This is a genomic window from Pedobacter arcticus A12 (genome assembly GCF_000302595.1).
Taxonomy (GTDB): Bacteria; Bacteroidota; Bacteroidia; order Sphingobacteriales; family Sphingobacteriaceae; genus Pseudopedobacter; species Pseudopedobacter arcticus.
Genome location: NZ_JH947126.1, coordinates 565,580 through 796,265, shown reverse-complemented (window position 1 = coordinate 796,265; position 230,686 = coordinate 565,580). Strand labels below are relative to the sequence as shown.

The following is a 230,686-nucleotide window of genomic DNA, read 5'->3' as shown; positions in this document are numbered from 1 at the left end:
CTGGTTTTTTTAATGCCGGTTCTAACATAGGAGCTATTGTAGCGCCTTTATTAATTCCATTTATTGCCTACAGATTTGGTTGGCAATGGGCTTTTATTTTAATAGGAGCGCTCGGTTTTATATGGTTGTTCTTTTGGTTATTGATTTATAAAAAGCCAGAACTGCCACTGATTGTTCATGAACAGGTAATTGTGAATGAACAAGTAGCTGTAAAAAGCTCTAAAACTTGGAAACAGGTGGTATTAAAAAGAGAAGTTTTAACCATTTGTTTGGTAAGATTTATCTCTGACCCAACTTGGTGGTTTTTATTGTACTGGCTACCAAAATTTTTGAACGAGACAAAAGCCGTCAGTACTTCATCTTTAGGTTGGCCCTTGGTTGCTGTTTATTTGATGGCAGATGTGGGTAGTTTGGCTGGTGGAACTTATTCTTCGTACTTGATAAAAATAGGGAAAGGGATTTACGCAGCCCGGAAACAGGCACTTTTGGTATGTGCTTTAATGGCATTATTACTTTGCGGCGTTGGTTTTACAGACGATTTATGGACGGCCGTAATACTAATTGGCTTAGGTGCGGCGGCGCATTGTGGCTGGACCGCAAACATCTTCGCCACCATTACAGATCTTTTTCCATCAGATGAGGTGGGCACCGTAATGGGCGTAGCAACACTTTCTGCGGTAAGCGGAGGTATTGTATTATCACTTTTAACCGGAAGGATTTTAGAATTCACCGGTGGCTACGGTGGTATATTTATGATGGTGGGCTGTACCTATCTACTTGGCTATTTCTTACTTACTCGTTTAATACCCGAAATAAAAACAAATCAAACTCAAGAAAATGGATTATAAAAAACTAAGTAAAGCAGACAAAGATCTTTTTGATAAAGATGGTTATGTACTGATTAAAGGCATGCTGAAATCGCAAGAAGTTAAAAAACTGTACGACATTGCCATCCACGATGAAGTGATTAGTCATAAATCATTTGATAGGGGAGATGCCAACGGTTTAAGAACTAAACTTGCATTATGGTACTCTTTGGGCGATGATGCTTATAGTTTGTTAGCTCGAAGCGAACGAATTGTAGCAGGTGTCGAACTTTTGTTAGCCGGTAAACCTGCACATTTTCATTCTAAACTGATGCAAAAAGAACCAAAAGTTGGTGGCGCTTGGGAGTGGCATCAGGATTATGGTTATTGGTACCGCGATGGCTTTTTATACCCACAGATGCTGAGCGTACTTACAGCATTAAGTCCGTCCACTAAAGAAAATGGCTGCCTGCAAGTGCTAAAAGGATCTCATTTATTGGGCAGAATAGAACATGGTTTTAGTGGAGAACAAGTTGGTGCAAACCAAGAACGGATAGATGTATTGATGGAGCAATTAGAACTGGTTTATGTAGAAATGGAGGCAGGTGATACTTTGTTTTTCCATAGCAATACCTTACACCGCTCTGATGCTAATTTAAGTGATGCACCAAGATGGTCGTTAATTTCTGCGTATAATTTAATCAGCAACAAACCTTATAAAGGCAATTACCCATCTGCAACCGAAGCTATTGATATGGTAAATGATGATGTGTTGATGCAATCTAACAGCGAAGGAATACAGGAAGATGCAAACTTTTTAATTAAGTAACTAGTATCATATCAAGTATGTTGTGTCAGGCTGAGCCGAGTCGAAGCCTCTGCGAATGACTTTTCGACTCCGCTCAGGGTGACAATCGAACCGACATTTTAAGGTTGACATGACACTAGCTCCTTTTTTTGTTAATATCCACTATAAAATTAGGCGAGTGTAACTTTATTTTACTCGTCTAATTTTTCTTCTTTTGGTCATTCAACTACGCCACAAACTCTACTCCCTCAGCTCGTCTTCATTTTGATTTTCTTTTTCAGCTTTCGTTAATCTTGAGCAATAAATTACAAGGCAGGCTTTTATTCGCAACGGCTTGATAATCGGCAACTAAAATCATTTTTATCGTTGTTTTTAAATTTAATTTTCACTATCTTTTATCGAATAGTTTAATACTTTTACAGACAATAACAGAGTGTGGAGAAATGAAAACAAATATGCTAACTGGCGTAAAGGAAATTGCGAGACGAGCAAAAGTTTCTACCGGTACTGTTGACCGAGTTATACACGGTAGAAAAGGTGTTTCTGAAGAGACAAAAAATAAGATATTGGTAATAATGAAAGAGCTGGATTACCAGCCCAACATTTTAGCTCGGCGCTTAGCCTCGAAAAAAGTTTTACATTTTGCAAGTCTAATTCCAGCAGTATCATCCGAGACAGAGTTTTGGAAAGCACCGATTAAAGGTATTGAGTTTGCCGAAGCAGAAATTAGGCAGTTTGGAATTGTAGTGGATAAATACTTTTACGATCAAAACGATAAAGAATCTTTTGTAAAGCAGTCTAAAGAAATTTTAAAAAACAATATTGATGGGATACTGGTAGCGCCCATTTTTATGGATGAATGCTTAGCGTTTTCCAAGGAATGTAGCCAAGCAAAGGTTCCACAGGTTTTTATAAATTCAGATATTCCTTATGATTCGCGGCTAAGTTATATAGGTCCAGATTTATTCCAGAGTGGGCATTTGAGTGCGCACATGATCAATTATCTGGTAAAAAAAGGCGATAAAATTTTGATTGTTAACATCTCTAAAGAAATTGACAGTTATCACCACTTATTAAGAAAAGAAGAAGGTTTTATTTCTTATTTTAAAGATCATGAGAAGAAGGTAAATATTATTAAAACAGATATTACCACGCAAACAGACTATAGATCTGTAGAGGCCAAGCTTAAAGAGGTTTTTTCTGAGCATAGCGATATAAAAGCAATTTTTGTAACTAATTCGAGGGTATTTTCTGTTGCCCAATATATAGAGAAGTATAACCTTAATCATTTATTTTTAGTAGGTTACGATTTTTTAACAGAAAGCATAGCACAGTTAAAAAGAGGAACGATAGACTTTTTAATATGTCAGAAACCACAAGAACAAGGTTATAAAGGTATTATGGCATTGTATCAGAGCGTTGTACTAAATACACATGTAGAAGCGACGCATTTTATGCCTATAGATATCATTACCAAAGAGAATTATAAATCGTACAGCAATTAAAAACCAGTGTCGTGTCAAGTATGTTGTGTCAGGCTGAGCGGAGTCGAAGCCTTTGCGAATGACCCTTCGACTCCGCTCAGGGTGACAACCGAACCGACATGTTAAGGTTGACACGGACACTAGCTTAAATTAAAAAGACAAGCCTATTCCGACTTGTCCTTTTGTTTTCGAGCCTTTTGTATCGCCTTATTGTTTTGTAAGCTTTTTGTATCTTAACAATGCTTCTAAATAATAGTAATCTGCATAAACCAAAGGCGTATTGATCTCAGAATTCCCAGGTTTGTGCCCAACCGAATGTTTCAAAATAAAGTTGTTGTTTTCGTTTAGTTTAGCGGTATAAGCCGGTGACGCCAAGCTAACCAACATCTGTTCTGCGGTAGAAAAGTATAGCTTTTTGTTTTCTGCTTTTGTAAAAGTGCTTAGCTCCAATAGCGATGATGCAAAAATTGCGGCTGCAGAGGCATCTCTTTCTTCGTTAGGGATTTTTGGTGCGTCAAAATCCCAATAAGGCACTTTATCTTTAGGCATGTTTGGGTGATTGATAACAAACTTTGCTATACCTTCTGCCTGAGCCAGATATTTCTTGTTTTTCGTTTCTCTATACATCATCGTGTAACCATATAAAGCCCAAGCTTGTCCACGGGCCCACGCAGAAGAATCTGCAGCACCTTGATGCGTTTTCTTTCTAAAAACTTTTGTTCCGGGTAAATAGCAAACTACATGGTAACTGCTAAAATCATCTCTGAAATGATGCTTTAAAGTGTTGTCTGCATGTGTTATGGCAATATCGCGTAGCTTATTGTTTTTAGATTCTTTAGCTGCCCAAAACAAAAATTCTAAGTTCATCATGTTATCAATAATCACCGGATACTCGCAGTCGGCATGCTTATCCCAAGATTTGATTACACCATATTTTGGATCAAACCTGGTGGCTAAAGAGTTTGCGCCCGTAACCATTGGTTCTATATAGTCTTTGTTTTTTGTAAGGCGGTAACCATTTCCGTAGGGGCAATAAAGCATAAAACCCAAATCATGAGTACGGGTATTGTATTTTTCTTTATCCAATGCTTTGGTCCATTTATCGGCAGCGGTTTTCCATTTGTCTTCGCCGGTAAATTCATATAAATACCATAGTGAACCACCGAAAAATCCACTACACCACCATTCTGAGGTTCTATTATCGGGCGATCCGTCTTTTTTAGTAGATTGTGGAAACTTCCTAATGTCTGGGTGGCTGGCCAACATATTTTCATACTGTTTGGTAGCAAAAGCGAATTCCTTCTTCACATTTACCAAAGGTTTTTGGGCCATTGCACTAACCATAGTGCTTGCCAACAAAAGGGAAAGGGCAATTTTTTTAATGATCATATTTTCTGTTTTCTTATAGGTTTTAATTTAATTCAGTTTGATACTTACCGTAGCTCCTTTTTGATTGCCTTGTGGTAAAGTTACCGATATCGGTTCCGTTACTTTGAGCATTTCAGAGCTGAAAGTTAGCTTTAAATCTGTTAATGTTTGCGTAGGATCTGCAATATATATGGTTGGTTGCTCAGAATCAATGTCTTTGATTAATAATACACAAGCTTGATCTACGGAAATAGCTATTTTCTGATTTTGTAATTTACCCGCTTGGTAAAATACAATCTGCATCATGTTTAGGTTCTCGTTTTTTACAGCCTGCATGGTTTCATCATTCGCTAATATTTGCACTGCACTCTTCGGCTGGTTTTGCATATCTTTTTCGCTTACGCCGGGTTTCACGATATAAGCATAAGATTGCTTAACAGGATCTGTACCGTGGTTAAACCAGAGCTTAAATACATCTCCTTTTACTGCATCCGTTGATCTGTTGGTGTTTATTTTAGCCCAACTACCTTTTTGTGTCTGTTTGCTTAGCTCCACGTTTCCTTGGCTTGGGAAATAATAACCAATGCTATCATGCCATACCCATTGTAAATTATTGGTAGATAGTTTTTTATTGACGGTGCTTAATTTGCCGTTTGCAAAAGCTTTTACCGCACCTTTTGCCCATGCCTGATTTACCGTTGTGGTAATGGATTCTTTAGCAAAACTATTGATATCTGCGCCAAGGCATACCACTTCATCATCAAAGAAAAACCACGCTTTTTTTGCCCTAACCTCATTGTAGTTTAGTTGATAAACAGAAGCTCCATAAACGCCGTCAGAAACTCCCCCAACAAAAGGACTTAAGCCTCTTTCTCCCCATTCGATGGTCATTTTTTGATCAACTGGATAATCTCGGCTAGTAATTCCCGGAATTTTATCCCATTCCCAAATGGGCATAATGTTGAAATACTCTGAACCACTTCTTTGAATATTTGTAGAGCCGTCTGGTAAAAACTTAGCTAACAGGTTTTCATTGTTTCCTTGTTCGGCCCTAATGGTACGTTTAGAAACCGACCTTACGTTGAACGAATAAGCTGGTCGTAAGTGTAGCGTATAATCGCCTTTCCAAAAGTGCGTGTGTAAGGGTTCTATTTTAAACGATGGAGCTTGTTTCTCCGAAATGCGCTGTTGCGCTTCTTCTAGTTTTTCTGTGTTTTTCTGGCTAACTTTTTTTGCTAATGTGAGCAAAGCATGACCGTTTTTTTGTTCGCTGATATTTTTTTTGTCTAAAACATCATTCCGCGAAATTCCTCGGCCTTCAGTATTAAAATCGATATATCTGCCTCTAATTGTTTTCAAAAACGTATCAACAAGATAGTGGTCCAGTATTTTTACTTTTTCTGCGGATAGGGCATAGGAAGTACCCAATAACCAAGAAGCAACTTTGTATTCGCCGTTTAAAAAAACCTGTCCGTAACTGGCTATCTGTAACTGTGGGCCATGCTGTAAATAAGAATAATCGCTTTGTAAACCTTGCTTATTAGCTAAAGTAATGGGTAAAAATGCTTGGTGAACGGCAGAATCCATTAAAGCCTTATCTCTGGTTACACAAGCTCGGTAAATCATGTGTATGGCGATGTCTAATTTGTTGGCGCCAACTGCTTTTACCACATTTCCTTGGCTCATCTGTGTCAATAAGGAATCTTGCAGAGTTTTTGGGAGAATGTTTGTGTTTTTTAAAAGCATCAATATTTCGCCAATATTAGTAGGCGACGCAATTTCGCCTTGGAACCAGTTGGTGCTGGTTGGATCAACTTTTAACCAGTAACGTAAGGCATTAACCGTTTGATCGGCTAATTGAACGTTTTCAATATTTTCATTTAGCGCTACTGCAAACTGCTTAATTCGGTTTAAATGGATGAGCGGAGCCCAACCAGTGCCAGCCGTGGATGAATAATCAATAGTTGACCAGCTTCCGTTAGCCTTTAAAGAGGTACTATTTGTTTTTACATCCTGATCAAGTTTTGCGGTGTTAATTTCCTCTTTTAGGTATTGAGTTATTCTAGTCTCAATGGTTTGAAATTCATCCTGACTGTAGCCCACAATGCTTATCAGGCATAGCGAAGCTAGGGCAACATAAAATTTGTACAAAAACTTGTTCATTTAGTTTGAAAAATAGTAACCTCAATTATATAGCTTTTTATTGGGTAAGCTTGACATTATAAAGGTTAATTTACCTCCAGCTGTTATTTCGCTGTGGCTGATGTAAGAACGATTTAATGATTTTCCGTTTAGTAGTACTGCTTTCACGTAAACGTTTTTAGGCGATTGGTTTTTAGCTTCTACAATAAATTGCTTTCCGTTTTCGAGGTTAAGTTTAGCGTTTAGCACTGATGGACTGCCTAAATCATATCGGTCAGAAGCTGGTGCTATCGGATAAAAACCCAATGATGACATCATGTACCAAGCGCTCATCTGTCCGCAATCATCATTTCCACCCAAGCCATCAGGGCCGTTGTGGTATTGCTTTTCTAAAATCATGCGTACCGTTTTTTGTGTTTTCCAAGGTTGCGAAGTGTAGTTGTACAAATACGCAACATGATGTGCGGGTTCGTTTCCGTGTACATAATTCCCAATGATGCCTTCTCTGGTTATATCCTCTGTATGGGCAAAAAATGCATCGGGCAAATCCATGGTAAACAATGAATCTAAATGAGGAATAAATTTTTTATCACCGCCCATTACTTTGATCATTTCGCTTGGGTTTTGCGGAACGTACAGACTATAATTCCATGCGTTACCTTCAATAAAACCTTGCCCTTCTGTTTCTAAAACATCAAAATCTTTTCTGAATGTACCATCAGATAAACGGGGACGCATAAAACCGATAGATGCATCATAAACATTTCGCCAGTTTTCTGAACGTTTGATAAAGGTATCGTAAACCTTGGTGTTTCCAATTTTCTTTGCCAATTGCGCAATACACCAATCATCATAAGCGTATTCTAAAGTGTTAGATACGGCTGTTCGGTTTTTATCAAACGGAACATATCCTTTGTCAATATAATCGCCAATGCCTTCGTAATTGCGCTGGTTGGCGGTAGTTACGCAAGCTTCCAAAGCTTTATTTACATCGCCAGTGAAATTGCCTTTAATAATAGCATCTGCAATTACAGATACGCTATGGTAGCCACTCATGCACCAAGTATCATTTGCCGAGTTAGACCAAACCGGTAGCATAGGCAAGGGACTTTGATCAAAATGGGCCAGCATGGATTTCACCATGTCACTATTTCTTTTTGGTTGTATAATGTTAAAAAGTGGATGTAGGGTTCTGTAGGTATCCCATAAAGAAAATGTAGTGTAATTGGTGAAATCTTTTGCTTGGTGTACTTGCTGGTCAAGCCCTTTATAGTCGCCATTGGTATCCATATAAACGGTTGGGCTTAAAAAAGCGTGGTACATGGCCGTGTAAAAATTGATAGCCTCTTCTGGTTTTTTGGTTTGCACTTCGATACGCTGTAATTCTTTGTTCCAAGCTTGCTGACCTTGTTGCTTAACGCGGTCAAAATCCCAACCCGGTATTTCGGCTTGCGTATTCATCAAAGCATTATCACTACTCACAGGCGATATGGCAAATTTGATTTTGATTTTTTCTGCATCTTCTGTATCAAAATTAAAATGCATTCTAAGCTGTTTTGTTGCCAGTTGCGAGAAGTTTTTGGTTTGATCGATTTTTGCCCAAAAACCTTTGTAAACTTCTTTTGGAGTGAAATCTTTAGCACCGTAAGATTTAAATGGTTTAGAAAAAGACATGGCAAAATATACGGTACGCTGTTTTGCCCATCCGCTTGTTTGCCTGTAACCAACAACCAAAGAATCATTCACAACCTTAACAAAGGTCCAAACGTTTTTATTGTCGTAGTTGTAAATGCCATGCATTAAATCTAAAATAATATTGGCTTCCTTTGATTTTGGGAAGGTATATTGGTGAAAACCTACTCTTGTAGAAGTAGTTAATTCTGCCAAAATATTATCATCATCTAATTTTACTTTGTAGTAATTTGCTTCAGAAACCTCATTTGCATGGCTATATCTTGAACGGTAACCATTCTCTGGATTGTTAGCCGTTCCCGGATTAAGCTGAACCTTGCCTACCGTTGGCATAATTAAAAAGTCGCCCAAGTCTGAGTGACCTGTACCGCTGTAATGGGTATGACTAAAGCCTACAATTGTTGGGTCATCGTACTGATAGCCAGCGCAGTATTTATACATATCTTTATTGTACTTTCCGTTTTCTTCGTAAGAAAGCGTATCCGTATCTGGGCTTAACTGTACCGAACCAAAAGGTACGGTAGCGCCCGGAAAAGTATGTCCCATTTTTTGGGTACCAATAATAGGTTTGATGTATTTATATAATTCGGTTTTATTTTGAGCATTTACAAAATAAGCCGTTTGCCCTATTAAAGCGGTAATCAATAAACATTTACTGAGCTGTTTCATTACGATAGATTTTTAAATTGTAGGCTTTAGCTATTGAATTTAATCAACCTTAATGTTGGTCGATTTTTGTGTGTACAATAGTTTTTTCTGATCTATTTGTTTAAAAGTTACTTTTTTCAATTGCGCACCGTGTACATCGTCCATTATAATTGGCAATCTGTAATCTTTCTTTTCTGCAGTTAAATGGATATTAGAAAAATTGATGTTTTTCGCATGTCTAACATAAATTCCCCAAGCAGGTATTTCTTTAAACTGAGAAAACTCTGGGTATTGTGCTGGTTGTTCTGGGATGCTATCCAATTTATCTAAAGGAACATAAGCAATAAATTTACTTCCACGACCAGGGTAGGAAACCTCAAAATTTGTGAAAGTTACATCGTTAATGTATTGGCCAGGTAAACCAGCAATAATGATAGGGGAGATATTTCTCGGCATGTCCTCAATTGGTCCTTCGTAATCATAACCTGCATCGGCTTTTTCAAAAGGCACATCTGCTACCACGTTTTTAATGGAAATCCGGTCCATCGTTGATTTTTTACCAGCAACTCTTTCTCCTAATCTTAGGTAAATAACGTTTCCAGTATTGATGCTCTTTAAACCATCGATAACGATATCTTCTAAAAAGCCACCATCAACACTCTGTAAAGCAATGGCCGAGCGGTAAGTGTTGTAAACCGTATTATTAATGGCTTTGATGTTTCTGAAACCACCTTTACCAGCAGTACCCAGTTTTATACCGTTTGCGCTGGTACGCACAATGTTGTTTTCGATGAGGATGTTGTTGCAATAGTAACCTTCCGTATGTGATTTTAAGCAAATGCCATCATCTGCCGCATCAATATTGTTGTTGGTAATTACTACGTTGTCGCAATCTACAATATCAATTCCATCGCTATTCCAAAAGGCAACGTTGTTTACCGTAATACCATCAATAACCATGTTTTTACAACGTTCATAGGTTTGTAACCAACAAGCCGAGTTTTGTAAAATAAGATCTTTAATAGTTACGTTGGTACAGTTGTAAAAATAAATAATCATTGGTCTAATGGATTCTCGGGTACGGTCGTATTTTAGAATATCTTCAATCAAACCGTCATTTGCATAAGCAATGGAGTTATTGGCCAAAGCTCTTCCTTGTCCGTCAATCATTCCCTTACCGGTGATACCTACGTTTTCTAAATCGCGGGCATGGATAAGCGCAGTTTGTCCAATTCTATCGTAATCAAAGGGGTTGGTTGAACCTAATAAAACCGCACCTTCTTCTAATTGTAAGGTTACGTTAGATTTAAGATGAATAGAGCCAGTTAAATATCTTCCAACGTGGAAAACCAATCTACCACCGCCATTTTTATGGATATAATCTATGGCAAATTGAATAGAACGAGTATTTAACGTAGTTCCGTCATGTTTGATATGGAAAAAAGATGCTTTATAATCTTTCGCAGATACAGCTACTGACTGTATCAAGATTAATAACATTAAAATCATTTTCTTTTGATGCTTCATGTTCGTTGTGTTTAGTTTAAAATAAATAGATTGGGCCTAATAAACCCATAGATTGAAGTGGTTGTGCTTTTCTTTTGTTATTCGACCAATATTGCGCTGTTTCGTTTTCTGTTAAGGATTTCATGTAATTCAGCATAACGGTAGTCACCTTAATCTCGATGGTGTTTTCGCCGGTTTTTAACAACTTTTCAATGTTGTAGGCTCTTCTGCCGTACCAAGTAGTGCCTAAGTTTTTACCGTTGATGATGAGCTCTGCAATGCCCCAAACCTTACCTAAATCCAGATAATGGGTGCTTGCTGGCATAGCTGTGTTTAAAGTGGTTTTATAAGAAACCGTTCCGGAAAAATCAATAAGCTCTGGTAAATCTTTTAAATCTACAAGTTGGCTCATTTCTTTGCTTTTCACCGAACCGTTCATGTGTTTAAAATCTACTTTCCAAGTTTTTGCTAAAGGTTTTGTATTTGCTACCACCTCTGGAATGGGTTTCCATATTTCTCCGATTTTATCGTTGTTAAAAACGATAATTCGTGAATCAGCCGGATATAGTTTAATATTTAGCGATCCGTTTTTAAGGTCTAATTTGAATTTGGTTCCGCGGGCTGCATCCCAAATCCAAGCTTGTTTTTTAGCGCTAATCTCTGATAGAAAAGTTACATCTAAATCAATGGTTTTATGAGCGCTTGCATTGTTGAACAAAAAGATTTCCGAATCTTTAGTTTGGTACCTCACCTGCGTTACAAAAGTGTTTGGTTTTGCAATTTTTACATAAGGGGTAATGCTGTATTTTGTTTGGATAGCCTTGTACCAATCGTTAAAATTGACCTCTGGCTTTTCTAATAAAATGAATTGTTTTGGAAAGGTTTTTAGTTTACTGATCCAGTTTTTTACTTCTACATCTTTTTGTTGATGATTAAACCAACCTAAAGATTGTTCTGGAAATGATTCGATACAGAATATCCTACCGCCATTTTTTACAAAATCGTAAAGTTTTTTTGCTGTTTTTGGTTCTATACTTTTAACTGCAATTAAAAACAGGGTATGGTATTTTCTGGAACCATAAGTCATCCAACCTTTTTTGAACTGCATATCAGCAATTACCTGTTCCGATACATAATCACAGGCGTTTCCGTTCTGGTGGATAGATTCCCAAATCAGACTTTGGTAGGGTGGCGTAACCCGTGATGGAAAAGGTTCCATTTGTGCACCAACGGTTGACCACATGTCGCCCGTAGGAGCTAAAATCGCAATATCTGCAAACATGGTGGCTTGCTGTAATAGTGCCGACTGCCTGGCCCGATAATCCGTATAGTTGTTAAAATACGGCCACATGGTATTCTGCTCATTAAAGTATCCACCGTAGGTTATCCAACCTGGAAAAGCCGCCGCTGGTGGAGAGTAATTAAAGCCGTGAAAAATGGGATGAGTTACACCAGAAATGGTACTTTGATCACCTGCTATTTTAAAGATTTCTAATGACTCGTTAAATACCATGTCGGTATTTGTCAATTCTTCTGAACTGATGAGTTTTTTGTCTTTTAAATGTGCTGCAGACGAAACATATTTGTTGATCATCGTATTTCCACGACCTAAATGCCATGGATATTTGGTAAAATCAGCTTCGGATATTTCTTCGCCAACGCCATATTTTAACCAAGTTTCGCATTCTGGTATATCTACCTCAAAACTGCCTTCCAATGGAAACCAACCTCTACCGTAACTTTGCGCTCTTGATTTTATTTTGTTTTTTGTACACCATTGGGTGTAAGTTTTTACAAAACGTTCTCTAAAGAGTTCGGCCTTGGTATATTCAAAATCATACCGCATCCGGTCCAGCTTTTCTTGCATTTCTGGACCAAAATTTACCGTATAATTTAAATCAACGGTATTGCCCATTCTGCCAGTTTTAAACAAAATAAAGGGTAGGTAAGGATACAAATCGTAGCCTCGTCTTTTCTCAAATTCCGCCATCATATCGCTGGTCCAATTTGCTCCCTCCATCTCCAAACTATCCACAAAAAACGAACGGATATCTGGTGCAAGTGGTCCAATTCTGTTTTGAATAGTATCGCTTATTTTGTTTAAATATTTACTGACTGCCTTTTCGTTATAGTGGTTAAGTACAGGGCCTCTTCCGCCTGGTGCACCTTGTATCACACGCATAAAGCCATCAATTTTTACAAGGGCATATATGGCAAATTTTCCTTTTGGCAAGTCGACTTTTAACACATCATCCTTCACTTGCTCTTTTAAATTGATAGCTTGGTCAAGGTTTATTAAAGGATCTGGAACTAGTTTTAGTTCTAAAATTTCCATTTTACGCCCGGTATAAGGGCTTAAGGTTGCGGGGTCTGCTTCTTTTAAAAGATCAAAAACGGAGAATTCTGTTTTTATTGGTCCTTCCAGTTTTTTGATAGCAACTACAACCACTTGCGCTCTTTCTTCACCCTCTAAAAACTCGGCACCAAAAGGAAAGCCTGTGCCCGCTAAAAGATCGCAGGTCATGTCTAGTTTTTTGGCTTCCGCCAAGGTGAATTTTAAAAGGTCAATCCATTCATCACTTAACCATTCAACAGAAGCAATGCCCATATCGTCTGTATTGGACGGAAAAGAAATTGGGTTGATTTCTACACCGCCGATACCTGCGTCTTTCAATAATTTAAGTTCGCGGGCCAATTCAGATTTTTCAATTTTATTGCCGTTCCACCACCATCTCACAAACGGACGATAATTGCTTCCCGGGTTTTTAAAAAGCTGGTACAAATCATCGTCGCCATCTTTTATCAACGTTGCTACAATTGATTTAGAGAAAGCGTTGCTGTTTAGCGTGAATAGGCCAGCAGCAGATAAAATAGCACTTTGCTGTAAAAATGATTTTCTTTTCATAGTTTTTATTGTGCGTACCGATCTCCTAAAAAATCTTTCATCCATAAATTTACTCGCCACTGTTCGTCTCTTAAAGAGGATGTTCTGTTACCTTTTGTTAAATAGGGGGTAGGTCCAAATTCTGGTGTAATGGTAATAGGCGTATTGGTTTTTCTCATTCGAGCAACCCATTTATCCCAAATTTGAAGATGAGCTTCTAAAGCTTCAGCATATTCTGGTAAAGCAGGATCCCAAACTTGCGGACCTTGCGTATGTCCAACACGGGCGTGAATATGCTTTGCATGTGCTATAGCTTTGTTTACGGCAGGTTGTTGGTCTTCTAAATAGCTTTCGGAAACGCAAAACCAGTGAGAAACATCCAATGTTAGTTTCAGATTTGTGTGTTTATCTAGCACAGGAGCTACAGTATGCGCCGCAAATGACCATTTGTTTCTGTGGGTTTCCTGATAAATAGGCGTTTTAAATTCAAGTTCCAGCTGATCACAAATAGCTAAACACTGTTTAATTTGAGGATAGTCGAAAAACTCTCTACCAGTTTGCGCACTTACAAAAATCGGCGATTTATACTCATCTCTAATTGTTAACAATCTACGTAGATCTTGCTTGAGGTTTTCTAGATATTGCTCAAAGGTATGGTAAGGTTTTGTTACCGCCATTACTATCGCATAATCTAAATCATAGTATTCTAATAAACCTAATACCTCTTTATAATCGGTTTTTTCTGCAAACGGAAACCACTCAATGCCAGCATAGTTTGCTTTTTTTACTTGCTTTAAAAAAGTATCCCAAGAAATGGTCTCAAATCCCCAACGCGGGCAAAAGAATTTCACTGCGAAGCTCATATTTTTATGCTTTATAAATTAAAGGATTTTGTTCCTCGTTGTTTAATAAATCCCCAACTTTTATTGTTTTCAAATAGGCATCTGGTAATATGTTAGGTTCGCCGTTGAAAACATTTCCGTCTGGCATGTAAGCACAGGTCATAGCTCTTCTGTTTCCACAGCTCATGTTTGCGCCGGCACCATGTATGGTTAAGCCATTATGGAAAGAACAACTACCAGCTTTCATATTTGCAGAAACCGATGCCACTTGCGCAAATTGAGGATAAGCTTCAAAGATACCATCCATGTTTTTCCCTATTCCTTTATTTTCGAAAGTGGTTTCTTTAAATGAGGCGGGGATGAAATATAGACACCCGTTTTCTAAAGTGGCATCATCTAGTGCTACCCAAATAGATAATGCTCTTCTATCAGAAAAAGACCAAAACGGCGTGTCTAAATGCCACGAAGTTGGGTTTGCCCATGGTTTTTTAAACAGTGCTTGGTCATGCCATATTCTAATGCCATCTGCGCCAGAAAGCTGTGCTGCCATTTTACCAATCCTTTCATCAAGCATAATGTCTTTCACCTTATCGTTGGTTTGCCATAGATTAAGGAGCTGATCAAAAACTTTAGAAAAGTATTCTGAATCTTTGTTAATGCCATCATCCATCCCTACTACGGCATCTTTTCCTGGCATTTTTAGTCCTTTTCTTTCTGCTATAGCTTCCGTAACTGCTTCACGCCATTTCGCCAATTCTTCTGGAGAGAGGAAATCTTCAATGACAATAAATCCATTGGTCTGGAAAAATTGTATCTGTTCTGTAGTTAGTTCACATTTCATTTCTTGAGCTTATTTTGGGTTATTGGAATATGGTTTTTTATGCTGTTTAGAATCTATAAAGTGATTTTTGTACTGCTTTGATCATCTAAGAATAGGGTGGCATTTGGATGATTTCTTAAATGTGTTGAAGGAAACTTATCACTTACACCTTCGACTAAGGTGTGGTACACTGCCTGTGCTTTTTTATCAGTTGGTACGGTACAAACAGCATACGGTGCTTTTAGTAGTGCAGGCAAAGTAAGTGTAAGTGCATGTGTAGGTACTTGGTTAATATTACTGAAACAACCATCGTTTACCTGTTGGTTGCGGCATTGTTCGTCTAAATCAACTCGTTTAACTAAAAAAGGATCGTTCAAATCTGCTACATGAGGATCGTTAAATGCCAGATGGGTGTTTTCTCCGATACCTAAGCATACAATATCTGTTGGAAACTGGGTTAATAAGTCGCTGTAGCGTACACATTCTGTTTTATAGTCTGTGGCGTTTCCGTTGATGTAATTAACGCTGTTAAAAGGTACTTTGGTAAATAAATGCGCTTTTAAAAAGTTCCCAAAACCTTGTGGTGCATCTGCATCTAGGTTTAAATACTCATCCATGTGGAAGGCATTTATCTTATTCCAAGCAACATTTTTTTGAACCAATGCGCTGAAGAAATCATTTTGAGATGGCGCTGCGCCAAAAATGATATTTACAAATTCTTGCTTGCTTAAAAGTTCGTTTATTTTTTCGCTAACCACGGTAGCCACAGCTTCGCCCATCAAAGTTCTATTTTCAAAAACTTTTACCGTTAAATTGTCTTTTTTAAATTCTTTCATTTTAATGTTATTTACCCAAAATCTTGGGATACGTAAACTGTTTTTCCGTTGATTATTGTAGTTTTTATATTGATGTTCTCATCAAAAATCAATACATCTGCATCTTTACCTGCCGTTAAAGTCCCTTTTGTACTTTCAATGCCCATTATTGTAGCCGGCGTTTTAGATAACATTCTTACGGCTTCTACCAAAGGTATATCGGCCATTTGAACCATCGTTCTTACCAGCCTGTCTGTGGTGGCAACGCTGCCGGCGAAAGATGATCTATCGGCCATTTTAGCCACACCATTCTCTACAATAACTTTAAATCCGGTTTCTTTATGTCCAAGTACACTATCGCCTTCGGGCATTCCGGCCGCCCGCATAGCATCGGTAATTAGCGCAATACGATCGGCACCCTTAATTTTATAAGTCATTTTTAATAAGGGCGGAGGAACATGAATGCCGTCGCCAATAATTTCTACATCCATCACATCGATGATAAATGCGCTCTCAATTACACCTGCAAAACGGTAAGTATTACGCCTAGAGATTGTAGACATTGCCGAAAAAAGGTGAGTTGCTAAAGTGTACCCATTTTCAACGGCTTCTAAAACTTCCTCATAAATGGCATCGGTATGTGCAATAGCGGCAACAATTCCGTGAGTTCTCAGGTATTTACCCAGTTCAATGGCGCCCGGTAATTCGGGGGCAACGCTCCAGCGTTTTATAATACCTTTACCGTAGGCAATTACCTCTTTGTATTCTTCCACATCGGGGTTTCTGATATACTTAGGGTCTTGGGCACCGCTCTGGCTAAGGGCAAAATATGGGCCTTCAAGGTGTAAACCAATAAATTGAGCGCCGTTTGTATTTTTAGATTGTACGCTTTTGTACAAATCAATTGATTTTAATAAGTCTTCTTTTGAACAGGTAAGCGTGGTTGGCGACATTGCAGTAGTGCCGTAAGTTGCGTGGATTTCTGCAATACCTAAGTAAGCTTCTTCGGTTGCGTCCATAAAATCATGCCCGCCACCACCGTGGATATGGATATCAATAAAACCAGGAGAAACATAATTTCCTTTGGCATCGATTATTTCGTAATCTGTAGTTTCAACATCAACCTCGCTAACAAGTTCTATTTTTTCGCCATTGATCAATAGCACACCGTTATTTATTATGCGGTAGGGGGTGATGATACGGCCGTTAATTATCTTAATCTTTTTCATGTTTGGCTTTTTACAATTGCTAATTGTATTTTAAACTTGTTGTTTCAGTTTTTGAGGTTAGTTGTTTAATTAAAATGGAGTGATCCAAAAAATGCTGGTAAATGAAAATCAGGAGCTTCAGCATCAATTTTATTCCACGCGTAAAAGTGTTTTTGGGGCAAATCATCTCCACATTTAAAAAAGTTTCCGAAGCAGGTTTGTTGGTGTAGCGTTTTTAAAGAGCTATACTCGAATGCCTCGATTGGAATTGTTAAACTGATTTGCCATAAATATTTTGTAAGGCTGTTAGCAGGTGAGGTTCTAATTTCTATATGTGTTTTAATTCTATTTATAGCTTCTTCTGTTAAGGATATTCTATTAGCTCGTTTTTCTCCATAAGCCATTCGGATAATTCCGACGCAGTTGACTTCTAGGTTGTAGTATCCTTTTTCGGAGCCAAAAGACACAAAAAACTCTACACAGTTGTCTTTATTAACAGGTCCGTTTGTTTCATAAGTATTTACTTTAATTACGTCTTCGGCAACTTCATATTTTAAAAAAATGGCCTTACCGTTATGCGCAATGCTAAAGCTGGTTTGGCAGTTTATTTCATGGTTACCCCAAGGTTGATAATCGATATTGTTTTTTGGAAAAGTAGCTAGTAAGGATGCCACCTCTTCCACATTGGAATTAGTATTCACTTCATCTGTTAAAGGAATAAGTAATGTTTTCATTAGGTAAGCGTGTGAGTGAGCTTTGATTTTTGTTTACTATTTAAATTTTGAGATATCCCCGTCTGTTGTTTTTTACTTTTTTATTTGACTGAGATTGTGATTGATGGCTAACCAAAAATTGAGGGCTAATCATTCAATTCAATAAGATGATTTATTTTTGATTTTTAATAAAGAAGTAATTTGCACACTCGCTTTATTAAGAGAAAGCCATTTCAATATGATCTGGCTTTCTCTGTAATCTTTTTTTAGGCTCTAAAAACCAGGGTTATTTGGTAATAAATTTGGATTTAGGGTAGTTTCTGCCAAAGGTATTGGGAATAATAAATACTTATCAGCAACTGTTCTGTTAAATGCAACTTGTTGTCTTGCTTGGTATCTTCCTAATCTTAACAGATCAAAACGTCTGTGGCCTTCTAAGCTCAGTTCCCAAGCTCTTTCTTGTACTAAAGCGTCAATAAATGCGTCTTTGCTCCCAAGAGCAGCTAGCGTTAACGGTAAAGGAAGAAGTCCAGCTCGTAATCTTACCGCGTTGATACCAGCAAGTTTGTTAGGATCAGCTTCGTTTATTTCATTTAAAGCTTCAGATTGCAACAATAAAATATCGGCATATCTAGTGATCAAAACATTGTTTCTTGCGTTATTAGTTTGTCTTAATGGATCTGCAAATTTAGAGTAATAAGCATACTGGTCACTTGGTGCTACTTTCTTCATTGTTAAGTCTTTCCTTATATCTCCAGGTAAAAACGACTGTTCGAAAGATTTTTCAACAACAAAAGATGCGGTGCCTGTTAAACTACTAGGTAAGTTCATCCGTACAACAATATTTCCAACACTTGGAGGTAAGTCAAACTGAACAGAAAAGATATGCTCTTTGTTGTTCTCTTTGTTAACATCAAATACATCTGCGTAAGGAACCAAGCCATATACACCGCCCGAGTTAATTACTTTATTAGCTGCGGTTAATGAATTTGTATAATCACTGGCTTCCTTTGCAGTTGTTGTTGCTTTAGTTAAATAAACTTTTGCCAGCAATGCAGATGCTGCACCAGTTGATACTCTACCTTTTGCAGCTGCAGGAATTAGATTTTCTGCAAGACAATTGGCTTCCGCATATTTTAAATCTTCGATAATTTTTGCATAAATTTCTGCAATTGGAGTTCTACTTGGTTTTAAGCTACTTAAATCTGTTGTTGGACTTAAGATTAATGGAACACTCCCAAAACTTCTTACCAAATCAAAATAACCCATAGCTCTTAAAAAGGTAGCGTTACCAACAATGTTGTTCCGCTTGGCAACATCCATTTGGATATTAGGTACATTTTTAATGATATCATTAGCTCTATTAATTAATAGGTAAGAGCTATTCCACCAATTGCCAATTTCGCCGTTATTCTCGTCAAAAGTTTGGTTATACAAATTGTCACGATCAGCTAACGTTGCGTTTACTCTCAACAAATCTCCGCTTAATTCAGTAACCAACCAACTTGTTCTTCCGAAATAGGTTTGAGGTTGAAGAGCTCCAAAAGCACCGTTTAGTGCCGCGTTAGCGTCTCCTTCTGTTTTATAAAAATTGGCATTACCAATAAAGTCATAAGGTTTCTCTTCTAAAAACTTTTCACAAGAGATCATGGTTATGGACATCAGTCCGGCCATTGCTACAATATATTTTTTCATGTGTTTACTATTTAAAATCCAACTTTTAGACCTACAATAAATGTTCTCACGTTTGGATACGCATTATAATCTGTATTCAAACTTAAGTTGCTAGAACCGAAAGAATTAACTTCTGGGTCAAAGCCTGTGTAATCAGTAAAAGTATATAGGTTCTGTGCTGTAAAGTAAATGCTTGACGATTTTACAGTTTTCATCATTGATTTTAAAACCGGGATCTTATAAGATAAGGAAACTGTTTTTATCCTCAAGAAACTTGCATCTTCTACAACTTCACTGGTTACTCCAGTAGTTCTTCTCACAGTACTGTTTACTTTTGGAAGCGTATTGCTTGTGCCTGGACCACTCCAGCTATTTGTTACACTTTTCAGTTTATTTGTATTCGTTATACCTGACTCAATTTCGTATCTGTTTAGGTTAAGCACATTTACGCCTTGCACTCCTTGAAGAAATACATTTAAATTAAATCCTTTGAAGCTGAAATTGTTGGTTAAACCGTAGATAAAATCTGGCTGTGCTTTTCCAATAATTGTTCTATCTGCAGCATTGATGGTTTTATCATCATTTGTATCGTTATAGCGTGGGTCTCCTGGTTTTACAGCATTAGTAATTTGACTATCTGTAATTTCTTGTTGAGTTTGCCAAATACCTAGGAAGGTATAACCATAAAAAGACCCGATTGGCTCGCCAATACGTAACACGTTACTACCTGGGTTTGCGCCAGGGAAAACACTAGTACTCAAATCTCCAACAAAACGCTGATATTCTCCATTTAAATTGGTGACTTTGTTTTTGTTAAAAGAGATGTTAGCATTTGTGCTCCATTGGAAGTCTTTACCGTTAAAGTTAACCGTACTTAAACCAAGTTCTATACCTTTATTTTCTACACTACCGGCATTTATTAACGTTGTTGAATAACCTGTACTTCTAGGGATAGATACCTCTAATAGCAAATCGCTGGTTTTTTTCTGATAATAATCTAAAGTTAAGTTTACACGGTTTTGAAAAAACGCAGCATCTAATCCTATATCTAAAGAAGCGGTAGATTCCCAAGATAAATCTTGATTAGATATATTATCGGCAGCAATACCAGTTAACCTTGTAGCTCCAGCAGTGTATCTTTTATCAGAATACCTACCTAATGAAGAGTAAGGGTTAATTTCCTGGTTTCCGGTGATACCATAACTTGTACGTAATTTTAAATCGCTGATGAAGCTGATGTCTTTCATGAAATCTTCTTCAATAACTCTCCATGCAACCGCAGCAGAAGGGAAATAACCCCACTTGTTGTTAGCTCCAAAAACAGAAGATCCATCTGCTCTCATGGTGAAAGTAAATAAATACTTTTCCATTAAGCTATAGTTTGCTCTTCCAAAATAAGAAGCTAAACTTTTTCTAGATCTTGCTGACGAAGGGGTTTGAAGGGTAGAACCGATACCAATATTGTCGGAACCTAAGATATTTGTAAAGAAACCTCTATTAGACGTGTCGAAATTGGTGTTATCAAATTGCTGAACAGATAAACCTGCTAATAAGGTAAGTACATGATCTTTACTAAATGTCTTATCGTAGGTTAAAAAATTCTCATTGATCCAGCTGTATCTGTTTCCGGCAGCTCTAGTAGCAGTTCCCTGTCCCGACGCTAAGAAAAGATCAGTTGGTAAATAGAAGTCACGTGTGTTGTAAGCTAAATCAACACCACCATTCACTCTTAATTTCAAGCCTTTTATAAATTCATACTCGCCAAAAGCATTCATTAAACTTCTTAGCGTTGCGAATTTATTGTTTACTCTTTGTGCGTAAGCAACGGGGTTACCTATATTGTTATCTGCATAAGGAGCTGGGCCGTTTTGAAAAGTGTATTGACCTGTAACGGGGTCAATAACTGGTATTGCCGGATTAGATCTTAAGGCATCTAAAATCACACTACCTGCACTACCGCCAGGAGTATTTACCAAAGCTCTGTCTTCATCAGTACGAGAAGTTTGGGTATTAAATCCCATTTTAATCTTGTTACTGATTTTTTTATCTAAGCTATACCTTACGGTTGCTCTTTTAAAACCAGAGTTAAGTACTACACCCTCTTGGTTCATGTAATTAAGGCTTAAGCTCTGTTGCGTATCGGTATTTCCGCCCGAAATGCTCAGCTGATAATTACTAATTGGTGCTGAGCGTAAAAGTGCATCTTGCCAATCTGTTCCAGTGCCCAAAGCTGCAATTTGGGCAGTTGTATAAGCTGGCGCTGTTGTACTGCCTGTTTCTGCATTATTCAACCTAACTACCTCATTTAAATATGTTGCATATTCGGTAGCATTCATCATGTCGTAAGTTTTACTTACTCCCTGTACACCATGATAAGCCTCAAAATTGATGTTTGTTTGTCCAGCTTTTCCTTTTTTTGTGGTTACAATAACAACTCCATTTGCACCTCTACTACCATAAATAGCTGTAGCAGATGCATCTTTTAAAACATCGATAGACTCAATGTCGTTTGGGTTGATTGAGTTAAGATCTCCAGCACCTGGGAAACCATCTATTACAAATAACGGTTCGTTACCAGCAGTAATGGAGTTTGTTCCTCTAATACGGATAGAAACATTTCCACCGGGTTCTGAGTTAGTCTGAGTTACTTGTACACCACTCATCCTTCCTTGTAAAATTTGATCAGCTCTGGTAACAGGTACGTTTTCTATATCTTTCATAGATACTGACCCAACAGCTCCGGTTACGTCTCTCTTCTTCTGAGTGCCATAACCTACAACCACTACTTCATCAATTTTGTATTTATCAAAATCCATTGCCATGGTAACATTAATTACAGACTTATTGCTGATATTAATGCTTTGAGAAATGTATCCTACATAAGTGAATACCAATGTAGACCCCTCTGGTGCAGTGATTTGGAAGTCTCCAGACATATTAGTTCCAGCACTGGTTTTGCTGCCCTTAACCGTAACAGAAACACCTTGAAGTGCACCGCCACCGTCGCCAGTTACTTTTCCTTTAATTACTACATCCTTAGCTAAAAAAGTTTTACTAGCTGTAATACTAAAACCTGAGTTAACCTCAATACTGTTGGTTTTTGTTGCTTTGACAAATTTCTCTGTAGCAGCATCTACATTAGACGAAAACATTAATACAGAAGCACATAATAGGGTGTGCTTTGGATTAATAGCCCGGTAAAAGCTCAAAAAAGAAGATGTACTTTGTGATAGTTTTTTTTTCATTCTTTTGCGTTTAAAATTTTTAATGATTTGCAGGAATTGTTAATTCCTGAGTTAACATTTAAAGAGTGGATAAAAGATGCCCTAGGCTTTTTTATCTTTCTGGTAATTTTAAGTTTTTTTAGAATTCATGTAATCGTTAGTTTTTAGTTTGTAATGGTTATGTTGGTTATTCTTAATTTTCCTCCCGTTTATTAATGTGTTTCGCTATTGAGTTACATTGTCAGTTTTTGACTTTTAATGTTGGTAGCCAATTTTTAATTAAATGACCATAAAAGGCGTAAAAAATTAAATACAGGTAGCATGGAAACAAAATCCAATAGGCGGTTCTTACATCATATAGGTCAGCAACGTATCCGTAAATCAGCGGGAAAATTGCACTTCCACAAAGTGCCATGATGAGCATAGAAGCACCAACTTTTGTAAATCGGCCTAAATTATTGAGTGCCAATGGCCATATGCCGGCCCATACCAATGAATTAGCTAAGCCAAGCGCCACGATAAACCAGATAGAAATATCAATGCGATGTCCTAAAATGGTGTAGTCGCCGTGTATATAGATAATGCAGAGCGTAAGCGCCAGGCCTAAAAGGGTACATATTCTTAATATGTTAACCTGAGAGATGTATTTAGGCATTAATACGATACCTAAGCCATAACCCATAATTGTTGCGAACAATGCATACGATGGGAAAACTTTAGCTTCCATAATGGGCATGCCCATGCTATTTGCGTAACCTATAACTGTATCAATCGCGATTACCTGGGTGCCCACATGAAAAAATATGGCTAGCACACCTAATACTAAGTAGGGGAATTGGAAAGCATTTTTCTTATCAAGATTTAAAGTAGATAGCTCTTCTGTTTCTTGCTCGGTATCAATTTCAGGCAGGGGCGAAAAACGCACCAATGAGCCAAGGATAGTCAGAACCACCCCTAATACTCCATAAGGAACAATTACACGTCTAATCAGTTCGTCTAAAACACCGCTCCGCTCAATCTCAGTCATCAAGGGCAGTTGCTTTAACATTTCGTTATCGCTGACTTTAAAAATAACTGATGCAAATATTAGAGGTGCCAAAATACCTGCTCCCTTATTACAGATACCCATGAAACTAATGCGTTTGGCGGCTTTTTCTGGCGCACCTAGAATTGTGATATAGGGATTAGCTGCAGTTTGTAGTATGGCCAAGCCAGAACCAATAGTAAATAAGCCTATTAAAAATATCTCATAAGTTCTGGTTAAGGCTGCCGGTATAAAAATAAATACCCCAACTGCCATTAGCCACAAACCGTACATAATCCCTTTTTTAAAACCCACTTTTTTTAGTAAGTAGGATGAAGGAAATGATACCACGAAATAGGAAATGTAAAAAGCGAAGGCAACTAAGTATGATTGAAAGTTAGTTAGCTCACAAGCTATTTTAAAATAGGGGATGAGGATGGCATTGATCCAGGTGATGAAACCAAATACAAAAAACAGCCCACCCAAGATAAACATGGAGATTGTTGTTTCTCTAGAACTAAGCGAATTTACGTGTACTGAGTTGATTTGTGCTTTGTTTTTGTCTTTTAGCATACCTATGAATATATGTGTTTAATGTAAATAGAAATGCTTCGTGAGCGTACACGTAAATAAGTTGAAATTGTATCTGTAGCTTTCTTAAGTGGCATTAAAGGTTGTTAAGTAATAAGGTTATAACTAGGTCTTTTATTTCACGTCTTGACCGTGAGCGTACACGAATATATGAATTTTTCATTCAAAACAATTTTTTTTGTGATTATTTTTTTATCAGTGCAATACACTTGATCAAAATTGGGAGCAATAGCTGTCGCGTTGTTGAATGGCGTTAGCCTACTTTGTTTTGAGAATAGATTATAATGGTGAAAAGTTATTTTATAGGTTTAAAAATTGATTAATTTAAAGAAGGCGTTTTTGGTTTGGTCAAATACACAAAGCTTTGATTATATTTAATTTTTCAATGGTTAGCTTATGAATAGGTACTTAAAAGGCATTTTCTTATACATCTTTGTTTTTTCTGCTTCAGTAGCCTTAGCGCAACAAAAGGCACAAGAGACAGATTCTTTACATAATGACTCTATTCATGTTACTGAGAGTATTTTAATACGGCAGCAACAACAGGGGCATTTAGATTCTTTACTGAAACTTCAAATACAGGAGGAGTTGAAAGGTGTGGTAGGCAATCAGGCAAAAACAGAAGAGCTAAGAGCAAGGCTTATAGCTATTAATAAGGCCGATTCTGTAAGACGCTTACAGCAGAAGAAAAAAATTGATGAATTAAAAAAGGATAATAAGGGCTACCCAGTGGTTTTGCTTAATGATACTTTGTTTAATGTTTTTGTACGGGTAGGCTCTTTTAAGGCTAAAGACCGGGCAGAATCTATTTCAAAAAAAATAGAAACCCTTTATCAGGATCCGTTTTTTAAAGCTGATTCGTTAAAAGTACTTCAGAACGAAGAAAGCGTTGATATCATTTATAATAAAGAGCTGGTTGTAATGTCTATCAGTGATTTAGATGCGCTTTGGTTTGATAAAACACCTTTAATAGTGGCCACGGAATACCTAAACACAATTAAAAGCCAAATCGTTTTAAAGAAAAAGGAAAACAGTGTTATCAATTGGGTTAAGAAGATTGCAATTGCTTTGGCCATAATTTTAGGGCTGACTTTATTAATTAGTATCGTCAATAAACTATTTAAAAAAGGAGAGAATTATTTCGAAATTAAGAACCAACAGCTTTTTGAGTTTTTGACCAGTAAGCAAATCAAAATCTTTTCGCCAGACCAAATCAAGTCGTTTATTTTAAAAGCTTATAATACGGTGCGCATTTTGGTGGTGATTTTGATAATCTACCTCTCTCTGCCCTTACTGTTTAGTATTTTTCCACAAACAAAAAACTTAACCGGCCAGCTTATTCAATGGATTTTAACGCCATTATTTACTTCTTTAAATGCTATCGTTGGTTTTTTACCAAATCTAATTACCATCATTGTTATCTATTTTATATTTAAATATGCTATTAAAGCCCTTCGATACTTTGTGGTAGAGATTAGTAGAGGCAATATTCAGATTTCCGGTTTTCATCAGGATTGGGCCAATCCAACTTTTAATATTTTAAAAGTTGTACTCTATGCTTTTATGTTAGTAATCATCTGGCCGTATTTGCCAGGTTCAGATTCTGCAGCTTTTCAGGGGGTTTCCGTTTTTTTGGGTATTCTTATTTCTTTAGGATCATCAAGCGCCATTACCAATATGGTAGCAGGTTTGGTAATAACTTACATGCGCCCATTTAAAATAGGGGATAGGGTTAAAATAGGCGAACATGTTGGAGATGTTGTAGAGAAAACCATGCTAGTAACTCGAATAAAAACCATTAAAAACGAGGATATTACCGTTCCTAATTCGGCAGTGCTTTCGGGCAGTACCATTAATTATTCGGCAAATTGTAACAAAGAGGCATCACCCGGTTTAATTGTTCATACCACCATTACCATTGGTTATGATGTACCTTGGAAAACACTTTATGAAGTTTTGATTAAAGCAGCACTGAAAACAGATTTGGTAGAACAAACACCTAGTCCATTTGTATTGCAAACAGGTTTAGAAGATTTTTACGTTGCTTATCAGATTAATGCCTATACTAAACATGCCAGCAAACAAGCGCTCATTTATTCAAGCCTTCATCAAAACATACAAGATGCATGTAACGAGGCTGGTATTGAGATTATGTCGCCACATTACAGAGCAGCGAGGGATGGAAGCACTACCACAATACCAGAAAGCTATTTGCCTAAAGATTATCAGGCGCCACCTTTCAATGTGAAAATACAGGGGCAAGGCAAAACTGATTAGCGGTTCGGTTTTTGTCATAAATTTGGAAAATAGAAAATGGAAGCAGCAAAGAAAAGAATCGATTACAGGTGGATAATTATCCTGATTTTATTGGTGGTTGGTGTAGGTACGTATTTTTACCAGCAATATCGCTTAGGGCAGGTTAAGAAGTATTTAATTATAGAGGCCGATTCTGCCTTGGTAAATCAAAATAGAGCGATGTTGAAAATGAGCGCCAAACCTTTAGTTTGGGCAGTTAGAAGTGAGATGCTGCGAAATAACTTAGATGAGATCAACGTTTTTAATACCGATTTGGTGAAAGAAAAAAACGTAATGGAAGTAACCTTGTTAAATGCTGTTGGGAAGATTATAAATTCTACTGATAAAAAACTAGAAGGAACTATGGCACAAGATGTATACATGAGCTATTTAAAAACAGATAGTGTAGAAGTACTTACTTTAAGCGATTCAACAGCTAGACTGGTTGCGCCGGTAATGGGTTATCAAAGTAAATTGGGTGTGATAATTCTAAACTACCGAATAGCGAGGCTTAAGCATAATTAAGAAGCTTAAACTACTTCTGCAACTACAAATGTGCTTCCGCCCACAAATATTAAATCATCACGTTGGGCATCGGCTTTAGCTTTTGATAAGGCCGTATCAATATCAGGAAAAGCTTCTCCGTTTAAACCAAATTGAGAAGCTTCTTTTTTTAATTCCTCTGTAGATTTTGCTCTTTCAATTTTTGGCGAACAGAAATAATAGATAGCATTTTTTGGTAAAAGCTCCAATATTTTAGAAATTTCCTTGTCCTTTACCATTCCAATAACAATCCGCAACTGTTTATGCGAGGTTAAAGATATATTATACAGTACTTCTTTGATACCGTCTTCATTATGGCCTGTATCACAAATAACCAAAGGGTTTTCTTGTAAGGTTTGCCATCTTCCCATTAAGCCGGTAAGGTTTTTTACTTCGCTTAAAGCGGAGATCAACGTGTTATTGGAAATATCAAAACCTTGTCTTTTAAGCGCCTGAACTGCTGATAGTACGGTTTTTACATTTTTAACCTGGTAAGTGCCGGTTAAATCTAATTTTAGGTCGAAACTATCTTCTTTACCATGAACGGTGATTTCTCTTTTTCCATCAATTAGCTCACTATCATCATAACACCACTCATTGCTGGCAAAAGTTAGGGACGAGTTGTTTTCCTTCGCTTTGTTTTCAAACACCATCGCTATTTCTGGCTGATGTTCTCCTACAATTACAGGTGTTGCTGGTTTAATAATACCAGCTTTTTCGCCAGCAATCTCTGTTAAAGTATTTCCTAGCAAATTCATATGGTCGAAACCGATATTGGTAATTACAGAAAGTAGTGGTGAAATAACATTGGTGGAGTCTAGTCTTCCGCCTAAACCAACCTCTATTACTGCAATATCAACTTTATGTTTGGCAAAATGCTCAAAAGCCATTGCTACTGTTGCTTCAAAAAACGATGGTGAAAGTGCTTCAATAAAGTCTTGGTTTGATTTCACAAAGTCGGTTACTTCGTTTTCAGAAATCATCTCGCCGTTAATTTTAATGCGCTCCCTAAAATCTTTTAAATGTGGCGAAGTATATAAGCCAGTTTTATAACCTGCTTTTTGCAGAATAGCTGCTAACATGTGCGATGTTGAACCTTTTCCGTTAGTACCGGCAATATGTATAGTTTTAAACTTTTTTTCTGGATTTTTTAGATGTTTGCAGAATGCAATGGTATTGTCTAAATCCGCTTTGTATGCAATCGCACCAACTCTTGTAAACATGGGAAGTTTAGCGTAAAGGTAATCAAGCGTTTGGTGGTAATTCATTTTGGGAAATGATTTAATTTTGAATAGATGAGAAAATCTTTAATGAGAGCAAGAATATTTGCGGACAGCGGACTTCCGACTTAGCCACTCTGCACATCCAAAACCTTATTTCACTTTAAAGTTAAAAACGATTGTTCCGTTTTGATTCTCTGGAGCTTTGTCTAAAGTGTTAAACCGAGAACCCAAAGCGGCTTTCTCACATTTCTCTACAAGAGATGGGGTCGTTAATGAACTACCTCTTCCAGGGCCAGTTGCACTTATTACAATGCCGTTTCTATCTACAACAATATCGATAACGATAAAGCCTCGTTGTTGACCTGAATCATCGATAGCAGGACGACTAACAAACCTCCGACTTTTCAAATCTAAAGCAACACCGCCATTTCCAGAACCGGTACCATCATAATTACTTGCTAAAGGATCGCCCTCAGGCTTTCCTTGGTTACCTGCAACATTTCCTGTTCCATCGCCAGTTCCCGTTCCTTTATTTTTATTGCCTTTATAAAGGGCGTTTTGATTAATTACAGGAGTTGCCGGTTTGTCTTCCGTTTTTTGAGTGGGAGCAGTCTTTGTAGTGTTAGTTTTGGTGTTTAAACTCACAGCATCAGAGTTGTCATCCGTTACAATATTATTGTCTGTGTTGGCCGAATTTGTGTTTTGAGTAACCGTTTCATCTGGGGTAATTTTATCAGGAGCTTTGCCATTTGCATTTGGGTCAACAGAAGGTTCTTCAACACTCATGTAATCATTGCCCATACCTTCGTCAGAAGTTCCGTAGTTTACAATAATACCACCGATACCAACTTCTTCTGGCGCTTGCGCCTTACTCACAATATAAAAGATGCTCAACAATAAAAAAACCACCAATAAGCCAACAGAAATAGCGATAGCTTTCGGGTAATTATTGTCGGGAGTGTTCTTTAATATGGATATCATTTTTGTGGCTCAGTGGCTAGCACCAGTTTAATTTTAAGCTTATTTGCAATATCTGTAAGGCTTACTACATTTTGTATCGCAATGCTGTTATCCGCATAAAGTATAACGGTTAAATCGGGATTCGCTTGTTGAAAAGTTGCTATTTTTTGCTCTAATCCTGCAAAAGGAACTTGCTCTTTTTCTACAAAATATTGTAAATCTTTGGTGATAGATACGTTGATTGTTTTTTGTGGCGAAGCTTGTCCAGAGCTAGAGCGGGGCAAAAATAATTTTACCACATTTGGATTTACCACTGCGGATGCCAAAAGGAAAAACAGCAATAAAAAAAACATAATATCGTTCAACGCAGAAGTATGAACTTCTACGTGTGGTCTTTGTCTTTTTCTTAGATTCATCGGCCTGGCTCTTCTAATAAATCAATAAATTCGATAGAATCTGTTTCCATTTTTAATACCACTTTATCAACCATTGCCACTAAAATATTGTACAAAACGTAAGCAATGATACCGATGATTAATCCGGTGGCAGAAGAAATCATTTTCACGTATAATCCACCAGAAATGGTTCCAATTTCAATCACGCCTTTTACAGATACATCATGAAAAATAGTAATTACCCCAATAATTGTTCCCACGAAACCTAACATAGGAGCAATACCAGCAATAACACCTAAAATCCCTAAGTTTTTCTCCAGTTTGGAAACCTCCAAACGACCAATGTTTTCGATAGCGCCTTCAATATCTTTAATAGGGCGACCAATTCTTAACAAACCTTTTTGTAACATACGCCCAAGTGGGGTGTTGCTACTTTTACAAATCGCTATTGCCGAATCTAAATTACCTGTTTTGATACTTGAACGTACCTGCATTGTTAATTGCGATTCGTCTCTATTTGCTTTTCTAATGGTTAAGTAACGTTCAAAGAAAATAACTAAGCCTAATAATGCCAAAATTGCCAGCGGTATCATTACCCAGCCACCTTTTGTTAGCAATTCAAATAAACTTAATTCTTGGTTGGGGCTAGCTTGTAATGCAGAAACAGCGTTTGTTGCGGTGTCTGTTAATGGTTGTAGGGTGTCTTGTAAAAACATATTTTATTTTAATATTTTAATCGCTTTTTTAAATGCTTCTGGGTTTAACTCTTCTCTTACTCTTGCTTCTTCTTTTATTGCATCGGCCTCATTGTATAATGTTGCACAACTAATCTTAATCATTGGTCCGTCTGCGTCCTCCACAATGTGTGCATCAATTCCATTTGCCTTTAACTGGCTCACTCTTTTAACGGCATCTTCGCGTCTTGTGTATAATCCGATAATAATTTCGTACTTAATATCTCCTTTTTTCGGCAAAAACTTAGGTTTTACCGAAACATTGGTAGAATCTTTAACTTTTTCAACCTCAAAACCTTCTGCTTTGAGTTTTGATTCAATATCATCACCATGGTAAATCGAATCTGCTTTTTGTAACGCGATGGCGCCCGAACTTTCCTTTTGTGGCTCGACCGGCGCTATTGGCGTAGCACTGGGCTTTGAGATAGTGTAATTCTGAATCTGCGTAACTAATTTCTTATAAATATCTGGCTTTGCAAAGTATAAAGCAATTACGCCAGCTAATATTACTACCGCAATAATACCCATTGTAATGGCAACAACGCCTCGGCGTGGCTCTTGTTCAAAAAGTTCATCTGGTATTGAGGTGTTTAACGCTTGTTGCGCCAAACTATAGGTCTCGGTTTCTACGCCAACTAATTTAGCCGATAAGGTGTCAACCGCCGGTAAACCAAAAAATGCTTTGTTTAGGTTTGTTTCTGTTTCTGATGTTAGGCTAATTTGCCCGCCGTTATCTTTTAAAATACCAATGCCTTTCAGGTTAACCTCGTTATTTTTGAGTGCAAGTTTTATTTCTCTGATATATTCGTCTAAAATTGCATAGGCGGCAGTCAATGAAGTTTCTTTGCGCTGACTGATGAGGTGCACCAACTTATCGTCATGCATGTAATCAGCAGTATAAACAACTTCTCCACTTGGCGGAAAGTATGTTTTAGTAGCGTCGTCATAATAGCCGGGCTTGCGTTTTTTTAAAAACTTGCCCAAACCAGGTACGGTAACCTGATCTTTGTCTGTTATAAGTTCTACTAAATAGTTTGAAATCTCCATCAATTTGTAAAAGTAGTTTTTTTAAGTGTAGTCACCTAAAAAATTCTAAAAGCCATAGCTAACTCCGCCCAATATATTTATCCCGTAATTATTATAGTAGGGAAGGCGCTGGTATTCGTTTCCTAAAATGTTATTTACTCTAAAAAACGCAGAAATCTGTTTGTTGTATTGGTAATCTGCACCTACGCTAATATCGGCGAAAGCTTTAATTGCTTTAGCGGTGTAAGTAGGGTTGGGGAAATTACTTGGGATGTCAAAAATTTTAGCTTTGGTTTCGCCTTGGAACAATAAATCTCCAGAAATCTTCACTTTATCTACAATTTTAAACGAAGCGGTAGATTGTAATGTGAAACCCGGACGTAACCAAGCGTAGTCTTCCTTGCTGTTATCATACTGCTTAATGGCAATTTTACTATCTAAATTAAAAGCATCAGAGAAACTGATGTTCAATTCACCATCAAAGCCAATAACTTTGGTGTTGCCAGTCATGTATGCAACGTTAAACTTGTTTCTTTCGGTACTATCGTTTACAAAGTACGATAGATCGCCAATTGTTTTATAGCTGACCATTGCTTTATAACCAATATTTGGTGCAAAAGTTCCTCTAATACCACCAGAGACGTAAAATTTTTCAACCGTGTTTTTTAACAATACGTTTTGATTGATGTATGGATTTACGTCTGATAAACCTTTTAAAGTGGTTTTTTCTACGTTGCCACCGAAATTACCAAAGATGGTTAGGTAGTTTTTGATCAACATAAAATCTAAACTAGCAGCTGGAAAAATATGGATACGTTGATTGCCACCAAACTCATTTACATAATTAATTCCGCCCGTTAATTTTAAAACTTCCGTTTGTATTTTGATGTACGGATTTAGCTTAAATATATTGTTGTTGAAGCTGTAGGCCGAGTCTTTACTGGTGGTGATATCAACTACGGCGTTTGTACCTACATGGAATTTGTTTAAATCTTTACCTAAGCCACCAGAAATAATTACTGCGTTTTCTTTAGCTTTAAAAGCATTGTTGAAAATATACGCACTCGCTTTTGCAGCATAGCTGAAGCTGGTTTCGTCATCCGCGTCGGTTCTGTTAAACAATAAACCTTCGGCATTAAAATAATTGAAACGTTGCTTTGCAGGATTTAGGTTTGTAAAAGATCCCATTTGGTCGGTGCCGTAAAAATAAGTTCCTAATCTATCATAACCTAGTTTACCTTCCAGCACCATTTCATCTCCAATACTACGTCCGTAGCCACTTAAAGATTGCTTGCTTATTTTCTGTTGATTTTCTTTACCGCTCATAGATAAGTGGTTAAAGTTAAAGCCAGCCTGTAAAGCAGGATCTTGTCCGGTTGCCAAGTTAAGTTGCGCTAACCCCGTTCCAAGGTTTCCAAAGGCTAATTTCGCGAAATTATTCTGACGCTGCTCTGCGATTTCTTTAGCTAATTTTTGCGCTTCCAGCTCCCTAATGCCACTGTTGAGTTCTAAACGTTTATCTATTAAATCGTATTTAACTTGTGGGTTAAAAGGCTTTGTATCACTTAAATTAGGACTTCTTCTAATCTTTACGGCATCTGCCAAAACAGGTTTGTATGACCGAACTACTTCAACCTCTTCTGTAACTGCGTTTCTTTTGCTGGTATCCTGTTTAGTGGTTTCAGTTGCTTTCTCTTTTGTGACTACCGGTTTTGCCGGTTCTTTGGTTTTATCTGGCGTTTGTGCGGATACATTAATCGCAAATAAGCTGAAGAAAACAAAAGCGCTGATATAGGGTGTTTTATTATTCATGGTTTTATTTGCTGTTGATTGCGTCTAATTTTTTCTTTGCCGTTTCTAAAATTTCGTCTTTACCATCATAATTTTCGATGATACTTTTTAAGGTAGCAATTGCTTGTACTTTATCTTTCAGAGCTGTATAGTTGTCAGATAATAAAATAAAGCTTTTTGCGCCCCAGTAATCATAACTTGGCATATCGTTAATTAACTGGAAACAGGTTTTTTGAGATGCTTTATAATCTTTCTTAAGGTATTGAATCTCTGCAATATTGTATAATGCCTCTGCACCTGCAATAGTCTTGGTTGCTTTTACAACACCTTCAAATTCTTTTTTTGCTTTTGCAGTATCAGCAAGTAATAATTGCGCTTTACCTGCGTATAATCCGGCTTTGTTACGGTCTTCTTCTGATGATTTTTCGTAATTTTTTACCAAATCAACATATAGTAAAGTTTGATCTGGTACGTTAATGCCGGCATAGGCAATCATTAAATTATTGATCGCGAAATTATAGTTGGCTTTATACTCAGATGCTATTTCCAGTTTTTTTAGGTGGACAATAGCTTCATTGTATTGCTTGTTGTTCAAATAAATTTTAGAAATACTGATGAGCGCCCGTTCGGTATATTCGCTGGTCCAGTCGTTTAAAATGTACTCGTAGTCTATAATCGCGGGTGCAAACTTTCCTAAGTTTTTAAAACTTTCTGCCCTAATAAATTTGGCTTGTTTATCTTGGATTGCTTTCGGGAATTTATCAAAATATGCATTTACTGATTCTACAGCGGCTTCCCAGTTTCCTTTTAAGTATTGCGTATTTGCCGCCTGGAACATGATATTGTCTTGTTCTGAAGTGCTGTAGTTTCCGATAGAAGTGGTGTTTGCATAATTGATAAAGTCTGTAGCATTACCCATATCCAAATATATCTTTTGGATAATTTTTAATGATTGTTGTGCTTCATCGGTTGATTTATATTCGCTAATAACTCTTTTAAATGTTTCTAGTGCAACCTGGTCGTTTTTCTGGTCGTAGTTCACCAAACCGATAGTGACCAAAGCCCGTGGCACATAAGAACTTCTTGGATACTTTTGGATAAAACTAGTTAAATCTGTTTTCGCTTTATCACCCTGGCCAATTAAAAAATAAGTATAAGGGATTTCAAAACCTGCATCATCAGAATAGTTTGAATTCGGGAACTTTGCCAATAATGAGTATAAGGTCGCAATCTTAACTTCTGGCTGATTTTGTAAACCTTCTATAATACCACGTTGAAATAAGGCATAATCCTCGCTGCTTCCGCGTTGTTCAATTATGCGGTTATAATAACCTAAAGCAGCGCCATAGTTTTTAGAGCCAAAATAAGCGTCAGCCAATCTTAACGTAGCATCTTTAATTGTTTTAGGGTCTTTCTCGTTTCCGTTTAAGAAGCGAGCAAGGTATGTTGCAGCTTTAGGATAATTTTCTCCTTCTAAAGCTGCGTAACCCAAGGCATAATTAGCGTAATTATATAAATCTGTCTTTTTAGAAGCATTCATCCCTAAAAAGGTCTCGAAGTAGCTTACAGACTCACTATATTTTCTTACCTCATACATTGCTTCGGCACACCAATAAGTAGATAATGCGTAAACCTCTTTATCTATTGGGTAATTATTTGAACGTAAAAATAAACCTATAGAATTTTCAAAAGCCCGTTCGTTATAAAATTCTAAAGCTCTGTAATAGGTTACTTTTTGGTAAGCCTCTTTGGCGTCTGGTGTTTTATCTTCAATACCTTCCAAAATATCAATTGCATCTCGGTAGTTTTTTGTGCTAAGTAAAACTTTTGCTAATAAGGTTTTTGCTTCATTTAGATGTTTTGAGCGGGGATATTTTTTTAGATATTCTTGCGCAGCGTCTAAAGCGATAGTGTGGAACTGCAGTTCATAAGACAGTTTGGCGAAGTTAAATAAAGCTTCCTCTTCAATTTGTTTGTCGAAATCCAGTTTAGAGCTAAACTGGAAAGCATTTCTTGCGCCTTGTTTGTTTTTGGTAGTTAAATAAGCATCACCTAAAGTGTATAAACCGGCCTGACTGTAAGCGGTTTTGTCGTTAATTAATTTACCCAACTGCTCAACAGCTTGATTGTATTTTTTTAATTTATAGTAAGTGTAGCCAATTTGGTAGCTGTCTTGGTTGTTCTGTGTTTTACCCAAATCCTGTTTCATGAAACGCTCATAATAGGATAAGGCATTCGGGTAATCGGCTTTAGCAAAATAAGATGCAGCAATAATGCGCAACATTTCAGTTTCTTTTAACTGCTTTGTGTTTTCCACGATTGGAACGGCATAGGCCAAAACATCTTCATACCTTTTATCTAAAAAATAAATTGCAGAGATATAATAAGGGTAGCTGGCTTCGTAAGCTTTCGAGTTCTTTAATTTTTCGAAGTTTTTTAAGGCCAGAGCGTATTCTTTATCTACATAAGCGATATAAGCATAATAATAGGTGGCTTGTTCCGAATATTTCGATTGCTCATCTTTTACCAAACCAAAGAGTGGTTTTGCGCTTGCGTAATCTTTCGTTTCGAAATAAGCATAAGCAGTTTTAAATTTATACTCGGTATCTTCTTTACCGGTTAAATCTATGGAACTAACTTTTGTGAACCAATCTAAAGCTTCTTGGTACGCACCTTGGCTAAAATAATATTTACCGACCTGAAAAAAAGCTTGTTTAGCTTTTGGGCTTTCCGGATGGTTTTTAATGAAACGCTTAAAAAGTTGTTCAGCATCATCATTATCTAATGCCAAAGCACAATACGCTCTATAATATTCGCTGTTGATTTTCAAGTTGCTTATTTCCGAATTTCTTACGGATTGTGGCGTTTCAATATTTTTTGTCTTTTCTACCTCGTAAAAAACAGAAGAAGCTGCCGCATACTTTTCTTGCGAAAGCAACTCCATTGCCATTTTATACTTTTCGTTAACCTGAAAATAGGCGGGCAATTGAGCGAAAATTACACCCGAAATAAAAAACAATGGAAATAATATAAGTGTTATTTTACGCATAATGTCTTTAAAATGAATCTCATAAATTTAACGTTTACATTCTTTAACGGCTAAGTTATTAACCAACACGTGTTAATAAAGGCCACAATAGAACGCAAATTATCCATGAATAATATGGTGAAATTTGAATTTTTGGGTTTTTGATGGTGTTATGTTTGGCTCGCCAACAGGTAAAGTACTGCCATTCTAACCGCAACACCGTTCTCCACTTGGTTTAAAATAATGGACTGTTTGCTATCGGCAACATCACTACTGATCTCTACGCCACGGTTTATTGGGCCTGGGTGCATCACGATGATTTCCTTATCTAAAGAATCTAAAATCTTTTTATCCAAACCGTACATCATGGTATATTCCCGTAAGGATGGGAAATATTTAATGTCCTGCCTTTCCAATTGTATTCTTAACATGTTGGCAACATCGCACCAGTTTAGTGCTTTGCGCAGATCGTGTTCAACTTTTACACCTAACGTTTGTATATATTTTGGGATTAATGTAGTTGGGCCACAAACCATTACTTCTGCACCTAGCTTTTGCAAGCAAAGAATATTTGATAGCGCAACCCTTGAGTGTAAAATATCACCCACAATTACCACTTTTTTGCCTGCAACTTCGCCCAGTTTTTCTCTGATAGAAAAAGCATCTAACAAGGCTTGGGTGGGGTGTTCATGAGCGCCATCTCCAGCATTCACAATTTGTGCATTAATATGTTTACTTAAGAAAACACCTGCTCCGGGGTAGGGGTGTCTCATTACCACCATATCCACTTTCATGGATAAAATATTATTTACCGTATCTATTAAGGTTTCGCCTTTGCTCACCGATGAACTTGATGCAGCAAAATTTACCACATCTGCCGAAAGGCGTTTCTGCGCCAGTTCAAAAGATAGTTTGGTACGGGTAGAGTTTTCGAAAAATATGTTGGCAATGGTGATATCTCTTAAAGAAGGTACTTTTTTGATCGGGCGATTAATTACATCCTTAAAGGTATCTGCAGTTTCTAAAATCAGATTGATATCCTGAGTGGTTAAATCTTTAATCCCTAAAAGGTGCTTACTGCTTAATCTTTGTGCTATTTCTGCCATATTTTAAACGCTTTCAGATACTAAAACAATTTTGTCTTCTCCGTCTGTTTCTTCCCAGCTTACCACTACTTTTTGCGACGACATGGAGTCTACTTTAATGCCGATATAATTTGGTTCAATGGGTAAATGTCTGCTATAGCGCCTATCTACCAAAACCAAAAGCTCTACTTTTTCTGGTCTGCCGAAAGCTAAAATTGCATCCATTGCCGCTCTAATGGTACGGCCAGTCCATAAAACATCGTCGATTAAAATTACTTTTTTGCCTTCTATAATGAAATCGATTTCGGTACTGCTTGGTACCAATGGATGGTCGCCACGTCTAAAATCATCGCGGTAAAACGTGATGTCTAAAATACCGCTTTTGATATGCGCATTTGGGATAATCTGTTTTAATTCTCCCGCAATTCTTTTGGATAAAGAGATGCCTCTGGGCTGTATGCCAAGTATTACTGAATTAGAAAAATCATTATGATTTTCTATCAATTGGTGGCAAAGCCGTTGTAGGGTGATTTGGAATTTCTGACCGTCAAGAAGTGTTAAATTTTGCATCAGCTCGTGTGGTTTGGGCAAAAATAGCAAAATTTGGTAACACTAGTGTAGGAATTGATTTTTTTGATTGGCGTAGGAGTAACGGTAGTTGCGAGTGTGTGGGACTTGCTGATAATTTTCAGGTCTTTCAGTAAAATAATGAATTTAGCAAAGTTAAAAGATGTTGTAAATTGGTTTCTATGTGTCTGTTTTTCTGATAATATCTGTGATGATCTGATCAAACTCGATAGCAACCTTTTCAAGATGTTTGCATATCTCGTCTTTCTCTTCTGGTGATCCAGAGTGGCTCAGAAATAAATCAGTTAAACCCATGATTTTCGCCAACGGCGCCCTTACTACGTGAGACTGGATGTAGGAAATCTCATTCAATTTTTTGTTTTGTTCTTCTATGGTTTTTATGTGTTTTGATTGTTGATCAACCAGCTTTTTTAACGCAATTTCGTTGTTTACGATACTTTGCTCCTTAAGCTTGGTTTCGGTAATATCTAAACAAGCACCGATCATTTTTTGAGGATTTCCGTTTAAATCGCATTTTACGCAACCCCAGGATCTTAGGTATCTAATTTCTCCGCTAGGGCGGATAATGCGCTCTTCAAAAATCACGTCTTTTTTTGTTTTTAAGGCATTACCAATAATCGAAGCGATTTTACTTCGATCTTCCGGATGTAGCATCTCTTGGTAGCCTTCAAATGTTGCTTTGAACTGGAACTGATTTCGCCCGTAAATTTTGTATAATGTATTAGACCAGGTGACGCTATTTGTTGCAATATCCCATACCCAATTTCCAAAGCTTGCTAATTCCTGTGCCTGCTTCATTACAAACAGCGCTTCTTGAGCTGGGTCAATAGCAGTTTGGGATTGTTGAATTTCGGGATCGAATGTTTGTAAAGGTTCTGGCATTGTGTATAGTTCTAGTAATCATAAACTAATGTTCGAGATTAAAAACCTAAATAGCATGCTTTTGACTAAGCAGTACTTATTAAACCTTCTTTACACCAAAAACCTTGCCATTTGTTGCGTCAAAGAAAATAATATAAACTTTATGGATATAGAGTTGTTTTGCTGGTTTAAAAAGGCGGTTCGTCATCTTCCACATCCCAGTTTTTTGGTTTCAGCGTAATGCTTTCAAACTGTGTAGAAGGGGCTAAACTTGAGAATGGATCTGCGCCTGAGTTTTCCGAAGCACTAATGCCACCAAAATTATCTTCTAAATCGGTAAATTTAACGTACTTACCAATAAATCTTAATGGTACGGTACAGGTTTCACCATTTCTGTGTTTTGCAATAATTACTTCACCCACACCAGCAGTTGGGTTTCCGTTCTCATCTTGGTCTAACCCGTAATATTCTGGACGGTATAAGAAAAGCACCATATCCGCATCCTGCTCAATCGCACCAGATTCCCTTAAATCGGATAACATTGGTTTTTTTGAGCCACCCGGACGGTTTTCTACCGCTCTACTCAACTGTGAAAGTGCAATCACCGGAACGCTAAGTTCTTTTGCAACCTGTTTTAGCGCTCTAGAAATACTGGATATTTCCTGCTCACGGTTACCACCACCGCCACCACCTTTTCCGTCAGACTTACCTTGCATCAACTGCAGATAATCGATAATGATCATCTGAATATCGTATTGTGCTTTTAGTCTTCTGCATTTAGCCCTAAACTCGAAAACGTTTAACGCTGGCGTATCATCAATAATTAAAGGTGCTTCACTTAATTTTCCAATTTTAGAAGTCATCTGTTGCCATTCCCAAGGCTCTAACTGACCTTTTCTTATTTTTTCCTGCTCAATTTCGGCTTCACCAGAAATTAAACGATTGGTTAACTGTACGGATGACATCTCTAATGAGAAAACCACCACCGGTTTGTTAAACTGAACAGCTGCATTTCTGGCACAGGTTAAAACGAAAGCGGTTTTTCCCATCGCCGGACGGGCAGCAATAATAATTAAATCAGATTTTTGCCAGCCATTTGTTACTCGGTCTAAGGCAGTAAAACCAGATGGAACACCTGTTAACGTATCATCTTTACCTCGCAGAGATTCCAGTATTTTCAAGGATTCCTTTATAATATCATCCATCTTGCGAGAATCTCTCCTTAAATTGTTTTGGGCAATATCAAAAAGGTTTTTCTCTGCATAATCCAGCAACTCAAAAACATCGCTACTGTCTTCGTATGATTGATTGATGATGTCGGTTGAAATCCTGATCAGCTCTCTCTGAATAAATTTCTGAGATATGATACGGGCATGAAATTCTATATTGGCTGCCGAGGCAACCCTGTTTGTTAATTCGGTAATGTAAAATGCGCCACCAATAATTTCTAATTCACCTTGTTGGCGTAGCTGAGAACAAACTGTTAAAATATCCACTGGCGACGATGCGGTAAACAAAGTTTGTATCGCCTGGAAAATCTTTTGGTGAGCATCTTTATAAAAAACCTCAGGCTTTAAAATATCAATAACGGTTGAAAGCGCATCTTTTTCTAACATCAGTGCACCCAAAACTGCTTCTTCTAAATCTAAAGCCTGTGGCGGAAGTTTCCCTAAACCAGAAACCATACTGCTTAGTCTGCTTCTATTATCTTTAGAAAATCCGGTTTTTTTGTTTTCAACTTCAGAACTCATAACTACAAAAATATGCAAAAAAAGATGACTAATTCCAAGAGTTTTAAACAGAATTTTAAGACTTGATTTTTCAACCTCGGCTACAAGGGTTTATCAGGCTTATTATCAACAGCTAATGTTTAAAAACTCGAGTACAATAAAATATTTACTATTATATAGAGCTTGAAGGGCGTGTTGATAAAAAAGCGAGTTGTTAATAAACCCCAGATTCTGGTAAAACCATGTGATTTTTTTAACCAATGACAGAGTTTTTGGCTAAATTGCGCCCGTATGAATGAAAGAAGATTTAAAAGCGAGCCGAAGGAGATGAACCAAATGGTTTTTGGAATTAGGGCAGTGATAGAAGCCATTAATTCTGGAAAAGATATTGAATCGTTGTTTTTACAGCGTGGTTTGAGTGGAGACTTAATGTCGGAATTGAAAGCTGCGTTAAGAGGTCAAGATATTCCATCGCAGTTGGTACCGGTTGAAAAACTGAACCGCATCACGGCTAAAAACCACCAAGGTGCTATTGCTTTTATTTCGCCAATTACGTATCAAAAAATAGAAAATATTATTCCGGATGTTTACGAACGTGGCGAAGTTCCGTTGATTTTAATTTTGGATGGCGTAACCGATGTTCGGAATTTTGGTGCGATTGCTCGTACTGCCGAATGTACTGGCGTTCATGCGATTGTTGTTCCTAAAAAAGGTGCTGCTCAAATTAATCCCGATGCTGTAAAAACATCGGCTGGTGCTTTATATAAAATTCCAATTTGTCGCCACGATAGTTTGTTGCAAACCATGAGGTTTTTAAAGGACTCGGGTTTGCAGATTGTTTCCTGTACCGAAAAAACCGACGATTTGATTTATAAGCCAGATTATACGGCGCCAACAGCAATTATTATGGGGGCGGAGGATGAAGGAATAAGTTTTGAACTGATTCGTAACTCCGATTATTTGACTAAAATACCAATGGCGGGTGAAATTGCTTCTTTAAATGTTTCGGTTTCTGCAGGAGTTATTTTATATGAAGCAGTTAGGCAACGGATTGGATAGTTAGTTAGTTAGTTAGTTAGTTAGTTAGTTAGTTAGTTAGTTAGTTAGTTAGTTAGTTTTTAGTTAGTTAGGTGGCTATGTGGTTTGTTGTTTAGAATTTAGTGAGTTCGTAGTCAATAGTGAATAGTCAATAGGAATAATAGGCAATCAGAATCATATTAATCATATACTAAAAGGAGTCCGTTGGTCATTCCCGGTAGCAGGTAGCTCCCTCTCCTTCGGAGAGGGTTGGGGTGAGGCTTCATTCAAAATTAAAAAATGCATAACGAAAAACCTGATCCAAATTTTTATAAAGTCACCGATAAGGATATTCTTTTTGAGGATAACCATTTGATTGCTGTTTATAAAAAAGCTGGCTGGATTGTACAGGTTGATGATACCAATGATCCATCTTTGGATGAAATGGTAAAAACCTACATTGCCGAGAAATATAATAAGCCAAATGGTGCATTTTTAGGCGTGGTTCATCGTTTAGATAGGCCAGTGAGCGGTGTGATTTTATTCGCCAAAACTTCGAAAGCTTTGGACCGGATCAACAAAATGTTTAAAGAACGGGAAATGCACAAAACCTATTGGGCTGTTGTAAGGCAAAAACCCAGCATGATGGAAGGTAATCTGGTGCATTGGTTGGTCAAAAACCCAAAGAAAAACATTACTACTGCTTACAATACAGAGGTAAAAGGCAGCCAAAGAGCCGAGCTTAATTTTAAAGTTTTAGGCTTTTTAAACGATTATTATTTAATAGAGGTTGATCCAATTACTGGTCGTCCGCACCAGATTAGGGCACAGTTGGCAACTTTAGGAAGTCCGATAGTTGGTGATAATAAATACGGTTATCCACGCGGAAGCCGTAAAAAATCTATCTGTTTACACGCCAGGAAATTGGAGTTTATACATCCGGTTAAACAAGAACCTGTAAAGGTTTTTGCACCGCTTCCAAAAGATGGTTTTTGGGATAAATTTGAAGATTTTAAAGGCTCTTGATTCATTTAGCGGAAAAAGTGGCAATTAAAAAATTTCAAATGTCTCGTCCTGAAATAGCGTTACAGTTTTTACAAGAATAATAATTTTAAATAGCATTGTGGTTTTCCACGATGCTATTTTTTGTTTTATACGTTCTGATTCTAACAGTTCTTTGTCTGTGCATCTGATCTGGAGTATTCATGAAACAACTCCAATGTGGTCTTTCCCCATTGTAAATATCGATTGATTGGGCAATCAGTTTTTTCATCAATTGTATGTCAGTTATCTGAATTCCACGAATAAATTCCTGTTTCAGTATCCCATTGATCCGTTCAGCGGCTGCATTTTGATAGGGGTCGTATCTTTCCGTCATGCTGCACAGAATTCGGCTGTCAGCCAATAGTCCCTGATACTCATCGCAGCAATATTGCAGTCCCCTGTCAGAGTGATGTATCAGCTCTTCATCTTTGAATCTGCGGTTTTTCAGGGCGTGTTTAATTGCACAGACCGCTCCGGTGGCATGAAGACTTTCTGAAACGTCATGCCCCATAATCCTCTTGGAATAGAGATCTGTTACAAGGGACAGGTACATCGGGTTCTTTCTTGTCCCGATGTAGGTAATGTCTGATACCCAGACCTGTTCGGGTCTGTCCACCCTGAGATGTTCAACCAAATTTTTATGCTTACGGAATCTGTGATGGGAATCTGTAGTGATGTGATATTGCCTTTTGGGAACAATGTCCAGATGGTTGGCTTTCATTATCCTGAAAAGTTTATCCCTTCCGATTCCTAGGTTCTGTAACTCTGGACAAAGCATATGGTAGAGTTTCCGGGTGCCTAGCCTGGGCATACGCATGCGCACTTCCAGCACCAGTGCTGTTACTTTTTGGGCAACAGTTCTTTTGTTATTCAGTGAATTTATAGCCCGGTAATAAAGTTGTCTGTTCATCCCAAGCAATCTACAGACGCCGCTCAACGATTCTTTTTGTTCTGACTTGAACCGCTGGACTGTTTGGGTAAGTACTTTTTTCTGATGGGGATATTGAATTCTTCTTCCGCAATATCTATCATCATATCAAAGAAGATGGCTTTCTTATCCGTGAAATCAAGCTTTTTCTCCAGTTCGGCTTTCTGCTTCTCTAGCAGTTTTACTTTCTGCTCCAGTTCTAGGAGTTTCTGTTCGGGGCTTTTTGACATAGTCTGAGGGGTCCTGTTTTCCCAATCAAAGTTACCATGTTTTCTCAGCCAATTACTAATTGTGGCATCTCCCTGAATACCGTATTTGCGTTGAGCTTCCTTTTTCCCTAAAAGCCCACGTTCGATCTCCTCAATCACCTTCAGCTTAAAAGAAAAACTGTAATCTTTCGAACTTCTTCTAACATGTTCATTCTCTGCTTCTTCTTTCATAACATTACTTTTTGTGTAACGCTATTTCAGGACGGGACAAAAGCTAAAACAAAAAAGCTTCCCGAGATGTGTCGGGAAGCTTTTTTGTTTACCATCCAAAATCGATTGGCTTTTTAATATCGGGGTGCAAGCTTTGGTTTACCGGACAAGTTAAAGCTGCGTTTTCTAAAATTTTCTTCTGCTTATCGCTATAACTGTCTTTATTCGGGAAATTAAACTTTACATGTATTTCCGTTATTCTACGTGGCTCTGTCCCCATAACTTTAGTAACCTCCGCACTGGCGCCGTCAATGTTGATGTCATGCGTACCGGCAGCAATTCCCATAATTGTAAACATACATGCTGCTAATGATGTTGCCATTAAATCAGTCGGAGAAAAAGCTTCACCTTTTCCTTGGTTATCAATCGGTGCATCTGTAATAATATCGGTTGATGATTGTAAATGTGTTGCAGTAGTTCTTAAACCACCGTTGTATAATACTTTAGAAGTAGCCATAAAATTCGTTTTTGTTTCAAATGTAATGTAAAATTTATTTTGCGTTGATCTACAATAGCGAATATCCCTTATTTGGGACAATTTGTTTTAAGTTTTAATTCTAATTAGCTTCCTGAAAAGGAATTATTTTTTGCGCTGTTATAGAATAAGATGTTAATTTATAGTGTGTTATGCTTTTTGTTTGCCATTTCTGATTTTGTGGATTTCAAATTGATTAACAAAACTCGAGAATTTTTCCAGTTCTTGTTAGATATATGACTATCGCTATCGTATTAGGGTTATTAGTTTTAGCAATCATATTGTTTGCTATAGAGATTTTTACTGTTGACGTTATTACCATTTTTATATTAATTGTACTTTGTTTAACAAGTATAATTACACCTAAAGAGGCTTTCGATGGCTTTTCTAGTGATTTTATCATTATTCTTGCGGCCATATTTGTTATGGTAGGTGCTTTAAGAAAAACCGGCGTAATAGATACGTTTATAGCTCGCTTGGTGAATATTAAAAAACAGCCACCAAAATTGATTTTGTTTTTGGTAATGATGTTCTCCGCCTTAACGTCGGGGTTTATGAATAACACTACCATTACGGCGCTGATGCTAAATCCAACCATCGGCCTGTCAAAGATATCGGGGATTGCACCCTCAAAAATTCTAATGCCGCTTGCTTTTGCATCTATATTAGGAGGTACATGTACGCTTATCGGTACTTCTACAAATGTGGCTGTAAGTGGCTATCTGGTTGCGCAAGGCTTACCCCGAATTGGTATGTTTGATTTTTTACCCATCGGTTTAATACTGTTAGGAGTTGGCATGTTGTATATGATGACTTTAGGCCAGTTATTATTACCGGTAAACTCAAAAGAAACTTTAGAAGATGATTATGCCGTTAGAAGTTATTTGAGCGAAGCTGTAATTGCAGATGATTCTAATTTGATCGGGCAAAAGGTGGTTGAATCGGATATTTCGAAGCAGGGATTTACCATTGTTTCCATCATCCGAAATAGGTACAACTTTATCCCAACTAGCTTTACCAAATTATTGGCCGGAGACGAGATTTTGATCAAAGGCAACGTAGATGATTTATTAAAGATTAAGGATTTAAAAGGTGTCGATATTAAGGCAGATCTGTTGGATTTAAATAACGAAGAAACTGACCTGCATTTAGCAGAATTAATGGTTATTGATGGTTCTGATACCTTGAAAGGTACGGTGGAAAGTGTCAATTTTAGAACCCGTTATGGTTTAGGTATTTTAGCAATACACCGAAAAGGTAAAACGATACGAGAGAAAATTGGTAAAATTAGACTGAAGGTTGGTGATTTATTATTGGTGCAAGGTGAAAAAGACAGTATTGATCTGATAAGAAGCAAGGAGAACGATTTTATCATTTTAGAGGACTACAAGCCTAATTTAAACCTTAAAAGGAAAGGCGTATTTACCTTGTTGTTTTTTGTGCTTTCTATTCTTTTGGGTACAACTGGAATTGTGCCACTTTCGGTAGGGTTTTTAATTGGGGCATTGCTTACCGTGGCATTTAGGTGTATTAACCCCGATGAGATCTATGATGATATTGATTGGCGTTTATTGATTTTAATCGGTGGTATGAGCGCTTTTGGAGTAGCAATGACGAAAACCGGAGCAGATAAATTTGTGGCAGAACACATTGTTAGGATATTTGAACCTTTTGGAGTTTACGGGTTGTTAGGAGGTTTTGTGTTTCTCACTGTTTTGCTAACCCAACCATTAAGTAATGCGGCCGCTGCGTTGGTCGTATTGCCGATTGGCCTGCAAACTGCGCATCAGTTACACTTAAACCCTTTAACTTTTGCCATTGGAATTATGCTTTCGGCATCAGTGTCGATGCTTACGCCATTTGAACCCTCTTGTATATTGGTTTACGGCCCGGGTAAATATAAATTTTTCGATTTCGTAAAAGTAGGAGGAATTTTAACAATAATTATGATGGTGATATTGGTTATGGTGATTCCTTATTTTTACCCTTTTAAAGCCTAGCAGATTACCAGCATGACCATAGAAGAAAAAATCCAGCAATCAGAAACAAGAATATTCAAAGCAGTATTCCCTAATAGCACAAACCATTACGATACGCTTTTTGGCGGAACCGCAATGGCTTTAATGGATGAGGTTGCATTTATAACAGCTACACGTTTTTGTCGTCAGAAATTGGTTACCGTAAGTAGCGATAAAATTGACTTTAAAAAACCTATTCCGGCAGGTACAATTGTTGAGCTCATTGGGCGAGTTTCTCATATTGGAAATACGAGCTTGAAAGTACAGGTACAGATTTTTATTGAGCAGATGTACAGTGAAGGGAGAGAAAAAGCGGTTATCGGAGAGTTTACATTAGTGGTGATTGATGAAAGCAAAAACAAGAGGAAGATTGCATTAGACTAATCCTATTCCGTTTTTGGAACGAAGATTAGATTTTAGATCTAACAAAAATGGCCGCAACTGATGTTTCGGCCATTTTTTATAAAAATTGTTTTACACTATTTAATGAATTTTAAACTGGTTGATTTTCCTGCACTTTTTAAGTTAATAAAATAAGCGCCCGGGGTTAAAGCCTTATTAAAAACAACTTCATTGTAGCCTTTGTTTAAAGCTAAGATTTTACTGTCTAGCTTTCTGCCGTTCATGTCAAATAATGCAATTTCGCCATCAGTTTGGTTAGGAGAATTAATGTTTATTGTAACCGTACTATTTGAAGCGTAAGCGGATAATCTAATGTCTTCAATTTTTGCATTAGCCGAAATTACATTCGAAACAGTTTTAGTGCCGTTAAAGTCTGTTTGTTGCAACTGGTAATAGTTTGCACCGGCGTAAGGATTTTCATCCACAAAAGAATAAGATTTTTCTCTATCAGAATTTCCTGCGCCATCCAATTTAGTTATTGCCTTAAAATTATTGCCTTCCGCAGATTTTAAGACCTCAAACTTTTGATTTTCTTTTTCTGATGCAGTAGCCCAGTTTAGCAAAATAGTTTTATCAACCTGTTTTGCGGTGAATGATGTTAGAGATATTGGCAAAGTACCATTGGTGGCAAAGCTCAATAAAGCAGGCGCTGTTTGAAAGTTATTAGTGGCATCTTTGGCTACCAAATAAACATCGTAATTGGTTGCTGCAGTTAAGCCTGTGATATCGGTGGTGTAATCTGTATTTGCGGTTGGATGGTTAATTGTGCCTTTTAAAGTTACATTTGCATCTGAAGCATCAGTTCCCGCTACAACTTGTGCCGTGTTAGGTGCTGTTGCGCCACTAGGAAAAATTACATAATAGCCTGTGCCTATTTCATCTAAATTGCTTGATAAATCAACACTGTTAAGGCCAATGTTACTGGTCTTTGGGTAAGTTGCCGTAAATAATGGAGGTGTAACATCAATAGATTGTATGTTGATATTGTCAAAATCTATGGTTGCGGTACCACCAGTAAATGCAAATTTTAAGTCGCTTAGGGTTTGCGTTGGTGTTGTGGCGGCTACATCGTTTAAAACCCTAGTTGTGCCAATAAACAAGTCCCAACTATCGTTAGCAACGGTTTCTGTGCCTGTGCCACTTGGTGGGGTGTAAGTGTAACTGTTGCCCGAATTATTAACTACCCATGTTACATTTTGGTTACCTGTAAAAGCACTACTATTGTTTCCGCCTCCAATATCTCTAAGGCTAAACTCGCCGGTGGTTGCGCTTATGTTTATCCCGATTCTAGAGTGTACATCGCCATTAGTCTCGGCACTGTTTGCAGTACCAAAGCCAGATCCAATTTGCAATACCGCCACGTTAGTTGTTGCAGCGCTGTTGCCAGCTACCTCCATATCAAATTTATAAACCACAACTTTTGGGCTAGGGTTAAAATCAGCGGTTCTAGAAAAAGAACCTGAATTGGCAGTCCTCGCATATCTCAATTTACCAGCGTTTATGCTAATTGTAACCCCGCCGCCTGATGCACTAATTGCATTAAATTGCGATGACGTTGGACTACTAGCACTTACATAACTAGAAACAGTGTTTGAACTGTTAAAGTCTTGCGAGAAAATAGTGGTTTGTGCCTTCGCCTCAGCGAAACAAAACAACCCAATCCCCAATAGTAATAATTTTTTCATAAGATAATTTTTAAAGTTAAAACCTAAATATACTGATTATAGTACTTTATGAAAAAAAAACTACTGTAAATTAATCACATTTACGATGTGGTTAATAACGCGGTTTTAAATTTAAAAATTGCTTAACGTTATCTTAATCTATCTGCAGATTTCACCAATTTATCATCCCTTAAAATTCCTTTTCCTGCCAAAACCAAAAACAGAATAGCAACAGAAGTTAAGCCAGCGCCAATGCTATAATCGCTAATTTCTAATGTTTTACCGGCTGCACCTTTAATCGTTTGGGCTAACCAAAAGCTAAAACCTATTACTAAAAAAACGTTTAGGTAAACCAAAGTTGCTTGGCGTTTACGGTTTTTAAACAAGAAAATTAATACAATAGGTATAGCACCTAAAATAGCGGTAGCAATGGTTAGTAAAGTAAAAGATTCTGTTTGTACCAGTTGGTTGTTGATAAGCTCATAAACGCCACTCACCATTATTTTTTTAGCGCCAAAAGCCGAGAAAATATTCACCACCGGAAAAAGAAATAAAGCATAAATAGCTAGTGAAGCTAAAAAAAGATAAATAGTCTGAATTCTCTGTATCATGTTGTTTATGGTTTGATTTAACACTGTTAAGTAATTAGCAAAGTTAAAACAACAATCTTATTCTTTGATAAATTATTTAAGCGTTAAATTTGTGCGGTGCAACAAACAAAAAGACATTTTATAAGTTTATCCTACAAAGGTACTGCGTATCACGGTTGGCAAACACAGCCAAATGCACTTGCAGTACAAGAAGTATTAGAGAAAGCGTTAAAAGTGTTTTTTAGGACAGACGTAGAGACTTTGGGCTGTGGCAGAACAGACAGTGGTGTGCATGCAAGCCAGTTTTTCGCACACCTGGACCTGCCTTCGGAAATAGAGATTGTACAAGAGAAGTTTTTGAAATCCATCAATTCACTTTTACCAAGCGATATCGCAGTTTCAGAATTATTTGAGGTGAAAAACGATTCTCACGCAAGATTTGATGCTACTTTAAGAGCTTATCAATATCATATTCATTTTAAAAAAAATCCTTTTAAAACGGATACCAGCTGGTTGATCAAAGATGAATTAGATTTGCCAGCGATGCAAAAAGCCGCGTCGATTATTAAGGAGTACGAAGATTTCGGTGCTTTCTGTAAGTCAAATGCAGATAACTTTACCAATATCTGCCATATCCAAAAATCGGAATGGGAAGTAATTCAAAATGGTTTAATTTACCATGTAAGTGCAAACCGATTTTTACGGAACATGGTGCGGGCAATCGTTGGCACTTTGGTAGATGTGGGGAAAGGGAAAATCCCAGCAGATGCCATGCATCAAATCATTCAAAGTCAAAATAGATCTGTTGCTGGTGCTTCTGTGCCAGCCTGTGGTCTGTTTTTGACCCAAATTAATTATCCATATTTCAATAATTTATAAATGGCAAGTAACATTACTGGAAAAACTTACGATTGGGGTCTGCTAAAAAGAGTTTTCGCTTATGCAACACCCTATAAATCTACGTTTTTCTGGTCCATATTTTTAACCCTCGCTTTGGCCGCTTTGGCGCCGGTTAGGCCTTACCTTATACAGCTCACTTTAGATAAATACGTTTTTTTTAACGATACCACGGGCTTGCTGAACATGACTTTGCTGATGATCGGCTTGCTACTTTTGCAAACCTTTGTTCAATATTTTCAAACTTTGCTCACCAATACTTTAGGGCAGTCGGTAATTAAAGATCTACGTATTGATATCTTTAACCACATCACCAAACTACGTTTAAAATATTTTGATAAAACACCTATTGGCCAGTTGATTACACGTACAGTTTCTGATTTGGAAACCATTGCAGATATCTTTAGTCAGGGTTTGATTTCTATTATTGGTGATAGCTTGCAGGTAGTTACTATCATTGCAGTTATGCTATATGCCGATTGGCGCTTAACGCTGATTGTTTTGTTGCCAATGCCGTTTTTAATGATAGCAACCTACATTTTTAAAGAAGCTATAAAATCTGCCTTTCAGGATGTACGGACACAGGTTTCTAACCTCAACACGTTTTTACAGGAACATATCAGCGGTGTAAGTATCATCCAGTATTTTGCAAGGGAAGACCAAGAGTACAATAAGTTTTACAAAATAAATGCAGAGCACCGCGATGCGCATATCCGTTCCAATTGGCATTATTCAATATTTTTTCCCGTAGTCGAGTTAATTGTTGCCCTTTCTTTAGGATTGTTGGTTTGGTATGGCTCAAAAAGTATTTTAACAAATCAGGTATCACCTGGTGTCGTGGTTTCTTTTATCATGTACATCAACATGTTGTTTAGGCCAATTCGAGAACTTGCCGATAAATTCAACACACTACAGATGGGCATGGTTGGTGCCGATCGGATTTTTAATGTTTTAGATACCGATGAGAGAACGACAAACAACGGAAAAGTTGTTTTGCCAGCGATGAAAGGTGAGATTAAATTTTCGAACGTCTGGTTTTCTTACAAGCAGACGGATGAAATGCCGAATGATGAAGAGTGGATATTGAAAAATATTTCTTTTAGTTTGAAAGAAGGAGAAACATTGGCACTGGTAGGTGCAACGGGTGCTGGTAAGTCGTCAACAATCAATATTTTAAACCGTTTTTATGAAATAAGTAAAGGAGAAGTAACCATTGATGGTATTGATATCAAAGACTTTGATTTGAATTACCTTCGCTCGCAGATTGCAACAGTTTTACAGGATGTTTTTCTTTTTTCGGATACGATAGCGCATAACATCAGCTTAAATAATCCAGATATTACGTTAGAGCAGATTATAGCAGCAGCAAAAGATGTTGGTGCACATGATTTTATTATGCGATTACCTGGCGGTTATCAGTACGATGTGCAGGAACGTGGTGCAACATTATCAGTAGGGCAAGCACAACTTGTTTCTTTTATTAGGGCGCTGGTGCATCAACCAAAGATTTTGGTTTTAGATGAAGCAACTTCTTCTGTTGATACAGAAACCGAGCACCTGATTCAAATAGCTATCGATAAAATGATGCAGGGAAGAACCGCTATCGTTATTGCTCACCGTTTATCTACCATTCAAAAAGCCGATAAAATTATTGTCTTAGATAAAGGAGAAATTATGGAAATGGGAACGCACCAAGAATTATTGCGATTGAACGGTTACTATAAACGTTTGTACGATCTGCAGTTTAGCTCTGCTGGGATTAAAACGGAGTAGGAATAATCGGCTTATTCGTATCTAAAACCATCATATCTTAAATAGAACCATATAAACTTCAAGTTTCATATCTATTGAGAACTGCAACCATAACTGGGGTCGGTTCTGCTCAGCAGGACATGCAGAGGTATTCCATATGGACAGATCGAAATAAAAAGCAGAAAACCAAAGTGTCTAAACCCGGTTGAAACGATATCCTTTTTTGTGTCCTTTGGCGATGGGGTGGGCGGTACAAAAAAGATTTAGCGGAAGACGGGACTGTCGTTTTTTAATTGCATTGCAGCACCTTTTCAAAAATTATCTAGTCAATTGTTAATAATCTTTCCTGTTTAGCGTACAAAAGCGTAAAAAATAGCCGATAACACTAAAATTAGCCAAATTAAATCGCGGTTTTTTGTCGCAATCCTTTGAGATTCTTGTTGATTCTGTTAGCTTTGCTTAACATAAAAAACAACCATGAGTGTACTTGTAAATAAAGATTCAAAAGTTATAGTTCAGGGTTTCACCGGTAATGAGGGTACGTATCATGCAACCCAAATGATCGAGTACGGAACCAACGTTGTAGGTGGTGTTACGCCGGGTAAAGGTGGTCAAACTCATCTAGATAAACCAGTTTTTAACACTGTTGCAGAAGCAGTACAGAAAGCCGGTGCTAATGTTTCCATTATTTTTGTACCCCCTGCGTTTGCCGCTGATGCAATTATGGAAGCTGCTGAGGCTGGTATTAAAGTGATTGTTTGTATTACTGAAGGTATCCCAACTAAGGATATGATTCAGGTTAAAGAATATATTTCTGACAGAGATTGCCGTTTAATTGGTCCTAACTGCCCAGGAATTATAACTGCAGATGAAGCTAAAATTGGTATTATGCCAGGTTTCATCTTCAAAAAAGGTAATATTGGTGTGGTTTCAAAATCTGGAACTTTAACTTACGAAGCGGTTGACCAAGTTGTTAAAGCTGGTATGGGAATTACTACTGCAATTGGTATTGGTGGTGACCCAATTATTGGAACACCGACTAAAGAAGCTGTTGAATTGTTAATGAACGACCCTGAAACTCATGGAATTATTATGATTGGTGAGATTGGTGGTAGCATGGAAGCAGAAGCTGCTATGTGGATTAAGGAACATGGTACTAAGCCAGTTGTTGGCTTTATTGCTGGCCAAACTGCGCCTCCGGGACGTAGAATGGGTCATGCAGGTGCAATTGTTGGTGGTGCTGATGATACTGCTGCAGCTAAAATGAAAATCATGAGAGAGTGTGGAATTACTGTTGTAGAATCTCCTGCCGAAATTGGCGCTGCAATGGCGAAATTGATGAAGAAATAAGGTTTTCTATTATAGAATTAGAAAGGCTGGAATTTAATTCCGGCCTTTTTTGTAGCTAAAAATATCTGAATAGGAAGTGTGCAATTAATATCCCACTAAAATTTTGGACAAAAAAAGACTGCCTTCGTATTGAAAGCAGTCTTCTATTGTGTTTTTTGATTTAGCTTAAAATGCGTAACCTACCGTGAAAGACCAAAGTCTGTTGTTCTTTTCGATATTAGTATTGCTTGTGCTTGTTGGTGTTAGGTTGGTTAAACCAAATCCGTAACCCGCTCCAAAGTTTAAGCCAGAGCTTAATTGGTATCCAGCTAATACGTTAAAACCAAAATCTAAAGCTTTAAGATCGTCTCCTGAATCGTTACCAAATTTTAAATCATTTTCAGATTCAACACCCAAAATTGTGGATTTCTTTTGTCCTGCAATATTAAAACCTGCGTACGGTCCGCCACCTAAATAGAAATGACCAGGACCAGCGGGTAGGTTTACCAATAAGTTAACCGGAACCTCAATTGCTAATACATTATCTTCTATTTTATCATCACCATTCTCATAATACTTAGCGCCTTTTCCTTGTAAGGATAAGCCTGGTTGAACAGAGAAATACGATCCTACAGGAATATCTGCATAACCTGTTAAATTGAAGTTAACCGTCGTTTTTGTTTCTGTAGATGTGTTTTGGTCATCATTTACATACTTATACTTCGGTAGATTTACGCCACCTTTTAATCCAAAACGTGTTGTTGTTGCTGTATTGGTTGTTTGTGCAAACGTAGCGCCACCAAATACCAAGGCTGCAGCTACTAAGAATAATCTTTTCATAATTTTTTTAATTGTTTTTATGCCTTGTTCAATGAACAGACCAAAAAGATTATTCGTAATGTTTGAGGTAGTAAGCGCTTGCAATGCAGTGTTTTATACAAGGTATTTAAACTGACTTCGTAATGTTTTTTATTTTGGAATATTGTATGCAAACATATACAGTTGCAGTCTTTACAGTTCAGTATTATAATGATTTATTATTAGCGGATGTTAGGGAAGCCACGAAAGCTCTACCTGCTGGAGTGATGGTGGCGGTAATTTTACTTTCATCCCAATTTATTTTCACATAGCCCAAACGTTCTAGTTCTTCGTATTCGGCTTGCATTCCTCCTAAAATAGACGAATGTTGTTGCTGCTCAATAATTTTCATAATTGATTCTAGTTCTAACCTTTCCATAATCTTAAATTTTATTGATTGATAATGTTATGGATAGGGCAAACTTTGCGCCGTAGCAGAAATACCGTGTTTGAAAATAGTCTTTTGTCGAAAGCAATAGATAAAAGATTGCTGTTTTTTTGATGTGAAAGGATAAGCTGGTGTTATTTCGTCCAAGCAATATCCTTTACAATTTTGTGGTTTTTGAGTTCGTTTATAATCTCTACAACACCGCTTTCGCTGATATTATCTAGCTGGAGCGTAAAAACTAAATCATCGTTCTCGCGTTCGAAATTGAAGTTTCTAATTTCTAAGTCTTTATTGTTTAATAAATGATGCAACAATTCTGTACTATCTGTTTTGGCGTCAGCTATTATTTTTAATGTGCGCTGTTTAAATCTTTTTGCGTAAATCTGCTCTATAGGTGCCAAAACAAAAAGAATAATTAGGGCGATGAAAGTTGTTGCGCCCGCAGCAAAATACATTCCGCCACCTGTTGCCAAACCAATCGCAGCAACGGTCCATAAACCAGATGCAGTAGTCAAACCTCTAATTGTTCCTTGTTTGATAAACAAAATTGTTCCTGCTCCAATAAAGCCTATTCCGCTGATTACCTGCGCCGCAACCCTAGATGGGTCTAACTCCACATGGGGAGTTCCTAAAACATCAGAAAAGCCAAATGCCGAAACCATCATAATCAAACATGAACCTACGCAAACCATCATGTGCGTTCGCATTCCTGCGGCCCAGTCTTTTCGCTCTCTTTCTAAGCCAATCAGTGCTCCAAAAAGAGAAGCTAGGAATAAACGAATCAATATTTCGGACCAAACTAATGTCATGTGGAGGGTTTAAGTTATTCTATACAAAGCTAAGATTTGTATATTTTAATATCTTGTTTTTTTATGGAAATTTCGGAACAATTGCGAGGTTTAGGGCTTGGCCATTGTCTGGTTTTAATTATCAAATCCACGTGAGGTAGGTCTCAAAGTATTTTTGAAAGAAGGGAGAGATTTTGTAAACCTCACGAAGCTTTTAAACTTCGTAAGGTTTGATTAGATATGTGATTTTAAACTGTTAACAACCCTCTGGTCCACAACCGCAAGAAGAAGGTTGAGGTTTTTCCGCATAAACTGTGATGCTGAAAATTCCCGTGTTACCTGATTTGAAATTATTTAATTCTTCTTCGTTAAGGTAGTTTTTCAAAATGTCATTCGGAATCTCAATAGCTTTTTCTTTTTGGATGACAATATTTGAAAAGCCATTGTTTTTAATTAATTCTAAATAAGTAGCTTTTTGAATTGCTCCTGAGATACAACCCGCGTACATTTCTGCATCGTTCTTCAGAGCATCAGGTAAATTGCCTACCAACACCACATCCGAAATACTGAAGTGCCCCCCAGGTTTTAATACCCGGAACATATCTTTAAATACACCGTCTTTATTTGGAACCAGATTCAAAACACAATTACTCACAATTACATCAGCAACATTTGCTGAAACAGGAATATTTTCGATATCGCCTTGCCTAAATTCAACATTTGAAAACCCTAGTTTCACGGCATTTGCTTTCGCTTTTTCAAGCATAGCTGGCGTAAAGTCAATTCCAATTACACGTCCGTCTTCACCAGTCTGTTCTCTTGCCACAAAGCAATCATTTCCTGCACCACTCCCTAAATCAATTACCGTATCGCCAAGTTTAATTTTAGCAAACTGAGTGGGTAAGCCACAACCTAAGCCTAAATCGGCATCAGGATTATAGCCTCCTAAGTCGGTATATTCTTCACTCATGATATTATAAACCTCTGTTGAGCAACCACCAGCACCACAACATGATGATTGGTTTGCTTCCTTGTCTTGTAAAGCAATTTCACTGTACTTCTGCTTTACCAGTTCTTTTATTTTATCTGAATTTTCCATTTTATGGTTATTTAGTGTGCTATGTTGTATACTAGTTTAATTTTCACAGTCTTAAGCCATCAGCTTTCTGCAATTAACAGCAATTGTTTTTACGTTCTAGGTTTATGGAGATTTGTGCAAAATAATCTTGCAATTTTTCTATCGTTTTTTCTTCGATACAGTAACAAATTGAATTTCCTTCGATACTTCCTTTGATGAGTCCAGCGTTTTTGAGTTCCTTTAAATGTTGAGAAACCGTAGGTTGCGCAAGTGGCAGTTCGTTTACAATATCACCACAAATGCAGGTATCCACTTTTATTAAATATTCTACTATTGCCACCCTTGCAGGATGGCCCAACGCTTTCGCAATTTTTGCAATTTCGTTCTGTTTTTCTGTAAAGTGTTCCGTTTTTGTTGCCCCCATATCAATAGTGTTATTGCAATATTACGATAATGATTTGGAAAGAAGAATGATGCTGATCAAATTTTACGTAAAATAAACGATGTCTAATATTTTGAATACCCTATCCCGATTGTGTAATTTAAGAACAGCTTCTTCGCCCACTTTTTTATCAATCAGTATTCTGGCAACGGGAGAGATAAATGAGATTTTTCCTTTTGCAATATCAGCTTCATCCACACCAACAATCTGGTAGGTTTGTGGTTTCTTTTCATCATTTACTTTCAAAGTGACAGTAGCTCCAAACCGTATTTTATCTTGTGGTTGCTCCGCTAGATCAATAACCTTTGCTGTCATTATTCTATTGCTCAGCAAATTTAGTTTTGCGTTTAGGTAGTTGCCAGCTATTCGAAGTTCATTTTCGTTTTCATTTGTTAGCTTACTTCGCTCGTTGGTTAATTTTTCTTTTTCTGCTAAAAGTTCTGTTAAGCCATTTGGCGTTACGTAATTGGTGATTCCGTTTGGCAAATCCGCCCGAGGTGGAACGATTGGAATCTCTTCTTGATCATCTTCTTTTACAAATCCTCTGCTCATGATTAAATTTTTCGGGTTCGCATTGTTTCTCGTTAATAAATGAAAAACTATGCGAATAGTGTACCTAAAATAAATCGAGATTAAAATAAGTCTCCCTCAAATACTAAAAAAGCTTCCGGTTAAGCTTTCTGTAAAAACTGGCGCAACACATATTGCAAAATACCTCCGTTGCGGTAATATTCAATTTCTATGTTTGAATCTAGCCTGGCAATCGCAGAAAATTTGAGTTCTTTTCCATTGTTATCGGTGGCAACAATTTCCAGTTCTTTAAGCGGTTTAATATCGTTTGCAATTCCTGTGATGGTAAAAGTTTCTTTTCCGGTTAAACCGAGAGTGCTGGCTGTTTCACCAGCTTTGTATTGAAGTGGCAAAACACCTAAGCCTACCAAATTGCTCCGGTGTATGCGTTCGTAACTTTCGGCTAATACAGCTTTTATCCCCAGTAAAAAGGTTCCTTTTGCTGCCCAGTCTCTGGATGAGCCGCTTCCGTATTCTTTGCCAGCCAATACCATTAACGGAATTTGCGCTTCTTTATATTTCTGTGCAGCATCATAAACGCCAAGTTCTTCTCCGGTAGGTAGAAACTTGGTGAATCCACCTTCATTATTGGCTAACTTATTTTTAATGCGGACGTTGGCGAAAGTTCCACGAACCATCACTTCATCGTTTCCACGGCGTGAACCATACGAATTAAAGTTTTCTTGAGAAACTCCTTTTGATAGTAAATATTTCCCAGAAGCAGATGTTTCACTAAATGCGCCAGCGGGAGAGATATGGTCGGTAGTTACGCTATCGCCTAATACCAGTAAAGCGTTTGCGTTTTTAATATCGCTGAGCTGCTCCGGCTCTTCGGAAATACCATGGAAAAAAGGGATCTCTTTTATATACGTAGAATCCGAATTCCAATCGTATAATTTACCTTTTGGCACTTCCAGATTTCTCCAAATTTCATTTCCCTCGAAAATGGTATCGTAGTTTTTTGCAAAATCGGTAGGGGAGAGCACTCGGCTCAAAACCTCATTAATCTCATCATCGCTGGGCCAAATATCCTTTAGAAACACAGGTTCCAAATTGGAATCAAAGCTAAGTGGTTCGTTGATCAAGTCGATGTCAACTCGCCCGGCAAGGGCATAAGCAACTACCAACATTGGCGACATTAAAAAATTCATTTTTACCTGTGGATGAATCCTCGCTTCGAAATTCCGGTTTCCAGATAATACGGAAGCAACAATTAAGTTTTCATCTTCTACCGCTTTCGCGATATGTGGTGGCAAAGGTCCGGAGTTGCCAATGCAGGAAGTACAGCCATAACCCACCAAGTGGAACTGCAATGCTTCCAAATCCTTCAATAAATCTGCTTTTTCTAAATAATCTGTAACCACTTTTGAACCCGGAGCGAGTGATGTTTTTACCCAAGGTTTTACGTCAATTCCTTTTTCACGAGCTTTTTTAGCGACCATGCCGGCGCCAACCATTACAAATGGGTTGGAAGTGTTAGTACAAGATGTTATGGCGGCAATGGCGACAGCGCCATCCGAAAGCATAAACTTTTCATCGCCTCGTGTGATCCAAACGGTTTTTAATCCATCTTTTTCTTTGGTTTCCATCTCTGTGTCTTCGATTCCTACGGATTTTTTAGTTTTGGAAACTGGTAAATCGCCACCTTCATTATCAAACCTAATGATAGATTTTTCGATGTCTCTGTCTTTTTGAGAGATGTATTGGCGATCAAAAGATTCTGCCAATAAATCGATGAATTTATTTTTAAAGTCCTTTAACAGGATTTTATCTTGCGGTCTTTTTGGTCCTGCAACGGTGGGTTCTATTGTGGATAGGTCTAGCTCCAGCACATCCGTGTAAACGATTTTATCTTCGTTTTCTCTCCATAGCATATTGGTTTTGCAATAGGTTTCTACCAAATTAATTTGTTCGGCAGAACGGTTGCTTTTACGCATATACTCCAAAGTTTTATCATCAATAGGGAAGTAAGTGATGGTGCTTCCAAACTCTGGCGACATGTTGCCGATAGTTGCCCTGTCTGGTACAGAAAGGTTAGCTACGCCCGAACCAAATACTTCTACAAACTTTCCAACTACACCCAACTTCCTTAATAAATTGGCAATGGTCAACACTAAATCCGTAGCGGTTGACCCTAAAGGAAGTTTACCAGTTAGTTTTAACCCAATCACTTCTGGCATGATGAAATACAAAGGCTGACCAAGAATAGCCGCTTCGGCTTCAATACCGCCAACACCCCAGGCAACCACACCAATTCCATTGACCATTGGTGTGTGGCTATCTGTCCCCACCAAAGTATCTGGAAAAACTTCTCCATTACGTTCAATTACGCCTTTTGAAAGATACTCGAGGTTTACTTGGTGGCAGATTCCCATGCCGGGAGGCACAACGCTGAAGTTATCAAACGAGTTTTGAGCCCATTTTAAAAACTGATACCGCTCTTGGTTTCTGCCGTACTCTTTATCAATATTGCGTTCGTAAGCATATTCTGTCCCGAAATAATCCACCTGTACAGAATGATCGATGACCAAATCTACGGGTACTAATGGGTTAATGGTATTTGGGTCTTTCCCTTTTCTGGCTACCTCTTCACGTAAAGCTGCAATATCTACCACCGCCGGAACGCCTGTAAAGTCCTGCATTAAAACACGGGCGGGTTTAAACGGAATATCCTTGTCAGAGCCTTCGGGTTTCCAGTGTAAAATGGTTTCTATGTTTTCTTTGGTAACAGCAAAATCATCAAAATTTCGTAAAGCGTTTTCTAACAGTATTCGGATAGAGAAAGGGAGTTTTTCAATATTAAATCCTTGTTTTTGAAGTTCAGGCAAACTGTAATAGCCCACTTCTTTACCGTTAATGTTTAGGTTTTTTTTAATGTTGAAGATATCTGTTGCCATAATGCTATTTTTAAGGATTGGGTAATCCGTTGATGAAGGAATTTATCAAAACGCACATGGATGATGCCAAAACAGAAATTTTTGAAATTGCTTAGCAGATCAGCATGCGTCACTCAAGATACCAAATTTTGGGCGAAAAGTTAAGAGAATAGAGAATTGGAAATGGCTTTACAGAGGAATTCTCTGGATTGTTGATCATCGCCTTTAAAGTTTACCAAGATTTTCGTACAGGAAGCCAGAAATTTTAAAATACAAAATGGCTCGAACATCATCTGTTCGAGCCATATTTTTTTAGTGATTGCTAGTTTTTAATGATTTGTTTACTTACTGTTTTTTCCTGACCTTCTAGTTTTAGCATATAAATAGCACTTGCTAAATTGCTCATGTCAAATTCTAGATCGCCTTGCAGGTGGTTTATGGTCTTCTTCCGAAGCGTTTTTCCGGATAAATCGACCAAACTAGCAGTAGTAAATTTCCCTTTAGCAAAGCTTATTTTTACCACATCATTAGTTGGGTTTGGGTAAACAGCTATTTCAGTTTCGGAAGACAGGCTTGCCTTAACTGTTCTGATGCCAAGCTCTTTTCTTGTTCCATCTAAATCTGATTGAACCAGCTTATAGTAATTATTTCCAGCTTGGGGGTATTTGTCTAAGAAGCTGTATTGGTTGCGTTGATTGCTCGTTCCGTTTCCTTTTATCGTTTCTAAAACAATAAAACTTAGTCCATCTACTGAGCGTAAAACTTCGAAGTAATCATTTTTTGTTTCAGAAAAGGTATCCCAGTTTAAAAGTACTGTTCCGTTTGACTGTAGTTTTGCGGTATAATTATTCAACGCTACCGACAAAATATCTGCTCTGGTTACGCTAACCGTGTACGTTTTTAGAGTGCCACCGTCTTGGGCAGTAACGTTCACTTCTATGGTATTTGAACCTACGTTCAATGGCAACGAGCTGGAAGATGCACCACTTGTTAAAATGGTATATGTACCGCCGTTTACTCTTGCTTCTATCAGGGCATCAGATTGTGATACAGTCGGGTTTACCTTAATGCCACTTACCTCATTCGGTACATTTGCAGAATACGAAGTAGTTGAGGAACCGAAAGTTGGACTCAATGTTCCTGAGCTAATTGTCAATGCTGATAGATTTGCATCGCTACTTGGCGCTCTATTTACAATAACTGTGTAGGTTTTGGTAGTTGTACCGTCTTGGGTTTTTACCACTGTTTTGATCTCGTTGGTGCCGTAAGCCGTTCCTTGGTTATTAATTGCGTAAGCCCTAGTGTAATACGTGGTGTTAGGAGTTAATCCAGTTATACTTTTTGAAAACGAACCAAGGTTGTCGCCAATTTTGACTTTTGTATTTGCAGTTGTTGGATTGATGCCTGTTGCATAAACAATACCTCGTTCAGTCACTAAAGTTTCACCATCATCGGTTACTTGGCCACCAAGTGTAACACTGGTAGTAGCTATTAATGTTGGAACGTTGGTAATTAGTGTTGGAGGATATGTTGGTATTAGCTTTAATTCAAATTCAGCAACTTGGCTTGATGAGTTGTTGTCATTCTCTATGTTTTTTGTGAACAATACACGGACATACCTGGCCGTAACATTACCCGTTAGTGTCATAGATGACTGATTTCCTAAGTTGTTAATTACTTTAGCCTCTGGATAAGCAATGGTTGTGTAGGTTACACCATTGGTACTTGTTTGCAATTCATAATCGGCGTTGCGGGGAAAGCTAGATTTTACTATCCACCTATTAAAAGAGGTTGCTACGCCTAGGTCCACCGCATACCACCTCGGGAAAGGGGCTCCGTCTTGACTATACCAGAGCGTGGAAATACTTCCATCATTTCCGTTTGCTGCAGGGTAGGAGCCAGATAAAACGCTATCGCTCGTAGCTGGTGTCTATAGCGCTAGGTTGGTGATAAGAAACATCGCAAGTGAGGGTAGGAAAAAAGACGATGCAAAAATCGTGAAGGTTAAAAAAGCTTTCTTTAAAGTTTTTGACAATCTAGACTTACCGATTTGAGACTTCGCTGTCTTTTTGATGTTGAGCAATGTAGTTTGTAGGTGGTTGTTTTTTTTCATGGTTTGATGGTTGATTAAGCTAATAAATGAATTGATCTGCTATTTGAATGTTAGTTGGTTTTATTGTATTGTATTTAAAAGAGATAGGCCGTGTTCTGTAATGCGTAGAACTAAGTAGCCTTATATTTCGAGGTTAAGCGGAATTGGTATTTACACCAAGTCCTGCGAAGTAAAAGTGTTTGTAAAATGCGTAAATATTAACTTTGATCAAGGGATGGTTGCAATTGTTTCTACTTATGCAGTCAAACGGAGGAAGAGTGAGAAGCTTGGTGATGAAGCTGTAAATAATTTTGCTTTCGCAAAGTGAGAGGTTATAAAATAAACCTAAAGGTACTTGCAATAAATTTTTCAAATGGGATGATTTCATAATAAATTAGTTAATGGTGTAGGTACACTTTTTAGCATGATTAATTAGAAAAACTATCTTATGGTCAAGAGCAAGAGGTTGTTTTTTTAATTTTTTTAATTGTGTTTGATTAGGATTGCGAAGATACGTATACGCACACGATTTATTAAACGTTACTGATAAATCGTCTTATTTTTTGTTTTTTTATTGATGCTAATGGAGCTTGTATCAGCTATTGCCGGTGTTTTGTATATTATGGATAACGAAAGATAATTGAAACCGTGGGCTGGTTTTTAGGTGGATTGCAAATCCAATTTATTTTTGAGTTGGACATGCCCTGCGGAACATGACTGACCGTTGGGGTGAATTTCATCTAATCCCAACTTATAGTTCATCATATTCCATGTTATATTTATCCAAAACAGCTCGTTATTCGGTTGAGAACGTTATAACCTAAATTATTTTTGGTGGTATATTAATTTGGCTCTTCTCCTTTTTTATTTTTTAACTGTAATGCAGATTTAGCATTTAACGAAGAAACTACTTTTTTTCCTGTTCTTGCTTCCAACTCCTTTCTTGCAACTTTGGCTACGTTTCCACCTTGCTTGGCTACTTTTTTACTATCTTCAAATGTTTCTGGATTTATCGCCACTGAAATGTCTTTGGTAGAAGCTTCTGCAAGCATATTTAAAATCAGCTCGGTATTAGTCATATTGTCTCTTAGAAGCTGTCTAAAAACGACTCAATAATATATATTAAGAATTTTCGTGTCGAGGCAACGAGACATCTCACATTCAGGTTGCCATGCGATGCGTATAAGTCTTTCGAGTGAGATGTTTCACTCCGTTCAACATGAACTGTGGTGGGCGCTCTTTTCCTCAAAACGAAACCTATAAAAGAAATTGCAATATAATTTTAGACAGCTTCTTAGATTTTCTTTCTTCAAACCTTTCAATACTTTGTATTCTTTTGTGCTTTTATCGCTCCAAGATTTGGTTATAATGTCTGTAAGCGTTGCAAACTGAACGCCTTCTTTTAAACCTCTCTTTTTCCATTCGTCGGTCAATTCTTTTCGTATTTCAATACTTTTAAGTCTTTGGTTAATCCAGCTTTCCGAATAGCCCAGTTGTAAGTATTGTTCCAAAGCCCTGTCAATGCCTAGTTCTGGATCTTGCATTTCGTCCAATCTTTCGGAAGCCACTTGTGACAACCAAAGTTTAAAAGGCTCTGCTTTGGGTGATGGAATTGACTGAATGAGGCGGAAAAGTTATTCAGTGCCTGCAAGTCAGTTTTATAAAACTTCCCATCGGTAGATTGCATTTTCAGTTGGTTACAGTTTGTAACCAACTGACTTCCATCTCTCTTTAATCGGTTTTATAAAACTTTCCAATAATTATTCGGATTGGGGCTATCCGTTAAAATACCTACTACATCCACAATTGATATGTGCCATTTCTCTTTCTCGTTATCCCATAATGAGCGAACTTTTTTTTCTTCAAATATTTTTATGGTGTTTTCTTTTTCCATTGGGTAGGCATTATTAATTTGAATTGAGGTGTAATTTATCTGTTAAGTTCGGTTTATGAGGGGATTTATATTGTTTTTTAATGCCGGACAAAGTCCTCTTTTTTTAACAGTGTATTGCATCCATTTTATATATAAGTTCGACATACGCTACGCTAACATGTCGAACAGCTGGAGCATGTTCAAAGAAATCTTAAATTTAATTTGGATTAAATTCTGCTCTCAATTTGGCTAATTGAATTTGTAGTTTACCTATAGAATTAATCTTTTCCCCTTTGTTGAATGTGATTTGATGCGATAGTTTTCCTTTTTCTATTGATATCCATTCATCACAACCGTCAACACAAACGTTGCATGTTTTATAATCGAGCTTTACAAAGTCAGCCATATTTACGGCGCTTGATATTTCGGTCCATTCAGCATCTGAAATTGCTCTTGTTTTAGTGATTTGAGCTTGTGAAGATTTCCTTGGGACGTAATAAATATACTTTACAGCTTTTTGCGTTACTTCCATAGAATCTTGCCCGGAACCCCAACCGCAAATGAATCCTGTTTTAATCACCAGATCAGAATTATCAGTCTGTTCTGTTTGAACTGTTTTGCAGGCGGAAGCCATCAAAAAACTAGCTATTATTAATATTAAATACGCTCTCATCGTTTTTGAATTTATTGGAAGATTCAATGAATATAATCAAATACAGCTAGGAAATTGGTTTTGCTTTTATTTTCATGAGTTGCTTATCTTGCAGTTTCGCTAAAAACAATACCATGCATATTGCGCCAATCATTGCGTAAAGCATGTCAGATTGCGTATCCCAAACATAACCTTGAGTGCCGAGGAATGACTCTGCCGACTCGCCAGATACAATAGCAATAAGCCATTCTAAAAATTCATACAAAACACTTATTGTAACGCAGGTACAAATTGTGAAAAAAGCTAACCAAGATCTTTCCTTAACGATGTGTTTCCTAATAAATAATTCTCGAGCAATCATAGCTGGCACAAACCCTTGTATAAAATGCCCTACTTTGTCGTAGTTGTTTCTGTTTTGATCAAGTGCTTCTTTAATCCAGTCGAATAAAGGGACTTTAGCGTACGTGTAATGCCCGCCTATAAATAGAATATAGCAGTGTATTAATATGAAAACATAGGTTAAGTAAGAAAATTGGAAGCTTTTAAATGTAAAAATTAGGATCACTAGACCAATTATGGCCGGAAATACTTCCATCAGCCAAGTGAGATAAACATGAGGGTTTATTGCGGAACTTAAAAGCCCTACAAAAAAGAAGATGATGAGAATATAGTGTTTTTTCATGTTCCTTATTAAATCGTTATGGATTGTTCAGAATGTTTTAATCCAACTCAATTTAAGAATTCTACTTTAATCTGGGTTGTTATCTTTTTTATTATTTTAATTTATCTGTAAAGTCAGCTGACACGGTAATTTACATCATTTTTTTAATTCCTGGCACAGTCCTCTGTTTGCCTGTAAAGATTTATGAGACCGCTAAAAAGCGACCTCTTACCAGTTTTAATCAGTGATTTGGCGACTTAGCGCAAAGTTTAGCATTTTATTTATAATAATCATTTGTTGCATAATAGCAACTGAATCGCTTTTTGGTTTATAAGGACATTTATTTAAACTCAAATTTTAATTCGCTGTTGAAATTAAATGATAAGCACAAGCCCAGTGTCCCTAAGCCGGATAGCAACGGAAAACCCACAGCGAGTGAAACGAAGCGAGGATTTGCAGTGAATAGCCGGGACAGGCTTTATAAAACAGAAAAGCCTGAGTTCTTTCTAATAAAAAACTCAGGCTTAAGCATGGAAATATTTTGGGTTTAAAATCGATACCCTAAAACGTAATAGTTTTCTAAAGAGCTGATTTTTTGTTTAGCGTTATCAAAGCTGTTTCTGCCTGTTGTGTGAATTTTGGTAAGGTTAGCCCAGCCAGCCTTTAAACTACCTTGAAAAAACAGGTGACGGTTAAAGAAAAATTTACCACCTACTTTTGCAGATACGCCATAGCCTGCAAAATTCCAAAAGTGGTTTGCGCCAACTCCAAACAAATGTGCATCTGTACGTGGAATATGAAAACCTGCGCCAAGGCCTGTTTCTATATTAAATGATTGTTTGTGGTTTTTTGCCACCCAAACATCGTCGTAGCGTTCAATTTCGGCACTTACATAATTGAAACCATCTGTGTGTTCATAAGTAAGCATGTCGGTATCTACTGCTAAATCATCGTTGTTATAAACGCCCACATATTTTGCCGGTACAATAATAGGATTTGCCGGATCGGAAATGGACGCACCAATATAGCCATCAACTTTTACAGTTTGGGGGATTTGTGCAACGTATTTCATGTGGTCCCAACCGATGGACACGGTATAATTATCTTTAAAATAATAACCAAAGTGAAAATTGAACTGTGGAATGGTGATTTCTAAAGGGTTGATATAAGTTAAATCAAGTTTTGTAGGTCGGTGTTTTGCAACAACATCTTTTAACGTAAAATCGTAGTTGGGCCCGTAGAATCGAATATCGCTGTTGCCATACCAAGAAAAGTTGTAGCCCCAATGCACATATATTTTGCCTTTGTTACTGTAGTTTCTGGTATTGTTTAATTTGAAGATACTTTTTGCGGGAGTGTTTGCTACCGCTTGTTGTGGTTGATCTTGAGCTGCAACTTGTAATGACGTGAAAGCTAAGAAACTTGTAAATAATACGCCGAGCGTGTAATTATTTTTCATGAATTGAAATTGTTCAAAATCAAAATAAGCAGTCTTTTTGGGTTAAAGGACTGCTTATTTGAGTGATTGTAATAATATATTTATTATTAAGCTATGATGTTTTTACGGATGATATTAAGTGCGGCACCTGCTTTAAACCACTCAATTTGCTGAGCGTTGTAAGTGTGGTTTACATTAAATTTATCAACACTTCCATCAGCATGGTTCAATACAATTTCCAAAGGTTTGCCCGGAGTAAATGTGGTTAAGCCATTGATGTCGATGTTGTCATCTTCTTGGATTTTATCGTAATCTGCAGTGTCAACAAAAGTTAAACCTAACATTCCTTGTTTCTTTAGGTTTGTTTCGTGGATACGAGCAAATGATTTTACCAATACCGCTCTAACACCTAAGAAACGTGGCTCCATTGCAGCGTGTTCTCTGGAAGAACCTTCGCCGTAATTTTCATCGCCCACTACAATACTTCCAATCCCTGCTGCTTTGTATTCTCGTTGTGTAGCTGGAACTGGTCCGTATTCGCCGGTTAATTGGTTTTTAACGTTGTCTGTTTTCTCGTTATAGAAATTGATAGCACCAATTAACATGTTGTTTGAAATGTTATCTAAGTGACCACGGAATTTTAACCAAGGACCTGCCATAGAAATATGGTCAGTAGTACATTTTCCTTTTGCTTTGATCAACAGTTTTAAACCTTTAAGGTCTGTACCTTCCCATTCTTTGAAAGGCTCTAGCAATTGTAAACGATGTGAAGTAGGAGATACAATCACCTCAACGCCTGAGCCGTCTGCTGCTGGAGCTTGGTAGCCTGCATCTTCTACCGCGAAACCTTTTGTAGGTAATTCATCGCCGTAAGGTGCATCTAACATTACTTGTTCGCCTTTTGCGTTGGTTAAAGTATCTGTTAGTGGATTAAAATCTAAACGTCCTGAAATTGCGATTGCTGCAACCATTTCTGGAGAAGCTACAAATGCACAAGTGTTTGGATTTCCATCTGCTCTTTTAGCAAAGTTTCTATTGAAAGAGTGAACAATGGTGTTTCTTTCTTGCCTTTCAGCACCAACTCTGTCCCACATACCAATACATGGACCGCAGGCGTTGGTGAAAATTGTAGCGTCTAATTCTTCGAAAGTTTGTAATAGACCATCTCTGTGTGCTGTGTAGCGTACCTGCTCAGAGCCTGGGTTAATCCCGAAAGAAGATTTAGTGCCTAATTGTTTTTCAATAGCCTGACGGGCGATTGAAGCTGCTCTTGATAAATCTTCGTAAGATGAGTTTGTACAAGAACCAATTAATCCCCACTCAACTGTTAAAGGCCAATCGTTAGCTGCAGCCGCGTCTTTCATTTTAGAAACTGGTGTTGCCAAATCTGGTGTAAACGGACCGTTTAAATGTGGTTCTAATGTTGAAAGATTAATTTCAATTACTTCGTCAAAATATTGTTCCGGATTTGCATAAACTTCTGCATCGGCGGTTAAATGTTCTTTAACTCTGTTTGCAGCATCAGCAACATCATTACGTCCAGTTGAACGTAAATAACGCTCCATTGACTCATCGTAACCGAAAGTTGAAGTGGTTGCGCCAATTTCTGCACCCATGTTACAAATGGTTCCTTTTCCAGTACATGACATGGAAGTTGCACCTTCACCAAAATATTCAACAATTGCTCCGGTTCCACCTTTTACAGTTAAAATACCTGCAACTTTTAAAATCACATCTTTTGGAGCTGTCCAGCCGCTAAGTTTTCCAGTTAATTTGATGCCAATTAGTTTTGGGAATTTTAGCTCCCAAGGTAAGCCTGCCATTACATCACAAGCATCTGCACCACCTACACCAATTGCTAACATACCTAAACCACCGGCGTTAACCGTGTGAGAATCTGTACCAATCATCATTCCGCCTGGGAATGCGTAGTTTTCTAAAACTACTTGGTGAATAATACCAGCACCTGGTTTCCAAAAACCGATACCGTATTTATTTGAAACAGAACCTAAGAAATCAAAAACTTCTTTACTTTCTGTATTTGCTTTGTTTAAATCTGTTTCTGCACCAACTTTAGCTTGAATTAAGTGATCGCAATGTGCTGTTGAAGGCACAGCAACTTTAGACCTACCAGCTTGCATAAACTGCAATAAAGCCATTTGTGCAGTTGCATCTTGCATAGCTACGCGGTCTGGCGCAAAATCAACGTAAGAGTTTCCTCTTTCGTAGGTTTGTGTTGCTTCGCCGTCCCAAAGGTGAGCGTATAATATTTTTTCTGTAAGGGTTAAAGGTTTGCCAACAACTTTACGAGCTGCTTCTACACGGCTTGCAAAATTTGCGTATACCTTTTCAATCATGTCTATGTCAAATGCCATTTTCTGAATTGGTTTTCTTGTATCTTAAATTCGGATGCTAATTTATAAAAAATTGTGTTTATGTATGTTAGTTTTATGTAATAGGACAATAATTTGGAAGGTTTCTAATTAGAATAAAGAGTCAAGACACAAGAATCAAGATAAATTGTTCTTAATTAGAATCAAGAGCCAAGATATAAGAGCCAAGACAACCTGATCTTAGTATTAAAATTGATTTTCTATGATTAAACAATTTGCAAAGCATTCAACTTTCAATTCTTCTCAGCTCCAAAATTTTCTATATTAGAAGAACGAGTCAATGCACAAGAATTAAGATAATTTGTTCTTATTTAGAATCAAGAGCCAAGACATAAGAGCCAAGACAACCTGATCTTAGTATTAAAATTGATTTTCTATGATTAAACAATTTGCAAAGCATTCAACTTTCAATTCTTCTCAGCTCCAAAATTTTCTATATTAGAAGAACGAGTCAATGCACAAGAATTAAGATAATTTGTTCTTATTTAGAATCAAGAGCCAAGACATAAGAGCCAAGACAACCTGATCTTAGTATTAAAATTGATTTTCTATGATTAAACAATTTGCAAAGCATTCAACTTTCAATTCTTCTCAGCTCCAAAATTTTCTATATTAGAAGAACGAGTCAATGCACAAGAATTAAGATAATTTGTTCTTATTTAGAATCAAGAGCCAAGACATAAGAGCCAAGACAACCTGATCTTAGTATTAAAATTGATTTTCTATGATTAAACAATTTGCAAAGCATTCAACTTTCAATTCTTCTCAGCTCCAAAATTTTCTATATTAGAAGAAAGAGTCAAGGCACAAGAATCAAGATAAATTGTTCTTATTTAAAGACGTCTCTTCTTTTAAATTGTTGTGGACATAAATCAAGGCAGTATCACCCTAGGTAAAGGTTAAAGTAGGCATCGGAATGCTACGGTTAGCGACTATGGCTCTTTTTGATTTACCGCCATAAGTTACTGTGGTATCTGGAACATATAAATCATTCCTGTAATTATCTTTTTTATCATTTTTCTTAATATTTCCCAGATTATAGAATAAAGACTTATATCTTATCCAGAGGTTTTCGCTCGTTTGACTCCACTGCCTTAAACTCCCTAGGGGATTGCCCGGTAACTGCTTTAAACTGATTAGAAAGGTGCGAATTACTGCTGTAGCCCATTTTCCAAGCAATTTCATTAAGGTTGAGTTCTCCGTATTGAAGCAGTTCTTTTACTTTCTCAATTTTTTGTTGGATGATAAACTTTTCTACGGTAATGCCTTCACTATCCGAAAACAAACGACTTAAATAGCTGTAATCTTTATGCAAACGCTCGGTAAGTGCTTGGCTAAAGTTGACATGTAACTCTGGCAAATCTGTATGGTGTATAAGTTCTATAATTACATTACGCATACGCTCAATCAGTTTGTCTTTATCCTTTTCCATCAACTCAAATCCGAGTATATTGAGCGAAGAAGCAATTTCACTTAACTTACTTTCTGAAGGATCAGGAGAAACAACTGCCGTACCCAAAGAAATTTCCGCGACTTGTAAATCCATGTGCTCTAATTGTTGCTTAACAACAAGAATGCAACGATCACAAACCATGTTTTTTATATTTAATAACATTTTATTTTTAAGATAATTAGCGTGAAATAAGCAATGATAAAAACAACCTAATCAATTTGTTATGGCGGAAACGAATCGTTCGTAAGCATAATCTAATTTACAGGAAAATCGTTTAAACAAAGCAAACATCAAGCCGAATGCCGACATGATGTTTGCTGAAAAATTGGGTTTAACTATAGCGTTTCTGCCGTGTAGCCCGCGTCTTTAAGGGTGTCAATAACTTTTTGACTTTCTAGCCCGGTTCCACTCTCTACAGTTAATACCTTATCTGGATTTTGCGTGTCAACTTCCCATTTATCAACGCCTGATAAGTTGTTTAAGTGAGGAGTTACCGCATTTATACATCCGCCACATTTAATATTGGTTTTAAATTTTAATGTTTCCATGATTTTTTGTTTTATTGATTGTTAAATTAATTTAGAAAATTTTAATCTCAGACTGTTGCTCACTACAGATACAGAACTTAGCGCCATCGCCGCTCCGGCAATCATCGGGTTCAATAAAAATCCATTTATCGGATACAAAATTCCCGCTGCAATAGGGATACCGATTAAGTTATAAATGAATGCCCAAAATAAGTTTTGCCTGATGGTACGCACTGTCAGTCGCGATAAGCGTATTGCTTTTGGCACCTGCATCAAATCTGAAGATACCAATGTGATTTTTGCAACGTCAATCGCTATATCAGAACCTTTTCCCATCGCAATGGAAACATCAGCCTGTGCCAACGCCTGGCTGTCATTAATTCCGTCGCCAATCATGGCGACTACTTTACCTTGCTTTTGTAGCTCTTGAACAAAATCTGCCTTGTCAGATGGCAATACTTCTGCTTTGAAATTGGTAATTCCAACTTGCTTAGCAACCGCAGCTGCAGTTTGCTGATTGTCGCCGGTAAGCATATACACCGCAATGCCTTGGTGTAATAGTTCTTGTACAGCTTTTGCAGAACCTTCCTTAATTTGATCAGCAATGGCAACAATGGAGATCACTTGGGTTTGATTTGTAAAGTAGATAACCGTTTTAGCCTGTTGCTGTAAAGCATTTACTTTGTTTTGTAGATCCTCGGGTACAACAATTTGCAGGTCTTTCAAAATTTTATGACTGCCCGCCCAATAAGTTTGACCATCGTAAGCGGCTTTCACACCTTTGCCAGTCAAACTTTCGAACTCGCTTACTTGTAGCGTAGCATTGCTTTCAGCTTTCAAATGTTTAACAATAGCTTCCGCAAGCGGATGTTCGGATTGCTGTTCCAAGCTGAAAAATATCTTTTTCAGCATTTGCTGGTTATTTTGCGAATCTCCCAACCAGATCAGTTCTGTTACTTCGGGCGTACCTTTGGTAAGTGTTCCTGTTTTATCCAGCACCACTGCATTTACTTTATGCCCCGATTCCAATGCTTCCGCATCTTTAATTAGGATCCCGTTTTCTGCACCTTTACCAATACCTACCATAATTGCGGTAGGTGTTGCAAGTCCTAAGGCACATGGGCAGGCAATTACTAACACGGTTACCATTGCTAACATGCCATGGGTAAAAGCATTTTCACTACCAACTAGCACCCAAGTCAACAGCGTAAGCAAAGCAATCGCCATTACTACAGGTACAAATATTCCAGCAATTTTATCTACCAGTTTTTGTACCGGCGCTTTTGAGCCTTGCGCATCCTGCACCATTTTAATAATCTGCGCCAGCATTGTTTCTCCACCCACTTTTTCGGCGGTAAAACGGAAGCTTCCTTTTTGATTGATGGTGCCTGCAAAAACTTTGTCGCCTTTATTTTTCGCGACCGCCACAGGTTCTCCGGAAATCATGCTTTCGTCCACGTAAGAACTTCCCTGATAAACTTCCCCGTCAACGGGGATTTTTTCTCCGGAGCGTACCAATAGCTGATCATTGATATGAACATCCGAAATCGGTATTTCTTTTTCGCCAGCTTCAGTAATTATAAGCACTGTTTTAGGTTGCAGGCCGATCAGTTTTTTGATGGCAGAAGAGGTGTTGGATTTTGCCCGCTCTTCCAATAGCTTGCCCAGCATAATAAAAACGATTACCACGGCGGCAGCTTCAAAATAAACATGTGGATGCAAACCACGGCGATGCCAAAATTCAGGGTTTAAAGTATTAAACACACTGAATAAATAGGCAATCCCCGTACTCAAAGCAACTAAAGTGTCCATATTGGCTCTTCCGTGACGGGCTTGCTTAAACGCACCAATAAAAAAGCTTTTCCCAAAAACAAACAAAACAGGCGTGGTTAAAGCCCACATATAATAGTTCCCCCACTTCATATCCATGAAAAACATACCTATGATGACTACGGGTAAAGTTAAAATCGCTGCTGCGATGATGCGTTTTTTGAGTGTCTGGTAATTGTTGCGTTGTACTTCTTCCTGTTTTTCTTTACCGCTTTCTGTATCCAATATCAAATCATAACCAATACCCTGAAGCACTTTTTGAAAATCGGATGGCTGTATTTGGTCGGGATGGTAAGAAACTTTAACGGATTGGGTGGCGTAGTTCACTGATGCTTTATCAACACCACTTTGTGAACCGATCATACTTTCTACGCTGCTTGCACAGGCAGCACATGTCATGCCTAATACAGGGATGGAGATCGTTTCTATATTTTCTGTTTTGTCCATTTCGCTTTGTTTGTTATACAAAGATAGGGCAGACAGTCACCCGCATTCTTACAGGATTTCGATAAAAAGATGTATGATTTGGTGTATACTCATTTCAAAACTGGGCGCTCCCTCAGTCTAAGTACCGGCGTAAATACGAATGGAAATCTATAATCGTAAATTAAAACAGCAAATGGATAGACAGTTCACGAGAGGGAAGTCTATCCTTCATTCACTCTATTAAACTTAACTCCCAGTCCAGTCGATTCCCTTTTTTAACAATGCCATAGTTTTAGCTTCGGCGCTGTCTGGCAACGCTTTATAATCATAGACCCAAGAAGCCATTGGTGGCATACTCATTAGAATAGATTCGATGCGTCCATCGGTTTGTAAACCGAATTTTGTACCAGAATCGTAAACCAAATTAAATTCTGCATAACGGCTTCTGCGCTGAAACTGCCATTGCTTTTCTTCTAAAGTAAAATGCTTTTCGCGAGTGTTTTTGACAAGCTGGGTGTAAATGGGCACAAAAGAGTTGCCAACGTTTTTAGAAAATTCAAAAATTTGCTCCCAGCTGATGCCGGTTGATTCTGGTGTTAAACGATCATAAAATATACCGCCGATACCACGAGTTTCCTCTCTGTGTTTGATATAAAAATAGTCATCTGCCCAGGTTTTGAATTTTGGGTAAAAATTTGGGTCAGAGCGATCGCAAGTGTTTTTGATAAACTGATGAAATCCTTTTGCATCATCCTCAATAACGTAGTGCGGTGTAACATCTATACCGCCACCAAACCAACGGAGCGTTTCGTTTCCGTTGCCTTGCATTTCAAAATAACGGATGTTCATGTGAATAATAGGCACCCAAGGGTTATGCGGATGTAAAACAATAGAAACTCCGGTTGCAAAGAAATCTTCTTGATCTGTTTTAAAGGATTTTTTTACCGCGTCCGGTAATTTCCCATACACTGCAGAGAAGTTTACACCACCTTTTTCAATCAGCGCACCATTCTGGATAACTTTACTTTCACCACCGCCACCACCCGGGCGTTCCCAAATTTCAGTTTCGAAAAGTGCTCCGCCATCTAAAGCAGTGAGTTTTTCTACAATATCGTGTTGGATAGCTTTGAAGTCGTTTGCGATTGTGTTTTTATCAAGCATTAGCTGGTCGTTAACTTTAATTTATCTCTGTAAGCGGTTAGTAATTTCGTTTTTGAGATGAAACCGATGAAAATTCCATTCTCAAAAGCAGGCAAATTCCATAAATCGGCCGCGTCGAATTTGGCAATAATCTCATCAACACCTTCATCCATGTTTACCCGGTACTTGGTAGTCAAAATCAATTCCTTTACAGTAAGTGTTTGTTGCAGTTCAGGATCTAGAAGCACTTTGCGTACTTTATCAAAAACTATAAATCCTTGGTATTTCTCTTCTCTATCTTTACAAACAATGATATTACGCGTAGACTGCCTTAAAACCATAATAAGTTCGGTTAAACTGCTGTCGTCGTAAATTGTTTCGTAGTCTTTATCTACCACCTCGTGAGACTTAATTAAACCTAAAATATTTTGGTCGTAATCTTCGGTAAAAATTTTCTTTTCGGCAGCTAAGTGCTTTAAGTCCATGGAATAAGGCTCAAAAACCTTTGCAATGGCGTATGAGGTGCAAGAAACGAGCATCAAAGGAATCATCAGGTTATAACCGCCTGTGGCTTCGGCAATGAGGAAAATCCCTGTTAGAGGTGCGTACATTACGCCACTTAAAATACCGCACATGCCCACTAAAGTAAAGTTGCTGACAGGCAAATTAACAAACTTCAGTTTATTGAGGATACTGGCGAAAAAGAACCCTAAGAACGCACCATTAAATAAAGATGGCGCAAAATTGCCGCCACTGCCGCCACTGGCTAAGGTAATGGAAGTTGCAAATACTTTTGTTAAAAAAATAAGGCCTACAAAAATAATCATGGGCCAATCGCCATAGCCATCTATATTAAAAAAACTCCCTTTCAATATCTCTTCGGGGTGTGCCGATGCTAATGATTTTACGCTTCCGTAGCCTTCGCCAAAAAGAGGAGGGAAGGCGAAACATAAAACGGCGATGATTAAACCACCTAATAGCGCTTTTGAATAGTTATTCCATTTTAATTGGTGGGAGAAAAAATGTTCGACCCTGTTGGTGCACTTGGCGTAATACACAGAAACTAAACCACAAAAAACACCGAGTACCAGGTAATAGGGGACGTTTGCGTGATTGAATTCTTGTAAACTGTTAAAGTTGATGAGGATCTCATCGTTTAAAATTATTTTGGAGATGAGCGCACCGCAAACGGCAGCTACAATAAGGGGAATAAAATCAGAAAAAACTACGCCAACTAAAATTACTTCAATGGCAAACATTACCCCTGTAATAGGTGCATCAAAAACTGCTGCTATACCCGCTGCGGCGCCACAAGCTAGTAAAAGAATCCTTTCGCGGTAGCTAAGCCGATAAGTACGGGCAAAGTTTGAACCGATAGCTGCGCCGGTTACCGCAATTGGTCCTTCTAACCCGGCCGAACCACCAAAACCAACAGTAAGTCCGCTGGCAATCATTTGCGAATACATTTTTGAGCGGGCCGCTACACCGGATCTTTGAGAAATATCGGTCAGGATTTTTGAAACGCCCTTTCCATCTCTACCGTGTAGAAAAGTTTTGACCACCCAAACAGTGAGTAAAATACCAATAGCAGGTAAAAAAAGGTTAAGAAAAGGGTATTCGAAAACTTCAAGCTGATGATCTATCAGCAAGTGGATATTGTGGACAACAATCTTTAAGAAAACGGCAGCTAATCCGGCAGACAATCCAACTAAAACTCCCGATAAAATTAAAAACTGACTTCTGCTTAAATGACTATAAACAAATTTTAATACAAGCTGGTGATGCCTGAAATATTTCATTCTTTATATTATTCCTCTACATAATTTAAATCCTTGCCATAAGTTTCCTCGAGATTATAAACCGCTAAAAAAGCTATGATAAGCGTAGAAATACCTACAATTAATGCCGAATTAATGATGCCGAACGGAGATTTAAGCCACTCGAAACTGAGCGTGATCAATACCAAAGATCCTCTAATGAAATTGGGTACAGTGGTAGTAACCGTGGAACGCAAATTGGTTCCAAATTGCTCTGCTGCAATAGTAACAAAAATAACCCAAAAACCAGTAGAAATCCCTAAAAGAACGCAGATGATGCGGTATGTTTTAATATCCATCCCGGTTGAGAATAGGAAAAGTAGAATACTGCATAAGGTAGCAAACAGAAAAATGACTACGATTTTTTTTCTTGTTTTGAAAATCTGACTTAAAAAGCCTGTAATTAAATCGCCAATGGAAATTCCCAAATAGGTGAATAGAATACCTTCCCCTGCTGATAGTTTTTCCGTAGCGCCTAAAGCCTTACCAAACTCAGGTGCAAAAGTGATTAAAATACCCACTACAAACCATGTTGGCAAGGCAATCAGGGTACAGTTAACATACTTTTTAAACCTTCCCCAGTTGTTGAACAACATGAGAATATTTCCTTTGGAAATGTTTTTATGTTCCATGTTTTGATAAAGTCCCGATTCCATAACGCCTAATCTCAGCACTAAAAGTACCAAACCCATTCCGCCACCAATAAAATAAGCAGTATGCCAAGCAAATTTATCTCCCACTAAACCTGCAACAACAGCTCCCATTAAACCCACTGCTGCAACAATCATAGTTCCGTAGCCTCTGTTTTTTGTGCTCATTGTTTCTGCAACTAGCGTAATACCAGCACCTAACTCGCCAGCTAAACCCACGCCAGCAATAAATCTGACCACTGCGTAGGTATTTATATCCGTTACAAATCCGTTAGCGATATTGGCTAGGGAATACATTAGTATCGACCCAAAAAGAACCTTTAACCGTCCGAGTTTATCACCTAAGATCCCCCATATTATACCACCAATCAACATCCCAATCATTTGAGCGTTCATCAATTTTACGCCTACACTTAACAAATCAGCTTCGGCAACACCGATGCTTTTAAGGCTTTGGACCCTAATTACAGAGAATAAAACCAAATCGTAGATGTCGACAAAGTAACCTAAGGATGCCACAATGATTAATAGAATGATATTCTTTCTTGGGTTCATTTTTTAATGTTTGAGGAAACTAAGTTAAAATTTTATGCTTAACTGTAATTGGTTTTTTTAAGTAAAAGATTGGGTGGTAAGTTAACTGCATTAACGGTAAGTCAGCTTGTTATGATTGCGTTGTAAAAAATCGGAAAGCTCTTTAATTTCGTACTTTTTACCGAAAACATTTTAAAGGTTTTATGGTTATAATAATTATGGACAATACAAACTATCATTATGAGACAAAGATTTTAAAAGGCAGCAATGTTTTGGAGAATCTTTGTGATGAGTGTTTGTTTTTTGGAAATAAGGTGCTCGTGGTTTTTTCAGAGAATGCAATTAAACAGTCGGGTTTGTACGCAAGGGTTGTTTCACTGCTAAATATTAATGGTATTGAGCATATAACCTACGAGTGCGCCGGTAATAATTATACTAGTGAGGATATCAACAGTGCTATTGAGTTGGGGAAAAAGGAAAATGTGCAAATGATACTTTCCATTGGAGACGAAGAACTTACTTATTTTACAAAGGTTGTTGCACATGATTTCCATGGCGCTGATTTGGGCATTGCTAAGCAAAAGAAACATTTACCAATTATCAATATTTCTTCGCTTTTAAAAAGTAATAAAAAGTCTGATTTCGATTTTCTAGTTTTTACAGCCTGTTATGCTGCTATAAAGCCAGTAGCCCAATTTTTAGATTACGATATCTAACAAAAAAAAATCCTACCAAAGTTGGAAGGATTTTCTATCGTATTTTATAAACCGAACTGGCGGATATTTTATTTAATAAATGCTGTTAGTCTTTTGAGTTTGATCTTATGAGCGCTTAGATTTTTCTCTGTAATCTGGCATTGAGTTAGCAAGTAATACAATACCAACGCCACCAACAGCTAACCCTCCAAAAAATATCGCAGCGGCTGCGTGTGTTCCTGCGTCAGAATCTGCCGGATTGAAAGAGTGTGCATTAGTTAAAACTACTGAACCTACTACTATTAAAACTCCAATAATTAGGATAAGGGTACCAATATTTTTTTTCATATCATTATTTTGTGTGGCAAATATAATGATAAATAGTTATCGGTTTAAATTATCTTATTTTTTTAGTTTGTTAAGCTACGAGGTTGCTAGAGTATCACACTATTGTTTATAATACCATATATTCTTTTACGATAGAAAAACGATTTTTTATTTGGTTTGTTGAAATAAAATTGGAAAAAAATTTATTTTTATCGAATAAATTAAATCTACAAATGAGTAGCTCACAAGTCGGGGAACAACGTTTTGGAGTTTCAATTATATCTAAGATTATCTACGGATTTTTTGCTTTTGTATTATTTACCTTTTCGGGATTAAGTATCGTTAATGGAGTAGCCGTAAGTGGTACTTATATGTGGTTGTTGCCAGTATGTGGTGTTTTAATAGGCGTTTTACTTGTAGTATCTTTTCAAATCAGAAAGGTTATTATAAGCGAAGACAGTATTTTATATAAAGGTCTATTTTCGAGTAGATAATTTTTAATTGCTGATATTAAAGGATATCGGTTGTTTCCTAAGATGATAAAAGTAGTTCCTTACCAAGGCTCTACGATGACTATTTTATCTTATTTTGAGTTTAGTCAAGGTAGTTTGATTGTAAATTGGTTAAACGAAAATTTTCGAGATTTAGATGCCTTGGATTTGGAGATGGGAATTCAAAATTTTTTAAAAGATGAAACTTATGGTTTATTAGAAGATGGGCTAAAAGCAAAACTTAAAACGGCTAAGGAGTTGGCACTCGCCTATAATATTTGGGGAGGAGTTTTTGGGTTTATTTTGCTTTTTTTTAAACAGCAATTTGCATATGTAGCGTTATTGATTTTTCCATTATTAGGCATTGTCTTATTATACTGTTTCGACTTGATTAAATTTTTATCAAATAATAAGCGGAGTATTTACCCGCAAATATTGATTGGCTTTGCTTTGCCGTGTACTATGTTGCTTATTAAAACAACTGATTTTAATTTATTAAATTATGATGAGCTTTGGATACCGTTAATAGTTTTTTGTAGTTTGGTGTTTTTTCTACTTTATTTTAGAGGTATAAATAGATCAGTCCCATCTGTACTAGGCCAATCTGTAATCATGTTAATTGTGGTAATTGTTTATGGCTTTGGCTGTATTAGAACCGTTAATTGTGTATTGGATAAGTCAGAACAGTCACTTTTTAAGGTTGCTGTTTTAGATAAACATGTTACGCGGGGTAAAAGTACAAGCCATTATCTGCAATTAAATAAATGGGGACCACAACAAAAAATAAATAATGAAAAGGTTTCCCGTAGAATGTTTAACAATATATATACTGGAGATTTTGTAACGGTGAGACTGAAGCAGGGTTATTTACACGCTCCTTGGTACATAGTATTAAGAAACGATTAAGAAGAGGACATATTTTAATATTTACTCACTCCTTCAAATTCAATCCTTCTCTCATTAAAACTAATGCCCTCCCCAAAAGAATCCGGCCAAGGCAATGCTCATCCCTAATAAAACAGCAATGGTTTTTTTAACAGAAAACTTATGGTCAACGCTAGATTCAAATAAAATAGTGGTTGAGATATGTAAGAAAATACCAATCACAATTCCCATAATGTAAGGATAGTAACTTCCTAAACTCTGCACATCTCCTTTGCTTAATGCATAGCTAAAAATGTAACCCAAAGGCGACATAGCTGCGAAAACGATCAGTAAGACCGAAACAGAACTTTTTTTGATATGGCTTGCCAATAATACGCTTCCTAAAGCAAAGGCAGCGGGGATATGGTGAATGGCAATTCCGTAAACCAGTTGTTCGTTATGTTTTGCTGTTAGCGGCATCCCCTCTAAAAATGCGTGTAAACATAAGCTTAGCATAATACCCCAAGGAAAGCTCTTTTGGTGACTATGTACATGGATATGTCCGTGTTCAATGCCTTGCGAAAACTGCTCTAAAAGAATCTGCAACACAAATCCTCCTAAAATAAATAAGCCAATTAAATGCGTATGATCGCTCTCGTAAACATCGGGTAATAAATGTAGAACCGTAATGGCAAAAAGAAATGCACCACTAAAAGATAATATAAGTTTAAGCGCATTGTTGCTGTTTTTTTTAACTACAAAAATCGCAAAACCGCCTAGTAATGCGCAAAGGCTCAATAATGATATAATGAAGTAACTCATTTTATGCTTTAAAAGGAACGTATTTTAAAAATATTTTTGCTACTAGATAGCCTATAGCCGAGCCAAATAAGGCGCCAACCATAACGTCGATTGGGAAATGCACACCCACATAAACTTGTGCAAAGCATATAATAGCGGCCCAAAAAATGGCGATGGCTGTGATGTATTTCCATTTCTTCCGGAAAATAACAACCAAAAATATGGCAATAGAAAAATGGTCTGAAGCATGTGTAGACGGGAAACTTTTTCCCGAACCACAAGGCACTCGCGATAGCACAACTGGCTGAAAAGCAACTTCATTACAGGGTCTGTCTCGTTTAAAAATGGGTTTTATAATGCTGGCGCTACCAAAATCGGCAATGCCAACAGTAGCCGCTAAAAATATAACGAAATATAAACCTTTGACTTTATAAGCTTTTATCGCAAAAAATATGATACCGATATATAGAGGAATCCAAGTATATTTATTACGCATGATAGGCATCAACCAATCAAAAAAAGCATTACCTAACCCTGTGTTTATGGCTTGAAATAGCTGATGGTCAAGCCTGATGATTTCTTCAAGCATCTGTTTTTTTACAAATAAAAATTAATCGATCTGATTTGTTGATGTCGAAAGTATTTAAGTTATAATCCCCAAAAGTATGGATAATCTGTAAACCGGCGGCACTGAAAAGTCGCTCAAAATCCGGAGTTTTAAAATCTTTCACTTCTTCTTTAAAAGCGAAATGTTTATTACGGTGCTCAAAATCAATGGTTTTCACGATATTACCACCAATAACCTGTCTGCTGATATGGAACTCAATGCCGTCAACTTCCTTTGTTTCTTTGGTGACTAAATGGTTAATTATTTTCTGACTGTTCATATAGTCAAAAACTAACAATCCATCTTTTTTCAAAGCTTTTTTAAATGATTTTAGGGCGTTTATATGGTCTTTATCTGTTTCAAAGTAACCGAAACTGGTAAAAATGTTAAAAACGAAATCAAAATAGCGGATATAGAAAGGCTGGCGCATGTCATGCACATAGAAATGGAGGTTTTTATTCTCAAACTGTTGTGCAAACTTAATGCTGCTAAAAGAGAGGTCTATACCAGTAACCTCGAAACCTTTTTTGTTTAAATAAATTGCATGTCGACCCCTTCCACAAGCGATATCCAACATTCGGCTACCAGCTTTAGGCTTTAAAAAACCACATAAATTATCTATGAAAAGCTCAGCTTCCTCATCGTCTCTTTTTTTGTAAAGAATGTGATAATAAGGAGAATTAAACCAATTTTGGAACCATTTTTTAGGCATGAGCTTTATCTAACAATGATGTGCAAATATATAAATTACCTTTTTAAGGTGTTGTTTAAAATAAGATGAATTAACCCATTTTATATTTTTAATTTTACCACATTCGAAAATTAACGACGACAAAGTGACTTTAATAAAATCAATCTCTGGAATAAGAGGAACAATTGGCGGTAAAGCAGGCGACGCTTTAACACCAACGGATATTGTGAAATTTACCACGGCTTTTGGTATATGGGTAATGGCACAAACTGGAAAAAAGAAAATCGTAGTAGGTCGTGATGCTCGTATTTCGGGCGAAATGGTGCGCAATTTAGTAGTGGGCACATTACAGGGAATAGGCATTGATGTGGTTGATGTGGGTTTGTCTACCACGCCAACGGTTGAGATTGCTGTTCCTTTAGAAAACGCTGGTGGTGGAATTATCATTACCGCTAGTCATAATCCAAAACAATGGAACGCTTTAAAATTACTAAACCATAATGGCGAATTTATTAATGATGAAGACGGTAAAAAGGTTTTAGAAATTGCAGAAGATACGGATATTACTTTTGCCGAAGTGGATGATTTAGGGAAAGTGAGGCAAGATGAAACTTATATGCAAAAACACATCGACCAGATTTTGGCTTTGCCTTTGGTGGATGTTGAAGCCATCAAAAATGCTGATTTTAAAGTAGCCATTGATTGCGTAAATTCATCTGGAGGTATATTTGTCCCTGCTTTACTGAAAGCTTTAGGTGTAAAAACTATCTTCGAGTTGTACTGCAAGCCAGACGGGGATTTTCCGCACAACCCAGAACCTTTACCAGAAAATTTGACGGCTTTAGCAAAAGAGGTAACTGCAAAAAATGCTGATTTAGGTATTGCCGTTGACCCAGATGTAGACCGACTTTGCTTTGTGTGCGAAGATGGAAACGTTTTTGGCGAGGAATATACTTTGGTGGCTGTGGCGGATTATATCCTAAAAAATAAAAAGGGAAATACGGTTTCTAACCTTTCATCTACAAGAGCGCTACGCGATGTTACCGAAAAGGCTGGTGGCGAATATCACGCTTCTGCAGTAGGAGAGGTGAACGTAGTAAACCTAATGAAAGCAAAAAATGCTGTAATTGGTGGTGAAGGAAATGGTGGGGTAATTTATCCAGAATTGCATTACGGAAGAGATGCTTTGGTAGGGATTGCTTTATTTTTAACGCATTTGGCTAAATTTGGCGGTACAATTTCTAAATTGAGAGCTAGTTATCCATCATATTTTATCTCTAAGAACAAAATCACATTAACGCCAGAAATGGATATCGATAATTTGTTGTTGAAGGTGGAAGAGAAATATAAAGCGCAACCACACAGTACTATTGATGGTTTAAAAATTGAATTTGATAAACAGTGGGTGCATTTAAGAAGATCAAACACAGAACCTATTATCAGAATTTATTCTGAGGCAAGTTCCGAAACGGCCGCGGAGAGTTTGGCGAATAAGATAATTGCGGATATAAAAGAGATTTTAAAAAGTCAAAAGTAGAAAGTGAAAAGTAGAAAGATTTTAACGCTCTTCACTTCAAAATTCTATCATTATTAAAACCATGAAAATTTACCTCGATAACGCAGCAACAACGCCCATTGATAAAGAAGTATTAAAAGTGATGGTAGAGGTGATGGATAACTATTATGGCAATCCATCATCTATTCATTCGCATGGGCGAGAAGTACGGACCTTGGTAGAAAAAGCCCGTAAGTCTGTTGCTACGTTGTTGAAAACTGCACCATCAAATATCTTTTTCACTTCTGGCGGAACAGAAGCGGATAATACTGCAATTCGGTCTGCTGTCCGAGATTTCGAACTAACTCATGCCATCACTTCAAAAATAGAGCATCATGCTGTTTTGCATACCTTAGAGATGCTTGAAAATACTGGAGTTATAAAATTGAGTTATGTTAATGTTGATGAAAAAGGTAATATCGATTATGCACATCTGGAAGAATTATTGACTGCAAATGAACGGAGTTTGGTTTCTTTAATGCATGCTAATAACGAACTTGGAACGCTAACAGATATTGAAAGTGTGGGTGAGGTCTGCGAAAAATATAATGCTATTTTTCATACAGATACGGTACAAACGATGGGGCATTATCCGCATGATTTAAGCACCTTAAAAGCGCATTTTGTGGTTTGCTCTGCTCATAAATTGCATGGGCCAAAAGGTGTAGGTTTTTTATTTGTAAATCCAGCTGTTAAGATAAAACCATTGCTATACGGTGGCGCACAGGAACGTAATATGCGTGGCGGAACAGAAAATGTTTATGGCATTGTTGGTTTAGCAAAAGCTTTAGAATTAGCTTACGCTGATATGGATTTACATAAAAACCACATCCAAGATTTAAAGAATTATATGAAAGAAGCTTTGCAAAAAGCAATTCCAACGATAGATTTTAATGGAGAAACAGATGCTGATAAAAGTTTATACACCGTGTTGAATGTCCGTTTTCCAAAAATGGATATGGCAGATATGCTTTTATTTAATTTGGATATCAATGGGATTTCGGCATCGGGCGGGAGTGCCTGTTCATCCGGTTCAAACATTGGTTCACACGTGTTGACTGCAATTGGTGGCAATCCAGGTCATCCGTCAATACGGTTTTCTTTCTCAAAGTTTAATACCAAAGAAGAAATAGATTATACGGTAGAAAAAGTAAAAGAGGTTTTTGCGAAAGCAAGTCTGTCTTAGAAGTAAGAATCAATATCCAAGAACCAAGAGGCTAAAAAACTCGAAAGCATTTAATCCTTCACTCATTCAAAATTTAATCATTATTAAGAAACTTGAAAAGTATCCTATCATTCAATCCTTCAAAATTAATTAGCTCCTTCCATCATTAATCCTCCTTGGCAACATATTTGTTTTAACATATTTATATTCTATTTATCAAAACTAAAAAGAGAAACCATGAAAAGCCCAGCAGAAAGAATGAACGATTTTAAAGAAGAGTTGGAAGAGAAAAATCCGATTAAAAAAGAGGATTTAGGTGCGCCAACTAATGCAGAAGAAATACCAGAGAAAAAAGGTTCGTATTCTGAGACTTCAGCTGACAAAGCTCGTGTTAATAAAGGTGCTATCGGGATTGATAGAGATGCCGGTCAGATGTAAGTCTTTCAACCAAAATATTTAGGCGAATTCTGAAAGGACTTCGCTTTTTTTGTGGGTTGTTTTTTGTAATTTAGGTCTTAGAAAGAATGCCCCAACCTGTCCTTAGTTTAAGCGAAGCGTCTCGAAGGATTGAATAATAGATAGAAGTCTCTGACTCCCGATTTTACAAGAATTTAAAACCGAGAGTAAATTTAGCACTACTTTAAAAGCATGAACACAACACCCGAACATAACCAGCGAGTAGCAAAAATGACATTTGCATTGGTGTATTCACTCCTTGTGAAAAAAGTAGAGCGAAAAGGAAGAACCGAAGAAGAATTGCAACAAGTTATAAAATGGCTTACCGGTTTTACAAAGGAAAAAATCAACGAACTTATTGAAAAGGAAGCAACTTATGAGGAATTTTTTAGTACTGCCAAATTAAACCCAAATGCGCACCTCATTAGCGGGACAATCTGTGGTTATCGGATTGAAGAAATAGAAAATCCTTTGACAAGGCAGGTAAGGTATTTAGATAAATTGGTGGATGAGTTGGCGAAAGGCCAAAAAATGGAAAAAATTTTAAGGGTTGGATAAAAACGAAATGTTGAAAATAACCATAACAAAAGTCACCAATCCCGAAGACCTCCAAAAAGTCTTCGCCATCCGCAAAACAGTTTTTGTGGAAGAGCAAAACTGCCCTCCCGAATTGGAATGGGAAAACGAAGATGTTTCCATCCATTTTTTAGCGAAATATAATAACGAAGATGCTGGTGCTTGCCGGTGGCGCAAAATAGAAAAAGGGTATAAATTAGAACGTTTTGCTGTTTTAAAAGAATTTCGAGGAAAAGGAATTGCGCAAGAAATGATTAAAACAATCCTGAACGATTTACCCAAAGAAGCACATTATATTTACCTACATGCTCAATTAACCGCAGTTCCTTTATATCAAAAAATGGGGTTTGTTGCTGAAGGAAGCCAGTTTGAAGAAGCGGGCATTCAGCATTATAAAATGGTTTTTAAAGCCTAGCCCACTCGTTGGTAAATGCGGTTATGTCCTACGTTTAAAATATTTTTAAATATGGTAGCGTCAATCTCCTCACAAGCTTTAGAAACTTCCACAATACCTTTAAAAAACTTGGTTCCCGGGTTAAAATTCGAAGCATCATCCATTACCAAATAGCCGTTCGGCTTAATAATTTTTGCATAATTATCCAAATCTTCTTTGCAAACTTTATAGCTGTGGTCTCCGTCTATATAAACAATATCGAACTTTTGATTTTGCACCTGCGACGAAATATTTTCATCATTTGAATACCCTTTAATCAAGTTTACCTCTCTTAAATCCAAACCAGAATTATCAAACATCTTTTGTATGTGCCCAATAAAATCTTCTTGGATATGAATGTTACCATCAGCAAAATCCCTACGGATAGAAGGAACCACGTAAGAAAGCAGTTTCCTGATGTAATAATTTCTGAACAAGCTGTTATTTGGGTAATTGCCTTCTAAGGGAGAAATCCCTGTAATCTTTGCTTTTAACCCTATTTCTTTGGCAATTAAGGCCCATAAAGAAATCACCTGACCTTTAAAAATCCCAATTTCTAAACAGGTTATTTCTTCCTTTTTCTCTTTTAAATCTTGCAATAAAAGATACCACATATGGTGAAAAGAGCGGTCGCCAAATCCAGCTTGCTTTTCTTCCACATAATCTCTGTGATTCTTTAAAAACGGATTTTTATTTACTTCATCTCTAAAATGTTCCCACACAAAATCATTGGTTTCAGCAGTGTTTGTGTAAGTCTCTACATAATGCTTTAAAGTTTCCATGGTTGGGGCAACAAGAAGTATTAATTTAAATATGGCGAAAGATAAAAAGAAAATTGTTTTAGAACGTAAATACTTTTAGCTAAAAAATCGTGAAATTGCGTGAAAGTCGTCAACGTTTATACGTAGTAAATTATTTGTATTGAAACTAGTTGTATTATTATCCGTTTTTTTATTGGTGTGCGGAGGTTGTTTTATATTTTACAACGACCCTGCTTATGCTGTTTCCGGACGTTTAGCGCTTGCTGCAATGTTTTTGTTTTCGGGTGTTTTACATGTGAAATACCGTGATGGTATTTATCTAACCTATCCAGATTTTTTGTCGCAGATCAATAAAATTAAATTGGTTTTTGCTGTAGGCGATCTGCAGTTTGCAATAGCGGCTGGATTGGTGTTTGCAGACGTTGCCAGAGTTATTGTTCCCCTAATTCTAATTTATCTCATTTTGGGCTTGGTTACCCAGGTGAATGCGGGCGTCAAAAACATCAGCGTGAAGCGAGGCAATTATACCGGTAAAGGAATTGCTTATCTGTTCTTTAAAATTCCGGAACAGCTTATTATTATCGGCTGGACTTATTATTTCGTTCTAGTTTGTTGTTGAGATTATAGATAGCGTATAATTTTTGGGCGTTTTAACACGCTGTCCGCTCATACGCCACAGGCCTTAAGCTTTTGGCCGGTATCCGCTTTCATCGTTAACGCAAAATGCTCTTCGTCAAAAAATAAAGCTAAAGAACCAATTTTATTAAACAATAAAAGGTTTAACCTGTTCAATGGCAAAAGCCAGTTGTTCTTCTTGGGTTAAATTGGTGTTATCTAAAATAATAGCATCTTCGGCTCTAACCAGTGGACTTTCTTCTCGGGTAGTGTCCAAAAAATCGCGGTGAGCCAGGTTGTCAAAAATCTCTTCTAAACTTACGTTTTCACCTTTAGCAATTAGCTCGTTATAACGTCTTTCAGCTCTGATTTTAGGGTCGGCAGTCATAAAAAGCTTAACCTGCGCATCCGGGAAAACCGTAGTTCCAATATCACGCCCGTCCATAATCATATTCTTGGATTTTCCCATTTTCTGTTGCTTGCGCACCATCGCCTTACGCACTTCTTTAATAGACGCTATTAAGCTAACGTTTTCAGAAACCGGCATCTGTCTAATTTCTTCCGAAACTTCCTCGCCATTCAATAAAATATGCGATTCATAGTCTCTCGAATGGAAATTTAAATCAATATGCTCTAACGCATCAACAATTAAATCATGATTTTTTAAGTCGGTATTGTTCCTTAAAAAATATAAGGTTACCGCCCTGTACATGGCGCCACTATCTACATAAATAAAGTGGAGCTTTTTAGCTAATGCCTTTGCAAGTGTGCTTTTTCCACAAGAAGAATAGCCGTCAATAGCGACCACGATATTATTAACCATTGCCGTAAATATAAATAATTTTGAGAGAAGGGTCGAATTTTGAATGAGTGAATGATAGTAGGATTGAATGCTTGGCCAGTGTGATAATAATGGGTGAATGAAGAATTGGATGAAAAGGTTAATTTTTGATTGCTAAGAAAAAATAATCTTGATTATTGTGTCTTGCTTCTTGATACTAAGGAGAGAATGCTTTTCAAGTCTAAGATAATTTGCCATGGACTATCGACAATCAACTATTTAGCAAAATTCAAAAAACTTGGGTTTAGCGTTAGTGAGAAATAATTGTTGCTACCAGCGAGGTTTAAAGTTGAATGTGCATAACCTAAACTTAGTTTTTTAAGGTGAAGAGAAAATCCAAATGAAAGACCCGACAAGCCATTTAAACCACTAATGCTTAGTTCTTTGCTTTGCTGTAAGTTGTAGCCTGCTTGTAAATTGAATGCTGGCGACAGTAGAATTTCTGCACCCAAAATAAAGTGACGACTTAGCTTATTTGTAAAATTAGCGCCCTTATCTTTTGGTTCTCCGGTTATTAAATCAGTGTCGTCACCTGTATTTGGGTTGTAATAATTTAGATTGAACTGCTGTAGATTATTATAGGTTATGTGATACCTGAAAGGGGCGAAGCGCAATTTTTTTGATAAGGAAACAGCAATCTGGAACGGAAGATTCTCTCTCTGTTGATCAAAAGCGTTAAGCTGATAGCCTATGTTTTTAAAAACAATACCAGTAGCTAAATTGCGGGTTGTATCTTTATAAGTCACCGCTAAATCGGTTGCAATGGCCGAAGAATTATAGATGTCATAAGAGCCATAAATCACTTTTGCATTGGCGCCATAATAGATTTTGTTTTTCCAGTTTTTGGCGTAACCTACGTTCAATAAATAATCTCCTGCAGTAAAGTTTGCGCCAGTTGGGGTTGCGGTAGCGTCATATTCGTCAAAACTGCCGTAGTTAATGAACGTTAAACCCAAAGATAAGGTTTGGGTAGTTTTAACTTTTAGTGCATATTGTATATTCCCAAAATTAATGTCAGAAACGTAGTTGCTATAATTTAGCGATAAAGAATTTTGGTGCAAATTTGAAAGTAAAGAGGGGTTTGCAAAGGTTTCATCAAAATCGGCCTCAGTTTGCATGGGATATGCATTACCTAAAGCGGCTACTTTTGCCGAATTAGGCAAGTTTAAAAAACGAAAAACTCCTTTTCCTCCAGTTTGCGCATCGCATACATGATAAGCCGAAAATATCGTACAAAAAAGCAAGAAGAGGATCTTTTTAAACATGATATGGCTAATTTAGCTTTAATTATGAAATTTAATAAAGAGCTTTTGCAAAAGGAGTTTAGTTTTAAAACTTCTAGAAGTGGTGGCAAAGGCGGACAAAACGTGAATAAGGTTGAAACTAAAGTAGAACTACTTTGGAAACTGGATGCGAGTGTGGTTTTTTCTGAGGCCGAGCTAAGCAGAATTAAACTGAAACTAGCCAACCGCATCAACAACGATGGTGTTTTTTCTGTAACTGCAGAGGAAGATCGATCGCAGCTGCGCAATAAGGAAATTGCGCTTAGTAAAGCCTTTTATATGATTGATCATAGCTTAATGGTAGAAAAACCTAGAAAAAAGTCTAAACCAAGCTTTGCTTCTGTGCAAAAACGTTTGGATAATAAAAGAAAACAAGCGCTCAAAAAGATCAACCGAAACAGCAACAACGATTATTAAAAGCGGTAATAAAATGCTACAGAACCATATTGTTCTGATTTTGTAGCACTCGCCAGCTCTTTACTTTTAAAAATAACAGATAAGTCAACCGTAAATCTTTTGTTTGCATAAGAAGCGCCAATCTGTTGCGAAAACACGAAAGGTATTGGCTTGTAGGTTACCGGACCTTTATCTTTTACAAATAAGCCACCTTGTATGGTTGCATTATAAGCAACATAGGTTAAAGCTGGTTTTAAAAAAAAGTAAAACTCTTGTTTTTTTAATCCCGTTTGGACTTTTGTAGCAATATTGCTTTGTGTTGCCACTGAATGGTAAAAAGGGTTAATGCTCCCTGTCCGGAATAAAATGCCAGCATCTAAACCTGTAAAAGTATTTCCTAAACTTACATTTATGGGTAAAGAAAAATCGAGATTTTTATTCTTGTTCCTGAATAAAAAATACTGCAAGTTCAGCTTTAGGTTTACTCCAAACTCGTCATTCACTTGGTACTGCCAGCCAGAAATATCGTAAAATCCAACAAAATCATGTAATACTGTTTGTACCTCTTTACCTAAAGCAGCGGGGCCAATTGTGCCCATTTGAATTGCTAATTTTAAGATGTTTTCATTTGGTTTTAGCCATTGTAAGCTACCGCCAGCGTACAAATAGGAAGCAAACGGGCGATCTACATTTTCAATTTCTGTAATCTGGCCACTTCGGGCATTGTACATTTCATGCCCTAAATTTAAGCTCCAAATCTTCTTGGTTGTACTGTCGTTTTTGTTCTCGATGGCTCTTCTGAAATGGATAAAAAGTCCGTTTGTGTAATATCGATCTTGCTTGGTGCCCAAATAAGCGTCGTTATCTGATCTAAAGCCCAACTCATTCTGATAAATTTTTTCTTGAGAAAAACTTTGAAGAGTTAGTAAAATAAAGGCAAAAAAACTGAGAATAAAGCGCATAAAAAAAGCCGAAAACAATCGGCTTTAAAAATAAACATTTATTAATGGTTTAGCTACTAACTTACCGGTTCTGGTTTTTTATCATCACGGTAAACAATATTCAAAGCATTTTTAACCTTATTAGGCATCAAAGCAAGTTTTACCACGTCTAACATATCCGTAACGTAATGGAAATCCATATCCTTAATATAATCGGCTTTAATTTCTAAAATATCTTTTTGGTTTGATTTACATAGAATAACTTCTTTAATATTTGCTCTTTTTGCAGCTAAAATCTTCTCTTTAATTCCGCCAACAGGCAAAACTTTTCCTCGCAAGGTAATCTCGCCAGTCATGGCTAAATTTTGTTTCACTTGTTTTTGCGTAAACGCCGATGTTAAAGCAGTTAACATGGTAACACCCGCAGATGGTCCATCTTTAGGAGTTGCACCAGCGGGAACGTGGATATGTAAATCCCACTGATCAAAAATGCGGAAATCAATACCTAAATCTTCTGCATGTGCTCTAATATAGGCCAAAGCAATTACCGCAGATTCTTTCATCACATCACCCAAATTTCCAGTCAGGGTCATTTTTCCCTTTCCAGGACTTAAACTAGCCTCTATAAATAAAATATCGCCACCTACAGAAGTCCAAGCTAAACCGGTTACTACACCTGCAACATGGTTATTCTCATAAGCATCTTTATCAAAGTAAGCTGCACCAAGCGCTTTTTGAACATCATCATAAGAGAAATTGGTATTATATTCCTCTTCCATAGCAATTTTGGTTGCAGCGCTCCGCACTACAGAACCCAATGTTTTCTCCAAGCTACGCACACCAGATTCGCGGGTATAGTCTTCAATTATTTTTTCGATAATTGTTGGCTTCAATGCAATATCCTTCGCTTTTAAACCATGTGTCTCTTTTTGTTTGGGTAACAAATGCTTTTTAGCAATTTCAACTTTCTCCTCAATGGTGTAGCCGTTTACCTCAATAATCTCCATTCTGTCTAGCAATGCGGGTTGAATGCTACTTAATGAGTTTGCTGTAGCAATAAACATCACGCTAGAAAGGTCATAATCCAACTCTACAAAGTTATCCGCGAAAGCGTTATTCTGTTCTGGATCTAAAACCTCCAATAGGGCAGAAGACGGATCGCCTCTAAAATCGTTTCCTACCTTATCAATCTCATCCAAAACGAAAACAGGATTTGATGAACCAGCTTTTTTTAGCGATTGAATTACCCGCCCTGGCATTGCACCAATGTAAGTTTTACGGTGTCCTCGGATTTCGGCTTCGTCTCTAATTCCACCTAAGGCCATACGAACATATTTACGACCCAAAGCTTTCGCAATTGATTTTCCTAAAGAAGTTTTACCAACTCCGGGAGGGCCAACTAAGCACAAAATTGGTGCTTTCATATTGTGTTTTAGCTTTAAAACTGCTAAATACTCAATAATACGTTTTTTAACCTTATCTAAACCGTAATGGTCTTTATCTAATATTTTTTGTGCTCGTTTTAAGTCAAAATTATCCTTGGTAAAAGTGCCCCAAGGTAAATCCAAAAGTACTTCTACGTAATTGATCTGTACAGAATAATCGGCTGCAGCCGGATTCATCCTGGCTAATTTATCAAGCTCTTTATTAAAATGAATATCAGTTTCTTTGCTCCAGCGCTTCTTTCTGCCTTTCATCCTTAAATCATCAACTTCCATGTCTGGAGAGTTGCCACCCAACTCTTCTTGTATAGTTTTCAATTGCTGATTCAAAAAATAATCACGCTGTTGTTTGTCTAAATCAACTTTTACTTTGCTTTGGATTTGGTTTTTAAGTTCTAGCATTTGTAATTCCATGCTCAAATGACTTAAAACCATTGTGGCTCGTTCACGCAGATTTGCCACTTCCAACATCAGTTGCTTTTCAGCCACGCTGGCGTTCATATTTGATGATATAAAATTGATCAAAAACGGAACGCTGTCAATGTTCTTGATTGCAATAGCTGCCTCTGACGGGATATTTGGCGAAAACTGGATGATTTGCATGGCAAGTTCCTTAACAGAAGAAACCATGGCTTTAAACTCTTTATCGGATTTTGGGCGTATTTCTTCGAATTTTTCTACGCTAGCCTTTAAATATGGCTCTGTTTGTGTTTGCTCGCCTAATTTAAACCTGTTTTTTCCCTGAATAATTACTGTAGTATTTCCATCGGGCATCTGCAACATTTTTACAATAATTGCAACCGTTCCAATTTTATTTAACTCGTCAAAAGTAGGATCTTCAATGTTTACATCTTTTTGGGCAACAACCCCAATTATTTTATCTCCTTTATAGGCATCTTTAATCAGTTTAATAGATTTATCTCTACCAACGGTGATTGGGATAACTACGCCCGGAAAAAGAACCGTGTTTCTTAAAGGTAAAATAGAAAGGATTTCTGGTGTTTGCTCATTATTCATTTCTTCCTCATCTTCTGGAGACATTAAGGGAAAAAACTCAGTATCTTCATTTATAAGAGGTGATGCGTGATGGAAATCGAACTGATCAAAATTGCTCATGTATTTTTTTTATGATGAAACGCCAAATTGACAGGTTAAACTGCAATTTAAGCTATAACGATATAGTGAACTATAATTTACAAGCTTTATGCCAATGAACTTTAAAAGTTTTTTTTAAGAAAAATGTATCAAAGTAGCGTTTTTTAACAAAAAAAAGTGAAATTACGTCAGTACCAATTATGCGAAATATTTCCCGCACAAATACGTTATTAATTTATTAATTTATTTTTGATAGGGGAGTATTGCCGAAAGATGAAAACACAATTTATTTTAGTTTTAACTGGAATTTCTTTAATTACGAATATTGCCGTTGCGCAAACACCGTTTGAACGTTTAGGACAAAAGGCCATGACAGCAGGTGAATTTACTACTGCAGCTGGTTATTTTGAGAAAGCCTATGCCAACGACCGTAGTAATATGAACGCGTTATGGTTAATGGGTTACTCCAATTACCATGCGGCAGAATATAGGAAATGTATTGAGGCGTTTGACCGATTGATCGCTATGAAGCCGACCGAAACAGCAGCCTATTATTATCGTGGCAAGGCAAAAGTGTTGTTTTCTGCCACTTTTAAGGAAGCTAAATCACCAGAACACGAGCGGTTAATCTGTGGTGCTATCAAAGATTTTTCGTCTGCTTTGGATTTAACCCCGAATGATTATAAACTATATCAGAACCGAGGACTAGCTTATCAAGATTATGCTTTGTACAAAAGCCAACGTATCCCAGATGTTTATAGTAAGTCTATCGCGATAAGTGCTTGTAATTCTTCCATTGCAGATTTTCAAAAGGTTTTAGAAGAATCTGGGTACCGAAGGGATATTATGGCACAAATTGAGAGATCAAAACAACTTTTGTCAGACATTCGGTAAAACAATTTTACTTAATAGAGATGGTTTTGATATTCATAAATTCCAATAAACCATTTAATCCGAGTTCTCTGCCATAACCAGATTGTTTAATACCTCCAAAAGGTAATCTCGGGTCAGATTTTACGCCCTGATTTACAAACACACTTCCAGCTTGAAGTTGATTTCTAGCAATCTCATTTCCCTTGGTTTCATCTTTTGTAAAAACTGCTCCACCCAAGCCAAAGACCGAGTCGTTTGCAATGTTGATGGCTTCATCTATAGTATCGGCGGATATTATCACTGCTACTGGTCCAAATAGTTCTTCGTCAAAAGCGGGCATTCCTTTTTTTACATTAGTAAGGATGCTTGCCGGATAAAAAGCACCTTCGCCAACTGGTATTTCGCCACCTAAAATACATTTTGCACCTAAGGATATGGACTTTCTCACTTGCTCATGCAAATCGTCTCGTAATTGTTTATTCGCCATTGGACCCAAATCTGTATTTTCATCAAAAGGATCGCCCGTTTTTTTAGCTTTTATTTTGGTTAATAATAATTGCGTAAACTCTTCTAAAACAGATTCAATAACGATAAAACGCTTTGCAGCAATACAGCTTTGGCCGTTATTGATAAGCCTAGCGTTAACACAAGCTTCTGCAGCCATTTCTAAATCTGCATCTTCCAAGATAAGATATGCATCGCTTCCGCCAAGTTCTAATACACATTTTTTTAAAACTGAGCCTGCTTTTTCTGCTACTTTTTTGCCTGCCTCTGTACTGCCGGTTAAGGTAACCGCTTTAATTATCGGATGCTCAATAATTTGGTTTACATTTTTTCCTGCTACCAGTAAAGTGCTAAAAACGTTTTCAGGGAATCCAGCCTCTAGCACCAATTCTTCTATTAAAAGTGCACAGCCCGAAACGTTAGATGCATGTTTTAAAACACCACAGTTACCTGCCATTAAGTTTGGCGCCAAAAACCTAAACACCTGCCAAAATGGGAAGTTCCAAGGCATTACAGCTAGAATAACCCCTATAGGTTGATAGCTTATGTAGCTTTTGTTGGCATCTGTTTTAACAATTTTATCTTTTAAAAAGGTTTCGGTATTTTCTGCATAATACTCGCATACCGAAGCGCACTTTTCAAGCTCAGCAATACTTTCTTTTAATGGTTTACCCATCTCTAACGTCATTACTCTTGCCAGGTCTTCCTTTTTTGATTTTAAAACCGTTGCAAGCTTTAGCATCAACGCTGCCTTATCCGCGTAACTTACTTTACGCCACTTTTCCCAAGCTTTTTCTGTTGCGGTTATTTTTTGTTGTATTTCTTGTTTGGAAAGCTCTATATAAGTTTGGATTAGCGTATCGGTTGCGGGGTTAATGCTTTTGATTATCATTTTTATCAATTTATTTTCAGATACAAATTAATTTTATTGTCTTGAACTCTATATTTGTTAAATATGAGATTACAGAGAAGGGTACAATTTTTATACCGAAAAGCGCATTTACCTACGATACTTAAAGAGACCACATTAATTCTTTTGGGTATCACTTCTGCTGCTTTTGGACTGAAAAGTTTTTTATTACCGAACAATTTTTTAGATGGCGGTACCATGGGTATTTCCTTGTTATTGAATATAAAAACGGGTATTAGTTTAAGTTTAATCGTAATCGTAGTAAATTTTCCATTTGTTTTATTGGGGATGAAACAGATTTCCAAGAATTTTGCAATAAAAACGGTACTTGCAATTGCGGGTTTAGCTTTAATGCTTTCTTTTGATTTTTTCCCGATTGTTACTTCAGATAAGTTACTAATTGCCGTGTTCGGAGGTTTCTTTTTGGGCGCAGGTGTTGGTTTAAGCATTAGGGGAGGAGCAGTTATTGATGGGACCGAGGTTTTAGCCCTATTTATCTCCAAAAACGTGAGTTTAAGTGTGGGTGATATTATTTTGCTGTTCAATATTTTGATTTTTTGCGTTGCAGCTTGGGTTTTAAATATAGAAACAGCACTTTATGCTATTCTAACCTATCTCTCTGCATCTAAAACGGTCGATTTTATAATTCACGGTGTGGAAGAATATATCGGAGTTACTATAATATCTTCAAAAAATGAGCAAATACGACAGGCTATTACCAAAATTTTAGGAAGAGCGGTAACAATTTATAAAGGGGAAAGAGGCTATACAAAAAATCTAAGTCCTGATGAAGTTGATATGAAAATTGTGTTTACTGTAGTTACAAGATTAGAGGTAACCAAACTTAGGAATATGGTAAGGAGCATAGATAAGCAAGCTTTTATTGTAATGCATACAGTAGATGATACTTACGGAGGTATGGTGAAGCAACGCCCGTTACAGAGTTAGGTTAGTTGATTAGCCGTTGATTCTGATTCATGAAGCAGTCGCGGAAGGTTATACGCTTTTGTTTCGAGAGGTTGAAATGTTTTAAATTAGATGGGATAGGAATAGCTGAATTTGCCTTAGCACTGATTCGACAGCAATTCTAAAACCTTCGTTACATCTTCAGGGCTATCAATTGCCAAGCTTTCCGTTTCGGTGATGGCAACTTTAATTTTACAGCCATTTTCAATCCAACGAAGTTGCTCCAGTTTTTCAGAAGATTCTAGGTTGCCTAACTTCATGCCGGCGATAATACCCAACGTGGTAGTGCGGTAACCGTAAATGCCAATGTGCTTATAAAAAGTGTGTTTGGATAAATAATTTTCTTGAGCAACATCTTTCAAATACGGGATCACCTGGCGACTAAAATAAATCGCTTCTGACCGGTTGTTGATGATGACCTTTGGTGTATTGAAGTTAAATAGCTCTTCTGGAGTGCTTATTTTTTTGATCAGCGTTGCTAAATCAGTAGAAATATCGTTAAAACAGCTTGCCAATAAATTGATTTGCTTTGGGTCAATTAGCGGTTCATCGCCCTGTATGTTGATGATTGCATCATAACCTGTCATTTTTACACAAACCTCTGCACACCGATCTGTCCCGCTTTGGTGCTGGTCTGACGTCATGATTACATTTCCGTTGAAAAGCTTTACTGCGTTAAAAATTTCCGGGCTATCTGTTGCAACTACAACTTCCGCCAAAGACGATGCTTTTTTTGCCTGTTCATAAACCCTACGTATCATACTTTTACCTGCCAAATCTATCAGCGGTTTTCCCGGAAAACGGGTAGAGGCGAACCTAGCTGGGATGATACCTAAAATTTTCATAGGGAGTGTTATTTAAAAAGTCCGTTAATTTCTCGTTCAACGCTTTCTATAATAAAAGCCAAGTCGTCGGGATTGTTGGTGAAATCTAGTTTGTCTTTATCTAAAATCAATAAATTACCTTCTTTATAGCCTTTTATCCAGCGGTCGTATTTTTCGTTCAGTTTCTGTAAATAATCAATTCTTATTCCCGCTTCGTATTCTCTGCCACGGCGTTGAATGTTTTCTACCAATGTCGGTACAGATGCTTTTAAGTAGATCAACAAATCTGGCGGATTGATAAAAGAGGTCATACTACTGAAAATTGAGCGATAATTGTCATGATCTCTAGTGGTCATTAAGCCCATATCATGTAAGTTTTCCGCAAAAATGTAGGCGTCCTCGTAAATAGTTCGATCCTGTACAATAGTTTTAGAACCCTTTTGGATCTCTTTAATTTGTTGAAACCTGCTGTTTAAAAAATAGATCTGTAGGTTAAAACTCCATCTTTTCATATCACTATAAAAATCTTCGAGGTAAGGATTGTTATCAACGGCTTCATACATTGCCTCCCATCCGTAATTTTTCGCTAACAATTCTGTTAAGGTAGTTTTACCAGCACCAATGTTACCTACTATAGCTATATGCATAAAATGATTTTTTAAAATGGTTTTAATTTTATTAAGCTACTAAAAATTTCTAAAACCAATAATTTCTCTTACTTCTTTAATGGTTTTTTGTGCACTTTCTCTGGCCTTTGCAGCACCATGCTTTGCAACTTGGCGTAATAATACAGTATCTGCAGATATATGCTCAATTTTCTCGCGGATTGGTTGCGTTGCAATGATCATATCCTCAGCCAAAGCCTTCTTAAAATCGCCGTATCTAATTTGAGCTTTATTATACAACTCTTCAAAATGTGATAAAGTATCAGTAGAGGAAACCACTCTCATCAGGTCAAACAAGTTTTGTACTTCCTGTGGCTTTTCTTGGTTGTCTTGTGTAGGTCCGCCATCCGTAACGGCCTTCATTACTTTTTTTCTGATAATTTCTGGACTGTCTGATAGGTAAACAGCATTCATTTCACCTTCCGATTTTCCCATTTTTCCTTTGCCATCTAACCCGGGGATTTTAACCAAATCTTTGGAATAATTAAACGCAAAAGGTTCTTTAAAGTAGTCTGTTTGATACAAATTGTTAAAGCGGTTACCAAACGTCCGGGTCATTTCTAAATGCTGTTCCTGATCTTTACCTACGGGCACTTTAGTAGCATGGTGAATTAAAATATCCGCAGCCATTAAAACGGGGTAGGTTAGCAAACCTGCATTTACATTATTTGGATTTGCTCTAATTTTATCTTTAAAAGAAGCGCCTCGCTCTAATTCGCCCAAATAAGCATTCATATTCATGTATAAATACAGTTCAGCGATTTCTGGAACATCAGATTGGATGTACAAAGTGCTTTTTTCTGGATCCAGACCGGCAGCTAAGTATTCAACTAAAACCTGTTTAATGTTACCGTGTAAGTCACTTGGCGTTGGGTGGGTAGTTAATGAATGATAATCAGCAATAAAGAAAAAGCAGTTATGTTCATTTTGCATCTGCACAAAATTTCGCACTGCACCATAATAATTTCCAAGGTGTAACTTACCTGTAGATCTAATTCCGCTAACAACAGTTTCCATAATGCGACGAAAGTACAGAAAATTTATAATTTTGAGAGCGATGAGACAAATTTTAAGGCAGATGATGAGGTACTGGCACCTAGCAATGGTAGCTGTGATTTTTGTACTGACTTTCCCATTTGTTTATTTTCTTTCGAGACGAAAAAACACCTATCCGCAGCTTAATTTTTTTAGAAAAATATGTGCATTTATCCCGTCGATGTTAACAGGTGTTTTTTACAAAATTGATTACGAGGAAGTTATAGATTGGAACAAAACTTATATCATTTGTCCAAATCACGCTTCAAATCTTGATATTTTTGCCATGAGCTTAGTTGCTAAAGGCAATTTCTTTTTTTTAGGAAAAGAATCATTGCTTAAAAATCCAGTAACCCGAATTTTTTTTCAAACGATAGATATCCCCGTTAACAGAGAAAGTAAAATGTCGTCTTTTAGAGCGTTTAAAAAAGCATCAGAAAGAATTTTAGAAGGAATGTCACCTGTGATTTTTCCAGAGGGAAAGATTGGGGATGAGTATCCACCTGTTTTGCATGAGTTTAAAAACGGGCCATTTCGCTTGGCAATCGAACATCAGATTCCAATAATTCCGGTAACTTTAAAAGATAATTGGAAAATTTGGTGGGATGATGGGATAAAATATGGATGCAAGCCCGGAGTTTCGCATATTTGCGTACACAAACCCATTGATGTCTCTGGTTTCGGTATTAAAGATGATGAACTTTTAAGAGATTTGGTTTTTGAAAAGATAAAATCGAAGTTGGACTATGAGGTTTAAGTCCGCAGCCAGGGGTCGGTAGCCCGAGGTCTGGGATGATAGCTAGTACGTGTTAAGTATTTGCGACAACAAATATTTTTGGATTGGATAGTGGTTTTTGAAGAGTAATTTAAAAAAACGAGTCAAACTCTGTGGACCACGGACTCTTTAAAATAGAACAATGAAAATAGATAAAGAAACGGTAGATAAAATAGCTCATTTAGCTAGGTTAGAATTAACGGAAGCAGAGAAAGACAGGTCGATTGAAGAATTAAGTGAGATTTTGAGCTTTATGGAAAAGCTGAATGAATTGGATACTTCTGGCGTTAAACCTTTAATTTACATGAACGAGGCTGTAAACGTTTTGCGCCCCGACGTTGTAATTCAAGAACTTACTCGTGACGAAGCGCTGAAAAACGCACCTTTAAGAAACGAGGAGTACATCAAAGTTTCAAAAGTAATTCAGAAATAGTTATTGCTTTAGCGTAACAAAATCGGTTTCTAACCGTCTGAATAGAAAAGGAAAAATGCAACCATTAATTACGATTACAGATTTAGGGCGTAAGTACGTTATAGGTGCTGAGGTTATCCATGCCCTAAAATCTGTTTCTTTAACTATAAATAAAGGAGAGTTTGTTGCTTTAATGGGGCCTTCAGGTTCAGGAAAATCTACTTTGATGAACTTGTTAGGCTGTTTAGATACACCTACCAAAGGCGAGTATGTTTTGAATGGCATTAATGTTAGCCAGATGACAGATAGCGAGCTAGCGGAAGTTAGAAACAAAGAAATTGGTTTCGTTTTTCAAACTTTTAACTTATTACCGCGTTCTTCCGCACAAGATAATGTGGCCTTGCCTTTAATTTATGCAGGCATCAAAAGAAAAGAACGCGATGAAAGAGCAATTCAAGCTTTAGAAAACGTTGGACTCGGAAATAGGGTACACCACAAGCCTAACGAACTTTCTGGAGGACAGCGACAAAGGGTGGCCGTTGCCAGAGCTTTGATCAACAATCCGTCTATTATCTTGGCCGATGAACCCACAGGGAACTTGGATACCAAGACTTCTATAGAAATTATGGGTTTAATCGAGGATATTCATGCCAAAGGAAATACGATTATTATTGTAACCCACGAAGAAGATATTGCACAACACGCTCACCGGATTGTAAGAATGAGAGATGGGCTTATTGAAGAAGATTATCAGAACACAGATATAAGGACGGTGCATTCAAAAATGCAGAATTTATAGATTTCGATGTATCCGACAAAAAGGTGAGTTTTTTTAGCTTACCTTTTTTTGTTGAACAATTTTTCGATTATCTTGTTAGCATTGTTGTTAATCTGTTTAGAGCAGAAAAGGAATCAATCATTTTATGAAAATATATACTAAAACAGGCGATAAAGGATACACTTCTTTAATAGGGGGTACAAGAGTGCCAAAACATCATTTACGAATAGAAAGTTACGGAACAGTGGATGAACTTAATTCGTACATCGGTTTGATAAAAGATCAAGATATTTTAGCGGAGGATAAAGAAATTTTGAAAGAAATCCAAGATAGGTTGTTTACGGTAGGTTCAACTTTAGCATCCGACCCAGAAAAATCAAGAATGAAAATCCCTGATTTATTAGAGACTGATATTGAATTGCTTGAAAAGCAGATGGATGAGATGAATACTTTTCTATCACCTTTAAAACACTTCATTTTACCTGGAGGTAACACAACCGCATCTTATTGCCACGTTGCAAGGTGTGTGTGCAGACGAGCGGAAAGACTAGCTGTACACTTGGCAGAATCAGAGTTTGTAGATGAAAAGGTAATTATTTATTTAAACCGTTTGTCTGATTATTTATTTACTTTAAGCCGGAAGGTAGTTTTTAACAATAAAAACGAGGAGAATACCTGGATTCCGAGGATTTAAAGAATGTTGATAACTTTTTTAGTAAACCTTAAATTTTAATTTAGTTTTGCAAATCATTAAAACACAAATTCTAAGATTATGTATTGGACATTAGAATTAGCATCACATCTTGAAGATGCTCCTTGGCCAGCAACCAAAGACGAATTAATTGATTACGGAATTCGCTCTGGTGCACCGGTAGAAGTTATAGAAAACTTACAAGCACTGGAAGATGACGGTGAGCCTTATGAAAACATTGAAGAAATTTGGCCAGATTATCCAACCAAGGATGACTTCTTCTTTAACGAAGATGAATACTAAAAAGAAAGACTCAAATATTTGAGTCTTTTTTTTGTATTAAATTTTATACAACTCATTTTTAGTCAACCTTACCTAAAAAGCGGTTTAAGGTTGTTTTTGTCTGATTTATGTCAATTGGTCTACTTTTAGATAAGTTCTAACATATATATTATTGTTAAACCTTATAAAAAAAATCGATCATGGGAAATTTACTTTATTTAATTGCAGTTGTTTTAATTATAATTTGGATTTTAGGAGCTTTTGTATCTCCTTTTGGAGGAGGCTTAATCCACATTCTTTTAGTTATTGCAATTATAGCAATCTTATTAAGAGTAATAAGAGGCGCTTAGTCAGATTAATTAATTCGGACATAGAAAGCAAAATACCAATGGTGTTTTGCTTTTTATATTTATGATTTATAAATATAAATTGTAAATTCGTATAGACTAAAGCGATTGTTATGATAACTTTTACCAGTACACTTCCCGATGATTTAATGAAAATGCTTTCCGATAAGGCAAAAGCGTTAAAGCTTCCTAAAAATAAGCTGATAGAAAAAGCATTGGAAATTTATTTAGATCAGCTTAATAAAGCAGAATATGTAAAATCATACAGGAATGCCGGAGATGACGATGATATTTTGGTTATGGCAGAAGAAGGCATGGAAGAATATTTTAAACAGCTTAAAGATTGAAACAGGGGGAAATCTGGTATGCCAGTTTAGATCCAACAAAGGGAAGTGAACAAGCCGGTTACCGTCCGGTTGTGATTCTGAGTGGCAACATGCTCAACCAGCACCTGCAAGTTGTAATTACTGCGCCCCTTACTACCAAAATTAAAAATTATAGAGGGAATCCTATTATACCTCCTGGTGCAGATAATGGTTTGCAAGAGGTTTCGGAGTTGATGATTTTTCATATCCGTTCAATATCTAAAGACCGCCTGGTTAAACGAGCTGGAAAAATAGATAAAAAAGAACTTGAATTGGCAATCGCTACTTTAAATGATATCCTGCGATATTAATCTTGCATTTTCAAGATGGTTTCTGCCAGTTTTAAATCTTCTTTAAACGTAATTTTAAAGTTAAACTCGTCGCCTTTTTCTAGGTTGATTCGGAAGCCTGCTTTGTCTACAACAGAAGCATCATCAGTGAAAAAAGGATCAAAATTTTGTTGATATGCAGCGGTTAGCTGCTCAATCTGGAATGTTTGCGGGGTTTGTACCAAATAGATTTCGCTGCGTTGTAAAGCTTCTGATTTTCCATTTTTGAGTTTACGTACAGAATCTTTTGCCGGTACAGCTGCGATAGCGTTCCCTCTTTCTATTGCTGTTTGAAAACAATTGTTAATGGTGTTTTGCGAAACTAATGGACGAACAGCATCATGTATAGCTACAATAGAATTTTTTTGCTGGATTAAACTTATTCCGTTTTTTACGGAATTAAATCTTTCTGCTCCTCCAAAAATAATTTGATGAGGAATATCGAAATTATGTTTCTTTTTCAGCTCTGCCCAGCGTTCTAGGTGGGTCGAAGCCAAAACTAGAATAATATGAGGATGGTGTTTGTTTTGCTGAAATGCAGTAATGGTGTGCATTAGAACAGGTTTCCCGTTCAGTTCTAAAAACTGTTTCGGGATGTCGCTACCCATTCTGGTTCCGCTACCGCCGGCAACTATAATTGCATAAAAAGAATGATTACTCATACAAAAGCGATTAAGCAAAAAAGACCGAAATTTTCGGTCTTTTTTTTGTTTTTTAGATGATCAACATGGCATCGCCATAGCTGTAAAATCTGTATTTTTCTTTTACTGCTTCTTCGTACGCTTTCATCACATAATCGTAACCTCCAAATGCAGCAACCATCATCAATAATGTTGATTCTGGCGTATGGAAATTAGTAATCATGCTGTTTGCTATACTAAACTCGTAAGGAGGGAAAATGAACTTAGAAGTCCAATCATTGATTGGTTTTAACATGTGGTTTGCAGAAACAGCAGATTCAATGGTTCTCATTGCTGTTGTACCTACTGCACAAACTCTTCTTTTTTCTTCGTTTGCTTTGTTTACGATATTCGCGGCTGATTGCTCAATAATAATCTGCTCAGAGTCCATTTTGTGTTTGGTCAAATCTTCAACCTCTACCTGGCGGAAGGTTCCTAAACCAACGTGTAATGTTACTTCTGCAAATTCAACACCTTTTAACTCTAATCTTTTTAATAGCTCGCGGCTAAAGTGTAAACCTGCAGTTGGCGCAGCAACGGCACCTTCATTTTTAGCAAAAATGGTTTGGTAGCGTTCTTTATCTTCTGCGGTAGGTTTGCGGTTAATGTATTTTGGAAGTGGAGTTTCGCCTAAGATTTCAATGTTTTGTCTGAACTCTTCATCTGTTCCGTCGAAAAGGAAACGGATGGTACGGCCTCTTGATGTGGTATTGTCAACTACTTCTGCAACTAATAAATCATCGTCGCCAAAATAAAGTTTATTGCCTACTCTGATTTTACGAGCTGGATCAACCAAAACATCCCATAACCTAAGTTCTTTGTTTAATTCTCTTAACAAGAAAACTTCGATGGTAGCACCCGTTTTTTCCTTGTTTCCATATAACCGGGCAGGGAAAACTTTGGTGTTGTTTAAGATCATCACATCTTTCTCTTCAAAATAGCCAAGAACGTCTTTGAAAATCTTGTGTTCTATTTTACCTGTTTTTTTGTCTAAAACCATTAAACGTGATTCGTCACGACTTTCAGATGGTGTATGGGCGATTAGAGACTCTGGTAAATTGAATTTAAACTGTGATAACTTCATATATTAAACAATAATTTGGAGCGCAAATTTAAGAAAAATATCTTCAAATATTTAATTAGTTGTTATAATGGTATTTAGGTGACTTTTGGGGTGTTTATGAGCTTGAGATAACCACAGCGTGAACTGAGTTTTTTACAGAAAGTATAGCGGTTTTTGGGTTATGAAAAGATGGTTTTTTTTAACCACTGAGGACGTGGAGAGCACAGAGCTGGGGGGGAGGGTTCTTTGTGGTGTTATCACCAACCAATTCGAAGTTGTTTTTTTTAACCACGGAGGACGCGGAGAGCACAGAGCTGGGGGCTTTTTTTCTTTTCCTTTTTCCTTTGAAGTTGGTTTTTTATAATTGTTTATTGGTTACAGAGAAATTAAAACGATGCGCTTTCGGTTCATCTGGAGCTTTTTTTTCTTAAGCTTGGTGTTTTTATCAGCTACGAAACTCGGATTTATTTAATGGTTAATTTTTTGATAGGGGGATTTGCATTAACGATTGTAGCATTATCCTTTTTTTGTGGTTGTGGGCTGAGTTGAGGGGTGAAAAAAGATATAGCGAAAAGCGTGACCAGCTTTTTCTGCTGGAAATGCCCCAATACTTTTGATAAATGTTAAATACTTTTTTGCTTAAAAATAATTACGGATATTGTAACTATTCTTTGCAAAAAGCGTCAAACCAATAATATGCTATTTTTAAAACTCTTCAAAGAAAGCTTTATTTTTGCTTTTGATGCACTTCGGCAAAACCGAACACGCACATTTCTTTCGTTATTAGGTATTACAATTGGCATTTTTACCATTATTACAGTTTTTGCTGCAGTAGATACGTTTAGAGGCAATCTGCAAACAAGCGTAGATAAGTTGGGGAGTAAAACGGTTTATATACAGAAATGGCCTTGGGGCGGTTTTGGAGATTACCCTTGGTGGAAATATATGCAACGGCCAGAACCAACGTTGAGAGATTATGAAGCTTTAAAAGGGCGGGTGACTACGGTGCAAGGTATATCTTATCAGATTAGTTTGCCAAACCGTACCTTAAAATACCGGAGCAATAGTATTGAGGGCGCACAAATTTCTGCGGCTTCACATGATTATGATAAAACCTCAAATTTTGATTTATCTGAGGGAAGGTATTTTACTGATAATGAATCTAAAAGTGGATCGCCGGTTTGTTTGATAGGTGCAGATTTGGCTGAGGGGCTTTTTCCAAACCAGGTTGCTACGGGTAAAGCCGTAAAAGTAATGGGGCGTAACGTGACTGTTATAGGTGTTTTTTTACGCGAAGGGGAGGACTTATTGGGGACTTCGTCTGATAAAACCTTGTTGATTCCGTTAAATTTTGCCAAGAATTTAGTTGATGTACAAAGCGAAAGATACGGTCCGCAGATTACTGTAAGAGGGAAAGAAATTTATAGCGTAGCGGATGTAGAAAGTGAATTAAGAGGTTTAATGCGGTCGATTAGACGAATTAGACCTGTTGATGAGGATAATTTTGCACTGAACAAAACCACTGTTTTATCCGATCAATTAGATCAGCTTTTTGGCATTGTTGATGTTGCCGGTTGGATTATTGGTGGTTTTTCCATTTTGGTGGGTGGTTTTGGTATTGCCAATATTATGTTCGTATCTGTAAAAGAACGGACCAATATCATAGGGATCCAAAAATCTTTGGGTGCTAAGAATTACTTTATTTTAATGCAGTTTTTATTTGAAGCCATTGCGCTATGTATTATTGGCGGGTTGATAGGTTTAGCGATTGTTTATTTGGGGACATTGATTGCGACTTATGGTTTTGATTTAAAGATTGTTTTAGACGCTGGCAACGTTGTTAGGGGAATAAGTATTTCTGTAATCATTGGTGTGATTTCCGGGTTTTGGCCTGCTTTTTCGGCAGCGAGACTAGATCCTGTAGAAGCGATACGATCGAAATAGTATAAGGGTAGCATCCACAACCTTCCACGTTTAATAAGATCTATAAATTTTGCAAGAGAAAATAATATCAAAAAATAGCTGTTTTTTTGTTGTCTCAGGCGGTTTTCGGCGGTATGTTCCATGATGTAACTTTTCGTTTCTTCTTTTATTTGGATTTAATCTAAATAATATTTTACATTTGTGACCATACTCACAAAATTTAAATATGAAAAAAACTATAGTTGCAGCATTCTCGGTTGCTCTAATATTTGGGGCCTGTAAAAAATCAGACAACGCAGGTAAAGGTCTCTCGGCAGACCAACAATCTCAAATTGTTCAAAATTATTCAGCTATTTTATATGCAGGTTACCAGGATTCTTATGATGCTGCTGTTAATATGCAAACCAAGATACAGGCGTTTTTAGCTGCGCCGTCTGAGCAAAAACTGACTGATGCGAAAAACGCTTGGCTAGCCGCTCGCGAACCTTATATGCAAACAGAATTTGCCCGTTTTTATGGTGGTCCAATTGATGAAGACAACGGCGATGGTTTATTGAACTCTTGGCCTTTAGACGAAGGTTATATAGATTACTTAGCAGGAGACTCTCACAGTCATTCGGCTTATCCCACTTTCAATACAAGTTTTGGGATTATCAACAAGAAAACAACGTATCCAACAATCGATATCGACTTTTTGGTAAATAACAATCAGCCAGACGGTGGTACGGTAAATGGCAATGGCGATGATGTTTCGGTTTCTGCGGGTTACCACGCTATTGAATTCTTATTGTGGGGACAAGACAATACGCCTGCCGCTGACAAAAAAGCTGGTCAAAGATCATATAAAGATTATTTGATAACTGCAGAAGCGACTGCGCCAAACGGAGATAGAAGAGCCACTTATTTAACGGCAGTAACACAACTTTTAGTAAATAATTTAAAAACTTTGGTTGATGAATGGAAGCCTAATACCAATAATTACAGAAAAACTTTTGAAAGCAATAATGCTGCGGCAATTGCAAATATGTTTAATGGTATTGGAAGGTTGGCAAAAGGAGAGTTAGCTGGCGAAAGAATGTTTGTGCCATTAACTTTAAATGCTCAGGAGCAAGAACATTCATGTTTTAGCGATAATACACACCGAGATTTAGTGCTGGATATGCAAGGAATGGTAAATGCTTACACCGGAAAATATACCCGTACAAACGGAACGGTAATTAGTGGTTTGGGTATAAGTGATTATGTAAAATCATTTAATGAAACCGATGACGCTAAAATGAGGACATTACTTACCAAAGCCCAAGCTAGCTTAAAAGTTATTAACGACAATAAGCCGTTTGATTTATTGATACAAGCGGGTAATGCGTCTGGAAATCAAATTGTAAATACCGCTGTGCTTGATGTAAGTGCCGTTGCAGATTGGGTTTCGCAAATTGCGAAAGATTTAAAATTAAGTCAGGTAAATATACCTGATGAGAATTAATTACAATATATATAACAACGGGAGCAACGGTAAAACTTTACCGTTGTTTTTGTGTTTTTAAATATTTGTGTACAATACACAGCTATTTATCGCAAATTTGCACCCTAAAATAATAAAGTAAATTTAAAAGCTTGAAACCATTCAGTAATAAGAGTTTAGTAGTTTTTATCATTTTCGCTTTTATTGTAGTTAGCATTTATCTGCCTGCCTGCAAAAAAGACAGTAGCGCAGACGATTTAATCCAAAAAAACGAAGCGTTACAGGGCGGAGAAAACGGAACTATTAACATGCAAAATAGTAACTCGTTTGCACAGCCTATCCCATCAATGTTAACTGCCGATGTTTTAAACTTTAAAGTTGGACGTTCCTTTTTTCATACCAGTTGGGTTACAGCGCCCGCATCTACAAATGCAGTTGACGGTGTTGGACCTTTATTTAACGCAATTTCTTGTAATAGTTGCCATATAGAAGATGGTAGGGGGCGTACGCCTTTTTCTTCCGATGAGCAGTTAAGTTCTGTTTTAATCCGCTTAAGCATAGCGGGAAATGATGAGCATGGCGGTCCTAAACCAGTGCCAGATTTAGGTTTACAGTTTAGAAACAGGTCTACCATAAATGCTGAGCCAGATGGAAATGTTTTTGTAGACTATACTGATAAAGTTATTGCTTACGCCGATGGAACCAGCGTTACCCTGCGAGTTCCTAAATATAGGTTTGAGAATTTAAGAGGCGGACACCCAATTAACTTTCTGTTTTCGCCACGTATTGCACCACAGGTTGTTGGGATGGGCTTATTAGAAGCGATTTCTGAAAGCACCATTCTTTCTTTTGTAGATGAAAATGATAAAAACAAAGATGGGATTTCGGGCAGGGCAAATTATGTTTGGGATTATGAAAATAATAAAACTGTTCTAGGTCGTTTTGGCTGGAAAGCCAACGAGCCAAGTGTGCGCCAGCAAGTTGCGGGTGCGTTAAGTGGTGATATGGGCATTACATCGCCAATATTCACAAAAGAAAACCTTTCCGGAAAACAGTTTGATCTGTATGGAGGTTTGGCAACCGGAAGTAATGCACCTGGCGAGGTGGAATTGCCCGAGCCTTTTTTTACACATACAGTTTTTTATACCGAAGCTTTAGCCGTTCCACAGCGTAGAAACTGGACAGATGCAACCGTGAAAAGGGGAAAGCAACTATTTTTGGATATTTCTTGCGGTAAATGCCATATCCCTCAGATAAAGACCAGCAATTTTGCAAAACTGCCTTTGTTGTCTAATCAAATAATTCATCCTTATACCGATTTGTTATTACATGATATGGGAATAGATTTGGCAGATAATCGTCCGGATTATTTAGCAACCGGAACAGAATGGCGTACACCACCATTATGGGGAATTGGTTTGGCTAATTTAGTTAATAAAACCCAAGGTTTATTTTTGATGCATGATGGTAGAGCCAGGTCTATTGAAGAAGCAATTTTATGGCATGGAGGAGAAGCAGATAATTCTAAAAAGGCTTTTATGAAGCTCTCTGCAACAGACCGTGATGCAGTAATTAAATTTGTTAATGATTTATAAAAGTAGAATGATAAAAGTGAAAAGTAAGTTTGTTGCCATATTTTGGATGATGTTGATTTTGGTGGCCTGCTCTAAAAGTCCAAAGAATAATAACGAAAACCTGTTTGGTACTTATGATCAGGCGGTAATGTTAGAAAATATAGCGAATCAGATTTTGCTTTCCGATATAACTTCATTCCAAGGAAACACCAAAGAAAACTTGGTAATCGTTGAAAACTTTACGGGCAATCCAACGTTTGCAACTTTAAAAGCAGCACAAGATTATTTTAAGATCTTATCACAAAACTGGGCTAAAGTAGCACCTTTCAATTTTGGACCCATGCAAACTGAGCTAATCGCAGCCAATATTGATACTTGGCCTGCAAAGCCCGTAAAAATGGAGACAGCAGTTGCCAATCAAATAGGTGCTACGGGTGTTGGGGCCGATACTAAAGGTTTAAAAGGATTGGAATATCTTTTATTCGATAAAAATGGAGATGCTGAGGTGCTAGTTAAATATACCACCGCAACAGACGCTGTTGCTAGAAAGGCTTTTTTAAATAGTGTATCTACTGAATTAGTGGCGCAAGCAACTAACCTAAATAACGCTTGGACAAAGGGTTATTTTACTTCATTTATCAATGCTAAGGGGAATGATGTAAGTAGTTCTTTAAGCCAAACAGTAAATGGCATTGCACTTTATTTAGATGAAATAAAAAACATGAAAGTGGCCAACCCAATTGGTATTGGAGTGAAGGTGAACGACAATAAATCGCACCCAGACATTATTGAATATACACTTGCAGAGCAGTCTTTGGAAGTTATGCGAGCAAATGTTTTAGTAATGAAAAGCGTTTTCAATGGCGGTTCGGGGCAGGGGATAGATGACTTACTGGACTATGTAAAAGCACAGAAAGATGGTAAAAATCTTTCTGTGGTAGTGGGTGCTCAGTTTGACGAGGTGATTGCCAAAATAGATGCCGTCAATTCTCCGTATGCTAGCGCCGTAAATAATAATAAACAACAAGTACAAGATGTTTTCAACTCCTTAAAAACCTTAATTGCTTATTTAAAAGTAGATGTTGCAAACAATTTAGGGGTCACCATCACTTTTTCTGATACAGATGGCGACTAAAATTTAAGGTGGAAAAAGCATCGGTTAAAACCTCGGGTTATTACTTTTCAGCTTTAAAAAATAAACTGAGCGAACCTATTGACGCCGCATCGTTGGCATTTTTTAGGATACTGTTTGGTTGTATCATGCTTTTTAGTCAGGTCCGCTTTTTATCAAAAGGTTGGGTCGATCTGTTTTACATTCAGCCTAAATTCTTTTTTAAATATTTTGGGTTTCATTGGGTGCAAGCATTGCCTGGCAATTGGATGTATTTACCTTGGGTATTGATGGTCATCAGTTTGGTATTTATTATTGTTGGTAAATATTATCGTTTTGCAATCGTCGTATTTTTCTTTCTTTTCTCTTACACCGAATTGCTGGATTTAAGCAACTACTTGAACCATTACTATCTAATTACGCTATTGGCTTTCGCCATGATTTTTTTGCCCATGAACGTAAGCTTTAGTTTAGATGCTAAAAAATGGCAACAGCCGGCAACCGTTCCTCGTTGGACATTATCTATATTACGACTGCAAATAGGTTTAGTTTATTTTTTTGCTGGTGTTTCTAAAATTAAGTACGATTGGTTAATTATGGCACAACCTTTAAAAACATGGTTGTTAACTTGCCAAAATATCCCTTGGGTAGGCAAATTTTTGTCGATGCCTTTTACCGCGTATGTTTTTAGTTGGGGAGGAATGTTTTTTGATATCAGCGCCCCGTTTCTATTGCTCAATAAAAAAACCCGACCATTTGAATACGCTTTAATTGTGTTTTTTCATTTAGTGACTTTTTGGTTGTTTTATATCGGTGTTTTTCCGATCGTGATGATTGGCGTAGCTTTGGTGTTTTTTTCTTCGGCTTTTCACAGACGGTTTTTAGAAAAATATTTCTTCTGGCTACAGCCAAAACACAATCCAGAAAAAGCGGTTTACACATTTACTGGGCATAAAGAAGTATTCAGTGGCTTATTTATTGTCTACTTTTTATGGCAATTTTTAATGCCTTTACGTTATTTGATGTATAAAGGAAACGTAATGTGGACAGAACAGGGTTACCGTTACGCTTGGAATGTAATGCTGATGGAAAAAGATGCAGTTATCTATTTTTATGTGGAGGATAAGGAAACGGGCGAGCGATTTATTGAATACCCAAAAAAATATCTAACGCCTTTGCAAGAACGGATGATGAGTACACAGCCAGATATGATTTTACAGTATGCGCACTTTTTGGCAGCAAAGTATCAAGATCAACTGAAGCATTCTGTAGCAGTGTATGCAGATGCTTACGCATCATTAAATGCTAAAGCCGGTCAAACTTTTATTGATCCAGATATAGATTTAGCAAATCAAAAAGATAGCTTTGCACCCAAATATTGGATAATGCCAGAATCAACAGATCATGAATTCCAAAAATAGATTGATTTATAAAAGTTTTGCTGTACTTCTTTTTAGCTTTTTTTTAGCGTTAGATGCAATTGCACAACAAATACCAGTAAGCATCTTTGCCAAAGATTCTATAAGTAAGCAAGCCATTCCTTTTGCGAGATTATACCTTAATGGCGATAGAAACTACACCAGTGATATCAACGGCGTTTTTAGTTTAGGTATTGAGAGAGGGAAATATAAAGGAATTATTTCTGCAGATGGTTATAAAACGCAAGCGTTTAGTTGGGATATTGTTGCAAATGAAGGTAGTCGGACTTTTTTATTGCAAGAATCTATATACCAGTTAGATGGTGTAACCGTCAAAGGTGTAAAAGATCCTTTTAGTGTTACTTCACAAACAAAAACAAAAGGTACTACCATATACGAAGGAAAAAAAAACGAACTCATTTTACTCAGTTCAAAACCAGCCAATACAGCAATTAACAGCACTAGGCAAATTTACGCCAAAATAGCAGGTGTAAATATCATCGAAAATGATGATGCAGGGGTTCAGTTGAGTATTGGTACCAGAGGATTAAATCCAAACAGAACTACAGCGTTCAACTCCCGCCAAAACGGATATGATATTAGTGCAGACCCCATTGGTTATCCCGAAAACTATTATACACCGCCAACAGATGGCGTGGAAAGCATTGAAATTATTAGAGGGGCAGCAGGCTTACAGTTTGGGACCCAGTTTGGCGGTTTGCTAAACTTTAACATGAAAAAAGGTTCAACAAGCAAACCTTTTGAGCTGGTGACTAAGCAAACGGCAGGTAGTTACGGTTTTTTTAACTCTTTCAATAGCATCGGCGGGCAGCAGAAAAATCTGAATTATTACGGTTTTTATAATTATAAACGCAGTGACGGTTGGCGAAAAAATACAGGTTTTGATATTCATAACGGTTACGCTTCGCTTCAATACGCACTCTCTAAAAAACTGACTTTAGGTTTTGATTATACTTTTATGGATTATCAGATGAAACAGCCTGGAGGGTTAACAGATATTCAATTTAAGCAAGATGCAAGGCAATCTACGCGTAGTAGAAACTGGTTTGCTGCAAACTGGAATATCCCAGCGTTGAGTTTAGATTATACCATAGACAGCAACAATTTTTTAAGTGTTAAAACCTATGCGTTAATTGCAACACGTAAAAATGTGGGTAATTTAAATCCAATTATCTTTCCAGATGATGCTTCGCAACCTCGTATTGTAATGAACGACGAATACCGAAACTATTTTGTAGAATCGCGATATATCCACCATTATCAATTGGTTGAAAATTTAAAATCTTCTTTGGTTGGTGGCCTGCGTTTTTACCACGGAAACACACACCGTATCCAAGGTTATAACTACACAGGTTCTAATGCTGATTTTACCACCAGAAACGGTGATGAATTGCAGATAGATTATCGTTTTCCATCATATAATTTAGCCGCCTTTGCCGAGAATATTTTTCAGGTAACGGATAAATTTTCTGTAACTCCCGGTGTGCGTTTCGAATTTTTAGAAACCAATGCTAAAGGTTATACAAGGCCAGACACCTCGATAACACAACAAGTATTCGGTAATGAAAGCGTAAATCGATCATTCCCGTTATTTGGTTTGGGCCTGGCCTATCAGATAACAAACAAAACAAACGCGTATGCCAATTTTTCACAGAATTTTAGCCCTGTGAATTTTAGTGATATCGTAATTATACAGCCTGCCACTCGGATAGATCCTAACCTAAAAGATGTAAAAGGGTATAACGTAGACTTAGGCTATCGCGGACGGTTTGGTAACCTTGTGAATTTCGATGTAAGCGGATTTTATATGCTCTACAAAAATAGGGTTGGGACACTCTTACAGAGCGATGGCGGTGGCGAGATTTATCAGTACAAAACAAATATTAGTGATTCCCGAAGCTTTGGAACAGAGCTTTACGCAGAAATTAATTTGTTACATCTTATCCCCAGTTTAAAATACACCGAAGATAAAGTTTCTATTTATGGATCAGTGGCGTATACAAACGCGAGTTATATCAACATCCCGGCCGATAGAAAGCAGTTTGAAGGTAAGCAAGTAGAATATGCAGCACCTTGGATTGATCGTTTCGGTATCGACTATTTATTCGGAGCGCTGAGTGGTACCATCCAGTATTCGTATACAGATGCACAGTTTTCTGATGCCACAAATGCATTTTCATCTAGCGATGGGAGCGTGGGATTAATCCCAGCTTATCATGCTTTTGATTTTACTACGAGTTATAAGTTTAAGAAGTGGAAACTTTCCATGTCTATAAATAATTTTACAGATGAGAAGTACTTTACAAGAAGAGCGATTGGATTTCCAGGTCCAGGTATAATCTCTTCAGAAGGAAGAGCAATTTATGGGACTTTGCAATTTACGTTTTAATATCAGCTAGTTAGTAGGTTTTTTTTGAGGGATTGACGGTTGTTCAGCGTAGAGTATAACATTGTACTTTGAATGGTTCTCCGGTTGCGCGTCACGAAACTTAGAGAACTAGGTTGATAGTAGTCAAAATAGCTAAAGAATTTGCGCAACCAATCGCTTATAAATAAACTCTACCAAACGTTTATTGATTTCTTGTCGGTTTGCGAGGTAAAAATCCATTTCTGGTTTTGTGAACAATCCGTTTAAAACGCCAATGAGTTCCTTTTTAAAAGGTATATCTTTTTTTAAACTTTGATAAAAAAGGTCTTTTTTAATGGTTTCATCACGTGTAGCGAAACTTTTGTATTTCTTTTCTAAGAAGTGGATAGAAAGCTGAACTAAAATATCGTTCTGGAATTTTAATACTTGTCTAAGCACTTCCTGAAACCGATCTAAAGGTTGATGAATTTCTCCGAAATCAATCTGAGGTCTTATTTGCTGGATGTTTAAATCTCTATCTTCCATAATGGATAAACCACTTGTTTATTTAAATGTTTTAATGACTGAGATTTTGTTAGCGATGTTTCCTTTTAGCTTGGATGATATAAAACCTAAATTCATCATAAAACAGACTGATCAACAGAACTGCGGCCGCAAAAATTAGCGTATTTAGTTCCATATTTAGTTTTGAGTACAGAAAACCACCTATTAAACCACCACCAAAGAAGAATGAGATAATGTAAAGACGAAGTTTAATGGCCGACTTTAATTTGCTTCTTTGGAGCGCAGTGTTGTAGAAAAACAGATGGGAGAGGTCGATTCCCAAATCGGTGAAAAGTCCAGTAAGGTGTGTGGTTCTTACCGTAGCATTCGAAATTTTAGTAACATAAGCGTTCTGTAGACCCATTGCAAAAAGTAATAAACAGGCAATTAAGTTTGGATATTTCAATTGAACAAAACTGCCAAGAACTGCAACTGAAATTAATATGATACATTCGATTAGGGTTGGTAAAACAAAAACGTTGAGTTTTTGATTTTCTTTAAATGTTTCAATTAGGATACTGGATGAAAATGAGCCTGCCAAAAACGAGAATATGTAAAGAAAATAAACGGTTCCTTTCCAAAATTCAAAATGGGCAACGTCATAAATAAAAAGTGCAAAATGTCCGGTTACGTTAGTGGTGAGCTGTGTTATTGCTAAAAATCCAACGACATTCACTATTCCCGCAACGAAAGATAGAACCGCTGCAATTTGTAGGTTATGTTTTAAAGTTCGGTGTTTACCTTGATGCCTAAACATTTTTGAGCAATTAAATCACCATTGTTTTTAACTTTAATAGGTGCTACTTCGGAAGTAAAGGTATCGAAAATCAAGAGCTTTGTGTTGTAGTTTTTTGAATGATTTCTTGGCATAATTTTTCGGCCCAGACAGGGTTTCTGTAAAAATTGTGACCTTCGTTTTTAATCAATTGTTTTTTTAAGGCCAGTGTTTTAAACCATTCGTTATTAGGTTTATAAATATCGTTTTCTCCGAAAAATAGATTGATTTTTCCGTTTGGTTTCGTTGTTTCTTTTCTTAAACGTGTAGAAGAAACAGCAAATATATGATTCGTCATTTTATGGTTTAACAACGCCTTCCAGGCGATGTAACCACCAACGCTAAACCCTAACACGATGGATAGCTCTGGCTCCAGTTTATATAGGTTTTCAACTGCTTTGTCTATTCCACCGTTGTTGAATTGCTGGTGCAAATTATCCTCGGTGTAGTTTAAAGTGTCAATATCGCCTAATTCACAAGAATCGTAGTAGCTTATTTCAAAGTGCTTTTTCAGAATAGTGATATAATAAGCAGTCCATTCAAAATTTGCTTTCCCCCATAAATCGGAGAGGATGATGAGTTTTGGTTTCAATCGTTTTTATTGTAAAAGGTGCGTTCTTGCCAAAAGCTCTATTTTGAGTTTATGGCGTGGTTTTATTTTCAATAGTAGCTACACTAGTTTTTCTAAATTACGATTTTTTTATAATTGACGCTTTTTTACGAGTTTTTTGAATGGGCTTGTTTGATAAAACAGATTAGTATTATTTGTCTGTTCAAAATGTTTTGTGCCTTTGGTCTATTCATGAATTATTTAGCACTTGCTTAATGTGTTTTTTGAAAAGAGGGGTAATAGGATAAGGCTTTCAAATTGTTATCAACTACGTGTTTTGAATAAAAGCAAAAAATCATATTTGGAAAGTGCTTTTATGTGAAGCATAAGAGCACTCGCTTTTTACTCCGCTACTAGCTTCAAGTTTTTATCCCCGTTTATTAATCCGTAAATTCGCCACTTGTTAGCGATTAGTGAATATGATTGATTTGAAAAACTGGATAGAAAAATTATTATCCAACTACGATGTGTTAAAAATAGCGGTACCCTATGTATCCATGCTGATTTTACTCGTCCTTACGTTCTTGCTTGTTTATTTCCTTAGAGAAGTTACCCGCCAAGTATTGTTAAACGTAGTAGGGCGGTTTATCAGAAAAACACCCACCCGTTGGGATGATCTGTTGATTAAACATAAGCTTTTTCCAGCATTGGCTTCATTAGTATCTGTAATGATATTGAGCGTTACAATACCCACCATATTTGAGGATTTTCCTCGTTTGCAACCAATTTTAGAGAAGCTTGTTGAAGTTTATTTTCTTTTCGTAATCCTCCGGATCATCGTTGTATTTATGAAAGGATCAGAGGAATACCTTTCGGACGCTGAATTTTTTATGGATAAGCCGATTGCTAGTTATTTCCAGCTTGGCCGATTAATCCTGTATGTTACTTTGTTTATTTTAGGATTATCTATTCTTTTAGGTAAATCACCTTTTTACTTTTTGGGTGCCTTTGGGGCGATGACGGCGGTTTTATTATTGGTTTTTAAAGATACCATTCTGGGTTTGGTAGCCAGTATCCAAATTTCTACCAATGATATGATTAGGGTAGGAGATTGGGTAGAAATGCCTAAATACAATGCGGATGGCGACGTAATAGCCATCAACCTAAACACCGTAAAAATTATAAACTGGGATAAAACCATTACCACGGTACCTACCTATTATTTTATTACAGATAGTTTTAAAAACTGGAGAGGGATGCAACAAAGTGGAGGCCGTAGAATAAAACGGACCATTAACATCAACACTTCCAGTATCCGTTTCGTAGATGAAGAGATGCGAGAAGCATTTAAAAAATTTCACCTCATCAGTGATTTCATAAGTAACCGACAATCGGAAATTGAAAATTACAATGTAACCAATACTTTTGATACCACTACCCTAATCAACGGAAGACGGATGACAAATATTGGTGTTTTTAGAATTTATGTGGAGTCTTATCTAAAAAGTCATCAAGGAATAAACCAAAATATGACCTTGCTTGTTCGTCAACTAGAAGCCACACATTTAGGTTTGCCTATCGAGATTTATTGCTTTACAAAATCTGTAAAATGGGCCGAATACGAGGAAGTACAATCAAATATTTTTGATCATCTTTTTGCTGCAGCACATTATTTTCAGCTAGATATTTTTCAATCGCCGAGTGGTTTGGATTTCTCTAGAACATTGGGAAGCGCAAATCAATCTATTGAGGTTTAAATGGCAGTCACTCTTAGCCAAGTCGAAGGAGAGCGTAGGGCTTATACTTCGACCAGCACTTGTGAAAAATTATGGGTTCCGATAAGGAACAAATTCTGTTTACAGCTTTTAGTAAAGAAAATTAATAACGTTATCTCAACCCATCAATGCTGGTCGCTGTGTAATCTCGTGGTAACAAATTCTGTTGGGTGCAAAATAATGTAAAACCATGCTTTTTCTGGTTTTTGCTTTGTTCAAATGTGGTTCTCCGCCATGAAAAAGATTTGCATGCCATATCAACACGTCGCCGGCCTTGGCAGTAAAAACTTGTTTTTTTTGGGAATATTCCTGCAACTTTTCCTCAATCATAGCTTCGTAAGCCGAATACGTTTTACTGCCTAGAAGAAACGCATTGCCTTCGTTATTATAATCCTGGTTTAAATAATAAGGTAATTTATGACTTCCGGGAAAATATTGTAGCGGTCCGTTATCCAATTCTATATCTTCCAAAGCAATCCAAACCCCCAAAAGCCCGCCTAAGGGAAAAGTGGTCATGTGAATACTGTCTGAATGCGTATGCTGCTCACTCCCCATTTTAAAGTTAATGCTTTGAAATAACTTCACTTCCTCACCCATTATTGATGATAGCAGTGCTAAAAGGTTCTCATCTTCTCCTATGCTTTTCAAAAAGTTTGATTGGTGGATAGCAAACATAATTTTATTTGCATTATTAAAACTCACTTTCTTTTGTGCAAGCAAGTTCTCAATTTCGGTATTGATAGCGTTAATTGTGTCTTTAGGTAAATGTTGATTTAAAATTGCATAACCCTCTTGCTCAAAGCCAAGCAGACTTTGTTGGGAACGCTCATCTATATTTTTGAAAAGCTTAGTGTCCGCTAAGTTACATACAGCGCCCGATTCGTTAAGAAGGTTTTTGTCAAGATTCTTAAAGTCTTTGCTTGAAATTGGAGAAAAGTAAAACTTCTTTAAACCTAGTTTTTTATACAGCTTTAGGTTATGAGTCAGCTTTCTCTTATTGAAAATATTGTAGAGGATGTAAGTTAACTTTAGTTTTCTAAGCATTTAATGTCGTCTTTTTTTTAAAACAGTTAAAAACCTGTTAGGTAATTTTGTTCTTTTGCTGAATCAGCAAGTTCTAACTGCCCATTCATAATTTAAAACATCCTCCTAAACCCCATTACTTTTTTTTGATAATAGCTACTTAAGGCACTCACTCCAACGCCGTTCATTTTACCTGCACTGGCATGTATAAAACTTACCGGACTCCCCTTGGTAGAAACTACAATCCCAACTTGATAAACCACTTTTTTAACGCTATCCGTTTTAGAAAACAGCACAATATCTCCCTCCATAACTTCGGATGGTACAACGTTTTCGCCCACGGTAATAAACGCAGGAGCATATTTAGGCAGTTTAATGTCAAAATGATTGAAAACAAAATTTACAAAGCCCGAATTGTCAAAACCTTTCTCGGGTGTATTAGCGCCATAAACGTAAGGTTTACCAATCATGCTTTTTGCATAATCCGTTAAGGCGGTAACTTTTGGGTTTGCGGCACCAGTAGGTTTTTCAATAGGTTTAGCTGCTGTTGCAATAGTATCGGGCTGTTTTGTAAGTGCTAAACTGTCTGTCTTTTTTTTAGAAACGCTATCCAAATTTATAATGGGGGCTGGCTTGCTGGTGTCGCGTTGTACTACAATGTACCTAACTCCAGTGTCAATAACGCTTCTACTGGCAGTAATAATATTAGTTCTGTTTGGGATATAATCACAGGTGGCTACACTAAAAAGCAAAAGAACAATCGTAAATATGCCGAGTAAATTTTTCTTCATCAAATTGGATATTTGCCTTTTTAGGCTTCGGTTTTAAAATTACGAAGGTTAAATTAATAAACCGTATCAAATTTCTAATTTTGTCCCGTAGCACCTAAAAATTTTTATCTTTGCCCATGCAAGAGAAAATCCTTATCCTCGATTTTGGTTCTCAGTACACTCAATTGATAGCAAGAAGAGTGCGTGAACTAAATGTTTATTGTGAAATCCACCCATTCAATAAAATTCCAGAAATAGATGAATTTACCAAAGGTGTAATTCTTTCGGGCAGTCCTTCTTCTGTTCGTCAGGAAGGTGCGCCACAAGTAGATTTTCAACAGTTTCATAAAAAACTACCTTTATTAGGTGTTTGTTATGGAGCGCAATATATTGCACAACATTCTGGCGGACAGGTTGTTCCTTCGGAAATTAGAGAATATGGTAGAGCAAATCTCGAATATGTTCATACCAACAACGCTTTGATGAAAGATATGCCTGCGCATTCGCAAGTATGGATGTCTCATGGCGATACCATTAAAGATATTCCCGCAGATTTTGAAATTATAGCCAGTACAGAATCTGTAAAAGTGGCTGCTTATCAAATTAAAGGCACCCAAACTTACGGTATCCAGTTTCATCCAGAAGTTACCCATTCAACAGACGGGAGTCAACTATTGAAAAACTTCCTTTTGGATATCTGCGGTTGCACACAAGATTGGACTCCTTTCGCTTTCGCTGAAGAAACCATTGCAGCTTTAAAAGAACAGTTGAATGATGATAAAGTAGTTTTAGGCTTATCTGGCGGAGTAGATTCGTCTGTAGCCGCTTTAATTTTGCATGAGGCAGTAGGCAAAAACTTACATTGTGTTTTTGTTGATAACGGTTTGTTGCGTAAACACGAGTTCGAATCGGTTTTAGATTCTTACAAAGAACTAGGCTTAAACGTAAAAGGCGTAGATGCAAAACAAAAATTTTACGATGCTTTAGCCGGATTAACAGATCCAGAATTAAAAAGGAAAGCTATTGGTAGGGTTTTTATCGAAGTTTTTGATGAAGAAGCCAACCAAATTTCTGATGTAAAATGGTTAGCACAAGGTACCATATATCCAGATGTAATTGAGTCTGTTTCTGTAAACGGAGGTCCGTCTGCAACTATAAAATCTCACCATAACGTAGGTGGTTTACCTGACTTTATGAAACTTAAAGTTGTTGAACCGTTAAAATCTTTGTTTAAAGACGAAGTGCGTAGGGTAGGAAAGGCTTTAGGTTTGCCTGCGGATATTTTAAATCGCCACCCATTTCCTGGCCCAGGTTTAGGAATCCGTATTTTGGGCGATGTTACACCAGAAAAGGTACAGATTTTGCAAGATGCAGATTACATCTACATCAAAAATTTAAAAGAATCTGGCTGGTATGATAAAGTTTGGCAGGCAGGAACTATTTATTTACCGATACAGTCGGTTGGTGTAATGGGCGACGAACGTACTTATGAGAACGTTGTTGCGTTAAGAGCGGTAGGTTCTGTGGACGGGATGACAGCCGATTGGAGTCATTTACCCTATGAACTATTGGCGAAAATCTCTAACGAGATCATCAATAATGTAAAAGGAATAAATAGAGTAGTGTATGATATCAGTTCAAAACCACCAGCAACAATTGAGTGGGAATAAAAGCCTCACCCCAACCCTCTCCGAAGGAGAGGGGGCTACCTGCTAACGGTAATGACTAGTTGTATCCTTATACTAATGACTACTGAACTAAATGAACTCTTTACGAACTAACGGCAGAATGTTTTGCCAACTCACTACTCACTACTCACTACTCAATAAATGAACTAATGACTAAATAAACCAATGACTTTAAAATCCGCTACTTATTGCTTTTTACTTTCAGCTTTTTACTTTGTCTCCGCCTGTTCCCCCAAAACTGTTCCCGTTGTTAAAAAGCCAGAAATACCAAAAGTCGAAGAAAAAACTAAAGAGAACAACACCAAAAAAGAGCAACCTATAAAGAAAATCAAGGAAAAGCCAGAAATGGTAATTTCCTTGATTTTACCTTTTGAGTTAAAGTCTATAAATTATAGAACGGCAGAAGTTGCTGATTTACGAAAAGCGGAGATTGCCATTGATTTTTATCAGGGTTTTAAAATGGCTTTAGATTCGGTTGCCAACCAAAATAGCAATGTAGATTTTAAGTTGCAGGTTTTTGATTCGAACGATAATCCTACGGCATTGGGTGCATTAGCCATGAAACCCGCTATTAAGAACTCCGATTTAATTATAGGTCCGGTATTTCCTAATGGCATAAAAGCTTTCTCGGTTTACAGTAAAAATATGGAAAAACCAATGGTTTCACCGTTGGCAGCATCAGACCCAGAATTGTTTCACAACCCTTACCTTATTACCGTAAATAATTCTTTAGATCAACATGCTTATAAAGCTGCCCGATTTATCAAAAGCGATTTAAAACCTAAAAAAGTTTTATTGATAAGAAGTGGCCAAGCCGATGAATACAAATACGCTATCCCCTTTAAAAAAGGAATGGACAGTTTAGCAAAAGGTATCTCCGTTTCAGAGCTTGGTATCAAGGCCATTGGTTACGAAAACGTTTATAAACACCTTAACCCAGCCGGTTTAAACGTAATTGTGTTGCCCTCCACCGACCGAGTTTTTCTGTTAACTATTTTCAAAGAATTAGAAAAAGCCAGCCGTAATTTTCAAATAGCGGTAATTGGTCATCCCGGTTGGGAAAAAGCTACGTTTTTGGATTTTCAGCAAATGGAGCGTATCAATGCTTACCTTACATCGTCTTACCAGATTGATTATCAATCGAATCGTGGTAAATCTTTCGTGAATTATTATCGTTCCAAATTTTCTTTAGAACCTAGCGAATATGCGTTTAAAGGTTTTGATATTGGTTACTATTTTGCTACGCTGATGAACAAAAAACAGCACCAGTTTATGGATGGTTTATTGAATAACAGTTTCGATGGTATTCATAACGATTTCCATTTTAAAAAGGATAGTAAAACAGGCTATTATAACAGCAGTTTAATGATGCTGAAATACGAGAACGCACAATTAATAAAAGTAGATTAAGATGAAAGCATTTCATCAATTAGCAACTGTAGAGACCATTCTAAATCAGTTTGCATTTGACCAGCCCTTATATCGTTTTTTAGCAACATACTATCGGCAAAATAAGCAGATGGGCTCTAAAGATAGGCGGGTTGCCAGCCATTTAATCTATAACTATTTCCGTTTAGGTAAGGCTTTACCCAATGAAACTTTAGCCGATAGACTTTCTGTTGCCGAGTTTTTGTGCAACACAGAAACCAATTCTTTTATCGCCTATTATAAGCCAGAATTTGAGGAATTTATCCACTTAGGTCTGGATGATAAATTAGAACTGCTGAAAAATAAATTCCCGGATTTCAATCTGTCAGATGTTTTTCCGTTCAATAATAAATTGGATGATGCAGTTGATAAACAACGTTTTTATAAATCGTTTTTTGTTCAGCCAGATTTGTATATCCGTATGCAAAGAGGCAAAGAAAAGCAAATAACGAACTTGTTAAGAAGTGCCTCTTTAGTTTTCGATCAAGTAAATGATCAAACTTTAGCGTTGCCCAACGGTACAAAGCTAGATCAGGCAATTACCGATCAGGGAATTTATGAGGTACAGGATGTTTCATCGCAAAAAGTAGGCAAATTTTTTAAACCCAATAAATGGGAAAAATGGTGGGATTGCTGTGCCGCTTCGGGCGGAAAGTCTTTGCTTTTGCATGATGAAGAACCTACTGTAAAACTATTGGTTTCCGATAACCGGGAGTCAATTTTAGAAAATTTGAGAGAGCGTTTTTTCTTTGCCGGAATTAAAGGTTATCAACGTAAAGTATTGGATTTAACCCAAAACCAAGATCTGTTATTACATGATTACGAATTTGACGGGGTTATTTTAGATGCGCCTTGTAGCGGTTCAGGCACTTGGGGCCGAACTCCAGAGATGATCACCTCGTTTACCGAAAGCAAACTTAAATTTTACACGGAGTTACAAAGAAAAATTGCCACCAATGTGTTGAAGTATTTAAAGGTTGGAAAGCCGTTAATTTATATTACCTGCTCTGTTTTTAAATCAGAAAACGAAGAACAGGTAACTTGGTTATGCAATAGTTTTAACCTGAAGGTGGAAGAGCAAAAATTAATTGAAGGCTATCAAGCTAAAGCAGATACACTATTTGTTGCTAGATTGATCAAACAATAATTTGAAACAATTCCGTGGTTTCATTGTTATAAAATTTAACTGATTAAAAACCACACCGTAAATAATTGCGTAAGTGGGTAAAACATTCAAAACTAATAACATGAAAAAGACATTTTTAAGCTTGGTAATGGTAGCTGCTTTAATTGGCGCCACATTTACAGCTTGTAACAGTAACAAAACAGCAGACCAGAACGCAGACACTATGGCGATGGACAGTATGGCAGTTGATTCTATGGCTATGGAAACAGAAGGCGTTATGGTTGGTGGCGCAATGATGGTTCCATCTAAGAACATTGTTGAAAATGCTGCAGGCTCTAGCGAACACACAACTTTAGTAGCGGCCGTTAAAGCTGCTGATCTTGCCGAAACTTTAAGCGGAGCAGGGCCATTTACAGTTTTTGCACCAACTAACGCTGCGTTTGATGCTTTGCCGGCTGGTACTGTTGAAGGTTTATTAAAACCAGAAAACAAAAGTAAATTGGCTAAAATTTTAACTTACCACGTTGTTACAGGCGCTTTAAAAGCAGCTGACTTAACAGACGGTATGGAATTAACTACAGTTGAAGGTGAAAAACTAAAAGTTTCAATTAAAGATGGTGTTGTAATGGTAGGTAATGCCAAAGTAACTACAGCTGATGTTGTTTCTAGTAACGGTGTTACTCATGTGATTGATGCGGTTTTAATGCCGAAAATGTAAAATACTAAGATCTTGATTGATTGATTGATTGATTGATTGATTGATTGATTGATTGATTGATTGATTGATTGATTGATTGATTGATTTTTTCAAAACCCTATTCGGCAACGAATGGGGTTTTGCTTTTTTTCAACCAATGCGGTCATCCCGAACCAGGTACGAGGGTAATCTGTAGGGTGAGCCAAACGAATGCAGGGGGGCTTGGAGATAGAGTTGTTGGTTGGAGATGATGCACTCTGTTAACCCATCTGAACCCGAGTACCTAAGCCGGATTGAAGCGACATCTTTTTTGTTGCCCTAAAAATTTACATAAAAACAAACAAAAAAATACAGCGGAAAGCCGGGGACTGTCTGTTGTTGAAAACTACCAATTGACTTCTTTCAAAAAAGAAATTTCGCCAATTTTCATTTGGTCGAGATTGAATAGCCTAAAAAAGTGAGAGACAAACCATTTCTCAGATTTTAGTCCTTAAAAACAAGTAATTATAGCGCACCCTATAGGCCTCAAATTTTATCCCTCAATCTAAAATCTCCCCTAAAACATTGGGTAAAAAATTATCAACACAGCTGGTCTATTTGCCTTAAATTGTTAACTTCGCAAAACACTTTTTTTAAAATTGTTGCAATTTAGATTTTAAAACAGAACATGGCTGAAGAAACGGATCAGAACGAAGGACAACACGACAAAATCATTAAAATTAATATTGAGGAGGAGATGAAATCGGCGTATATCGATTATTCGATGTCGGTTATTGTTTCCAGAGCTTTACCAGATGTAAGAGACGGTTTAAAACCCGTTCACCGCAGGGTACTTTACGGTATGCTTGATTTAGGTTTGGCAAGTAATAAGCCTTATAAGAAATCTGCCCGTATTGTGGGGGAGGTTTTAGGAAAGTACCACCCACACGGTGATAGTTCCGTTTACGACACCATGGTGCGTATGGCACAAACTTGGTCTCTGCGCTATCCTTTGGTGGATGGGCAAGGTAACTTTGGTTCTATTGATGGTGATTCGCCCGCAGCAATGCGTTATACCGAAGCCCGTTTCAAGAAAATGGCCGAGGAAATGTTGGCAGATATCAACAAAGATACCATCGATTACCGCTTAAACTTTGATGATTCCTTGCAGGAGCCAACCGTTTTACCGTCCAAATTCCCTAACCTTTTGGTTAATGGAGGGTCTGGTATTGCGGTAGGTATGGCTACCAATATGGCGCCACATAACCTTACAGAGGTAATTGACGGGATTGTAGCTTATATTGAAAATACAGAAATTACCATTCCAGAGTTGATGGAGTTTATTAAAGCTCCAGATTTTCCTACAGGCGGTATCATTTACGGTTACGAAGGCGTTAAAGATGCTTTTGAAACAGGTAGAGGCCGTGTGATGATGCGTGGTGTTGCCGAAATTGAGACTTTACCAAACGACAGAGAACGTATTATTGTGAGCGAGATACCTTATCAGGTAAATAAAGCCATGATGATTGAGCGGACTGCTGAATTGGTAAATGAGAAGAAAATTGAAGGAATTTCTGAGATCAGAGATGAGTCTGATAGAGAGGGAATGCGTATCGTTTACGAAATCAAACGTGATGGGAACGCAGCTATTGTTTTAAACAACCTGTACAAGCATACCGCTTTACAAACTTCTTTTAGTGTAAACAACATTGCGTTGGTTAAAGGCCGACCAATGATGCTGAACCTGAAAGATTGTATCCGCCATTTTGTGGATCACCGCCATGAGGTTGTTGTTAGAAGAACGCAGTTTGAATTAACAGAGGCTCAGAAAAGAGCACATATTTTAGAAGGTTATTTAATTGCTTTAGATCATTTAGATGAAGTAATTAAGTTAATTAGAGCTTCCCAAACACCTGAAGAAGCTCGTGAAGGCTTAATGGCTCAGTTTGCTTTGTCTGATTTACAGGCGAGAGCTATTTTGGACATGACGCTCCGTCGTTTAACTGGTCTGGAAAGAGACAAGATTAAAGACGAATATGATGAGTTGATGAAAACCATCGATTACTTAAAATCAATTTTAGCTGATGAAGGTTTGCGTATGCAGATCATCAAAGACGAATTGGCGGAAATGAAAGAAAAGTACGGTGATGAGCGTAGAACTCAAATTGTACACTCGGCTGCAGAGATGATGACCGAAGATTTCATTGAAGATGAAGAAGTAGTAATTACAATTTCTAGAGAAGGTTATATCAAAAGAACTCCTTTAACAGAATACCGCACACAAGGACGTGGAGGTAAAGGAAGTTTAGGATCTAATTCCAGAGATAATGATTTTATCGAATACATCTTTGTTGCATCAAACCATAATTACCTATTGTTCTTTACGGATAAAGGAAAATGCCATTGGTTAAGAGTATTTGAAATTCCGGAAGGCTCACGTACCAGTAAAGGTAGAGCAATACAAAATATCATTAACGTTGATAAAGATGAGCGCATAAGAGCGTACATTAAAGTGGTAAACCTGAAAGATCAGGATTACTTAGAAAACAACTTTATTATCATGTGTACCAAAAAAGGTACCATTAAGAAAACAAGTTTACAGGCTTACAGTCGTCCACGTTCAAATGGAATTAACGCCATTAACATTAACGATGATGATGAACTATTAGAAGCGAACCTAACTTCGGGATCATCAGAAATTGTGATGGCTTTACGTTCTGGTAGAGCGATTAGATTCAACGAATCTACGGTTAGACCAATGGGACGTACCGCAACTGGTGTTCGTGGAATTAGGTTAGCACATGATAAAGATGAAGTTGTGGGTATGGTGAGTATCGAAAATTCTGAAAGCACTATTTTAGTGGTATCTGAAAAAGGTTACGGAAAACGTACCGATATTGAAGATTACCGTGTAACAAATAGAGGTGGAAAAGGTGTTAAAACCATTAACGTAACCGAGAAAACCGGACAATTAGTTTCTATTAAAGACGTTACAGATACTGATGACTTGATGATCATTAACCGCTCTGGAATTGTGATTAGAATCGCCATGAGTCACTTAAGAGTGATGGGTAGGGCTACGCAAGGCGTTAGGTTGATTACCCTTAAAGGTGAAGATTCTATCGCATCTGTGGCTAAAGTTCAGCATGATGAGGAAGAGGAAACAGAAGCAGTAGTTATTGATGAAACAGATGTAGCAGAAGGTGGTACAGATGAAGTTGAAGATGACGAAGCAGACGATGTTGCGGGCGATGACGAAACAGAAGAAGATAAAAACGAAGATTAAATAAATAATAAACAGAAAAAAGTTCAGAGATGAAAAAGACAATTTTAAGCATGCTGCTTGTTTCCTTCTTTTTTGCAGCTAATGCCCAAAAGAGCGAAATTAGTGCAGCAAAAAATAATTATGCCCTTTATGAAGTTGGTATGCAAACCAAAACTCCAATGAAGAAACAATTGGAGACTTTAAAACTGGCAAAGGAATCTACAGATAAAGCCGTTGAAAACTCAAAAACAGCGAATAATGCAGAACTTTGGGCTTATAGGTCGTTGATATTGTCTTCAATATCTGTTACAGATACGGTAAACAAAGCCAATGCAAGTTCTGCTTTTGATTCAGCACAGGAAGCAATCACGAAAGCGAAAACATTGGACGGAAAAAAAGAGTATGCTAAAATTACCGAAAGTGCAGAAAAGAACCTTTCGATTATGATGCAAAATAGAGGTGTTGCCGCTTTCAACAAAAAGGACTATAAAGAAGCTTATAAATCTTTCAAGTTTATTGCCGACGTAATGCCAGAGGATTCGTTGTTTAATATGTACACTGCAATTGCTGCAAACAGCTCGCAAATGTATGATGAGGCAATTAAGTACTACAAGCAAACCATCAAATTAAATCCAAAAAACCCAGGATTATACCAGGAACTGGAACGCGTTTATATTGCTAAAGCAGATACTGCAGGCGCACTTAAAGTGATTGAAGAAGGTAGAGCTTTGCATCCAGAAAACATGAATCTGATTTTTGATGAGCTTAACATCTATTTAAATAGAGGAGAAACTTCAAAGCAGATTTCGAAAATTGAGAACGCAATAGCGAAAGATCCAAAGAACAAGACTTTACTCTTTGTTGCGGGGATTGCCTACTCTGCTAATAAGCAAAGCGATAAGTCTATAGAAGCTTACAAAAAAGCGTTAGAAATTGATCCAGCTTATACAGACGCTATTTATAACCTAGCCGTTATTTACATCAATAAGGGTAATGATTATATTACTGCTGCAAATAAATTGCCTCAAAACAAGGCTTCAGATGCTAAGTACAACGATTTAAAAAAGAAATTTGAAACAGAGTTGTCAAACGCAATGCCTTTATTAGAAAAAGCTAGAGAGCTAAATCCTAAAGATGTAAACACATTAACTACCTTAAGAGAGGTTTATATTAAGTTAGGTAAGTTGGACAAAGCAACGGAGGTTAAAAAGACTTTAGATCAAATGTAATATTTGCTTTCGCAGATTAGAAAACATCAATATGAAAGCTCTGCTAGATTTATTTCTAGCGGAGCTTTTTGTTTTTTCGCCATGCTGACGGTTGGAAGCATCTCGCAAGTAAAGTTAACCGGACGAATGTAAGCGCTTATAATAACTAAGTTCGGGTATTAATTTTTCGAAGATCAATAGAAATGGGCTTTAGCCCAATGCAGTTAAGTTAAGGCGGGCGTCATGTTGAACGATAGTGAAACATCTCACAAATAGGTGTCCTGTTAGCATGGAAACCCTGAAAGTGAGATGTCTTGTATCCTCGACCTGACGGCCTGAAGAGAAAAACCGTTTAAATAATGACATTGGGCTTCATCCCGTTTTAAATGGATAGTTTTCATCGGGCTTTAGCCAAAAAATCAATTGTACAGATTACGATGCGCTAAAGCTCAACGCAAATTAAATCTTTAAGTCTAGGATCTAAAAGCATTCTTTTTAGGTGGTACTACTAGTTTGATGCTCCTTTTAGATAAATCTAAACTCGCATTTAACTCAAAACCAATCAATAAAATCAGGGAGTTGAGGTAAAGCCAAATCATAACCACCAGTAATGTTCCAATAGAGCCGTAAAGCTTGTTGTAAGTTCCAAAATTGTTGATGTAAAATGTGAAACCGAAGGAAGTGAGGACTGCCAAAACAGTAGCCAACAAAGATCCTGCGCTAAAAAATTTCCATTTTTTTGAATTTGCTGGGCCGTATCTGTACAACAAAGAGGTGGTAACAAAATAAACGATTATAATAATCGCCCAACGGCTAATCATAATCAAATAAATCCAAAAAGCACCGTCGGCAAAGTGAAGTTCGTTGCGTACAAACGTAATTACAAATTCGCCGATTACCATTACAGAAACGCCAATAATTAAAGAAAAAGCGGTGAGTAAGGTGAGGTTTAACGCGACGTACCTTTGTTTAAGAAAAGTACGGGTTTCTACAATTAACGACGATTTATTGAAAGCCTGCATCAATGTATTGATTCCGTTGGTTGCAAAAACCAAAGCCAATATAAAACCTAAGGAGAGCAATTTACCATTCTGGTTTTTTACGATATCCTCCAAAGTAGATTCAAAAGCCAAATAAGCATTCTCTGGCAAAAGCAAGGCAATAATTGCCATCAGCTGGTTTTGGAAATTGCTGATGGGAATGTAAGGGATTAAAGTGAAAAGGAAAATAATGGACGGAAAAAGCGCCATCATAAAGTTGTAGGCCAGCGATGAAGCTTTATTTAATAAAGAGTCCTTTTGTATCTCCTGAAAAAAGAAAACGGCAACGGTGTATAAGGGGAGCGGACTAAAACCAGGTAGTACAATATGTTTTGACCATGCTATAAAAGTACGGTAAAACCTAAAGCGTAAAAGGAACTTGTGTAGCCACTGCATCAATCTAATTTATGAAAAATAACTTTCAATAGCGTTCATGAAGTTTTTAGGTGCCATACATGGCTTGTTCTTTTCAATATTTACGAATACCAAGGTGGTTTCTCCCAAATTAATCAACACTTCGTTTTCGTTGTAAAGCTCATACTTAAAAACAATTCTGGCTCTTGGTTTTTCGTCTATAATCACCTTGATCCTGATTAAATCATCGTAAAGCGCAGGCTTAATGTATTTGCATTTTAATTCTAAAACAGGCATCATCACGCCGGCTTCTTCCATAGACCTGTAAGACATGCCCAAACTTCTCAGCATTTCGGTACGGGCAACTTCATACATGGTAGCATAATTACCATAGTACATATAACCCATTTGGTCGGTATCGGCATATCTAATCCTAATTTTTGTTTCGAAGCTAAACATGCTATTTCTTTATATTTCTTTGATTTAAGGCTTGCTGAAATCTCCGGGCATTTACTAAATGTGCTGATAAAGTTGAAGCAAAGTTATGATAGCCAGAGAAATCTTCCTTAGCACACATGTAAATATAATCGTGGGTTTTAGGGCTCAAAACAGCGTCTATAGCTTTTATAGAAGGCATGGTGATTGGTCCTGGAGGTAAACCTTTATTTCTATAAGTATTATAGGGTGAATCTTTAGTTAAATGCCTGTTTAAAACCCTACGGATGGTGAAATCGTTATTAGCGAAAATCACAGTTGGATCTGCTTCTAATTTAATGCCCTTGTGCAAACGGTTTAAATACAAACCCGCGATGGTTGGCATTTCGTTATCCATCAGCGCTTCGCTATCTACAATGGAAGCCAGAATAGTAATTTCCTGCGGACTAAGATTTAACGCCCCAGCTTTTTGTAAGCGTTCTGCATTCCAGAATTTTGTATATTCTTTGTTCATCCTTTCAAAGAAATCCTTAGCGCTCAAGTCCCAATACATTTCGTAAGAATTTGGGATAAACATTGTGTAAATGTTGTCTGTATTAAAACCGTAAGTTTTTACATAAGCGCCCGAATCTAAAAGGTTAATCAATGATAAAGAATCAAACTCCAGTTTTTTTGACACCATAGCCACCAAACTGGTTTTTAAACGAACGTTTCTGAAAGCAATTTTCACTGCTTCTTGGTTCCCCGCAATTAGCATGTTCAGCACCTCACGGTTGTTCATTCCCTTTTTAAAAGGATATTTTCCCGATTTGATTTTGGAACTGTACGCTCTGTCTTTTGCTAAACTGTAAAACGTACTGCTATCAATCAGTAAGTTGTTTTTTGCAATAGAATCTTTTACTTGCTGAAATGAAGCATCTGTTGGGATGTATAAGTAAGTCTTTTGCTCAACGTTGGTGTTATCTTTTAAATACTTTTTGTAAAGCTTGGGGATAATTGCCAAGCCTGTAACTACTAAAATGAGCAGTAATATGATCGCAACGGTGCTTCCTTTTGTTAATTTATTAGCCATTAGATGTATAAATGTGTTTTATAAGTCGGATGTAATTCTTTGTAATTTCAACAAGCCACCAATTAGGTTTCTTGTATTTAAATAGCCAGCATTTACCAAAATTTGTTTTGCAGTTTTGCTTCTTAAACCTCTTTGGCAGATCACAATGATGGGTTGCGCTGTGTCTAATTCCAAATCTTCATCAGCAATTAATTGCGGTAGTTGCCCTAAAGGAATGTTTTTGCCACCCACATTGAAAGTATGGAATTCTAAATTTTCTCTAACATCTATCAGCTGTACATAAAGCGGATGTTTGATCAGTTCGGCAAATTCTTCAACTTCTATATCTTGCATTTTTAATCGTTTGATAATACCAAGTTAATTTTTGTACCAATACTAATTTTATTTAAAGAGTCTGGCGTGTAAGATGGGTATTGATGCTTGATGATGGCGTTTGAAGAGTCTCTAACCACGCCCTCATAACTCAATTCACCCACAGATAAGGAAGCTCCTTTGATTGAAAACATAGCCTCACTAAGCGTTAAACCTACTAAATTCGGTAGTTCCACTTCGCTTGCGCCAAATCCATCGCCCAATACCAAATCAATTCTTGATCCTTTCGGTATTTTTTGTCCAACCCTAAGTTTTTGACCTGCATATGAAAAAGATAAAACTGCATCTTTAGCAATGTCAGACTGGTAAGTGGTATCGCCCAATTTTAATCCATAATTGGTAAGCATTGCCCTAACTTCAATAAAAGTTTTATCTGTAATATCAGGAAAAACCACATCAGGTGTTTGCGAGCTAACAATCGTTAAATAAATCATACGGTTGTCTTTTACATTTGTACCTGCATCTGGGTCTTGTTCGGTTACCAAGCCTGCTGGTTTGTCTAATATAAAAACCGAATCTACCTGATACCTAAAACCTTCTTGTTCTAAAATTTCAACGGCCTTTTCGATATTTAAGCCTTTAAAATTTGGAACAGGTCTGCCTTCGCCGTGGCGAGTATAAAACCTTAAACTTATAAAAAGGGTAAAAACGAGTACCACAATCACCGTAAAGGCGATGATTGCCTGTTTTCTAAATTCTGGACTAGCTAAATATTTAAAAAATCTACTCATTTAAGGGCTTTGTTTATTTTTTCAAACTTAGCCAAAATTAAAGAATTTGACCGAATTAAATGTGTTAATAAGCGTTACTTTAAACATTAAATTTATATTTGAACGGTAAATTAAACGTTTAATTTTTGGGGATGTTTTTCACTCAACAAAATATTTATTAGCAACCAAAACATATTTAAATAGCTCAAAAAATGAAAAAGAACATAGCCTTATTGGCGGGAGGTTACACAGGCGAATCCGTAGTTTCTTTAAACAGTGCACAGCAAATTGAATCGGTGTTAGATTATGATTTGTACAACGTTTACAAAATTATATTTACACAGGAGGAATGGTATTACCAGGCAGAAAACGGAGAGAAATCTATTATCGATAAAAATGATTTTAGCATTGTTACCGCATCCGGAAAAATAACTTTTGATATCGTGTTTATCATCATTCATGGTTCGCCAGGCGAGGACGGTAAACTACAAGGTTATTTTGATCTATTGAAAATTCCTTATACCACTTGCGATGCCACAACATCGGCACTTACGATGAATAAAGGTTATACCAAAGCGGTCGTTTCTGGTATCAGTAACTTAAATGTCGCTTCTTCTTTACAGCTTTTTACCAATAATTTAACCATTGAACAAGAGATTCAAAGCCAGCTAAAACTACCTCTTTTTATCAAGCCCAACAACGGCGGTAGTAGTATTGGCATGTCTAGAGTGAATAAATGGGAGGATTTAAAAGGCGCATTGGATAAAGCTTTCGCAGAGGATTCGCAGATTTTGGTAGAGGAGTTTATAAACGGTAGGGAGTTTACTGTCGGGATTTATAAAGCGAAGGGCGAAGTAGTTGTTTTGCCGGTGACGGAGATTAAGTCATCTAAAGAATTTTTTGATTACGAAGCAAAGTACACAAAAGGCGTTACCGAAGAAATTACACCAGCTGATCTTTCAGCTGAGCAAACTGAGAAAATAAGCGAAATTGTAAGAAACGTTTTTGCAAAACTGAATTGTAAAGGAGTGGTTAGGGTAGATTTTATTTTACAGGATTTTACCGATGATTTCTACTTTATTGAGATAAATACCGTTCCTGGGCAATCGGCAGCAAGTTTAATTCCACAACAGGTAAAAGCAACCGGAATGACAATGACAGAGTTTTATAGTTTATTGATTGAGGATGCGTTGGTAGGTGGTTAGGTCGTCTTTTGTTAGATGGTTAGTTTTTAGTTAGTTAGTTTTTAGTTGGTTTTTAGTTAGTTAAGTGGTTAGTCGTTAGTAGAAAGAGTTCATTAGTGAACGGTCAATACTGAGTTATTCATTCACTCCTCCAAAATTCTACTCTTTAATCATTAGGAATTAGTCAGTAATGAACAATCAGCAGTGAGTTCTTCATTCACCCCTTCAAAATTAATTTATTCATTACCGTTAGCAAGTAGCTCCCTCTCCTTCGGATAGGGCTGGGGTGAGGCTTTTCAAATACTATAAAGCCTCACCATTTCCTCGCTAACTTCTACACCTTTTCCGGTTTTTAAGTCAATCATTACAAAATCAAACCAGCCACTTGTGCTGGTTTTTTTTGTTTTAAGATTGATGATGTCAAAAGTAACGCGACAACCTTTTCTGTTAATTTCAATGATGCCTGTTTCTACCGAAAAATGATCACCCAAACCTAAAGGTCTTTTGTAATCTATCTGAACGCTTTTTACCACCCATCCGTAGCCCATCCCTAAAAACTCTTCCATAGACATGCCGTAAAAAAGCTCCATCTGCTCATAACGGGCTGCCAAAACATAATCTAAATAAATACTATTGTGCACATGGTTAAACATGTCAATATCATCCGGACGAACTTTATGGTTGGTGGTAAATCTGGAATATTTTTTGTCGGTCATTTTTTATTTCAATTTATATTTTCATAAACACTTCGGCGCTCCCCACACTTTGTTTTCTTACGCTTCTCTTTCCGCCGTTTCTTCTCCTACGCTTCCTTCTCCTTCGGAGAAGGACTGAGGATGAGGCTCTTTCTTCAGTATGATAGTAATGCCACTTCTTAAAGTAGGGGGAATAATGTTTTTAAACGTTCTGTATATTCTCGAGATGGTAGATGGATACTCAAAATATTCGTCCAAAATCAGTTTTTCTACTGTAAAACCGCTTTGTGCTGCCAATTGTTTGAGTTCTTTTGCGGTATACTCCCGATAATGACCTGGATTTTTTAGGTTTTCTCTAGGGATTTCAAACGGATTTTTTCCTGTCAGAAATGAAAGTCTTTTCCGCAATGAAACAGCATTTGGCGTTTGTATAAGTAAATAACCATCAGCGTTTAGCATTTGAGAAAGTTGCTGAATTAGGCATTTTGGAGAGGTGTAAAGATGTTCAATTACTTCGGCACAAACAATCAGGTCAAATTTCTGATGGAGCATTTTTGCATCTAAAAAGTTTAAATCCTGCTGGATAAAATTTGCCTGTTTGAAAATATTAGGACTGGCTAAATGTCCGCCCAAACTTTCCGTTGCATTAAAGCCCATTATGGAAAGCTTTTCATTGAATCTGGCGAATAATAATTCGCTCAAAAAAGACGGACCAATATCCAATACCGAACTAAAATTTTTATTGTTTGACCAGTTTAAAATAATCTCAAATCTTTTTGCATGTATTTCTAAATAGAGTTTTTGTTCCTCATTTAAATCATTCAATTTTTGAAAATAAGAACGTATTTGACTCTTTGTCATCAGAAAGCAGAAGTTTAAAACTGTGACGAAATTAAAAAATAATTGCTTAGGATAGGCTATCTCATAACAGTTGATTTTTTAATGGTGTTAAATTTATACCGTAAGTTGTTTTGAGTTACAGGTTAAATAATTAATACCATTATTAAGTATTTGGCTTTTTTTGCTTTTCGATATTTTTAAAAATAAATTAAACTTTTAGATTAGTTTTGAGTATAAAGGTTAAAAAGGTTTGTGTTATGAAGATTAGAATTTTAACATTGTTTTTATTGGTGTCTGGATTTTGTTTTGCCCAGGAAAAAAATGGGGGTCAAAAAGATAAGTCAGGCGATGAATCAAGTGTTAAAACTTCTGCGTTGTACGATGCGGCTTCTAAAAAAATGGACAAGCAAGATTTTAAGGGGGCACTAGAAGATTTAAATAGTTTGTTAGACATAAATCCATCTTTAAGCTTTGCAAGATATAATTTAGCGCATGTTTATTACGAGTTGGGTGACTTTAAGGTTGCACAGGAAAACTATTTGATTTTGTTGAAAGATAATCCGTCAAATATCGACGCTTTATTTAATATAAGTATTATCAGAAGTTTGCTAAATGATGATGAAAGTGCATTAGAGACCTTTGCATCGTTGATAAAAGTCCAAAATAAGAATGCTAAAAATTACCTGAATAGAGGTTTAGTTTATCATAAAATTGGCAAGTTTGAATTGGCGAGGCAAGATTGGCAATCGGCAGCGGATTTGGGAAGTAAAGAAGGGGCTGATTTATTAAAACAATTTCCAAAATAATTTCTAATTGCTCCAAGTGATTATTGTAAACTCAATAGTTTAATGACTTATTAATTGAGTTAAAAAAAAATTCTATTGGAACTTTTTTTTGCTTTAGTTTCTAAGATCAGAGGAATCAATTTCAGTTAAAGTGAACTTTCTGCGCATGGTCTAGGAAAAGGGCTCGGGTAGCTTAAAAAAGCAGCCTATCTTACATAAAAACCATGTGATTTCGTGGCTTTTTATCCACCAAAATTGGGCAGTCAACAAATATATTTGGTGTAATAATAAATAACGCTTGGCGGCGATCTACTTACAAGCTTTTCCTTTAGCGATCGCAAAAGAATTATTAGCTTTAAGCTTTATTCAAATATGATATACCGACTGTTTTACTACCTCATAAAACTCACCTGTTTCTTCTATTTTAAAAAAACACGAATATACCACCCCGAAAATTTCGACTTTAAAAATCCTTTAATTATCTGCGCAAACCATGGTAATTCTTTTATGGATGCCATATTGATTGCAATAAATAGCAAACGCACCTTACATTTTTTGGTCAGAGCCGATGTGTTCGATACACCTTTTAAGCGATGGTTTTTTGGTAGATTGAATATGATGCCGATTTATAGGATTAGGGATGGGAGGGAGGCTTTGAAAAACAACGATAGTATTTTTCTGAAATGCAGGAAAATATTGGAAAACAATGGTGCCATTGTGATTTTTCCGGAAGGGAACTGCATTGTAGAAAAGAGATTACGGGCTTTTAAAACAGGTTTTGTCCATTTGGCTTTTAATTCTTCCCTACCTAATTTACAGGTTATGCCAGTTGCCATAAACTATAGCCAACCCACGGAATTTAATACGGATGTGAGTTTGAGTTTTTTAAAGCCCATTTCCGTAGAAGAAATCAAGCGCTCAACTGGTGAGAATGAATTTGATTTTAATAAGCTACTGATGAAGAAAACTCACGATGCTTTAAGGCAACACATGGTTTATATTCCAGATGAAACGGATGATACTTTTTTTGAAAGCGTACTACTCATGCAAAGAAATTCGGTTGTTTTAACGGATATTGAATTTGTAAGCAAACAAGTAAAATTGAGCGAAAGGTTAAGTCAACTCAAAATCAATAATGCGTTAAAGTTTGAAAATTTGAAAAACCGAACGGAGGCGTATTTTGAGCTATTGAAAAGCGAAAGATTAACAGATGAAGCTATTATAGCAAAACAAATCCCTATCTTAAAAATCATATTACTTTTCCCTTTTTATATTTCTGGATTTTTTTTAAACAGCTTACCAGTTGTTTTTCTAGAAAACATTGTAAATACAAAAATTAGGGAGGAGCAGTTTAAAAGTTCAGTAAGGATGGTTTTGTCTTTGTTTATATATCTCATTTATATTTTAACGGTTAGTGCGCTGTTGAATTTGGCTTTCCAGAACTATCTGCTTACGCTCATAATTGTGCTAAGCTTAATGTACTGCTATTACCATATTTTTTCGGATTTTAATTTGTTTGAAAAGCAAAAGCGTAAACTAACCCAGCAAACGCAGGTCGATAAACTAAAAGAAACTAGGGGGCAAATTGTATCGGAATTTAGTCTTTAACCCTCGCTAAAGCCAATAGTTTAACCAGCCAATCGGGAAGGTTTTTGTCTGGATTTCTCTTTTTCATATTCAAATAGATACCCAGTTTTTTTAAGATGGGCACTTTGTGCGTTTCTACAAACTCGATCAAAGTACCATCTGGATCTTCAATATAAGAGAAATGCCCAGCCGCTTTACCCATTCCAAAGCTGTCCCCGCTATCAACCGTAAAATTAAACCCAGCATCTGCACATTCCTGCTTCAGCAAATTCATTCCTATTACATCAAAGCAAACATGGATAAAGCCTAAATCGCCCCAATACCTGTTTTTGTAAACCTTTACGCCTTGTTTATCAATTCTTTCAATCAGTTCAATTTCTGTAGCGCCAAAAAGCTTACTAAAACCGCCAGATTTAGCTTCCGAATGTCGCAGTAAAACTCTTCTAAATTCTGTTTTGCCACCATTAATTTGAGCTAAATCTTCAAAAGTCGCTGTATTATCATGAACGATCTCGTTGTAGCCTAAAATGTCTTTATACAGTTTTAATGAGGCATCCAAGTCAGAAACTCCGATAGCCAATCCGCAAACGCCACCAGTAAGATTCTGGTCACGGTTAAACCAATCCTCACTGCCTATAATTTCAAATAAATTTTGATATGGATCTGCTACGTAAAAATGCAGTTTCCCTTCTGGGGATTTTACCAGATTACTTTTAAGGTTTAGATTTTCTGATTTAAAAAACTCGTAGGTTTTTGCAACGTCTTTTGCTTTAATTTTAATAATGTTGATGCCATAATCTCCCAGTTTTAGTTCCACAGCAGATTTAGCTGGCTTGCGGTTTGTAAATTGCCAAAGCTCAAAACCTGCACCGCCCTGCATATTCATCGCTAAAATAGCATGTCGTTTATGGACTTTGTTACCTGTATATTTTGTCATCAAAGTGGCTTCGGCTAAATCTTCAAAAACGGGAACATCCATTTTAAAATACTTACGGTACCACTTCCATGCTTCCTGAATGTCTCCGCATCCTATTCCAACCTGCTGTATGCCACAAATCTTTTTTCTCATAAACTAGTATTTCATTTCGCTGTTGGGATGGTTCAATAGCTTTTTATAAACCCGGATAATCCAATTGTGATCCACCTTTGCGTAGTACATTACAAATGCAAGTAGGTTTGCCAAATTGACTTTTAAATAGCTGTTGTAATCATACTTGCGGGCAGACACGATTACATTTTTAGGGATAATCTTAAATTTCTCTATTTTCCTCGCTCTAGTAATGATATCGTAATCTTCCATTATTTTATGGAGCTCGCAGTAGCCATTTAATTTGGCAAACAGATTTTTAGTAATAAACAGAGACTGGTCTCCACCTCTGCACATTAGCCGATCAAACCGAGTACAATAAGCATTAAACTTTAGTATTTGTTTATCTGAATCAAATTGAAAGCGATAACAGCCAATCGAGAAACCTTCGTTAATCGCATTTTCAATATCTTCTAAATAGGTGGTGGGTGGTAAGGTGTCCGCATGGACAAAATACAATACACTACCTTTGCTTTTGCTGGCACCGTAATTTAATTGTTGTGCCCGACCTTTCTTTGGCGATGTGTAAAATGCTATATTTAAAGCACTTGCTTGCTCTTCGGTGTTGTCGGTACTTCCGCCGTCACAAACAATGATTTCTACATTTTTGTGGGCAGGTTTTTGTAACTGATGGATGAGCTTTTGAATGTTAGCACCCTCGTTATAGGTTGGGATAATTATACTTAATAACATTGTTGAATCTGTGCTCATCTATCGCTCAAAAAAAAAGGAATAAAAACCAAGTTAAAATAAATTACGTTGCTTTAAGCAAATGAGATTTATACAAATAAAAAAATCAATGAAAATATTAGCCCTTTTACTGATTGTTACCAGCTTAGGTAGCTGTGGCATTAAAAGACCAAAAGAAAGTGATAAGCCTATTGAAACTACAAAGTATAACAAGCTTTCAGAAGATTTAGTTAATAATTTAAAAACCAACAAAAGCGTAACTGCTATACAAAGTATGCTTGCAAAGGTAGATGAAGCTGAATTAAACGAAACCTTAAAGCTTGATGAACAACGCAAAGCGTTCTGGCTAAATGTTTACAACGGTTATATTATCGATATTTTAAAAAAGGATAAAGACCAGTTTAAGGATAGGGGGACGTTTTTTACAAAAAAGCAGATTACCATCGCAGGTAATACATTGAGCTTTGATGATATTGAAAACGGTATGATCAGAAAATCGCAATATAAATTTGGCTTGGGCTACGTTGGAAAAATTTTTCCGCCAAGTTTTGAACGTCGTCTTTGTGTTAAACACCGCGATTATAGAATTCACTTTGCGATCAATTGTGGTGCAAAAAGTTGTCCTCCAGTACGCGTTTACAAAGCGAAAACGGTTAACAGTCAGTTGCAAAACGCAGCGAAGTCTTATTTGACTACGCACACAAAATATGATAAAAACAAGAACGCGGTTAGCACCTCTACGCTCACCAGTTGGTTTAGAGGGGATTTTGGTGGGAAATCTGGAACCAAGGAAATTTTGAAAGCATTTCAATTAATTCCAGAAGATAGCAATCCGTCGATAGATTACGGTACTTATGATTGGACTTTGGATATCCACAACTTTGCTGATTAATTGTTTGAATAATAAATAAATAAGCTTACATTTGCGACCTGTTAAAAAATAAATTTTAACAACTTTAATATTATTCAAGAATGTATTTAAGTACAGAAAAGAAGAAAGAAATCTTCGCACAACACGGAGAAGTAGCAACAAACACAGGTTCTGCTGAAGGTCAGGTAGCATTATTCACTTACAGAATTGCGCATTTAACTGGTCACTTAAAGAAAAACAAAAAAGATTTTTCTACACAATTAGCACTACAAAAACTAGTTGGTAAAAGAAGAGCTTTATTAGCTTACCTTTTCAAAAAAGATATTAACAGATACAGAGCGATTATCAAAGCTTTAGGTTTAAGAGATATCATTAAGTCTATCTAATTTTAGATTTTCTTTACAAAGAGCCATTCCGTTTTTCGGGATGGCTTTTTTGTTTTATATTCATTTTATGAATGTTGGTGGCGGTTGAAAGCTAAAAGCCAATAACAGTATGCAGTAAATCGCTGGCAAATATTGAAGCATAACTGGTTGTCATAATCGTAACGATTTATTTTTATTTCTCTTTTGGGTATCCCCCAAACCATAAGATGTTTAACTTTACCTTATGTGGTACAATAATATTTTAGAAACAATCGGTAATACACCTTTGGTAAAGCTTAATAAGTTGGTGGAAGGTGTTGACGCCACCATTCTGGCTAAAATAGAAACCTTTAACCCAGGGAACTCAATAAAAGACCGTATGGCAATCAAAATGATTGAGGTTGCCGAAAAAGAAGGAAAACTTAAGCCTGGTGGAACGATCATTGAAGGTACTTCCGGGAATACCGGGATGGGTTTAGCGATTGCTGCCGTAATAAAAGGCTACAAATGTATTTTTACCACCACCGATAAACAATCCAAAGAAAAAATGGATGCTTTAAGAGCTTTTGGAGCAGAGGTAATTGTTTGCCCCACAGATGTAGATCCAGAAGACCCGAGGTCGTATTATTCTGTTTCTACACGTTTAGAGCAAGAGAATCCGAATTCTTGGAAACCTAATCAATACGATAATCCAGCGAATTCTTTAGCCCATTATGAGCAGACAGGTCCCGAAATCTGGACACAAACAGAAGGGAAGATTACCCATTTGGTGGTAGGAGTAGGTACAGGTGGAACAATTTCGGGAACCGCTAAATACCTAAAAGAACAAAATCCAGCTATTAAAATCTGGGGCATCGATACTTATGGTTCCGTATTTAAAAAGTACAAAGAAACCGGGATTTTAGATAAAAAAGAAATATACCCATATATTACGGAGGGCATCGGGGAAGATTTTTTACCCAAAAACGTAAACTTTGACCTGATAGATCGGTTTGAGAAAGTAACCGATAAAGATGCCGCATTAATGACTCGTGAGATTGCTCGCAAAGAAGGGATTTTTGTGGGTAACTCCGCTGGGGCTGCCATTGCTGGATTATTACAGCTTAAAAGCGAATTGAAAAAAGACGACGTGGTTGTGGTTATTTTTCATGACCATGGTACACGTTACATGGGTAAAATGTTTAACGATGATTGGTTGCGTGAGCGTGGTTTTTTAGAAGACAACAAACTCACAGCTAAGTCTATTTTAACAAAGCGTAAGCCCCAAGAGATGATTGCGATTGATAGTGAGAAAACAGTGCTGGAAGCGATCAATATTATGAAAGCCCTGCATGTTTCCCAAATTCCCGTTATGCAAAAAGGGATGATTGTAGGTAAAATTACCGAAACGGATGTACTAAATGCCTTGTTAGAAAACCCATCAGTAAAATCCGCAAAAGTAGTAAGCATCCAAACCAATCCTTTTCCATTCGTTGATCTAAACGCCTCTATCGACAAAATATCGGGTTTAATCAATAAAGACAATTGTGCGGTGCTGGTGGAGGATGTTACTGGTAAAATTGAGATTATTACGCAGTACGATATTATTAATGCGATTTCTGGATAAATACTTGTCGAAATTCTTCCTATAAATCTATCTTGATTATTAGTGAAATAACTTAAAAAGGCTGAAATTTCTTTCAGCCTTTTCTTTTAAAGTTCTTTTCTTAATCTAGCAACAGGAATGCCCAGTTGCTCTCGGTATTTAGCGACCGTTCGCCGGGCAATGTTATAACCTTTATCTCGCAATATTTCGGTTAATTTTTCATCGGCCAAAGGTTTGTGTTTGTCTTCTTTGCCAATACATTCCTCCAAAATCATTTTAACCTCTTTATTAGAAACTTCTTCTCCGCTGTCGGTCTGTATCGCTTCAGAGAAAAAAGATTTTAATAAGAATGTACCAAATTCTGTTTGTACGTATTTAGAGTTAGCCACCCTTGATACTGTTGAAATATCCATCCCAATACGGTCAGCGATATCTTTTAAAATCATTGGTCTAAGATTGCGCTCATCACCATCAGACAAAAAGAACTCGTATTGGTAGTTCATAATTGCATTCATTGTTTTTAACAATGTTTGCTGTCTTTGTTTAATGGCGTCAATAAACCACTTTGCCGAATCTAATTTCTGTTTTACAAATTGTACCGCCTCTTTTAATTTCTTGTCCTTGTCTGATGTTTTTTCATAGTGCTGAAACATCTCCTGGTATGATTTGCTGACCCTTAACTCCGGTGCGTTTTTTGAGTTTAGCGTCAGAATCAAAACACCTTCATTCTTGGCGATGTGAAAATCAGGAATAACCTGCATCTGTTTCACATTAGATGCGCCAGAATCACCTGGTTTAGGGTTAAGCTTTAAAATTTCACCTACAATTTCTTTTAACTCATCAGAATTGATGCCTAACGATTTTTCTAATTTATCGTAATGCTTTTTTGTAAATTCATCTAAGTGGTCTTCAACAACTGCTATTGCTTTTTTAATAGTTGGGTTGCTGCTGTCTTTTTTTCGTAACTGAATCAACAAGCATTCTTGCAGGTCTCTTGCACCAATACCTGCCGGATCAAAAGTTTGGATCACCTTCAGCATTTCTTCAACTTCATCTTCTTCTGCAAAAATGTTCTGAGAAAATGCCAAGTCGTCAATTAACGATGGTACCGCTCTGCGTAAATAACCATCATCATCTAAACTGCCAATTACTTGTTGGGCAATCATGTATTCTTTGTCTTCTAAATTCACCAAGTCTAATTGCGCTTGTAAATTCTCGAAAAATGTATTTGTTACTGCGTACGGAAGTTCTTTTTTGTCGTCTTCATCGTCATTATTATCATATCTGCTCCCGTAGTCATTAATGTTGTCGTCCTGTAAATAATCATCAACATTAAACTCATCGGTCATCTCATCCTTGCTTTCGGTTCTAACATCATCGTCAGGGTCTTTATCAGGATATTCCTCCACAGGCTCATTCATGTCGGCAAGACTTAGGTCTTCCAGCGCCGGATTTTCCTCCAATTCTTCTTTAATCCGACTGTCTAATGATACGGTTGGAACTTGCAACAGTTTGATGAACTGTATTTGCTGTGGCGAAAGTTTTTGTAAAAGTTTTTGTTGAAGGTTCTGTTTTAGCATGTATAAATGTAAGTTAAATCCAAAGTTAAAAAAAGCTAGAGCATTGGCGTTATCAATTTTCAAACCAATTTTCTTAAAAATAATTAATTTTTTTTAACATTTAATATTTCAATTTATTAACTTGGATATTCTAAAAAATATAAAATTATGGGATTTGTAAAAGAGTTTAAAGAATTCGCCGTAAAAGGGAATGTGGTAGATTTGGCTGTTGCAGTTGTTATTGGAGCAGCTTTTAGTAAAATAATTAACTCATTTATTGAGGATATTGTTACGCCATTATTGCTAAAGCCAGCTTTAGATGCTGCACATTTAACAAATATTGAAGAACTCACTATTTTTGGAACGGTTAAATACGGTAGCTTTTTATCAGCAATAATCAGTTTTGTAATTGTTGCTTTAGTGTTGTTTATGCTTATCAAAGGCATTAACTCGTTAAAAAAGAAAGAAGTTGCTGCGCCAGTTGCGCCACCAGCTCCAACCAAAGAAGAAGTGTTACTTGCAGAAATCAGAGATTTATTGAAAAACAAGTAAGCTGGTTGATCTTTAGCAATGATTAAATAAAGATTGATTTTTTTATTTAATCATTGCTTTTTTAAAATAACAACCCTATATTTGCACTCTTGATTTTAAAAGAGAGATTTACAATATAACATCATGAAAAGAACATTCCAGCCTTCTCAAAGAAAAAGAAGAAATAAACACGGATTCAGAGAAAGAATGTCTACTGCTAACGGTAGAAGAGTATTAGCTTCTAGAAGAGCAAAAGGCAGAAAAAGACTAACCGTATCAGACGAACGTCGTCATAAAGCATAATTTTGATTGCTTTTAATTATCAATAATTTGATAGTTAGCCGGTGTTTAAAGATTTAAAAGTCGGTAATGGCATCCAAAATATACAATTTTCAAAAAGAAGAACGGTTATATAGTAAAAAACTCTTAGATGAGCTTTTTAAAAACGGTTCTTCTTTTTTATTATACCCTTATCGGGTTACTTGGCTAAGGTCTCCAAACCTAGATCAGCTTTTTCCTGCGCAAGTAGTTATCGCTGTGCCCAAGAAAAGATTTAAACGTAGCGTTGATCGTAATTTAATCAGAAGGCGCATCAAAGAAGCTTATCGTTTAAATAAAGAACAACACTTTTATCAAGCACTTGTAGCCCACAACACCAAACTTGTTTTAGCAATAAACTATGTTGGTAACCAGGCGCATGATTCTTCTTTTCTTGAGAAAAAATTAAACCTTATGTTTGTTGAATGTTTAAATCAGGTAATCAAATGATACGCCTTTTTCAACAGCTTATTGGTTTTTTGTTTTTAGCGATCATCAAGATTTATCAATACGCTATTTCTCCACTTTTAGGTAGTTCATGTAGGTTTACGCCCACTTGTTCTCAGTACGGAATAGAAGCCATCAAAAAACATGGTGCTTTTAAAGGTGGTTGGCTAACGCTTAAACGAATTGGCAGGTGCCATCCATGGGGAAGTCACGGCCATGATCCTGTTCCTTAAGAAGTGAAAAGTAGAAAGTGAAAAGTAGAAAGTAAAAAGTAAAAAGTTGAAAGTGAAAAGGAAAAAACTGAAAGCGAAAACTTTTATACAGGATAAATTAACTGTTAGATTTTATATCATCATAAAATGTCTTTAATACTTCAAATAGAAACGGCTACACAAACTTGTTCTGTTGCACTTGCCCAAAACGGCGAATTGCTAAACGTTATCGAAAAAACGGATAGAAATATTCACGCATCAAATATTACTTTGTTTATTGAAGAGGTTTTAAAGCAGAGCAATAAATCCTTTAAAGATTTGGACGCCATTGCGGTGAGTATGGGGCCTGGTTCTTACACAGGTTTAAGAATTGGGGTGTCCACTGCTAAAGGTCTGTGTTATGCACTTGATATCCCTTTGATCGCCATCAATACTTTACAAGCCATGACAAGTGGTTTTAAAAGCAAGTGCTTTTCTGTACAGGCAAACACCCTTTTTTGTCCAATGATTGATGCTCGTAGGATGGAAGTTTACTGTAGTGTTTTTGACGATAATTTGAATGTGATACTGCATACGGAAGCTAAAATTATAGATGAAACTAGCTTTAATGACGTGTTGAATAACCACATTGTGTATTTCTTTGGAGATGGTGCTGAAAAATGCGAAGAAATGCTTGGCTTGCACTTGAACGCAAGGGTAATGGGCGATTATCAAAATTCTGCAAAAGATCTTACTTTGCCAGCCCTAGAAAAATTCGAAAATAAAGATTTTGTTGATGTGGCTTATTTTGAGCCTTTTTATCTAAAAGAATTTATAGCTGGGAAAAAGAAAGATTAACGTCTGCGGTTTCTCTTGTTATTTTTATTCCAATTTTTATCGATTTGCTTATTCTTCTTCTGAAGTTTTTTACGTTCCTTTTTGCTTAACCTTACAACGTAGCCCGTTTCTTTATCATTTAAACCGGGTATTTCTTCAGCAGTTCCGATATTTTGCATTTTGGGACCAAACTTCACGTTTATGCCGATGTAAAAACTTGCTCTGGGATTGCTTTTTCCAATATTCTCATTTTTGGTGAGGTAAGATTTAGCTAAATAGTAAGTTGGGAAAACCTGTTCGCTACCCGTGTAAAATTCCATATTAGACGATTTTACCATTATTTGGGAGCCTAAGTTGAGTTTGCTTTGTAAATCGTAAATGGGACTTAAACTAAATACAAAACTGTTTTTCTGGAAGTTATTGACCACCGCAATTTGCCCTTGCGGGTTAAAAGTGCTTTTCGAAAATATGAATACAGGTTTATAAAAACCAAACTGTTTTGATGCTGCAAATTCTATTTTGGTGTCTATTTTACTATTGAAAGGCTTGTTTATTTCGTGGGCCTTTGAGTCTGCGATTATAGGATCTAATACTTGCGATATAGCATTATTACCAGATGGATTTAGTATGGTTGTATTGGTATTAAAGCTATATTTAGAAGTGCTTTTTCCCCAATGTATAAAACCCATATCCTTTAGGTTTACGGTGAAATAAAAACCGGATGGTGTTTGATAAGATGTTGCTAAACTTGCTGCCACACCTATATTCTTCAAATTAGGGAGCAATTTTGTTAATGATAAGCTGTTAAAGCCAAAGCTGGAAATATAATTGCCCGTAACGCTGGCGTTGTACGAGCCGTTTTGGTTGACGGTAAGTTGAGAAGCATATACATTTGCTTTATTGTAAGTTAAGCCGTTCAGCAAGCTTAATTTACCGCCAAATGCCCAACGTTTATCGTAGTTTTCTCGGTATGTCAAGCCAAGTTGCCAATAAGTTTGATTGTATCCGTTACCGTTGAACGGGTTTTGGTAAGTTGTCTTTGAAAATTTTCTATAATCATCAATAAACGAGATGATTTCGTTTGTAATATTGGCTAAACCTTCTTCTCTTAGTTGTAAAGAAAAACCCAACTCTCTATTGTAATTTCGGGTTTTAAAAATGCGGTAATTAACCAAGTAAATATTAGAATTTAGGTTAAGTTGGTTTATTTTTGCGTTACCCAAATCAGTAAAACTGCTTTCAGAAACCACTCTTGTAAAAAGGAATTTTTTAAATGATTTTTCTTCGTCGCCTTTAAAGCTTAAAAATCCATTTAAATGAGGTAATAAAGTAACAGCGTATTTTCTACTGAAATCCTTTTCAAAACTCTGCTGAACGGGATTTTCAAAACTATCATACTGGGTGCCGCTGTGGTTAAGCGAAATATTTTGGGAAAATAGGAGTAAAGGAGAAAGAAAAACGATAATCAAACCAGTTATTTTCTTCATCCCTAAATTTATCGTATTAATCCGGAAGATTGAAATTTTTAGGTGATAAATTAAAATTTCAATGCGGTGCTGTCAATTTGTGGTAAAAGCTCCTCACGCTCTGGCGTATGGTTCATATAAAGATTGGTGTAAAATTTATCCTTATCTGCACTAAATTGAATTGCAAAACCGTAAAGATCTTTCCAGTTAAAATTATCACTTCTAAAATCTTTGTAGGCGGGCTTGCTTAAAAAAGAGCGGAAAATAGCTTTTGAGTTACCGTTATGGATAAAATAGAATATGTTTCCTTGATTCGATAAGTATTGCTGGAAATCAATATTTTTATCTGTTAAACCGATTAACCTTTGTGCCTTATAGTTCGCTACAAATCGAGTTAAAGCAACAGTACTATTTGCCACGATTAAATGATTTTCGATGGTGGTGTAATAAGGTCGTTTAAATTGTTTAAACGGATCTCCAAAGTAGTTGTATAAGATAAAAGAATCGTCAAAATGTCTAATATCGGCAGATACTTCAGAACTTATTGTAGATAACAAAAACGACAGACGGTTGGTATTTGTAGTTTTGATAATCCCAATATTATCTCCAGATGCAAGCTGGAAAACGCCAAACTCTTTACCAAATACGGGGATAATTTCTTTGTCCAGGTTAATGGCATGTTTAATGGAAATATTTGAAATCTGGGTATTCAACCCCTCAAATTCTTTTTGATAGATTAATAGTTCTTTTAATCCGTCTTTGAACTTTTTATAGTCCGATACATAATACAAAGCGTAATTAGCTACGTCTAAAGGTAAGCGCTTAGCCAAGGTTATTACGCCAGGTTGCTGGTCTAAAAATAAGTTAAAGTAGTTTTTTGCTTTTAGATTTGGGTTGGTGATTCCACTAAACATAAAAGCATTTTTCTGATAGTTGATATTTAAGGATGCAGATGCATCAAACGATTTTAGAAAGTAGGTTTCGTAAGGGTTTTTCCGGGCCGAAAAATGATTGGCGAAGTCACGAATTTTTGAAAAGTTTAGGTAAAGGTTGGCAATAGAGTTTTTATTTCTTTGTGCACTAAAATCAACATTAAAGCTTGTGTTCTCTGTACCTTTTTCAATCTGTGCAATGCTTTTTTTAACCAGTTTCTCTTCAAAACTACCAACCACTAAATTTTTGTAAACAAAAAAACTAAATGCAGACTTATTGCTAAAAGCCAATTGGTAAATGGTGTTTTCTTTTTCTGGATTTTGACTGATCTTGTATTTTGTTTTTAGGATCTGCAAAATTTCTGCTTCACTTGCATTTTGGTTGGCAATTGGTGCAACAATTAATAGGTCTGCAAGGTATTGTCCGGTTGGGTGTATAGAAAAAAACAGGTCGCTTTGTGTAAACGCTTCGCTAATGGCTGCGTCATCTACAAAAATCTGCTTAAGTACTTTTAGGTGAGTGAGGTTATTTTTACCTAAAATATCATCGAAAAGCATAAAATCTTTAAATATATCGTAAAAATAAGCTTCGTTTTTATATTCGAATATGATGGAAGCATCATTAGGTATAACATTGAAAATTTGTTCGTTCGATATATTTGATGAATTTATTTTTTTAAAATACAGCCAGGTAACGGCTAAAATTCCTAAGCAAAGTGCACTTATTATTATAATTATCTTCTTCATTTCACAAAATCCTAAGCTACAAAAATAGATTTTTACCGCAAAGGCTGGAAATTGCTTTCATCTTTATTAAATTAGCAGAACCATCACAACGAAATGAATAAGAGAATAATTATTACAGCAGCGATTTTTGGCGTTCTAGCAGTCATTTTAGGGGCTTTTGGAGCTCACGTGGTTAAAAGTATGATTTCTGCAAGCCAGCTAGAAACTTGGCATACTGCGGTACAATATCACTTTTTCCACACTTTGGCCTTGCTTTTTTTATCAACTTTTGCCAGATTTAAGAATAGCCTCATCAATATTTCGTCCTATTGTTTCATTTTTGGGATCATCTTTTTTTCTGGGTCACTTTATCTGATAGCGTTAAAAGATGTACTTGCTATAAATACAAAATTTATAGGTCCAGTAACTCCTTTTGGTGGTTTGCTATTCATTTTTGGATGGATAGGTTTATTGCTTGCGGCTATAAAAGATAAGTAGATGTTAGATTTTGAGGTTGATGATGAATTTCAACAAACCCTATTTGTTGAGGTTGTGCTGCCGTTGGCAATTCCGGGGACTTATACTTACCGTGTTCCAAAACACCTTAATGAGCGTGTAGAAAAGGGCAGACGAGTGGTGGTGCAATTCGGGAAAAGTAAAATTTATACCGCTATAATTTTTGCAATCGGCACCAAAGCACCTATCAAATATGAGGCGAAATATCTTTTAGATATTTTAGACGAGAACCCGATTGTGACTAATGCGCAATTGCAGTTATGGCGCTGGCTTTCTGATTATTATTTGTGCACCTTGGGCGAAGTTATGGCTGCCGCTTTACCATCAGCGTTGAAACTGGCCAGTGAAACCCGTGTGGTGTTAAACCCTCAACATACTTTTGATAAAAATTTACTGAACGATAGGGAGTTTTTGATTTTGGATGCCTTGGAGCTTAAACAAGAGCTTAGCATTACAGAAATCACCAAAATTCTTGCCCAAAAATCTGTTTTTCCAATTCTGAAATCACTGTTGGATAAAAAGGTGGTTTTTATTTTGGAAGAGATTGAAGAAAAATTTCAGCCCAAAAAAATAGCGATTGTTAGTTTACATGAAAACTATCAGGATAAAGAAAATCTAAAATATCTTTTTAATGAATTAGAGAAAGCACCAAAACAAGTTGATGCCTTGCTTGCATTTTTAAAACTGTCCAAAGATCAATCAGAAGTTAAAAAAGCCGAATTGATGGAAGCTTCTGGCGTTAGTTCAGCAATATTAAAAACTTTGGTAGATAAGGGCGTTTTTTTAATTGATCGAAAAATAATCAGCAGATTTTCTTCAGAAGATTTAGCGGTTATTTCTGATTTTACTTTGAGTGATGAACAACAGCAAGCCTTAACCGAGCTCAACTTGTCTTTTGAGGAGAAACCCGTTGTTTTGCTTCACGGCGTAACTTCTGCGGGTAAAACGCAGATATATATCCGACTTATTGAAGCGTACCTTGCTAAAGATAAACAGATTTTATATCTGCTTCCGGAGATTGCGTTGACCGGGCAGATGATCGACCGTTTAAAGGTTTATTTTAAAGATCAGATTATTGTTTACCATAGTAAATTCAACGATAATGAACGGGCAGAGATCTGGCAAAAAGTTTTAAATAAGGAAGTCAAGATTGTATTAGGAGCAAGGTCTGCTGTGTTTTTGCCTTTCGCTGATTTGGGATTTATCATTATTGATGAAGAGCATGAAGCCAGTTTTAAGCAGTTTGAACCAGCGCCAAGGTACCATGCCCGAGATGCCGCAATTGTGCTGGCCAATATAACCCATGCTAAGGTTTTATTAGGCTCTGCCACGCCATCTTTAGAAACTTATTTTAATGCTTTAAATGAGAAATATGGCTTAGTAAAACTGAGCACTCGCTATGGAGGCGTTAAAATGCCAGAAATAGAAGTGGTAAGCATATCGGAAGAGCGAAACAGAAAGTTGATCAAAGAAAACTTTACCAGCGTTTTGCTGGATAAAATAAACGAGACTCTTGCTTTAAAAGAACAGGTTATCCTGTTTCAGAACAGGAGAGGCTATGTACCTATACTCATCTGTAAAACTTGTGGAAATACACCCAAATGTATCAACTGTGATGTAAGTTTAACTTACCATAAAGCGGGTGGTAAATTGCACTGCCATTATTGCGGTTATAAAGAGGATAATATTACCGAATGCCCAGCCTGTGCTTCAAAACATATCGAATACAAAGGTTTAGGCACAGAAAAGATTGAGGATGATCTGAAAGTTATTTTGCCAGATGTGAGTATCGCTCGGATGGATTATGATACTACCAGAAATAAAAACGCCCATCAGGTGATTTTAAATGATTTTGAGGAACGGAAAATATCCATTCTTGTTGGTACGCAAATGGTTGCGAAGGGTTTGGATTTTGAAAACATTACGCTTATCGGTATCATCAATGCGGATAGTATCATTCAGTTTCCGGATTTTAGAGCTTATGAGCGTAGTTTTCAGTTGTTGTCACAAGTTGCGGGACGGGCAGGTAGGCGGAGCAAACAGGGTAAGGTTATTATCCAAACTTACGATACCAAGCACCGTGTGATACAGCAGGTAGTTGATAATGATTATGAAGGGATGTATCGGGAGGAAATGATTGAACGGTTACAGTTCAAGTATCCGCCATTTTTTAAAATTATACAGCTCAATATCAAACATAAAGATTTAGGTGTATTGCTACGCATCTCAGAAAGCTTTGCTAAGTTGTTGCGCCACCATTTAGGTGATATGGTTTTAGGTCCACACAGTCCTTTAGTGGCAAGAGTGCGTAATTATTATATCCAAACCATTACCATAAAAATCGACTGGAAAAGCCAATCCTTGATTAAAATAAAAAACCTGCTGAAAGAGCAGGTTAGTGTTTTTGAAGCCTCAAAAGATAATAAAGGAGTTTTTGTGGTTATTGATGTTGATCCTTATTAATCTGTGCCGAAATTAAACTGTAAGCTTAGTTGGGCCAAAGGTCTTGAATTATATTGCCACCTGTCAAAGTTATTGCTTGAAATCATCATATTGGTATCCGTTGTTTTTATTTCCTTATCGTAGGTTTTTATAAAATCAAAACCAGCTTCTGCGCTAAGCGTTAAAGCCCTAATAATATTAAACTTTAGACCAATAAACGGGTTTACAGTTATAGCATTCTTTTCTATATTTACATTATACCGGAAGGTAGAGCTTGTTTTGTCGGTAGAAATCCCATCAAATGTCGCTTTTTTGAAACCTAAATCTAATCCGTAAAAAGGCTGTAACCTGCTGTAAGAAATGCTACGTTCAAAACCTATTTTTAAATCTAATGAGTTGTACTTGCCTTCAACAATTTCGCAGTTTGAGCACTCGTTTATGAAAGTGTAATCAGTTTTCTTAAACGTTTGTGCAGAGAATCGGTAAGAAATCTGATTATCATTGATTTTTAGCATTAAGCCGTTAAGCCCCGAGGTATAAAATGTGGCGTTGTCTCTAACCTCGTTAAGTAGTTTTGGCTGCTCATCTACAGATAATAATTTAAATCCTAGCGAATAATTAGAGTCGCTTTGAGATTGAGCGAAACCGGTAACAGCAGAGGCTAATAAAAAAATAAGTAAGGATAGCTTTTTCATTGATTGAATTTCTGCAAAATTAGAGATTATTTTCCTCTTCCTTGTATAATAATCACAATTGTATAAACCATTATTTTAAAGTCTAAAGCAAGAGATCTGTTTTGTATATAAATAATATCAAACGTTAAACGTTTGATCATCTGGTCTATGTTTTCGGCGTAGCCAAACTTTACTTGCCCCCAAGAGGTTATTCCTGGTAATACTTTTTGTAAATGATGATAGTGGGGTGCTTTTTCTAAAATCTGATTGATGTAAAATTGCCTTTCTGGCCTGGGGCCAACAATGGACATTTCACCTTTTAAAACATTAAAAAACTGTGGCAACTCATCTAACCTAACTCTCCGTAGTATAAGCCCCGTTTTGGTAATCCGTTGATCATCGTAGCTAGAAAGTGCTGGCCCGTTTTCTTCTGCATCTTGCACCATGGTTCTAAATTTATGGATTTTAAAAGGTTTACCGTTTTTACCAATTCTTTCTTGCGAGTAAAGTATTGATCCGTTGCTGGTGAATTTTATCAGTAGCGCTATTAAAAGATAAAGGGGACTTAACGCCACTAATATAATGATGCTCAAAAAGTAATCTAAAAAAGTTTTAACAATGCGTTGCCAAAAAGGCATAAATTGTTTGTGTAGGGTGATTAAGGGGATAGAGAAAAGATAATTTATTTTTACTGAGCCAGAAACGATGTCGTACACATCCGGTATAATATGTACTGTAACCTCGCATGTCTCTAGTTGGTCTAATAAGGATTTTAAAAGTAGGTGTTGCGAAGTTTCAATAGCAACAATTACTTCCTGAATTTGGTTTTCTTTAATTACATTTTGTATTGAACTGCCATTTCCAAGTTCGGTAAGATTAAGCTGATGATTGCTTACTGTTGTTTTATCGATATCAAAGAAGCCGACGATATTAAAACCAAGTGATTTTTTTTGCTGATTAATTTCGTCGATAATGTTTTTTGCATTTGCTTTATTGCCGATAATTAAAGTATTGAAACCAATGATTTTCTTTTGTATAAGCTTTTTAATGATGCTTAGGTAGCCCAGCCTAAGTACAGCCATCAGAAAAAAATGCAGACCTACAATTTTAAGAACATAGGGTACATCAGTTGAAACTCTATTGTTCTGATAAAAGAAGTAACTGTAGATTAATAAACCAATGGCAATAATAAGCGATTGATTTAACGTGGTAACCAACTCTTTATATCTTGATTTTCTTTTAGTATCGGTAAAAACACCAGACATTAAATACAGCAAGTTTAATGCTGTTGAATAAATCAGATAATTTACAAAAGATAAAGGATGGGTAAGTTTAAAACTTAGGGCTAAATAAATAAAAAAAAGACTTCCCGCCACATTCAAAACTATGTAACTGAGTGTTGTTTTTTTTATCATTAAAATTAATGGTCTGTTATTCAATAAGTATGGGTGTTATTGGATGTAAAACTAATAAAATACGCCAAATATCGGTTAGAGATTATACTTTTGTACTTAAATGGCTTACAAATATATTGACAATTACAGGGAAAGAGGAGCGAGGAAAAAACTGGTGCTTGAATTACAGAAAAAAGGTATTTCTGATAAAAAAGTACTTGAAGCGATAGGGAATGTAAAACGTCATTATTTCTTCGATGAAACTTTTTGGGCTCAAGCGTACTTGGATAAAGCCTTTCCGATTGGAGAGGGGCAAACAATTTCAAATCCGTACACCGTTGCCTATCAAACAGAACTCCTTCATATTCAAAAAGGTGATAAGATTTTGGAAATAGGAACAGGCTGTGGCTATCAAACCTGTGTTTTGTTAGAGTTGGGTGCTAAAGTTTACACGATTGAACGCCAAGAGAAGCTGTTTAACAGAACTATTCAGGTTTTGCCACATCTTGGCTATAAGCCAAATTTCTTTTTAGGCGACGGTTCTAAAGGTATAGCAGATCATGCACCCTATGATAAAATTATTGTAACTGCTGGTGCACCTTTGGTTCCACAGGTATTGCTTCGCCAGCTTAAGATTGGTGGTATATTGGTAATTCCGGTAGGCGATGAGAAAGAACAGAAAATGGTGACGGTAATTAGGGTGGGAGAAAATGATTTCGACAAAATTGTACTCGATACCTTTAGGTTTGTTCCTTTGCTAGGCGATCAGGCTTGGTAGGAGGCCTCACCCCAACCCTCTCCGAAGGAGAGGGAGTTACCTGCTAACGGTAATGACTAATGAACTTATTAATAACCCAATGAAAAAATAGCCACTATGCACATCCTTTGCTCCCCCTCTCCTTCGGAGAGGGGGTTGGGGGGTGAGGCTTTCTATAACTAAAAATTCTTCATCGCTTTATCCATTTCTCTTTTAACGTCACGTTCTTTTAAAGAATCACGTTTATCAAAAGCTTTTTTACCTTGTGCTAAAGCGATTTCCATTTTGGCGAAACCCCTGTCGCTGATAAATATCTTCAAAGGGATTATGGTTAAGCCTTTATCTTCGCCTTTGATCAATAGCTTTTTGATCTCTTTTTTTGTGAGGAGCAGTTTTCGGTCTCTTTTTGCTTCGTGGTTGTAAAAAGAACCGTGGGAGTATTCAGATATATGTAGGTTTCTGATGTAGAGTTCGTTATTGATGAAAGTGCAAAAGGAATCACTGATGTTGGCTTTTCCTTCTCTGATAGACTTAATCTCTGTCCCTAATAACTTTATTCCAGCAACAAAAGTTTCTAAAAGGTTGTATTCGAACCTTGCTTTTTTGTTTCTGATGTTGATATCTGATGCCATGTTTTTCAATTCCTAATCAGCAAAGATAAAAGATATAATTAACGATGCTAGCTTGTTCTGGCTCAATAATCAAATTATAAGCCGTAAGATTTTTAACCCAACAATGATGTTTTCAGTGTGCTGTTTCGATATGCTAACGTGAATTTTGTATGCAATCAATTGATTATCAGTTTATTTGTAATAAAATACGCCAAAGTAATGCAAATTAAGTCTGTTTTCAATCACTCTAGCCCAAGCACAGCCTGAAGTGGACCTTATTCTTCGACCTTAGAACTTTGCAGTACAGATGAAGAGCGTAAAAGTACTTGCTTCGTAGCAAAGGGCGTAGTCGAGGGTTTATTCATTTAGTTTATTGTTTTTTTATTGGCTTTCATGTGTTCGCTCCGCTCGGGTTTTGTTTACTTTTTTGCTGAAAAAATTGCGAAGCACTCTTGAATGCCGAACAAAGAAATAAACAAATAATGAAAAAAATAAATGCCGATGCCCGGGGTGAGGGCAGGCGAGGTTGTGTTGAAAAGGCATTAGTGATGGAATTCCCGTTCGACAAGACCCAAAACTCAGGTTATACTACATGCTTGGAAAACAAAAAAAGCATCCATCAAATGATGAATGCTTTTTTGTAGAGGTTGTATTTTATTAACCCAAATAGGATTTCAAAATTTTACTTCTTGATGTGTGACGCAACCTTTGTAATGCTTTGTCTTTAATCTGACGAACACGTTCGCGGGTTAAGTTGAATTTTTCTCCAATTTCTTCTAATGAAAGTGGATGATTAGTGCTTAATCCGAAGAATAAAACGATAATTTCTCTTTCTCTTTCTGTTAAAGTAGATAAAGAACGCTTGATTTCTTCTGATAAAGACTCGTCGATTAGATTACTGTCGGTGTTTGGATTATCATTTTCCAAAACATCTAACAATGTGTTTTCTTCTCCCTGTACAAAAGGAGCATCCATAGAAACGTGACGGCCAGAGTTACTCAATGTGTCTGAGATTTTCTCAACAGTGGTTTCTAAAGTGTCTGCCAGTTCTTCTGGAGATGGTTCTCTTTCAAATTCCTGCTCTAGTCTGGAGAAAGCTTTACTAATTTTACTTAAAGAACCTACTTGGTTTAGCGGCAAACGTACGATACGTGATTGTTCCGCGATGGCTTGTAAAATTGATTGGCGAATCCACCAAACAGCATAGGAAATGAATTTGAAACCTTTGGTTTCATCAAATCTTTTTGCGGCTTTGATTAAGCCTAAGTTACCTTCATTGATTAAATCGCCCAAGGTAAGGCCTTGATTTTGGTATTGTTTTGCTACGGAAACAACGAAACGTAAATTTGTTTTAGTCAAACGTTCAAGAGCGGCTTGATCACCTTCTCTGATTTTTTGTGCCAGGATAACTTCCTCTTCGGCGGTAATTAGATCAACCTTGCCAATTTCGTGAAGGTATTTGTCTAACGACTGTGATTCACGGTTGGTGATGGATTGAGTAATCTTGAGTTGTCTCATTTAAACTAATTAATTGCGCTATTCTTAAAACTAAAAGTCTGCAAAGTTAAGAAACTTTGTATCATTTAACGTTAATTGTATGAAAATGTTGGGATTATTTGATTTTATTTTTGTACAACAATTCGGGTGTCACCCTACAAAAATCAAGCCATTGAAAGGTTGTCAGCATATTGTTGCGTCATTTAACAATGTTTAAACATTAAGTTTTCAAATCATGACTTTAACCAGCCAATCATGACAAAATTTACAAAAAAATAAACTCAACCCTAGTTTCGTATGGAGAAATTGGTTGGGGTGATAAACTATCGCAACCAAAAAAGAGATTGAGAATAGTGGAATATTTGTTTACCCCTGTTGTGATTTAAAACGGTACCTCCTTAGATACTGGCAATTGCAAATGTTTTATCTAATCTTATCCCTTTTTCTGTTGATTGTAAAGTGCAGCATTCATGTATTGGGTCATGCTCTAAAATAAGAATATAGTTGTTTTCCGTTGCTTCCTTTAAAAAGACAGATTTTTCGTTTAAAGTCTTTATCGGGAACATATCATACGACATGACATAGGGTAGGGGGATATGACCGATTGATGGCAAAAGGTCTGCCATATAGACCCACGTTTTACCTTTGTAATCAATCTGCGGAAGCATCATGGCGTCAGTATGTCCGTAAGCGAACCTAACTTTGATATTCTTACTGAACTGGATGCCATCTATCGCTTCAATAAATTTTAATTGCCCGCTTTCTTGAATGGGTAAAATGTTTTCTTTTAAAAAGGATGCTTTTTCCCTAGCATTCGGATTTACCGCCCAGTCCCAATGTTGTTTGTTACTCCAGTAAGTTGCATTTTTGAAAGCTGGTTTTAGCTCTCCATTTTCGCGGATTACTGCACCACCCACGTGATCAAAATGGAGATGGGTTAAAAAGACATCCGTAATATCATCTTTGGTAAAACCTAAACTAGCTAATGATTTTTCTAAAGTATCATCGCCATGCAGATAATAATGCTTGAAAAATTTCTCGTCCTGCTTATCGCCGATGCCAGTGTCTATTAGAATCAACCGACCTTCATCTTCAATTAACAAACAGCGTAAAGCCCACGTACAAAGGTTGTTTTCATCTGCGGGATTGGTTTTTTGCCAAATAACTTTGGGCACAACGCCAAACATAGCGCCACCATCTAATTTAAAAAAGCCGGTATTTATTGCGTGGAGTTTCATGATTTTAGGTGGTTAGGTTTTAGTTGGTTAGGTTTTTAGGTGGTTAGGTTGTTAGGATTTGCTGAATGGTAAATAGTTAAGTGGTTCATTAGTCGTTAGGATTTGCGTAATGGCTAGTTAAGTCGTTGGTGCATTCGGTATTAGTGTTTACTTTAACTCAGTTTTAACAATTGCAAAAAATTAGGGGTACGATAAACACGCCGTCATGTTGAGTGAAACGAAACATCTCACAAGTAGGTATTCAGAGCGCATGGCTACTTTGCTTGCGAGATATCTCACTTCGTTCGACATGACGGTGTGGGAGTTTCTCATAAACCAAGTTAAAAAAAAAGACTTGCGATGTTTAGTTTTCGCAAGTCTGATTTTTATTTTTAGCTGGAATTTGCATTAACGATAGCAACGGATACCGGCCATGTGGCTAATGCCTGAGGGCGTATGAGTGGATAGCGTGTTAAAATGCCCAAGTTAAAAAATAATTATTGAGGTGTTTTATCCGACTTCGTAAAGCCTAACCACCTAACAAACAAACCACCGAACTAACTAACTAACTAACCACCGAACTAACTAACTAACTAACTAACTAACTAACTAACTAACCAACTACAAATGTATCACCTCTCCGTAAGCATCAGCAGCAGCTTCCATTACGGCTTCGCTCATGGTTGGGTGTGGGTGTACAGCTTTAATCAATTCCATCCCCGTAGTTTCCAATTTGCGGGCAACTACCAGTTCGGCAATCATTTCGGTAACGTTGTTGCCAATCATGTGTGCGCCTAAAAGTTCGCCGTATTTAGCATCAAAAATTAGTTTTACAAAACCGTCTTTTGCGCCAGAAGCACTTGCTTTACCGGACGCTGAGAATGGAAACTTACCAATTTTAAGCTCGTAACCTGCTTCTTTTGCTTTTTTCTCTGTCATACCAACAGAGGCAATTTCTGGGGAGCAATAAGTACAGCCTGGAATGTTACCATAATTTAACGGCTCTGGGTGGTGACCAGCAATTTTTTCAACACAGATAATTCCTTCGGCAGATGCTACGTGGGCTAAAGCCTGACCAGCAACAATATCGCCGATTGCATATACTCCGTTTATATTTGTTTTGTAGAAATCGTCTGTAACCACGCGGCCTTTATCTACTTTTACTCCTACTTCTTCTAAGCCAATACCTTCTAAATTTGGGGTATAACCTACGGCAGATAAAACGATTTCGGCTTCTAAAACCTTTTCCCCAGCTTCTGTTTTAACAGTTACTTTGCAAAGATCTCCACTTGCATCAATTTTTTCAACAGATGATTTGGTTAAAATATCGATACCTACTTTTTTGAAAGAACGATTTAGTTGTTTTGATACATCTTCATCCTCAACCGGAACAATGTTATCCATAAACTCTACGATGGTTACCTTAGTGCCCATAGTTGCATAGAAATAAGCAAACTCAACACCGATAGCGCCAGAACCCATTACAATTAGGCTTTTGGGTTGCTTAGGCAAAGTCATTGCTTCGCGGTAGCCAATTACTTTTTTGCCATCTTGTTTGATGTGGGGCAATTCGCGTGAGCGTCCACCAGTAGCTAAAATAGTGCTTGTTGCAGTATATTCTTTAGTAGTTCCGTCTGTAGCTTTTACTTCAACTTTACCACCAGCTTTAATTTTTCCGAAACCATTGATAACATCAATTTTGTTTTTCTTCATCAAAAACTGAATTCCTTTGCTCATGCCATCAGCAACACTTCTACTCCTTTTAACAACAGCGTCAAAATCTGCAGAAGCTTCACCTACATTAATTCCATAGTCGGCAGCGTGGTTGATGTATTCGAAAACCTGAGCACTTTTTAGCAATGCTTTTGTTGGGATACAGCCCCAGTTTAAGCATATACCACCCAAAGATTCTTTTTCTACGATAGCAGTTTTTAATCCTAATTGTGCGGCTCTGATTGCAGCAACATAACCACCCGGGCCGCTGCCAATAACTATTAAATCATAATTCATATCAAAAAATTGAATTGTCGTTTTTGTGTGGGGCAAATCTAAACATTTTAAGATTTTAAAAAAAAGATACTCGTCAAGTTTGTATTCAATAGTTGTTGCGAGTGTTATAGCATAATAAAAACTGCCGATGGTGTATAAAAGTTACAATGTTTATAATTATTTAATATACTGAGGCAGTAATATGTAAGGAATAGTTGAGACCTTTGTAGGAACTAAAATAACTAAAATATGAGACAAAAATTACGTAAAAAATTAGCACTCTCACTAATGACGTTGTTATTAACAACGTTTACGGTGTTTGCACAGGTTACCACTAGTAGTTTAGGTGGTTTGGTTAAAGATGCAAAAGGTGATGTTTTGCCAGGAGCAACGGTAAAGGCAGTCCATACGCCAACGGGTACAAACTATACTACTATTACTAACGTTGATGGCAGATTTAATATTTCTAATATGCGTGTTGGCGGCCCTTATAAGATATTGGTTTCGTTCATTGGTTTGAAAGGTTATGAGTTATCTAATGTGAATTTGAAATTAGGTAACGCAGAAGTATTGAGTGTTACTTTGGCCGATGAAGGCAGAGAACTTCAAGGCGTTACAGTTGTTGGACTTCGCGATAATGTTTTAAACAGCAAAAGAACAGGTGCTGCAACAAATATTTCAAGAGAGCAAATAGAAAACTTGCCTACTTTGAGTAGATCTCTTCAAGATTTCACAAGGTTAACACCACAAGCAAACGGAAACTCTTTCGGTGGCGCAAATAATAAGTTCAATAACATTACAATAGACGGTGCAGTAAACAATGATGTTTTTGGACTGTCTTCAAGCGGAACCCCAGGTGGTCCGGCAGGAACTCAACCAATTTCGCTTGATGCTATTCAAGAAATTCAAGTGGTGATTGCACCTTACGATGTAACTTCTGGTAATTTTACCGGAGCAGGAATTAATGCGGTAACTAGATCAGGAACAAATACTACAGAGGGTTCTGTTTATTTTTTTGGTAGAAATGAAAACACTACTGGTAAAAACATTTTAACTGGTGCTAAGTCTGCTCCTTTTACTAATAACCAATACGGATTTAGATTAGGTGGACCAATTTTGAAAGATAAATTGTTCTTCTTTGTAAACGCCGAATTAGGTAGAAGAACAGCACCGCTGTCTAACAATGCTGGCGAGGCTGGAGCCGCGATGACTTTAGCTACAGCTCAAAGTATTGCAAATTTCACGCAACAGACTTACGGCTATGATGTAGGTAATTTTACCAGCATCGATGCTGCGACGGAAAACGATAAGATTTTTACAAAGTTAGATTGGAATATTAACGATAAGAACCAATTAACTGCCAGATATAACTATATCGACGCTTTTGATGATAACATTAGCAGATCAGGTACATTTTTTAGATTTGGTAACAATGGTTATAAATTCACTAACAAACAACACGTGGGCGTTGCGGAATTGAGAACCAAAATCTCAGACAGAATGTCAAACAATCTTATTTTAGGATATACCAGAGTAAGAGATGCGAGAGAGATTGCTGGGGGATTGTTTCCTCAAATCACGATACTTAATTTAGAGGGTGTTTCGGGTTCTAGTGCAGAGCTGGGTTCTCAAAGAAGTTCGACAGCGAATCAATTAGATCAGGATATTTTTGAATTTACCGACAATTTCAAGCTAAACTTAGGGAAGCATAACCTTACTTTTGGTACGCACAATGAATTCTTTTCTTTCAGAAATTTATTCATTAATAATGCTAACGGAAGATGGGATTACAATAGTGTAGCGGATTATCTAGCAGGGAAACCTAGTAGAGTTAGAGCAACATACTCTCGAATAGCAGGAGACCCACTTCCAGCTGCAGAATTTAGCGCAGCTCAGTTAGCGTTTTATGCTCAGGATGATTTTGAAGTTCTTGCAGGATTAAAATTAACGGCTGGCTTAAGGGTAGACTTACCTATATTTGGAGATGCCCCTCTAAGAAATACTTTGGTTGAAACCTCTTTTCCAGGTTATAGAACGGATATGACACCGAAAAGTAAACCATTGTTTGCACCAAGATTAGGTTTTAATTACGATATTAAAGGAGATAGAAGTGTTCAATTGAGAGGTGGAACCGGAATTTTCACAGGTAGGGTTCCTTTCGTTTGGTTGTCTAATCAATACGGTAACAGTGGGGTTTTATTTGGTACGGTTGATAGAAAAACTTCTACCGGAAATCCTTTAACATTTGTGCCAGATGCAAATAATCAACAATCAGCTGGTGCAGGTTCTAACAAAGCAGAAGTAAATTTAATCACTGAAGATTTTAAAATACCTCAAGTGTTTAGAAGTAACTTGGCTTTAGATTTTAAATTACCTTTTGGTGTAACAGGTACTTTGGAAGGTATTTATTCTAAAACTATTAATAACGTTTTATATACTGATATCAACTTAGCACCAAACACAACTTCAGCTAGGTTAAATCCACTGCTTTCTAATAATGCGGATAATAGATTAGTTTACGGTGCAAAGGTCGACGGTACAAACTTTACAAATGCGATTTTGTTAGATAACACAAGCAAAGGCTACACCTATAATTTAACGGCTCAATTGCAAAAGAATTTCGGTAATGGAGTTTCTGCAAGTTTTGCATACACTAACACAGAAGCGAAATCTCTAAATGATGGTACAAGTAGTACTGCTCTCTCTAACTGGGAGTTCCTTCAGGTAGTAAATGATCCAAACAACCCTCGATTGGCTACTTCGTCTTTCCAGACAAGGCACAGGTTAGTTGGATCTTTAAATTATAAAATTAGCTATGGTAAGGATAAGGCTTTCGGAACTGGAATCTCTGTGTTTTACGCAGGTTTCTCTGGAACACCATTCACCTATTTATACAATGGAGATTTAAACGGCGATGGTCACTTTAGCAACGATCTGTTTTATGTTCCACGGACCCAAAGCGAGATCAAGTTACTCCCACTAGGTAGTGGTGCATCTCAAGTAAGTGCTGCTGATCAATGGACTGCGTTAAATGCATTTATTGAGTCTGATCCATACTTAAAAACAATTAGAGGGGAATATACTGAAAGAAATGGTGCAGGAACTCCTTGGCAACACCAGTTTGACGCTAGAATAACTCAAGATTTGGGTGCGATTTTAAAAGGTACTAAAAACAGATTACAGTTAACGTTTGATGTTTTTAACGTAGGAAACCTTATCAATAAAGATTGGGGACGTTCATACTTTGTTTCAAACCAAGCTTTGACGTTGGTTACTTATGTCTCAAACGCTAATCCAGCCAATGCCGGATTTACTTTTAGAGCGCCATCAAATGGAAAAGGCTATCAAGAAGCTGCTTTTGACTCCACTTGGTCGGGTCAATTCGGAATAAGATATATCTTTAACTAATTACAATTCAATTTAATTACAGAAGCCACCTTGTTAAAGGTGGCTTTTTTTGTTGCCATGGAAATGACAGTATAAGAAAACTACAGCTAATTAAACGGTTGAAATTGAAACCTCTTGTTGATAGGATATTCGACTGTGTAGGTGTTTAAAGTCACTGAGTTTGTATTTACAAAGCGCTATAAGCTACATTGTTTAAATCTATTGCTTATTAGTTGATGATGAAGGATAGCTTAGGTATTATTTCTTTTTAAGGAAAATCAGCTGAAGCAAAAAAGACGTTGCTTTTAAACAACGTCTTTATAAATTCAGTTAGTTCAACTGGCTTTCCGGGATAATGTAATTCTCGGATTTGCTAAACTGCCACCAGAACATATTTCTAGGTTTTTCTTTGTTTCCAATCTCATTCATGGTAGAAACATCAAACAATCTCCCGTTTACCATTGTGTATCGTATTTTTTCTGAGTTTCTGATATCATCCAAAGGGTTGGCATTTAGTACGATTAAATCGGCCAATTTCCCCTGTTTTAACGATCCAATCTCTTTGTCCATTCCTAAATAAGCGGCGCCATTAATAGTTGCGGCTTTAATACAGTCTATAGGTTTCATTCCGCCTTGAGCTAGCATCCAGAGTTCCCAATGTGCGCCTAAACCTTGTAGTTGCCCATGGCTTCCCAAATTAATTTTGGTGCCACCTTTTGCCAGTTCATTTACTGCTCGTGAAGCATCAATGTGCCCATAATCGCCATATTCGGCTGTGGTTCTTCTTCTGCTACGTTCATCAATAATCGATTTTGGCGTAAATGTCAAAAGCTTCTCGTTTTCCCAAACATTTGTTCTATCGTACCAATAGTTTTCTCCCCACTGGGTGCCGTAAGCAACAATAAGAGTGGGTGTGTATCCGGTTTTACTTGCGTTCCAAAATGTGTTTACGTCTTTGTAAAGCGGGAAAACCGGTACATTATGTTCTATACCTGTATGTCCATCAGCAATCATACTCATATTGGTGAAAAACGTAGAACCACCTTCTGGCACTACTTCCATATTAAGTTCTCTGGCGGCCTGTATAATTTGTTGTCTTTGTTCACGCCGGGGTTGATTGTAAGATTTTACCGAGAAAGCGCCAACAGCTTTTAATCTCCGTAGATGAGATCTGGCATCGTCTAAACTGTTTATCTCTGCTTTAAAATCGCCGTCTGCGCCATATAAAATAGTGCCAGTTGAATATATCCGTGGCCCCACCATTCGGCCCGCTTTGATCATTTCAGCCTGGCTAAAAACCATTGCTGTATTGCTAGACGGATCATGCGAGGTAGTTACCCCATAAGCTAAATTGACATAATAAGGCCAGTCCTGTTTTGGAGAAATCCCATCGGGGCTGGTAGGGATATGGGCATGCACATCTACAATACCGGGCATAATTGTTTTACCTGTTACATCGTAAACTATTGCATCTCCAGGAATTTGGATTGCATCTTCTTTCCCAATCTGCTCAATTTTATTCTCGTTGACCACAATGATACCGCGTTCAATTACGTCCTCGCCATCCATCGTTATAATTCTTGCTCCTTTAAAAGCAATTCGGCCTTGGGGTTTATCGGTTGCCAATTTTAGCCCCACGTTAATTCCACTGGTATCAACAGGTTCTTTTTTCGACTTGTCGTCTGTATCTACAACAAAACTAAATGCGTCTTTTAGAGGTTTAGAAAAGTATTCGGAACCTAAAGTCCAGTGTATAATTCTGCTATCTGCACTCCAATGTATGTCTGTGCCGGCGTCTTTTGTCAACTTTTTTAAAGGAAGCGCTTTGTTGGCAGATGACAGTTCTAAGGTTGCGCCAGTGCTAACCATTGGGGTTATGTAAACATTAAATAGCTCGTTGAATGCCAGCCATTGCCCATCCGGGCTTGGGATAAAGCTAGTGCTGTAAGTAGAGCTATAAAGTGTTTTTTCATCCTTTCCGTTTAAATCACAGCTGTTAAAAGTCTTTTTGCCGTTTGCAGCTGATTGATAAAAGATCCGATCGTCTTGATTATTAAAGGTTGGGTTTGTTCCTTTGTTTATGATGAGTTTTGGCGTTCCCTTTTCTGGCGCTATGGTGTAGATACCTGGGTTTTTTCCGTAAGAGAAACCTAATGTTTCGTTTCCACTACCTTTTCTGTAAACAATTAAGTCTCCTTTGCGGTTAAACTTTGGGGAGTAATAGAGACCTCTTTCCGTAGTTACTGGGTTTAGTTTTTTACCTTTAAAATCATATTTCATTACTGCGCCACGCAACTCATCATTCCAAGTTGTAAACACTAAAGATTTTCCATCGGGGCTAAAATTGGGTTCAAATTCCCAGTCGGTGCCCTGCGTTAACCTTACTGGTTCTCCGTTTGGCAAATCTTTGATGTATAAATAGCCTGCAGCGTTAAAAACCACTTTTTCGCCATCGGGCGAAGTGGTGAGGTGCCGTATCATTTTAACATCAAAATTATTTTTGAAAACAGGTTGATCAAAATGCAAAGCCTCTGTTATGGTTTGTTTCACATTTACCGAAAAAGGAATTTCCTCCGCAAGAAAAGTGATGGTATCTACCTTTCTAATCTTTCCCTTGGCGTAAAACACAATCGTTCTGCTATCGGGCAACCAATTAAAGTTTGGATAAATACCAAATATCGCCCAGGTTTCTTGCTGATCTTTTGATAGCTCGGTGTACATTGGCTTTTCTTCTCCAGTGTTTAAATCCTGTACATATAATACAGATTTTAAACGATCTCTTTTAACATAAGCCATCTGCAAACCATCAGGCGAAACCTGCGGGCGCACTGCACCACCAGAACCTCCGGCTACTTTTTCAAAAACACCAGTATTTAAATCAAGCTTTTTAATGGCGTAAATTTCTCCGTTTGGGTCTTTGTTGTATTGAAAATATGGACCGTTACTAACATCTTCACTAAAATATACCGATCTGCCATCGGGTGATACCCAAGGTTCTCCCAAATCCTGTTGATCATTCTTTTTTGTGGTGAGCTGTATCCCCTCAAAACCACCAGAAAAATGGTACATCCAAAGCTCACCAGCACCTAAAGACCTACTGGCGGTGAAATGCTTTCTGGCAATAAGATATTTGCTGTCGGGAGTCCAAACCGCATTATTCAACAGTCTAAATTTTTCTTTAGTAACTGCCCGTTGGTTGCTACCGTCGGTATTCATTACCCAGATATTATCTGCGCCATCTTTATCGCTGGTATAAGAAATGTATTTTCCGTCTGGCGAGAACCGAGGCTGTACTTCAAAGGCCATTCCTCCCGAAAGTAGGGTGGCTTTTCCACCCGTAATAGGCATTTTGTAAATATCTCCCAATAAGTCAAATACAATCATTTTCCCATCTGCACTAACGTCTAAATTCATGTAAGTACCTTCGTCTGTAGTGAAATTGATAGTTTTACTGGGGCCAAATGGCTTCTCTACATTCCATTTGTTTTCTTTTTCTTGTGCGATAAGGCTAATTGATAACATCAGGAAGAGCGATGTAAGGAGAATTATATTTTTCATTCCAATGATTTAAAAGCCTGCAATTTATGAATTTTAAAGTTTGAAGGCTTAACGTATATTTATCTATCTGTTTTTTACACTGATTTTGTAGGCAATAAGCATACTAAAGATTTATTGTAAAATAACTGAACGCCAAAAAATGATAAATATTCGCTTTCTTTGTTTTAAAGCATAAATACGTTGACTAAAGATATTTTAAAGCAGTTTTGGGGTTATGATGAATTTAGACCTTTACAGGAAGAAATCATTGATGCTGTACTTGCCGGAAAAGATACTTTAGCCTTATTGCCAACTGGTGGAGGGAAGTCAATCTGTTTTCAAGTGCCGGCGATGGCGATGGAAGGTATCTGCATTGTTATTTCTCCGCTGATTGCGTTGATGAAAGACCAGGTCGAGAATTTACAGCATCGTGGAATTAATGCCGTGGCGATTGTTTCTGGAATGGGCAAACGTGAGATTGATATTGCTTTGGATAATTGTGTTTACGGACCGGTTAAGTTCTTGTACCTGTCGCCAGAAAGGCTACTTTCTGATTTGGTACGCGAACGGGTAAAATACATGAAAGTGAATTTACTAGCTGTTGATGAAGCACATTGTATTTCGCAATGGGGTTATGATTTTCGTCCGCCATACCTGCATATTAAAGATTTTAGAGCAATCCATCCCGGTGTACCGGTTTTAGCATTAACCGCATCGGCAACGGAGAAGGTACAGCTGGATATTGTAGAGAAGCTAGAATTTAAAGAGAAAAATATCTTCAGAAAAAGTTTCGAGCGTAAGAACCTGAGCTACTCCGTTATCAATCAAGAAAATAAGTTACAAAAGCTTTTAGATGTTTGTAATGGTGTAGTAGGGAGTGGTATTTTGTATGTAAGAACTCGAAAAGATACCGTAGAGCTTGCAAAATATCTGAATCAGCATAAAATACCTGCGCAATATTACCATGCAGGTTTAGATTTGGATGAACGATCGGAAAAGCAAAGCGCTTGGTTAAATGATAAGGTAAAGGTAATGGTTGCTACTAACGCTTTTGGAATGGGTATTGACAAACCAAATGTTCGCTTTGTGGTGCATTATGAAATCCCGGAAAGTTTAGAAGCGTATTACCAAGAAGCGGGGAGGGCAGGCCGAGATGAACGTAAAGCTTATGCTGTTGTGCTGTTTCAACCCCGCGACCGGATTAGTTTTGAAAAGCGCTATGAGCAAAATTTCCCATCGCCAGACGGAATCAAAAGAATTTATCACTTCATCAGTAATTACCTGCAAATACCTTTTGAATCGGGAGAAGGGATTACTTACGAATTTAACCTCGCAGATTTTTGTTCTAAATTTCAGTTAGATGTGGTGAGCACCATTAGTGCAATCAAGTTTTTAGAACATGACGATTATTTTGTACTGAATGAAAGTGCTTTAATGCTTTCGCGGATTCAATTTCTGGTAAACGGGGAAGATTTATATCGTTTCCAAGTTGAGAATTCGAAATTCGACGGTTTTATTAAATCGGTTTTGCGAGCTTACGGTGGTGCTTTCGACCAGTTTGTCAATATCAAAGAAATGGATATTGCTAAAAAGAATAACCTTTCAAAAGCGATGACTATTAGGTACTTGCAAGAGTTAGATAAGTTAGAAATCATCAGCTATCAGCAACAAACCAACCAACCTCTGTTGACCTTTATAAAGCCACGTTTTAAAACCGAGGATTTACTGATCGATAGGCAGTACTTAGCTGAACGTAAACAAAATTACCATCAGAAAATGCTGAGTACCTTGGCCTTTGTAGAACAGGAGAAATGTAGAAGCATGCAGATTTTGGAATATTTTGACGAAACCGATGCTAAGAAATGTGGAATCTGTGATGTTTGTTTGGCAGAAAAGAGGAGTGAGATTGGGGATTTGGAATCGCAAATGACTGCTAATGTTTTAAACCATTTAAAAAGCCAAAAATCAGATACTAGACAATTACTGTCGGCAATTAAAAAAGGAAACGAGAAAGAAAAGCTAAGTCTAATTAGAACTTTGCTAGACGCAGGCGTAATTAAAAAGAACGAAAACACCTATCATCTTTAACTACACTTTTTGTAAGGAGTGGTAGTAATAAAGCTTGTAAATAGCTATCAGTAGTGTTGATCCAATCGGGAGGTTCAAACACAATAATTCTCTTGCTTTTGCTAGTATTTCCGTTTGTTTGATGGATAACAAGAATGTGAGTCTGAATTTTTTTAGCTTACGATAAAATGCAGAGATGCGCACCTCTTTTTCCAACTGTCCATCTTTTCTACGATCGATTAGCTTTTTTAGGTTTAGCAAAGCCTGCTCTGTATCTGAAATAAACTCATGGTTACTTTTTAGTTGAATATGCTGAACCGGATTATTAATTCTGATTAGCTCTAAACCCAACCGTTTTGCATCCCAACCAAAAATCACGTCTTCGTAGCCATAGCCTTTAATCTCTTCATCGAAAGTTATTTTGGAGAAGATTGATTTTGGAACTAAAAAATTATTAGACTGAAATTGTGCTTCGGCAAGCTGTTCTACTTGCGTACCATATTTGTAGTGAAGAAAATATTCAGGTTTGGGTACCTTGTTATCATAAACCCTTCCGCCGGAAACAATTCTATCACCACAACAATCCAAATATCTAGTGATGAAATGATCGGTTATAATTGCTGCATCGCCATCCAAAAAAAGCAAATAAGGGTATTGAGCTTGTTTTGCTAAAAAATTTCTAATCGCAGCTCGGCCAATGTTTTCCTTTAAAAAAAATATTTTGAATCCTGGCTTAGTGAGGCTTTTTAGATAGGTTTTTGAGATTGGTCTAGACGCATCATCCACAATTAGAATCTCGAAAATAATTTCAGCGTTCTTACATTGCGTAAATAGGCTTTCAAATAGATGAGGGTTTACGAAATTATAATGGGGGATACAAATGCTTAGCATAGGCTAATTGGGAGTTTGTCTAAAAACAAAAAAACCTAACTTAATAAGTCAGGCTTTTGTTTTTTGGAAGATGGTATAAAATACTACTATCCGTTTTTCTTAGCGGTAACTTCGTTACGAATGTCTTGTGCTAAAACCTTAGTTTGTTGCATAGCGTTACGTAATCTTGTTCCTGCAGCTTTGTTTCCTTTGTCAAAAAAAGCTACTGCATCTGCTTCTGCTGCACCGATAAGTGCTTTTAGTTCATTAAATTTGTCCATTTTTTATATTTATTTGATGATTAATTATTCGTTTAAAACGAAGATATTTATTTTTTATCATAATATGCAAATACTTTGCGAATTAAATGCGACTATTTTTTAATTATTTTCATCTTCGCTAGTCTTTTTTGGCTTGTCTTTAACAATATATAGGTCTTCAGGTAGCTTCACGGGCTGTATTTTCTTTCCTTGCTTCTGTTCTAACCGGCGTATTTGACTAAGTTCTAAGTCGGTGCAAAAGGTAATTGCAAGTTGCTCCTTTTGCGCTTCTGTACGTAATAGAACGCGTTGAGTGTAGGTTAGCGTATCTTCGGGTATGTCAAAATTAATAACACAAGGAAAATCCGAAACATCTAAATCATCAACATCCTCATTCGCAATAACCAATATCCGACTTTTAGGCGATAATTTAAAATCAATAAGTTGACTAAAAGTATTTTCGGTAAAATGAGCAGGCAGATAAACCGCCGTTTCATCTTTAAAATCTTTAGCCAGGTTTTTATAAACCGTTTCTGCCGTAAAGCGGGTGTTTGTAAAAATCAGAACCTTATCAAATACATCTTTATCCTCCATTAATAATTGTATAAGATAAAGCTTTGTGCCAAAGTTGGGTACATGATAAAGCAATTGTTCAACCGTATTCATTTGGTTGTCTCCTAAATCTTCTACCTCAATAACATTCGCTAAAGGAATAAATCCATTATAAAGCTTTTCTAACCTTTCGTGAGAAACAGCAGAGCAAACCAAGAACTGTGATTTTTTAATTCCTCTAACCAGTTCAGTAGTTGGTAAAACCAAACCTTTTTTGATAATCAGGTCAGCATCATCTATTACAAAAAGCAATATTTTATTTAGGTTTAAACCGAGTTTTAAATAGGCGGCCCTAGCTCTGTCTGGTGTAGCAACAATAATATCTACGCCATCAGTAAGCTCTAAAACTTGTTGATCTAAACTGCTTCCATCTGCAAAAAGACCTAAAAAGCGTAAATCTCTGTTTCTGTTTAAGGTATGGAATTGGTCTAAAACCTCTTCTCCGGTTTCAATATCCGGCACTAGGTAAAGAACGCGTGGGGCTATTTCTTCGGTATAAGTGATTTTATTTAAGGATGCTAATACGCAAGTTGTTGTTTTACCACAACCATCAGGGCCAATAGCAACAATATCTTGTCCGCCATGTAATCTCGGGAATAAAATAGCTTGTAGTTCGGTAGGACTCAAATATCCGTTGTTGGTCATTGAGGTAAGCAATTGCTTACTTAATTTTAATTTATCTAATGTGCCCATATATTTGCAAAAGTACGGTTTTTGTTGGTTTTGGGCTCGGAAATTATTTATACCATCAATTGCATGCAGATTAAGCGGAAGGCAATTGAAATGTTGATTAGAATGGATTATGTGAAGAGCGAAAGACGAGATTCGAACTCGCGACCCCAACCTTGGCAAGGTTGGGGTCTACCAACTGAGCTACTTTCGCTTATGAAAATTAGCAGAATAAATTTTGCTAATTATATTTTTAAAGAAGTCTTTCTATATAAATCCTGCTTTTCTTAGATTTAATATCCAGCTCTCTTTGATTTGCTTTTAACTTATTTTCAAAAACTTCAGAATAAACTAATCACCAAGGTCAATTATTCTTTGTTGCTTTAACCATACCCGAATTATGTCTCTTTAACCTTTCGATCAAATCTTGCGTGTGTCCGATATAGAACCTGCCTGACTTTTCCGATTGCAATATATAGGCAAAAAACTGCATTTCGTTAAAATAAAAAACCTCTCACGGGCATGTGAGAGGTTTGTACTCAGAGCGGGAATCGAACCCGCACTCCCTTAACGGGAACAGGATTTTAAGTCCTGCGTGTCTACCAGTTCCACCATCTGAGCAAGCATGTAAGCTTGATAGAAACTTTAAAGTTTCTAGAGCGAAAGACGAGATTCGAACTCGCGACCCCAACCTTGGCAAGGTTGTGCTCTACCAACTGAGCTACTTTCGCATATTTTAAAGAACTTTGTTTCCCTTGCGGGTTGCAAATATAGACAGAAAAATATTCTTTGCAATAACCCACGTTAAATAAATTCAAAGTTTTTTATAATTCGTTAGTTTTCAATGTATAAAAAACCAAATCGGGTTCAAAACCTCTGCTTATTGCATACTGGCTGAGTTTATAATTGAGTTTATATGCTTGTTTTTCTTTGATAGAAGGTCGTTTTTTGTCTAGTAAATCTTTTAATTTTTCTAAATATTCATCTTCATCCAAATTTTTTAGAGCTTTTTTTATCAGCGGAGCAGATACCTGTTTAAATTTCAAGCCATCAGCAATTTTCCTTCGTCCCCAGCTTTTGATTCTTAATTTTCCCTTAGCATAGGCTGTTGCAAAACGTTCCTCATTCAAAAAATTAGTTTCAATTAAAGTTGTAATCACATTTTCTAACTCCAAACCTCTCGCTCCTAATGAAATCAGTTTTCCACGAACCTCGTACTGGCTCCTTTCTTGGTAAGCGCAATAAGCTTCAGCTTTTTTTAGCGCAGATTGATAGCTAATAGACTCTTGTTTCTTTTCTTCCATGAATGATAAAATTAGTGATATTCGCGAATAATCATCAACTTTGCGAAATATGTCGCAGTTTTCTTTTACAGCCAAAGAACTATCAGAAATAGTGGGTTTTAAGTCCTTACTTAACAATCCGCAGCAAATTATTCAACACTTGCTAACCGATAGTAGGAAAATAACCGACGCAAGGAACTCTGTTTTTTTTACATTAAAAGGCACAAAAGACGCACATCAATATATTAATGCCCTTTATAAACTAGGTGTAAATAGTTTTATTTTAACCGATCTAGATTTTAATACCGAGACCTATACCAACGCTAATTTTATTTGGGTAAAAGATGCTACCGCCGCAATGCAGCAAATTGTTGCGGTGCACCGAGAAAAATTCGACTATCCTGTTATAGGTATTACAGGAAGTAACGGAAAAACAATTGTTAAAGAATGGCTTTATCAGCTTTTGGCTCCAGATTATGATATTGTAAGAAGTCCTAAAAGCTATAACTCGCAGATTGGCGTACCACTGTCGGTTTGGCACATGAGCGATGATTATAATTTGGGAATTTTTGAAGCAGGTATTTCTGTTGTTGACGAAATGAAAAATTTGGAGCGGGTAATTAGGCCCGATATCGGGATTTTGACCAATATAGCTACAGCACATGATGAAGGTTTTGAAAGTAGAACGCAGAAATTGCAGGAAAAGCTATCTCTTTTCGACCATGCAAAAGTTGTAATTAGCAATAGCCAATACGTATTAACGCTTCCAAAAGATAAAATAGTATTTACTTGGAGTATAGCACAAGATGCAGATTTAAAGGTTAATGAAATTATACGTGATGGCGCCAAAGCAACCATTTCTGCCATCTATCAACAAAATAATATTGAAATTATAATTCCATTTAGCAACCAAGTGTCCGTAGAGAATGCGATAATATGCTGGGCTACCTTGCTTTATTTAGGGATAGAACAGGAAGTTATTGCCAAGAGAATGGAAAAACTTTTACCTGTTAAAATGCGTTTAGAACTTAAAAATGGGATTAATCAGTCAGCCGTGATTGATGATTCTTATAATTCCGATTTTTCTTCTTTAGATATTGCAATAGATTTTCTGAACCAGCAGAACCAGCATCCCAAAAAAACACTTATCCTGTCAGATATTTATCAGTCTGGTAAATCTGCTAAAGAACTTTATCAAGATGTTGCAAATCTTCTCGAAAATAAAGGTGTAAACAGGTTTATAGGTATTGGCCCAGAGCTTAGTTTGTATGGCAATCTATTTCCAGCGGGGAGCTTGTTTTACAACAGTACACACGAGTTTATAGCGCAGTTTAATAGTGAGGATTTTAAAAATGAAACCATATTACTAAAAGGTGCTCGGGATTTTGAGTTCGAAAGAATTAGTAAAATGTTAACACAAAAAGTGCATGACACGGTTTTGGAGATTAATTTAAACGCTATAGTCCATAACCTAAAACACTATAAGGCGAAGCTGAAACCTGGTGTAAAATTGATGGCAATGGTTAAGGCTTTTGCTTATGGAAGTGGGAGCGATGAGATTGCCAACTTATTGCAGCATCACCGTGTAGATTATTTGGCCGTAGCTTACGCTGATGAAGGAGTTGCTTTGAGGCAGGCAGGTATAAATATTCCAATAATGGTGTTGAGCCCTGAGGTTTCCTCCTTCGAAGCAATTTTTGATTACAATTTAGAGCCTGAATTATATTCGCTGAGAGTTTTGCAGGCTTTTGCTACTTTTTTAAGTGATAAAAAAGTAAATAACTACCCTGTACACATCAAATTAGATACTGGGATGCACCGGTTGGGATTTGAAAAGGAAACGGTCAATGAACTGGCGACTATGCTTAATGCACAAGCCGTTTTAAAAGTAAAGTCTGTTTTCTCGCATTTGGTTGCTAGCGACAGTGATCTACATCGTGATTTTACGCTACAGCAGATTGCTGATTTTGAAGCGATGACGAAGATTTTGGAAGATTGCCTTTCCTATACTTTTTTGCGCCATATTTCGAATACATCGGGTATTAGTAAATGGCCAGAAGCGCAGTTTGATATGGTAAGGTTAGGTATTGGCCTTTACGGAATTGAAAGTGTGGAGGAAGAAAAACCATTGTTGACGAACGTAGCGAGTTTGAAAACTACAATATCGCAAATTAAAACTTTGAAAAAAGGAGAAACGGTTGGCTACGGAAGGAGTGGTATAATGGCTCATGATGGTAAAACAGCAACGGTGAAAATCGGTTATGCCGATGGTTACCCCAGAGCTTTGGGTAATGGAAAAGGTACTATGTTGGTGAATAATCAGTTGGTTCCAACCATCGGAAACATATGTATGGATATGACCATGCTGGATATTACAGGCATTGATGTAAGCGAAGGAGATGAAGCAGTTGTTTTTGGGGGTGGATTAACTGTTTACGAACTTGCCAAGCAATTGAATACTATTCCTTACGAAGTGGTCACCAACATTTCGCAACGTGTAAAAAGGGTGTACTTTTACGAATAATTATGAAACGGATTTTTAGAGCCTTATTAAGGTATTTTATAAAAGGTTTATTGGTGGTTCTACCTTTGGGAGCTGCATTTTTTCTTTTGTTTTGGGCGTTTTCTTCTGTGGACGATGCACTTAATTTAAGTGAATGGATTTTTGTGGACCCTACAACTGGGAAACCATTGTACATACCAGGTTTAGGGTTGCTCTCTGTAATTTTGGTAATCTTAGTTGCAGGTTTTGTAGCAACTTATTTGATTACCGAACCTATTTATAATTGGTTTAGTAAATGGCTAAACAAACTTCCGATTTTTAAGTTTATTTATTCATCTATTAAAGATTTAACCGAGGCATTTGTTGGGGATGATAAAAAGCTGAACGAACCTGTATTGGTGGAAGATAGCCATGGTTTTAAAAGAATAGGGTTTTTAACCCAGAAAGATTTAACTGTTATAGGTTTAAAAGGGGATGTTGCGGTTTATTTTCCGTGGTCGTATTCTTTTGCTGGGCAAGTACTTATTGTAAAAGCAGAGCAGGTGAAACCTTTAAAAATGACATCTGCCCAAGCTATGAAGTTTATCGTTTCTGGCGGAGTAAGTTCTATACATTAGTTTTTAGTTAGTTAGTTAGTTAGTTAGTTAGTTAGTTAGTTAGTTAGTTAGTTAGTTATCTTGTATTTAATAAAGCCTGTGGAAATCCCAAACCTTACAAAAGGATAATGATCGCCGAAATAAATATTGTAGGGATCTTCGCCGTAATAGCCTGCGGTAGCCATTAGAAATACATTATGCATAAAAGGTAAGCTGTAATTTGCGGTAAGTTCCACATTTAGCCTTTTTTGGATGTCGGTAATTGTGCTGTTGTTTATCTTGTTTACGGCGTAAGAGAATTGGGCGTTCAATCGTAAAAACTCTTTTTCCAAACTCTTTCTTGCACTACTTCCCGAACTGGTTTTTTCCCATCTATCGCTTTTTTCATTGTTGTAAAAAGCATATTTCCTAAAAGAGAAATCATATAATAATCTTGTGAAGCCATATTCGCCCTCTAGTGCTTTTTCGTAAGAAAACCATTTATGCCATTCTAATCCCAATTTATGGTTGTAGGAGTTATAACTCTCTCCATTTTGATGATCCTCAAATTTCCCGAAGCGATAGCTGGATGTTAGGTAGTTGGTGCTGAAATTACCATTGTAAGTATTTATGGTTCCATCGGGATTTATTGCGCTGGCATCCTGTCCGTTTGAGTGATGGGTAAAGGTTAATTCGGCGTATTTGTAATTCTGTTCGTCGCTATTTAAACGGATAAATGCGGTTCCTCCTAGTTTAAAGCTTGGTGTTCTAACTCCCGCAGAATTTTCATTTCTAACCCGAACAGTAAAGTCGGGTATTAAAGCAAAAGCGACTGGCAAAGTTCTTGCACCTAATATCATGTAGGTAGTGGTTAGTTTTCCGGATAAAAGATATTTAGACGGCGCACCGATTTCTGAAAACGGAGAGGTGTAAGAAAGTTCGCTGTTTTCTTTATAGCGTTCGATAAATTGTTGATTAGCTTCTTGATCGCTTTGTGCAAAAAGCGTTAAATTAATTGCGGAAATTATGATTAGGATAAATATTATTTTCATCGATTTAGTAACGAAAGAATCTAAGTTTTAGATTTTTTCTTAAAAAAAAAATGAAAATATTTTCAAATCAAAAAGAAAATTATTACATTTGGGTATGAAAAACTACGAGATTTTGGACGATGATGATCGCAGGCTATCTATGGTTGCAGAAGCGCTTGCGCCTTATCAAACCTATTTTGAGTCTCCAATCAATAGGTTACAAGTAATTAAAGGTGGTTTGTCTTCAAAATCATTAAATGATCTGCTCCAGATAAGTGGTACTACTCGCTTTGATATGGCCAAAAACTTAGATTTAACAGAGCCAACCCTACGTAAGCATTTAAGTAACCCAAAAGAGTTAAGTACTAGTTTAAGTGAGCATGTTCTGTTTTTATTAGAGCTATATGATAAAGGTATAGATACTTTTGGTTCTGTAGATGAGTTTAAAAATTGGTTGCCACAACATAATATAGGTATTGATGCAAAACCAAATGATTTATTAGACTCTATCACTGGTATCAATATAGTTATGAATGAGCTAAATCGTATTGATCACGGTATTTTGGCTTAAAGTAAAGTTGGAAGTACAAAGTAAAAAGTCAAAAGACTTATATTGTGTTCAGCTAACTATTCCTTGCTTTAAGCTTTCGGCTTTAAGTTTTTGTCTCCAAAAATGTTAGTTTACAGAATCACTCAAACAAAATTTGCTTCTTTATTATTTGCGCCCGGTTTTGCGGGTAGGTGGAATAGTGAAAATGAGCGGATGATTTATACTGCCGGTTCAGCTTCACTGGCTTGTTTAGAAGTTTTGGCGCATAAAAGTGGTTCTGCTTTAAATTCTGGTAAATTTTCTATGGCGATGATTGAGTTTCCGGAGGATTTAGTGGTAGAAGAAATTAAACTGTCGGGATTACAAAGGTTAAATGCGGAATGGTTTAAGGTTCTGCATTATCCGATCACGCAGAAACTGGGGAATAAATGGCTTTCGGAAACGAGTTCGATGATTTTAAAAGTTCCGTCGGCAATTGTCGATAGAGAATATAATTATCTGTTGAATCCGGCCCATCCGGATTTTTCTAAAATAAAAGTTCTGGATATTACTGCTTTCAATTTTGATTCGCGGTTGAAGTTGGATATTTAGGGATGTTTTTTAGCCCTGATAGTAGTGGATACCGGCTTGTGGCTAAGGCCTGCGGGCGTATGAACGGATAGCAGGATTAGCGTCTTCAAATATCCTTTGCACTAAATAATAAATTAAAGCTTGATTCAATGCTTATATTTGCACCCGATGAAATTTAGTAAATACCACATTGTTCCCGAATTAAAGAAAAGTTTAGACGACTTAGGTTTTAAAAAACCGACTGATATTCAGTTTAAATCTATTCCACAGATTCTTTCGGGGCAGGATATTTTAGCCATAGCACAAACTGGTACGGGGAAAACTGCTGCTTTTGCAATTCCGCTGATTAGTATGCTGCATTATAACAAACGCCGAGAGCCAGAGCAAAATGTAAAAGCTGTGGTAATGGTGCCAACGCGTGAGCTGGCGATACAGATTGAACAGGTTTTTAATGAACTTGGACAATATACGGACGTGGAAACTATTTCTTTGATAGGCGGGGTTGATATTGATCCACAGATAGAAAAACTGCGCAAAGGGGTTGATGTGTTGATTGCTACTCCTGGTAGAATTTCTGATTTGGTGCATAAAGGGCATTTGAACTTGAAAAAGATTGACTTTTTGGTGCTTGACGAGGCTGACCATATGTTGAATAGAGGTTTTTACGATGATATTAAACATCTGCTTCAGTTTTTACCACGTCGCCGACAGACCATGTTTTTTTCGGCAACGATTGATGAAAACATCAAAGATTTAGCTTACGCTTTAGTAAACAAACCAGTTAGGATTCAGATTTCGCCAAAAGACCCAGTTTCTAAAAATGTAGACCATGCGGTGGCTTATGTTGAAATGGATGATAAGCGTTTCTTTTTAGAGCGGGTTATCAAAGAGAATCAGGATAAAAAGATTTTAGTTTTTGTGAGAACAAAAGTACGGGCAGAGCGGGTTTTTAAAGCCATGGAACGCGTAAACATTGTTACCACAACATTACATGGGGATAAGGAACAAGAAGAACGCTTTAAAGTACTACAGGATTTTAGAGAGGGGAAAATAAAGATTTTAATTGCAACAGACGTAAGCGCCCGCGGCTTAGATGTAAAAGGGGTGGAGTATGTGGTGAATTATGATTTGCCAGATGTTGCCGAGAATTATGTGCACAGGGTAGGGCGTACCGGTAGAGGAAACAATAGAGGAAATGCGGTTTCTTTTTGTAGTGAGGAGGAAAAACCAATTTTAGCAGAGATTGAAACTTATTTGACGCAACCTATTAAGGTAATGAGCATTAAGAAAACCGAATACGAGGAAACTTTGGCTGTTTCTGAAGGTCACTTAAATGATTGGAAATCTTTGATTGCGGATAACGAGGCAGCCGAGAAAAAGTTCAAGAAAAAGAAGAAAAAATAAATTTATTTTTTGATTATCAACAGGTTAAGATATAAAGACATTTGGTTTTTTAGAATCTGTTAAAAATTGATACCTTTGCGCCGGGTTAGTCATCTACGACCAGCTCCTTCTGAACTCCCCCAGGGTGGGAACGCAGCAAGGGTAAGAAGTTGTAGCGGTGCGATAGAAACGACTAGCCCATTTTTTTTCTCTCCAATTTCCAGTAGGTTTTCTCATTAAAATTTTCTTGTTTATCAACCGAGTTGTTTTGTTGAACAAATGTGTGATTCATGTCTAAATTCAAAATATTAGGTCGGTTTTAACAAAGAACTTGATATATTTGAAGATTGAATCGATTTTTTGGTTTTATACCAGCTGTCGATTTAATTATTAAAAAGAAAAACTAAAATAATATGAAATTTTTTATTGATACCGCAAACTTAGCTCAGATTAAAGAAGCCCAAGATTTAGGTGTGTTGGACGGTGTAACTACCAATCCAAGTTTAATGGCTAAAGAAGGCATTACTGGAGACAAAAACGTATTGCAACATTACAGAGATATTTGTGCAATTGTTGATGATAACGTAAGTGCAGAAGTTATTTCTACAGATTTTGAAGGAATGGTTAAAGAAGGTGAAGCTTTAGCTGCACTTGATGATAAAATTGTTGTTAAAATTCCGATGGTTAAAGACGGGATTAAGGCTTTGAAGTACTTTAGCGATAAAGGAATTAGAACAAATTGTACTTTGATTTTTTCTGCTGGTCAAGCATTGTTAGCCGCTAAGGCAGGTGCAACATATGTTTCTCCATTTTTAGGTCGTTTAGATGATATAGGTGCTGATAGCTTTGGACTTATCGAAGATATCCGTTTGATTTTTGATAACTATGGTTATGAAACTCAGATCTTAGCAGCTTCTATCCGTAACTCTGTTCATATTGTAGAATGTGCTAAAATAGGCGCTGATGTGATGACTGGTCCATTAAGCTCTATCTTGGGATTGTTGAAGCATCCATTAACTGATAGCGGTTTAGCGCAGTTTTTAGCAGATCATGCTAAAGCAGCTGGTAAATAATCGTTATTTATTGATAATATTTAGAAGCCACCTTTTTGGTGGCTTTTTTTGTTGGAACGGATTTGAGTATGTAGTTATAGCTGTCAGTATTTGATGAAAGTTAGTATCAATTTGGCATCAATTTTTGAAAATCGACACTTTAATGCGCTTTATTTGACCGTAAATGCTATGTTTTGTATTTAAGAGAGATAGTTCATTAAGAATCGTAACCAATTGGCTTAAAAACAGTTAAGCTCCAAACGGGGAGAATGGAGCTTAAACTAACCAATTATAAACCTAAATTAAACGATAGGAACTTTAATAAAGCAATGAGGTATTCCTCTAATTGCTTGGTGTAAAGGTAACACTAAGTATGATTTGTCTTGTCATGAAACTGTCATGTATTTATTAAAAATTATAAAGATGTTTATTGTTTTTTAATTATTTTAAAAACTACTTTTTCTCTTTTTTGTAGAGATAGGTAGAACGTATGAATTCTAGTGAAATTATTTTCCGTTACTTAAGTTAAATTATTAATTTAGAAATCTTTTTAACTTATAAATGGGTAAGATAGTCTCCGTATTGGTTGTGCTCGTAATGGTGATTTTACCTTCGTTTAAGCCGATCTTCGAACCCAAACCTTTAAAAAAATACCATTTACCAGCAGGTTTAACATCTGCAGATTATTTACCCAGTACCTTAATTGTTAAATTCAAAAATGTAAGCCTAGGTAAATCCACACTTAGCGTGGGTAGTAGGCAGTTTAACGGCACCACTGCTGTTACAATAACTTCAATAAACCCTATTTATCAATTTAAAGGGGCTACTTTGCAAACCCTTGCTGAGCAAAAAAGTATCGACAATGCTGGACTAAACAGAATTTACCAAGTTAAATATAACAGTTCATTGCCTATTGAAAAAGTGGTAGACGAACTACAGAAAGATGCTTCGGTTGAATATGTAGAACCTAGTTTTGTTTATTATACTTTCGATACCCCTAACGATCCAGATTTTTTGGATGGCAAGCAGAGTTACCTCGATCAAGTTAAAGCTCCCGAGGCTTGGACTATCCAGCCGAATGCAAATAAAGTAGTTATTGCTATTGTAGACTCAGGCTCTGATTTACAGCATGCGGATTTGGCGGGCAATATTTACTTAAACTCAAGTGATCCAGTTAATGGTATTGACGACGATGGCGACGGCTATATTGACAATTATATGGGTTGGGATTTTGTAGGAGCTACAGCAAGTAAAATTGTAGCAGATAATAACCCAGATATACCCGCCGATTCTCTGGATCATGGTGTACATGTTAGCGGATTGGCATCTGCTGTTTCTAATAACGGACTTGGCATAGCTAGTATTGCCGAAAATGCCAAACTAATGATTATAAAGGTTGGGGCTGATGATAACTCCAGAGCCATATATAAAGGTTATGAAGGTATTATTTATGCCGCAAATCATGGTGCTAAAATTATCAATTGTTCTTGGGGTGGACCCGGAGGAGGTGCATATGGGCAGGATGTAGTTAATTATGTAGTGAGCAAAGGTTGCTTGGTGGTTGCAGCAGCAGGTAACAGTAAAACTAACGAGCCTATTTATCCGGCTGCATATTCCGGTGCATTTGCCGTAGCCAATGTAACGAGTGATGATGTAAAAGCTAGCTCATCTAGTTTTGGTTACCATGTAGCAATTGCGGCCCCCGGTACGGGTATTTATAGTACAACCAATGGCAATAACTATGGTTATAAAAGTGGAACATCTATGGCTGCGCCAATTGTTTCTAGTGCAGCGGCATTGGTGTTGGCGAAAAATCCTTTGTTAACCGGATTGCAAGCGGGTGAGATTTTACGTATTACCGCAGATGATATATATATCAATAAAGTCGGAAATGAGCTGTACACTAATCAGTTAGGTAGTGGAAGACTGAATGTTTTTAAAGCTGTTAGTGCCAGTTCAAGTCCATCCATTAGATATCAGAAAATTACTATTGATGATGGTTCCAGTGGTGCTTTGTCAGCGGGAGATACGGTGAGTTACTATTTTGAACTGAAAAATATATTATTGGCTACAAATAACTTAGAAGTTAGCTTGAGCACTGATAATCCAAATATTAAAATTGTTACGGGACTGAAAAATGTTGGAGCGTTTAATGCCTTAGAAACCAAGAGTGTTGGACCTTTTAAGGTGGTGGTAAATGCAAATACCCCCGAAAACACCAATATTTTATTCAAACTTAATTATAGTAATCCCTTGTCAAATTATAACGCCAAGGAATTTTTTACAAGTACGGTAAATCTTGATTATCAAAATATTACGGTTAACCAGCTGTATACCACCATCTCCAGTAATGGGCGTATAGGCTATAGTGGAGCTAATGCACATGATGGGCTAGGGGTGCTTTATAAAGATTTTTCCATGCTTTATGAAGGTGCATTGATGATTGGCGTTTCACCTACGCAAGTATCAAATAATGCCAGATCTGCAAATGGAGAAACCGACGAAGATTTTTTTAAGGTAAAAGGTGTAGCTCGCGTTCAAGATGCTATGGTGGCTTATGAAGGGATTTCCACTTTTAACGACAGCAAGAGTGTTTCACCAATTGGTTTGTTAGTAAATCACAAGCAGATTGCTTACAAAAATGCACCAGACGACAAGTTTGTGGTGGTAGAATATGAAGTCACCAACACCACTAACCTGCCTTTGAATAATGTGTATATAGGTTTGTTTGCTGATTGGGATATTGATGAAAGTTCAAAGAATTTTTTAGCCTACGATGAAGAAAAACGTCTTAGTTATGCATATGCAAGTACTCCTTTAACACCTTATGCTGGCATTCAAGTACTGAGTACAAATGTGAAACCTCTATTTTACCCGCTATCTTATCAGTTAGGGAGTGATCCCTTATACGATGGGAATTTTTCTACAACCGAAAAATACCATACCTTATCAAGCGGTATAAAAGCAACGAACTTAGGCACTGGTGATGGTTTGGATATCATGTGTGTGATTGGCGCCGGACCTTATATTATTGCGCCAGGCAAAAGTGTAAAAATAGCATTTGCCGTAATTGTTGGAGACGATTTAGCAGATATACAGAAATCGGCGATGGCCGCCAGCGAGAAATATACAAAAAGCTTAAAAGTTGTGGAGAGCGAATTCAAAATGTCTCAGAACTATCCAAACCCCGCGAAAAAACTAAGCAGCGTTGATCTAAATATTCCAGATAACGGTTTTACAAGTTTAGAGGTTTTTGATTATTTAGGTAGAAAGGTGAAAGATGTGTTAGCTAAGGATTTGAAACAAGGAGTTTATACGACTTCTATAGATTTAAGTGGTTTAAAAACAGGTGTTTATTTTTATAGGTGTACTTTTAAAGGACAACAAAAGGTGCATAAAATGATTGTGGTGGAATAGCTTTAATCGAGGTTGAAACACAGCCTACACCTAGGTTCATAGTTTTCTTTTTCTCCCAATAAAAACTGACTTTTATTTTCGGTTAATCGATAACTGAACAATGCAGAGCCACCACACCTAACGCATACCGCATGTACTTTGGTTACCTCTTCTGCAATGGCCATTAATGCTGGGATGGGCCCAAAAGGTTTTCCTTCAAAGTCCATATCTAATCCTGCTATAATTACACGGACACCTTTATTTGCCAATTTCACACAAACATCTGGCAATTCATCGTCAAAAAACTGTGCTTCGTCTATCCCTACGATTTGTGTGTTGCTACCGTAAAGTAATATCGCTGATGAATGATCAACAGGGGTTGAAGCAATAGAATTTAAATCATGAGAAACTACGGCTGTTTCATCATAACGTGTATCTGTTTTGGGTTTAAAAATCTCTACCTGAAGTTTTGCAATTTGGGCTCTTTTTAACCGTCTAATTAGCTCTTCAGTTTTTCCAGAAAACATTGACCCACAGATTATCTCAATACTTCCACCCAAATCAAATTTCCTTTTAAACCTATCGTCATTAAACATAATTGACCCAATTGCTGTAAACGTTTCGGCTAATATCAGAATTATATGTTATTTTTGATAGCGTTTTACCAACATAAATACCCAAAAAATACGTTTCTAGTATCATGATGAATAAGTCACAGATTTTAAAAAAAATCGGAAATATTATAGAAGAATTAGGCGAACAGCAACAATATTTAGCTAGTACCAATAAAATCAATTTGTTAGAGCTAGAGCTTTTTACCGCTAATGCTGATTTTTTGATTGATCATATAGAGATTTTAAAAAAACTTAACGATCAAAGATTTGAAATTGAAGCGCATAGTCAGCCAATATCAGAACGGCAACCACCCATAATTCGAGCGCCAGAGCCCGAAATAGCGCAGAAACCAGTGGAAATTCCGGTAGAGGAAGAGAAGGAAAGGAAATTTAGTTTTTCTTTTGATGACGAACCTACAGAGATGGTGTTCGATTTTGAGAAAAAAATAGCCGTTGAAGAAGTTTTTGATAGACCATTGAATAACGATGAACGTCGTTTGTTGGAAGAAAAGTCAAGGGCGCCAATGGCAACGCCAGAAGAGTTTATCGTTTTAGATGATACTGAAAACCAATTTACAGGTAATGATTTAGAAGAAGATATTGAACCATTTTTGATGGTTAAACAAGAGGAAACAGTAAGCACTGCTAATTCTAATGATATACTGACCAATGTTATCGATAAAGATGTTGAAATACCAGTAAAAGAGGAAGAAAAAGGTGAGCCTATAAAGGAACAGAAATTAGTTGAGAGAGAGCAAGAGCCTGTGGCATCATCTGCACAAAAGCAACCAAGCGCTTTTGATCAACAAGCATCAGCACCCACAAACGTTAGCGCTCCTTCTCTGGTTAAAGAAGACAGACCTTTAACTTTAAATGAGATGCTATCTGCAAAGCTAAACCAAGGCAACGGGCAGCAACGCCAAACAAAAAAGCTCGACGATCTGAAGACGGCGATAAGCATTAACGATAAAATGGTTTTTATAAAAGAACTTTTTAATGGTTATAACTTGGCTTATAGCGAGGCTATAGAGATTGTGAACAGATTTGAGAGTTTTGAAGCAGCAGATAATTTTCTTCAAAAGAACTATTCACTTAAAAACGATTGGGAAAGTAAGCAAATAACAGTTGCTCGTTTTTACGAATATCTGCACAAAAAATTTGTAATGTAAAAAGTATTGTTTTTTACCTGTTGGTTTTTGTGTTTATAGATAGATTTTTTAAATGCCTCCTCAAAAAAAAGTTGTACCGAAGAAAGTAGCTGTAAAGAAAAGAACTTATGCGCCCCGGAAGCCAAAACCAAAGAAAGGCAGTTCCGTAAAAATTAAGTTTGTCATTATTCTAATAGTAGCACTGGTTTTATCTCCATTTTACTATGGGAGAGTTCTTAAAACTGCGGTGTCTACAAGCAGGTGGTTTAGGGATTTATTTGTTTTTGATGAATACCCACATTACGAGCAATTTGGAATTCGGATTCCTCGTAAATATTACCTCCACGGTATCGATGTTTCTTATTACCAAGGTAAAATTGATTGGGAAAAAGTTGCTAAAGTAGATTATAACGGAATCAAAGTTTCTTTTGCATTTATTAAAGCTACCGAAGGGATTACCTTGGTAGATTCGTACTTTCAGCGGAACTGGCGAGAGACGAAAAATGCAGGGGTAATTCGTGGTGCGTACCATTATTTTAAGCCCAATAAGTCTGGTTTGTGGCAGGCCCGTTTTTTCTTACAAACTGTAAAAATGGAGGCAGGTGATTTACCTCCAGTAATCGATATTGAAGAGGATTCCGGCTTAAGTAGAAATGAACTGATTCCTAATATTCAGGATTTTTTAAACGAGGTAGAGCAAAAAACCAAGGTTAAACCAATTATATATACAGGTTATCAGTTCTATAAAGATCATTTAAAAGGCGAGTTTGATGATTATCCTTTATGGATTGCGCATTATTATCAGCCAAAGCTAAAATTGAACAAGCAAACACATTGGGATTTTTGGCAACATGCGGATAACGCCAGAATTGATGGCATCAAACACAAAGTTGATATGAATGTCTTTAGTGGAGTAGAGGAAGATTTAAGTGCGCTGCTGATTCAAAACGTAAACCTTTAATTGGATGAAGTTTTTTCAGGAATTATTAAGATTAGAGCAAAAACGCCGAGGTTTTCATATTATAACCGGAAGGATTGAAGCTTGTTTGCCCCAAATTTTAGAAATTAAAGTAGGAATGTTGCAGGTTTTTATTCAACATACCTCAGCATCTTTATGCATCAATGAAAATGCTGACCCAACGGTTCGGCAAGATTTTGAAATGTTTTTTAATAAAACAGTAAAGGAAAATGACCCAGATTATAAGCATGATTATGAAGGGCCTGACGATATGCCAGCACATTTAAAAAGTGCTTTACTCGGCAGTTCTGTAACAATCCCTGTTCGTAATGGGAAATTGACCTTAGGAACTTGGCAGGGAATTTATCTGTGTGAGCATAGGGATTTCGGTGGCAATAGAAATTTGGTGGTTACGGCCTGGGGAGTTGGGTTTTAAAATACTTTTCGTTGTGGCTTTTTGTTTCTAGATACAAGGAGTGTAATGAGCTTATAATCTGCAGCAAAAGGGGGTGTTTCTTTTTTGAAGTAGAAGCTGTGTTTACTCGATTTAAGCAAACTGTTTGTGTAGCACATGAGAACTTTCATAGTCTGCATAAAAAAAAGTATTGGGAAACTGTAAGTACAGTTGGGGTAATTTATTTATAGAAAAATATTACTTTGCAGTGCATAATGTAATTGTCGCTCTCTATTGCTATGGATTTAATTGGTTTTTTGCATGTATTTACGATTACTAATAAATTGTTGCTTTTTTTATTGTTCTTTTTTAGAAGAAACAATTCTTTGGCTAACAAGATGCTTGCTTGGCTGATCTTACTTCCAGCATTTCCTGTAATGGCGAATTATCTATTTTATACAAAAGGTGTTTTTTGTTTTCCATTCTCTTTATTCTTGTCGCAAGCCATTTTTAGTTTCTTTGGGCCAATCTATTTGCTTTATTGTAAGGAAATGATGGGAATACCCTTTAAGGGTAACAGAAAACAACTTCTTCATTTGCTTCCTTGTATTTTGGTGCTTCTGTTATGGATTAACTATGCAGTTTCTGGAGAAATAAGTCAACATAAATTCGTTGAGGGTTTTCTTTTGGGTGGGGAAATGACTTTTGCAATGGTTATTGCATCAGGAGGGGCAACCTTAATCGTGTTTATATACATTTTGGTGTCAGCGCATTTGGTTCATAAAAGAATAAAGATTTCTAAAGATATTTTTACTAATCTCGAAACTTTAAAAATAAATTACATACGAGAATTTATTTGGGTAATGATTATTGAAATTATCGTTCTAGCTATTGCTTACTCATTTACCCCTGTACTGTATGTCGATTTAGTTTGGGTTCCAATTTTAGGTAACACAATGTATTTCTATATTATCTATAAGAGTTATAATTATGGGATGCTATTTTCGGAGAAAGACTATAAGGTTTATAAAGACCTGTATGAGCCCCTTAATCTGTACATAGAAGAATCTGAATCAAATAAATATTTAAAATCTGCACTGTCATCAACGCAAATGGATGGATATGCAGCATTATTGAAAGAAGGTTTTGAAGGAAAGCATTGGCACCTTGATCCTGAATTAAACCTAAATACGCTTTCAGCAAAAAGTGATATTCCTACGCATTATATTTCACAGATAATTAATCAAAAGTTCAAAAAGAACTTTTTTGATTACGTAAATTTTTATCGCGTTGAAGCCTTTAAGATAATGCTTAAAGATCCTGCTTTTGCACATATCAAACTTGAAGAGTTGGCTTATATGTGTGGCTTTAATTCAAAGGCTACCTTTCAACGAGCTTTTAAAAAGCATGCGGGAATGACTCCCTCTCAATACCAGAATAGTGAGATAACATCTTCCTTAGCAGGGAATTAATTAAACCATATTTTTTTGTTTTTTGTTGGCTCATCCGATAAGATGAGCCTTTTTTATGCCTTTACCTCGTTACGTTTGCATTATTGTTTGATTAATCAACAATAGAAACCATTCGAGTTTAAGTAAAAAACAATTATGAAATCTAAACTATTCAAGATAGTAATCCTGCTCTTAGCAATTTTTGTGTCGTCCTGCTCCAAAAAAGATGATTCCAAACCAGATCCTATTACGCCGCCCGGTGCGGTTACGATAACCAGCATCAGCCCGGATTATGGCAAAGCCGGAACAGAAATCATCATTAGCGGAACAAATTTCGGTGCTACAGTAGCGGCGAATACCGTTACCCTAGGCGGGAAAGTGGCTACCGTAACAGCGGCAACTGCTACCCAACTTAAAATAACTGCCCCAGCTGACGCCACACACGGAACCATTGAAGTAAAAGTGGGCACAGCCACTGCAACCAGTGCAATGTATTATTACGAACCCGAAGTCACTTCGCTAAGTACCACATCTGGTAAAGCGGGTGATGTGCTTGTTATTACAGGAAAACATTTCGGCACAACAGCGACCGATTTTGAAGTGAAATTTAATGGTAAAGTTGCGGAGATTACTGCGACAACCGCAACTACGCTGACGGTGAAAGTTCCGTTAGATGCTGTTACTGGTGTAATTACTGTAGCTCGTAAAACAAAGGCGCCAGTAAAGGGACCTAATTTTACAATAAGTAGCAGTGGAGGTGGAACGGGAACAACCACTGGCTTTACGATTATCGACGGTTCTGTAACAATAACTAACCTTGTGAAATCTAGTGGTGCTTACGGGGAGATCAAGTGCATGACCGTTGATGAGGAAAGAAATGTTATTTATGCAGGTACCAAAGACCAAATTATAAAAATCGATTTGGCTACAAATGCAGTTTCTACCGTAATTGCTAACTCTTCCTTCAAAACTATCTCTGGTAGCCTTAGCTCAGACCTTTCTGCTATGGATGTGGATGCAAATGGAAAGCTTTACGTATCGGTTACCTTTATAGGGACAGAGCCTGCTACGGGTAGTAATATTTTCGTTATTGACCCTGTTGCCAAAACAGCTAAGCTGGCAGGAAACCGTTTCGTTGGTGTTTCCATTCCTGGACTATATCCTACTTTTGCTTTAAATGCGCCATTCCAGGTGATGGGCAACGGCGAGATCATTGCATTCGATGAAAGCGGTAGAGAGCTGTGCAAGTTCTCTGCCGATTTAAGTGTTCGTACAGTAATTTATACTTTGCCTATAGCACTAGAGGCTTTTACGCAATTAATTGAAGTTAATGCAACCACCGTTCGTATTGTACTAACAGGAATAGGGGAGAAATATTATTACGACTATTCAACAACATCTGGCTTGGGTACGAAAACAAATTTCGCCGAACCAACGGGCTTTGCAATGATCTCACAAACTATAGGAGGCACAAATAAATATGGCGTTGCAGGCGAAGCAATTACCAGCGATCCTACTTTTCAGAATAAAAAGACTTATACCATTGGAAGGTTAAATACTGCACAAACAAGCTGGGATAAAAAGGGGGCATTCATCATCGAAAGCTTTAGCGCAGCTGGGGCATTGAAATTCTACAATGTTATTGGTCTTAACGGAAAAAATTATTTCTATGCAGATAAGAATGGTAATATGTATGCGCATATTTCAGGAAGCGCAGACAGTACAGGTATCTATAAACTCTCTTTGAATTAACAACTAAATTCATTTTAAGTTTAATCTAAAGAATTCCTCGAGGTTCTACCTCGGGGTTTATTTATTTATTTATTTATTCAAAAAAAACAATGATGAAAAAGCTGATTTTAATACCAACAATTATACTGATGATGTTTTCGGTTTTAACAGTTTCTTGCGATAAAAAAGACGACAGCGCCCCGAAGGAGGAAGAAGGCACAAATCCGAAAGAAAAATCTAAATTCACCACTTTTAAGTTTGCTTCTACTAAAAAGGACTGCGGAATTACTGATGGGTATGCCAATCAACAACATGTATTGCCAGAACTTATTCATTTAGGTACCGACAAATGTAATGGCGAAACATACCGACCTACCATAACACTCACATTTGGTGAAAAACCAATACCAGGTACCTACCGCCTAGTAGCAGAAAAACCTAGTGCTAAAGAATTTATCATCGAATCGGTACAGTACAATTATACCAGTTGGGATGGTACAGCCGGAACCGTTGTGGTTACCGTAAATGCCGAAGACGCTACTAAAGTAGATATCGAGCTTAAATCAATTACCATGAAAAACCGAACAGCAAATGACCCTAAAAATCCAGCTACTGATACGCTTACTGGCTTTATAATCAAAATTTAAACAATTAATCAACAAATAATTGAACCATTATCATTTAAAAACAAGAAATTATGAAAAGACTAATAATACTTACCCTACTGATTTGTATATCAGTGTTTACTTCTCAATCGCAAACTTTGGGAGAGTTTGATGTGAAAACTTCCGAAATGGGGAAAGGGAAACTTCAAAAGGCGCCCAAAAAAGTTTATATAGCCAGTTTTAATGTATATCTCGAAGTTTATAAAGAAGCCATAGATTTTAAACAAGGTGGCAGTATGTTGGGTGGTGGTCAAACAAGTAACGCTACCGCAAGAGCCGCAGTTGGTCTTGGTGGCATTGATGGTAATGATATCCAACAGAAAGCCAATCAACTTTATAATGAGTTTGTTGCTGATTTGAAAAAGGGGGGGCTGGAGATTATCTCGCCAGATGTGGCAGGGAAAATCTCAGCTTATGAGGATTGGGAACGGGCAAGCGGTCCTTTCGTAGGAGACTCTGGAATTCCAGGATTATTAGTTAGTATACCGGCCGGGCATTCCCAGTACTTCAGAGGAATGAAGGCTAACGGAAAGGTGAAAAAAAGCATGTTTGATGATAATATGATGCCTGCCAAACTGAGCAGTCAATTAGACGACGCCATTATAGCAAACGTAAATTTCTATTTTATGTTTGCAGAAGAAGGAAGTGATATGTTTAAAGGAAATTCTGCGAAGGTTAAAATACTTACTAACCTGAGAATGGTTGGTGATTTTACGGTACAGGCACCTAACGATAAGGGAATTATTAAAGGACAGCAAACTTTTAACAGAGTGAGTAGTGGTGTAATCTTTAATCAGGGAAAAGTGGGCTTAGGTAGCCCAGTAGCTTTCGCAACCAATCTTAAAAAGCCTTTAGAAGTGGATGGTGTAATTAAAAAAGAAAAAGTGGTTGCCTTTCAAAAACAGGGTAGCTCTACGTCCACATCTTTTAAGAGTATAAGTTTAATGGATACTGCAGATAAGTTTTCAAAGACAACAAACTGGATTGAGGTAGATAGTAAAAAATATGCTAACGGACTTTACATGGCTGCGAAAAAGATGTTGGATAGTGGTACGCAATCTTTAGTCAGCAGTTTAAAATAGTAATATCACAACCTTAAATATTCCATCATAAGAGGCTGTTTAGGCAGATCGTGGATAAAAAAACCATTCTAAAAGATGGTTTTTTTTCTTTTTTAATCCGTCTGAATCAAATCAGTATTCAAGAATTTAAAGTGGTGTTTGATAGCATTTATAATTTATGGGCAACTTGGCTAAAGCATACGTTGAATTACAGCTATGCAATAAACTAAAGACCCTGAATTTTTAACTAATTCAGGGTCTTTGTATAAATGCTATTCAAAATTATTTATGGAGTAGCTACTGCATCTCCGCTTAAATAATAACGTTTAAGACCACCAGCTGTTACAACATTTACAAAGGCTGTGCCTCCGCTTGGAAGTGTGAAAATAGGAGCTCCGTAACTTCCTGTATCTTTAGAATAAAATTTAGTACTATTTAAGGTGTTACTGGAAAACGGATGGTCAGAATAATTGACAATAGTGCAGTGAAATCCATCAGGTAAATCCTCTGGGAAATTAGGTAGTTCTCCATTTTGAGTATATATAATTGATCCAGAAGAATTGGTGTTGGATAAATTAGCAGTTGATGCCTCATAAGTATTAGAAATAATTGGCGTGTTGATTATACCTCCGGCATTAATTGTTGCTGAAGTATTAATTTTCGTAACATCACTATTCCCTAGTTGGATGGTGTTACTTTCTGAAACAATAGCCTCATATCCAATTGATGTAGCGTTGGATAATTCTCCGTCGCTACTATTCGCATTTCTCCCAATAAATGTGTTTCCACTTCCAGTTGTTATATTCGTTCCGCCTGAAGCACCTATTGCTGTATTCGAATCGCCCGACGAATTGATTAACGATTGAGCACCAACAGATGTGTTTCCTTGTCCGGTAGTTACTGACATCATCGCCTCAGCACCAACGGAAGTATTTTGTTGTCCTGTTGTTATCCCACTAGAATTGAAAAAGCCTACACTCGTATTATTGTCAAAAGAAGTTCCCTCATAGTTTCTTAAAGCACCTACGCCAACTGCAGTATTTCTCGAGCCAGTTCCCGTTCCCAAAGCGTCTCTCCCTAAAGCTATATTTTCTTCGTTATTACCGATACCTCGCCCAATTCTATTGCTATTGATTGTAATGTCAGATTCTAAAGAAGCCGCGGAGAGGTAAGTATTCTCATCTACGCTACCGTCTGCTTTTAAAAACTGAGAAGATGTTCCCTCGGGAGTTTTAAATTTTGAAGAGATGGTATAGCCGCTAGATTTAATGTTTCCTAATATGTCTAATTTTTCGCTTGCTGAAGTTTTTCCTAAAGCCAAGTTCCCGTTAGCATCAAATGCCGATAATCCAGTATCATCAATATCTCGGAGTTCTAAAAGGTTTCCAGTTTGCGATGCTTGTCCTTTTATAATTAAACCAATACTTCCAGCCTGTTGGTTTGGAACGATGACAGAAAAATCTGTGTTTTCTCCAATATTTACGGGCGTATAATCCACCACATCACTTTGCTTGTTTCCAACCAATTGTAAGCCATGCCAAGATGATACTACCGACTGTCCACCGTCTACAGGAATAAGAGATAAGTCAGTGCCCAATATAAACTTAGCACCTGTCAAACTACCGCTGAAATTAGCATTAACTCCACCTAAATCACCGGTAAAATTTGGTGATTCAACTGGGGCTTTTAAATCGAGGGCAGCTGTGTTAGCAATAACATCTGGATTTGCAGAAACCAAGTCATCAGAATAACCAATTTTAGCAGTATTGGCAATGATTGCTTCTGTTTGCTCAGTTGTTATTCCGGTTTTAGCAGTATTGGCAATGATTGCTTCTGCTTGCTCAGTTGTTATCCCCGTTTTAGCAGTATTGGCAATGATTGCTTCTGTTTGCTCAGTTGTTATTCCGGTTTTAGCAGTATTGGCAATGATTGCTTCTGCTTGCTCAGTTGTTATCCCCGTTTTAGCAGTATTGGCAATGATTGCTTCTGTTTGCTCAGTTGTTATTCCGGTTTTAGCAGTATTGGCAATGATTGCTTCTGTTTGCTCAGTTGTTATCCCTGTTTTAGCGGTATTAGCGAGTATGGCTTCTGCTTGCTCAGTTGTTATTCCAGTTTTAGCGGTATTAGCGAGTATGGCTTCTGTTTGCGCAGATGTAATCCCAGTTTTAGCAGTATTAGCAACAACATCTGCATTTGCGGAAACTAGAGCGTCAGTATATCCAACTTTGGCTGTGTTCGCTATAATTGCGCTTGCTTGCGCAGATGTAATCCCAGTTTTAGCAGTATTAGCAACAACATCTGCATTTGCGGAAACTAGAGCGTCAGTATATCCAACTTTGGCTGTGTTCGCTATAATTGCGCTTGCTTGCGCAGATGTAATCCCAATTTTAGCAGTATTAGCAACAACATCTGCATTTGCCGAAACCAGTTCGTCAGTATATCCAACTTTGGCTGTGTTCGCTATAATTGCGCTTGCTTGCGCAGATGTAATCCCAATTTTAGCAGTATTAGCAACAACATCTGCATTTGCGGAAACTAGAGCGTCAGTATATCCAACTTTGGCTGTGTTCGCTATAATTGCGCTTGCTTGCGCAGATGTAATCCCAGTTTTAGCAGTATTAGCAACAACATCTGCATTTGCGGAAACTAGAGCGTCAGTATATCCAACTTTGGCTGTGTTCGCTATAATTGCGCTTGCTTGCGCAGATGTAATCCCAATTTTAGCAGTATTAGCAACAACATCTGCATTTGCCGAAACCAGTTCGTCAGTATATCCAACTTTGGCTGTGTTCGCTATAATTGCACTTGCTTGCGCAGATGTAATCCCAATTTTAGCAGTATTAGCAACAACATCTGCATTTGCCGAACCCAGTTCGTCAGTATATCCAACTTTGGCTGTGTTCGTTATAATTGCTTCTGCTTGCGCAGATGTAATCCCAACTTTGGCTGTGTTAGCTATAATAGCATTCGCTTGTGCAGATGTAATCCCAACTTTGGTAGTATTAGCAACCACGTCTGGATTCGCAGAAACCAAATCTTCGGAGTATCCAACTTTTGCTGTATTATTTGCTATCGCGGTTTTAACTATTGCTAAGTCTGCAGTTAAATTGGAAGCAGTTTTCGCATAAGAACTCAACATCGCAGTGGTGTCGGCAATGTTCAATTTGATGTTTAATGCGGTTTGTGTTGCTAAACTAATTGGCTTATCGGTATCACTGGTGTTGTTCACATTCCCCAAACCAACTTTAGTAGCGCTAATTCCACTTGATAATTTTGCGTCAGTGATAGCGCCATCTTGTATTTTTATGGTCGAAACTGCATTATTAGAGATAATAGGATTATTAGCGCTAGAGCCTATTCCGTCCAAATCTCCAGCTAATTGTATTGTCCCTTTGTTTGTTTTACTGGCCTCGCTAATAGTTGTGTTAGCTGCAAAAAGCGCATAAGGAACAGCAGTAAAAGGTTGGTTGCTTATTTCTGTAAAAGCATTACAGGCACCTTCAATATCTACACTTACAATCAGATTTTTAGTCGTGGCATTCCAATTTATTTTATCAAAAGTACTTGCGTAACCACCAACCTGGGTTCCTTTTCCGATAATTAAATTCACCAGCCCATAAACATCTGTTGTAATTTTGCTGGTTTCTTGATATTCCACTATAGCATTGGCATCTACAATTTTAAACATCATGCAGATCTGTTTGTTGGCTAGCGGAATGCTTGTTGTACTGCCCGCATTCTTACTTATCGGGTTGATAATTACAGCTTGGTAAGTAATCCCGTTGGTTTGTGCGTAAAGTTGAACATTCGCGAAAAGGAAAAAAAAGAGTATGATTTTTTTCATAGAAAACGATTAAAAAATTTGGGTGTATAGAAATTGAAAATTTTAAATTCGCAATAAAGAGCTGGAATATTGATAATCTTTTGCTGATAATTTTACGATATAGTTTTGAGGAATGAGCTCACCAAAATCAACCGTCAATAAAAAATTTGGGGCTGGGAATTTTTTTTGATAGACAACGTTTCCAACTGGGTTTAATAAAATTACCATTATTTCCGAAATAATAGCTTCCGAAAATTTAAAGTTGACAAGGTTTTTAAATGGTTTTGGAAATACGTCAGTTGTCATTTGATTAAGCACAACAATTGGGGAATATAGGGATTGCAAATTCTGTTGATACCCCTGTTGTATGGTATAAACACCTGCTCCTAAACCACCAGTAATTCCTTGTTGACCGATCGATTGGCTTATGAAAAGTCCCGATGGCAACGTAATGGAAGTGCCTTGTGAGGATAGAACAGACCTTTGAACAGACTGAGGAAAAGCAGTTTGAGTAATTGAGATAAAAAGTATGAGTAAAATTAATTTCATATAAGTGAAGTTGAATCTATTATAAACTACTCTTACGTAAGGTTTGTATGTTTAGTTGCTAAAAAGGGATCAAAATTTGGTTAATTTCAATCTCTTTTGGTTTGATTCCTCGAAGCTCTGCTTCGATTTTTTTGTAATTTCGGTATGTGAGCGAATATATTCATAAGAAGCATAATGTATCAGTTTTATTATATCATTTTGTATGTCCGGCAAAATATAGGCGAGTGGTATTCAGTGAAGCGGTTGATATCAGTCTAAAAGAAATTTGTGTTGAGATTTCTAAACGGTATGATATAATTTTCATTGAAATTGGGACAGATAAAGACCATGTTCATTTTCTGATTCAGAGTGTACCTATTGAAAGTCCAACAAAAATAATTAGAACTGTAAAAAGTATCACAGCAAAAGAGATTTTCAAAAGACATCCTGAGGTTAAGCTGAAATTGTGGGGCGGAGAATTTTGGTCTAAAGGGTTTTATGTTAACACAGTTGGGAAACATGGAGATGAGAGTACAATTCAGAATTATGTAAAGTCTCAAGGAAAAGCAGAAGAATATAAAAAAATACACAGTCAACAGTTAGAAATGTTCTAATACCTCTGGGGCTCTGCCCCGAGGTAGTTTATTTTTTGCGTAGTAGCATTACATACGTTTGTTAAAGCCACCTTTTTAATTTATTAGAAGTAAGTAGGTGCTCGAGAGGGTGTAGGTGTTGTAAACAAATATTCGCAATGTAGCTTTGGTTTGTGGAGTTAATCAGTAAAGAATGATTTTGCAGTAAGCGTTAAAGAGCTGTTAATTAGTACGAGTTAACTAATTTTTTCTCCACTTTCTTTCTAATTTACTTACAAACAAAGTAAGTTCCTGGGTGAAAATATCGAGTTTTAATGCCGAGTCTTTGACGTGATCCATAATTTTGATTATTTCACTGTAAGGTTGTTTTTTTTCCAAAAGTGCTACTAATCCTAGGATGTTTGTTACTGGTTGCCTAACTTTATGTGAGGTCATAAAAGTTACTTTTTCCAAGTCTTTGATATGGTTTCTTAAATAAGTTTCAACTTTTTCAAGTTCCTTATTGGAGGATTCGAGTTCTACCGCTCTTTTTTCTTTTTCCCGGTTTTGAAAAGCTAGTTCTGTATTTGCAATAGCCAATTCCTTAGCCCTATTTTCTTTTTCTTTATTTTGAAACGCTAGCTCCTTGTTTGCAATAATCAATTCAGCAGCTCTGTTTTCTTTTTCTTGATTTTGATAAGCTAACTCTTTATTCGCGATAACGAGCTCATTCGCTCTTTTTTCTTTTTCGGTGTTTTGAAACTCCAGCTCTGCGTTTGCAATAACTAATTCTTCGGCTCTTTTTTCTTTGTATATGTTTTCGAGAATTAATTTTTCATTAGCTATTGCCAATTCTGCCGCCCGTTTTTCTCGCTCTTCATTTTGAAAAAAGAGTTCAGCGTTTGCAATCAATAATTCTCCTTCTCGCTTTTTCTTTTCCCTTTTTTGTTGCTGAATCTGTTCGCTTGCGATGGCTAATTCTAATGATTTTTTCTGTCTTTCATGGTTTTGAAAGGCAAGTTCGGGAGTGGTAATTGTGATTGTATTAGTAGAGGAATTTGGGTTTTTCATTTTGACGTAGACAAATTTCATAAATAATGAAACAAACTATATCAACATTTCAATCACACTCGGAGTTTGCGATTTCAATATACGGATAAATTGTAATTTTCGTTATAATTTAAATATTTTTCCCTCTCATCGCCTGTGAAACCGCCTCGTCCATTAAGCGCTCTGCAAATGGACGCGTATATTCGTTCAAGGCATCAATTGCACTCAAGATTTCGTCTTTATTGGTGTTTTTTATGGCTACTTTTAGTTTAGTGACTAACTCTTTGGTGTGGCTAGTTTCTTCTTGGTTTAAAAAGCTTCCGTTCTTATTCAGAAACCGCTCAACTGTGTACACCATTTGATCGCCTTCAGTTTTCGCTTCCACAACCATTCTCTGAGAAACGTCATCTTTAGCATATGTAACAGCATCTAAAAGCATTTGCTCCACCTCTTCATCTTTTAAACCATAAGTTGGTTTTACATCAACTTCCTGTTTTACGCCAGAGCGTAATTCTACTGCTTGAATTCTTAATATACCATCTGCGTTAAGCAAAAAGTTAATATCTACTTTAGGTAAGCCTGCTGGCATAGAAGGAATTCCTTTCAATTCAAACTCGGCTAGTTTACGGTTCTCTTTTACCAAATCCCTTTCACCTTGATAAACCGCGATTTTCATATTTACCTGCCCGTCAATAGAGGTTGTATATTGTCTGCCTGCTTTTGTGGGTACTTTTGAATTTCTTGGGATAATTGTATCCATTAAACCACCCATTGTTTCAATCCCTAAAGAAAGAGGAGTGACATCCAACAACAAGATGTCTTTTCTGTTTCCAGATAAAACATCGGCTTGTAAAGCAGCACCTAAAGCAACTACTTCATCTGGATTTATAGAGTCGTTGACAGGTTTTTCAAAAAATGCAGAAACTTCTTTTTTAACCAAGTCAGTGCGAGTAGAACCTCCAACCATCACTATTTCATCAATATCCGAAGCAGTTAATTCTGCATCTTTCAATGCGTTTTTACAGGCTGATATGGTTTCCTGTACTTTATCGTTGATTAAACTTTCAAAAGTTTGTTTATCGATGGTGCAAAAAATATCACCAATTTTTTCATTGAATAAATTCTGATGGGAAAGTGCTTTTTTAGCTTCCTCAGCTTTTAAGCGAAGTTCCTGCATCGGGATTTCTCCAGAAAGATTGTTCTGCGCAATCCAATAGTCAACTATGGCTCGGTCAAAATCATCGCCACCTAAAAATGTGTTTCCGTTAGTCGCTAAAACTTCAAAAATTCCGTTTTCTATTTTTAAGATAGAAACATCAAAAGTTCCACCTCCTAAATCGTAAACAGCGATGGTTTTTTGTTCATCGGGGTTTAAGCCAATTCCGTACGCTAAAGAAGCGGCTGTTGGTTCGTTTACAATACGTAGAACATCTAAACCTGCTAGTTTACCCGCATCTCTGGTCGCTTGGCGTTGCGAATCGTTAAAATAAGCCGGTACGGTAATTACTGCTCTGTTAACATTTGTTTTTAAAGCATGCTCTGCTCTGGCTTTCAATTCTTTTAATATCAGTGCAGAAAGTTCAATTGGTGTATAAAAAGTATCTCCAACTTTAATCTTTACCAGACTTTCATCGTTTGCATCATCGATAATTCTATAAGAAAAATAGGCTTCATGCGATTGTAGATCTTGATATGAGCGTCCTAATAATCGTTTTACAGAAAAAATAGTATGCTGTGGATCTTGAATTAGAAAGTCTCTGGCCTCATTACCAACTACCACCTCGCCATTAGCGTCAAAATGCACTACAGATGGTACTAAAACACCTTTACCGGTATCGTTGATTACCTTTGCATTTCCGTTAGGATCAATAAAAGCTACTAAAGAGTTTGTGGTGCCTAAATCAATACCTACTATGATATCTTCTTTTTGTATAGAACCCGTTGTCAGGTTTATCGAAACTTTTGCCATAATCTTTCTGTAATGGCAAATGTAAGATGTTTTGATAGATTGCGTGTTAAAAAAATGTCATTGATTAATAATGAGTGGAGGATAGCGTTTTGAATGATTGAATGATTGAGTTTTGAGTAAATAATGATTAAGGGATTGAATTTTGAATGAGAGAACTACTGAATACTCGAAGTCGAAATCTGTCTTCAGGATAATTTGTCCTGGCTCTTACTCTTATGTCATGGTTCATTATACTCTTTAAAAGAAATTGTACATTAATTTGACACTAAGTGCCAGAAATCTTTTCATTTGAAAACTTTAGTACTTAACTTGTGCTCATTATTTAATCAACAACATAAAATCGAAATAAATCATGAAAATTTCCGTAATTGGAGCGGGTGCCGTTGGAGCTTCCTGTGCTGATAACATCTCTAGAAGAGAGTTATCGGAAGAATTAATTTTGTTAGACATCAAAGAAGGTTTTGCTGAAGGTAAGGCTATTGATATGATGCAAACGGCTGCTTACAATGGCTTCGATACAAAAATTAAAGGAGTTACTAACGACTACGCTGCAACTGCGGATTCTGAAGTGGTTGTGATTACATCTGGTATTCCTCGTAAACCAGGGATGACCCGTGAAGAGTTAATCGGCACAAATGCTGGCATCGTTAAATCGGTAACAGAAAACGTGTTGAAGTACTCTCCAAACACTATTATCATTGTGGTTGCTAACCCAATGGATACCATGAACTATTTAACTTTAAAAAGCTCTGGTTTACCTAAAGAAAAAATTATTGGTATGGGCGGTGCTTTAGATTCTGCTCGTTTCAAATATTACTTAAGTCAAGAATTAAACTGTTCTCCGGCAGATTTAAACTCGGTAGTTATTGGTGGTCATGGTGATACTACGATGATTCCTTTAATTCATCATGCTACTTGGAACAGCGTTCCGGTAACTCAGTTATTAAGTAAAGAACAACAAGATAAAGTAGTTGCCGCAACAATGGTGGGTGGTGCAACCTTAACTAAACTGATTGGTACTTCTGCTTGGTTTGCGCCAGGTGCTGGAACAGCTTTTATGGTTGAGTCAATTGTACGTGATCAGAAAAAACTGATTTCTTGTGGTGTTGCTTTAGATGGAGAGTACGGACAAAAAGATATTTCATTGGTGGTTCCGGTTATTTTGGGTAAAAATGGCTGGGAGAAAATCCTTGACTTTAAACTAAGTGCCGATGAGCAAGCGCAATTCAACAAAAGTGCTGATGCTGTTAGAACAATGAATAACGTGTTGGATTTATAGTCTCACCCTAAATCCCTCTCCGAAGGAGAGGGATTTTTCTTATTTTACGGAAAACTAGGGCGACAAATTTATTTTAACAAATAGTCAATATTGAATATCAACAATGAAAGTGGCCCCCTCTCCTTCGGAGAGGGTTGGGGTGAGGCTTTTTCTCTTCCCCTCGAACTCATAGACTTACAGGGCGACGGATTCCACCTTTTGGTGGATTTGTTGGTTTTTGGACAAACCTTTAAGGCTGTTTTAGATACAGGTGCTTCCAAATCTGCTTTTGATATGGAGATTGTTTCTGGCTTAGCGCCAGAAGATCAAATTATCCATGTACCAGATCATCATGCAATTGGTTTAGGCACAACTACCATGGAGCGTTATTATGTGATTTGCCCCGAGTTAAAATTGGGCGATTTGGTTATTAAAGATTATGAAGCACCGGTTTTTGATTTAGCTGCAATCAAATTTGCTTACGAAAAACTAGAATTACCGCCAGTTATAGGTGTTTTAGGTGGCGATATCTTAAAAGACTATAACGCCGTTATTGATTATAAAAAGCTGACTTTAACGTTAAGAGCCTAATGCTTTAATTGTAAAACTGGATTTATGAAAGCAGATATACGTACAGAAGAGGATATCAAATTACTGGTAGATCGGTTTTACACAAAAGTGATTGACGATAAAACCTTAGGCTATATTTTTAACGATGTTGCAAAAGTAAACTGGGAAAAGCATTTGCCAATTATGTACGGATTTTGGAGTGCTAATTTATTAGGAACCACAGCGTATAAAGGTTATTTGATTGATGCACATTTTAAATTGAATGATAAAATTTCGTTAACCGAAGCGCATTTCAACGGCTGGAAACTATTATTTAACGAGACTGTTAATGAGCTTTTTGCGGGAGAAGTAGCAGAGCTGGCAAAAGGTAGAGCAAAAACTATTGCCGATTTAATGCTTTATAAAATTATTACTCAGGCACAAACGAAAAAACCAGAATAAATCTGGTTTTCTTATTTTTAAAAGTTAGGTTTCAATACGTATTTCTCGTAAAACCTAAATATATGTTCGGCTGCTTCTTCGGCAGTATCAACCAGCCTAAATAAATTCAAATCTTCAGGGTTAATATTGTGTTCCGATTCTAGCATCGTAGTTTTAATCCAATCAATTAAACCTTTCCAATAATCTACACCTACCAATACAATAGGGAAACGGGCAATTTTGCCAGTCTGTATTAAAGTCATTGCTTCAAAAAGTTCGTCCATGGTACCAAAACCTCCAGGCAATACAATGTAGCCTTGGGAGTATTTCATAAACATTACCTTCCTCACAAAAAAGTAATCGAAATCCAGAATTTTATCTCTGTCGATATATCGGTTATTGAACTGCTCAAAAGGCAGTTCGATGTTTATACCTACAGATTTTCCGCCGGCTTCGTAAGCGCCTTTATTGCCAGCTTCCATTATGCCTGGACCACCACCGGTAATCACACCGTAACCTCTCTCAGTCAATCTACGCCCTATTTCTACGGCAGTTTGATAATATTTATTTTCGTTTTTTGTACGGGCAGAACCAAAAATGGAAACACAAGGGCCAATTTTAGCTAATTTTTCAAAACCATCAACAAACTCGGCCATGATTTTGAAAATCTGCCAGGAATCTGTTACTTTAATCTCTTGCCACGTTTTATTTTCAAACGCACTTCTTATTTTATCGTCACCAGTCATATTTTATATCAATTAAGCAATTTGAGCTTTTTTATTCGAAATAAATAGTAAACCTACAAAGGTTATTAAACCATTTACCAAAATCAGTTCATTATCAAACACATAGCCGGCCATTAATGTTTGCGAGTTGAGGTTTAAAAAGTAACAGATAGCGGGAGAGAGCAAGCATATTATTGGAACCAGTTTGTCGTGTACGCCTCTTTGTTTCATAAGCAACCCGAAAGCGTAAAGCCCCAATAACGGGCCGTAGGTATAAGAGGCAACGGTAAATATAGCGCCAACAACAGCTTTGTTGTTTACTTCATTAAACAAAATAACTGTTAAAAACATCAATAAAGAAAAGCCCACATGTACCCAATGCCTTTGGTTGATGCTTTTTTTGGAATTTATATCTTCTTTTTTATTGAAACCCAAAAAGTCAACACAAAAAGAGGTGGTTAATGCCGTTAAAGCAGAGTCTGTAGTAGCGAACGTTGCCGCCGTTAAACCTAACATAAATACGATGGCTGGCACAACACTCAAATGGTTTAAAGCAATTTCCGGAAAAAGAAAATCTGTACGTATTGCACCATGTGAATCTGTTGGGATAGCGATTCCATTTTTTTGTGCATAAACGTAAAGCAATGCTCCAACACTTAAAAAAAACAGGTTGATGATTACAAAAATCCCCGTAAAGGTGAACATGTTTTTTTGTGCTTCGCCGATGTTTTTACAGCTTAGGTTTTTCTGCATTAAATCTTGGTCTAGTCCAATCATGGCAATGGTAACAAACATGCCACCAATTAACTGTTTGCTTATATGAAACCTATTGGTCATAAAATCGTCTACAAAAAACATCTTGGAATAACCACTGTTTTTTATCGTTTCAAAAGCCTCAACAACACCTAAGTTTAAGCTGTCGCAGGTAAAATAGATGGTTAAAATCACAGATAAAACTAAAAAAGAAGTTTGTAAAGTATCTGTGATGATGATTGTTTTTAAACCTCCTCTAAAGGTGTAGAGCCAAATCAGCGTAAGCGAAATTAAAACGGTTGCAAAAAATGGAATACCATAACTGTCAAAAACGAATTTTTGCAGTACAATAACTACCAGATACAGCCGAAAAGCCGAGCCAATTGTACGGCTCGCCAAAAATATCCCAGCGGCAGTTTTATAGCTCACGGTGCCAAGTCTTTGTTCAATATAGCCGTAAATGGAAGTTAAATTCAGTCTGTAATAGAGTGGGAGCAACACGGTGGCAACGATAACAAAACCAAGGGCATTCCCCAGCACAAACTGGAAATACTCGAACTGATGCCCTGCCAAGGAGCCAACCTGCCCAGGTACGGATATAAAAGTTACGCCACTTAAAGCCGTTCCAATCATGCCGAAAGCCACCAGATACCATTTCGAGTTTCTGTTGGCAATAAAAAAAGCCGAATTATCCGATGATTTTTTAGACGTTAAAAACGCTACAAAAATTAGGACTAAAAAATATCCGATAATAAAGGATAACAAAATATTTGGAGACATAGTGGTCAGTATTTATTGACAGGTTAATGCTTAAAAAGCAATCGCTAATTAGCATTTAATTTTTAATTTAGCAAAATGAATTTTTCCTCTAAATTATTAGAGAACGCCGTTTCAGAATTCGGAAAACTGCCCGGTATCGGACAAAAAACAGCTTTACGCTTGGTTTTACATCTGTTAAACCAGGAAAATAGCGAGGTTAGCAAATTTACTGAAAGTTTAACACTGCTTAAAAACAACATTAAGTTTTGCAAAAAATGCCATCATATTTCCGATTCCGAATATTGCGAGATATGCACTTCCAATAAAAGAAACCAGAATATTGTTTGTGTTGTGGAGGATAGCAGGGATGTAATGGCCATCGAAAATACCAATCAATATCATGGTTTATACCATGTTTTAAATGGATTAATTTCGCCAATGGATGGTGTTGGACCTAGTGATTTAACCATAAACCAATTGGTAGAAAGAGTTGGGAAAGAAGAAGTAGAGGAAGTGATTTTTGCTTTAAGTGCCACAATGGAAGGTGATACTACCATTTTTTACCTCAACAAAAAGCTACAGCCATCGAATATAAAAATCAGCACTTTGGCCAGAGGAATTGCTTTTGGTGGCGAGATTGAATATGCCGATGAACTCACTTTGGGTAGGTCGATTACAACCAGAGTTCCGTACGAAAACTCGCTTAGTAAATAACCTGTGAAGCTGTCAATCATAATTGTGAGCTATAACGTTAAAGATTTGCTTAAACAAGCGATAGATTCTTTATTTGTGGCTTCTGCAACTATTGATACGGAGTTTTTTGTGGTAGATAATGCATCTAAAGACGGAACTGTAGATTTTGTAAAGCAGGCGTACCCAACAATCAATTTAATAGCAAACACAAAAAATTTAGGTTTCTCTGTTGCAAATAACCAAGCACTATCGCGAGCAAAAGGTGAGTATGTATTGGTTATAAACCCCGATACAATCACACAACCCAACACTTTACTTAAAGCGATTGATTTTTTAGATTCACATGCTGATGCTGGAAGTTTAGGCGTACGGATACTTGACGGTAACGGCAAGTTTCTTCCAGAATCCAAACGGGGACTGCCAACACCATGGGTCTCCTTCTGTAAACTATCAGGTCTTTATCGATTGTTTCCAAAATCAAAGATGTTTAACCGTTATTATATGGGCTGGGTTAATGAATTTAAAACCCAGGAAGTAGCTGTTTTGACCGGTGCATTTATGCTGTTGCGGAAAAATGTATTAGAAAAAATCGGTTTGTTTGATGAGCATTTTTTCATGTACGGAGAAGATGTTGATTTATCTTACAGGCTAACTTTAGCCGGTTATAAAAACTATTATTTCCCAGAAGTTTACATTACGCATTTTAAAGGCCAAAGTACTCATAAACTGAGTGTGCGATATATTAAGAGCTTTTACGGCTCAATGTTTATCTTTGCAAAAAAGTATTTTTTAAAATTTTAATATGAGTTTAAAAGGTAAAGTTGTTGTAATTACCGGTGCATCAAGTGGTATTGGCGAATCTTGCGCTTATGAATTTGCTAAAAGAGGCGCACATGTAGTTCTCGCTGCCCGTCAATATGTGAAGCTTTGCGAAATTACCCAACAGATTCATAATCAATATGGCGTAAAAACTTTAGCTGTACAAACAGACGTGAGCGTTGAGGAAGATTGTAAGCATTTAATGCTACAAACCGTTTCTGCTTTTGGCGGGATTGATATTTTAATAAATAACGCAGGTATTTCTATGCGGGCTTTGTTTAAAGATCTGGATTTAGAAGTACTGAAAAAAGTAATGGATATTAACTTTTGGGGTACAATTTATTGCACCAAATATGCGCTTAATGAACTTTTAAATAGGGGAGGATCTGTAGTTGGCGTTTCGTCAATCGCTGGTTTTAAGGGGTTGCCAGGTCGTACAGGTTATTCGGCTTCTAAATTTGCGATAAATGGCTTTTTTGAATCGTTGAGAACGGAAAACCTAAAAAACAATTTACATGTAATGGTTGCTTGCCCAGGGTTTACGGCTTCCAACATCCGTAATGTTGCGCTGAATGATAGCGCACAGCCTCAGGGAGAAACGTCTATGGATGAGGGCAAAATGATGAGTAGTGACGAGGTGGCTAAACGCATTGTAGATGGTGTTGAGGCAAGAAAACGTTTGTTAGTGATGACCGGACAAGGAAAATTGACGGTAACACTTCAAAAATTTATCCCTGCATTTTTAGATAAGTTGGTTTATAACCATTTTAAAAAGGAGAAAGATCCTTTGATTAGATAATGTTTATCGCTTGTCTGTCTGTAGAATTAAGCGAAGCGTTCTACAGATTTTACGAATAGATTACAGTCTCCAGACTCTTTTTGAATTTGCATAACAAATAAGCAAAATCTGTTTCTATCTAGTTTAACGTCATTCAAAAAACCAAACCTTAATCAAATTTCGTAAACTAGGTATGGCATAATTATGGGTTAACGTGTTAACGCTGTGTTTAAATTAAATAAGCTACCATACATCAATAAAAATGAAATTCTTCGCTATATTTTCCACTTTACTACTCGTTACCATTTTGTGCTTTTCAAAAGTTAAAAAAGAAAAAGACATCGCTTACGCTGATAAAGGAACAGCTAACCTTTTAGATATTTACCATCAGAGAAATATAAAAACCCAGCAAGATGTCATCATTTTTATTCACGGAGGATCCTGGAATAGCGGTAAAAAAGATACTTATTGGTTTTTAGGAAGAGCCTTTGCCCGAAAAGGAAAAGTTGCCGTTATCATAAATTATCCACTTTCTCCAGATGCAAAATACCAAGAAATGGCATTTGATTGCGCCAGAGCAGTAACGTGGGTAAAGCAGAACATCGCTAAGTACGGCGGTAATCCCGATCGTATTTTTGTAATGGGACATTCTGCCGGCGGGCATTTGGCAGCGTTAATTGATGCTGATCCAACGTATTTCGGTAAATTGGGTTCCCCAAATCCTATAAAAGGAGTGATTTTAAACGATCCATTTGGGTTGGATATTCACCAATATTTGGAACATCAAATTAATACCGATGATGCGTATATTCCTGGTTTTTTAAAGGTTTTTACTAGTGAGCCGGCAACCTGGCAGAAAGCTTCGCCCTATAATAACATCGCCAACATCAGAAATCCATATTTGATGTTTATGGGCGGAAAAACTTTTGAGTCCATCAAACTGCAGACACCTACTTTCCGCGATGAAATGCTGAAACAGGGTAAAATAGTAAGCTTGGAAGAGATTAAAGGAAAAAAGCACATCGGCATGATTACGCAAATGATTTTTGGGTGTAACCAGCTTTACGATAAGATTATTCGGTTTATGGATAAAACTTAGATAAGAGGTATAAACTAGCGAATTTGTTTTTTGAATTTAATGCTTTGATCCTATAAACTCTTGTTTTAATCAATGATGGTTTAATTCCAAGATGCTCTGCATCCAGGAAAAATAAATTCCGGTTTGATATCCCGATAGCCTTACTTCGGGGTTATTCATTAAATAAATTTTTTATTACCTATTAGAAGCAAGCTTCCAAGAAAATCCCGAAAAACCAATACAATATAAAAATTGCAATAAATATAAATGCGAAAGTAACAATCTCTCCAGCAACTAGTTTGCCTTTTTCAACGATTTTCATTTTATTATGAATAAGTTCCATGACTATTGTATTTAAAATTTTAAATAGATATACAATCGAAATACCATATCGTTTACACGTGTGTTAAGTAGTTGTTAATCAGATTTATGTATTCATTTATGGTGTTTCTATTTTTTGTTACCTTTCCATTTTGATAGGATATCTTTCCATTTTGAAAGTATGAAATTGGAAGGTTAGCCAATAAATCGACTTTCCATAACTTCCCAGTATAACCATTATACATAGGCTGGCAGGATAGTATTTTAGACTGAAGAGTATAATAATTTCGCTTTTAATTTTTTAGATATTTAAAAAATCGCCATATTTGCTACACAGAAAATGATAAGAATAAATATAAATACAATTTGGTGGTGGCATTACGAAAATTCGTAGGGCAAACCATATTTTATATTTTTAAATAGATACATAAGAGGGTTGCCAGGTGGTGACCCTTTTTTTATGATATAAATCAAGAAAATGAAAGCGATTTTAAATCACTTATTTGAACATAAAACATTCAGCCAAGCAGAATCTAAAGAAATTCTGACTAATATATCATCAGGTAAATACAACACGTCGCAAATGGCTGCTTTTATGACGGCTTATTGCATGCGGAATATCACCGTAGAAGAACTTCAGGGTTTCCGAGAAGCCATGTTAGAACTTTGTTTACCTATCAGCTTAAACTCAGACTTTAATTTGGTGGATTTATGCGGAACTGGTGGCGATGGAAAAGATACTTTTAACATTTCTACTCTGGCATCTTTTGTAGTAGCAGGAGCTGGATATCATGTAGCCAAACATGGTAATTATGGCGTTTCCTCCGGTTGTGGTTCATCCAACGTAATGGAGTTTTTGGGCTATACTTTTACGAATAACGAAGGTTTATTGAAGCAATCTTTGGATAAAGCAGGGATTTGCTTTTTACATGCACCGCTTTTTCATCCGGCGATGAAAAATGTTGCTCCAATTCGTAGAGAGTTGGGCGTAAAAACGTTCTTCAATATGTTAGGTCCAATGTCTAACCCGGCAAATCCACAAAACCAATTGGTGGGTGTTTTTAGTTTAGAGCTTGCAAGGCTTTACGCATATTTATACCAAAACTCTAATAGTAATTATACCATTCTTCACGCTTTAGAAGGTTATGATGAGGTTTCACTGACTTGTAATTTCAAAACTTTCTCTAACAAAGGCGAAAAAATGAATGATTTGAAGCTTTTAGGTTTCGAGAAGATTGATGCTGACACGATTAAAGGTGGGTCAACGGTTGAAGATTCTGCAAAAATATTTATGGAAGTTTTAGATAATAAAGCAACCGTTAACCAAAATAACGTGGTACTCTGTAACGCCGCACTGGCTATCCAAACCATTAATCCGGATAAATCCTTTGCAGATTGTTTTTACGAAGCTGAACAATCGCTTCTATCTGGCAAAGCGAAGTCGTCTTTTACTTCTTTATTACAGGTAAAATAATGAGCGATTTAAAAATTAAAGTATGTGGGATGAAAATCCCCGAAAATATAAAAGCGGTTTCTGATTTAAAACCGAACTTAATGGGTTTTATATTTTATCCGCCATCCAAAAGATTTATAGGATTGGAGCTGGAAAGAAATCACCTAAACGCTGTCGATAAAGAAATTATTAAAACCGCGGTTTTTGTCAACGCTACAATTGATGAAGTAATCGAGTTTGCCAAGGTTTATGGAATGCAAGCCATCCAGCTTCAAGGAAGTGAAAGTCCGGAATTTTGCCAACAGGTAAAAGACGCAGGTTTTTTTACAATAAAAGCTTTTGGTGTAGACGATGCTTTTGATTTTAGTATTTTAAACCCTTACCAAAACAACGTTGACTTATTTTTGTTCGATACAAAAACTGAGCAACACGGCGGAAGTGGAAGGACTTTCCGATGGCAACTCTTGGAGAATTATCAACTAGAAAAACCGTTTATGCTGAGCGGAGGAATTAGCTTAGAAAACCTCGACGAAGTTTTAACTTTAAACCATCCGCAGTTTTATGGAATTGACATAAATTCGAAGTTCGAGATTGAACCCGGATTAAAAGATATGGAGAAGCTGGAAACAGCATTTAAAAAATTAAAAAGATAGAAAATGAATTATAGAATTGATGATAGAGGATATTATGGAGATTTCGGAGGTGCATACATTCCCGAAATGCTATATCCTAACGTGGAGGAATTAAGAACCAAATATTTGGATATTATTGCCCTTCCTGAATTTAAAGCAGAGTTTGATTCTTTGATGAAAGATTACGTGGGTCGCCCTTCGCCTTTGTTTTTAGCACAACGCTTATCAGAAAAATACGGAGCGCAAATTTATCTGAAACGTGAAGATTTAAACCATACCGGTGCACATAAAATCAACAACACCATTGGTCAAATTATCCTCGCAGAAAAACTAGGTAAAAAGCGAATTATTGCCGAAACTGGCGCTGGTCAGCATGGTGTAGCAACGGCAACAGTTTGTGCGCTTAAAGGTTTGGAATGCGTGGTTTACATGGGCGAGGTGGATATTGAGCGCCAAGCGCCAAATGTTGCTCGTATGAAAATGATGGGCGCAAAGGTTGTTCCGGCAACTTCTGGAAGTAAAACGCTAAAAGATGCCACCAACGAAGCCATGCGAGACTGGATCAATAATCCAGAAGATACCCATTACATCATTGGGTCTGTGGTTGGTCCACATCCTTATCCAGAAATGGTTTCTAAGTTTCAATCCATCATATCTGAAGAAACAAAAAAGCAATTGATTGAGCATACCGGTAACGACCAACCAAATTATGTGTTGGCTTGTGTAGGCGGTGGAAGTAATGCAATGGGAATGTTTTATCATTTCTTGGATGATGAAAATGTAAAACTAATTGCTGCTGAAGCTGCGGGTTTGGGTGTGAATTCTGGACATTCCGCTGCGACTTCCGCTTTAGGTAAAGAAGGTGTTCTGCATGGTTCACGTACCATTTTAATGCAGACTAATGATGGGCAGGTAGTAGAGCCATATTCGATTTCCGCAGGTTTGGATTATCCTGGCATCGGTCCTCAACATGCGCATTTACATAAAGTTAAAAGAGTGGAATATGTGAGTATTACGGATGACGAGGCAATGCAAGCAAGTTTGTTATTGGCTAAAATGGAAGGGATTATTCCAGCCATTGAATCAGCTCATGCGTTGGCACAATTAGAGAAAATGACTTTTAAAAAGGATGATGTAGTAGTGGTTTGCCTTTCCGGAAGGGGAGATAAAGACCTGGACACTTTTATGAAATATTTTAACCTTTAATGAATTTGAAGAATAAGGATGAAAAGATTAAAGAACAAAGATTAATTTTTCACCAGTCTTTGTCCCTTTTGTCATTATTCCTTGCTCTTAAAAAATAAAAACAATGAACAGACTAAAAAAACTCTTCACAGAGAAGAAAGAAAATATACTATCCATTTATTATACAGCTGGTTATCCGGAAATAGGAGCGACTTTGAAGATTGCTCAGGCTTTAGAAAAAGCTGGAGCTGATTTTTTAGAAATCGGTTTTCCGTATTCAGATCCTGTGGCCGATGGACCAACCATACAGCATAGCTCACAGGTATCTATCGAAAACGGAATGACTTTAAAAGTGCTTTTTCAGCAATTGAAAGATTTACGTCCGCAGGTTAGTATTCCGATTTTATTGATGGGTTACGTGAACCCCATGTTACAATATGGGGTAGCAAATTTTTGTAAAGATGTAGCAGAAGCTGGTGTAGATGGAATTATTGTTCCGGATTTGCCTTTGTACGAATATGAAGAATTGTATAAAGATGAGTTCATTAAAAACGGACTGAGCAATATCTTTTTGGTTACTCCAAATACTTCCGAAGAACGTATCCGTAAAATTGATGAGCTTTCAACTGGTTTTATTTACCTTTTATCTTCTTCTGCAACTACCGGAAAAGATTTAGATCAATCAGATAAAATAAGTAAATACTACGAAAGGGTAAAAGCAATGAACCTCAAAAATCCTTTAATTATAGGTTTCGGGATTTCTGATAAAGCCAGTTTTGATAGAGCCAACAAATACGTTGATGGTGCAATTATGGGAACTGCTTTTGTGAAAACTATCGGAAATAAGGAAGATTATCTTTCGCACATTCCAGAATTTATAGGTAAGATAAAGGGAGTTTAATCCCTTTATCTTGTTAATTCCAGTTTTCCAAGCACTAACCTTGTTTGTGAGACCTCTAGTGTTCCTCGAGATGACGAATGGGAATGAGTGAGAACGCGTGAACAAAAAATCGCGTCATATCAAGGATAGCGATACCTCACTCGCAAGTTTTCGTAGCCATAATAAAAGGCGTTTCGTTTATACAAACTTATACAGGTTTCATCTACTTCAAAATTAAGCTTTCTAAGCAAAGAATACTTTCCACGGAACCCCTTGAAAAATTACATTACTACTCTTTTGCGTTTTTTTCCAAGGTAGCTCAAAACCACATAACCTAAAACCCCAGCACTTATAGAAGCAATAAGAATAGAAAATTTTGCTTGTGTTTGATGTTCTACATCGTTGAAAGAAAGTAAAGCGATAAATATCGACATCGTAAAACCAATACCTCCCAACAAGCCTAAACCTGCAATTTGCGACCATTTAGTTTGTTCGGGTAATTTGCTCAATTTAAGTTTTACAGATAGCCATGAGAAAGATAAAATGCCTAACGGTTTTCCCAGCACTAAGCCACAAATAATAGCAACACTTACTCCAGAAGTGATATTTGAAACCATCTCTGATTCGAATTTGATGTTTGTATTTGCGATTGCAAAAATAGGCATAATTAAAAAGTTGACAGGCTTAACAAGCATGTGTTCTAAGCGCTCTAAGGGAGATGCTTTTGCTGTGTCGTTTGTTGGAAGTGTTAAGGCGGTTAAAACACCGGCAATGGTTGCATGAACCCCAGAATGATGAATGAAATACCACATCACTATTCCTGGAATGATATAGAAATAGATTTTCTTTACACCGAAATAATTGAAAGCAATCAATATAGCGAATACAATTCCAGCATAGCCTAAATAGGCTAAATGCATTTCTTTAGAATAGAAAACCGCAATTACCAATATGGCGCCTAAATCATCAACAATAGCTAAGGCTGTTAAAAATATTTTTAATGAGTTTGGTACTTTGCTTCCCAAAATTGAAAGAACAGCAATTGCAAACGCAATATCCGTAGCCATTGGTATGCCCCAGCCGTGTCCAGTTTCTGGACTATGGTCAATCGCGAAGTAAATTAATGCAGGCACTAACATTCCTCCTAAAGCGGCCATAATAGGTAAACTAGCTTGTTTAATGCTAGAAAGTTCACCTTCCACTAGCTCTCTTTTGATTTCTAAACCAACCATTAAAAAGAAAATTGCCATTAAACCATCGTTAATCCATAGAATAACAGGATATTTTAAGTCGATAGTACTGTTTTCGAAGCCTAGGTTAAGGGCTAAAAAATCGGAAAAGCTTTGACCAAGTGACGAATTCGCAATAATTAAACTTAGCACTACGCAGACCATGAGTATTACACCGCCGGTAGATTCTGATTGGAAAAAACTTTTAAAAGGTTTTAAATTGATAATGTTTGCCATATCTGCTAAAATAAGAAATAGGCTTAGAAAAACTGTTAGAATTAGCTTAAAAAAATAGCTTAGGTTGTATTTTTTTTGATGGTTATTGCTGTCCGTTTTGACCAGCTAAGTTTTAAAGATAGTCCTCTAACACACCTTTTCCTTCTCTAATAATTTCAAAATCGCCTGATGTACAGTCGATCACGGTAGATGCCTGATTGTCGCCATAGCCACCATCGATCACCAAATCTACTTTGTCTTCGTATTTCTCATGTATCAATTCTGGATCTGTGGTGTATTCCAGAATCTCATCTTCATCTCTAATAGAAGTGGATAAAATAGGATTGCCCAACATTTTTACGATTTGGCGGGCTATATTATTATCAGGAACACGGATACCAACGGTTTTCTTTTTACTTGATAATAGCTTAGGAACATGACCGTTTGCATTAAAGATGAATGTAAACGGTCCAGGCAGAGCCTTTTTTAAAACTCGGAAAGTAGGATTATCAATCGGTTTTATAAAATCGGCTATGTGACTTAAATCGTGACAGATGAAAGAAAAATTTGCCTTATCTGGTTTAATCCCACGTAGTTTTGCGATTTTTTCGATGGCTTTATGATTGGTGATATCACAGCCCAAACCATAAACGGTGTCTGTAGGGTAAATAATAATACCGCCTTTTCTTAAAACATCTACCACCTGTTCTAAAACTTTTTCGTTGGGGTTTTCTTCGTACAGGCGGATTAACATTGCTTAATTTAATATGGGTTAAAGTTATGGATTTTTAATTGCGTTTAGTTATCTGTTTTTTTATTAGTAAAAATAATATTCGTGTGTTATTGTATATAATTTGATACAGTAAAATCTGTGTTTAAAAGCAGTAAAACATGTTTTTGACTTAATATCGACGGAAGTTACGTATTTGGCACTTAATTGGTATTTGACTTTTAAACCAATAAAAATAAATATTATGAAAACCACCTCAACTCAAAACATCAAGAATTTATTGTCAAATTTTGATATGCAATTGGTGAATATTTTAAAAGAAGATTTACGTAGGCAACAGCAAAAAGTAAATACTACGCTTATAAACATGGCAACTAGGACTTACGATAATCAATTACTTGCTATTGTAAAAGCCGATATCCAAAAGTTAAAACAAGCAATCAATAATACGCAGAATGATTTAGCACAAGCTGGATAGTTTTTATCAAGCTGTATCTTAAAATATATTTGCCAGATTAATTAGTTTAAAAATCCGTTAATTTGGATATGCTTAGCACTATTTTGCCTACAAAAGGAACCTTGTTAATATCAGAACCATTTATGGCTGATCCTAATTTTAAACGCACTGTAGTTTTGGTTACTGAAAACAATGGAGAAGGAACAGTTGGTTATGTACTTAATCAAAAAAGTGATTTGCTATTGAAAGATGTTATTTCGGAATGTTGGGATGCAAATATGCATATTTTTATAGGGGGACCGGTGGCAAACGATACTTTACATTTTGTACATACGGTGCCAGAAAAGATAAGTGGCGGTGCTAATTTAGGAAATGGTTTGTTTTGGGGAGGCGATTTTGAGGAATTAAAATCGCAGATAAATGCCTATAACATTAAAGAAGAGGAAGTGAAGTTTTTCATCGGTTATTCTGGCTGGTCAAAAGATCAATTAACTAACGAATTGGAAATGAACGCCTGGATTGTTTCTAACAGCTTTGATACTGCAATGGTTTTAGACGTTTCTGATATCGATATCTGGAAAGAGGCAGTATTGAATATGGGCGTAAAATACGCCCACATTACAAATTTCCCTCAAGATCCTACGCTTAATTAAAATACAGAAGGATATCCCTCTGATTTTAAACTTTCGGCAGACTCTTCTACTTTTACTTTAAGATCTTGTTTGAATGCAATAACATTTTTAGCGATTTTCTCATCGGCTATAGCTAATATTTGAGCTGCTAATATTCCTGCATTTTTAGCCGCGTTTAAGGCAACTGTTGCAACCGGAATTCCATTGGGCATCTGCAAAATAGACAATACCGAATCCCAACCATCAATAGAATTACTTGACTTTACCGGTACCCCAATTACAGGTAACGATGTGATTGATGCAACCATCCCTGGTAAATGCGCTGCGCCACCAGCACCCGCAATAATCACCTTTATACCTCTGTCAACAGCTGTTTTAGCGTATTCGAACATTCTTTCTGGCGTACGGTGCGCCGAAACAACAGTAAGTTCAAAATCTACTCCTAAGGTTTTAAGTACGTCTGCAGCTTCGGCCATGATATTTAAATCAGACTTGCTACCCATGATGATACCTACTTTTGCTGTGCTCATATTATGCTTTTACTTTTATAGTTTCTTTAATATATTTTGCAGTTTCAATGGCTTTTTGACGGTCTTCGTTAATGATGGTTACATGGCCCATTTTACGGAACGGTTTGGTGTATTTTTTCCCGTAAAGATGAACGTAAACACCTTCGTGTTTTAAAATCTCTTCTAAACCTTCGTATTCTGCAATACCATTATGCCCATTTTCTCCTAATAAGTTCAACATAATCGCGTTAGCAATAGCTTTTGTACTCCCTAAAGGAAGGTTGAAAATTGCTCTCAAATGCTGATCGAACTGAGATGTGTAATTGCCTTCTATAGTTTGATGCCCGCTATTGTGTGGACGTGGAGCCAATTCGTTAACTAAAATCTGAAGATCTGGAGTTAAAAACATCTCCACAGCTAAAATGCCCACCATATTTAGTCCCGAAGCAATATTTTTAGCAATTTCTTCTGCTCTTTGCTGAATCTCGAAACTGTAGGTAGATGGAGAAATTAAAAACTCAACTAGGTTAGCTTCGGGGTTAAAATCCATTTCCACCATCGGGAAGGTTTTCATTTCGCCATTGGCATTTCTTGCGACAATTACAGCAATTTCTTTTTCGAAATCGACCAAGTTTTCTGCCAGCGATGGTTGGTCAAATGCTTCCTCTAAATCTTTTTCGTTAGCAATTCTTTTAACACCTTTGCCATCGTAGCCGTCTTTTCTTAGTTTTTGTATAAACGGAAAACTAATATTTGCCTCTGCTAGCTGTTCTTTAGAATTAAATAGTTGAAAAGCTGAAGTTGGAATATCGTTTTCTTTAAAAAATTGTTTTTGTAATCCTTTATCCTGAATTAATCGAATAATACGCGGTTGTGGGTAGATTGTAACACCTTGTTTTTCTAGTTCTTCTAGTGCTTCGATATTAACTTTTTCAATTTCTATCGTAAGTAAATCAAGGTTTTTACCGAAATTGTAAACCGTTTCATAATCGCTTAAAGAGCCAATTTCGAAGTAATCGCAAATGTTTTTACAAGGTGCATCAGCATCTGGATCTAAAACGCTTACCGAAATATTGTAGTTAATGGTTTCCTGAATCAGCATTCGTCCCAATTGTCCGCCGCCTAATATTCCTAATCGGGTTTGTGATATTGATTTCATTTTATGTTTGTATGATTTTTTGTAATGATAAAAGCTTAAATATTAGCTAAAACTTCTTTTTCAATTAGCTTTTGTAATTCCAAGATTCCGCCAATTAATGCTTCTGGGCGAGGGGGACAACCTTGTACGTAGATATCAACAGGGATAATCCGGTCAACACCTTTAACTACATGATAACCATGTTCCCAATATGGGCCACCGCAGTTAGAACACGATCCCATCGAAATCACATATTTAGGTTCTGGCATTTGTTCGTATAGCTTCTTGATACGTTCGGCCATTTTAAAAGTCACCGTTCCGGCGATAATAATAACATCTGCTTGCCGTGGCGAAGGCCTAGGGAAAACGCCAAACCTGTCTAAATCAAAGTTCGAAGCCATGGAACCCATCATTTCGATGGCACAGCATGCTAAACCGAAACTTAACGGCCATAAGGAAGATAACCTTGCCCAATTCATTAAATCATCAAGCTTAGTCACTACAATTCCGGTGTTTTCTAATTGTTTTTCTAAACTCATGCTTTTTTAAATCTTGGCGTAAACTTGGGTTTAGCAACCACACCTTTTGGTTGATCTTCCACAGTTACTACTTGTTTATTTTGAAAAGGAATGTATTTTTCCTGATTGATTTTAGCGTACGCACTTAATGGGATAGCGGTGTGAACAGTAGGCGTGATGCTATTAGGTTTTATCCAATCCAAATCTTTTTTACGCCATACATAAACTAAACCTAATATCAGTACACTTAAAAAAGCTAACATTTCTGTGAATGCTAACCAGCCCCAGCGTCCGTCTATCGCAATTAATTGCTTATCTGCAAAAATGGTTGCCCATGGAAAAACGAAAATCATCTCTACATCAAACAGTAAAAAGATTAGTGCAATTACATAGAAGCGACTGTTGAATTGAATCCAAGAACTTCCGGTTGGCTCTTCGCCACATTCGTATGAGCTGTTTTTTTCTGGATTAGGATGATGTGGTGCAATTAATTTGTTAACCGCAAATGCCCCGCCAACAGCCAATAAGCCAGTAATCAAAAAGATTAAGACTTTGCCAAATTCGGTAATACTGGAGACTTCTTCCATATCAGACAAAGTTAATTAATGAGCGCATATTTTTAGCAAATATTACAGATATGATTTTAAAATGCCATTTTTGGAGTATGAATTACGACGCGGTTATTATTGGTGGTGGTGCTTGTGGGTTAATGTGTGCGGTACAGGCTGGTTATTTAGGTAAACGCACCTTAGTTTTGGAAAAGAATAACCAAGTTGGTGCTAAAATTTTGATTTCTGGTGGCGGGCGTTGTAATTACACTAACCTTTATACCGAACCAAAGAATTTTATCTCTGCAAACCAACATTTCGCAAAATCGGCCTTGTCACAGTGGACGGTGGACGATTCTGTTTCATTTTTTGAAACTTATGGCATTACTGGGCAAGAGAAAACTTTAGGTCAGCTATTCCCAACCTCCAATAAAGCAAAAGACATTGTAAATATATTTACCGATTTATGCGAACAACTGGATCAAACTATTTCCTTAGATAGCGACGTTAAATCGGTTAAACAAATAGAAAGCGGTTTTGGTATTACGTTCGAGAAAAACGGGAAAATCCAAACGGTTTCGGCCAAAAGTATAGTAATGGCAAGTGGTGGTTTACCCATTGCAAAAATGGGAGCCACGGATTTTGCGTTAAAGGTGGCGCAAAATTTCGGTTTGAAAATAGAGAAAACTGCCCCTGCTTTAGTCCCTTTAACTGTAACTGGGAAAGAGGAAGCCTTTTTTGCTGGCTTATCTGGGAATGCTATTTTCTCTAACGTGATTTTGCCTCACATTAGTTTTGAAGAAAATATTCTTTTTACACATTGGGGATTGAGTGGACCAGCTATTTTGCAGATATCGTCTTATTGGAAGCCTGGAGATAGTATCGTTATTGATTTATTGCCTCAACAGAATATTGTGGATTTAATTGAAGAGGAGCGGAGCATCAACGGAAAAAAACAGCTTTCCACTTTTTTGAGTAATTTTTATACCCGCAAATTTGTAGATGCTATTGCAGATTTTATTCCGACGCCAAAAAATCTGGCATCTTTGAGTAAAGATGATTTTACAACTATTGAGAACTTTATCCATCATTTCAAAGTGAAGCCTGCGGGCGATAAAGGTTACGATAAAGCGGAGGTGATGCGAGGAGGTGTTTCTACGGACGAACTTTCCTCAAAAACTTTAGAAGCTAAAAAAGTGCCCGGTTTGTTTTTTGGTGGCGAATGTGTGGATGTTACAGGCTGGCTGGGTGGCTATAACTTCCAATGGGCTTGGGCTTCGGGTTTTGTTATTGCGCAAAATATTTAGATTTTGAATAAGAGTAAAGAAGCCTGTAAGGCTGTTATACTAGATTCTCACGACTTGCCACTTGATACTTAATACTCGTTACTTACTACTCACTACTCACTACTTAATACTTAATACTTAATACTTACTACTTACTACTCACTACTTAATACTCGCTACTTAATACTCTAAACAATTCCCATTCGGTTCGAATCTAGCTTAATCAATATAAAAAGTAGGATGGTAAAGCTTAGCAAAGACGAGCCGCCATAACTTACAAAAGGCAAAGGAATACCAATTACGGGCATTAAGCCAACCGTCATCGCGATGTTTACAAAGAAGTGGCAAAATATAATACAGGCAACGGCATAGCCATAAATTCTGCTAAATGGCGAACGTTGCCGTTCTGCCAAGTGGATAATCCGCATCAGCAGAAATAAGTAGAGCCCAACCACCACAAAACTGCCAGCAAAACCCCATTCCTCGCCCACGGTACAAAATATAAAGTCGGTACTTTGTTCTGGTACAAAGTTGAATTTGGTTTGTGTTCCCTGCAGATATCCTTTTCCCCATAACCCGCCCGAACCAATGGCGATTTTAGACTGATTTACGTTGTAACCAGCGCCTCGAGGATCTTTTACCAAACCAAGTAACAGCTCAATCCTAACTTTTTGATGTGGTTTTAAAATGTTGTTGTAAACAAAATCAACACTGAAAATAAAAAGTAGGCACAGGATAAATCCTCCCACGAAAGTGGCAATTAAAGACCTGTACCGGCGGTAATTATAAATCAAGATTGCTAAAACAAAAACTAAACCTAAAATGATGTAGAGCTTTGAATATAAAAGGGTTAAGATGAATAAAAGAACCATCATTACACCCGCAACTAAATATAATGGCGATAAACCTTCTCGGTATAAAACAAAAATTAGAGATATAAATACCAAAGCTGAACCAGCATCTGGTTGCATGATAATTAGAATAACAGGTACGCCTAATATGGCTAGCGTAGGAAGTAAAGTGCGGAATTCGGTAAGCTTGGCATTGTTTACGCTTAAATGCCGAGCTAAAAGCAGGGAGGTTGCCCACTTTGCAAACTCCGAAGGTTGTAACCTAAAACTGCCTATCGGGATCCAAGCTTGGTTTCCACCTACATTTCTGCCCACAATTAAAACGAGTATCAATAAAAAAATGGTGATTCCGTAAAAAACGGGAGAGAAGGCAAACATAAATTTGCTATCGAGCAATAGAATAACTGCACCTACAATAATGGCAACAATGATGAAAATGAGCTGTTTACCAGAGTTATTCGCAAGGGTAATAAGCGCTTCGTCTTCATTATACACTGCGGCATGAATGCTAAACCACCCAATGGCCAATAAACACAGGTATAATACGATGGTTAAAAAATCTACGTTGAAGAAAAAGTTTCTGTTCTGGTTGTTCATTTTCTTTACAATGATTTTTTATTTTCTGGTAATGTTGCAGGTTGTACAAGGATACGGTTGCTTTTAGTGGTGTCTGGTTTTACACCCGGACGTACGTAAAGTTTCTTTTGCCCCGGTAAAAGGTTTGCATGTACCAACCTATCGGTATAATATTTTGGCCTGCTGATTGAATCTCTCAAATATTTTTCAATGATTAAACTGGCAATAGGAGCAGACCATGTAGAACCATAGCCAGCATTTTCTACTACTACAGCGATTGCGATTTTTGGGTTTATCCTCGGTGCAAATGCTATAAAAACCGAGTGGTTTTCTCCATGGGGGTTTTGTACAGTTCCTGTTTTTCCACAAACCTCAATGTCGTTGATTCTGGCATTATAAGCCGTTCCGTTAGGTACGTTAACCACACGGCTCATCCCTTCAATAACTGCGTCAAAATATTTTGTATCTACACCTGCAGAATTCTTTTTGGTATATTCTTCTTTAATAATCTGTTTGTCGCCAATTGCTTTAATCAAATGGGGTTTGTAATAAAACCCTCGATTTGCTATAATAGCAGTTACGTTTGCCATCTGTAGCGGTGTAATCCCCAGCTCTCCTTGCCCGATAGATAAGGAAATATTGAACGCCGATGTCCATTTATCGTTTCCAAACGATTTGGTGTAATAATCTGATGTTGGTATTAAACCTTTTCGCTCTGCTGGTAAATCAATGTCTAAGGTAGCGCCAATCCCAAATTTCATTACAGCTTCTCGCCATCTTTTATAAGCATTAACAGGTTTAGCACCGGTTTGGTCAATCATACGAGCGTAAGTGTAGCCATAATAGGTGTTACACGAAGTTTCTATAGATTGTGCTAGGTTTATGGTTCCATGTACGTGGGTACAGCCCATAAAACCTCGTCGGCCATAACGATAACCGCCGGGGCAATTATAATAAGTATTGGAACTAATTAGGCCAAACTGTTGTGCAACTAAAGCATTAATTACTTTAAATATAGAACCTGGTGGATATTCTGCTTGGATTGGGCGGATAAACATGGGTTTGAAAGGGTCTTTCAATAATTTCATATAATTATTTCCCCTTTGCCTGCCCACCATAATGTTTGGATTGTAGCCTGGACTACTTATTGAAGCTAAAATCTCTCCGGTTGCGGGCTCAATGGCTACCACACTACCAATTTTATTCTGCATCAGCATTTCGCCGTACATCTGTAGTTTTTTATCTAAAGATGAGATTAGTTTTTCTCCAGAAACGGCAGTGGTATCGTATTTTCCATCAAAAAAACTGCCTTGTTCACGGTTGTGTACATCAACCATGATATTACGTACACCGCGTTGGCCTCTAAGTAGTTCTTCGTATGATTTTTCTATTCCGGTTTTACCGATATAATCTCCCTGACTATAAAAGCCATCGAATTTTTCTATCTCTCTTTCGTTTACCTCACCTATGTAACCTAAAAACTGCGCAGAGGTGGAATCGGGGTAAAACCTTACCGACCTGTTTTGTACATAGAAACCTGGGAATTCGAAAAGTTTTTCTTGAAAAGCTGCGTAAGTTAAAGCAGACAATTGTTTCTGAAATAAAGATGCTCGGTATAAAGAGTAGTTCTTTGCTTTTTTGAAAGCTTTATCGAAGTCTGACTTATCGATTTTAATGAGCTTACAAAATTCAAGGGTATCCATTTCCTTTACTTGTCCTGGGATAACCATTAAATCGTACACCGGTTCATTTTGTACCAGGATTTTATGATTTCTATCTAAAATAACTCCACGAGCTGGGTAAATGATGAGTTTGCGGAGTACGTTGTTATCAGCAGATAGTTTATAAGAATCATCAACAACCTGAATGTAGTACAGTTTGCCCAATAAAATTAGGGCGACAAGTATAAAGATGCCTTGAATAATGTATCTACGCTTAAAAAAACTGTTCATTTACGTTGTTTCTTTCTAAAGAATAATAGCTCAGCTATAAAAATCAAAGTTAAGGTAAATAAAGAACTGAGGAATACCCTGCTTATTGTAGCCGGAATTTCTGAAAAACGAAATACTTCAAAATTTAAAAGAAAGAAATGGTGAACAAAGGTTAAAACCAATGCATAAAAGAAAAACCAACGAAAGCCCATTATAGCCAAAGTAGGCTCTGGGTCACTTTCGTAATTGTCTTTTTGCACCGTTATGCTGGTAATAGATACCCTTACAAATGCAGTAATTACACAAGAAGCGGCGTGTAAACCAACCGTGTCGTTGAAAATATCGATGTTTAATCCAATCAAAAAAGAAAGGAAGAACAATAGCCAGTTTGGAGTTTCGAAAGGTAATAAAAGAATAAAAAGAATGTACAGGTAAGGAGTATTTAACCCAAATAAAACGGTGTTTTTAAGTAGAAAAACCTGAATCAATACCAATAAAATGTACCGGATGATATTTTTGATGATACTATTCATTTAAGCTCTCCTTATTTGCCTGCTCTAATACTTCCTGCTCTGTTTGAAAGTTGTTTTTTATCACGTAAACGTATTGTAATGCGTAAAAGTTAGTCGCCAGTTTTACCGAAATATCTAAAAAGCTTCCGCCACCTTTAACACCCGATTTCAAAACAGTTCCAATTAATATTCCTTTTGGAAAAATAACACCTAAACCAGATGTAATCACTCTCGCTTTAGGTTTTAAATCTAATTGGTTAGGTATGTCAGTTAGTGTTACAGTGCTAGGATCTTTTCCTTCCCAAATCAGGGGCCCAAAATATGGTGTACCTTCAATTGACGAAGTAATTCGGGTATCCTCATGTAAAATAGACTGGATAGACGCGAAATTCTCTGATACATTCCAAACAATACCTACAACGCCACTGGGGCCAATAACACCCATTCCCTTTTTAATACCCTCTCTAGAACCACGGTTTATCGTGATGTAATTATTTCTCGAGGTGATGGATTTATTGATGACCTCGGCTAAAATATACTCATATTTTACGCGATGCACTGTGTCGGTTACCAGCTTGGTGACGATGCTATCATCTAAAAAAGAAGATTTAAGCTGATTTCTTAACCTAATATTCTCTTGTGCAAGGCTATCGTTAACCAAATTAAGATCTAGGTATTTATTTACGGAATTAACTTCCTGGTAAATACTGCCCACAATCTGATTGGAGGTATTAAAAGTACTTGCTCGTTGAAAATCGTTATTACGAATAAGTAATATAAACGAAATGGTTAAATAGATAATTAGAAAGAAAAAAGCGTTGTATTTGTTAATGAACCTCCAAAGATTTAACATAGTTTTTTGCTAAATATGATATTAGTAAGAAGGTTTTAAAACGTTATAAATACTAAGCAAATTGCAATTATGGATTAGTTTATGGTGGCTTTTATTGCGAAGCATCGTAATATTATGTGTGTTGGCGTGTAATCATCTCCATAAAAATAAGCGTTTATATCGATGTGTTCAAAGATATGAAAATACATATGATTAGAAAAATGCAAGAATTGGTTTGATTCAATTTCTTACCCTAAACTACCTGTTTTTCTTTTTTTGCACCCAATAAACCCACACTCATAATAATGCTGGTGGCTAAAATCATGAGAAATAATAGCCCGGTTTCAACACCATTGATTCGCATTTCTTTCGGTAAGTTATAAAATAACAATATGCTAATTAAGCCCCTTGGCGTGATGAATAACGTTGGACTTATTGGCATTTTGGCTACAAATTTTAAATATAGTAGGCGTATTAGATAGGTAGCTACTAAAATTAATAAGCCATACTGTAGTAAAGTGATGTCTTGAAATTGATCAATTACAATGGTAAAACCGAATATTACAAAAAAGAATGTCCGCATTAAAAACGCACTTTCTGCAGATAATTGGTGCAGTTGCACTAGATCTTTAGAGAGATTAGGATAGATAAAGTATTTTCTAAAAATTGGTATCCTGATCTCGTCAGAGTTATTTAAAAACAAGCCAAATGCTAAAACAATAATCAGTGCAGAAAGATGGTAACTTTGCCCAATTGCGTACACCAATATCAAAATAGAGATAATTAGGAAGAATTTTATGTTGTGGCTTATTTTACCAATTAGGTAAAGCAATAGCAAACAAGAAACGGAAGCAAATAGAAAAATCATCACCAATTCCGCTCCTAATGATGCAAATGCCGAGACGTGAAAACTGTCGTTGCTTATCGCAAAATTGAATAAAATAATTCCAGCTATATCAGAAAAGGAAGACTCGTAAATCACAAATTCTCGATCCTTTCTGTTAATATTGGCGGCGGACGGTATGGCTATTGCAGAACTAATTACACTAAAAGGAATTGCATTTACGAAGCATAAGTAATAGGTGTTCCCAGTAAGTTCGTGTAAAATAAAGGTAATTGCTACGGTTGTTAAAAGCAATATTGTAACGGCAGAGAATAAGGTTTTTTTAATCAGTTTATTTTTTTCCTTATCGTACTTTAAATCTAAGGCACCCTCAAAAACGATCAATATCAGCCCGACAGTACCCAATGTAGGTAAGATTGTTAAAAAATCAAATGTTTCAATTTTGAAATAGGTAACAACCTGTTTTAACCCGATACCCAAAAAAAGCAAAAGTAAAACCGATGGTACTTTAGTTTTTTTAGCAATCATATCAAAAAGATATGAGAAAATAACTAATCCACTAAGTATAATGAGTATGGTATATGTCGTCATAAATTAAGCAAACCTTTAATGGATAAATATAAATGAATTTTGTGATTATGGATTAGTTTTTAGTAGAAACCGCTCTGTGTAGCATTATTTTGATGTTTAGTAATTAATAATTAAATTATTTTCTTAAATTTGAAGACTTTCATGCCTGAGTATTCAGTAAGGCATCTTTCTTTTAATAATAATCGATTTATTGTTTGGATGTGCACTCGAAGCAGTTTTTAGCTGATTTTGTTTTTATGTCGATGGAAATAGAATAGCAGTGTGTTGGAATAACGATAGCGGTTTTAAAATGTAAAAAATGGAATTTAGAATTATAGATAAAACCAGCGGAGAAGACAAAATCTTCACCAATGATAGGATTGCTGGCTTTTTAGAGCTTCACTTAGAACATTATGGTGATAAAAAAGAGGATATATTAAAATGTATTGCTTATGTGTTTAACAAAGGTGGATTTATCGCGGTAGCCATTGAAGATCATGCACTTATTGGCGCAACTGTTTTAAATGAGACAGGTATGGATGGCTATATTCCAGAAAATATTTTGGTTTACATAGCGGTTGATGCCAGCCAAAGAGGTAAAGGTGTTGGGAAACTGTTGATGCAAAAAGCCTTAGACCATGCAAAAGGGAGTGTCGCATTACATGTAGAGGCAGATAACCCAGCTAAAAAACTTTACGAGCGTTTAGGTTTTACCAATAAGTATTTAGAAATGCGCTTGCAACGTTAGAAAATCGTAAGAACGTTTATATAGTAGGTTCTATAAAAATCACTTTACCTAAAAAAGTCTTTCTTGTAAAATTGACTGGTTGCGTATGTGGTTGAAAAATCTTACCCAAAAAAATAGATCAAAAAATTAATGGCTTATATTAATTTATATAGAAGCAAACTGCAACACAACTATAATATGTTGCAAAGTTGGTTTAAAGAAAATGAAATTGAATGGGGTGTAGTTTCTAAAGTGCTTTGTGGAAACCGCCTTTACCTAGAAGAATTGGTACGTTTGGGTGTTAAAGAGTTTCATGATACCCGCATCAGTAATTTAAAGATGATTAAACAGGTAGCTCCAAATGCTCAAACTGTTTATATCAAGCCTCCCGCAAAACGTAGCATTTCTAGCATTATAAAATTTGCAGATGTTAGTTTTAATACAGACTATTTTACGATTGAGATGTTGAGCGACGAAGGCGTGAAGCAAGGGAAAGTCCATAAAATAATCATCATGATTGAGATGGGCGATTTACGTGAAGGTGTTGTGGGAGAGCATCTGATGGAATTTTATGAGCAGATTATCCATTTGCCAAATATCAATATTGTGGGTTTGGGTACAAATTTGAATTGTCTTAACGGGATAATGCCATCACAGGATAAGTTGATTCAGCTTTGCCTTTATAAACAGTTGATCGAAGCAAAGTTTGATATCGAAATTCCTTGGGTTTCTGGTGGTACAAGTGTTACCGTACCGTTGCTGATCAAAGAGCAATTGCCCAAGCAGATTAACCATTTTAGAGTAGGAGAGGTGTTGTTTTTTGGTCTGGATTTATTTACCAACCGAACCATTGTAGGTATGAACGATGATGTTTTCAAACTTTATGCAGAAATTATAGAGTTGTACGAAAAACCAAAGATTCCCAACGGTAACCAAGGCTTTAATGTATCGGGTGAAACACCTAGCTATCCGCAAGAAGATTATGGGAAAAAATCTTACCGAGCTATTTTAGACATCGGATTATTAGACTGTAACCCGGCGTATTTGATTGCTGATGACGAAGATATTGTAATTATTGAAGCAAGTTCTGATATGTTGGTGGTGGATGTTTGCCAAAACGAGAAAAACTATAAGGTTGGAGGGTTAATCAGTTTTAAACTTAAATACATGGGAGTTTTAGGTATGATGAATTCGAATTATATAGATAAAATGGTTGTTGCGGATTAAGGTCGATACAGAGAAATAATCACTATTTTCCGTTATATTTACTTGCCAATTCAACTATTTACAAATGAATTTACCTATATTATTTTTGCTGATTATCAGTCTTTTAGGGTGCAAATTCAACCGCAATTCTGTTAACGAACAAGTTCGAATTTTTCCTAGTTCAGATAGCTTAGACCTACGAGGTTTAAGATTGAAAGATTTACCTGTAGATTCTTTCAGAAACAGAAAAATCACTTATTTAAATTTATTGGACAACTCGCAGGTAGATTTATATAAAGAAGAAAAGCTATTAAACTCACTTACGCTGCTTACAGATTTGCGTGTTTCGGTTGATTCTTTAGGGCAGATTCCCGTTTCACTTAGGAGTAAAATAAAGGGAGTGGAATTGAACTATTATAAATTTGACCGGGTTAAAGATGTTTTTTCTTTAAAGGGATTGAAATATTTTGCAATTAGGGAGAGTTGGGGTGGTGAGTACAGATTGACGATGAGTAGAATACCTAGAGAAATTTATGATGAAACTTCGCTAGAAGAGTTGATATTACCAAGTTTAGGTATCAATGAAATCTCCTTTTTGATAGGTAAACTACGAAATTTAAAAGTACTTAACTTATATAATAACAATATTTCAGAATTTCCTAAGGAGTTTGGGCTGTTAAATAATTTGGAGGATATTAATTTGCGAGCCAATAAGTTTACAGTATTCCCGAAAATCTTGTATAAACTAGCGAAGCTTAAGAAGCTTAACTTACTGTTTAGTTATATTCGATTACCTGATGATATTAATCGACTTAATTCACTTGAAGAATTAACGCTTAGCAAATTTTATGGTTTAATTATTCCAAAACAATTTTGTGAGTTAAAGAATTTAAAAAAACTGAGATTTGGGATTTCTAACGAAAAGTTGGTGTTTGAGAAAGACTTTTTTCCGGTTGAATTTTCTCATTTGAAAAATTTGGAAAGCATAGATTTAAGTCGTTGCAATGTAGAGGAAATACCAGAAGTGTTTTTTAGAATGACATCCTTAAAGTCATTGTTCCTTAGAAATAATTTGATTAAAGAAATTCCGAAAGAAATTGGAGATTTGAAGAATCTGGAAGATTTTGATGTATACAGTAACCCAATAGAAAGTTTTACTGATGAACTTACAACACTAACAAAATTAAAGCGTTTGGATTTTGGAGATACAAAGATTAAAGAAATTCCGAGTTCCGTCACAAAACTGAGTAATTTAGAAAGCCTTGATGTTCCATATAAAGTAAAAGGCTATAGTTACAATTTGTTATTGAATTTTCCGAAGTTGAAAGGACTAAGTTTGACATATAGAGGATTGAGACAAATCCCTAAATCTGTTTTTAGCTTTACTAATTTAACTTATTTGAATTTAAGAGGTAATCAGATTCAAGAAATTCCTGACGATATTAAATATTTGACAAAGTTGAAATCGCTGGATTTAAGCAATAATAAGATCGATAAAATATCTCCAGAGGTTTCTAAACTAAGTTCTTTAATAGGGATTAATGTCAGTAAGAACCCGAATATAGCTTTTAATGCACTTTGTGGTTCATTTTTAAACTACAACAAACCAATTTATGTAGCGTCAAACGAAATGGCATTCCCATTTTATCGATTTGGGATAAATTTTGTTTTAGACACCAATTTAACCGCCATACCTGAAAATATTGGAAATCTAAAAACTTTGGAAGAATTGAATTTA

General features: G+C 36.8%; 206 protein-coding genes, 3 tRNA genes, 1 other RNA gene and 1 pseudogene (2 of these 211 cut by a window edge). 94 read left to right on the top strand and 117 right to left on the bottom strand.

Annotation, left to right across the window (positions count from 1 at the left end; all coding sequences use genetic code 11):
- From B176_RS0110485 to B176_RS0110475, 3 genes are all read left to right on the top strand, one after another.
- Nucleotides 1–848, top strand: partial view of an MFS transporter gene (locus B176_RS0110485; RefSeq protein ID WP_017258764.1) — the 3' portion only. 400 nt of this gene lie to the left of the window's left edge; only the last 848 of its 1,248 coding nucleotides appear in the window; its start codon lies beyond the left edge, outside the window; it ends in the stop codon at nt 846–848.
- The gene (locus B176_RS0110480; RefSeq protein ID WP_017258763.1) at nt 838–1,635 is read left to right on the top strand and encodes a phytanoyl-CoA dioxygenase family protein; all 798 of its coding nucleotides are present in this window, start codon (nt 838–840) and stop codon (nt 1,633–1,635) included. Before B176_RS0110485 ends, B176_RS0110480 begins: the two co-directional genes overlap by 11 nt.
- Nucleotides 1,636–2,057: 422 nt before the next feature.
- Nucleotides 2,058–3,119 (top strand): LacI family DNA-binding transcriptional regulator, encoded by a 1,062-nt coding sequence (locus tag B176_RS0110475; protein ID WP_017258762.1) that lies wholly within the window; start codon nt 2,058–2,060, stop codon nt 3,117–3,119.
- Nucleotides 3,120–3,305: 186 nt separating this feature from the next.
- Here the strand turns inward: B176_RS0110475 and B176_RS0110470 are convergent, their stop codons facing one another.
- The 13 genes from B176_RS0110470 to B176_RS0110410 all read right to left on the bottom strand — a co-directional run bounded on the left by B176_RS0110470 (nt 3,306) and on the right by B176_RS0110410 (nt 24,231).
- Nucleotides 3,306–4,487 carry a glycoside hydrolase family 88 protein gene (locus B176_RS0110470; protein ID WP_017258761.1) on the bottom strand — a complete coding sequence of 394 codons (1,182 nt, stop codon included), beginning with the start codon at nt 4,485–4,487 and terminating at the stop codon, nt 3,306–3,308.
- Between the two features lie 27 nt (nt 4,488–4,514).
- Nucleotides 4,515–6,629, bottom strand: a complete 2,115-nt coding sequence (locus tag B176_RS19415) for a polysaccharide lyase family 8 super-sandwich domain-containing protein (RefSeq protein WP_017258760.1) — start codon at nt 6,627–6,629, stop codon at nt 4,515–4,517.
- 21 nt (nt 6,630–6,650) lie between these two features.
- On the bottom strand, nt 6,651–8,969 hold the full coding sequence (locus tag B176_RS0110460) for a GH92 family glycosyl hydrolase (RefSeq protein WP_017258759.1): 2,319 nt from the start codon (nt 8,967–8,969) through the stop codon (nt 6,651–6,653).
- Nucleotides 8,970–9,008: 39 nt separating this feature from the next.
- Nucleotides 9,009–10,475 carry a glycoside hydrolase family 28 protein gene (locus tag B176_RS0110455; protein ID WP_017258758.1) on the bottom strand — a complete coding sequence of 489 codons (1,467 nt, stop codon included), beginning with the start codon at nt 10,473–10,475 and terminating at the stop codon, nt 9,009–9,011.
- 16 nt (nt 10,476–10,491) lie between these two features.
- Nucleotides 10,492–13,359, bottom strand: a complete 2,868-nt coding sequence (locus tag B176_RS0110450) for a glycosyl hydrolase (protein WP_017258757.1) — start codon at nt 13,357–13,359, stop codon at nt 10,492–10,494.
- Between the two features lie 5 nt (nt 13,360–13,364).
- Entirely contained in the window at nt 13,365–14,201 is an 837-nt protein-coding gene (locus tag B176_RS0110445; RefSeq protein ID WP_017258756.1) for a sugar phosphate isomerase/epimerase family protein, read from the bottom strand.
- Between the two features lie 4 nt (nt 14,202–14,205).
- Nucleotides 14,206–15,021 carry a phytanoyl-CoA dioxygenase family protein gene (locus B176_RS0110440; protein WP_017258755.1) on the bottom strand — a complete coding sequence of 272 codons (816 nt, stop codon included), beginning with the start codon at nt 15,019–15,021 and terminating at the stop codon, nt 14,206–14,208.
- 53 nt (nt 15,022–15,074) lie between these two features.
- Nucleotides 15,075–15,836 (bottom strand): 6-phosphogluconolactonase, encoded by a 762-nt coding sequence (locus tag B176_RS0110435; RefSeq protein ID WP_017258754.1) that lies wholly within the window; start codon nt 15,834–15,836, stop codon nt 15,075–15,077.
- 11 nt (nt 15,837–15,847) lie between these two features.
- Complete coding sequence (gene nagA / locus B176_RS0110430; protein ID WP_017258753.1) at nt 15,848–17,044, bottom strand: N-acetylglucosamine-6-phosphate deacetylase; 1,197 nt, start codon at nt 17,042–17,044, stop codon at nt 15,848–15,850.
- A 65-nt stretch (nt 17,045–17,109) separates the two neighbouring features.
- A complete protein-coding gene (locus tag B176_RS0110425; RefSeq protein WP_017258752.1) occupies nt 17,110–17,757 on the bottom strand; it encodes a carbohydrate-binding family 9-like protein in 648 nt (215 codons plus the stop codon).
- Between the two features lie 252 nt (nt 17,758–18,009).
- On the bottom strand, nt 18,010–19,431 hold the full coding sequence (locus B176_RS0110420) for a RagB/SusD family nutrient uptake outer membrane protein (RefSeq protein ID WP_017258751.1): 1,422 nt from the start codon (nt 19,429–19,431) through the stop codon (nt 18,010–18,012).
- Nucleotides 19,432–19,442: 11 nt separating this feature from the next.
- Entirely contained in the window at nt 19,443–22,655 is a 3,213-nt protein-coding gene (locus B176_RS19410) for a SusC/RagA family TonB-linked outer membrane protein (RefSeq protein ID WP_017258750.1), read from the bottom strand.
- Nucleotides 22,656–22,875: 220 nt separating this feature from the next.
- The gene (locus B176_RS0110410) at nt 22,876–24,231 is read right to left on the bottom strand and encodes a sugar MFS transporter (protein ID WP_017258749.1); all 1,356 of its coding nucleotides are present in this window, start codon (nt 24,229–24,231) and stop codon (nt 22,876–22,878) included.
- Between the two features lie 414 nt (nt 24,232–24,645).
- Here B176_RS0110410 and B176_RS0110405 point away from each other — a divergent pair, with 414 nt between their 5' ends.
- Together B176_RS0110405 and B176_RS19405 are read left to right on the top strand one after the other, a co-directional pair.
- Entirely contained in the window at nt 24,646–26,526 is a 1,881-nt protein-coding gene (locus B176_RS0110405) for a mechanosensitive ion channel family protein (RefSeq protein ID WP_017258748.1), read from the top strand.
- A gap of 36 nt (nt 26,527–26,562) precedes the next feature.
- On the top strand, nt 26,563–27,069 hold the full coding sequence (locus B176_RS19405; protein ID WP_017258747.1) for a hypothetical protein: 507 nt from the start codon (nt 26,563–26,565) through the stop codon (nt 27,067–27,069).
- A gap of 5 nt (nt 27,070–27,074) precedes the next feature.
- Here the strand turns inward: B176_RS19405 and B176_RS0110395 are convergent, their stop codons facing one another.
- The 11 genes from B176_RS0110395 to dnaB form a co-directional block, all read right to left on the bottom strand.
- Nucleotides 27,075–28,355, bottom strand: a complete 1,281-nt coding sequence (locus tag B176_RS0110395) for a bifunctional folylpolyglutamate synthase/dihydrofolate synthase (protein ID WP_017258746.1) — start codon at nt 28,353–28,355, stop codon at nt 27,075–27,077.
- Nucleotides 28,356–28,460: 105 nt separating this feature from the next.
- Nucleotides 28,461–29,291, bottom strand: coding sequence for a hypothetical protein (locus B176_RS0110390; RefSeq protein ID WP_017258745.1), 831 nt, complete (start codon nt 29,289–29,291; stop codon nt 28,461–28,463).
- Nucleotides 29,288–29,686, bottom strand: coding sequence for an ExbD/TolR family protein (locus tag B176_RS0110385; protein WP_017258744.1), 399 nt, complete (start codon nt 29,684–29,686; stop codon nt 29,288–29,290). Before B176_RS0110385 ends, B176_RS0110390 begins: the two co-directional genes overlap by 4 nt.
- On the bottom strand, nt 29,683–30,381 hold the full coding sequence (locus tag B176_RS0110380; protein ID WP_017258743.1) for a MotA/TolQ/ExbB proton channel family protein: 699 nt from the start codon (nt 30,379–30,381) through the stop codon (nt 29,683–29,685). Before B176_RS0110380 ends, B176_RS0110385 begins: the two co-directional genes overlap by 4 nt.
- 3 nt (nt 30,382–30,384) lie before the next feature.
- Nucleotides 30,385–31,446, bottom strand: coding sequence for an HU domain-containing protein (locus B176_RS0110375; protein ID WP_017258742.1), 1,062 nt, complete (start codon nt 31,444–31,446; stop codon nt 30,385–30,387).
- 45 nt (nt 31,447–31,491) lie between these two features.
- The gene (locus B176_RS0110370; RefSeq protein WP_017258741.1) at nt 31,492–33,237 is read right to left on the bottom strand and encodes a TonB-dependent receptor; all 1,746 of its coding nucleotides are present in this window, start codon (nt 33,235–33,237) and stop codon (nt 31,492–31,494) included.
- 4 nt (nt 33,238–33,241) lie between these two features.
- Nucleotides 33,242–36,265 carry a tetratricopeptide repeat protein gene (locus B176_RS0110365; protein WP_017258740.1) on the bottom strand — a complete coding sequence of 1,008 codons (3,024 nt, stop codon included), beginning with the start codon at nt 36,263–36,265 and terminating at the stop codon, nt 33,242–33,244.
- Nucleotides 36,266–36,414: 149 nt separating this feature from the next.
- On the bottom strand, nt 36,415–37,350 hold the full coding sequence (locus B176_RS0110360) for an aspartate carbamoyltransferase catalytic subunit (protein ID WP_017258739.1): 936 nt from the start codon (nt 37,348–37,350) through the stop codon (nt 36,415–36,417).
- Nucleotides 37,351–37,353: 3 nt separating this feature from the next.
- Nucleotides 37,354–37,899, bottom strand: coding sequence for a bifunctional pyr operon transcriptional regulator/uracil phosphoribosyltransferase PyrR (gene pyrR, locus B176_RS0110355; protein ID WP_017258738.1), 546 nt, complete (start codon nt 37,897–37,899; stop codon nt 37,354–37,356).
- A 177-nt stretch (nt 37,900–38,076) separates the two neighbouring features.
- Nucleotides 38,077–38,799: a PAS domain-containing protein gene (locus tag B176_RS0110345; protein ID WP_017258736.1), complete on the bottom strand. Its 723-nt coding sequence runs from the start codon at nt 38,797–38,799 to the stop codon at nt 38,077–38,079.
- Between the two features lie 167 nt (nt 38,800–38,966).
- Nucleotides 38,967–40,529, bottom strand: a complete 1,563-nt coding sequence (gene dnaB, locus B176_RS0110340; RefSeq protein ID WP_017258735.1) for a replicative DNA helicase — start codon at nt 40,527–40,529, stop codon at nt 38,967–38,969.
- Between the two features lie 270 nt (nt 40,530–40,799).
- Between dnaB and rlmB the strand changes: the two genes are divergently transcribed.
- Together rlmB and B176_RS0110330 are read left to right on the top strand one after the other, a co-directional pair.
- On the top strand, nt 40,800–41,567 hold the full coding sequence (gene rlmB, locus B176_RS0110335) for a 23S rRNA (guanosine(2251)-2'-O)-methyltransferase RlmB (protein ID WP_017258734.1): 768 nt from the start codon (nt 40,800–40,802) through the stop codon (nt 41,565–41,567).
- Nucleotides 41,568–41,825: 258 nt separating this feature from the next.
- Complete coding sequence (locus B176_RS0110330) at nt 41,826–42,551, top strand: RluA family pseudouridine synthase (RefSeq protein ID WP_017258733.1); 726 nt, start codon at nt 41,826–41,828, stop codon at nt 42,549–42,551.
- An 85-nt stretch (nt 42,552–42,636) separates the two neighbouring features.
- On the opposite strand, the gene B176_RS0110325 is transcribed toward B176_RS0110330, so the two are convergent.
- The 3 genes from B176_RS0110325 to B176_RS0110315 all read right to left on the bottom strand — a co-directional run bounded on the left by B176_RS0110325 (nt 42,637) and on the right by B176_RS0110315 (nt 44,433).
- Nucleotides 42,637–43,488, bottom strand: coding sequence for an IS3 family transposase (locus B176_RS0110325; RefSeq protein WP_040539729.1), 852 nt, complete (start codon nt 43,486–43,488; stop codon nt 42,637–42,639).
- 14 nt (nt 43,489–43,502) lie between these two features.
- On the bottom strand, nt 43,503–43,937 hold the full coding sequence (locus B176_RS21400) for a transposase (RefSeq protein WP_017256978.1): 435 nt from the start codon (nt 43,935–43,937) through the stop codon (nt 43,503–43,505).
- Between the two features lie 88 nt (nt 43,938–44,025).
- Nucleotides 44,026–44,433, bottom strand: coding sequence for an OsmC family protein (locus tag B176_RS0110315; protein WP_017258732.1), 408 nt, complete (start codon nt 44,431–44,433; stop codon nt 44,026–44,028).
- A 254-nt stretch (nt 44,434–44,687) separates the two neighbouring features.
- On the opposite strand from B176_RS0110315, the gene B176_RS0110305 reads away from it, so the two are divergent.
- Nucleotides 44,688–46,451: an SLC13 family permease gene (locus B176_RS0110305; protein ID WP_017258730.1), complete on the top strand. Its 1,764-nt coding sequence runs from the start codon at nt 44,688–44,690 to the stop codon at nt 46,449–46,451.
- A gap of 12 nt (nt 46,452–46,463) precedes the next feature.
- On the top strand, nt 46,464–46,853 hold the full coding sequence (locus tag B176_RS0110300; protein WP_017258729.1) for an acyl-CoA thioesterase: 390 nt from the start codon (nt 46,464–46,466) through the stop codon (nt 46,851–46,853).
- A gap of 95 nt (nt 46,854–46,948) precedes the next feature.
- Here the strand turns inward: B176_RS0110300 and B176_RS20265 are convergent, their stop codons facing one another.
- Both B176_RS20265 and B176_RS0110290 read right to left on the bottom strand, forming a co-directional pair.
- Entirely contained in the window at nt 46,949–48,556 is a 1,608-nt protein-coding gene (locus tag B176_RS20265; RefSeq protein WP_017258728.1) for a T9SS type A sorting domain-containing protein, read from the bottom strand.
- Between the two features lie 128 nt (nt 48,557–48,684).
- Complete coding sequence (locus tag B176_RS0110290; protein ID WP_026063263.1) at nt 48,685–49,146, bottom strand: DUF4293 domain-containing protein; 462 nt, start codon at nt 49,144–49,146, stop codon at nt 48,685–48,687.
- A 96-nt stretch (nt 49,147–49,242) separates the two neighbouring features.
- On the opposite strand from B176_RS0110290, the gene truA reads away from it, so the two are divergent.
- The 3 genes from truA (at nt 49,243) to sucD (ending at nt 53,124) form a co-directional block, all read left to right on the top strand.
- Entirely contained in the window at nt 49,243–50,004 is a 762-nt protein-coding gene (gene truA / locus B176_RS0110285) for a tRNA pseudouridine(38-40) synthase TruA (RefSeq protein ID WP_017258726.1), read from the top strand.
- Complete coding sequence (locus tag B176_RS0110280) at nt 50,005–51,795, top strand: ABC transporter ATP-binding protein (RefSeq protein WP_017258725.1); 1,791 nt, start codon at nt 50,005–50,007, stop codon at nt 51,793–51,795.
- Nucleotides 51,796–52,251: 456 nt separating this feature from the next.
- Nucleotides 52,252–53,124 carry a succinate--CoA ligase subunit alpha gene (sucD, locus tag B176_RS0110275; RefSeq protein WP_017258724.1) on the top strand — a complete coding sequence of 291 codons (873 nt, stop codon included), beginning with the start codon at nt 52,252–52,254 and terminating at the stop codon, nt 53,122–53,124.
- Between the two features lie 165 nt (nt 53,125–53,289).
- Here sucD and B176_RS0110270 read toward each other — a convergent pair whose 3' ends face one another.
- The 22 genes and pseudogenes from B176_RS0110270 to B176_RS0110160 all read right to left on the bottom strand — a co-directional run bounded on the left by B176_RS0110270 (nt 53,290) and on the right by B176_RS0110160 (nt 77,610).
- Nucleotides 53,290–53,943, bottom strand: coding sequence for an outer membrane beta-barrel protein (locus B176_RS0110270; RefSeq protein ID WP_026063262.1), 654 nt, complete (start codon nt 53,941–53,943; stop codon nt 53,290–53,292).
- Between the two features lie 184 nt (nt 53,944–54,127).
- Nucleotides 54,128–54,340, bottom strand: a complete 213-nt coding sequence (locus B176_RS0110265; RefSeq protein ID WP_017258722.1) for a hypothetical protein — start codon at nt 54,338–54,340, stop codon at nt 54,128–54,130.
- 143 nt (nt 54,341–54,483) lie between these two features.
- Nucleotides 54,484–55,158, bottom strand: coding sequence for an MgtC/SapB family protein (locus B176_RS0110260; protein WP_017258721.1), 675 nt, complete (start codon nt 55,156–55,158; stop codon nt 54,484–54,486).
- Between the two features lie 235 nt (nt 55,159–55,393).
- On the bottom strand, nt 55,394–56,236 hold the full coding sequence (locus tag B176_RS0110255) for an arsenite methyltransferase (RefSeq protein WP_017258720.1): 843 nt from the start codon (nt 56,234–56,236) through the stop codon (nt 55,394–55,396).
- A gap of 73 nt (nt 56,237–56,309) precedes the next feature.
- On the bottom strand, nt 56,310–56,639 hold the full coding sequence (locus tag B176_RS0110250; RefSeq protein ID WP_017258719.1) for an ArsR/SmtB family transcription factor: 330 nt from the start codon (nt 56,637–56,639) through the stop codon (nt 56,310–56,312).
- A 63-nt stretch (nt 56,640–56,702) separates the two neighbouring features.
- Nucleotides 56,703–57,209: a GreA/GreB family elongation factor gene (locus B176_RS0110245; protein ID WP_017258718.1), complete on the bottom strand. Its 507-nt coding sequence runs from the start codon at nt 57,207–57,209 to the stop codon at nt 56,703–56,705.
- A gap of 119 nt (nt 57,210–57,328) precedes the next feature.
- Nucleotides 57,329–60,124 (bottom strand): aconitate hydratase AcnA, encoded by a 2,796-nt coding sequence (acnA, locus tag B176_RS0110240; RefSeq protein ID WP_017258717.1) that lies wholly within the window; start codon nt 60,122–60,124, stop codon nt 57,329–57,331.
- 301 nt (nt 60,125–60,425) lie between these two features.
- Nucleotides 60,426–61,346, bottom strand: a complete 921-nt coding sequence (locus B176_RS21500) for a T9SS type A sorting domain-containing protein (protein ID WP_262495917.1) — start codon at nt 61,344–61,346, stop codon at nt 60,426–60,428.
- A 318-nt stretch (nt 61,347–61,664) separates the two neighbouring features.
- A pseudogene (locus B176_RS21495) lies at nt 61,665–62,015 on the bottom strand (discoidin domain-containing protein); the annotation flags it as partial.
- Nucleotides 62,016–63,037: 1,022 nt separating this feature from the next.
- Nucleotides 63,038–63,274: a hypothetical protein gene (locus B176_RS0110225; RefSeq protein WP_017258714.1), complete on the bottom strand. Its 237-nt coding sequence runs from the start codon at nt 63,272–63,274 to the stop codon at nt 63,038–63,040.
- Nucleotides 63,275–63,409: 135 nt separating this feature from the next.
- Nucleotides 63,410–63,763, bottom strand: coding sequence for a hypothetical protein (locus B176_RS21275; protein ID WP_202803342.1), 354 nt, complete (start codon nt 63,761–63,763; stop codon nt 63,410–63,412).
- A gap of 173 nt (nt 63,764–63,936) precedes the next feature.
- Nucleotides 63,937–64,089 carry a hypothetical protein gene (locus B176_RS21270; protein ID WP_017258712.1) on the bottom strand — a complete coding sequence of 51 codons (153 nt, stop codon included), beginning with the start codon at nt 64,087–64,089 and terminating at the stop codon, nt 63,937–63,939.
- 196 nt (nt 64,090–64,285) lie between these two features.
- Nucleotides 64,286–64,741, bottom strand: coding sequence for a hypothetical protein (locus tag B176_RS0110210; protein ID WP_154647945.1), 456 nt, complete (start codon nt 64,739–64,741; stop codon nt 64,286–64,288).
- Between the two features lie 46 nt (nt 64,742–64,787).
- On the bottom strand, nt 64,788–65,402 hold the full coding sequence (locus tag B176_RS0110205) for a DUF2238 domain-containing protein (protein WP_017258710.1): 615 nt from the start codon (nt 65,400–65,402) through the stop codon (nt 64,788–64,790).
- A 526-nt stretch (nt 65,403–65,928) separates the two neighbouring features.
- Nucleotides 65,929–66,840, bottom strand: coding sequence for a hypothetical protein (locus B176_RS0110195; RefSeq protein ID WP_017258708.1), 912 nt, complete (start codon nt 66,838–66,840; stop codon nt 65,929–65,931).
- 86 nt (nt 66,841–66,926) lie between these two features.
- The gene (locus tag B176_RS0110190; protein ID WP_017258707.1) at nt 66,927–69,194 is read right to left on the bottom strand and encodes an aconitate hydratase; all 2,268 of its coding nucleotides are present in this window, start codon (nt 69,192–69,194) and stop codon (nt 66,927–66,929) included.
- Between the two features lie 1,069 nt (nt 69,195–70,263).
- Complete coding sequence (locus B176_RS0110185) at nt 70,264–70,827, bottom strand: helix-turn-helix domain-containing protein (RefSeq protein WP_017258706.1); 564 nt, start codon at nt 70,825–70,827, stop codon at nt 70,264–70,266.
- Between the two features lie 173 nt (nt 70,828–71,000).
- Nucleotides 71,001–71,213: a heavy-metal-associated domain-containing protein gene (locus B176_RS0110180; protein ID WP_017258705.1), complete on the bottom strand. Its 213-nt coding sequence runs from the start codon at nt 71,211–71,213 to the stop codon at nt 71,001–71,003.
- Nucleotides 71,214–71,234: 21 nt separating this feature from the next.
- Nucleotides 71,235–73,469, bottom strand: a complete 2,235-nt coding sequence (locus B176_RS0110175) for a heavy metal translocating P-type ATPase (RefSeq protein WP_017258704.1) — start codon at nt 73,467–73,469, stop codon at nt 71,235–71,237.
- Between the two features lie 225 nt (nt 73,470–73,694).
- On the bottom strand, nt 73,695–74,609 hold the full coding sequence (gene hemF / locus B176_RS0110170) for an oxygen-dependent coproporphyrinogen oxidase (RefSeq protein WP_017258703.1): 915 nt from the start codon (nt 74,607–74,609) through the stop codon (nt 73,695–73,697).
- Nucleotides 74,609–76,387 (bottom strand): chloride channel protein, encoded by a 1,779-nt coding sequence (locus tag B176_RS0110165; protein WP_017258702.1) that lies wholly within the window; start codon nt 76,385–76,387, stop codon nt 74,609–74,611. Before B176_RS0110165 ends, hemF begins: the two co-directional genes overlap by 1 nt.
- A gap of 8 nt (nt 76,388–76,395) precedes the next feature.
- Entirely contained in the window at nt 76,396–77,610 is a 1,215-nt protein-coding gene (locus B176_RS0110160) for an MFS transporter (protein WP_017258701.1), read from the bottom strand.
- A 197-nt stretch (nt 77,611–77,807) separates the two neighbouring features.
- Here B176_RS0110160 and B176_RS0110155 point away from each other — a divergent pair, with 197 nt between their 5' ends.
- Entirely contained in the window at nt 77,808–78,305 is a 498-nt protein-coding gene (locus B176_RS0110155) for an iron-containing alcohol dehydrogenase (RefSeq protein WP_017258700.1), read from the top strand.
- A 105-nt stretch (nt 78,306–78,410) separates the two neighbouring features.
- Here the strand turns inward: B176_RS0110155 and B176_RS0110150 are convergent, their stop codons facing one another.
- The gene (locus tag B176_RS0110150; RefSeq protein WP_017258699.1) at nt 78,411–78,632 is read right to left on the bottom strand and encodes a hypothetical protein; all 222 of its coding nucleotides are present in this window, start codon (nt 78,630–78,632) and stop codon (nt 78,411–78,413) included.
- Nucleotides 78,633–78,802: 170 nt separating this feature from the next.
- Between B176_RS0110150 and B176_RS0110145 the strand changes: the two genes are divergently transcribed.
- Nucleotides 78,803–79,105 (top strand): hypothetical protein, encoded by a 303-nt coding sequence (locus B176_RS0110145; protein ID WP_154647944.1) that lies wholly within the window; start codon nt 78,803–78,805, stop codon nt 79,103–79,105.
- Between the two features lie 42 nt (nt 79,106–79,147).
- On the top strand, nt 79,148–80,008 hold the full coding sequence (locus tag B176_RS0110140; protein WP_017258697.1) for a hypothetical protein: 861 nt from the start codon (nt 79,148–79,150) through the stop codon (nt 80,006–80,008).
- Nucleotides 80,009–80,068: 60 nt separating this feature from the next.
- On the opposite strand, the gene B176_RS0110135 is transcribed toward B176_RS0110140, so the two are convergent.
- From B176_RS0110135 to B176_RS0110125, 3 genes are read right to left on the bottom strand one after another with little or no spacing between them, the layout of a single operon-like run.
- Nucleotides 80,069–80,788, bottom strand: a complete 720-nt coding sequence (locus tag B176_RS0110135; RefSeq protein ID WP_017258696.1) for a ZIP family metal transporter — start codon at nt 80,786–80,788, stop codon at nt 80,069–80,071.
- 1 nt (nt 80,789) lies between these two features.
- Nucleotides 80,790–81,356: a phosphatase PAP2 family protein gene (locus B176_RS0110130; protein WP_017258695.1), complete on the bottom strand. Its 567-nt coding sequence runs from the start codon at nt 81,354–81,356 to the stop codon at nt 80,790–80,792.
- Nucleotides 81,349–82,086, bottom strand: coding sequence for an SAM-dependent methyltransferase (locus B176_RS0110125; protein WP_017258694.1), 738 nt, complete (start codon nt 82,084–82,086; stop codon nt 81,349–81,351). The genes B176_RS0110130 and B176_RS0110125 overlap by 8 nt, the downstream gene beginning before the upstream one ends.
- Before the next feature lie 124 nt (nt 82,087–82,210).
- Here B176_RS0110125 and glmM point away from each other — a divergent pair, with 124 nt between their 5' ends.
- The 5 genes from glmM (at nt 82,211) to B176_RS0110100 (ending at nt 86,232) form a co-directional block, all read left to right on the top strand.
- Nucleotides 82,211–83,602: a phosphoglucosamine mutase gene (glmM, locus tag B176_RS0110120; protein WP_017258693.1), complete on the top strand. Its 1,392-nt coding sequence runs from the start codon at nt 82,211–82,213 to the stop codon at nt 83,600–83,602.
- A 61-nt stretch (nt 83,603–83,663) separates the two neighbouring features.
- Nucleotides 83,664–84,806 (top strand): cysteine desulfurase family protein, encoded by a 1,143-nt coding sequence (locus B176_RS0110115; protein ID WP_017258692.1) that lies wholly within the window; start codon nt 83,664–83,666, stop codon nt 84,804–84,806.
- A 216-nt stretch (nt 84,807–85,022) separates the two neighbouring features.
- Nucleotides 85,023–85,223 (top strand): hypothetical protein, encoded by a 201-nt coding sequence (locus B176_RS0110110; protein WP_017258691.1) that lies wholly within the window; start codon nt 85,023–85,025, stop codon nt 85,221–85,223.
- A gap of 210 nt (nt 85,224–85,433) precedes the next feature.
- Nucleotides 85,434–85,799 carry a DUF2200 domain-containing protein gene (locus B176_RS0110105; protein ID WP_017258690.1) on the top strand — a complete coding sequence of 122 codons (366 nt, stop codon included), beginning with the start codon at nt 85,434–85,436 and terminating at the stop codon, nt 85,797–85,799.
- A gap of 7 nt (nt 85,800–85,806) precedes the next feature.
- Nucleotides 85,807–86,232: a GNAT family N-acetyltransferase gene (locus B176_RS0110100; RefSeq protein ID WP_040540392.1), complete on the top strand. Its 426-nt coding sequence runs from the start codon at nt 85,807–85,809 to the stop codon at nt 86,230–86,232.
- On the opposite strand, the gene B176_RS0110095 is transcribed toward B176_RS0110100, so the two are convergent.
- Nucleotides 86,229–87,032, bottom strand: a complete 804-nt coding sequence (locus tag B176_RS0110095) for a class I SAM-dependent methyltransferase (RefSeq protein ID WP_017258688.1) — start codon at nt 87,030–87,032, stop codon at nt 86,229–86,231. The two genes, B176_RS0110100 and B176_RS0110095, sit on opposite strands and share 4 nt — an antisense overlap.
- Before the next feature lie 139 nt (nt 87,033–87,171).
- Here B176_RS0110095 and B176_RS0110085 point away from each other — a divergent pair, with 139 nt between their 5' ends.
- Nucleotides 87,172–87,630, top strand: coding sequence for a hypothetical protein (locus tag B176_RS0110085; protein ID WP_017258687.1), 459 nt, complete (start codon nt 87,172–87,174; stop codon nt 87,628–87,630).
- Nucleotides 87,631–87,774: 144 nt separating this feature from the next.
- On the opposite strand, the gene cmk is transcribed toward B176_RS0110085, so the two are convergent.
- On the bottom strand, nt 87,775–88,449 hold the full coding sequence (gene cmk / locus B176_RS0110075; RefSeq protein ID WP_017258685.1) for a (d)CMP kinase: 675 nt from the start codon (nt 88,447–88,449) through the stop codon (nt 87,775–87,777).
- Between the two features lie 233 nt (nt 88,450–88,682).
- Complete coding sequence (gene porQ, locus B176_RS0110070) at nt 88,683–89,732, bottom strand: type IX secretion system protein PorQ (RefSeq protein ID WP_040540241.1); 1,050 nt, start codon at nt 89,730–89,732, stop codon at nt 88,683–88,685.
- On the opposite strand from porQ, the gene arfB reads away from it, so the two are divergent.
- Nucleotides 89,679–90,167 (top strand): alternative ribosome rescue aminoacyl-tRNA hydrolase ArfB, encoded by a 489-nt coding sequence (arfB, locus tag B176_RS0110060; protein ID WP_017258682.1) that lies wholly within the window; start codon nt 89,679–89,681, stop codon nt 90,165–90,167. The two genes, porQ and arfB, sit on opposite strands and share 54 nt — an antisense overlap.
- On the opposite strand, the gene B176_RS0110055 is transcribed toward arfB, so the two are convergent.
- Nucleotides 90,164–91,108 (bottom strand): lipid A deacylase LpxR family protein, encoded by a 945-nt coding sequence (locus B176_RS0110055; RefSeq protein WP_017258681.1) that lies wholly within the window; start codon nt 91,106–91,108, stop codon nt 90,164–90,166. The genes arfB and B176_RS0110055 overlap by 4 nt on opposite strands.
- Before the next feature lie 56 nt (nt 91,109–91,164).
- Nucleotides 91,165–93,645, bottom strand: coding sequence for an endopeptidase La (gene lon / locus B176_RS0110050; protein ID WP_017258680.1), 2,481 nt, complete (start codon nt 93,643–93,645; stop codon nt 91,165–91,167).
- A gap of 252 nt (nt 93,646–93,897) precedes the next feature.
- Between lon and B176_RS0110045 the strand changes: the two genes are divergently transcribed.
- A complete protein-coding gene (locus B176_RS0110045) occupies nt 93,898–94,518 on the top strand; it encodes a tetratricopeptide repeat protein (protein WP_017258679.1) in 621 nt (206 codons plus the stop codon).
- 7 nt (nt 94,519–94,525) lie between these two features.
- Here B176_RS0110045 and B176_RS0110040 read toward each other — a convergent pair whose 3' ends face one another.
- Entirely contained in the window at nt 94,526–95,893 is a 1,368-nt protein-coding gene (locus B176_RS0110040; RefSeq protein ID WP_017258678.1) for an NAD-dependent succinate-semialdehyde dehydrogenase, read from the bottom strand.
- 63 nt (nt 95,894–95,956) lie between these two features.
- Here B176_RS0110040 and B176_RS0110035 point away from each other — a divergent pair, with 63 nt between their 5' ends.
- Nucleotides 95,957–96,859: a YitT family protein gene (locus tag B176_RS0110035; protein WP_017258677.1), complete on the top strand. Its 903-nt coding sequence runs from the start codon at nt 95,957–95,959 to the stop codon at nt 96,857–96,859.
- 116 nt (nt 96,860–96,975) lie between these two features.
- Here B176_RS0110035 and kdsB read toward each other — a convergent pair whose 3' ends face one another.
- From kdsB to trpS, 3 genes are read right to left on the bottom strand one after another with little or no spacing between them, the layout of a single operon-like run.
- On the bottom strand, nt 96,976–97,722 hold the full coding sequence (gene kdsB, locus B176_RS0110030) for a 3-deoxy-manno-octulosonate cytidylyltransferase (RefSeq protein ID WP_017258676.1): 747 nt from the start codon (nt 97,720–97,722) through the stop codon (nt 96,976–96,978).
- Between the two features lie 8 nt (nt 97,723–97,730).
- Complete coding sequence (locus B176_RS0110025; protein WP_017258675.1) at nt 97,731–98,348, bottom strand: deoxynucleoside kinase; 618 nt, start codon at nt 98,346–98,348, stop codon at nt 97,731–97,733.
- 39 nt (nt 98,349–98,387) lie between these two features.
- Nucleotides 98,388–99,383: a tryptophan--tRNA ligase gene (gene trpS / locus B176_RS0110020; RefSeq protein ID WP_017258674.1), complete on the bottom strand. Its 996-nt coding sequence runs from the start codon at nt 99,381–99,383 to the stop codon at nt 98,388–98,390.
- Nucleotides 99,384–99,423: 40 nt separating this feature from the next.
- Between trpS and B176_RS0110015 the strand changes: the two genes are divergently transcribed.
- The 8 genes from B176_RS0110015 (at nt 99,424) to B176_RS0109980 (ending at nt 103,362) form a co-directional block, all read left to right on the top strand.
- On the top strand, nt 99,424–100,158 hold the full coding sequence (locus tag B176_RS0110015; protein ID WP_017258673.1) for a lysophospholipid acyltransferase family protein: 735 nt from the start codon (nt 99,424–99,426) through the stop codon (nt 100,156–100,158).
- A gap of 160 nt (nt 100,159–100,318) precedes the next feature.
- On the top strand, nt 100,319–100,609 hold the full coding sequence (gene gatC, locus B176_RS0110010) for an Asp-tRNA(Asn)/Glu-tRNA(Gln) amidotransferase subunit GatC (protein ID WP_017258672.1): 291 nt from the start codon (nt 100,319–100,321) through the stop codon (nt 100,607–100,609).
- Between the two features lie 55 nt (nt 100,610–100,664).
- A complete protein-coding gene (locus B176_RS0110005; protein WP_017258671.1) occupies nt 100,665–101,387 on the top strand; it encodes an ABC transporter ATP-binding protein in 723 nt (240 codons plus the stop codon).
- 124 nt (nt 101,388–101,511) lie between these two features.
- Nucleotides 101,512–102,060 (top strand): cob(I)yrinic acid a,c-diamide adenosyltransferase, encoded by a 549-nt coding sequence (locus tag B176_RS0110000; protein ID WP_017258670.1) that lies wholly within the window; start codon nt 101,512–101,514, stop codon nt 102,058–102,060.
- Nucleotides 102,061–102,138: 78 nt separating this feature from the next.
- Nucleotides 102,139–102,360 carry a DUF2795 domain-containing protein gene (locus B176_RS0109995; RefSeq protein WP_017258669.1) on the top strand — a complete coding sequence of 74 codons (222 nt, stop codon included), beginning with the start codon at nt 102,139–102,141 and terminating at the stop codon, nt 102,358–102,360.
- A 179-nt stretch (nt 102,361–102,539) separates the two neighbouring features.
- On the top strand, nt 102,540–102,689 hold the full coding sequence (locus B176_RS20955) for a lmo0937 family membrane protein (RefSeq protein ID WP_017258668.1): 150 nt from the start codon (nt 102,540–102,542) through the stop codon (nt 102,687–102,689).
- A gap of 110 nt (nt 102,690–102,799) precedes the next feature.
- Nucleotides 102,800–103,033 carry a ribbon-helix-helix domain-containing protein gene (locus B176_RS0109985; RefSeq protein WP_017258667.1) on the top strand — a complete coding sequence of 78 codons (234 nt, stop codon included), beginning with the start codon at nt 102,800–102,802 and terminating at the stop codon, nt 103,031–103,033.
- The gene (locus B176_RS0109980; RefSeq protein WP_017258666.1) at nt 103,030–103,362 is read left to right on the top strand and encodes a type II toxin-antitoxin system PemK/MazF family toxin; all 333 of its coding nucleotides are present in this window, start codon (nt 103,030–103,032) and stop codon (nt 103,360–103,362) included. Before B176_RS0109985 ends, B176_RS0109980 begins: the two co-directional genes overlap by 4 nt.
- Here the strand turns inward: B176_RS0109980 and B176_RS0109975 are convergent.
- A complete protein-coding gene (locus tag B176_RS0109975; RefSeq protein WP_017258665.1) occupies nt 103,359–104,042 on the bottom strand; it encodes a 2-C-methyl-D-erythritol 4-phosphate cytidylyltransferase in 684 nt (227 codons plus the stop codon). The genes B176_RS0109980 and B176_RS0109975 overlap by 4 nt on opposite strands.
- A gap of 52 nt (nt 104,043–104,094) precedes the next feature.
- Nucleotides 104,095–105,144 (bottom strand): tRNA preQ1(34) S-adenosylmethionine ribosyltransferase-isomerase QueA, encoded by a 1,050-nt coding sequence (queA, locus tag B176_RS0109970; RefSeq protein ID WP_017258664.1) that lies wholly within the window; start codon nt 105,142–105,144, stop codon nt 104,095–104,097.
- A 675-nt stretch (nt 105,145–105,819) separates the two neighbouring features.
- Between queA and B176_RS0109960 the strand changes: the two genes are divergently transcribed.
- The 6 genes from B176_RS0109960 to B176_RS19375 all read left to right on the top strand — a co-directional run bounded on the left by B176_RS0109960 (nt 105,820) and on the right by B176_RS19375 (nt 115,021).
- A complete protein-coding gene (locus tag B176_RS0109960; protein ID WP_017258662.1) occupies nt 105,820–107,067 on the top strand; it encodes an ABC transporter permease in 1,248 nt (415 codons plus the stop codon).
- Nucleotides 107,068–107,272: 205 nt separating this feature from the next.
- Entirely contained in the window at nt 107,273–108,529 is a 1,257-nt protein-coding gene (locus B176_RS19380) for an imelysin family protein (RefSeq protein WP_017258661.1), read from the top strand.
- A 131-nt stretch (nt 108,530–108,660) separates the two neighbouring features.
- Entirely contained in the window at nt 108,661–110,103 is a 1,443-nt protein-coding gene (locus B176_RS0109950) for a di-heme oxidoreductase family protein (RefSeq protein WP_017258660.1), read from the top strand.
- 7 nt (nt 110,104–110,110) lie between these two features.
- Nucleotides 110,111–111,217, top strand: a complete 1,107-nt coding sequence (locus B176_RS0109945) for an imelysin family protein (protein ID WP_161603022.1) — start codon at nt 110,111–110,113, stop codon at nt 111,215–111,217.
- An 8-nt stretch (nt 111,218–111,225) separates the two neighbouring features.
- Nucleotides 111,226–112,614, top strand: coding sequence for an HTTM domain-containing protein (locus tag B176_RS0109940; RefSeq protein WP_017258658.1), 1,389 nt, complete (start codon nt 111,226–111,228; stop codon nt 112,612–112,614).
- Nucleotides 112,598–115,021, top strand: coding sequence for a TonB-dependent receptor domain-containing protein (locus B176_RS19375; protein WP_017258657.1), 2,424 nt, complete (start codon nt 112,598–112,600; stop codon nt 115,019–115,021). Before B176_RS0109940 ends, B176_RS19375 begins: the two co-directional genes overlap by 17 nt.
- A 132-nt stretch (nt 115,022–115,153) precedes the next feature.
- On the opposite strand, the gene B176_RS0109930 is transcribed toward B176_RS19375, so the two are convergent.
- From B176_RS0109930 to B176_RS0109920, 3 genes are all read right to left on the bottom strand, one after another.
- A complete protein-coding gene (locus tag B176_RS0109930) occupies nt 115,154–115,525 on the bottom strand; it encodes a hypothetical protein (protein ID WP_017258656.1) in 372 nt (123 codons plus the stop codon).
- Nucleotides 115,526–115,574: 49 nt separating this feature from the next.
- Nucleotides 115,575–116,300 carry a YoaK family protein gene (locus B176_RS0109925; protein WP_017258655.1) on the bottom strand — a complete coding sequence of 242 codons (726 nt, stop codon included), beginning with the start codon at nt 116,298–116,300 and terminating at the stop codon, nt 115,575–115,577.
- Between the two features lie 70 nt (nt 116,301–116,370).
- Nucleotides 116,371–116,910, bottom strand: coding sequence for a hypothetical protein (locus B176_RS0109920; protein ID WP_017258654.1), 540 nt, complete (start codon nt 116,908–116,910; stop codon nt 116,371–116,373).
- A 437-nt stretch (nt 116,911–117,347) separates the two neighbouring features.
- Here B176_RS0109920 and B176_RS0109915 point away from each other — a divergent pair, with 437 nt between their 5' ends.
- The gene (locus B176_RS0109915) at nt 117,348–118,625 is read left to right on the top strand and encodes a mechanosensitive ion channel family protein (RefSeq protein WP_017258653.1); all 1,278 of its coding nucleotides are present in this window, start codon (nt 117,348–117,350) and stop codon (nt 118,623–118,625) included.
- A 135-nt stretch (nt 118,626–118,760) separates the two neighbouring features.
- Here the strand turns inward: B176_RS0109915 and B176_RS0109910 are convergent, their stop codons facing one another.
- Together B176_RS0109910 and B176_RS20255 are read right to left on the bottom strand one after the other, a co-directional pair.
- On the bottom strand, nt 118,761–119,687 hold the full coding sequence (locus tag B176_RS0109910) for a phytanoyl-CoA dioxygenase family protein (RefSeq protein ID WP_017258652.1): 927 nt from the start codon (nt 119,685–119,687) through the stop codon (nt 118,761–118,763).
- A 92-nt stretch (nt 119,688–119,779) separates the two neighbouring features.
- On the bottom strand, nt 119,780–120,457 hold the full coding sequence (locus B176_RS20255; RefSeq protein WP_017258651.1) for a C40 family peptidase: 678 nt from the start codon (nt 120,455–120,457) through the stop codon (nt 119,780–119,782).
- Nucleotides 120,458–120,573: 116 nt separating this feature from the next.
- Between B176_RS20255 and guaA the strand changes: the two genes are divergently transcribed.
- The 6 genes from guaA to B176_RS0109870 all read left to right on the top strand — a co-directional run bounded on the left by guaA (nt 120,574) and on the right by B176_RS0109870 (nt 129,848).
- Nucleotides 120,574–122,106, top strand: a complete 1,533-nt coding sequence (guaA, locus tag B176_RS0109900; protein WP_017258650.1) for a glutamine-hydrolyzing GMP synthase — start codon at nt 120,574–120,576, stop codon at nt 122,104–122,106.
- Nucleotides 122,107–122,289: 183 nt separating this feature from the next.
- Nucleotides 122,290–123,534: an ABC transporter substrate-binding protein gene (locus B176_RS0109895; protein ID WP_017258649.1), complete on the top strand. Its 1,245-nt coding sequence runs from the start codon at nt 122,290–122,292 to the stop codon at nt 123,532–123,534.
- Nucleotide 123,535: 1 nt separating this feature from the next.
- Complete coding sequence (locus B176_RS0109890) at nt 123,536–124,699, top strand: RsmB/NOP family class I SAM-dependent RNA methyltransferase (protein WP_017258648.1); 1,164 nt, start codon at nt 123,536–123,538, stop codon at nt 124,697–124,699.
- 100 nt (nt 124,700–124,799) lie between these two features.
- Nucleotides 124,800–125,396, top strand: coding sequence for a fasciclin domain-containing protein (locus B176_RS0109880; protein ID WP_017258647.1), 597 nt, complete (start codon nt 124,800–124,802; stop codon nt 125,394–125,396).
- Between the two features lie 646 nt (nt 125,397–126,042).
- Entirely contained in the window at nt 126,043–128,640 is a 2,598-nt protein-coding gene (gene gyrA, locus B176_RS0109875) for a DNA gyrase subunit A (RefSeq protein WP_017258646.1), read from the top strand.
- Nucleotides 128,641–128,669: 29 nt separating this feature from the next.
- Nucleotides 128,670–129,848, top strand: a complete 1,179-nt coding sequence (locus B176_RS0109870; RefSeq protein ID WP_154647943.1) for a tetratricopeptide repeat protein — start codon at nt 128,670–128,672, stop codon at nt 129,846–129,848.
- Nucleotides 129,849–130,300: 452 nt separating this feature from the next.
- Here B176_RS0109870 and B176_RS0109865 read toward each other — a convergent pair whose 3' ends face one another.
- Genes B176_RS0109865 through B176_RS0109845 form a run of 5 tightly spaced genes read right to left on the bottom strand, consistent with a single transcriptional unit; the run spans nt 130,301 to nt 133,831 of the window.
- Nucleotides 130,301–131,263 carry a YihY/virulence factor BrkB family protein gene (locus B176_RS0109865; protein ID WP_017258644.1) on the bottom strand — a complete coding sequence of 321 codons (963 nt, stop codon included), beginning with the start codon at nt 131,261–131,263 and terminating at the stop codon, nt 130,301–130,303.
- 9 nt (nt 131,264–131,272) lie between these two features.
- Complete coding sequence (locus B176_RS0109860; protein ID WP_017258643.1) at nt 131,273–131,680, bottom strand: acyl-CoA thioesterase; 408 nt, start codon at nt 131,678–131,680, stop codon at nt 131,273–131,275.
- 1 nt (nt 131,681) lies between these two features.
- Nucleotides 131,682–132,728: an endolytic transglycosylase MltG gene (mltG, locus tag B176_RS0109855; RefSeq protein WP_017258642.1), complete on the bottom strand. Its 1,047-nt coding sequence runs from the start codon at nt 132,726–132,728 to the stop codon at nt 131,682–131,684.
- 18 nt (nt 132,729–132,746) lie between these two features.
- Complete coding sequence (locus B176_RS0109850) at nt 132,747–133,061, bottom strand: rhodanese-like domain-containing protein (RefSeq protein WP_017258641.1); 315 nt, start codon at nt 133,059–133,061, stop codon at nt 132,747–132,749.
- A 2-nt stretch (nt 133,062–133,063) separates the two neighbouring features.
- Nucleotides 133,064–133,831 (bottom strand): PASTA domain-containing protein, encoded by a 768-nt coding sequence (locus B176_RS0109845; RefSeq protein ID WP_017258640.1) that lies wholly within the window; start codon nt 133,829–133,831, stop codon nt 133,064–133,066.
- Nucleotides 133,832–134,022: 191 nt separating this feature from the next.
- On the opposite strand from B176_RS0109845, the gene B176_RS0109840 reads away from it, so the two are divergent.
- A complete protein-coding gene (locus B176_RS0109840; RefSeq protein WP_017258639.1) occupies nt 134,023–135,015 on the top strand; it encodes a D-alanine--D-alanine ligase in 993 nt (330 codons plus the stop codon).
- Nucleotides 135,016–135,290: 275 nt separating this feature from the next.
- Here B176_RS0109840 and B176_RS0109835 read toward each other — a convergent pair whose 3' ends face one another.
- Nucleotides 135,291–135,710: an acyl-CoA thioesterase gene (locus tag B176_RS0109835; RefSeq protein WP_017258638.1), complete on the bottom strand. Its 420-nt coding sequence runs from the start codon at nt 135,708–135,710 to the stop codon at nt 135,291–135,293.
- Nucleotides 135,711–135,767: 57 nt separating this feature from the next.
- A complete protein-coding gene (locus B176_RS0109830; RefSeq protein WP_017258637.1) occupies nt 135,768–136,550 on the bottom strand; it encodes a class I SAM-dependent methyltransferase in 783 nt (260 codons plus the stop codon).
- A gap of 236 nt (nt 136,551–136,786) precedes the next feature.
- On the opposite strand from B176_RS0109830, the gene B176_RS0109825 reads away from it, so the two are divergent.
- Nucleotides 136,787–137,335 (top strand): tetratricopeptide repeat protein, encoded by a 549-nt coding sequence (locus tag B176_RS0109825; RefSeq protein WP_017258636.1) that lies wholly within the window; start codon nt 136,787–136,789, stop codon nt 137,333–137,335.
- A 351-nt stretch (nt 137,336–137,686) separates the two neighbouring features.
- A complete protein-coding gene (locus B176_RS0109820; RefSeq protein ID WP_083852703.1) occupies nt 137,687–138,922 on the top strand; it encodes a 1-acyl-sn-glycerol-3-phosphate acyltransferase in 1,236 nt (411 codons plus the stop codon).
- Here B176_RS0109820 and B176_RS0109815 read toward each other — a convergent pair.
- Nucleotides 138,912–139,970: a VOC family protein gene (locus B176_RS0109815; protein ID WP_017258634.1), complete on the bottom strand. Its 1,059-nt coding sequence runs from the start codon at nt 139,968–139,970 to the stop codon at nt 138,912–138,914. The genes B176_RS0109820 and B176_RS0109815 overlap by 11 nt on opposite strands.
- Nucleotides 139,971–139,973: 3 nt before the next feature.
- The gene (locus tag B176_RS0109810) at nt 139,974–140,699 is read right to left on the bottom strand and encodes a TIGR04283 family arsenosugar biosynthesis glycosyltransferase (RefSeq protein ID WP_017258633.1); all 726 of its coding nucleotides are present in this window, start codon (nt 140,697–140,699) and stop codon (nt 139,974–139,976) included.
- A gap of 88 nt (nt 140,700–140,787) precedes the next feature.
- Between B176_RS0109810 and B176_RS0109805 the strand changes: the two genes are divergently transcribed.
- The 3 genes from B176_RS0109805 (at nt 140,788) to B176_RS0109795 (ending at nt 143,520) form a co-directional block, all read left to right on the top strand.
- Entirely contained in the window at nt 140,788–141,570 is a 783-nt protein-coding gene (locus B176_RS0109805) for a DUF547 domain-containing protein (RefSeq protein WP_017258632.1), read from the top strand.
- 80 nt (nt 141,571–141,650) lie between these two features.
- Nucleotides 141,651–141,935 (top strand): 30S ribosomal protein S15, encoded by a 285-nt coding sequence (gene rpsO / locus B176_RS0109800; RefSeq protein ID WP_017258631.1) that lies wholly within the window; start codon nt 141,651–141,653, stop codon nt 141,933–141,935.
- Nucleotides 141,936–142,158: 223 nt separating this feature from the next.
- Entirely contained in the window at nt 142,159–143,520 is a 1,362-nt protein-coding gene (locus B176_RS0109795; RefSeq protein ID WP_017258630.1) for a pyridoxal-phosphate dependent enzyme, read from the top strand.
- Between the two features lie 86 nt (nt 143,521–143,606).
- Here the strand turns inward: B176_RS0109795 and rpoN are convergent, their stop codons facing one another.
- A complete protein-coding gene (rpoN, locus tag B176_RS0109790) occupies nt 143,607–145,079 on the bottom strand; it encodes an RNA polymerase factor sigma-54 (protein ID WP_017258629.1) in 1,473 nt (490 codons plus the stop codon).
- 147 nt (nt 145,080–145,226) lie between these two features.
- On the opposite strand from rpoN, the gene mscL reads away from it, so the two are divergent.
- From mscL to tsaB, 5 genes are all read left to right on the top strand, one after another.
- Nucleotides 145,227–145,610: a large conductance mechanosensitive channel protein MscL gene (gene mscL / locus B176_RS0109785; protein ID WP_017258627.1), complete on the top strand. Its 384-nt coding sequence runs from the start codon at nt 145,227–145,229 to the stop codon at nt 145,608–145,610.
- A 123-nt stretch (nt 145,611–145,733) separates the two neighbouring features.
- Nucleotides 145,734–145,892 carry a 50S ribosomal protein L34 gene (gene rpmH, locus B176_RS0109780; protein WP_017258626.1) on the top strand — a complete coding sequence of 53 codons (159 nt, stop codon included), beginning with the start codon at nt 145,734–145,736 and terminating at the stop codon, nt 145,890–145,892.
- Nucleotides 145,893–145,958: 66 nt separating this feature from the next.
- Nucleotides 145,959–146,357, top strand: coding sequence for a ribonuclease P protein component (locus B176_RS0109775; RefSeq protein ID WP_017258625.1), 399 nt, complete (start codon nt 145,959–145,961; stop codon nt 146,355–146,357).
- Nucleotides 146,354–146,587, top strand: a complete 234-nt coding sequence (gene yidD, locus B176_RS0109770; RefSeq protein WP_040540378.1) for a membrane protein insertion efficiency factor YidD — start codon at nt 146,354–146,356, stop codon at nt 146,585–146,587. Before B176_RS0109775 ends, yidD begins: the two co-directional genes overlap by 4 nt.
- Before the next feature lie 126 nt (nt 146,588–146,713).
- On the top strand, nt 146,714–147,403 hold the full coding sequence (gene tsaB, locus B176_RS0109765) for a tRNA (adenosine(37)-N6)-threonylcarbamoyltransferase complex dimerization subunit type 1 TsaB (protein ID WP_017258623.1): 690 nt from the start codon (nt 146,714–146,716) through the stop codon (nt 147,401–147,403).
- On the opposite strand, the gene B176_RS0109760 is transcribed toward tsaB, so the two are convergent.
- The gene (locus tag B176_RS0109760) at nt 147,400–148,869 is read right to left on the bottom strand and encodes a DUF5723 family protein (protein ID WP_017258622.1); all 1,470 of its coding nucleotides are present in this window, start codon (nt 148,867–148,869) and stop codon (nt 147,400–147,402) included. The two genes, tsaB and B176_RS0109760, sit on opposite strands and share 4 nt — an antisense overlap.
- Nucleotides 148,870–148,919: 50 nt before the next feature.
- A complete protein-coding gene (locus tag B176_RS0109755) occupies nt 148,920–150,527 on the bottom strand; it encodes a hypothetical protein (RefSeq protein WP_017258621.1) in 1,608 nt (535 codons plus the stop codon).
- A gap of 93 nt (nt 150,528–150,620) precedes the next feature.
- Here B176_RS0109755 and B176_RS0109750 point away from each other — a divergent pair, with 93 nt between their 5' ends.
- Together B176_RS0109750 and priA are read left to right on the top strand one after the other, a co-directional pair.
- Nucleotides 150,621–151,004, top strand: coding sequence for a DUF423 domain-containing protein (locus B176_RS0109750; RefSeq protein WP_017258620.1), 384 nt, complete (start codon nt 150,621–150,623; stop codon nt 151,002–151,004).
- Nucleotides 151,005–153,485, top strand: coding sequence for a replication restart helicase PriA (gene priA, locus B176_RS0109745; RefSeq protein ID WP_017258619.1), 2,481 nt, complete (start codon nt 151,005–151,007; stop codon nt 153,483–153,485).
- On the opposite strand, the gene B176_RS0109740 is transcribed toward priA, so the two are convergent.
- Together B176_RS0109740 and B176_RS0109735 are read right to left on the bottom strand one after the other, a co-directional pair.
- Entirely contained in the window at nt 153,482–154,159 is a 678-nt protein-coding gene (locus B176_RS0109740; protein ID WP_017258618.1) for a hypothetical protein, read from the bottom strand. The two genes, priA and B176_RS0109740, sit on opposite strands and share 4 nt — an antisense overlap.
- Nucleotides 154,160–154,185: 26 nt before the next feature.
- Entirely contained in the window at nt 154,186–155,553 is a 1,368-nt protein-coding gene (locus tag B176_RS0109735) for a sugar transferase (protein WP_154647942.1), read from the bottom strand.
- Nucleotides 155,554–155,653: 100 nt separating this feature from the next.
- Here B176_RS0109735 and B176_RS0109730 point away from each other — a divergent pair, with 100 nt between their 5' ends.
- Nucleotides 155,654–156,310: a protein-L-isoaspartate(D-aspartate) O-methyltransferase gene (locus tag B176_RS0109730; RefSeq protein ID WP_017258616.1), complete on the top strand. Its 657-nt coding sequence runs from the start codon at nt 155,654–155,656 to the stop codon at nt 156,308–156,310.
- Between the two features lie 158 nt (nt 156,311–156,468).
- Here B176_RS0109730 and smpB read toward each other — a convergent pair whose 3' ends face one another.
- The 4 genes from smpB to lpdA form a co-directional block, all read right to left on the bottom strand.
- On the bottom strand, nt 156,469–156,921 hold the full coding sequence (gene smpB, locus B176_RS0109725; RefSeq protein ID WP_017258615.1) for an SsrA-binding protein SmpB: 453 nt from the start codon (nt 156,919–156,921) through the stop codon (nt 156,469–156,471).
- Between the two features lie 636 nt (nt 156,922–157,557).
- Nucleotides 157,558–158,418, bottom strand: coding sequence for a sigma-70 family RNA polymerase sigma factor (locus tag B176_RS0109715; protein WP_017258613.1), 861 nt, complete (start codon nt 158,416–158,418; stop codon nt 157,558–157,560).
- 377 nt (nt 158,419–158,795) lie between these two features.
- On the bottom strand, nt 158,796–159,635 hold the full coding sequence (locus B176_RS0109710) for an MBL fold metallo-hydrolase (protein ID WP_017258612.1): 840 nt from the start codon (nt 159,633–159,635) through the stop codon (nt 158,796–158,798).
- 600 nt (nt 159,636–160,235) lie between these two features.
- Nucleotides 160,236–161,624, bottom strand: a complete 1,389-nt coding sequence (lpdA, locus tag B176_RS0109705) for a dihydrolipoyl dehydrogenase (RefSeq protein ID WP_017258611.1) — start codon at nt 161,622–161,624, stop codon at nt 160,236–160,238.
- A 228-nt stretch (nt 161,625–161,852) separates the two neighbouring features.
- On the opposite strand from lpdA, the gene B176_RS0109700 reads away from it, so the two are divergent.
- On the top strand, nt 161,853–165,011 hold the full coding sequence (locus B176_RS0109700) for a TonB-dependent receptor (protein ID WP_017258610.1): 3,159 nt from the start codon (nt 161,853–161,855) through the stop codon (nt 165,009–165,011).
- A 309-nt stretch (nt 165,012–165,320) separates the two neighbouring features.
- Here the strand turns inward: B176_RS0109700 and B176_RS0109695 are convergent, their stop codons facing one another.
- Nucleotides 165,321–168,548, bottom strand: a complete 3,228-nt coding sequence (locus tag B176_RS0109695; RefSeq protein ID WP_026063255.1) for an amidohydrolase family protein — start codon at nt 168,546–168,548, stop codon at nt 165,321–165,323.
- Between the two features lie 180 nt (nt 168,549–168,728).
- Here B176_RS0109695 and B176_RS0109690 point away from each other — a divergent pair, with 180 nt between their 5' ends.
- A complete protein-coding gene (locus B176_RS0109690) occupies nt 168,729–170,615 on the top strand; it encodes a RecQ family ATP-dependent DNA helicase (RefSeq protein ID WP_017258608.1) in 1,887 nt (628 codons plus the stop codon).
- Here B176_RS0109690 and B176_RS0109685 read toward each other — a convergent pair whose 3' ends face one another.
- The 8 genes from B176_RS0109685 to B176_RS0109655 all read right to left on the bottom strand — a co-directional run bounded on the left by B176_RS0109685 (nt 170,616) and on the right by B176_RS0109655 (nt 174,309).
- On the bottom strand, nt 170,616–171,485 hold the full coding sequence (locus tag B176_RS0109685) for a glycosyltransferase family 2 protein (RefSeq protein ID WP_083852702.1): 870 nt from the start codon (nt 171,483–171,485) through the stop codon (nt 170,616–170,618).
- An 86-nt stretch (nt 171,486–171,571) separates the two neighbouring features.
- Complete coding sequence (locus tag B176_RS0109680; RefSeq protein ID WP_017258606.1) at nt 171,572–171,745, bottom strand: hypothetical protein; 174 nt, start codon at nt 171,743–171,745, stop codon at nt 171,572–171,574.
- 99 nt (nt 171,746–171,844) lie between these two features.
- Nucleotides 171,845–173,029, bottom strand: coding sequence for a DEAD/DEAH box helicase (locus B176_RS19365; RefSeq protein ID WP_017258605.1), 1,185 nt, complete (start codon nt 173,027–173,029; stop codon nt 171,845–171,847).
- A gap of 117 nt (nt 173,030–173,146) precedes the next feature.
- Nucleotides 173,147–173,219, bottom strand: a tRNA-Gly gene (locus tag B176_RS0109670).
- Nucleotides 173,220–173,369: 150 nt separating this feature from the next.
- Nucleotides 173,370–173,498: a GIY-YIG nuclease family protein gene (locus B176_RS21590; protein WP_083852701.1), complete on the bottom strand. Its 129-nt coding sequence runs from the start codon at nt 173,496–173,498 to the stop codon at nt 173,370–173,372.
- Between the two features lie 43 nt (nt 173,499–173,541).
- A tRNA-Leu gene (locus B176_RS0109665) sits at nt 173,542–173,626 on the bottom strand.
- A gap of 37 nt (nt 173,627–173,663) precedes the next feature.
- Nucleotides 173,664–173,736 (bottom strand) — tRNA-Gly (locus B176_RS0109660).
- 93 nt (nt 173,737–173,829) lie between these two features.
- Entirely contained in the window at nt 173,830–174,309 is a 480-nt protein-coding gene (locus tag B176_RS0109655; protein WP_017258604.1) for a regulatory protein RecX, read from the bottom strand.
- A gap of 49 nt (nt 174,310–174,358) precedes the next feature.
- Between B176_RS0109655 and B176_RS0109650 the strand changes: the two genes are divergently transcribed.
- The gene (locus B176_RS0109650) at nt 174,359–176,812 is read left to right on the top strand and encodes a bifunctional UDP-N-acetylmuramoyl-tripeptide:D-alanyl-D-alanine ligase/alanine racemase (protein ID WP_017258603.1); all 2,454 of its coding nucleotides are present in this window, start codon (nt 174,359–174,361) and stop codon (nt 176,810–176,812) included.
- A gap of 2 nt (nt 176,813–176,814) precedes the next feature.
- Nucleotides 176,815–177,408, top strand: coding sequence for a DUF502 domain-containing protein (locus tag B176_RS0109645; RefSeq protein WP_017258602.1), 594 nt, complete (start codon nt 176,815–176,817; stop codon nt 177,406–177,408).
- A 47-nt stretch (nt 177,409–177,455) separates the two neighbouring features.
- Here B176_RS0109645 and B176_RS0109640 read toward each other — a convergent pair whose 3' ends face one another.
- Nucleotides 177,456–178,418: a hypothetical protein gene (locus B176_RS0109640; protein ID WP_017258601.1), complete on the bottom strand. Its 963-nt coding sequence runs from the start codon at nt 178,416–178,418 to the stop codon at nt 177,456–177,458.
- A gap of 94 nt (nt 178,419–178,512) precedes the next feature.
- On the opposite strand from B176_RS0109640, the gene B176_RS0109635 reads away from it, so the two are divergent.
- From B176_RS0109635 to B176_RS0109610, 6 genes are all read left to right on the top strand, one after another.
- The gene (locus B176_RS0109635; protein ID WP_017258600.1) at nt 178,513–178,968 is read left to right on the top strand and encodes an antitoxin Xre/MbcA/ParS toxin-binding domain-containing protein; all 456 of its coding nucleotides are present in this window, start codon (nt 178,513–178,515) and stop codon (nt 178,966–178,968) included.
- A gap of 102 nt (nt 178,969–179,070) precedes the next feature.
- Entirely contained in the window at nt 179,071–179,538 is a 468-nt protein-coding gene (locus B176_RS0109630; protein WP_017258599.1) for an RES family NAD+ phosphorylase, read from the top strand.
- A gap of 147 nt (nt 179,539–179,685) precedes the next feature.
- Nucleotides 179,686–180,921, top strand: coding sequence for a DEAD/DEAH box helicase (locus B176_RS0109625; protein ID WP_017258598.1), 1,236 nt, complete (start codon nt 179,686–179,688; stop codon nt 180,919–180,921).
- Between the two features lie 83 nt (nt 180,922–181,004).
- An RNA gene (gene ffs, locus B176_RS20620) (signal recognition particle sRNA small type) lies at nt 181,005–181,102 on the top strand.
- 211 nt (nt 181,103–181,313) lie between these two features.
- Nucleotides 181,314–181,973: a fructose-6-phosphate aldolase gene (gene fsa / locus B176_RS0109615; RefSeq protein WP_017258596.1), complete on the top strand. Its 660-nt coding sequence runs from the start codon at nt 181,314–181,316 to the stop codon at nt 181,971–181,973.
- Nucleotides 181,974–182,513: 540 nt separating this feature from the next.
- Entirely contained in the window at nt 182,514–185,369 is a 2,856-nt protein-coding gene (locus tag B176_RS0109610; protein ID WP_017258595.1) for a S8/S53 family peptidase, read from the top strand.
- 2 nt (nt 185,370–185,371) lie between these two features.
- Here B176_RS0109610 and B176_RS0109605 read toward each other — a convergent pair whose 3' ends face one another.
- Entirely contained in the window at nt 185,372–185,944 is a 573-nt protein-coding gene (locus B176_RS0109605) for a thymidine kinase (protein WP_017258594.1), read from the bottom strand.
- A gap of 104 nt (nt 185,945–186,048) precedes the next feature.
- On the opposite strand from B176_RS0109605, the gene B176_RS0109595 reads away from it, so the two are divergent.
- The 7 genes from B176_RS0109595 (at nt 186,049) to B176_RS0109565 (ending at nt 193,391) form a co-directional block, all read left to right on the top strand.
- Nucleotides 186,049–187,131, top strand: a complete 1,083-nt coding sequence (locus B176_RS0109595) for a hypothetical protein (RefSeq protein WP_017258592.1) — start codon at nt 186,049–186,051, stop codon at nt 187,129–187,131.
- A 52-nt stretch (nt 187,132–187,183) separates the two neighbouring features.
- Complete coding sequence (locus B176_RS0109590) at nt 187,184–188,071, top strand: glycoside hydrolase family 25 protein (RefSeq protein ID WP_017258591.1); 888 nt, start codon at nt 187,184–187,186, stop codon at nt 188,069–188,071.
- Nucleotides 188,072–188,075: 4 nt separating this feature from the next.
- Nucleotides 188,076–188,504, top strand: a complete 429-nt coding sequence (locus B176_RS0109585) for a secondary thiamine-phosphate synthase enzyme YjbQ (RefSeq protein ID WP_017258590.1) — start codon at nt 188,076–188,078, stop codon at nt 188,502–188,504.
- A gap of 257 nt (nt 188,505–188,761) precedes the next feature.
- Nucleotides 188,762–189,934 (top strand): helix-turn-helix domain-containing protein, encoded by a 1,173-nt coding sequence (locus tag B176_RS0109580; RefSeq protein WP_017258589.1) that lies wholly within the window; start codon nt 188,762–188,764, stop codon nt 189,932–189,934.
- 135 nt (nt 189,935–190,069) lie between these two features.
- The gene (locus B176_RS0109575) at nt 190,070–191,665 is read left to right on the top strand and encodes an IPT/TIG domain-containing protein (RefSeq protein ID WP_017258588.1); all 1,596 of its coding nucleotides are present in this window, start codon (nt 190,070–190,072) and stop codon (nt 191,663–191,665) included.
- A gap of 92 nt (nt 191,666–191,757) precedes the next feature.
- Complete coding sequence (locus tag B176_RS0109570; RefSeq protein ID WP_017258587.1) at nt 191,758–192,291, top strand: hypothetical protein; 534 nt, start codon at nt 191,758–191,760, stop codon at nt 192,289–192,291.
- 50 nt (nt 192,292–192,341) lie between these two features.
- Entirely contained in the window at nt 192,342–193,391 is a 1,050-nt protein-coding gene (locus B176_RS0109565; RefSeq protein WP_154647938.1) for a hypothetical protein, read from the top strand.
- A 265-nt stretch (nt 193,392–193,656) separates the two neighbouring features.
- Here the strand turns inward: B176_RS0109565 and B176_RS0109555 are convergent, their stop codons facing one another.
- Both B176_RS0109555 and B176_RS0109550 read right to left on the bottom strand, forming a co-directional pair.
- Nucleotides 193,657–197,214: a beta strand repeat-containing protein gene (locus tag B176_RS0109555; protein WP_017258584.1), complete on the bottom strand. Its 3,558-nt coding sequence runs from the start codon at nt 197,212–197,214 to the stop codon at nt 193,657–193,659.
- A 42-nt stretch (nt 197,215–197,256) separates the two neighbouring features.
- Nucleotides 197,257–197,742: a hypothetical protein gene (locus tag B176_RS0109550; RefSeq protein WP_017258583.1), complete on the bottom strand. Its 486-nt coding sequence runs from the start codon at nt 197,740–197,742 to the stop codon at nt 197,257–197,259.
- A gap of 146 nt (nt 197,743–197,888) precedes the next feature.
- Between B176_RS0109550 and tnpA the strand changes: the two genes are divergently transcribed.
- A complete protein-coding gene (tnpA, locus tag B176_RS0109545; RefSeq protein WP_017258097.1) occupies nt 197,889–198,335 on the top strand; it encodes an IS200/IS605 family transposase in 447 nt (148 codons plus the stop codon).
- A gap of 219 nt (nt 198,336–198,554) precedes the next feature.
- Here tnpA and B176_RS0109540 read toward each other — a convergent pair whose 3' ends face one another.
- Nucleotides 198,555–199,385, bottom strand: a complete 831-nt coding sequence (locus B176_RS0109540) for a diguanylate cyclase (RefSeq protein WP_237739818.1) — start codon at nt 199,383–199,385, stop codon at nt 198,555–198,557.
- 88 nt (nt 199,386–199,473) lie between these two features.
- Nucleotides 199,474–201,312 (bottom strand): Fe-S protein assembly chaperone HscA, encoded by a 1,839-nt coding sequence (hscA, locus tag B176_RS0109535; RefSeq protein ID WP_017258581.1) that lies wholly within the window; start codon nt 201,310–201,312, stop codon nt 199,474–199,476.
- A 352-nt stretch (nt 201,313–201,664) separates the two neighbouring features.
- Between hscA and mdh the strand changes: the two genes are divergently transcribed.
- The 3 genes from mdh to B176_RS0109520 all read left to right on the top strand — a co-directional run bounded on the left by mdh (nt 201,665) and on the right by B176_RS0109520 (nt 203,581).
- Nucleotides 201,665–202,591: a malate dehydrogenase gene (gene mdh / locus B176_RS0109530; protein ID WP_017258580.1), complete on the top strand. Its 927-nt coding sequence runs from the start codon at nt 201,665–201,667 to the stop codon at nt 202,589–202,591.
- 90 nt (nt 202,592–202,681) lie between these two features.
- Nucleotides 202,682–203,161, top strand: coding sequence for an aspartyl protease family protein (locus B176_RS0109525; RefSeq protein WP_017258579.1), 480 nt, complete (start codon nt 202,682–202,684; stop codon nt 203,159–203,161).
- 24 nt (nt 203,162–203,185) lie between these two features.
- Nucleotides 203,186–203,581: a group III truncated hemoglobin gene (locus tag B176_RS0109520; protein WP_017258578.1), complete on the top strand. Its 396-nt coding sequence runs from the start codon at nt 203,186–203,188 to the stop codon at nt 203,579–203,581.
- A 17-nt stretch (nt 203,582–203,598) separates the two neighbouring features.
- Here the strand turns inward: B176_RS0109520 and B176_RS0109515 are convergent, their stop codons facing one another.
- Both B176_RS0109515 and B176_RS0109510 read right to left on the bottom strand, forming a co-directional pair.
- The gene (locus B176_RS0109515; protein WP_017258577.1) at nt 203,599–204,306 is read right to left on the bottom strand and encodes an LOG family protein; all 708 of its coding nucleotides are present in this window, start codon (nt 204,304–204,306) and stop codon (nt 203,599–203,601) included.
- A gap of 12 nt (nt 204,307–204,318) precedes the next feature.
- Entirely contained in the window at nt 204,319–205,818 is a 1,500-nt protein-coding gene (locus tag B176_RS0109510; RefSeq protein ID WP_017258576.1) for a sodium:solute symporter, read from the bottom strand.
- Between the two features lie 75 nt (nt 205,819–205,893).
- Here B176_RS0109510 and recR point away from each other — a divergent pair, with 75 nt between their 5' ends.
- The 8 genes from recR (at nt 205,894) to trpA (ending at nt 213,657) form a co-directional block, all read left to right on the top strand.
- Nucleotides 205,894–206,511 carry a recombination mediator RecR gene (gene recR, locus B176_RS0109505; RefSeq protein ID WP_017258575.1) on the top strand — a complete coding sequence of 206 codons (618 nt, stop codon included), beginning with the start codon at nt 205,894–205,896 and terminating at the stop codon, nt 206,509–206,511.
- Between the two features lie 3 nt (nt 206,512–206,514).
- Nucleotides 206,515–207,291: a glycosyltransferase family 2 protein gene (locus B176_RS19360; protein ID WP_083852700.1), complete on the top strand. Its 777-nt coding sequence runs from the start codon at nt 206,515–206,517 to the stop codon at nt 207,289–207,291.
- A 1-nt stretch (nt 207,292) separates the two neighbouring features.
- Nucleotides 207,293–208,108 carry an SDR family oxidoreductase gene (locus B176_RS0109495; RefSeq protein WP_017258573.1) on the top strand — a complete coding sequence of 272 codons (816 nt, stop codon included), beginning with the start codon at nt 207,293–207,295 and terminating at the stop codon, nt 208,106–208,108.
- A gap of 241 nt (nt 208,109–208,349) precedes the next feature.
- On the top strand, nt 208,350–209,186 hold the full coding sequence (locus B176_RS0109490) for an alpha/beta hydrolase (RefSeq protein ID WP_017258572.1): 837 nt from the start codon (nt 208,350–208,352) through the stop codon (nt 209,184–209,186).
- A gap of 778 nt (nt 209,187–209,964) precedes the next feature.
- Nucleotides 209,965–210,960, top strand: a complete 996-nt coding sequence (gene trpD / locus B176_RS0109480; protein WP_017258570.1) for an anthranilate phosphoribosyltransferase — start codon at nt 209,965–209,967, stop codon at nt 210,958–210,960.
- Nucleotides 210,960–211,592 carry a phosphoribosylanthranilate isomerase gene (locus B176_RS0109475; RefSeq protein WP_017258569.1) on the top strand — a complete coding sequence of 211 codons (633 nt, stop codon included), beginning with the start codon at nt 210,960–210,962 and terminating at the stop codon, nt 211,590–211,592. Before trpD ends, B176_RS0109475 begins: the two co-directional genes overlap by 1 nt.
- A gap of 3 nt (nt 211,593–211,595) precedes the next feature.
- Nucleotides 211,596–212,777: a tryptophan synthase subunit beta gene (gene trpB / locus B176_RS0109470; protein ID WP_017258568.1), complete on the top strand. Its 1,182-nt coding sequence runs from the start codon at nt 211,596–211,598 to the stop codon at nt 212,775–212,777.
- A 103-nt stretch (nt 212,778–212,880) separates the two neighbouring features.
- Nucleotides 212,881–213,657: a tryptophan synthase subunit alpha gene (gene trpA, locus B176_RS0109465; protein WP_017258567.1), complete on the top strand. Its 777-nt coding sequence runs from the start codon at nt 212,881–212,883 to the stop codon at nt 213,655–213,657.
- 260 nt (nt 213,658–213,917) lie between these two features.
- Here the strand turns inward: trpA and nhaA are convergent, their stop codons facing one another.
- Together nhaA and B176_RS0109455 are read right to left on the bottom strand one after the other, a co-directional pair.
- On the bottom strand, nt 213,918–215,102 hold the full coding sequence (gene nhaA / locus B176_RS0109460; RefSeq protein ID WP_017258566.1) for a Na+/H+ antiporter NhaA: 1,185 nt from the start codon (nt 215,100–215,102) through the stop codon (nt 213,918–213,920).
- A gap of 112 nt (nt 215,103–215,214) precedes the next feature.
- Nucleotides 215,215–215,835, bottom strand: coding sequence for an L-threonylcarbamoyladenylate synthase (locus tag B176_RS0109455; protein ID WP_017258565.1), 621 nt, complete (start codon nt 215,833–215,835; stop codon nt 215,215–215,217).
- 220 nt (nt 215,836–216,055) lie between these two features.
- Here B176_RS0109455 and B176_RS0109450 point away from each other — a divergent pair, with 220 nt between their 5' ends.
- The gene (locus B176_RS0109450) at nt 216,056–216,289 is read left to right on the top strand and encodes a hypothetical protein (protein WP_017258564.1); all 234 of its coding nucleotides are present in this window, start codon (nt 216,056–216,058) and stop codon (nt 216,287–216,289) included.
- A gap of 68 nt (nt 216,290–216,357) precedes the next feature.
- Complete coding sequence (locus B176_RS0109445) at nt 216,358–216,921, top strand: YqgE/AlgH family protein (RefSeq protein ID WP_017258563.1); 564 nt, start codon at nt 216,358–216,360, stop codon at nt 216,919–216,921.
- Here the strand turns inward: B176_RS0109445 and purE are convergent.
- The 4 genes from purE to B176_RS0109425 are packed head-to-tail and all read right to left on the bottom strand — an operon-like array spanning nt 216,918 to nt 219,652.
- Complete coding sequence (gene purE / locus B176_RS0109440) at nt 216,918–217,430, bottom strand: 5-(carboxyamino)imidazole ribonucleotide mutase (RefSeq protein WP_017258562.1); 513 nt, start codon at nt 217,428–217,430, stop codon at nt 216,918–216,920. The two genes, B176_RS0109445 and purE, sit on opposite strands and share 4 nt — an antisense overlap.
- 1 nt (nt 217,431) lies before the next feature.
- Nucleotides 217,432–218,568: a 5-(carboxyamino)imidazole ribonucleotide synthase gene (locus tag B176_RS0109435; protein ID WP_017258561.1), complete on the bottom strand. Its 1,137-nt coding sequence runs from the start codon at nt 218,566–218,568 to the stop codon at nt 217,432–217,434.
- Nucleotides 218,569–218,603: 35 nt separating this feature from the next.
- Complete coding sequence (locus B176_RS0109430) at nt 218,604–219,086, bottom strand: NADH-quinone oxidoreductase subunit B (RefSeq protein ID WP_017258560.1); 483 nt, start codon at nt 219,084–219,086, stop codon at nt 218,604–218,606.
- Nucleotides 219,083–219,652, bottom strand: coding sequence for an NADH-quinone oxidoreductase subunit A (locus B176_RS0109425; protein WP_017258559.1), 570 nt, complete (start codon nt 219,650–219,652; stop codon nt 219,083–219,085). The genes B176_RS0109430 and B176_RS0109425 overlap by 4 nt, the downstream gene beginning before the upstream one ends.
- Nucleotides 219,653–219,729: 77 nt before the next feature.
- Between B176_RS0109425 and B176_RS0109420 the strand changes: the two genes are divergently transcribed.
- Nucleotides 219,730–220,920, top strand: a complete 1,191-nt coding sequence (locus B176_RS0109420; RefSeq protein ID WP_017258558.1) for a BaiN/RdsA family NAD(P)/FAD-dependent oxidoreductase — start codon at nt 219,730–219,732, stop codon at nt 220,918–220,920.
- A 167-nt stretch (nt 220,921–221,087) separates the two neighbouring features.
- Here B176_RS0109420 and rodA read toward each other — a convergent pair whose 3' ends face one another.
- The 5 genes from rodA to B176_RS0109395 form a co-directional block, all read right to left on the bottom strand.
- Complete coding sequence (gene rodA / locus B176_RS0109415) at nt 221,088–222,347, bottom strand: rod shape-determining protein RodA (RefSeq protein ID WP_017258557.1); 1,260 nt, start codon at nt 222,345–222,347, stop codon at nt 221,088–221,090.
- A 5-nt stretch (nt 222,348–222,352) separates the two neighbouring features.
- Nucleotides 222,353–224,278, bottom strand: coding sequence for a penicillin-binding protein 2 (mrdA, locus tag B176_RS19355; protein ID WP_017258556.1), 1,926 nt, complete (start codon nt 224,276–224,278; stop codon nt 222,353–222,355).
- Nucleotides 224,275–224,790 (bottom strand): hypothetical protein, encoded by a 516-nt coding sequence (locus tag B176_RS0109405; RefSeq protein ID WP_017258555.1) that lies wholly within the window; start codon nt 224,788–224,790, stop codon nt 224,275–224,277. Before B176_RS0109405 ends, mrdA begins: the two co-directional genes overlap by 4 nt.
- Nucleotides 224,783–225,622, bottom strand: a complete 840-nt coding sequence (gene mreC, locus B176_RS0109400) for a rod shape-determining protein MreC (RefSeq protein WP_017258554.1) — start codon at nt 225,620–225,622, stop codon at nt 224,783–224,785. The genes B176_RS0109405 and mreC overlap by 8 nt, the downstream gene beginning before the upstream one ends.
- Nucleotides 225,623–225,854: 232 nt before the next feature.
- On the bottom strand, nt 225,855–227,036 hold the full coding sequence (locus B176_RS0109395; protein ID WP_026063252.1) for a cation:proton antiporter: 1,182 nt from the start codon (nt 227,034–227,036) through the stop codon (nt 225,855–225,857).
- A 298-nt stretch (nt 227,037–227,334) separates the two neighbouring features.
- Between B176_RS0109395 and B176_RS0109390 the strand changes: the two genes are divergently transcribed.
- The 3 genes from B176_RS0109390 to B176_RS0109380 all read left to right on the top strand — a co-directional run.
- Nucleotides 227,335–227,763 (top strand): GNAT family N-acetyltransferase, encoded by a 429-nt coding sequence (locus tag B176_RS0109390; protein WP_017258552.1) that lies wholly within the window; start codon nt 227,335–227,337, stop codon nt 227,761–227,763.
- Nucleotides 227,764–227,892: 129 nt separating this feature from the next.
- Nucleotides 227,893–228,969 carry an alanine racemase gene (locus B176_RS0109385; RefSeq protein ID WP_026063251.1) on the top strand — a complete coding sequence of 359 codons (1,077 nt, stop codon included), beginning with the start codon at nt 227,893–227,895 and terminating at the stop codon, nt 228,967–228,969.
- 385 nt (nt 228,970–229,354) lie between these two features.
- On the top strand, nt 229,355–230,686 hold the 5' portion of the coding sequence (locus tag B176_RS0109380; RefSeq protein ID WP_193372304.1) for a leucine-rich repeat domain-containing protein. The gene runs 489 nt beyond the window's last position; 1,332 of the gene's 1,821 nt are visible here — the first part of the coding sequence; the start codon lies at nt 229,355–229,357; its stop codon lies off the right edge, out of view.

Excerpts from the sequence above, each read along its gene's own strand:
- B176_RS0110480 (WP_017258763.1), top strand. The coding sequence starts at position 838 with ATGGATTATAAAAAACTAAGTAAAGCAGACAAAGATCTTTTTGATAAA.
- B176_RS0110475 (WP_017258762.1), top strand. The coding sequence starts at position 2,058 with ATGAAAACAAATATGCTAACTGGCGTAAAGGAAATTGCGAGACGAGCA.
- B176_RS0110470 (WP_017258761.1), bottom strand. The coding sequence starts at position 4,487 with ATGATCATTAAAAAAATTGCCCTTTCCCTTTTGTTGGCAAGCACTATG.
- B176_RS19415 (WP_017258760.1), bottom strand. The coding sequence starts at position 6,629 with ATGAACAAGTTTTTGTACAAATTTTATGTTGCCCTAGCTTCGCTATGC.
- B176_RS0110460 (WP_017258759.1), bottom strand. The coding sequence starts at position 8,969 with ATGAAACAGCTCAGTAAATGTTTATTGATTACCGCTTTAATAGGGCAA.
- B176_RS0110455 (WP_017258758.1), bottom strand. The coding sequence starts at position 10,475 with ATGAAGCATCAAAAGAAAATGATTTTAATGTTATTAATCTTGATACAG.
- B176_RS0110450 (WP_017258757.1), bottom strand. The coding sequence starts at position 13,359 with ATGAAAAGAAAATCATTTTTACAGCAAAGTGCTATTTTATCTGCTGCT.
- B176_RS0110445 (WP_017258756.1), bottom strand. The coding sequence starts at position 14,201 with ATGAGCTTCGCAGTGAAATTCTTTTGCCCGCGTTGGGGATTTGAGACC.
- B176_RS0110440 (WP_017258755.1), bottom strand. The coding sequence starts at position 15,021 with ATGAAATGTGAACTAACTACAGAACAGATACAATTTTTCCAGACCAAT.
- B176_RS0110435 (WP_017258754.1), bottom strand. The coding sequence starts at position 15,836 with ATGAAAGAATTTAAAAAAGACAATTTAACGGTAAAAGTTTTTGAAAAT.
- nagA (WP_017258753.1), bottom strand. The coding sequence starts at position 17,044 with ATGAAAAAGATTAAGATAATTAACGGCCGTATCATCACCCCCTACCGC.
- B176_RS0110425 (WP_017258752.1), bottom strand. The coding sequence starts at position 17,757 with ATGAAAACATTACTTATTCCTTTAACAGATGAAGTGAATACTAATTCC.
- B176_RS0110420 (WP_017258751.1), bottom strand. The coding sequence starts at position 19,431 with ATGAAAAAATATATTGTAGCAATGGCCGGACTGATGTCCATAACCATG.
- B176_RS19410 (WP_017258750.1), bottom strand. The coding sequence starts at position 22,655 with ATGAAAAAAAAACTATCACAAAGTACATCTTCTTTTTTGAGCTTTTAC.
- B176_RS0110410 (WP_017258749.1), bottom strand. The coding sequence starts at position 24,231 with ATGCTAAAAGACAAAAACAAAGCACAAATCAACTCAGTACACGTAAAT.
- B176_RS0110405 (WP_017258748.1), top strand. The coding sequence starts at position 24,646 with ATGAATAGGTACTTAAAAGGCATTTTCTTATACATCTTTGTTTTTTCT.
- B176_RS19405 (WP_017258747.1), top strand. The coding sequence starts at position 26,563 with ATGGAAGCAGCAAAGAAAAGAATCGATTACAGGTGGATAATTATCCTG.
- B176_RS0110395 (WP_017258746.1), bottom strand. The coding sequence starts at position 28,355 with ATGAATTACCACCAAACGCTTGATTACCTTTACGCTAAACTTCCCATG.
- B176_RS0110390 (WP_017258745.1), bottom strand. The coding sequence starts at position 29,291 with ATGATATCCATATTAAAGAACACTCCCGACAATAATTACCCGAAAGCT.
- B176_RS0110385 (WP_017258744.1), bottom strand. The coding sequence starts at position 29,686 with ATGAATCTAAGAAAAAGACAAAGACCACACGTAGAAGTTCATACTTCT.
- B176_RS0110380 (WP_017258743.1), bottom strand. The coding sequence starts at position 30,381 with ATGTTTTTACAAGACACCCTACAACCATTAACAGACACCGCAACAAAC.
- B176_RS0110375 (WP_017258742.1), bottom strand. The coding sequence starts at position 31,446 with ATGGAGATTTCAAACTATTTAGTAGAACTTATAACAGACAAAGATCAG.
- B176_RS0110370 (WP_017258741.1), bottom strand. The coding sequence starts at position 33,237 with ATGAATAATAAAACACCCTATATCAGCGCTTTTGTTTTCTTCAGCTTA.
- B176_RS0110365 (WP_017258740.1), bottom strand. The coding sequence starts at position 36,265 with ATGCGTAAAATAACACTTATATTATTTCCATTGTTTTTTATTTCGGGT.
- B176_RS0110360 (WP_017258739.1), bottom strand. The coding sequence starts at position 37,350 with ATGGCAGAAATAGCACAAAGATTAAGCAGTAAGCACCTTTTAGGGATT.
- pyrR (WP_017258738.1), bottom strand. The coding sequence starts at position 37,899 with ATGCAAAATTTAACACTTCTTGACGGTCAGAAATTCCAAATCACCCTA.
- B176_RS0110345 (WP_017258736.1), bottom strand. The coding sequence starts at position 38,799 with ATGCCAGAACCTTTACAAACATTCGATCCCGAAATTCAACAATCCCAA.
- dnaB (WP_017258735.1), bottom strand. The coding sequence starts at position 40,529 with ATGAGTTCTGAAGTTGAAAACAAAAAAACCGGATTTTCTAAAGATAAT.
- rlmB (WP_017258734.1), top strand. The coding sequence starts at position 40,800 with ATGAATGAAAGAAGATTTAAAAGCGAGCCGAAGGAGATGAACCAAATG.
- B176_RS0110330 (WP_017258733.1), top strand. The coding sequence starts at position 41,826 with ATGCATAACGAAAAACCTGATCCAAATTTTTATAAAGTCACCGATAAG.
- B176_RS21400 (WP_017256978.1), bottom strand. The coding sequence starts at position 43,937 with ATGAAAGAAGAAGCAGAGAATGAACATGTTAGAAGAAGTTCGAAAGAT.
- B176_RS0110315 (WP_017258732.1), bottom strand. The coding sequence starts at position 44,433 with ATGGCTACTTCTAAAGTATTATACAACGGTGGTTTAAGAACTACTGCA.
- B176_RS0110305 (WP_017258730.1), top strand. The coding sequence starts at position 44,688 with ATGACTATCGCTATCGTATTAGGGTTATTAGTTTTAGCAATCATATTG.
- B176_RS0110300 (WP_017258729.1), top strand. The coding sequence starts at position 46,464 with ATGACCATAGAAGAAAAAATCCAGCAATCAGAAACAAGAATATTCAAA.
- B176_RS20265 (WP_017258728.1), bottom strand. The coding sequence starts at position 48,556 with ATGAAAAAATTATTACTATTGGGGATTGGGTTGTTTTGTTTCGCTGAG.
- B176_RS0110290 (WP_026063263.1), bottom strand. The coding sequence starts at position 49,146 with ATGATACAGAGAATTCAGACTATTTATCTTTTTTTAGCTTCACTAGCT.
- B176_RS0110280 (WP_017258725.1), top strand. The coding sequence starts at position 50,005 with ATGGCAAGTAACATTACTGGAAAAACTTACGATTGGGGTCTGCTAAAA.
- sucD (WP_017258724.1), top strand. The coding sequence starts at position 52,252 with ATGAGTGTACTTGTAAATAAAGATTCAAAAGTTATAGTTCAGGGTTTC.
- B176_RS0110270 (WP_026063262.1), bottom strand. The coding sequence starts at position 53,943 with ATGAAAAGATTATTCTTAGTAGCTGCAGCCTTGGTATTTGGTGGCGCT.
- B176_RS0110265 (WP_017258722.1), bottom strand. The coding sequence starts at position 54,340 with ATGGAAAGGTTAGAACTAGAATCAATTATGAAAATTATTGAGCAGCAA.
- B176_RS0110260 (WP_017258721.1), bottom strand. The coding sequence starts at position 55,158 with ATGACATTAGTTTGGTCCGAAATATTGATTCGTTTATTCCTAGCTTCT.
- B176_RS0110255 (WP_017258720.1), bottom strand. The coding sequence starts at position 56,236 with ATGGAAAATTCAGATAAAATAAAAGAACTGGTAAAGCAGAAGTACAGT.
- B176_RS0110250 (WP_017258719.1), bottom strand. The coding sequence starts at position 56,639 with ATGGGGGCAACAAAAACGGAACACTTTACAGAAAAACAGAACGAAATT.
- B176_RS0110245 (WP_017258718.1), bottom strand. The coding sequence starts at position 57,209 with ATGAGCAGAGGATTTGTAAAAGAAGATGATCAAGAAGAGATTCCAATC.
- acnA (WP_017258717.1), bottom strand. The coding sequence starts at position 60,124 with ATGGCAACAGATATCTTCAACATTAAAAAAAACCTAAACATTAACGGT.
- B176_RS0110225 (WP_017258714.1), bottom strand. The coding sequence starts at position 63,274 with ATGACTAATACCGAGCTGATTTTAAATATGCTTGCAGAAGCTTCTACC.
- B176_RS21270 (WP_017258712.1), bottom strand. The coding sequence starts at position 64,089 with ATGGAAAAAGAAAACACCATAAAAATATTTGAAGAAAAAAAAGTTCGC.
- B176_RS0110210 (WP_154647945.1), bottom strand. The coding sequence starts at position 64,741 with ATGAGAGCGTATTTAATATTAATAATAGCTAGTTTTTTGATGGCTTCC.
- B176_RS0110205 (WP_017258710.1), bottom strand. The coding sequence starts at position 65,402 with ATGAAAAAACACTATATTCTCATCATCTTCTTTTTTGTAGGGCTTTTA.
- B176_RS0110195 (WP_017258708.1), bottom strand. The coding sequence starts at position 66,840 with ATGAAAAATAATTACACGCTCGGCGTATTATTTACAAGTTTCTTAGCT.
- B176_RS0110190 (WP_017258707.1), bottom strand. The coding sequence starts at position 69,194 with ATGGCATTTGACATAGACATGATTGAAAAGGTATACGCAAATTTTGCA.
- B176_RS0110185 (WP_017258706.1), bottom strand. The coding sequence starts at position 70,827 with ATGTTATTAAATATAAAAAACATGGTTTGTGATCGTTGCATTCTTGTT.
- B176_RS0110180 (WP_017258705.1), bottom strand. The coding sequence starts at position 71,213 with ATGGAAACATTAAAATTTAAAACCAATATTAAATGTGGCGGATGTATA.
- B176_RS0110175 (WP_017258704.1), bottom strand. The coding sequence starts at position 73,469 with ATGGACAAAACAGAAAATATAGAAACGATCTCCATCCCTGTATTAGGC.
- hemF (WP_017258703.1), bottom strand. The coding sequence starts at position 74,609 with ATGCTTGATAAAAACACAATCGCAAACGACTTCAAAGCTATCCAACAC.
- B176_RS0110165 (WP_017258702.1), bottom strand. The coding sequence starts at position 76,387 with ATGAAATATTTCAGGCATCACCAGCTTGTATTAAAATTTGTTTATAGT.
- B176_RS0110160 (WP_017258701.1), bottom strand. The coding sequence starts at position 77,610 with ATGAACCCAAGAAAGAATATCATTCTATTAATCATTGTGGCATCCTTA.
- B176_RS0110155 (WP_017258700.1), top strand. The coding sequence starts at position 77,808 with ATGGACAATACAAACTATCATTATGAGACAAAGATTTTAAAAGGCAGC.
- B176_RS0110150 (WP_017258699.1), bottom strand. The coding sequence starts at position 78,632 with ATGAAAAAAAATATTGGTACCCTTATCCTAATTATTGGAGTTTTAATA.
- B176_RS0110140 (WP_017258697.1), top strand. The coding sequence starts at position 79,148 with ATGATAAAAGTAGTTCCTTACCAAGGCTCTACGATGACTATTTTATCT.
- B176_RS0110135 (WP_017258696.1), bottom strand. The coding sequence starts at position 80,788 with ATGAGTTACTTCATTATATCATTATTGAGCCTTTGCGCATTACTAGGC.
- B176_RS0110130 (WP_017258695.1), bottom strand. The coding sequence starts at position 81,356 with ATGCTTGAAGAAATCATCAGGCTTGACCATCAGCTATTTCAAGCCATA.
- B176_RS0110125 (WP_017258694.1), bottom strand. The coding sequence starts at position 82,086 with ATGCCTAAAAAATGGTTCCAAAATTGGTTTAATTCTCCTTATTATCAC.
- B176_RS0110115 (WP_017258692.1), top strand. The coding sequence starts at position 83,664 with ATGAAAATTTACCTCGATAACGCAGCAACAACGCCCATTGATAAAGAA.
- B176_RS0110110 (WP_017258691.1), top strand. The coding sequence starts at position 85,023 with ATGAAAAGCCCAGCAGAAAGAATGAACGATTTTAAAGAAGAGTTGGAA.
- B176_RS0110105 (WP_017258690.1), top strand. The coding sequence starts at position 85,434 with ATGAACACAACACCCGAACATAACCAGCGAGTAGCAAAAATGACATTT.
- B176_RS0110100 (WP_040540392.1), top strand. The coding sequence starts at position 85,807 with ATGTTGAAAATAACCATAACAAAAGTCACCAATCCCGAAGACCTCCAA.
- B176_RS0110095 (WP_017258688.1), bottom strand. The coding sequence starts at position 87,032 with ATGGAAACTTTAAAGCATTATGTAGAGACTTACACAAACACTGCTGAA.
- cmk (WP_017258685.1), bottom strand. The coding sequence starts at position 88,449 with ATGGTTAATAATATCGTGGTCGCTATTGACGGCTATTCTTCTTGTGGA.
- arfB (WP_017258682.1), top strand. The coding sequence starts at position 89,679 with ATGATAAGCCGAAAATATCGTACAAAAAAGCAAGAAGAGGATCTTTTT.
- porQ (WP_040540241.1), bottom strand. The coding sequence starts at position 89,732 with ATGTTTAAAAAGATCCTCTTCTTGCTTTTTTGTACGATATTTTCGGCT.
- B176_RS0110055 (WP_017258681.1), bottom strand. The coding sequence starts at position 91,108 with ATGCGCTTTATTCTCAGTTTTTTTGCCTTTATTTTACTAACTCTTCAA.
- lon (WP_017258680.1), bottom strand. The coding sequence starts at position 93,645 with ATGAGCAATTTTGATCAGTTCGATTTCCATCACGCATCACCTCTTATA.
- B176_RS0110045 (WP_017258679.1), top strand. The coding sequence starts at position 93,898 with ATGAAAACACAATTTATTTTAGTTTTAACTGGAATTTCTTTAATTACG.
- B176_RS0110040 (WP_017258678.1), bottom strand. The coding sequence starts at position 95,893 with ATGATAATCAAAAGCATTAACCCCGCAACCGATACGCTAATCCAAACT.
- B176_RS0110035 (WP_017258677.1), top strand. The coding sequence starts at position 95,957 with ATGAGATTACAGAGAAGGGTACAATTTTTATACCGAAAAGCGCATTTA.
- kdsB (WP_017258676.1), bottom strand. The coding sequence starts at position 97,722 with ATGAAAATTTTAGGTATCATCCCAGCTAGGTTCGCCTCTACCCGTTTT.
- B176_RS0110025 (WP_017258675.1), bottom strand. The coding sequence starts at position 98,348 with ATGCATATAGCTATAGTAGGTAACATTGGTGCTGGTAAAACTACCTTA.
- trpS (WP_017258674.1), bottom strand. The coding sequence starts at position 99,383 with ATGGAAACTGTTGTTAGCGGAATTAGATCTACAGGTAAGTTACACCTT.
- B176_RS0110015 (WP_017258673.1), top strand. The coding sequence starts at position 99,424 with ATGAGACAAATTTTAAGGCAGATGATGAGGTACTGGCACCTAGCAATG.
- gatC (WP_017258672.1), top strand. The coding sequence starts at position 100,319 with ATGAAAATAGATAAAGAAACGGTAGATAAAATAGCTCATTTAGCTAGG.
- B176_RS0110005 (WP_017258671.1), top strand. The coding sequence starts at position 100,665 with ATGCAACCATTAATTACGATTACAGATTTAGGGCGTAAGTACGTTATA.
- B176_RS0110000 (WP_017258670.1), top strand. The coding sequence starts at position 101,512 with ATGAAAATATATACTAAAACAGGCGATAAAGGATACACTTCTTTAATA.
- B176_RS0109995 (WP_017258669.1), top strand. The coding sequence starts at position 102,139 with ATGTATTGGACATTAGAATTAGCATCACATCTTGAAGATGCTCCTTGG.
- B176_RS20955 (WP_017258668.1), top strand. The coding sequence starts at position 102,540 with ATGGGAAATTTACTTTATTTAATTGCAGTTGTTTTAATTATAATTTGG.
- B176_RS0109985 (WP_017258667.1), top strand. The coding sequence starts at position 102,800 with ATGATAACTTTTACCAGTACACTTCCCGATGATTTAATGAAAATGCTT.
- B176_RS0109975 (WP_017258665.1), bottom strand. The coding sequence starts at position 104,042 with ATGAGTAATCATTCTTTTTATGCAATTATAGTTGCCGGCGGTAGCGGA.
- queA (WP_017258664.1), bottom strand. The coding sequence starts at position 105,144 with ATGAAGTTATCACAGTTTAAATTCAATTTACCAGAGTCTCTAATCGCC.
- B176_RS0109960 (WP_017258662.1), top strand. The coding sequence starts at position 105,820 with ATGCTATTTTTAAAACTCTTCAAAGAAAGCTTTATTTTTGCTTTTGAT.
- B176_RS19380 (WP_017258661.1), top strand. The coding sequence starts at position 107,273 with ATGAAAAAAACTATAGTTGCAGCATTCTCGGTTGCTCTAATATTTGGG.
- B176_RS0109945 (WP_161603022.1), top strand. The coding sequence starts at position 110,111 with ATGATAAAAGTGAAAAGTAAGTTTGTTGCCATATTTTGGATGATGTTG.
- B176_RS19375 (WP_017258657.1), top strand. The coding sequence starts at position 112,598 with ATGAATTCCAAAAATAGATTGATTTATAAAAGTTTTGCTGTACTTCTT.
- B176_RS0109930 (WP_017258656.1), bottom strand. The coding sequence starts at position 115,525 with ATGGAAGATAGAGATTTAAACATCCAGCAAATAAGACCTCAGATTGAT.
- B176_RS0109925 (WP_017258655.1), bottom strand. The coding sequence starts at position 116,300 with ATGTTTAGGCATCAAGGTAAACACCGAACTTTAAAACATAACCTACAA.
- B176_RS0109915 (WP_017258653.1), top strand. The coding sequence starts at position 117,348 with ATGATTGATTTGAAAAACTGGATAGAAAAATTATTATCCAACTACGAT.
- B176_RS0109910 (WP_017258652.1), bottom strand. The coding sequence starts at position 119,687 with ATGCTTAGAAAACTAAAGTTAACTTACATCCTCTACAATATTTTCAAT.
- B176_RS20255 (WP_017258651.1), bottom strand. The coding sequence starts at position 120,457 with ATGAAGAAAAATTTACTCGGCATATTTACGATTGTTCTTTTGCTTTTT.
- guaA (WP_017258650.1), top strand. The coding sequence starts at position 120,574 with ATGCAAGAGAAAATCCTTATCCTCGATTTTGGTTCTCAGTACACTCAA.
- B176_RS0109895 (WP_017258649.1), top strand. The coding sequence starts at position 122,290 with ATGACTTTAAAATCCGCTACTTATTGCTTTTTACTTTCAGCTTTTTAC.
- B176_RS0109890 (WP_017258648.1), top strand. The coding sequence starts at position 123,536 with ATGAAAGCATTTCATCAATTAGCAACTGTAGAGACCATTCTAAATCAG.
- B176_RS0109880 (WP_017258647.1), top strand. The coding sequence starts at position 124,800 with ATGAAAAAGACATTTTTAAGCTTGGTAATGGTAGCTGCTTTAATTGGC.
- gyrA (WP_017258646.1), top strand. The coding sequence starts at position 126,043 with ATGGCTGAAGAAACGGATCAGAACGAAGGACAACACGACAAAATCATT.
- B176_RS0109870 (WP_154647943.1), top strand. The coding sequence starts at position 128,670 with ATGAAAAAGACAATTTTAAGCATGCTGCTTGTTTCCTTCTTTTTTGCA.
- B176_RS0109865 (WP_017258644.1), bottom strand. The coding sequence starts at position 131,263 with ATGCAGTGGCTACACAAGTTCCTTTTACGCTTTAGGTTTTACCGTACT.
- B176_RS0109860 (WP_017258643.1), bottom strand. The coding sequence starts at position 131,680 with ATGTTTAGCTTCGAAACAAAAATTAGGATTAGATATGCCGATACCGAC.
- mltG (WP_017258642.1), bottom strand. The coding sequence starts at position 132,728 with ATGGCTAATAAATTAACAAAAGGAAGCACCGTTGCGATCATATTACTG.
- B176_RS0109850 (WP_017258641.1), bottom strand. The coding sequence starts at position 133,061 with ATGCAAGATATAGAAGTTGAAGAATTTGCCGAACTGATCAAACATCCG.
- B176_RS0109845 (WP_017258640.1), bottom strand. The coding sequence starts at position 133,831 with ATGAGTAGATTTTTTAAATATTTAGCTAGTCCAGAATTTAGAAAACAG.
- B176_RS0109840 (WP_017258639.1), top strand. The coding sequence starts at position 134,023 with ATGAAAAAGAACATAGCCTTATTGGCGGGAGGTTACACAGGCGAATCC.
- B176_RS0109835 (WP_017258638.1), bottom strand. The coding sequence starts at position 135,710 with ATGACCGACAAAAAATATTCCAGATTTACCACCAACCATAAAGTTCGT.
- B176_RS0109830 (WP_017258637.1), bottom strand. The coding sequence starts at position 136,550 with ATGACAAAGAGTCAAATACGTTCTTATTTTCAAAAATTGAATGATTTA.
- B176_RS0109825 (WP_017258636.1), top strand. The coding sequence starts at position 136,787 with ATGAAGATTAGAATTTTAACATTGTTTTTATTGGTGTCTGGATTTTGT.
- B176_RS0109820 (WP_083852703.1), top strand. The coding sequence starts at position 137,687 with ATGATATACCGACTGTTTTACTACCTCATAAAACTCACCTGTTTCTTC.
- B176_RS0109815 (WP_017258634.1), bottom strand. The coding sequence starts at position 139,970 with ATGAGAAAAAAGATTTGTGGCATACAGCAGGTTGGAATAGGATGCGGA.
- B176_RS0109810 (WP_017258633.1), bottom strand. The coding sequence starts at position 140,699 with ATGAGCACAGATTCAACAATGTTATTAAGTATAATTATCCCAACCTAT.
- B176_RS0109805 (WP_017258632.1), top strand. The coding sequence starts at position 140,788 with ATGAAAATATTAGCCCTTTTACTGATTGTTACCAGCTTAGGTAGCTGT.
- rpsO (WP_017258631.1), top strand. The coding sequence starts at position 141,651 with ATGTATTTAAGTACAGAAAAGAAGAAAGAAATCTTCGCACAACACGGA.
- B176_RS0109795 (WP_017258630.1), top strand. The coding sequence starts at position 142,159 with ATGTGGTACAATAATATTTTAGAAACAATCGGTAATACACCTTTGGTA.
- rpoN (WP_017258629.1), bottom strand. The coding sequence starts at position 145,079 with ATGCTAAAACAGAACCTTCAACAAAAACTTTTACAAAAACTTTCGCCA.
- mscL (WP_017258627.1), top strand. The coding sequence starts at position 145,227 with ATGGGATTTGTAAAAGAGTTTAAAGAATTCGCCGTAAAAGGGAATGTG.
- rpmH (WP_017258626.1), top strand. The coding sequence starts at position 145,734 with ATGAAAAGAACATTCCAGCCTTCTCAAAGAAAAAGAAGAAATAAACAC.
- B176_RS0109775 (WP_017258625.1), top strand. The coding sequence starts at position 145,959 with ATGGCATCCAAAATATACAATTTTCAAAAAGAAGAACGGTTATATAGT.
- yidD (WP_040540378.1), top strand. The coding sequence starts at position 146,354 with ATGATACGCCTTTTTCAACAGCTTATTGGTTTTTTGTTTTTAGCGATC.
- tsaB (WP_017258623.1), top strand. The coding sequence starts at position 146,714 with ATGTCTTTAATACTTCAAATAGAAACGGCTACACAAACTTGTTCTGTT.
- B176_RS0109760 (WP_017258622.1), bottom strand. The coding sequence starts at position 148,869 with ATGAAGAAAATAACTGGTTTGATTATCGTTTTTCTTTCTCCTTTACTC.
- B176_RS0109755 (WP_017258621.1), bottom strand. The coding sequence starts at position 150,527 with ATGAAGAAGATAATTATAATAATAAGTGCACTTTGCTTAGGAATTTTA.
- B176_RS0109750 (WP_017258620.1), top strand. The coding sequence starts at position 150,621 with ATGAATAAGAGAATAATTATTACAGCAGCGATTTTTGGCGTTCTAGCA.
- priA (WP_017258619.1), top strand. The coding sequence starts at position 151,005 with ATGTTAGATTTTGAGGTTGATGATGAATTTCAACAAACCCTATTTGTT.
- B176_RS0109740 (WP_017258618.1), bottom strand. The coding sequence starts at position 154,159 with ATGAAAAAGCTATCCTTACTTATTTTTTTATTAGCCTCTGCTGTTACC.
- B176_RS0109735 (WP_154647942.1), bottom strand. The coding sequence starts at position 155,553 with ATGATAAAAAAAACAACACTCAGTTACATAGTTTTGAATGTGGCGGGA.
- B176_RS0109730 (WP_017258616.1), top strand. The coding sequence starts at position 155,654 with ATGGCTTACAAATATATTGACAATTACAGGGAAAGAGGAGCGAGGAAA.
- smpB (WP_017258615.1), bottom strand. The coding sequence starts at position 156,921 with ATGGCATCAGATATCAACATCAGAAACAAAAAAGCAAGGTTCGAATAC.
- B176_RS0109715 (WP_017258613.1), bottom strand. The coding sequence starts at position 158,418 with ATGAGACAACTCAAGATTACTCAATCCATCACCAACCGTGAATCACAG.
- B176_RS0109710 (WP_017258612.1), bottom strand. The coding sequence starts at position 159,635 with ATGAAACTCCACGCAATAAATACCGGCTTTTTTAAATTAGATGGTGGC.
- lpdA (WP_017258611.1), bottom strand. The coding sequence starts at position 161,624 with ATGAATTATGATTTAATAGTTATTGGCAGCGGCCCGGGTGGTTATGTT.
- B176_RS0109700 (WP_017258610.1), top strand. The coding sequence starts at position 161,853 with ATGAGACAAAAATTACGTAAAAAATTAGCACTCTCACTAATGACGTTG.
- B176_RS0109695 (WP_026063255.1), bottom strand. The coding sequence starts at position 168,548 with ATGAAAAATATAATTCTCCTTACATCGCTCTTCCTGATGTTATCAATT.
- B176_RS0109685 (WP_083852702.1), bottom strand. The coding sequence starts at position 171,485 with ATGCTAAGCATTTGTATCCCCCATTATAATTTCGTAAACCCTCATCTA.
- B176_RS0109680 (WP_017258606.1), bottom strand. The coding sequence starts at position 171,745 with ATGGACAAATTTAATGAACTAAAAGCACTTATCGGTGCAGCAGAAGCA.
- B176_RS19365 (WP_017258605.1), bottom strand. The coding sequence starts at position 173,029 with ATGGGCACATTAGATAAATTAAAATTAAGTAAGCAATTGCTTACCTCA.
- B176_RS21590 (WP_083852701.1), bottom strand. The coding sequence starts at position 173,498 with ATGCAGTTTTTTGCCTATATATTGCAATCGGAAAAGTCAGGCAGGTTC.
- B176_RS0109655 (WP_017258604.1), bottom strand. The coding sequence starts at position 174,309 with ATGGAAGAAAAGAAACAAGAGTCTATTAGCTATCAATCTGCGCTAAAA.
- B176_RS0109650 (WP_017258603.1), top strand. The coding sequence starts at position 174,359 with ATGTCGCAGTTTTCTTTTACAGCCAAAGAACTATCAGAAATAGTGGGT.
- B176_RS0109645 (WP_017258602.1), top strand. The coding sequence starts at position 176,815 with ATGAAACGGATTTTTAGAGCCTTATTAAGGTATTTTATAAAAGGTTTA.
- B176_RS0109640 (WP_017258601.1), bottom strand. The coding sequence starts at position 178,418 with ATGAAAATAATATTTATCCTAATCATAATTTCCGCAATTAATTTAACG.
- B176_RS0109635 (WP_017258600.1), top strand. The coding sequence starts at position 178,513 with ATGAAAAACTACGAGATTTTGGACGATGATGATCGCAGGCTATCTATG.
- B176_RS0109630 (WP_017258599.1), top strand. The coding sequence starts at position 179,071 with ATGTTAGTTTACAGAATCACTCAAACAAAATTTGCTTCTTTATTATTT.
- B176_RS0109625 (WP_017258598.1), top strand. The coding sequence starts at position 179,686 with ATGAAATTTAGTAAATACCACATTGTTCCCGAATTAAAGAAAAGTTTA.
- fsa (WP_017258596.1), top strand. The coding sequence starts at position 181,314 with ATGAAATTTTTTATTGATACCGCAAACTTAGCTCAGATTAAAGAAGCC.
- B176_RS0109610 (WP_017258595.1), top strand. The coding sequence starts at position 182,514 with ATGGGTAAGATAGTCTCCGTATTGGTTGTGCTCGTAATGGTGATTTTA.
- B176_RS0109605 (WP_017258594.1), bottom strand. The coding sequence starts at position 185,944 with ATGTTTAATGACGATAGGTTTAAAAGGAAATTTGATTTGGGTGGAAGT.
- B176_RS0109595 (WP_017258592.1), top strand. The coding sequence starts at position 186,049 with ATGATGAATAAGTCACAGATTTTAAAAAAAATCGGAAATATTATAGAA.
- B176_RS0109590 (WP_017258591.1), top strand. The coding sequence starts at position 187,184 with ATGCCTCCTCAAAAAAAAGTTGTACCGAAGAAAGTAGCTGTAAAGAAA.
- B176_RS0109585 (WP_017258590.1), top strand. The coding sequence starts at position 188,076 with ATGAAGTTTTTTCAGGAATTATTAAGATTAGAGCAAAAACGCCGAGGT.
- B176_RS0109580 (WP_017258589.1), top strand. The coding sequence starts at position 188,762 with ATGGATTTAATTGGTTTTTTGCATGTATTTACGATTACTAATAAATTG.
- B176_RS0109575 (WP_017258588.1), top strand. The coding sequence starts at position 190,070 with ATGAAATCTAAACTATTCAAGATAGTAATCCTGCTCTTAGCAATTTTT.
- B176_RS0109570 (WP_017258587.1), top strand. The coding sequence starts at position 191,758 with ATGAAAAAGCTGATTTTAATACCAACAATTATACTGATGATGTTTTCG.
- B176_RS0109565 (WP_154647938.1), top strand. The coding sequence starts at position 192,342 with ATGAAAAGACTAATAATACTTACCCTACTGATTTGTATATCAGTGTTT.
- B176_RS0109555 (WP_017258584.1), bottom strand. The coding sequence starts at position 197,214 with ATGAAAAAAATCATACTCTTTTTTTTCCTTTTCGCGAATGTTCAACTT.
- B176_RS0109550 (WP_017258583.1), bottom strand. The coding sequence starts at position 197,742 with ATGAAATTAATTTTACTCATACTTTTTATCTCAATTACTCAAACTGCT.
- B176_RS0109540 (WP_237739818.1), bottom strand. The coding sequence starts at position 199,385 with ATGAAATTTGTCTACGTCAAAATGAAAAACCCAAATTCCTCTACTAAT.
- hscA (WP_017258581.1), bottom strand. The coding sequence starts at position 201,312 with ATGGCAAAAGTTTCGATAAACCTGACAACGGGTTCTATACAAAAAGAA.
- mdh (WP_017258580.1), top strand. The coding sequence starts at position 201,665 with ATGAAAATTTCCGTAATTGGAGCGGGTGCCGTTGGAGCTTCCTGTGCT.
- B176_RS0109520 (WP_017258578.1), top strand. The coding sequence starts at position 203,186 with ATGAAAGCAGATATACGTACAGAAGAGGATATCAAATTACTGGTAGAT.
- B176_RS0109515 (WP_017258577.1), bottom strand. The coding sequence starts at position 204,306 with ATGACTGGTGACGATAAAATAAGAAGTGCGTTTGAAAATAAAACGTGG.
- B176_RS0109510 (WP_017258576.1), bottom strand. The coding sequence starts at position 205,818 with ATGTCTCCAAATATTTTGTTATCCTTTATTATCGGATATTTTTTAGTC.
- recR (WP_017258575.1), top strand. The coding sequence starts at position 205,894 with ATGAATTTTTCCTCTAAATTATTAGAGAACGCCGTTTCAGAATTCGGA.
- B176_RS0109495 (WP_017258573.1), top strand. The coding sequence starts at position 207,293 with ATGAGTTTAAAAGGTAAAGTTGTTGTAATTACCGGTGCATCAAGTGGT.
- B176_RS0109490 (WP_017258572.1), top strand. The coding sequence starts at position 208,350 with ATGAAATTCTTCGCTATATTTTCCACTTTACTACTCGTTACCATTTTG.
- trpD (WP_017258570.1), top strand. The coding sequence starts at position 209,965 with ATGAAAGCGATTTTAAATCACTTATTTGAACATAAAACATTCAGCCAA.
- B176_RS0109475 (WP_017258569.1), top strand. The coding sequence starts at position 210,960 with ATGAGCGATTTAAAAATTAAAGTATGTGGGATGAAAATCCCCGAAAAT.
- trpB (WP_017258568.1), top strand. The coding sequence starts at position 211,596 with ATGAATTATAGAATTGATGATAGAGGATATTATGGAGATTTCGGAGGT.
- trpA (WP_017258567.1), top strand. The coding sequence starts at position 212,881 with ATGAACAGACTAAAAAAACTCTTCACAGAGAAGAAAGAAAATATACTA.
- nhaA (WP_017258566.1), bottom strand. The coding sequence starts at position 215,102 with ATGGCAAACATTATCAATTTAAAACCTTTTAAAAGTTTTTTCCAATCA.
- B176_RS0109455 (WP_017258565.1), bottom strand. The coding sequence starts at position 215,835 with ATGTTAATCCGCCTGTACGAAGAAAACCCCAACGAAAAAGTTTTAGAA.
- B176_RS0109450 (WP_017258564.1), top strand. The coding sequence starts at position 216,056 with ATGAAAACCACCTCAACTCAAAACATCAAGAATTTATTGTCAAATTTT.
- B176_RS0109445 (WP_017258563.1), top strand. The coding sequence starts at position 216,358 with ATGCTTAGCACTATTTTGCCTACAAAAGGAACCTTGTTAATATCAGAA.
- purE (WP_017258562.1), bottom strand. The coding sequence starts at position 217,430 with ATGAGCACAGCAAAAGTAGGTATCATCATGGGTAGCAAGTCTGATTTA.
- B176_RS0109435 (WP_017258561.1), bottom strand. The coding sequence starts at position 218,568 with ATGAAATCAATATCACAAACCCGATTAGGAATATTAGGCGGCGGACAA.
- B176_RS0109430 (WP_017258560.1), bottom strand. The coding sequence starts at position 219,086 with ATGAGTTTAGAAAAACAATTAGAAAACACCGGAATTGTAGTGACTAAG.
- B176_RS0109425 (WP_017258559.1), bottom strand. The coding sequence starts at position 219,652 with ATGGAAGAAGTCTCCAGTATTACCGAATTTGGCAAAGTCTTAATCTTT.
- B176_RS0109420 (WP_017258558.1), top strand. The coding sequence starts at position 219,730 with ATGAATTACGACGCGGTTATTATTGGTGGTGGTGCTTGTGGGTTAATG.
- rodA (WP_017258557.1), bottom strand. The coding sequence starts at position 222,347 with ATGAACAACCAGAACAGAAACTTTTTCTTCAACGTAGATTTTTTAACC.
- mrdA (WP_017258556.1), bottom strand. The coding sequence starts at position 224,278 with ATGAACAGTTTTTTTAAGCGTAGATACATTATTCAAGGCATCTTTATA.
- B176_RS0109405 (WP_017258555.1), bottom strand. The coding sequence starts at position 224,790 with ATGAATAGTATCATCAAAAATATCATCCGGTACATTTTATTGGTATTG.
- mreC (WP_017258554.1), bottom strand. The coding sequence starts at position 225,622 with ATGTTAAATCTTTGGAGGTTCATTAACAAATACAACGCTTTTTTCTTT.
- B176_RS0109395 (WP_026063252.1), bottom strand. The coding sequence starts at position 227,036 with ATGACGACATATACCATACTCATTATACTTAGTGGATTAGTTATTTTC.
- B176_RS0109390 (WP_017258552.1), top strand. The coding sequence starts at position 227,335 with ATGGAATTTAGAATTATAGATAAAACCAGCGGAGAAGACAAAATCTTC.
- B176_RS0109385 (WP_026063251.1), top strand. The coding sequence starts at position 227,893 with ATGGCTTATATTAATTTATATAGAAGCAAACTGCAACACAACTATAAT.